The following is a 223841-nucleotide window of genomic DNA, read 5'->3' as shown; positions in this document are numbered from 1 at the left end:
GGTACGAGTGGGTGGCGTGACCAGTTCGTGATGCACGGGTGGATCTCGCGTTCAGCGGCCGGAATCGCCTCCGGAGAGGCGCTCAACGGCCCGGGACGTACTCGCTGCTCTCCGCCGGGCGGCCTTCTGTTCGCGTGCGGCGTCCCGGACCCGTACGGACGCCTCGTCCGCCGCCTCGGCAGCGGTGCGCCGCTCCTCCTCGGCCTCGCCGAGCCGAACCGTCAGGAGTGCGACGCGTTCGTCCGCATCGGACCGCCGGGTGGTGGCCCGCTCGTGCTCCTCCTCCGCGCGGCGCACGTCGTCGTCGCGACGGCCCGCTTCGGCCGCGGCCGCGGTGGCTGCCTTCATCGCCTCCTTCAGGCGGGCGCGGCGCTTCTCCTCAGCGGGGTCGGGGGTCTTGCTCGCCGGGGCGGGGGTGGGCCTCTCGGCTTTCTTCGACACCTGCGCCACAGGCGCCGTGCCGGGGAAGTCGGTGGACACGGTGGGCACCGTCGTGAGCCTGCCGGCGGCCCACTGCTCGGCGACCTCCGCGTCGGCCAGCACCGCGTGGAGGATCTGTTCGACCTCGTGCAGAACGGTCTGGCTCACCGGCTGCCCCGCCCGTCCGGCGAGCCCACCCGCCTGTCGCGCGAGGCCCGCGATCAGCACGTGCTGCTGGTGGCTGAGAGCCCGGAACTGCTCCGGGTCGAGCGTGCGGTGTGCTTCCCGCAGCGCCTGAGCGAGCTCGAGGAGCTGCCTCGCCTCCTCCGTCTGACGCGCCAGGAGGTTCGCCGCCCAGGCGGCGAGAGTCGGCTTGCGGAAGGCTGCGATCCGGCGTGCGGCGGCCGCGTCCCCGGCCCGTTTCGCCTCGGCGACCTGCGCGTTCCGCGCGGCCATGAACTGTACGGGCGGCAGGCGGTAGAGATCCTCGGCGACATCATCTGCGTCCACACGCCCACTCTGCCGTGCGGGCGGCGCGCGCGGCTGAGACGCGCCGGTCGCCGTGCATCAGCGGGACCGGGGCTCTGCGCTCGGCTTCGGGGCGGCTGCGCTGTGGATCGCCTGGGCCGAGAATCTGCGGCACACCCTGGTCGCGTCGTACGGCCACTTCATGGTGGAGGAGGCGCTTCTCCGATGGCTTGGTCGACTGCCTCGTCGACTGGTTGGTCGACTGCTTCGCCGAGCGGCTCGCCGATCTCGTGGTCAGTCGTCCGGGGAGTCGGCACGTCCGGCGAGGCGATCGCCCTCCTGCGTGCGCCGGTAGACCACACGTCGCCCCACTCGCGTACCGACGACCATGTTCGCATCGCGCAGAACGGCCAGGTGACCGCCGACCGTGCCGAGCGACTGCCCCAGTTGCGCCGCGAGTTCGCTGCTGGTCGCGGGGCGTTCCAGCTCGTGGAGGAGGGCGGCGCGGCCGGTGCCGATCAGCCGTTCCAGAGCCTGCGCCGCTCGCGGCCGCCCGGTCTGCCCGGCTGTACCGCGGGCCGGGTACACCAGGGCGTACCGGTCGGGAGGCGCCTCGGCGAGCCAGGTGCCGCTCGTCACGCAGACCGGGACGAACAGCATTCCGCCCTCGCCGACGATGCAGTCAGCGCCCGGCTGGTCGCTGAAGCGGATCGCGTCGGCACCGACCCACGCACTGCGCCGGTTCATGTGCTGGAGCGCCCTGGGCCAGCCGTAGGCGGCGAGCAGCCCCGCCCGGTACGTGACGTCACGTTCCAACAGGGCGCGGCGGCGCGGCCAGTCCGGCGACACATGTGTCTTCCACACGTGCCGAAAGAGGTCGGCGGTCCGGGCTCCCCACCCGTGCCCGGTCAGCCACTCCAGGTCGTGGCGCTTCCAGCTACGGGCCACCGCCGCGTCGAGGTCCGCGCGTATGTCGTCGTCGCGGGCCGCGGCGACGACCTTCAGCTCGTCGGCGAGCGTGGTGCGCATACCGCCGGACGGCGGGCGGCTCACGTAACCGGGGAGGTACTTGGTCGAGCAGATCAGCTCGACGAGCCCGCGGGCGAACGGGTCCGCGTCGAGCGCGGCGTGGAACGCGTCGTGGTGGCGGTCGTACCAGTGGATGAGCCACGGGTCGGAGCAGGGCTTCATCAGGACGCTCATCGACCCCAGCGTCTCGGCGCTCGGCGACAGCGCGAACCGGGACTGTGACAGGGCCATCGAACTCAGCCGCAGCAGCACCATCTTTCGCCTCCCGCCGAAACGTTAGCTTGCGCGCCCGCGGCTGCCCACACTCGGGCCGGTGCTCTCCTCCCTCCTCCGACAGGCCGCGTTCCGCTGGTTCTTCGCCGGACGTCTGGTGTCCCTGCTCGGCAGCTCGATGGCTCCCGTCGCGCTCGCCTTCGCCGTCCTCGACGCCTCGGGCAGCGGCCACGACCTCGGCGTCGTGCTCGCCGCCCACATGCTGCCGCTGCTCGCGTTCCTGCTCTTGGGCGGCGCGGTCGCCGACCGGTTACCGCGCCGGACCGTCCTGGTGGCCGCCCATCTGGGGGCGGCATCCACGCAGGGCGCCGTCGCCGCGCTCCTGCTGACCGGGCACTACTCGCTGCCGCTGGTGGCCGCCCTCGAGTTCGCCAACGGCGTGCTCGGCGCCTTCACGACACCGGCGCTGCGCGGCGTCGTCCCTCAGCTCGTCGCCAAGTCCCTTCTGCGGCAGGCGAATTCCGCGCTCGGCTCGGCCGGCAACGCGACGAAGATCCTCGGGCCGAGTCTGTCGGGTGTGCTGGTGGTGACGGTCGGGAGCGGGCCCGCCATCGCGTTCGACGCGCTCACGTACCTCGTCGCGGCCGGTTTCCTCGCACGGCTCTCCCTCACCGGCACCGCTCGGGCGTCACAGCGAGACACGGTGCTGGGCGACATCCGTGACGGCTGGAGCGCGTTCCGTGCGATCCGGTGGGTGTGGGTCGGCACTCTGTCTTTCTGCCTGCTGAACCTCGTGCAGACCGGTACGTGGCAGATCCTCGGCCCCCAGCTCACCCGGCAGCTCAGCGACGAGACGACCTGGGGTTTCGTGCTCAGTGCGCGCGGGGTCGGCATGCTGGCGTCGAGCCTGGTGATGTACCGGATGACGGTGCGGCATCTGCTGCGGTTCGGGCAGCTGGCGGGGGCGCTGGGCGCGCTGCCGCTGCTCGCACTGGGAGCACAGGGGCACGCTCCCTGGCTGATCGCGGCGGCGTTCGTCGCAGGGCTCGGCTCCTCCGTCACCGCGGTCGCGTGGGACACCTCGCTCCAGGAGCACGTCCCCGCGCACGTGCTGTCGCGCGTCGCGTCCTACGACGACCTGCTGTCCTACGTCTCGGTTCCGGTCGGGCAGCTGTGCGTGGGGCCACTGGCGGAGACGTTCGGCGCGTTCCGGGTGACCGCTGCGGCCGGGGCCGTCTCCGCCGCGGCCAGCCTGATCCCCCTGGCCTCCACAGCCGTACGCCGTCTGCCCCACGCCCGGCCCGACACGTCCGCACCTGGTGCGCATGGTGCAGATGGTCATCCCGGTCGCGGGGGCCGGCGGAGTCTTCGGACAGCTCCTGGTCAGGACGCGCATCGGCAGCGCGGTCGCTGACCTGCCCGACCGCACCGGACTCCCGCTCCTGCCGGACTACGTCATGGCGATGCCGCTGCGCGCGGTGCAGGGTTCGACCACGGCCGCCCTTGCTCACGGCCGCGGGCCTGGTCACACCGCTGCTCCAGCCCGCAACCGTTTCAGATCCCGCGCCCGCGAGCCCTCGACGGCGGCGCTCCGTCGGGGTACGCGTCGGCGGCCTGGTCCGTCATGGGCCGGCCGTTGAGAAGCGGGCGGAGCAGATGCCGCGTGGGTACGCGTTCGATGACCAGGAGCGCGATGTCGTCGTTGAGCCGGCCGCCGGTGTGGGCGAGCAGGTCGCGGTGAATGTGGTTCAGCAGGGAGTCCGGGCCGCCGGCGGGAAAGGACGGGAACGAGGCCACCCGCTCGGCGAGCGGGTAGAAGGCGCCGTTGGGCGAGCGGGCCTCGATGACTCCGTCGGTGTACAGGACAAGGAAGTCACCGGCCGTGAAGGCGAAGTGGTCGCTGAGGAGCGGGGGGACGGGCAGTTCGCCCATGCCCAGGGGCGGTGCGGACTGACGGGGCGCGAGCTCGGTGACCTGGTGTTCGCGCACCAGCAGTGGCGGCGGATGGCCGCAGGTCACCATCTCCGCGTGCGGGCTGTCGTCCGGGATGTCGAGCACGAGGGCGGTGACGAAGTGCTCTCCGGCGTCGTGCTCGGTATCGGCGACCTCCTCCAGGTTCCGGGCGACGCTGTCGTCCATGGCCGCCACCAGGTCGGGCAGCAGAGCGTGGCGGTGCGCGCCCTCGCGGAACGCCCCGAGCACGACGGATGCCTCACCGATGGAGGCGAGGCCCTTGCCGCGTACGTCACCGATGAGTGCGCGGGTGCTGGGGCGGGCGGCGCGGGCGACCGCGAACAGGTCGCCCCCGATCTTGGCCTCGTCCCCCGCGGCCAGGTACAGCCAGGCCACGCGCAGCGGACCGACCCTGCGGGGCGGCGGTCTCAGCAGCACCCGCTGCGCCGCCTCGGACACCGACCGCACCCGGTTCAGCTCCTGGCGGCGTCGTTCCCCCGCACGGCAGAAGATCACGATCAGTGCGGAGAGCAAGGTGATGGCGATGATCTGCGAGATGTGGTTGGCCGTGCTCAGACCGCCGTGCAGCGCACCGATCAGGACCTGGGCGCCCACGGCCAGGAGCCCGACCAGGGCGGTCAGGCGCGGGCCTGCGATGGAGGCGGTGAGGGCCGGTGCGATGACGAGCAGCGGGCCGAGGTGGACGTCGGTCGGGGAGTGGACGTCCACCAGGGTGATCACCACGATGAGAACGAGCGGAACAGCCACCAGACCGCGGCCTGATGGCCGCTCCAGTAGGCGATCCATCGACCATCGCCGGAATCTCACATGGGAAATTTTATACCCGCGTGACTCCCGCGCCCTGTCGCACGGATGGCGCACCATCGCCCCCCACATCCCCTGCGACCTGCTCGAATACCGTGCGCGCCCGGTACGCCACTCCCACGGTGCGGGTGCGCCACTGAGGCGTTCCCGCGCCGGCCCGCAGGACGCCGGCGGCTTCGCGGACCGCCGGACCACCACACAAAAGGGAAGCAAAACTGCTCAGTCAAACTGGACAGGTAAACCTGTCAAATCTACGGTGGAGGCATGAGTAAGAACGCCGTGACCCTGCTGAGCACCCGCCAGGGGCTGACCCGCCCATGAGCAACCCCGAGATACCCGCACCGGCTGCCGAGGGCGGCCCGGCAGAGTCCGAACCCGGGCCGGACGGCGCCCCGGCGGGTCACTTCGACCGCAGGCTGATCCCGCCGATGGTCCTCGGCTCGGTCCTCAACCCGATCAACTCCACGATCATCGCCGTGGCCCTCGTCCCCATCGGGGCGGCGTTCGGGGCGCCTCCCGCGCAGACCGCGTGGCTCGTCTCGGCGCTCTATCTGGCCACCGCACTCGGGCAGCCCGTCGTCGGACGGCTCATCGACCTCTTCGGACCGCGACGCCTCTTCCTGATCAGCACGTCTCTGGTCGGCATCGCGGGCATCGCCGGCACGCTGGCCCCCAACCTGGGCTGTCTGATCGCCGCACGCGTCGTCCTCGGCTTCGGGACCTGCGCCGGCTATCCGGCCTCGATGTCCCTGCTGCGCAGCGAGGCGGAGCGGACCGGCCGGGACAGTCCCGGCGGCATCCTCACCACGCTCGCGGTGTCCGGCCAGACGATCGCCGTCATCGGCCCCTCCCTCGGCGGGCTCCTCATCGACGTGGGCGGCTGGCGCGCCACGTCCGCCCTCAACATCCCCCTCGCGGCGGCCGCCCTGATCCTCGGCGCGCGCCGGCTGCCCGTGCAGGCCCGCCCACGCCGCACCGGCGGCAGGAGCATCGCGTCCGAACTCGACCTCCCCGGAATGGCGCTGTTCGCCGCGCTGCTGTTCTCGCTCCTGCTGTTCCTGATGAACCTGCACGCCGACACGTGGTACCTGCTCGCCATCGCCGCCGCCGCGGCCGCCGCGTTCGCGGCACGTGAACTGCGCGCCGCCGTACCGTTCATCGACCTCAGGGTGCTCGCCGGCAACACCCCGCTGCTCGCCACCTACGGCCGTGCTCTGGTCGCCTACGTGGTCTCGTACGCCTTCCTCTACGGCTTCACGCAGTGGGCCGAGGAGGGCCGTGGGCTCTCGCCGTCGCAGGCCGGCCTCGTCCAGCTGCCGATCTTCCTCACCGGCATCGCCGTCTCCACCCTCACCGGCCGCCACAACGCGATCCGCGGCAAGCTGCTCGTCGGCGCCGTGTTCCAACTCGCGGCCTGCACACTGCTGTTGCGGCTCGACGGCACGAGCCCCGTCTGGATGCTGCTCGCCGTCGCCCTGATCTTCGGCGTGCCCCAGGGACTCAACAGCCTCGCCCTGCAGAACTCGGTGTACTACCAGGCCGATCCGGCGCGCGTGGGCACCTCGTCCGGGCTGCTCCGCACGTTCATCTACCTCGGCTCGATGGTCGCCTCCGCGGCGAGCGCGACCGCGTTCGGGCAGCACGCCGACACCGGCGGCATGCACCAGCTGGCCTGGTTCATGCTGGGTGCCGGGGCGCTCTTCCTGCTCCTGACGGTGTTCGACCGGGGGCTGCGCCACGTCGCCACCCCGGGCTCCCCCGCCTGATCCAGGAGGTCGGCTACCGTGCCTTCGATGACTACTACGGCGATCGGCACCGACTTCAACACCCCTGTCGAAGAACGCTACTTCGAGGACTACGTTCCCGGGTCCAGCTACGTGTACGGGAGCGTCACGGTGACCGAGGAGGAGATCCTCCGGTTCGCCGGCGAGTTCGATCCGCAGGACATCCACACGGATCCCGAGGCCGCGGAGCAGGGTCCCTTCAAGGGCCTGATCGCGAGCGGCTGGCACACCGCCTCCCTGATGATGCGCATGTACGCGGACCACTACGTGAGCAAGGTGGCGAGCCTCGCCTCCCCGGGCGTCGACGAGTTGCGCTGGACCCGCCCGGTGCGCCCCGGTGACAGCCTGTCGATCCGTACGACGGTGATCTCCGCGCGTGCCTCGCGGTCCAAGCCCGACCGCGGGATCGTGCACACCGACATCGAGGTGTTCAACCAGCGCGGCGAAACCGTGCTCACGCTGTCCGCGATGAACTTCCTTCGGCGCCGGACGCAGTGACGGCGGGACCGGGTCCCGCGCGGACACCACGGTCCCGCTCCGGACGCGAGCCGCCGGTCACCGGTCGTCGTCGGGCTCCTCGGGTCGCAGTCGGGGTGCGAAGAGCGTGAGCTGGGCGCCCTCGGGGTCGAGCAGGGTCACACAGTCGCCCGTCGTGTCCGCCTCGCAGCCCGTCACCGTTCCGCCGTGCTCCACGGCGGCCCGTGTACACGTGGCGACATCGCCGACGGTGAAGCGGACCTGCCAGTGCGGCCGCAGCTGCGGGTCGGGGGGCGATCCCGGCGTCCCGCCGACGAGCGCGGCCACCGGCTGTCCCTCACAGACGAGGACGACTTCCTCGTCCTCGTACCGCACGTCGCAGCAGCCCGGGCGCGTCCACCCGAGGACTTCCCCGTAGAAGATCGCGGCGTCGAACGCGTCGCGGGTGACCAGGCGCAGCCACAGGGGCGCGTCCCGGCGCCACGCTCCGAAGTTGCGGACGAGCGCGCCGGCCCAGATCCCGAAGACCGCGCCGGCGCGGTCGGACACCAGCGCCGCCCGACCGGTCGGGAAGCTGATCGGACCGACCCCCACCGTGCCGCCGCGCTCCTGTACGCGGCCGGCCGTCTCGTCCGCGTCGGCCACCGCGAAATAAGGCGTCCACGCGACGGGAACCCGCAGAGCCGGAGCGGTCGCTCCGATCCCCGCCACGGCCCGCCCCTGCGAGAGCGCCACCACGAACCGCTCACCCAGCGAGCCCGTGCGGAACGTCCAGCCCAGGACAGCACCGTAGAACGACTGCGCGGCCGACAGGTCGCGCGCCGCCAGGCTCACCCAGCAGGGAGATCCGAGGATCGCGTGGTGGGACGTGGTGTCGTCCGGTCCGGTCCTTGAGATCAGCTTGCTGTTCATGAAAGGCCGCCCCCTCTCGGTGCCCGGGGGACTCGGTCAGGGCTCTGCCGGCGACCGGGTACCCGTCACACCGGGTCCGACACACCAGAACGCGACGGAAACCGTCCGCCGAGCGTCCATGACCCGCCGTGACGCGGCGCCCGCCGAGTCGCACATGGGCACGTGCGGCCGGAGAATCGAAGTGCAGTCGCATGTCGATGCTTCGGACCGGAGGCACTTCGGGGCCTCGTGGGACCGTTCCCGCGGCCCGCGCCGGCACACCGTTGAGGAGCGAATCCCGATGCTCACTGACATCACTGCGGGCCCCGCCCACCGCCGTCGCACCTCCCGCCGCGCCCATGACGACTCCCCCGACACGACGGCCGCGTTCGCCCGCGTGGCCGGTCTCGCCGAGGGCCCCGAGCGGGACCTGCTGTGCGAGGAGCTCGTCGAGGCGTGGCTGCCCATGGCGCACCGCATCGCCCGCCGCTACCGCAACAAGGGCGAGAGCACGGAGGACCTGGAGCAGGTCGCGGCCATGGGACTGGTCAAGGCGATCAACCACTACCGGCCCGAGCGCGGCCCCTTCCAGTGCTACGCCGTGCCCACCATCACCGGCGAACTGCGCCGGCACTTCCGCGACCGGATGTGGGACGTGCACGTGCCCCGCCGCGTGCAGGACCTGCGCAACAAGGTCCGCGCGGCCCGCCGCGACCTCACCGAGCGCCCCGGCAGCCCAGAACCCGGCATCGGCGCCATCGCCGCGCACGCGGGGCTGACCGAGGCGGAGGTCCGCGACGGGCTCAAGGCGATCGAGAGCTATAGCGCGCTGTCCCTCGACGCGGAGCTCTCCCCGTCCGGCCACGACGGGCAGAGCCTCGCCGACGCGCTCGGCGCACCCGACACCGCCTACGACCTCATCACCGACCGCGAAGCCGCCAAGACGGGGCTGAGCCACCTCCCCGAGCGCGAGCGCGCCATCCTCTACCTGCGCTTCTTCGAGGGCATGACGCAGGCCAGCATCGCCGAGAAGTTCGGCATCTCGCAGATGCACGTCTCCCGCCTCATCCACCTCAGCTGCGCTCGGGTACGTGCGGAGGCGGGCCGGGAGTACGGGGAGCCCGACGGCGCGACGGCCGCCTGACACCAGCCGCTGTGACCGGCCGGCGGGAGGACACTGGGATCAGGGGCTGAGCTCCGCCCCCTGCCCCGGCCCCTTCGGGAGCAAGGGTGGCAGCCGGCGGGGAGCGGCCGCCGCCGGGATGACTTGGGCGACGGCCGCAGGGCGCGAGGACACAGCGTCTCCCCTCCGCGGGTCCTCGCGCCCGCCTCCCGACGCCCCCACTCGACGAGCGCCTCACCGGTATCGCGGTCACCATGTTTGAGGGGGCGCGGGAGTTTGCGAGGCACGGCGCGGGACCCCGATCGCGGGTGACGGGAAGGAGGCCTGACCGTGGCGCCGAGACTGGAACTGCCGGGGCGGGGCGAGTCGTACTGGATGCACACCAGCGGAACGACCGCCTACCCGTCTCTCGACGAGGACGTCGAGGTCGACGTCGCGGTGATCGGCGGCGGAATCGCCGGGCTCAGCACCGCCTGGGAACTGACGCGCGCCGGCCGGACCGTCGCCGTCCTCGAGGCCGACCGCATCGCCGCCGGGGTCACCGGCTACACCACGGCCAAGGTGTCCGCGCTGCACACCCTCGTGTACGACCGCCTGCGCCGTACGCACGGCGAGGAGGCCGCCCGGCTGTACGCCATGTCGCAGCAGGGCGCGGTGGAGCGCGTGGCCGAGATCTGTGCCGGTGTGGCCATCGACTGCGATCTGGAGCGTGCCCCGGCCTTCACCTACTCGGTCCGCCAGGAGGGCACGGGGGTGCTGCGCGCCGAGGCCGAGGCCGCCCGCGAGGCCGGTCTCCCCGCGCGGTACACCGAGGACACCGGTCTGCCCTTCGCCGTCGCGGGCGCGGTCCGGGTGGACGACCAGGCGCAGTTCCACCCCCGCAAGTATCTGCTGGCCCTGGCCGGGGATCTGATAGCCCAAGGCTGCGTGATCTTCGAGCGGTCCCGGGTGACCGAGATGCTCGGCGGCATCCCGTGCACGGTGACCACCGAGGCGCAGCACACGGTGACCGCGCACGCCGTCGTCGTCACCACCCATTTCCCGATCTTCGACCGCGCGTTCCTCTTCGCCCGCCTCCAGCCACGCCGGGAACTCGTCGTCGCCGCGCCGCTCGCCTCCGATCCCGGCCCGCTCGGCATGTTCATCACCGAGGACGAGGGCAGGCGCTCGGTGCGCACCGCTCCGTACGGCGCCGACGGGCGGCGGCTGCTCATCGTGACCGGGGAGAGCTTCACACCGGGTACGGGCGACGCGGCGGCGTCCTTCGGCCGGCTCGACGCGTGGATGCGCGAGCACTTCGCCGTGGAGGACACCGCGTACCACTGGGCGGCCCAGGACAACGACTCGGGCGACGGGATCCCCATGATCGGCCCGCTGCATCCCGGGGCCCGGCACGCGTATGTGGCGACGGGCTTCGGCGGGTGGGGCATGAGCAGCGGCGTCCTCGCCGGGCAGCTGCTGAGCGGGCTGATCACCGGCGGCGAGCCACCCTGGGCCGAGCTGTACGACCCCCGCCGCCTGTGGAGCACGGTGCGGGAAGCGCCCGCTCTGCTGCGGCAACAGGCCGATGTCGCACGGCATTTCGTCCGCGACCGGCTGCACACCGCCCATGTCGACTCCGTCACCGAGATCCCACCGGGATCCGGCGCGGTGGTGCGCGTCGACGGACACCGGTGCGCCGTCTACCGCGCCGAGGACGGCACGGTCCGCGCGGTCTCGGCGCGCTGTACGCATCTGGGCTGCATCGTGGCGTTCAACGCGGCGGAGACGACGTGGGAGTGCCCGTGCCACGGCTCGCGCTTCGCCACCGACGGGTCGGTGCTCCAGGGGCCGGCCATGTGGCCACTGGCACCGGTGGAGCTGCCGGCTGCGTCGCTCGCACCGGATGACGGGGAAGGAGGCCCGAGTGGGCCGTGACAGGACCGCCCGTTTCCACCGAGAGACACGGAGAACGACGTGAACGGCACATCAGCTTCGACAGCCTTCCCCGCGGAGGCCCCCTCGTCCCGGGACCTGGTGGAGGTCGTGCTCGGCGACTGCTCCGCGCCGGACGCCGACGCGGTCTTCCACCTCCTGGGCGACCACTTCGACTCCGACCGGGGCGAGGCCGTCCCCCACGGCAACGAGGGACCGCGCCCCGCCGCGTGGACGGGCAACTTCCTCGTGGAGCACGCCCCCGCCGAGGTCTCCGGCGTGGCCCTTGCCGGAACGGTCACGGCCGACCTCCAGGGCTGCCCCGTGGCGGTGGAACGCCTCTGCCGGACCCTGGACGCGGCCTTCGCCGTCGAGAGGGTCGGCACCGTCGCCGGCGACCAGGAGGTCGAGGTCCAGCTCCACCTGACCAACCCATGACCACGCATATCCCAGGTCACTCAGGAGGAAGCCGCAATGCCCCGAGGGTCGAACGCCAAGCGGGAGCGCCAGTACGAGCACATCAAGGAGAGCGCCGAGGAGCGGGGGGAGAGCAGGAAGCGGGCCGAGGAGATCGCCGCCCGCACCGTCAACAAGGAACGCGCCCGGGCCGGTGAGTCACGTACGGCCGGCAAGAGCTCCACGCAGGACATGTCGTCCGGCAAGCGGGGCGGGCAGCGCTCGCACTCCGGCGCCGAGGGCCCCACGTACGACCAGCTGTACGCGGAGGCCCAACGGCGCGGCATCCACGGGCGGTCGTCCATGGACAAGGCTGAGCTCAAGAAGGCCCTCGGCGACTGAGCCCGGGCCGGGCCGTGCTCACTCCGCGGTCGCGACGGCCGCCTCCGGGGCGGGCGCCCGCACGGCCGGACTCTGCGCGCGGCCGACGCGGCGGGCGACGGCCACGCCGAGGAGCGCCAGTGTGCCGCAGGACGCCCAGACCGTGACGTACGCGGACTCGGAGGCGATGCGGGCGCCGTGCACGTCCACGAGGAGGCGGTTCATGATCGCGGCGAACGCCGCGCCCGCCACCGAACCGGCCAGGGTCTTGAGGGTGTTGTACATGCCGGTGCCGATGCCGGTCTGGTCGGCGGGCAGGTGCCTGATGAGGAGGGTGGGCAAGGTGGCGATGGCGGTTCCGACACCTGCGCCGGCGATCAGGCCGAGGACGGCCATCTGCCAGGGCGCGCTGTGGGCGAGGACCATCCCGGCGTAGCCGACCGCCACGAGCGTGAACCCGCCGACGAGGGTGTGCTGCGGACCGAACCTGCGCACCACGCGGTCGGCGCAGGTGCCGGCGGCGGCCATCGCGACCGCGCCGCTGACCGTGAGCAGTGAGATGCCGAGGGTGTCCAGACCGAAGCCGAGGGGGCGAGGGGCGGCGAAGAAGGACGGGTTGGCGGTCTGGGAGCCGTAGAGCACGCAGCCCGTGAGGAAACTGAGGACGTAGAGCAGCGCCATGCTGGGACGGGCCATGAGGCGTACGTCCACCAGGGGCTGCGGGGCCCGCAGTTCGACGCGCACGAACAGGGTGATGAGGACGAGGCCGAGGGCCAGGGCGCCGGCCGTGGGGGCGAGGCCGGCCTTGTTCGTGGTCGCCATTCCGATCAGGACGGCGGCGAGGCCGGCGCTGAGGAGGGCCGCGCCGGCCCAGTCGACGCGGCAGAGCGCGCGGGTGGTGGACTCGGGTATCAGCCGGAAGGCCACCGGCAGGCAGAGCAGGATGGCGACGGCGGGCAGCATCAGCAGACCGTGGACGCCGTGCACGGAGCGGGAGAGCAGCCCGATGCCGATCGCTCCGAGGGTGGCGCCCAGGGTGAGTGCGCCGACGAGCATGCCGATGGCGGCGCCGACGCGCTCCTTCTGGACGCGGTCGCGGACGATGGCGAAGTCCAGCGGGAGCCAGCAGGCGAAGACTCCCTGCAGCGCCCGGCCGATGAGGAGGACGGCGAAGCTGTCCGCGGTGGCGACGACCACCGAGCCCACGGCGACGGCGACCATCGTGATCCGGATCAGCCGCCGGTGGCCGTAGATGTCGCCGAGGCGGGACAGCACGGGTACGGAGATGCCGGCGACGAGCAGGAAGACGCTGTTCACCCAGTTCAGGTCGCCGGCGCTGACGTGCAGGTCGCTGCCGATGAGCGGCAGGACGACGGGCACGGATCCCTGGAGGATGCCGCTGCACAGTTCGATGAAGACGAGGAAGCCGACGACGGACGCGGTCGACGGTGACGTGCTGCCTGGGGATGCGCTTCGGGGCATGGCGGGGTCTCCAAGGCGTGCTGGGGTACGGGCGGGTCGCGGTGGGGCCCGCCCGTGACGGGGACGGAGGTGCGGTTGAGGGGAGCGCGGGAGGGGACCTCAGCCCTCCGGTGTGGCCTTGTGCGGAGCCGGGCCGGGCAGGCGGGGCACCTGTCCGGCCAGGGCGAGGTCGACGAGCTGGTGGACCGTCTCCTCACGGATCGGCGCGGGGCGGAAGGACCTCCGGTAGACGAAGAACCCGTTCCACAGGTCGAGCAGGGCGTCGGTGTCGATGTCCGGCGGCAGGTCGCCGCGGGCGATTCCGCGCTGTACGGCGGCCCGTGCGTGGTCCCGCCGGTGCAGCACGACGTCGAGGAACGACTGGAGGACGGCCGACTCTTCGGCCGCGGCCTCGGTCAGGCACAGCCGGCTGAAGACATCGCGGGCGCGGGTGAAGCCGTCGATGTAGTCGCAGATGACGAGAAGTTCGGCGCGGGTGTCGCCGATGTCGGGGACCGCGCGTACGTCGGCACGGGCCACGAGCACATCGGCGATCACCGCGGCTTTGTGCGGCCACCACCGATAGAGCGTCTTCTTGGACACTTTGGCGCGCACGGCGATCTCGTCCATGGTCATGCCGAGGTAGCCGCTCTCGTCGAGCAGTTCCTCGGCCGCGCCGATGACGCGGTCACGGACTTCTTCGCTGCGGGGTCGGCCTGCCGGCCGCGCTGTGCTCGCCATGCGGTCCCATTTCGGGGCACGCGGGCCCGCACGTCAATAGGAAACGAGAAGTAGCCAAAAGAAGTCACCCGTCCGTAACACGGCCTCCGCTGCTCCATCTTGATCTGCACCAGGTGACTCATGGCCATGCCCTCATCGAGCTGGTACACATGACCTCCACGAAAGGAAACTCATCGTTTCCTTTTCCGCTCATGCGTTCACCCCGAGTGGAGGACCACCCCATGCCCACAGTCGACTCACCCCTGCGCGACCGCGTGGCCGCCCGGCTCGACGAGTACAAGGACCGGTTGCTGGAGCTCAGCCACGAACTCCACGCCGACCCGGAGACGTCCTTCGACGAGGTCCGCTCCGCGGGCCGGCTCGGGGCGCTCCTGGAGGACGCGGGCTTCACCGTGGAGCGCGGGGTGTGCGACCTGCCGACCGCGCTGACGGCGACGTACGGCAGCGGAGATCTGACGGTCGGGGTGTGCGCGGAGTACGACGCGCTGCCGCAGATGGGCCACGCCTGCGGGCACAACATCATCTGCGCGGCGGGCGCGGGCGCGGCGATAGCCCTGGCGGCCGCCGCCGACGAGCTGGGCTTCCGGGTGAAGCTGCTCGGCACCCCGGCCGAGGAGGAGGGCGGCGGCAAGGTGCTGATGCTGGAGCGCGGCGCCTTCGACGACGTGACGGTGGCGATGATGGTGCACCCCGCCACGGGCGACGCCGCGGACCCGCGCGGCTCCAGCAACGCGGTGGCCCGCTTCGCGGTCACCTTCACGGGGCGGGCGTCGCATGCCGCCGCGGCGCCCGAGGGCGGGCTCAACGCCGCGGACGCAGCGGTCGTCGCGCAGGTGGCCGTGGGCCAGCTCCGCCAGCAGCTGCGGGACGGCTACCGGGTTGCCGGAATCGTGCGCCACGGCGGCGAGCGGACCAACATCATCCCGGAGCGGACCGCGCTCGAGTACGAGGTGCGCACACCCACCGGCGAGGAGCTGGGCGAGCTCCGGGAGCGCGTGCTGAACTGCTTCCGCGGCGCCGCGCTGGCCACCGGCACCACCATGGAGGTACGCCCCATCCAGCCCGACTACCTGGACCTGCGCCACGACCCGTCGCTGATGGACTCGTACGCACGCAACCTCAGGGCGACCGGGCGGGAGTTGCCGGAGCCGGGGGTGACGCCACTGGGCACGGGGGGTTCCACGGACATGGGCAACATCACGCACGCCATGCCCGCGATCCACCCGGCGATCGGGGTGCTCGGCGCCCAAGGCATGCCGCACACCCGCCAGTTCGCCGAGGAGGTCTCCGGCCCGGGCGGGGACGAGGCCGTACTGGACGGCGCGCTGGCGATGGCCTGGACAGGGCTCGACCTGGCCGCCGACCCCCAGTGGCGCACGCGCTGCGTGACGTCGCGCCACGGCTGACCCGCCCGGCGCGCGGGGCGCCCAGGACGCCGGGAGTCGCCCCGCGCGCTGTGGTGGCGCAGAGGCAGGCCGTGTGCGCGTACTCGGCGATCCGAGGACGGGCGCGGCCCCCGTCGGCCGCCGGGGCGCCCATGACACCCGCGCGCTGAAGGGCTCGCGAGCGGGCCGGGACGTGCGGTCAGTCGCGCTCGGCTCGCGGTTCTCGGTGCGGGTGCGGGCCCGCCATGAGTTCGGCGAGCCTCCCGGTGGGCACGTCGAGTTCGCGTTCCGCGGTGGTGATCGCCATGGCTGTCACCGCCGGAGGGCGGTCGGTGCGCTCCGTGTTGGCGTGGGCGCCGAGGCCGTCCAGGATCACGAGGATCTGGATGGCGGTCACCTCGGGGTCCTCGGTACGGAAGACCTCGGCCGCCACGCCCTCGCGGATGAGCTGGGTCAGACGTTCGCGCCACTGGGCCTCCTGGTGGCCCACGCGGTCGCGCAGCCTGTCCCGGTAGCGGCTCAGGTGTCTGGCGTTGAGCCACAGCCGGCTCATGCCGTCGAAGCGGTCCCCCGTGGTCAGGAGGAAGAAGCGGGCCAGGTCCTCCAGCGCCTCACCCTCGGGCCGCTCGGCGGGAATCAGTTCGTCCAGCTCGGTCGTCGCCGCCACGCCGAAGGCCTCGGCGACGAGGTCCTCCGCGACCGGGAAGTAGTGGCTGATCAGGCCGGGGCGCACCGCGAGCTCGTCCGCGACCCGGCGCATCGTGATGCATTCGAGGCCCTCCGCGAGGGCGATCGCCGCCGCGGCGGCCACGATCTCGGCGCGGCGGGCCTCGGGATTCTTCCGTACGCGTTTCGGCCGAGTGCTTGACGGCACCCCGTGCTCACTATTGGATTCCTGACCAATAGACAAGTCGGCTCCCGCGCTCGCCTGTTCGGAGGACTGCATGGCTCCCACGATCCCAGACCCCACGACGCAAGCCGCCACACCCCCCGTCGACCGGGCCGGGCGCGTGGAGGCGCACGGCATCGACTTCATTCCGGACGCCGAGCGGCACGGACGCGCCCGCGAGCTGTTCGCCGTGTGGGCGGCGCCCAACGTCAGCTATCTCAGCCTCGTGGTCGGCGGCGCCCTCATCCTGATGGGCCTCGACCTCTGGCAGGCGCTGGGCGTGATCGCGGCGGGCAACCTGTGCTGGGTGCTGGTCGGCCTTGTCGCCGTGAGCGGTCCCGCGGCCGGCACCCCGAGCCAGGTGATCACGCGCGCGATGTTCGGCGTCCGGGGAAACCGGGCGAACATCGCCCTGACCGGCTGGTTCGTGTCCGTCTGCTATCTGGCCCTCAGCTGGGCCGCCGCCTCGCTCTCCGCCTTCAGTCTCGTCGACAAGGCCGGCTTCGAGCTCACGACGGGTGTCAAGGTCGTCGTCATCGTGGCGCTGGCCGCGGCGACGCTCGCCATCAGCGTCTACGGCCACGCCACCATCGTGAAGCTCTACCTCCCGTTCACCCTGGCCCTGACCGCGGTCTTCGTCGTCCTGGCCGGCTACGTGCTCGGCCACGTCGACTGGGGCTACGCACCCCAACACCCGCTCCACGGCTCGGAGTTGTGGGCCGTGTTGATAGGCGGCACCACGCTCGTCGCCTCCGCGCCGCTCTCGTACAGCAACAGCGCCGACTTCGCCCGCTACCTGCCCCGCACCACTTCGCCGGGAGCGATCGCCGGCTGGACCACCCTCGGCGCCTACGTGCCCAGCGTCCTGTTCACCTCACTCGGCGCCCTGGCAGGCACCGCGCTCGACATGTCCGACCCGCAGACCGCTCTCGAGGGCATCCTGCCGAACTGGTTCAAGCCGGCCTTCCTCCTGGCCGTCATCCTCGGCGCGATCTGCAACAACGCCATGACCGCCTACAGTTCCGGCCTCGCCCTGCAGTCGATAGGCGTCCGGATCCGCAGATCCCGCAGCGTCGCCCTGGACGGTGCCCTCGGCGTGGCCCTGACGCTGTACGCGCTGCTCGTCTCCAACTTCCTCGACACCGTGAGCAACATGCTCGAACTCATGGTGGCGCTGATGGGCCCGAGCATCGCGATCTACGCCACCGACATCCTGTGGCGCCGCAACCGCTACGACGGCAGGGAACTGACCGACGAGTCCCGGGGCAGCGCGTTCTGGTACTCGGGCGGTGTCAACTGGGCCGGTGTGACCGCCCTGGTCGTCGCCACCGCCGCCGCGTCCCAGTGCGTCAACACACCGATGTACACCGGGCCGATCGCCCGGGCCGCGGGCGGCACGGACCTCTCCCTGCCGGTCGGGATCCTGGTCTCCGCGGCCGTTTACGTCGCCATGATGCGCTCGCGCCGTCCCGCCACGGGCGGTCCGGCACCTACCTCCACCTCCTGATGGACACCGGCCCGGCGCCGCCGACTGCCGCGCCGGGACCGCCGGTTCACCTCACCGGAGCACACGCCGGCGCCTCGCGCTCGCCACCAGCTCGTCGACCGTGGCCAGTTTGACCCGTGGCCGGCCCGTCTCGCGGCCCCGCGCGGCCTCGGCCCGCTCGATCGCCGCGAGGCCCTTCGCGTCGAGGACGCGCCGGTTGCGGCGCCTGGCCAGCCGGTGGAAGGCCTTGGGTGCGTGCGGCGGCGTCGGCAGCGCGCCGGAGACGGCGTCGGCCAGCAGCGTGGCGACCGTCTCCGCGGCGCAGGTGCGGTTGGCGCCGATTCCGCCGCTGGGGCCGCGCTTGATCCAGCCCACGACGTACGTTCCGGGCATGCCGGTGACGCGCCCGCCCTCGTGCGGAACGGTGCCGGTGGCCTCGTCGAAGGGGAGGCCGGAGAGCGGGCCTCCGCGGTAGCCGATCGCGCGCAGCACCGTCCCGGCCGCGATCACCCGCTCCCCCGACGCCCCTTCGGTGCGCACCGCTTCGACCCGTTCCGATCCGAGCAGCTCGACGGGCGAGCTGTGGAAGCGCAGGACGATGCGCCGCCCGGGCGGCGGTGCCACGTCCCCGTCGAAGCCGCCCCGGGGAACACCCTTCAGGACGGCGGCCCGGTCGTTCGGACCGGCTTCGTCGATGGCCGCGGCGATACGGGGATCATGGTCGTCGACGAGCAGCTGCAGGCCCGGCACGTGCTTGAGCGCCAGCAGCTCCGACGTGGTGTACGCGGCGTCCTCGGGGCCCCGGCGCCCGAGCAGGACCACTTCACGTACGGAGCTCGCGCGCAGCGCCTTCAGCGCGTGGTCGGCGATGTCGGTGCGGGCGAGGGTGTCCGGGTCGGCGAGGAGGATGCGGGCGACGTCGAGGGCGACGTTGCCGTTGCCGACGACCACGACGCGTTCGGCACAGAGGTCGATGGCGTCGTGCGCCACGTCCGGATGGGCGTTGTACCAGGCGACGAAGGTGCGGGCCGAGATGCTGCCGGTGAGGTCCTCGCCGGGGACGGACAGACGGCGGTCGGCGGCGGCCCCGACGGCGTAGACGACCGCGTCGTGGTGCTCGGCCAGCTCCTGCGCGGTGACGTCGTCACCCACTTCGAGGCCCAGGTGCATCCGCACCCGGTGATGGATGTGGAACCTGGCGAAGGTCTCGCCCACCTTCTTGGTGGCGGGGTGGTCCGGCGCCACGCCGTAGCGCACGAGACCGCCGGCCACCGGCAGCCGGTCGATGAGGGTCACCTCGGCGTTGGTGTGCAGCAGCAGGTCCTGCACCGCGTACATCCCGGCCGGTCCGGTCCCGACGACAGCGATCCTGAGCGGCGCGAGGTCGGACGGCAGGACGCGCGGGAACGAAGGGCTGCCCCAGGCATGGAAGTTGGGGCTGTCCTCGACCGCGTCCGTGCCCGTACCCGCGTTCCTGCCTTCGAAGTACGCGGCGTTGATCGCGGCGTACTCCTTCTGCTCCGGGGCGAGACGGTCCACCGGGAAGATCGCGTCCACCGGGCAGGCGTCGGCGCACGCGCCGCAGTCGATGCAGGACACCGGGTCGATGTGCAGCATCTCCGTGCTGCCGAACGCCCGCTCCTCGGGGGTGGGGTGAATGCAGTTGACCGGGCACACGGCGACACAGGTCGAGTCGCTGCAGCAGGTCTGGGTGATGGCGTACGTCATGTCGTCAACTCACGTCGGTTCAGATGAGGTTGGCACGCTTGTAGAACGCCAGCGCGGGCCTGGTGAGCAGCCGTGCGGAGGCCAGGAACTCCATGAGGCCCGAGCAGCTCGCACGCAGCATGGACTTGTGGTGCTCGTTGGCCCCGGCCTCGGCCACGGCGCGCCGCACGTCGAGCCCCGCGCTCTCGTAGACCTGCCTGCGGACCATGCTCGTCACGATGAAGTAGGACGCGGTCGCCACCACGAAGGCGTTGATGTGCCGGCGGACGCGGCCCGCACCCGCGAGACGCTTGCGCGTCTGGTCGCGGGCGAACTTCATGTGCCGCGACTCCTCGACGACATGGATGTTGTTGATCGTGCGGACGAACGGCACGACGCGTTCGTCGCGCATCCAGTCGCGCTGCATGACGTCGAGGACCTCCTCGGCCACCAGGATCGCGGCGTACGCCGCCTCCCCGAAGGCGAGCGTCTTGAACACACGGCCGAGTTCGATGACGAAGCGGTGCGGCCGGTAGGCGGGCGCCCCCAGCTTCTGCGCGCCGCGGGCGAACATGATCGAATGGCGGCACTCCTCGGCGACCTCGGTCAGCGCCCACTGGAAGTCGGCCTTCGTCGGGTCCTTGGCGTACATGTCCCGCAGCACCATCTGCTGAAGGATCATCTCGAACCAGATGCCGGTGCTGGCCACCGAAGCGGCTTCCTGCCGGGTCAGTTCCTTGCGCTGTTCCTCGGTCAACTCCGCCCAGTAGGCGGTGCCGTAGAGCGTGCTCCACTCCGGGCTCGCGCCGTGGAAGTCCTTGTCCAGCGGCGTCTCCCAGTCCACTTCGGTCGCCGGGTCGTACGCCAGCACGGCGGCCGATTCCAGCAGCCGCCGCGAGACGCCGCGCTCGTCGTGGAGTTCATGCGATTCCGGCCGGACAGTGCTGCTTGCCATGCTGCGGCTCCTCGGATCAGACGTGTGCGTTGCCTGTCGGTGCGTTGCCTGTGGGTGTGCTTTTCCTGTCGGTGCGCTGCCGTGTCCGTCGCGGTCCGTGAGTTCGCCCGGCGGTGCACGGGGCTGATCACGGAGGCCACCGTGAGGGCACACGCACGGGGCCACGGACCGTCGCCCCGTCGCGGCCCGTCGGCGGGGCGCCGCCTGCCACCTCCGCGAGCCGCGCGAAGACACCAGGTCAGCACAGGTGGACGGGGGCTCTGCAGAGGCCGCCCGCCCGCTTGTTAGACGGACCGTATAACAAGGGAGGTGGGTTGGCCTACCCCCCGGTAAGTAGCGGGCGGCAGCCCGCACGCGCCTCCGTCGACGCCTCGGCGCGGTCAGGCCTGCCGGTAGCCGCGGTCCTTGACCAGGTCGCGCGCGAGACGGGCGAACGCGCGCGCGGCCGCGCTCTCGTAGGTGCTCTCCCTGCGCAGTTGTGCGGACCCATTGGCCCGCACCACGCGAAAATCCTCGCCATCCGCGACACCTGCCGCAAGCTCGGCACCGAGCACCTGGTCGGCGCCACCATCCCTTCTCTTGCGTGGGTATCCCGGCTTCAGCCGGGGCAGGAAACGCATCTCGGGGCTGCTCTGACCGGTCATGTGTGCATGGGTGTTCCGTCTGCGGAGGGGTTGTCAGTGGCCTCGGCTAGGTTGCTCACAAGAGGGGGCCGGGTGATGCGTGCGTACAAGTTCCTGATGCGGCCTACCGTGCGGCAGACTCAGGCGCTGGGCGAGATGCTGCGTGATCACTGCTCGCTCTACAACGGAGCGTTGCAGGAGCGCCGTGACGCCTACCGGCACGCCAGCAAGACGACGGTCCGGTACGGGCAGCAGTCCGTACAGCTCAAGGACATCCGGTCCTTCGACCCGGAACGTCAGGGACGTTGGTCGTTCAGCTCACAACAGGCCACGCTCCGGAGGTTGGACAAGGCGTTCGGAGCGTTCTTCCGTCGGGTCAAGTCCGGTGAGAAGCCGGGCTATCCGCGTTTTCGTGGAGTGAACTGGTTCGACACGGTGGAGTTCCCGAAGGATGGGGACGGCTGCCGGTGGGACTCCACGCCGCACGACCCGGTGACGCGCGTCCGGCTGCAAGGTGTCGGGCACGTCAAGGTGCACCAGCACCGGGCGGTGGCCGGCCGTGTCAAGACGGTCAACGTCAAGCGGGAGGGCCGTAAGTGGTTCGTCGTGCTGACCGTCGAACAGGTCCAGCCCGAACCGCTGCCCGCGACGGGTTCCCTCGTCGGGATCGACCTGGGCATAGCCAACTTCCTCGCAGATTCCAGCGGCAGATTCGTCCCCAGCCCGCGCCACGGGGCGAAGAGCGCCGCGAAGCTCGAAGCCGCTCAGCAGGCCCTGTCGAGGTTTCCGCGTGTGCGCCGTGACAAGCGGACTGCCAACCACCAGCGAGCGGTCGAGAAGGTCGCGAACCTGCACCGTAAGGTCCGCCGCCAGCGCCTTGACCACGCCCACAAAACCGCCCTCGATCTCGTACGCCGACACGATTTCATCGCGCACGAAGACCTCAAGATTCGCAACATGATCCGGCGTGCCGCGCCGAAGCCCGATCCCGGGACACCGGGCGGTTTCCTGCCCAACGGGGCCGGTGCGAAGGCCGGACTCAACCGCTCGATCTCTGATGCCGGATGGGGGGTGTTCCTGACGATCCTGGTCGCCAAGGCTGAAAGCGCCGGACGGGAAGTGATCGCCGTGGACCCCCGCAACACCTCCCGCCAGTGCCCCGCATGCGGGCACACCGCCAAGGAGAACCGGCCCACCCAGGAAAAGTTCCACTGCGTCTCGTGCGGCCACACAGCGCACGCGGACACCGTGGGCGCCATCAACGTTCTACGGGCCGGGCTGGTCCGTCGCGAAGCCGCACCGGCGTAGCGAGAAGCTCCCTCATTTATGAGGGGGAGGAGTCACCTACGTACTCGCCCACCCCGCCCGATGTGCCTGGGTTCGCTGTACTACTGCTCCCCCGACGAGGTCGTCTTCCTCACCACCCGCGACGCCTACGAGCCGCACTACGTGGACGACCGCAAGTACTTCGAACTCGGCACCTTCTACGGCGAGTTCGCCAAGGACTGCACCGAGCGGCGCCTGCCCATGCGGCACGAGCCACGGGACAGCGCCGTCGACGTGTACCGGCTGTGGCAGGAGCGCAACGGCGGCAGCCGCCGCGTCCCCGGCGCGCCGACGGCCTGACGCGGTCCCGCCGGCGACTCAGCCCAGGATGCCGCTCCCGGCCTGCGCAGGAAGCGTCACCGCCGTACACCCCCGCGGCACGGGCACCGTCGGCAGGCCGCTGCGGCTCCCCCGGTCGATGTCGGTGATCAGTTCCCGCAGCGCGGCGCAGCCGTTCGGTGCCGGCAGCCGGCCGTCCAGGGCGGCGAGCGCGCGGTGTGCGCGCTGCCGGGCCCTGCCGGTGCGGCCGTCGCTGTGGTCGACGAACGCCTGGGCGTGGCGGGCGACGAGGCACGCCCAGGCGTCGCCGCTGATGCCGGGCTGGCTGAGGGCCCGGCGGGCGCTCCGGCGCGCCGCCCGTGGCGACCGCTCCGCCTGGGTCACGGCGAGGGCGGCAAGGCTCACTGCGGGCGGCAGTCCGCCGGGGGCGTGCGGCGGGATCGTGCCCGCCGCCTCCTGGAACTGCTCGGTGGCCCGCTCCAGGTCACCCTCGTGGAGCGCCAGCACGCCCTGGACGTGCGCGATCCGCCCGACGGTCGCGTCGTCCCCGGCCAGGACCGCGGCCGGCCACGCGTGCTGGAGCAGCTCACTCGCCCGGCACGGGTCGCCGTACGCCGTGAGCCAGGCCGCGAGGCACAGGCCGCGCGCGATCAGAAGGGTGTCCGAGCGGCACATCGGGAGCAGGCGCAGCAGATGGCGGCGCCCTTCGTCGGCGGCGTCGTAGACCGCCCACCAGAACCACAGGTTCAGTACGGACTCCAGGGCCGCCGCCGCGAGTTCGGGCTGCCGGGGCGCGTACTCCAGCATCGCCCGGAGCCCTTCGGTCTCATCAAGGACGAGCTGCACGGCCTGTGGCTGGCTGCCGAGGTTCCACAGGTTCTCCGCGAGGGCGGCCACCCGATGGAAGTGGATCGCGCGGCGTTCGGCGGCGACCTCGAACTCCCTTGCCTCACGCAGCCGTTCACCGCCGAAGTCGCGGGCGGCGGGGGCGGTCCGGTAGCGCGGTTCGCGGATGCCGCCGGGGTCGCGGACCGTAGTCAGGACGCCGATCGCGGCGAGGCGGGTCAGGCATGCGGGCACCCGGGCCGGGGCCAGGCCGCCGCCGGCGCAGACGAACGCGGCTGTCGACTCGTCGAAGTCTCCGGCCAGAATGCTGGCGCGGGCCCACACGATCCGCTCGTCGCGGTCGCACAACACGTACGCCGCGGCGACGGCGTCCCGCAGCGACCGGTGCCGGGGCACCGCCATGTCCGGTGCGCTCAGCCAGCACTGGTGTTCCTCGAGCCGGGCCGCGACCTCCCCCACGCTGCTCCTGGCGGCCTGCTCCGCAGCCAATTCGACCGCGAGCGGAAGCCCGCCCACGTATCGGCAGATGTCCACCACCGAGTTCAGCTCCGCATCGCCGGAGTCGAAGACGGCACCTTCCCGCGCCTGGAACCGCTCCAGGAAGAGCTCCACGGCGGGCGCGGCCCGGTCGTCGTCCGCGGGCTCGGCGCTGAGCGGCGCGAGACGCAGCACGGCCTCGCCGCCCAGCCCGAGGGGGCGGCGCGCGGTCACGAGCACGCGGAGCGACGGTACGGACTCCAGCAGCGTCTGCACCATGCCCACGCACTCGGCATGGACCGGATCGACGTCGTCGAGGAGGAGCAGCACGTCAGCGGAGCGCAGCCGCTCGGCGACGGCTCCGACACCGGTGCCGGCACCGGCCGCGGACGCGCCGCGCCGCCCGTGGGTCCCGCCCGCCGCCTCCAGGACGGCCGCCGTCAGCGAGGCGGGCGCCCCCGGCCCGGCACCACCGGACCCGGCGTCATGGTCGTCCCCCGGCCAGCGGACGACCATGACGCGCGGCCCGGCCCCCTGCGCGCCGACGCCGGCGACAGCGTCCGGGGCGAGCCGGCCCTTGCCCACGCCGAGGACACGCTCCACCGCCCCCCGCACACCGACATCAGCGACCACCTCGACGCCAACCCGGCCCTCGCCCACACCGAGGACACGCTCCACCTGCCCCCGCACACGGACGCCGGTGACCGCCTCCGCCGCGAGTCGGCTCTTGCCGACGCCGACCTCGCCGGCCACCGTCACCAGCCGATGGTTCTCCAGGAGCGTGCGCAGGGCCTGCGACTCCCGCTCCCGGCCCACCAGAGGACCGGGCACCTGGCCGCGGCCCTCCGCCGACGGCGCGCTGTCGCCGCCCTTGCGTGTCCACACGTCCGCCATGCTCCGCACATTCCTGCCCCTCGTCCGTCGGCAGTCACCGCCGTCCGCGGCCCGCGCCCGCCCTGTGCAGAACCGTCACTGCACTCGCGCCACGGCAACCCCAACGCCTGAGCGGCCCCATGGTGTCGTCACCGGACGACGGTCCACTCGTCGCGCGGAACGCTCGAACCCGTGCCCGACTCCACAGAGGGGCGGAGGACCACCGAAAGTGAGCAGTTTTGGAGAAGCGCCGCTCATGAGCCCCGCCTAGCCTGAACTCCGTGGACAGCGCCCCTCACGGCAGCTCTCCCGCCGTCCTGGAACCAGACGACGGCCGCCACACCCACCACCTTCAGGAGTGATCATGACCAGCTCTTCCACCCAGGGAATCAAGACCGTTCTGCACCCTGTCTCCGACGTGGAGAAGGCCAAGGCCGTGTACGTCGCCCTGCTCGGCGCGGAGCCGACGGCCGACGCGCCCTACTACGTCGGCTTCGACGTCGAGGGCCAGCACATCGGGCTCGTGCCCGGCGGCGGGGGCATGACCTCGCCGGTGACGTACTGGCACGTGCCGGACATCGCGGCCAAGCTGGCCGAGGTCACGGCCGCGGGTGCCGTGGTGAAGGAAGCGGCACACGACGTCGGCGGCGGCCGCCTCGTGGCCACGTTCACCGACCCCGACGGCAACGTCCTCGGACTGCTCCAGGACAGTTGACGGGCGGCCCGGCCTGCCGGGCGCCGGGCAGAGGCTCAGCGGCCGGGAGCTCACGAGCCCAGAAGCTCAGAAGAAGACCAGGCGGACGGCGCGAAACTGATTAGATCGAGCGGCGACGCCGACGGGGTCCGCGAGGGCGGTCCCGCGCAACAGATGGAGACACGATGAGCATGGCCAAGGGGACGCAGGCGCAGTCAGCTGCGCTGCACGCTGCCGACAGCCACGATCTGATCCGCGTGCACGGTGCGCGCGTGAACAACCTCAAGGACGTCAGCGTCGAGCTCCCGAAGCGCCGGCTGACGGTGTTCACCGGTGTCTCCGGCTCGGGCAAGAGTTCGCTGGTCTTCGGCACGATCGCCGCGGAGTCCCAGCGGATGATCAACGAGACGTACAGCACGTTCGTACAGGGCTTCATGCCGACGCTGGCCAGGCCCGAGGTCGACGTGCTCGACGGTCTGACGACCGCGATCATCGTCGGCCAGGAGCGGATGGGCGGCGACGCCCGGTCCACGGTCGGCACGGCCACCGACGCCAACGCGATGCTGCGCATCCTCTTCAGCCGGCTCGGCAAGCCGCACATCGGCTCGGCGAAGGCGTTCTCCTTCAATGTCGCGTCGATCAGCGGCGCGGGCGCGGTCACCATCGAGCGCGGCGGCGAGAAGGTGAAGGAGCGGCGCAGCTTCAGCATCGTCGGCGGCATGTGTCCGCGCTGCGAGGGCCGGGGTTCGGTCACCGACTTCGACCTGACCGCGCTGTTCGACGACACCAAGTCGCTCAGCGAGGGCGCGCTCACCGTCCCCGGCTACAGCGTCGAGGGCTGGTACGGCCGTATCTACCGCGGCTGCGGCTTCTTCGACCCGGACAAGCCGATCCGCAAGTTCACCAAGAAGGAACTGCACGATCTGCTCCACCGGGAGCCGACCAAGATCAAGGTCGACGGCATCAACCTGACGTACGAGGGTCTGATCCCGAAGATCCAGAAGTCGATGCTGTCGAAGGACATCGACTCGCTGCAGCCGCACATCCGTGCCTTCGTGGAGCGGGCGATGACGTTCACGTCCTGCCCGGACTGCGGCGGCACGCGGCTGAGCGAGGCGGCCCGGTCGTCGAAGATCAAGAAGATCAGCATCGCCGACGCCTGCTCGATGCAGATCAGCGACCTCGCCGAGTGGGTGCGGGGTCTGAAGGAGCCATCGGTGGCGCCGCTGCTCAAGGCGCTCGGGGACACCCTCGACTCGTTCGTGGAGATCGGTCTCGGCTACCTCGGCCTCGACCGCCCGGCGGGCACGCTCTCCGGCGGTGAGGCGCAGCGCGTCAAGATGATCCGCCACCTCGGGTCGTCCCTGACCGATGTCACGTATGTCTTCGACGAGCCGACGATCGGGCTGCACCCGCACGACATCCAGCGGATGAACGACCTGCTGCTGCGGCTGCGGGACAAGGGCAACACGGTGCTGGTCGTCGAGCACAAGCCGGAGGCGATCGCGATCGCCGACCACGTCGTCGACCTCGGCCCGGGCGCGGGCACCGAGGGCGGCGAGGTGGTGTTCGAGGGCACGGTCGAGGGGCTGCGCGCCGGTGACACGCTCACCGGGCAGCACCTGGACGACCGCGCTTCCCTGAAGCCGGCCGTGCGGACGCCCACGGGGAAGCTGGGGGTGCGCGGCGCGGGCACCAACAATCTCCAGGATGTCGACGTCGACATCCCGCTCGGCGTACTGACCGTCGTCACCGGCGTCGCGGGTTCGGGCAAGAGCTCCCTGATCCACGGCTCGGTGGCCGGACAGGAGGGGGTGGTCACGGTCGACCAGGCCGCGATCCGCGGCTCGCGGCGCAGCAACCCGGCGACGTACACCGGACTGCTCGACCCGATCCGCAAGGCGTTCGCCAAGGCCAACGGTGTGAAGCCGGCGCTGTTCAGCGCGAACTCCGAGGGCGCCTGCCCCACCTGCAACGGCGCGGGCGTCATCTACACCGACCTGGCGATGATGGCCGGTGTCGCCTCCACCTGCGACGACTGTGAGGGCAAGCGGTTCCAGGCCTCGGTCCTCGACTACCACTTCGGCGGGCGCGACATCAGCGAGGTGCTCGCGATGTCGGTGGCCGAGGCCGAGGAGTTCTTCGGCGCCGGCGAGGCGCGCACGCCGGCCGCGCAGAAGATCCTTCAGCGGATGGCCGACGTCGGGCTCGGCTACCTCACCCTCGGGCAGCCGCTCACCACGCTGTCCGGCGGTGAGCGCCAGCGGCTCAAGCTGGCGACGCACATGGCCGAGAAGGGCGGCGTCTACGTCCTCGACGAGCCGACGACCGGCCTTCACCTCGCCGATGTCGAGCAGCTGCTCGGCCTGCTCGACCGGCTCGTCGACTCCGGCAAGTCCGTCATCGTGATCGAGCACCACCAGGCGGTCATGGCCCACGCCGACTGGATCATCGACCTCGGCCCCGGCGCCGGTCACGACGGCGGACGGATCGTCTTCGAGGGCACCCCCGCGGAACTCGTCGCAGACCGCTCCACCCTCACCGGTGAGCACCTCGCGGCCTACGTGGGCGGCTGACCGGGGTTCTCGCCCCGGTCACCATGCCGGCCGCCCCCGTACACGGGCGGCACACCCGGACTCCGAGTGGAGCCAGGGCGGCCGGCATGGACGGCGCCGCCCTTGAACGCGCACTCGGCACGCCGATCGTCGGCATCCCCCGCGCCGCTCTGCACCGCCTGCTCCGCGACGCGCCGCCGTCCGAATCCCTCGTGCCGCGGCGACGGACTTCGAGCTCGCCCGGGGACGGGGCGCCGAGTTCGGGCCCATCGCGTTCGACGACGGCCGGGCGGAGTGGCACGCGGTCCTCAACTCGCCTGCCGGCGTGCGCTGTCCGGGTCCGCCGACCGGGAGGCGACGCCGGTTCGCCGACGGGTACGACCCGATTCCCGCGCTGCTCGACGCGAAGCGGCCCGAGGCCGTACTCCACTACGACATCAAGGAGTTGGCCGCCCACTGGCCGCGGATGCGGTGGGCGGCGCCGTCCTCCTCGGCGACGCCGTCCACGCCATGACGCCGGACCTCGGACCTCGGACAAGGCACCTGCCAGGCTCTTGAGGACGCCGCCGTGCTCGCCGTCGCCGTCGCCGGTGAACCAACCGTCGAAGGGGCGCTCGCTCGCTACGACACGGAACTCGGCCACCGCAGCCAGTCCGTCGCCCGCGCCGCGCGCCAGGCGGGCCGGATGGGCCAGCAGTTGGCGCGCCCGTCGGCCGTCGCCCTGCGCCATGCCTGTCTCCGCCTGGCACCGTCCCCCGTGCCAGTCCGCGCGTTTCCGCGTCATGCGGACCGGGCCCCGCCCCCGCCTGAGCTGCACCGCAGCGTCGGCTCTCACGGAGCGTAGTCGTCCGCCGCGCGGCTTCGGCGCCGCCGTTCTACGTTGGTCGAGCAAGACCCGTACAAGACAAAGGAGTCGTAATGGCTGACAAGGGCGGCATGGACAAGGTCAAGGGCAAGGCCAAGGAGATGACCGGCAAGGCCACCGGTGATCGCCGCAAGGTGGCTTCGGGCCGCGCCGACCAGGCGAAGGGCGAGGCCAAGAAGACGATGGGTGAAGCCCACGACCGCGCCCGCGGAGTCCAGGACTCCCTGCACCGCAACGGCTCCTGACCCGAGCCTCGGAGGAGCCCCCGTGCGTGCTGCACGGGGGCTCCTCCCCTGCTGTCACGCGGTGCGGGCCAGCCGGAACCCGAGGTCGTCGATCGCGAACGTCGGGTGGCTGCGGCGTCGCACCGAGGCCCCGCAGCCGCGCTCCGACTCGGCCCAGCCACCGCCGCGGAAGATGCGGTAAGAGCCGTAGACCTCCTCGTCGTACAGGTCCCAGCACCACTCCCAGACGTTGCCCAGCATGTCGTGCAGCCCCCACGCGTTGGGGGACTTGCCGCCGACATCGCGGACTCCGCCGCCGGAGTTGCCGGCGTACCAGGCGATGTCGTCGATCGCCCCGTACCGGTAGCCCTCCGTGCCCGCCTTGCAGGCGTACTGCCACTCGGCCTCCGTCGGCAGCCGATAGCCGTCGGCGTTCCAGTCGCAGGTCACCTCACCGCTCTCCGCGTCGCGCGTGTAGGCAGGTGTCAGCCCGGAGCGCGTCGAGATGGCGTTGCAGATGCCGATCGTGTCGAGCCAGCTGACGTTCGTCACCGGTGAAACGCCGCTCGCGGCGGGAGCCGGGTCCGCTCCGGTGGCCGAGCGGAGGAGTTCCGCCGTCACGGGATGGCGGCCGAGCAGGAAGGGGGCGATGTCCGCCGTCCAGCGCGTGCCGCGCCGGTCGTCCCGTAGGTCGACGGTGCCACCGGGGATGCGCACCATCCCGCTGGAGACGGTCTCCCGTACGGCGTCGGTCGCGGGGTGCACCTCGTGAAGCCTCTCTGTCTCTGTGGAGATCATCCGTAGAAGTTGCGCTGCCAGCGGTGCCCGGCCAGCACGGCGAGCCGGTCCGCGGTCAGCGGCCGTCCGTCGCTCAGGGCCGTGTTGCGCTCGACGTTGCGGACGGTGCGCATACCGGGGATGACGGTGGAGACCGCGGGCGAACTCAGCACGAAGCGCAGCGCGTTCTCGGCGATCTCGTCGGGCGCGATGCCCAGGTCGGCGACGATGGCGGCGACCTTCCGCTCGACCTGCGCCGGCCGGTCGTCACGGAAGTAGCGCGCCCGGAAGTCGCCCTCGGGGAACGTCGCACCGGCGGTGATCCGCCCCGTGAGCCCTCCCTCGTCCAGCGCCACGCGGACGATGACCCCGACGCCGTGTTCTTCGCAGGCGGGCAGCAGTGCGTCGGCGGGTGCCTGGTCGAAGATGTTGTAGATGACCTGCACGGTGTCGACGGCGCCGCTGCGCACGAGGGCGAGGGCGTTGTCCGGCTGGTGATCGTTGATCGAGACGCCGAACAGGCGGATCTTCCCCTCCTTCTTCAGCTCCTCGACCGTCTGCAGCCAGTCGCCCCGGCCCACCCACTCGTCGCTCCAGACGTGGAACTGCACCACGTCGAAGTGGTCGAGGCCGCTGACCCGCAGGCTGGTCTCGACGCTCTCGCGTATGTGGGTGCCGGGAAACGCCTCACCGGGGTCGATGCCGTCGGGCGCGGGCCAGATCCTGTTCTTCGGCGGGACCTTGGTCGCCACCAGTACCTCGTCGCCGGTCCGCTCGCGCACGACCCGGCCCACGATCCGCTCGCTCTCGCCGTAGCCACGGGCGGTGTCGATGAAGTTCACCCCGAGGTCGACGGCACGGTGCAGGGCGCGTACGGACTCGTCCTCGGTGGCGCCCACCCACCCGGACGCACCGATGCCCCAGGCGCCGTAGCCGATCTCGGACACGGACATTCCGCTGCTGCCCAGCTCGCGGTAGCGCACTCTCAACCTCCACGTCGCGTTTCTTCCCCCGGGCCACATCGAAGTCGGAGCACCCGGAAGCGTTCCGACGATCCATACCCCCTTCAGGGGTCTCTCGTCCCCCGGTATGGACACTTTGCCTACGCAGGAAAGGTCACCGGTAGACTCGTTGGCTGATTCCTCCGGTGCCGGGGGCGTCGCCAGCCAAGGAAAGAGGGAAGTCTCGACGTGTGGGCCGCACAGCACGAAGCTCCGATCTACAGTCGGCTCATCCAGGAACGCGGCGACATCCCCGCCCAGGTCCGCGCCGTAGCCGAACAGACGCTGCGGGACCTGGAACGGGTGATGCCGGCGCCGCTGCCGCGTGCCATGCCGACGCAGCGGACGCAGGCGCCGGCGCTCAACGGCGGCGGCCTGGGCTCGCTGTAGCGCATGACGGGAGCCGGCGGCACGGGGAAGGTTTCCCGAGCCGCCGGCTCCCGTCTTGTTCCGTTCCCGATCAGCCTTGCTGCCTGGTTCCGTTGCCGATCGGCCTTGCTGCGTTCTCGATCAGCTCTTCGCGGCCAGGTCCTTGAGCGCGATGTTGAGTTCGAGGACGTTCACGCGGGGCTCGCCCATGAAGCCGGCGATGCGTCCTTCGGTGTGCTCGTCGACCAGTTTCTGCACCTGGGCGACGGAGAGGCCGTTCTTCTCCGCGACGCGGTGGACCTGGAGGTCGGCGTAGTCAGGGGAGATGTCCGGGTCCAGGCCGGAGCCGGAGGAGGTGACGGCGTCCGCCGGCACATCCGACTTCTTGACCTCGTACGTGGCCGTCGAGTTGTCCTTGATCACGGCCTTCTGCGCCGCCTGCACCTGGCCGATCAGGTCCTTGTTGTCACCGGACAGGTTGGTGGCACCGGACAGGATCAGCTTGTACTGGGTGTTGACGCTGTTCTCACCGAGTCCGTTGGAGGGGCGCGGCTGGAACCACTTCAGGTCGGGCTCCGCGGTCTCCTGGCCCTTCTTCAGCGGCAGGTCGTAGCGCTGCCCGATGAGAGAAGAACCGACCACCTTGCCCTCGGACTTGATCTCCGAGCCGTTGGCCTTGTCATGAAAGACGGCCTGGGCCACGCCGGTGACGGCGAGCGGGTAGATCACCCCGCACACGACGGTCAGGACGAGCAGGGCCCGCAGGCCCGCCCACAGCAACCGGCCGGTGTTCGTAACCGAGTTGTTCATGGTGATCAGCCGATCCCGGGGATGAGAGAGATGAGCATGTCGATGATCTTGATGCCGACGAACGGCGCGATCAGGCCGCCGAGCCCGTAGATCCCGAGGTTGCGGCGCAGCATCCGGTCCGCGCTCATCGGCCGGTAGCGGACTCCCTTCAGGGCGAGCGGTACGAGGGCGATGATGATGAGCGCGTTGAAGACGACCGCGGACAGAATCGCCGAGTCCGGCGAGGACAGCTGCATGATGTTCAGCTTGTCCAGGCCCGGGTAGACCGCCGCGAACAGCGCCGGGATGATCGCGAAGTACTTCGCGACGTCGTTGGCGATGGAGAACGTCGTCAACGCACCCCGGGTGATGAGGAGTTGCTTGCCGATCTCGACGATCTCGATGAGCTTGGTCGGGTTGGAGTCGAGGTCGACCATGTTGCCGGCCTCCTTGGCGGCCGACGTGCCCGTGTTCATCGCCACGCCGACATCGGCCTGGGCGAGGGCGGGGGCGTCGTTGGTGCCGTCGCCGGTCATCGCGACCAGCTTGCCGCCCGCCTGCTCGCGTTTGATGAGCGCCATCTTGTCCTCGGGAGTTGCCTCCGCGAGGAAGTCGTCGACGCCTGCCTCCTCGGCGATCGCCTTGGCCGTCAGCGGGTTGTCACCCGTGATCATGACGGTCTTGATGCCCATGCGGCGCAGCTCGTCGAACCGCTCCCGCATGCCCTCCTTGACGACGTCCTTGAGGTGAATGACGCCCAGGACCCGCGCGCCGTCGGCGTCCTCGACCGCCACGAGCAGCGGCGTGCCGCCCGCCTCCGAGATGGAGTCGGTGAGGATCTCCGCGTCCGGGGCGACCTGGCCGCCGTGCTCCCTGACCCAGGCGATGACCGAACCGGCGGCTCCCTTACGGGTCTTGCGGCCCTCGACGTCCACTCCCGACATCCGGGTCTGGGCGGTGAACGCAATCCATTCCGCGCCGGCCAGCTCGCCCTGGTGGCGTTCGCGCAGCCCGTACTTCTCCTTCGCGAGGACCACGATGGAGCGCCCCTCGGGGGTCTCGTCGGACAGCGAGGACAGCTGCGCGGCGTCGGCGAGTTCGGCCGCGGTGACGCCCTTGACGGGCGCGAACTCGGCGGCCTGCCGGTTGCCGAGCGTGATGGTGCCCGTCTTGTCGAGCAACAGGGTCGACACGTCGCCCGCGGCCTCGACCGCCCTGCCGGACATGGCGAGGACGTTGCGCTGGACGAGGCGGTCCATGCCCGCGATACCGATCGCGGAGAGCAGGGCGCCGATCGTCGTCGGGATGAGGCAGACGAGCAGGGCCACCAGCACGACCATGCTGAGGTGCTTGCCGGCGTAGTCCGCGAACGGCGGCAGGGTCACCACAGCGAGCAGGAACACGATGGTGAGGGACGCCAGGAGGATGTTGAGAGCGATCTCGTTGGGGGTCTTCTGGCGGGCCGCGCCCTCGACCAGATTGATCATCCGGTCGATGAAGGTCTCGCCGGGCTTGGTCGTGATCTTGATGACGATGCGGTCGGAGAGGACCTTCGTGCCGCCGGTGACGGCGCTGCGGTCGCCGCCCGACTCCCGGATGACGGGGGCCGATTCACCGGTGATGGCCGATTCGTCGACGCTCGCGACGCCCTCGACGACGTCACCGTCGCCGGGGATGATGTCGCCCGCCTCGCACACCACGAGGTCGCCGATGGTCAGCGCTGTGCCCGGCACCTGCTCCTCGCCGCTGCCGTCCTTGGCCAGACGGCGCGCGACGGTGTCCGTCTTGGCCTTGCGCAGCGTGTCCGCCTGCGCCTTGCCACGGCCCTCGGCCACCGCCTCCGCCAGGTTCGCGAAGATCACGGTGAGCCAGAGCCAGGCGCTGATCGTCCAGCCGAACCAGTCGGACGGGTCCTTGAAGGAGAACACCGTCGTCAGGACCGAGCCGACCAGCACCACGAACATCACGGGCGACTTGACCATGACGCGCGGGTCGAGCTTGCGGCAGGCGTCCGGCAGCGACTTCAGAAGCTGCTTGGGGTCGAACAGTCCTGCTCCGACCCGGCCTTCCTGTGCGTGCCCTGAGGGCACGTCGCTGTGCGGCGCCCGCGTGGGAGTGGCTGTGGACATGGCGTCCTCGTCGTTTTCTGTACGGGTCTTCGCTGTACGAGTGGTCATGACGCCAGGCCTTCCGCGAGCGGGCCGAGGGCCAGGGCCGGGAAGTACGTCAGACCGGTGATGATCAGGATCGTGCCGACGAGCAGCCCGGTGAACAGCGGCTTCTCGGTGCGCAGGGTGCCGGCCGTGGCGGGGACGGGCTTCTGCTCGGCGAGCGAGCCGGCCAGCGCCAGCACGAACACCATCGGCAGGAACCGGCCCAGCAGCATCGCGAGCCCGATCGTGGTGTTGAACCACTGCGTGTCCGCGCTCAGACCGGCGAACGCCGAACCGTTGTTGTTGGCGCCGGACGTGTACGCGTAAAGGATCTCGGAGAATCCGTGCGCGCCGGAGTTGAGCATCGAGTTCGGCGGCGTGGGCAGCGCCATCGCCGCCGCCGTGAAGATCAGGACCAGGGCCGGCGTGATGAGGATGTAGCAGGCCGCGAACTTGATCTCGCGGGTGCCGATCTTCTTGCCCAGGTACTCGGGCGTGCGGCCGACCATCAGGCCCGCGATGAACACCGCGATGATCGCCATGATCAGCATGCCGTAGAGACCGGAACCGGTGCCGCCGGGTGCGATCTCGCCGAGCTGCATGCCCAGCATCGTGATGCCGCCGCCGAACCCGGTGAACGAGGAATGGAACGAGTCCACCGCACCGGTCGACGTCAGCGTCGTCGACACCGCGAAGATCGACGAGGCACCGACGCCGAAGCGGTTCTCCTTGCCCTCCATCGCGCCGCCCGCGATGTCGAACGCCGGGCCGCCGTGGTGGAACTCCGTCCACATCATCAGCGCGACGAAGCCGACCCAGATCGTGGCCATCGTGGCGAGAATCGCGTAGCCCTGCTTGAGGGAGCCGACCATACGGCCGAAGGTGCGGGTGATCGCAAACGGGATGACGAGGATCAGGAAGATCTCGAAGAGGTTCGTGAAGCCGTTGGGGTTCTCGAAGGGGTGGGCGCTGTTGGCGTTGAAGTAGCCGCCGCCGTTGGTGCCCAGCTCCTTGATGGCCTCCTGCGAAGCGACCGCGCCGCCGTTCCACTGCTGCGAGCCGCCCATGAACTGGCCGACCTCGTGGATTCCGGAGAAGTTCTGGATCGCGCCGCACGCCACCAGGACGATCGCGCCGATCACCGAGATCGGGATCAGGATGCGTATCGTGCCGCGCACCAGGTCGGACCAGAAGTTGCCGAGCTCACCCGTGCGGGAGCGGGCGAAGCCCCGGACGAGGGCGACCGCGACGGCGATGCCGACGGCCGCGGAGACGAAGTTCTGCACGGCCAGACCCGCGGTCTGCACGACGTGGCCCATGGCCTGCTCGCCGTAGTACGACTGCCAGTTGGTGTTCGACACGAACGACGCGGCCGTGTTGAACGCCTGGTCCGGGTCGATGGAGCGGAAGCCGAGCGAACCCGGCAGGCTGCCCTGGAGCCGCTGCAACAGGTACAGGAACAGCACGCTCACCGCGGAGAAGGCCAGCACGCCGCGCAGATAGGCGGGCCAGCGCATCTCGGTGTTCGGGTTGGCGCCGATGCTCTTGTAGATCCACTTCTCGACACGCAGGTGCTTGTCGGAGGAGTAGACCCTGGCCATGTAGTCGCCCAGGGGGCGGTAGGCCAGGCCGAGCGCCACGGTCAGTGCGAGGAGCTGGAGCACACCAGCGAGTACGGGGCTCATATCGGTGCTCAGAACCTCTCCGGGTAGATGAGGGCGAGGACCAGATAGCCAAGGAGTGCGACGGCCACGATCAGGCCGACGATGTTTTCGGCAGTCACAGCTTTGCGACCCCCTTGGCGATGAGAGCCACCAGCGCGAAGACCGCGATCGTGGTGACGACGAAGGCCACGTCGGCCATCGTGAGCTCCTGAATGAGGTTCGGAATTGAACGGACGCTTAGAGGAAACCCCCGTTCAGGACCGAAATCGCCTGCCCTTGACGCCTCCCATACGGCGGGGTGCACGGCCTTGACGCGTCCCATACGCGTCTTCGCGCCAAGGTGACGTGGACCACCCCGGCGCGCCCGCGTTCCCGCAGTTCACAAGCCCCTGGGCCACCTCGTCGAGCGATACCCGGGCTTGCCCGTCCCGCGAACATCCGGCCCCTTCGGTACGGGCTGCTCCTCGGCGGCGGCCCAGGCCGGAACCCCGCCACCGCGGCGGTCACTTTTGGTCTAGACCTTGACAGGTTCAGACCATGTTCGCTTGAGTGACCGACACCCCCCATGGCGGCGCCGGGATCCCCCAACTCGCGCCGCACCGAAGGAGCGTTGGCATGATCAAACGCGTCACGAGCCTTGTCGCCACCCTGGCCGCGGTCAGCGCCGTGGTCGTCATCGGCCCGGCCACCACGGCATCGGCGGCCGAGTGCGCCGCCCCCTGGAACTCCTCGTCCGTCTACACCGGCGGCGGATCGGTCTCGTACAACGGGCACAACTGGAACGCCAAGTGGTGGACCCAGAACGAGACCCCCGGCACCTCCGACGTCTGGGCGGACCAGGGCGCCTGCGGCGGCGGCGAGACGGACCCGGGCGACCCGGATCCGTCCGGCTTCGTCGTCAGCGAGGCCCAGTTCAACCAGATGTTCCCGAACAGGAATCCGTTCTACACGTACAGCGGACTGACCGCCGCGCTCAGCGCCTACCCCGGCTTCGCGAACACCGGCAGCGACACGGTCAAGCGCCAGGAGGCCGCGGCGTTCCTGGCCAACGTCAGCCATGAGACCGGTGGTCTGGTGTACATCGTCGAGCAGAACACCGCCAACTACCCGCACTACTGCGACACCAGCCAGTCCTACGGCTGCCCGGCGGGCACCGCCGCGTACTACGGCCGCGGCCCGATCCAGCTCAGCTGGAACTTCAACTACAAGGCGGCGGGCGACGCGCTCGGCATCGACCTCCTCCACAACCCGTACCTGGTGGAGCAGGACGCGGCCGTGGCCTGGAAGACGGGCCTTTGGTACTGGAACACGCAGAACGGCCCCGGCACCATGACGCCGCACAACGCCATGGTGAACGGCGCCGGCTTCGGCGAGACGATCCGCTCCATCAACGGCAGCCTGGAGTGCAACGGCGGCAACCCCGGCCAGGTCCAGAGCCGCATCGACCGGTACAAGGCGTTCGTCCAGATCCTGGGCACCACACCGGGCGACAACCTGAGCTGCTGACGAACCACCGCGCATGACGTGACCCGCCGCCGGGCGGGCCTGGAACCCACCAGGTCCGCCCGGCGGAGTCGTCACGGGGGCGGCCGGGCGACAGATGACCGCACCAAACGATGGGACCGGCAGAGCAGTCGGGCCGGCCTGGTTGTCCGTTGAGCAGCTTGCCGACGTTCCCTGGGGACCAGTGGCTCCCGGGTCATCTTCCTGCCGGGCGCGGCGCTCCCGAGCCGGCTCTCGACCGCCTCGGCGTCCGGGAAGGCGACGAGCTCCGACCCGTCCGCCCCGCTGATCCCGCCACCCCCCGTCCATGGGGTGCAGCGCACTGCCGACGCGACGGCCATCAGTGCGAAATGTACAATTTTATAGCGGTCGCGCGCGAGTGTTCCATCTGCGAGGTGACGCCATGCACTGGACTGTGTCGAGGCATCGCAAGGCCGTACTGATCCCGGTGAGCGCTGCCGTCGCGTGCGTGACAGCTCTCGCGGGAGTTCCGGCGTTCGCGGACGACGGGGGCGACGCGTCGAAGCTGAGCGCGCAGCAGCTCGCGGAAGACGCGAAGAGGGAACTGCTCGACGCGAAGTCCCTCCATGTGCTCCTGAAGAACCACTCCACGGGACCCGCCGACGCCCAGTCCCCCGCGGTCCTCGATCTCGTCCTGGACCAGGACGGCAACTGCGCCGGATCCCTGAAGATGGGCACGGGCGGCGCCTATGGCGGCACCGTCGAACTCGTCAGACGCGGCGACGAGTTGTGGATGAAGCCCGACACCACGTTCTGGAAGTCCCAGGTCGAGGGCAGCGCGGGGGAGCTCGCGGCCCAGACGTTCAAAGGGCGCTATGTGCACGGCAATGCGAACGACGGCCTGCTCAGGAGCCTGGGCGACGCATGCGACCTGACCGCGTTCCAGGCCCAGCTGAACGGCGGCCCCTCCAGCGCGCCCCCGGTGAAGCTGACGAAGGGCAAGCAGACCAAGGTGGACGGCACGGACGTCGTGCCCGTGAGCGGCAAGAACGACGGCAGCGACGTCGTCCTGTTCATCACCGCGAAGGATCCTCACCGGCTCATACGTGCCACCCAGAAGAGCGGCGACCTGAACACGACGATGACGCTCACGGACTACAACCGGCCGGTGCCGACCGCGACTCCGTCGAAGCACGACTCGGTCGACGTGTCCAGGCTCCAGAACCTCTCCCCGGAGGCGACACCGCCGCAGGCCGTGGCGCCGGGTCGAGGCGTGTGGTGAACTGCCCGACCTGCTGAGCGAGTTGAGCGCACGCCCCTCGTGCAGGACGTCAGGTGCCGACACCGCCGAATCGGGCGTGGTCGGCCAGGACTTCGTCGATCACGCGGTGATTGACCGCGGCGCTTTCCGGGTCGGTGCCGAGTGACTGCGCCATGACCAACAGGGACTTCCACAGGGCCCAACCGCGCGCTCGGGCCCAGGTGCCGGCGTCCTGGGCGACCGTCCGGCGGAAGGCGTCACGGCTGTCTCCGGAGAACGTGCACCAGGCGATCACCAGATCGCAGGCGGGGTCGCCGACGCCCGACGTGCCGAAGTCGATGACGGCCGTGAGTTTGCCGTCGGCGACGAGCAGGTTGCCCGTGGCGATGTCGCCGTGGAACCACACCGGCGTCCCCTGCCACCGCGCCGCGAGCGCGGCCTCCCACACGGCGGCCGCCCGACCTGTGTCGACATGGCCCTCCAGCGCCGCGAGGCAACGCCGCGTCTCGTCGTCGTAATGGGTGAGCGACGCGCCCCGGTACCAGCTGTGTCTTCCGGCCGACGGTCCCCCGACGCTGTCGCAGCGTTGCAGCGCGAGGACGAACTCGGCGACCGAGACCGCGAACTGCGCCATGTCGTCGATGGGCCCGCGGGCCGCCGTCTCTCCGTCCAGCCAGCCGCGTACGGACCACGGGAAGGGGTACCCCTCGCCGGGCGCGCCCTTGGCCAGGACGGGCGGGACGGCTACGGGCAGTGACGGCGCGAGCCGTGGCAGCCACTCGTCCTCCTTGGCGACCGCGGGAACGTAGCCGGCCCCGGTGGGCAGGCGGGCCGTCATCGCGTCACCCAGGCGGTAGGTCCTGTTGTCCCAGCCGTCGACCTCCACCGGTGTCACGGGGAGGCCGCTCCACTGGGGGAACTGCGCGGCGATCAGACGTTCCACGAGTGCGGCGGTGATTCCGGCACGGCCGTCGGAAGGACTCGGTGTCGAAGCCATTCAGGGATCATCACGCCCGGAAGCCGCGCGGGGCAACGGAATAACCGGGCCTGCGGACCCGGCCGCGGCTACACCTCAAGGGCGATGGCTACGGCTACGGCCTGCGGCGCGGCTTCCCGCGCTTGGCGCCGCCCTTGGATCCGCCCTTGGGGCCGCCCTTCGCAGTGCCCTTCGGCCCGGGTTTGGTCCCGCCCTTGGCGCCGCCGCTGCGGGGGTTCTTCCCGCCGGCCGGCTTCTGCCGCGCCGTCCCGCTCTTGTCGGTGCGCGCCGTTTTGGGCTGCGGCGGGGTCGCCGTACGACCGCGTGTGCTGTTGACCGTCCGCCCGCGGACGATGCCGATGAACTCCTCCACCAGATCGGTGGTCTCGTCCTCCGGCCACGACAGCGCGACCCGGGACTCCGGGGCGTCGGTCACCGGACGGTAGGTGAGGTCCTTGCGGTGATACAGGCGGGCGAGCGACTGCGGGACCACCAGCACACCGATCCCGGCGGCCACCAGCTCGACGGCGTCCTCCGTCGTCTCCGGGCGCTCGAACGCGGGCTCGCCGGGAAGCTGCTCCCAGCCGAGGGTGTCGTCGAGGGGGTGCAGCACGGTCTCGTCGGCCAGATCGTCCAGGGACACCTCGTCGACCGCGGCCACGACGTGGTCCTTGGGGATCACGACCACGGTCGTCTCGGTGTAGAGGGGGATCGCGCTGAGCACGGTCCGGTCCACCGGCAGCCGTACGAGACCGGCGTCCGCCCCGCGATCCCGCAATACGTCGGATGCCTCGCTGGCGGACGTCGCGATGAGGGTCAGCGGAACGCCGGGCAGCCGCTCGTTCCAGATCCGCACCCACTTGGTGGGCGTCACTCCCGGGACATATGCGAGCCGGAACGAAGGGGATACTTCCGAGCCTGTCACTCCGCCAGGTTACCGGTCGTGGTCGGAGGTATCGCACACAGTCGATACCCTTGACACCATGACGTCGCACCAGACCACCCAGACCATGAAGCCCGCGACCGCGGCGAAGAAGCTGGGTGTGTACCTCGAGGCCACCCCCGCCGAGTTCCAGGAGGGTGTCGTCTCGCGCAGCGAGCTCAACGCGCTGCAGGCCGATCCGCCGGAGTGGCTCCAGGAGCTGCGCCGCAACGGCCCGCACCCCCGGCCCGTCGTCGCGTCCAAGCTCGGCATCTCCATCTCCGGTCTCGCCCGGGGCGGGATCACCGAGGCGCTCACCACCGAGCAGATCGAGGCCCTGAAGACCGAGAGCCCCGAGTGGCTCCAGCAGGAGCGTGAGACCCAGGCCGGGGTCCGCAAGGAAGCCATCCGCATCAAGGAGCGGAACGCGCAGCGCGCCGAGCAGTCCGGCGACCAGCGCTCCTGACCGCTCCCCCCGGCCGACCTCGCCGACCTCCCCTCGGGCCTGCCACGGCACGAACTCGATCCCGGGGAAGCGCGGGGACGGCCCGGAGGGGAGACGCTTGCCCCGGCCCCTCCAGTGAAAAGTGAAGGTCGAAGAAGGAGCCCGGACAAGCGTGTTCCCCGGCGGCTGCGCGGTCCGCGAGGATCGTCCCGCCGGCGACGGTCATGGCGTCGACCACCTCGGGCGGGAGCGCGAGCGCCCCGTCCAGCTCAGGTCCCGCGCAAGGCCCGCCGACACGACGGCCGACAGCTGACCGAACGGCGGGGCTGCTTCTTGCGCTCCGTCGATCAGCTCCCGAACGGTGGCCACACCTAGGCACGCTTCACGCGCCCTCGGGCCGGTCCACCGTCTCCGCCCCGTCAAGCGGGCTGCGCTCCAGGAATGCGGCCGCCGCGGGCACGGCCGTGCGCAGCCGCAGCAGTCCCGCCGCCGTCAGGGTGCGGCACACCGAGTCCTCCTCCGCCATGACGCGCTCGCCGAGCCGGGCGTGGAAGTCCGCAGGGGTGAGGGCCGCGCCCGGCCCGGCGGACCAGGTGCGGCCCGCGGGAGTGGGCCGCGAGCTGAGGGCGCACACGGCCAGGCGCCCCGACTCCACGTACCAGAGGACCACGGGCTCCGCGCGGGGCGGCTCGACGGTCTGCCCCGCGGACAGGGACATGGTGCCGAAGCAGTCTCGGACGGCCTGCGCGGCCTGCTCGCCGGCCCTTCCGAACAGGTCGCTGTCCGTCAGGGGAACAGGCGCGGACGGGGCGAGTCCGAGGCCGGTCAGGAGTTCGTCCTCGCAGGATTCGATGGCGCGGCCGAGGTCGGCGAACTCGTCCTTGGTGTGCGTCACGGGTCGGGCCGACGGGTCGGCGATCACCATGCGGATCCCGCGCTCGCGCAGGTCGTGGCCGAGGGCGCGCAGGAGGTCGGCCGCGACGGGTTCGATGCGGCCGACCCGGGCGAGGTCCAGGACGAACCAGCGGGCGGCCTTCGGGAGGTCGCGGGCCGCGCGCAGGGTCTGTTCTGCGGTGGCGAAGTCCAGGTCACCCTGGAGGACGTGGACGCGGATGCGGTCGGGGCGTTCGTCGAGCGCGGCGCGCTGGTCGCGGGGACGGTGGCGCAGTGAGCGCAGCGGGCCGGGGTCGAGGGAGCGGGGTGGCAGGGGGCGGCCGCTGCTGCCGGTGGCGCGCATGAGGTGCAGCCCGAACTGCTCCGACAGGAGGTGGCAGGCGGCGATGGCGCGGACGCTGTTGCCCTTCTCGTCCAGGGGCGGGCTGAACACTCCGATGCCGAACTGGCCGGGCAGCGCCACGCCGATCCCGCCCGAGACACCGCTCTTCGCCGGCAGGCCCACGCGCAGCATCCACTGCCCCGAGGCGTCGTACATCCCGCAGGTGGCCATGACGGCGAGGACGTGCTGGGCGTGCTGGGAGGAGACGACCCGTTCGCCGGTGAGCGGGTTCGTGCCGCCACCGGCCAGGGTCGCGTGCATCACGGCGAGGTCGTCGCAGGTCACGAGCACGGAGCACTGTCGGAAGTAGACCGCGAGCTGCTCCTCCACGTCGCCGGTGAGCGATCCCGCGTTGTGCATGAGGTAGGCGAGGGCGCGGTTGCGGTCACCGGTGGCGCGCTCGGAGGCGAACACCGCCTCGTCGACGGTCAGCTCCCGGCCCGCGAAGGCTCCCAGGCCGGCCAGGATGCGGGCGAAGCGCTCGTCGGGGTCGGCTCCCGCGACCAGTGAACTGGTCACGATGGCCCCGGCGTTGACCATCGGGTTGGGCGGGCGTCCGGTGCCGGGTTCGAGGCGGATCGAGCTGAACCCCTCACCGCTCGGCTCGGCGCCCACGCGCGCCAGGACGTCCTCCAGGCCCTGGTCCGCGAGTGCGAGCGCGAAGACGAAGGGCTTGGAGACGGACTGGACGGTGAAGGGCGCCTCGCTGTCGCCGCAGCTGTACACCTGCCCGTCGAGCGCACACAGGCTCAGTCCGAACAGGTCCGGGTCGGCCCTGCTCAGCTCCGGGATGTACGAGGCCGGCTCGCCGTCGGTGAGGTCGCGCAGCCGGATGCGGACGCGGTCCAGGAGCGCGGCGAGCGGATCGTCCGGCGGCTTGTTGTGCCTCACACCGCAATCGAACACCACGGCCGGGCGATGCGCCTTCCCAAGGGGGCAACGGGTGCCCGCGGTGCCCGGGTCAGATCCGGCTCCCGGACGCGGTGTCCGAGGACAGACGCTGGGCGAGGTAGATCGGGATGACGGACAGCAGGACCAGGACGGCGGCGACGACGTTGACGACGGGGGCCTGCTGCGGGCGCGCCATGTTCGAGAAGATCCAGACGGGCAGTGTCTGGATGCCGGGTCCGGCGGTGAAGGTCGTCACGACGATCTCGTCGAAGGAGAGGGCGAAGGCGAGCAGTCCGCCCGCCACCAGAGCGGAACGCACCAGCGGGAACGTGATGTCGAGATACGTGCGGAAGCTGTGCGCCCCGAGATCCATCGCGGCCTCTTCGTACGACCCCGGCATGCGCCGCAGCCGGGCGATGACGTTGTTGAAGACCACCACGATGCAGAACGTGGCGTGGCCGACGATGACGGTGAACAGGCCGAGGCCGACGCCGAGCGGTTCGAGGACCGTGCGGAAGGCGGTGTTGAGCGCGACGCCCGTGACGATGCCGGGCAGCGCGATCGGCAGGACGACGACGAAGGAGATGGCGTCGCGTCCGAAGAACTTGAAGCGCTGGCACGCGAAGGCGATGAGCGTGCCGAGGACGAGGGCGATCACGGTCGCGCCGAGCCCCGCCCTGACCGACGTCCACAGCGCGTCGCGGGCGCCGGAGCTGTGCCAGGCGTCGGCCCACCAGTCGAAGGTGAGCCCGGGCGGCGGCCAGCCCGAACTGCGATCCGGGTTGAGGGAGTTGACGAGGACCAGGAGCAGCGGCACGTAGATCACCGCGAAGCCGAGCGCGGCGGCGATGCGCAGGGTGATGCGCGCGGGGCGGGAGAGATTCATCCTGTCCTCCTTTGTGGATACCCCCTGCTTTAGCTGGGGGAGGAAACGAGGCTCCTGCGGAGCAGGGCAACGGGCTGCGATTCGACGCCAGGGCGGACCGCAGTGTTCTGACCCGCAGGTTTGGTTCTAACCAGTGGGCCCACTAGCTTGTGAGCGTGACCACGGGCCATGTGAAGCGGGCGTTCAAGTACCGCTTCCATCCGACGGATGCGCAGGCAGCGGAGCTGGCGCGCACCTTCGGGTGCGTGCGGAAGGTCTACAACCTGGCGCTCGCGGCCCGCACCGAAGCGTGGGCGCGGCAGGAGCGGGTGAACTACAACCAGACCTCGGCGATGCTGACAGTGTGGAAGAAGACCGAGGAACTGGCATTTCTCTGCGAAGTGTCGTCGGTTCCGCTCCAGCAGACGCTTCGGCACTTGCAGGTCGCTTTCACGAACTTCTTCGGTAAGCGCGCCAAGTACCCGCGTTTCAAATCCCGGAAGAAGTCCCGCAGGAGTGCCGAGTACACCACCAGCGGGTTCCGGTACCGAGACGGCCGGCTCACCTTGGCGAAGATGTCCGACCCGCTGGGCATCGTGTGGTCCCGTCCCCTTCCTGAGGGCGTGAGCCCGTCCACGGTGACCGTGTCGCAGGACGCGGCGGGACGCTGGTTCGTGTCCATGCTGTGCGACGACCCGGCCGTGAAGCCGCTGCCCGTGACCGATACGGCGGTCGGCATCGACGTGGGCCTGAACCACCTGCTGACGCTCTCCACCGGGGAGAAGATCGCCAATCCCCGGCACGAACGCCGCGACCGTATCCGTCTTGCTCTGGCACAGCGCCGACTGGCGAAGAAGGCCAAGGGAGATGGCGCCAACCGGGCCAGGGCCCGACGTAAGGTCGCCAAGGTCCACGCCCGGATTGCGGACCGTCGCCGTGACCATCTGCACAAGCTGACCACTCGACTCGTGCGTGGAAACCAAACGCTCGTGATCGAGGACCTGACCGTCCGCAACATGGTCAGGAATCACAGTCTGGCCCGCGCCATCAGTGATGCGGCGTGGTCGGACTTCCGGAGCATGCTGGAGTACAAAGCCGCCTGGTACGGGCGGGAAGTGGTCGCGGTAGACCGCTTCTTCCCCTCCTCCAAGCTGTGTTCCCACTGCGGCACCCTCGCATCGAAGATGCCTCTGCACGTCCGCGAGTGGGCGTGCTGCTGCGGTACGACCCATGACCGGGACGTGAACGCAGCACGCAACCTTCTGGCCGCCGGGCTGGCGGTGACAGTCTGTGGAGCTGGTGTAAGACCTCAACGGAGTTCTCCGGGCGGGCAGTCGGCGACGAAGCAGAAAACCCCACGGCGCGAGCCGTAGGAAACCCCCCTCGGTCACGAGGGGGAAGATGTCAACGGAGGGACCTTCGCTGTCTGTGCGTGATCCGGAGGGTCGGCGGGCGGGCGGCGGCACGGGACATCAAGGGTTTCGGAGGCGCCAGAGGGGCCTCCGGGCGTCACAGGCTGCTGAGGGCTCCGGTGCGGCGCACCGCGAGCAGATAGAGCACGATGATCACCACGGGCACGGTGCCGAGCGCCGCGGCGAGCGGCAGGTCGAGGGTGATGTTGGAGTAGATGAGGTTGCCGATCAGCTGGGTCTTGCCGCCGACGATCTGTACGGCGATGTAGTCGCCGAGGCTGAGCGAGAAAGTGAAGACCGAGCCGGCCGCGACGGACGGCAGGATCATCGGCAGGACCACGGAGCGGAAGGTGCGGCCCGTGCGGGCGCCGAGGTCGGCGGAGGCGTCGAGGAGGCTGTCCGGGAGCTGTTCGAGGCCGGCGTGGATCGGAAGGATCATGTACGGCAGCCACAGGTAGGTCAGGACGAGGACGGTGGCGGTGAGGCCGTAACCCGGACCCTTGATGCCGAGCGGCCCCAACACCCAGTCCAGCAGGCCGCCTTGGGCGAGGATGAGCCGCCAGGCGTACGCCTTGACGAGGTAGCTCGCCCACAGCGGGGTGAGGATGGCGACGACGAGGAGCGGCCGCCACCGGGGGTTCGCGATGCGGGCCGTGTAGAACGCGATGGGGAACGCGATGAGCACGCACAGCGCGGTGACCGCGAGGGCGACGCCGACGCTGCGCAGGGCGACCTGCCGGTAGACGTCGGTGGTGAACAGCGCGGTGAAGTTGTCCGTGTTCCAGATCTTCACGACGTTCGAGGTGAAGGAGTCCGTGGTCCAGAACGCGGACAGGAACAGGACGGTGAGCGAGCCCAGATAGGCCAGGACGAGCCAGGCCAGTGGTGCGGAGAGCAGCAGGGACAGCTGCAGCCGGGGGCGGCGGTACAGGGCCCCGGCGAGCCGCCGGACGGGTCCGGCGGCAGGCGCGGTGTCGGTCATGGGCGGCAGGTCCTAGCCCTTGATCTCGGTCCAGGCCTGGACCCACTTGGCGTACGGGACGCACTTGGTGTCTGTGCGGCCGTCGATGCACTGGGCGATGGGCGTGGTCCAGAAGTGGACGTTCTTCCAGTAGGCCTCGTCGGCCGCGTGGTAGGTGGCGCAGTGGTTCTTGTCGGCCGTCAGGTCACAGGCCTTCGCGTTGGCCGGCGCCTCGCCGAAGTACTCGGCGACCTGGGCGTTGACCTTGGACGAGATGATCCAGTCCATCCACTTGTAGGCGCAGTTGGGGTGCTTGGCCTTGGCGGAGAGCATCCAGGTGTCGGACCAGCCGGTGGCGCCCTCCTTGGGCAGGACGCCCTTCACGGGGACCTTCTCCGCCTGGGCGGTGTTGAGGATCACCTGCCAGCTGGTGCCGACGACGGAGTCGCCGCTCTTGAAGGCGGAGACCTCCTTGAGGTAGTCGCTCCAGTACTCGCCGACATTGGAGTTCTGCGCCTTGAGCAGGGCGACGGCCGCGTCGAACTGCTTCTGGTCCAGGGCGTACGGGTCCTTGATGCCGAGGGACGGCTTGGACTTCATCAGGTACAGGGCGGCGTCCGCGAGGTAGATCGGCGAGTCGTACGCGGTGACCTTCCCCTTGTGGGCGGAGGCCTTGTCGAAGACCGCGGACCAGGAGTCGGGCGCCGGCGAGACCTTCTTCGTGTTGTACATCAGGAGGTTGGCGCCGCGGCCGTGCGGGATGCCGTAGGCGACCCCCTTGACCGAGTTCCACTGCTGGTTCTTCAGCCCGGCGAAGACGTCCTTGTAGTTGGGCACCAGCTTGGTGTTCACGGGGGCCGCGTCGCCCGAGGCGATCAGCCGGAGCGACGCGTCGCCGGAGGCCGAGACCGCGTCGTACTGGCCGGTCTTCATCAGGTTGACCATCTCGTCGGACGTGCCCGCGGTCTTGGTGTTGACCTGGCAGCCGGTCTGCTTCTCGAAGTCGGTGACCCAGTCGACCTTCGGGTCGTTCGAGCCGTCCTCGGCGTAGCCGGCCCAGGCGATCAGGTTGACCTGCCCCTCCGACTTGCCGAGGGTCTTCTGCGCGGAGAGCTTCGGCGGGGTGAAGTCGCTGCCGCCGGGCGAGGATCCGGCGGTGTCCGAGGAACCGCAGGCGGAGGCGAGGAGCAGGGCGCCGAGCGCGGCCACCGCTCGGGACGTTCGGGTCAGTCGCACGGGGATCTCCACGGGGAGGGGACGGGCGGGCAGGCGGTGACGGTCGTACGGGGTCTGCGGCGACGCGGGCATGGCGTGTGCGTCTGCGTATGTGCGTGCGTGCGTCAGGAGCGTGGCGGGACTGGGGTCAACTCTCTTCGGGCACCTGGAAGTTGTGCCGCCGGTGCCACTGGAGTCTGACCCGGGAGCCGCGCAGGGCGACCACGTCCTCGGACGAGGTCTCCAGGTTCTGCTGGAGGGCGGTGAGCCGGCCGCCGGCGTCGAGGTCGACGAGGAACCGGGTCGCGTCGCCCAGATAGACGACCTCCGCGACGGTGCCGGTCGCGCTCGCGTGCTCCGGCTCGGCGGCGGCGGACTCCTTGAGCACGTGGATCTTCTCCGGGCGGATGCTGTACGTCGCCCGGTCACCCACGACCTGCTCCGCCGCGTCGCCGGACAGGAGGTTCGAGGTGCCGACGAAGCCCGCGACGAAGGGGGTGGCAGGACGCTCGTATATCTGGGCGGGGGTGCCGACCTGTTCGACGCGGCCCTGGTTGAAGACCGCGATGCGGTCGCTCATCGTCAGCGCCTCCTCCTGGTCGTGCGTCACGAAGACGAACGTGATGCCGATCTCCCGTTGGATCGCCTTGAGTTCGACCTGCATCTGCTCACGGAGCTTGAGGTCGAGGGCGCCCAGGGGCTCATCGAGGAGCAACACCTTCGGGCGGCCCACGAGGGCGCGGGCCAGGGCCACGCGCTGACGCTGGCCGCCGGACAGCTGGGAGGGCCGGCGCCCGCCGAAGCCTTCGAGCTGCACGCTCGCCAGCGCCTCCCGGGCCCGCGCGAGGCGCTCGGCCTTGGGCACCTTGCGGACCTTGAGGCTGTAGGCGACGTTCTGCTCCAGGGTCATGTGCGGGAACAGGGCGTAGTCCTGGAACACGGTGTGCACGTCACGCTCGAAGGGGGCCCGGCGGGTGACGTCGGCGCCCGCGAGCTCGATGGTTCCGGCGGTCGGAGCCTCGAAGCCCGCGATCATCCGGAGCACCGTGGTCTTGCCCGAGCCGGACGGCCCCAGCATCGAGAAGAACTCGCCGTCCGCGATCTCCAGGTCGACCCCGGCCACGGCCTCCGTCCTGCCGAAGGACTTGCGCAGGCTCTGCAGCCGGATGGCCATTCCCTCCATGGGCGGGAACCTTTCTGGTGCTGTCGGGAGTTAGCCGTAAACATATGAAGCCATAGTTCTAATTTCAAGGCCCCGCTAAGGTAAAGGCTGTGCCAAGTGGCAAGGTGGTGACCGTGAACCGAGACAAAACCGGCGTCCGAAGAGCCGTCTTCACACCCGTCGACACACTCGCCCGGGTGGACGCCGTGGTGCGGCGGCTCGGTGACGCCATCGACCTCGGGCTGCTCGCCGACGGTGAACAGCTGCCCGGCGAGAGCGACCTCGCCGCCCAGCTCGGCGTCTCCACCGTGACCCTGCGCGAGGCCCTCATGGCGCTGCGGCAGCGCGGCCTGGTCACCACCCGCAGGGGCCGCGGCGGCGGCAGCTTCGTCACCGTCCCCGACGGCCCCGCCGAGGACCGGCTCCTCGCCCGCCTCGCCGACTGGAGCACCGAGGAACTGCGCGATCTCGCCGACCACTGGGCCGCCGTCTCCGGCGCCGCCGCCCGCCTGGCGGCCCGGCGCACGGAGCCCGCCGATCTGCGGCAACTGCAGAGGTCTTTGGGAGAGTTGATGGACGCCAAGGACTCGGGGGCCCGCAGCCGCATCTACGGTCGCTTCCATGTCGAGCTGGCCGCCGCCGCCCAGTCCGCCCGCCTGACCAGGGAAGAAGTCACTCTGCAGACCGAAGTCGGGGCGCTGCTGCGACTGGTGCTGCACGACGACGACCTCCTCGCGGACGCCGCGGACCGTCACCGCGCCGTGATCTCGGCCGTGCATGATGGGGCGGACGACCGCGCCAGGGCCCTGGCCGAAGAATGCGTGCAGACCTCCATGGCGCGCCTGATCGAACTCCGCCTCGGCCCGGCCGGCGGCGCGAGCGGTCCTGGTCCGAAGGAGGCCCCCGATGGGCAGCAACCCCCGTCCCGCACAGGCCGGATCGGCGCTGCTTGACGACCTGTCGGCAGCCGACGCGGCCGCCCGCGTCCGCGACGCACTCGAAGGGGTCTTCGACGCCGTCGGCGCCACCGCCGCGGACATCGAGTCGGTGCTCTCCTCCGTCGCCGCCGAGGGCCGCCGCCCGGCCACGGACGACCTGACCGCGCTGCGCCCCGGACTGCACACCCGGCTCGACCGCTACGACCTGGTCTCGGGGATCGGCTTCGTCGCTGTGCCCGGCCTCCTCGACGACGTACCCGCGTGGCTGGAGTGGTGGCAGCGGACCGCGGACGGATCCGTGCAGCCGCTGCTGCTCGACCTGGACCCGCAGCGCTCGGCGTACTCGGACTACACCCACTGGGACTGGTTCACGCTGCCCCGCGACACCGGACAGCGTGCGGTCGCGGGCCCCTACGTCGACTACCTCTGCTCCGACGAGTACAGCCTCACGCTGTCCGCGCCCGTGACGGTCGGAGGGCACTTCATGGGGGTGGCCGCGGCCGATGTCTACCTGCGCCGCTTCGAGTCCGTCGTCATGCCGCTGCTCCAGCGCCTCCCGGGGCCCGCCCGCCTGGTGAACGCGCGCGGCCGCGTCGCCGCCTCGACGGACCCCCGCCACCTCGTCGGCTCACTCACCAAGGGCCCCGACCTCGCGGCGGTCCTGGCCGGACCGGCACAGGGCACGGACCACGACGAGCTGCGCCTGCTGCCGTGCGACGGCGTCCCGTTGATCCTGGCCACGGCGCCTCCGACGTCCGCCACCAGGCGGTCGTAGACCTGCTCCGGACCCCTCAGGCGCCACCCGGCGCACGCACCGCCGCCGCCGCGACCGCGCTGTACGCGCGACCGTCCACCACGTACTCGCCCAAGGGCCGCATACCGAACCCGTCCACGTGCACGCGCCAGGAGGGCCGGTTCGTGGACTCGATGAACGCGACCACCGCGTCGGCCCGCGCCGCGGCCGCCTCGACGGCCATGGTGAACAGGCCACGCGCCACCCCGCGCCCCCGGTAGGCGGCGTCGACGACCACGGGACCGTAGAGCAGCCAGCGCACCTCGCTCAGCGGACGGCCCTCCCAGCGCAGCGAGTCCTGCGCGGCGAGGAGCCCTGCGACCGGTGGCGGTGGTGCGGGCAGTTCGTCGGGGCCGGAGAGGGCGAGGAGACCCGCCACCCGACCGTCGTCGTCGGCGACCAGCAGCGTTCCGGCGGCGGCCATGACGCGGAGTGCGGCGGCGTCGAAACCCCCTTGTACGAAGCCCTGTTCCTCCCGCTGCTGTTCCGTCAGGGCGTCGCGGCGGTTGGCGGCGAACAGCGCGGCCATGGCGGGAGCGTCGGCCTCGGTAGCCCAGCGATACATCATGAAACCGATCCTGACACGGCAGGAGCGGCACGCAGGTCACGCACGGCACGCACGGCGGCGGCTATCCCAGGAACGAGGCCACCGTCTCCGTGAAGCGATCGGGGTCGTCGACCCACGGGAAGTGGCCCGCGCCTTCCTGGACGATCAGCTGGGCGTGCGGGAACAGCTCCGCGACGGCGGCGGCGACCCGGGGCAGCGGGCCGCCGTCCCGCTCGCCCGCCAGGACCAGGACCCGCGCGTCCCACCCGGTCAGGGCGGCGCGGGCCGCGGCGGGGTCGAAGGATCCGGGGGACGCGTAGACATCCGCCGCCTCCTCGTTGGTCTGGTCGACCTCGCCGGCGGCGTGCGCCTCGGCGGCCGCGTCCCAGCGCCCGTAGAAGAACGGGACGGCCGCGTCGAAGTCCTCGTCGGTCGCGGTGCCGTCCCAGACGCGTCCGAACGCGTCGCGTGCGCGGAGGAACCAGGGTTCGTCCGCGCGCAGGTCGGCCGCTTCGAGTCGCTGCTCCGTGGTGAAGCCGACACCGAGGGCGCGTGCGCGGGCGGTGACCAACGTGAGGGTGCGGACCCGCTCGGGATATCCGGCGGCGTAGAGCAGCGCGAGGTCTCCGGCAGCCGAGTGCGCGAGCAGATCGACGTTCTCCAGGCCGAGTTGGACGCGGAGCGCCTCGACGTCGTCGACCTGCCGGTCGCAGCGGTACGTGGACGGGTCCGCCGGGACGCCTGAGTCGCCGGTGCCGCGCAGGTCCAGCAGGACGAGGCGGCGCCGCTTCGCAAGCCCGCCGAGGTCGCCGAGGTAGGCGGAGGCGCGCATGGGCCCGCCGGGCAGGCAGATCAAGGGCTCACCCTCCCCCACGACGTGGTAGGCGAGCCGGGTGCCGTCGGGTGCGGTGAAGGCGGGCATGGCGTCATCCTCGGGTCCGCGCGCCGATCATGGCAAGCGGATTGGCCCCCGGTGGATGGGGCCAGGAGCCGTCAGCGCGGATCCGGATCGGGTAGACGCGTGAACTCCCTTACGGCCGATGCCAGTTCGGTCGGCCGGTCCAGGGGGACAAGGGTGTAGCTGTCCTCGATCTCGACCAGCCGTCCGTGCGGGAGGAGTTCGGCCAGGCGCCGGCCGTGGTCGAGCGGCATCACGCGGTCGTCGCGCGCCCAGATGATGAGCGCGGGCCGGTCGAATCCCGGCAGGCGCTCCGCCGCCCTGAGCAGGACGCGCGTGTCGGAGAACACCGCGCGCAGCATCCGTACGGCATCTCGGCGAATCTCCGGCTGCGTGATGACCGGCCTCATCCACCGACCGGTCGCAGCGCCGCCCCGTTTCGTCAGCCACCCGAACGCGACCGGCAGCCTCCGCACCACGCCGAACCGCATCTGCTGCATGAACAGCCCGAACATCCGTGGCGGCAGTTTCCCCGCGCGAGCGAGCATTCTGCCGGTCAGCCCCGGTGGAAGGTTGTCGAACGCCTCGCACGAGACGAGCACCACGCGCCCCACACGCTCGGCTGCGCCCTCGGAGATGACCAGTTGAACGAGCGCGCCGCCGGTGTCGTTGCCTACGAGGGTGACGTCGCGCAGGTCGAGTCGGTCGAGGAACTCGACCACGAGTCGGGCGACGCCGGACAGCGACAGATCGGCGTCGGTGCGCATCGCACGGCGGTGTGCGCCGAGGGGCAGCGCCGGCGCCACGCACCGGTGCTCGCCTGACAGTTCCGCGATCGGTCCGTCCCAGAGCGAGGCGTCCATCATCAGGCCGTGCAGGAAGACGACGGTGTGGCCACTGGCATCCGCGTCCGCCTGCCCGCCCGTGTCCTCGTACTCGATGGTCCCCGCGGAGAGCTCGATCTCCCTCATGACGGGCTCCGGACCGAAGGATCAGCAGTCGCCGCGACACCATCGCCATCAGGTCCCTCATCGATCAAGTGGCGCTGGAGAAAGGCGAGTTCGGCCTCAACCGCCGGTTCGTGCGCGTCCATGAAGGGCGCGTAGTGCCCTCCCGGCAGGTGGACCGTCTCTGCCTGCGGTGCTCGTCGCGCCGCGGCGACGGCCGGCCCTGGCAGGGCGGACCGGTCCTGGTCGCACACGACGACCATCAGGGGACATCGCGCCTTGGACGCGTGGCGACCCGGCCGGTAGATGCTGAGGCTCAGTGCTGAGCGGGCGGCGACCTCCTGCCGCCAGTCGGGGTAGCGGTTGTCGGGGTTGAGCGCCCGGTCCCCGTCGTTGCCGTCCGGCGTGGTGAGCATCGCCACGGTCCCGGGCGGCCCGGCGAGCGGCATCAGCAAGGGCTTGCGTCCGACGAGACCACGGGCGGCATCGAGCAGACCCCTGACAGTGAGCCGCAGCATGCCCCACGGCGTCTGATACGCCATCGCCCCGCGCGACGCCTCGGGGCCGTCGGCCAGCGGTGTCTGCGCGATCGCTGCCGCCAACTGCGGTGTCCGCGCCGCGACTTCGAAGATGTGGCCACCCGATGCCGAGAACCCCCAGGCCGCGAGCCGGGCGGGGTCGACCTCCGGCAGGGCGGCGGCGCACGCGATCGCGGCCTGCCAGTCGGCGAGCTGCTCCCTGATGTTCAGGATCTGGCGCGGCGCTCCCCCGCTTTCGCCGAGGTGCCGGTAGTCGAAGGCCAGGACGCTGAACCCGGCGGTGTGGAAGCGTGCCGCGAACGGGTCGGTGCCCGGCTCCTTGGTCACCCCGCCGCCGGCCGCCATGACCACACACGCGCCGTTCGTCCCCTGGTAGTGCCACGCGGCGCACTCGGTGCCGCCGCTGGGGAATCGGACTTTCTCCCGCTCCATGGACATCCGCATGACCGGCCTCCGAGTGGATCCGATTGGATGAGAAGCACCCTCGCAAAAAGTGAACCACGTGGTTCACAACGTGTCTACGTCTCCGCCCACGGGGCCCGGCAGGATCGGGGGCCGTCCAGCGCCGCGGTTACGCCTCCGCGGCCTCCTCCCGCTCCAGCGCGCGGGTCAGCGCCTCGAACCCGGCGGCGACGCCCTCGGCATCACCGCTGGTCCGCGCGTCCACCAGAAAGCCCCGGAGCGTGGCGAGGACCATCTCGGCGACCTCGAGCTTGCGACGGTCTGACCAGTGCCGGGGACACACGGACAGCAGAGTGGGCAGATACTGCTGCGACGCCTCACGGCCCAGCGCCGCATGGCGTTCCGGGTCGTACATCGCCAGCCCGATGGCCTGGTCGAGCACGCGCGCCTGCTCCCCTACGAGGATCGGCCAGACCGCGCGTACCCAGTCCGCCAGCGTCCTGCGGTCGTGACCCTCGGTGGCGGTGGCCAGCGCCTTCGCGATGCGCCTCTCGCGCAGTTGGACGATCGCTTGCGTGAGCAGGTCGTCGGCCCCGTCGAAGTGGTACAGGAGCACCTTGTGCGTGGTGCAGGCCGCTCGCGCCGCGCGCCGGAGCGAGAAGTCCACGAGCCCGTTGACCGCGAGGTCCTCGGTGACGCGGGCGAGGAGTTCCCGACGCCGGGCTTCACCGCGCGGCGACCCGGCCGACCGCCGGTAGCCCGCCCGTCCTGATGAGCCGTCGTCGGCAGGGGTGTTCACGTCGGCGGCTTCCATGGCCGGTCCTCCTCGCGCAGCGAACGCTCGGGCCGACCATAGCCTCCGGGGGCGGACCATGATCCGCACGTCCCACCGGGGTCCCGTCAGCGAGGGAGCGCCGCCGCCGGTCGCGGGCGCCGCAGCAGCCACTGCCAGAAGCCGCGGCGGGGCGGCCTGGGCGGCCGTATGGTGACGCTGCCGCTGTGGACCTCACCCGTCATCCGGATACGCAGCCTGACCGGCGTCACGGGCTCGGGCCGCGCCTGATGGCGCACGCTGCCGCCGCGTACGGCCAGGTCGTCGACGTCGGCGACGACGTCGGGCGGCACCAGCAGCGTCACCGAACCGCTGCGCACCGCGACCTCGATCTCCAGGGTGGGCGCCGCCATGACGGCCTGGGTGAAGTCGAGAACGACGGAACCGCTCCTCGACTCGATCTCCAGACGCTTCGGAACCACCCAGTCGCCGTCCCGCTTCCCGCTCGCGCTGTCGACGACGATCCGCGACACGTCCCTCGGGGTTGCGGCCGCGCCCCCGGCCGCCCACGCGGGACCGGCGTCGGGCAGGTCGGCGAGCAGGGCCGCCAGCTCACCGTGGGTACGGGCCGTCAGCGCGGCCTCGAGCCGTTCGTCCAGCTCGTCCGCGGTCAGGCGGCCGTCACCGGCGGCGACAGCCAGCCGCTCCACGACCTGGTCGCGCTCCTCGTGCGACGCACGCAGCTCGCGGCGGTCTGGCACGTTTTCACCCGGCATGGAGGCACTCTAGTGGCGTGGCCGCCGCCCGTGGAACCGGCCCGAGCGGCCACCCGCGACCGGCCCGCCCCCGTCAGGAGTCCAGTACCGCCGCGACGCCCTCGATCTCCACGAGCTGGTCGTCGTACCCGAGCACCGTGACCCCCATCAGCGTGCTGGGGACGTCGTGGTCGCCGAACGCGTCGCGCACCACCTTCCACGCCGTCACGAGGTCCTCCCGGCGCGTGGACGCGACGAGGACGCGGGTGCTGATGACATCGCCGAGCGTGGCGCCGGATTCGGCGAGTGCCGTCCGCATGTTCTCCACGGCCTTGGCCGCCTGTCCGGCGTAGTCGCCCACGGCGGCCGTCGAGCCGTCCTCGTTCAGCGGACAGGCCCCCGCGAGGAAGATCAGCCGCGCTTCCGCGGGCGCCGTGGCCGCGTAGGCGTACTCGGCGACGTCGGACAGCGAGGACGAGCGGATCAGCGAGACGGCGCGGGGCACGTGGCTTCCCTTCGAAGCGGGTACGACGGGTGGTCATCCTCGCAAGGAACCCCGGCGGGCGCCCCGGAATTTCCCGGCGCGCAGGCGTGCGGGTGGCGAACAGCTGCCGCCATCGTCACCCGAGGTGAAGAATGGACGGGAGAGGAAAGCCACCTTCAGGACGGAGCGGGGCACCGTGGGGACGAGCGAGCACAGCGATGCCACCGAGCAGCGCTTCGACGTGGCGGACGCCGCGCCGGTGCTGCTCGACACGCACGGGGTGGTGTCCGGCTGGTCGGGCGGAGCCGGGCGGCTGCTGGGGTACGCGGCCGCCGAGGTCGTGGGCCGGAAGGTGGCCGAGCTGCTGCTGCCCGCGGACGCGGCCCGGGTTCCCGCGCTCAGCGAGCGATGCAGGAGGAGCGGCGGCTGGTCCGGGATCCTGACGGCGAGGCACCGCGACGGCCACTCGGTCACCCTGATGGTGCGCGTCGTCGAGGCGCAGCTCAGCCAGGGGTCCGAGCGCTGGATCGCGCTCGTGACGGACCTGACGGGGGCGCCGGGATGGAACATGAGCCGCTCCGTGCTCGAGCAGATGGCCACGCGCTCCCCCCTGGGGATCGCCATCGTGGACACGGATCTGCGGTACGTGTGGTCGAACGAGGCGCTGGCACAGTTCGGCGGCGGTCCGGCACAGGACCGCATCGGTCGCAGGCTGGCGGACATCCAGCCCGGGCTCGACTCCGAGCGGCTCGAAGCGAAGATGCGGAAGGTCCTGGAGACGGGCGAAGCGATCGTGGGCTACGAGCAAGTGGGCCGCGTACAGTCCGAGCCGCACCGCCAGGTCGCCCACGCCATGTCGTTCTCGCGGCTCGACGACGACAGCGGACACCCCCTGGGCGTGTACTACACGGCGATGGACATCACCGACCGCTATCTGGCCCGGCAGCGGCTCGCCCTCCTTGACCGGGCCGGTGAGCACATCGGCCGGAGTCTGAACGTCCTGCAGACCGGGCAGGAACTGGCCGATGTGGCGGTGCCCGGCCTCGCGGACTTCGTCGCCGTGGATCTGCTGGAGTCGGTGCTCGAAGGGTCCGAGCCGACGCCGGGGCCGCCGGATGACTCCGAGACGGTGATGCTGCGGCGCGCGGGTCACCGGTCTGTGCGGGACGGCGCCCCCGAGACCGTCGTCCGCATCGGGGAGACGGTCCGCTATCACGCGGATTCACCCCCCGTCCGGGTCCTGACCAGCGGTGAGTCCTGGCTGGAGGAGCGGGTCGACGCCCGGGCCGAGGACTGGGCGGCGGCCGCCCCGGGCCGCCCGGCGGCTTTCCTCATGGAGCTCGGACTGCACTCGATGATGATCGTGCCGATCCGCTCGCGCGGCATCACGATGGGCGTCACCAGCTTCTTCCGGCGGGACCGTCCTGACCCGTTCGACGCGGAGGATCTGGCGCTCGCGGAGGAGTTCGTCGCGCGGGCCGCGATCTGCGTGGACAACGCCCGCCGCTACACACGCGAACGCGACGCCGCGCTGGTGCTGCAGCGGAGTCTGCTGCCGAGCCATCTGCCCGAGCAGGACGCGGTGGACGTCACCGCCTGCTATCGGCCCGCGGACGAGCTGACGGGCCTCGGCGGCGACTGGTTCGACGTCATCCCGCTGTCCGGCGCCCGGGTCGCCCTCGTCGTGGGTGACGTCCCCGGCCACGGCATCGACGGCGCCGCCGCCATGGGGCGGCTGCGCACCGCGGTCCAGACGCTCGCGGATCTGGACCTGCCGCCGGAGGAGGTCCTGGCCCACCTCGACGACCTCGTCAGCAGGGGCGCACGCGAGGAGGACGCCCGCAGCGCGGTCCAGGCCGTGGGCTCCAGCTGTCTGTACGTGGTGTACGACCCGGTCAGCGGGCAGTGCGCCATGGCCAGCTCCGCGCATCCCCCACCCGCGCTCGTGACCCCGGACGGCGAGGTCTCCTTCCCCCAGCTCCCGATCGGGCCGGCGCTGGGCACGAGCGGTCTGCCCTTCGAGGCGGCCGAGTTCTCCCTCGCGGAGGGCACTGTGCTCGCCCTGCACACCGACGGACTGCTCGCCATCGACCCCCGGGAACCCGGCCGCGAGCCCGGCCTCGACGCGGGCAGGGAGCGCCTGCGCAATGTCCTGGAGCTGCGCGGCCAGTCCCTGGAGGGCCGCTGCATCGCCGTCGTCGACGCGCTGGTGCCCGCGCGCCCGAACGACGACGTGGCCCTGCTGATGGCCCGTACCCACCGTCTCGGCGCCGGGCAGGTCGCGTCGTGGGACCTGGAGAGCGACCCGGCGGTCGTCGCCGAGGCACGCAAGAAGGTCACCCAGCAGCTGTCCGCATGGGGGCTCGATGAACTCGCGTACACCACGGAACTCGTCGTCAGCGAACTCGTCACCAACGCGATCCGGTACGCCTCCGGGCCGATCCGGCTGCGTCTGATCGTCGAACGGGCGCTGATCTGCGAGGTGTCCGACGCGGGCGCCAGCGCTCCGCATCTGCGCCACCCCCGCACCACCGACGAGGGCGGGCGCGGGCTGTTCCTCGTCTCCCAGTTCTCCCAGCGCTGGGGAGCGCGCTACACCCTCGAAGGGAAGATCATCTGGGCCGAACAGGCCCTCGGCGACGAATCGGACACCGAGACCGGGGCCTACGAACCGCCCACGGAGACCACGCGCTGAGGCAGCGCCGCGCCCGCCGCGCCACCGCATCCCCTCCAGGCCGCAGCGAGGTCGCCCGATCACCGACTGCCGGGTACCGATATGCAGTTGACGTGCGGCGATGCGCACGATTTCCTGCTGCGATGACTGATCTGCGCATAGCGAAGGTGCAGGGCGACGCCCTGATCGAGGACTGGCGTCACGTCCACAACCTGATCATCCCGGCCGACCCACTGTCCCTCGACGACGTGCGCGAGCGGGTGGGCCGCAACCATCTGGAAGTCGCCTACCTCGGCGACACCCTCGTGGGCTGCACGACGGTGCGCCCGCCGACGAACGACACCGCCACGGCCACGGTGATCGCCCGCGTACTCCCCGGCCACCGCCGGCAGGGCTTCGGCGAAGTGCTCTACCGCCACGGTCTTGCGTACGCGCGGACGCTGGACGCCGCCGTCATCGAGACGGTCATCCTGGCGTCCAACGTGGCCGGGGTGCGGTTCGCGCAGAAGCACGGGTTCGTGGAAGTGGAGCGCTACGTGCTGCCGGAGGACCCCGCGCTGTGGTTCACGATGCGACTCGCCGAGGACGGGCTCACCTGACTATTCGTCTATCTTGACGCGTATGCAGTCCTACACGATCGGCCAGGCCGCGCGGCTTCTCGGCGTGAGCCCGGACACCGCGCGCCGATGGGCCGATGCGGGCAGAGTGGCCACCCACCGCGACGCGAGCGGGCGGCGGCTCATCGACGGCAGGGACCTCGCCGCCCTCTCGGTCGAGGTCGCCAGGACCGGCGGCGAGGACGACATCTCGTACACCTCCGCGCGCAACGCCTTCCCCGGCATCGTCACCGCCGTGAAGCTGGGCGATGTGGCGGCCCAGGTGGAGATCCAGGCGGGCCCTCACCGGCTGGTGTCGCTGCTCACGCGCGAGGCCGTGGAGGAGCTGGGACTTGAGGTCGGCGCGGAGGCCACCGCCCGCGTGAAGTCGACGAACGTGCACATCGACCGCACCTGACGTCTGCGGGCGGCGGCCGTCTCACCGGCCCCGGAAGTCGCCGGTCGACCAGGCCTCAGGAGCGGTCGGTCGACGGGGAGCAGGTGTACGCGCCCGCCGACCGACCGCTGCGCACGCTCTCCTCGACCGCTACCCGGCCGGCGGTACCGGCCCGGGTCCCGTGTACTGGTGGCGCTCTGGCCCGGTCACGCCCACGACGTGTAGCGGCCGTCCACGCGGATCGCGTTGATGCCGCTGATGTGCCGTGCCCCGCAGCGGTCCTGGGGCAGGACGAGCTGGGGGCCGGCCCGGTCGAGGGGCGTGTCGTCGATGGTGACGGCGAGCAGGACGGGTGCCCGTCCGAAATCCGGGTCGATCTCCGCCCAGGACAGCAGGGCGTGATGGCCGTCGGCTCCGGTCACCGCGATCAGGAACCGCAGGCGGTCCTTGCGCCGGGCCGGGTCGAAGCCGGGTCCCGCGTCGTGCAGGACGTCGTGCAGCAGCGGGCCCGCGAAGCTGTGTTCCTGGATGCCGCTGGTGGCGCACTCGAAGCTGACCCGGGCCGCGTGCTGCGGCCAGTCGAGCAGATCGGGCACCGTCAGCCGGGCCGGGCGCGCGACATCGCCGGTCAGGGCGAGCTCTGCCACCGGACCGGCGGCCGTAAGGGATCGACGCACGGACTACCACCTCCCGAATGACCGTACCCGGGCCGCGGCCGGAGCACTCTCATACAAACGCACATGCCTACCCCCGCCTGCACATGATCCAGCTCATGCGATGCAACAAGAGACTTCCGCCTCGCATCTGCGGCAGTATGATCCGTGCATGCGCACCTACCGGATCGGGGAGGCGGCCGCCTTGATGGGCGTCAGCGCCGACACCCTTCGGCGCTGGGTCGACGGCGGGAAGCTGCATGCCGAGCGTGACGAACTGGGCCGCCGGATCATCCCCGGGCCGGACCTGGCGTCCTTCGCCCGGGAACTGCACCGCACCGAGCGGACGAACAACGGATCCTCGGCGCGCAACCGCCTCTCCGGCATCGTCACCGAGGTGGTCCTCGGGGATGTGTCGGCGCAGGTGGAGATCCAGGCCGGACCCTTCCGGATCGTGGCCATGGTCAGCCGGGAGTCGGCCGAGGAGATGGAGCTGGAACCCGGTGTGCCTGCCGTCGCCGTGATCAAATCGACCAACGTGGTCGTCGAAAGTCATTGAAGTGTCCGCCGGACGCTTCGCGGAGAATCAGCCCGATTCTTCGCCAGAGAGCCCTAGGGAGTAACCCCGTGATGACCCGTTACGCGCGCCGGACCCTGCAGGTGACCGGCATAGGCGTCGCCGCGCTGCTGGCGCTGAGCGCCTGCTCCTCCGGCTCGGACTCGTCCTCCAAGAAGGACTCTTCCCCCTCGGCGTCCGCGGACTCCTCCAAGAAGCTCACGGGCACGGTGACCGTCTTCGCCGCCGCCTCGCTCAAGGAGAGCTTCACAACCCTGGGCAAGGACTTCGAGAAGGCGCACCCAGGCACGAAGGTGACGTTCAGCTTCGGCGGCAGCGACACCCTCGCCGCCAGCATCACCGGTGGCGCGCCGGCCGACGTGTTCGCCGCCGCCAGCCCCAAGACGATGGCGATCGTGACGGACAAGAAGGACGCGGCTACTGCTCCGTCGACGTTCGTGCGCAATCAGCTGGAGATCGCGACCCTGCCGGGCAACCCCGACAAGGTCGCCTCCCTCAAGGACCTCACCAAGTCCGGCCTCAAGGTCGTGCTCTGCGACAAGACGGTGCCCTGTGGCGCCGCCGCGCAGAAGGCGCTGGACGCCAGCAAGCTCAAGCTCACCCCGGCCTCGTACGAGCAGGACGTCAAGAGCGCCCTGACGAAGGTGGAGTTGAAGGAGGCCGACGCCGCCGTCGTCTACAAGACCGACGTGAAGGCCGCGGGCGACAAGGTCGAGGGTGTCGAGTTCCCCGAGTCCACCAACGCCATCAACGACTACCCGATCGCTCTCCTGAAGAACGCGCCGAACGCCGAAGCGGCCAAGGAGTTCATCGCGCTCGTGCAGTCCCCCGAGGGCCAGAAGGTCCTGACGGCGGCAGGGTTCCTCAAGCCGTGACCGAGCTCGACAAGTCCGGGGCCGCGGCCGAGGTCCTCACGGGTGGCGACACCCGTGGGGCCGGGCCGCGGCGTCGGCGTGCCCGGCCGGGCGCCCGAGGACGTGGGGCGCCCCTCCCGCTCCTGCTGCCCGCCCTCGTCGGCCTCGCGTTTCTGCTGCTGCCCCTGATCGCCCTGCTCGTACGGGCCCCTTGGCGCAGCCTGCCGGACCAGCTGACAAGTCCGGAGGTCTGGCAGGCGCTCCAGCTCTCGCTGATCTGCGCGACGGCGGCCACGGCGGTGAGCCTGGTCCTCGGGGTGCCGCTGGCCTGGCTGCTCGCGCGCACGGAATTCCCCGGGCGCGGCTTCGTCCGGGCTCTGGTGACGCTGCCGCTCGTGCTGCCACCGGTGGTGGGCGGTGTGGCGCTGCTGCTGGCGCTCGGGCGCAACGGTGTCGTCGGGCAGTGGCTGGACTCGTGGTTCGGGATCACGCTGCCGTTCACCACGGCGGGGGTCGTGGTCGCGGAGTCGTTCGTGGCGATGCCGTTCCTCGTCATCTCCGTGGAGGGCACGCTGCGGGCCGCAGATCCGCGGTTCGAGGAGGCCGCCACGACGCTGGGCGCCTCCCGCTTCACGGCGTTCCGCAGGGTGACGCTGCCTCTGATCATGCCGGGTATCGCAGCGGGCGCTGTCCTCGCCTGGGCGCGCGCGCTCGGCGAGTTCGGCGCGACCATCACCTTCGCGGGCAACTTCCCCGGCCGTACGCAGACCATGCCACTGGCCGTGTACCTGGCGCTCCAGAACGACCCGGCCGCCGCGATCGCCCTCAGCCTGGTGCTGCTCGCCGTGTCGATCGCGGTCCTCGCGGGGCTGCGTGACCGCTGGATGACGGCGTCATGACCGGCCCTGCCCTCCCCCACACGGTCCCCGCCGGACCGTCCGACCACCGGATGACCGCCCCATGACGCACATCGACCAGGTCACCGGCGGCATCCCCGCCGCCGACATCCGCGCCGAAGGGCTGGACGCCCACCTCGTCGTCGACCGCGGCACGTTCCGCCTCGACGTCGCCCTGAGGGTGGCCCCGGGCGACGTGGTCGCGCTCCTCGGACCGAACGGCGCCGGCAAGACCACCGCCCTGCGCGCGCTGGCGGGACTCACGCCTTTGACGGGTGGTCATCTGCACCTGGACGGCGCCGCGCTGGACCGTACGGCGCCCGAGTCCCGGCCGGTCGGCGTGGTCTTCCAGGACTACCTCCTCTTCCCCCACCTGAGCGCCCTGGACAACGTCGCCTTCGGCCCGCGCTGCCATGGCGTACCCAAGGCCGAGGCACGCGATCAGGCCGCGCAGTGGCTGGACCGCATGGGCCTCGCCGACCACCACGGCGCCAAGCCGCGCCGGCTGTCCGGCGGCCAGGCCCAGCGCGTGGCCGTGGCCCGCGCCCTCGCCACCCGTCCGCGACTGCTGCTCCTCGACGAGCCGCTCGCCGCGCTCGACGCCCGCACCCGCCTCGACGTGCGCGCCCACCTCCGGCGCCACCTGGCCGAGTTCGAGGCCGTCGCCGTACTGGTCACTCACGACCCGCTGGACGCGATGGTGCTCGCCGACCGGCTCGTCGTCATCGAGCACGGGCGCGTCGTCCAGGAGGGCGCCCCCGCCGACATCGCCCGTCGCCCCCGTACGGACTACATCGCCCAGCTGGTCGGCCTGAACCTCTACAAAGGGCAGGCCGACGGGCACGTGGTGCGGGTCGACTCCGGGCCGGAGATCGCGACCAGCGAGGAGCTGTCGGGACCCGCCTTCGTGGCGTTCCCGCCGATCGCCGTGACCCTGTACCGGGACCGGCCCACCGGCACCAGCGCCCGCAATCTGTGGCGCTGTCAGGTCGCCGGGCTCGAGACCCACGGGGACCAGATCCGCGCGGATCTCACGGGGGAACTCGAGCTCGCCGCCGACCTCACGACGGTCGCCGCAGCCGAGCTGGACCTGCACCCGGGCGCGCCGGTCTGGGCCACGGTCAAGGCGGCGCAGACGCACGCGTATCCCGCCTGACTCGGCGCCCACGGGCCCGTAACAGATTCGGCGCCTCCGACCTGCCAGGCGCCCACGCCCCCTCGCCTCGCAGATGCGACGGGCCTCACCCACAGCCGCACCCAACCCGACTACGGTGATGCTTACGCAGGCCCAAAACCTGACATTCCAGACCATTCCTGTGAGGCGTTCCGCATGAGTCTGAGCATCCGCAATCAGCTTCCCGGCAGCGTCACGGGCATCACCGCGGGTGAAGCCATGGCGACGGTCAAGGTCCGCCTCGACGGCGGCCAGGACATCACCGCCGCGATCACCCTGGACGCCGTGAAGGACCTCGGCCTCACCGAGGGATCCGCCGTACGCGCCCTGGTCAAGTCCACGGAGGTCTCCCTCGCCACCAGCAGGGTCGAAGGGCTGTCCATCCGCAACCAGCTCGCCGGAACGGTCGACGACATCGCCATGGGCGGCGCCATGGCCTCTGTCAAGGTCAGCGTCCCGGGCGGCGAACTGACGTCCGCGATCACCAAGGACGCCGTCACCGACCTGGCCCTGGCCCCCGGTACCTCCGTCATGGCCCTGATCAAGTCGACCGAGGTCTCGCTCGCGACCGCGTGACGGCCGGGCGTCGAACTGCGCCCGACCGAGGAGACGCGGCCACCGGAGGAGGCGGCGCCGCCCGGACGACCGTCACATGTTGATCATGTGTCCGGCCAGCCCGTGCACCGCCTCCTTCACGGCCTCGCCGAGCGTCGGGTGGGCGTGCACGTTGCGGGCCACCTCGTGAACGGTCAGGTCCCACTGCTGAGCCAGCGTCAACTCCGGTAGCAGTTCGGTTACTTCGGGGCCGATGAGGTGGGCGCCGAGCAGTTCGCCGTACCGGTTGTCGCTGATGACCTTGACGAAGCCCGTCGGCTCACCGAGGCCGTGAGCCTTCCCGTTCGCGGAGAACGGGAACTTCGCCACCTTCACGTCGAAACCGAGTTCGCGGGCCTGCGCCTCGGTCCAGCCGAAGCTGGCGATCTGCGGCTGGCAGTAGGTGGCGCGCGGGATCATGGTGAAGTCGACCTCCATGGTCTCCGCGCCGCCGATCGTCTCGGCGGCGATCACCGCCATGGCCTCCGCCGCGTGCGCCAGCATCAGCTTCGCGGTCACGTCGCCGATCGCGTACAGGTGGGGCACGTTGGTGCGGCCGCGTCCGTCCACGTCGATCGCGCCGCGGTCGGTGAGCCGTACGCCGGTGTTCTCGAGCCCGTATCCGGTGGTCCGCGGCGCGAAGCCGATCGCCTGGAGGACCTTGTCGGCCTCGATCACGCGCTGCTGCCCGTCCTTGGAGACGGTGACGCGCACCTTGGCCGCCGGGTCGCTGTCGTCGATGGACTCCACCCGGGTCCCGGTGTGCACCTCGATACCCAACTTCCGGTACTGACGGGAGAGTTCCTTGGACACGTCGGCGTCCTCGGTCGGCACCATGCGGTCCAGGAACTCGACGACGGTCACCTTGACACCGTAGTTGTGCAGGACGTACGCGAACTCGACACCGATCGCTCCGGCGCCCGCGATGACGATGGACTCGGGAAGCGTCTCGGAGAGGATCTGCTCCTCGTAGGTGACCACGCGGTCGCTGAGGGCGGTGCCCGGCAGGAGGCGGGTGGTGGCGCCGGTCGCGATGATGCAGTTCCCGAAGGTGACGGTCTCGCTCCCGCCGGCGGTCAGGTCGACCCGGAGCGTGTGGTCGTCGATGAACGTGCCGCGCCCGTCGTACTCGGTGATGCCGTTCTTCTTCATCAGGTAGTGCACGCCCGCGACCCGGCCGTCGGCGACCTTGCGGCTGCGCCGGTAGGCCTCGCCGTAGTCGAAGCTGACCTGCCCCTCGACGTGGATGCCGAAGGCCGAGGCCTGCTGCGTGAAGATGTGCGCGAGTTCGGCGTTGCGCAGGAGCGCCTTGGACGGGATGCAGCCCACGTTCAGGCAGACACCGCCCCAGTACTTCCCCTCGACGACCGCGGCACGAAGCCCCAGCTGGGTGGCGCGCACGGCCGCGGTGTAGCCACCGGGCCCGGCGCCCAGGACGACGACGTCGTAGTGCGTGGTACTCATGGAGCGTTCCTGCCGTTTCGGTGAGAAGCGAGTCTGGCCCTGACGTGCACGACGGTACGTCCGCGACCGGGACCCACGCAGATACGCAACGCCAGCGCCGCCCAGGTCCGAGCGCCGTCGCGCCCCCGGGCGCAGCTCAGTCCCCGGCCCGACGAGCCGCGCTCGACCTGCTCCACCTCGATGCCGAAGTCCTGAACGAGCTGCTCCAGGCCGCCCGCGTAGCCCTGCCGCCCAGGAGGAAGTCCCAGTCCCCGTTCGGTCCGCGGCGGAACGAACCGCGCACCAGGGCGGTCTCGCCCGAGCGGCCGTCGGAGACCTCGAGCCGTCCCAGGTCGGCCGGCCTCGGGTCGAGCAGGCGGATGCAGGCGTCCGTGAAGCCGGAGAGGTCGGCGTCCGGGTTCGCCTCCGGGGCGTTCGCGGCCACGAGCACGAACCGGTCGGCTGCATCCGACAATTCGAACTCGTCGAAGGAGACGTGGGTGACTCCTCCCCCTCACAGAAGACCCTGCAGCGACGTGACTTGAGCGTCCAGTTCCTCGGTGCGGCGCAGGGTCTCGGCGGCCCGCCGGTACTCGCGGTGGTTCTGGAGCGCTCGCCGTTGACAGGCCGGGCTTGCTGCGCTCCTTGCCTCTGCGCTCCATCGGTCAGGTGGCCTCGGGCCGGTACCACCGTCGGACTTCACCTGATCACCGGCATATGCTGTGGCCGCCCGGAGGAGGGGCCATTCACGTGAGTGCACAGCGATGCCCCTTGTGCGGGTCCGAACCGATTGCCGGCCGGCAGCCGGTGTGCGGCTGCGCGACGCCCGCACCGGCGGTGCCGGTGAACCCGGTGTTCGGGCAGGTGGCCCCGCCCGGTCAGTCCGCCGGGACGGTGGCCCAGGAGGATCTGCAGCTCTTCGAGGGGCCGGTCCGGGTCGGGCCGGCCGTCGAGGGTATGCCGGTCCGGACTTCGGAGCATGCTGTCGCCGCCGGCCGTGGTCTTCGGCCGCCCGCGCCCCTCAGGCGCCGGCGGGTGATCGTCGGGGCCGCGGCGTTGGGTGTCGGGGCGGCCGCCGTCATCGCCGTGGTGAGTGGCGTGTTCAGCTCCGGGACCGGCCCGAGCCGGACCGTGTCGGCGGCGGAGGATTCCGCCGTGCCCGCGCCGTCCGGACCTGTCTCGTCGCGGTCGGCGGACCCTTCTCCCGAGAACGGCGGCGCGCACGCGACCCGCTCCCCCGGCCCTTCGACGTCGGCCGCCTCCGGAACGGCGTCCACCTCGGCGGCGGCACCCGCCTCCACCTCGGCGAAATCCTCCTCCACGACGCCTTCCGCGCCCGCATCCGCGGTGTCTTCCGCCGCCCGCCCGGTGTCCGGCGCCCGAGTCCTGTCCACCGGCAGCCATGGCGGTCAGGTCAAAGACCTCCAACAACGGCTGACCCAGCTCAACTTGTACACGGGGCCGGCCGACGGCAGGTACTCGACCGATGTCGCGGACGCGGTCCACCGGTATCAGGTGGCCCGCGGCATCGACGAGGACGCCGGTGTGTACGGTCCGAAGACGCGGGCCGCGCTGGAGGCGGAGACCCGGCGGGGCTGAGAGCATGGCCGCCCGTCGCCGTCCCGTACCACGTGAGGAAGTTGACCCGTCATGTCGCTCGTGCCCGCCGATCCGACCGTGCTTCACCCGATGCCGGGGCAGTCGCGGGTCGTGCTGCTCAAACCGCTCGTCACCTCGCCGCTGATCGAGGTCGGCGAGTTCTCGTACTACGACGATCCTGACGACCCGACCGCCTTCGAGACGCGCAATGTGCTGTACCACTACGGGCCGGAGAAGCTGGTCATCGGGAAGTTCTGCGCGCTGGGCGAGGGCGTGCGGTTCATCATGAACGGCGCCAACCACCGTATGGACGGCCCGTCGACGTTCCCCTTCCCCATCATGGGCGGTTCGTGGGCGGACCACTTCGATCTCATCAGCGGGCTGCCCGGCCGGGGTGACACGGTGGTCGGGAACGACGTGTGGTTCGGCTACCGCACCACGGTGATGCCCGGCGTGCGCATCGGGCACGGGGCGATCATCGCCTCGGGTTCGGTGGTCGTCGACGACGTGCCCGACTACGGGATCGTCGGCGGCAACCCGGCGAGACTCATCCGCCGCCGTTACTCCGACGAGGACGTCGAGCGCCTGCTCGCCCTCGCGTGGTGGGACTGGCCCACCGAGCACCTCGCCGAGCACGTGCGCACCGTCATGTCCGGCTCCGTCGACGCTCTGGAGGCCGTGGCCCCGAAGCCGCGGTGACCGGGGCGGCGGGCATCGCTCGGCGCAACCAAGTCGAGTGTCTCTTCGGCAAGATCCGGATGTTCCGCGTCCTGACCGGCACGTCCGAGATCCAGAAGAACGGCATCGCCAAGGGCCTGGCGCTTCCCGGCTGAACCGGGCCGTCGGCCCACCGGGCGACCCTGCAGGCCAAGGCGCCTGCGGGGTCGCTGCTCGCACTTGGTACACGCCAATGCCTTGACGCCACGATGGGCACTCCTTTAAATCAAGAAGTGAAGGAAGTGCCTCAAGTGGCCGTCGTCGGCGTTCACTTCCGGATGCTTCGCTTGCTTCTTTGTCATGCACGCGACCCCCCACACGACCCCCACACGTGAAGCGATGTGATGACCGTGCGCTCATCCTGGCGCCGTCGCGCCTCCCTGTACGCCGCCTCCCTGGCCTGCTGCGCCGCGAGCCTGGCGGCGATGCCCAGCGGCGCGTCCGCCGCCCCTGCGCCCATCGACAGTCCCGCGAAAGCCGCCGCGGCCACGTTCACCGATGATTTCAACGGCGCCGCGGGCTCTGCCGTCGACGGCGGCAAGTGGCAGATCGAGACCGGCGACAACGTCAACAACCATGAGCGGCAGTACTACACGGCGGGCAACAGCAACGCCGCGCTGGACGGCCAGGGCAACCTGGTCATCACGGCCCGCAAGGAGAACCCGAACAACTACCAATGCTGGTACGGGCGTTGCGAGTACACCTCGGCCCGGCTCAACACCTCGGGCAGGTTCACCCAGGCCTACGGTCATGTCGAGGCCCGGATGAAGGTGCCGCGCGGGCAGGGCATGTGGCCCGCGTTCTGGATGCTCGGGGACGACATCGGCAGCGTCGGCTGGCCCGCCAGCGGCGAGATCGACGTCATGGAGAACGTCGGCTTCGAACCCAGCACGGTCCACGGCACGCTGCACGGCCCCGGATACTCGGGCTCGGGCGGCATCGGCGCGGCCTACACGCTGCCCGGCGGACAGGCCTTCGCGGACGGATTCCACACGTTCGCCGTCGACTGGGCCCCGAACTCCGTCAAGTGGTCCGTCGACGGCAACGTCTACCAGACCCGAACGCCCGCCGACGTCGGCGGCAACCAGTGGGCGTTCAACAAGCCGTTCTTCCTGATCCTCAACCTCGCGGTCGGCGGCTACTGGCCCGGCGACCCCGACGGCAGCACGAGCTTCCCCCAGCAGCTCGTCGTCGACTACGTCCACGTGACCACACAGTAGGAGGGGACGATGTCCCGGGGTGGAGGGTGTCCGACGGACTCCACTGCCCCGGGACATCGGCGTCCGGTTCACGGTGCCGCCGGGCCGTACCCCGTCAGCTCGTCCGTCAGGGTCATCAGGCGCCGGCGGGCCTCCTTGTCGTAGGCCTGTTCGTGGGCGCGGGCGTCCGTGAAGCGGTCGAAGTACCGGCCCGTGGTGGAACCGAGCTCCGGGTCCGTGATCAGCCGCACCGTCGGCCGGACGCCCTCGTCGATCCCCGTCACCGGAGTGAAGCCGTACGCGCGCACGCCTTCCGTGTCCATAAGATGCGCCGGATGCAGGGCGTTGACCGTGACTCCGGTGTCGTCTAGTTCCGCACCCAGTTCGAACGTGGCCATGATCAGGGCGAGCTTGCTGCGGCAGTACGCCCGCAGCCCCTCGTAGTCCCGCTCCAGCATGACGTCGTCGAAGTCGATTCGCTCCTGCCCCATGGAGGCGACGTTGACGACGCGGGCGGGCGCGGAGGCCTTGAGCAGGGGCAGCAGGCCGCGGATCAGGGCGTAGGGGGCCAAGTGGTTGACGGCGAAGCGCAGTTCGTGGCCCTGCGCGCTCAGCTCCCGCCGCAGCGGCTCCGCGCCGCCACCGGCGACCGCGTTGTTGACCAGCGCGTCGAGACGGGGTTCGGCGTCGCGGACGCGGTCCGCCATGGCCCGCACCTGGTCGAGGTCCGAGAGGTCGGCGAGATACGTACGGACCGTGGCGTCCGGTGCGGCCGCCCGCACATCGGCGACGACCGCTTCGAGCCGTCCCGCGTCACGGCCGTGCAGGAGGAGGGTGTCGCCACGCGCGGCGAGGTCGAGCGCGATGCCGCGGCCGAGGCCCTGGGTCGCTCCGGTGATCAAGGTGATGCGCGCGGGGCGGGAGAGATTCATCGTTTCTCCTTCGTGGATACGCCCGGCTTTGGCCGGGGGTGGAAATGACGCTCGCGCGTGGGCGGGGCAGGGAGGGCGGATTCGCCGTCGGGGCGGATCGGCGTACACCGAAACTGCTGGCGAGGGGCACTGCGAAGAGCAAGAGGGCTCAACTGTCAGTCCTCCCAGGTAGGTTCCGATGCATGACGACAGAAGCGACCACGCAGGCGGCCGGCCATTGCCGGTACACCTACCGCGTGCGTCTGTCGGCGTCGGCCCGCACTGCGCTCGAAGCCGAGTGGGACCGGGCGCGTTGGGTGTGGAACGAGTGCGTCGCCAAGTCCAAGGCTGTCCACGCGCACAACCGGGCGAGTGGCGAGAAGACGACGTGTGGGCCGGTCCAGCTCGCGGCGATGCTGACCGAGGCCCGATCGCGCACGCCGTGGCTGGCCGATGGTGCCTGCGTTCCTCAGCAGCAGCTGATACGCGACTTCGGCAGGTCGCGTGCGAAGGCCCTCAAGGACATCAAGGCGCGGTTGCCGATGCGGCAGCGGGCCGGGATGCCGAAGTACAAGAAGAAGCGCGAAGCGCTGCCCACCCTCGAATACACCAAGCGAGGGTTCCGCCTCAAGGACGGCCGTCTGCATCTCGCCGGCCACATCGTGGTGCCGCCGGTGTGGTCGCGCGAGCTGCCCGAGCCACCCTCGTCGGTGCGCGTGTACCGCGATGCGGTGGGGCACTGGTGGGCGTCCTTCGTCGTCCCCGCACAGACCGAGAAGCTGCCCGCAACCGGTCGCGTGATCGGCATCGACTGGGGTGTCAAGGAGACCGCGACCACCACATCCGACGACCACGACCTTCCCCATTGCCAGCACGGGCGGACAGCCGCGCAGAAACTTGCCCGCTATCAGCGGATGATGGCCCGGCGCCGCCCTGCGAAGGGACAGGCCGGATCGAAGGGATACCGCGAGGCAAAGCGGCAGAGTGCGAAACTGCACCGCAAGGTCGCGGCCCAGCGGCAGGACACCGGCCGCAAGTGGGCCAAGAAGGTCGTCCGCGACCACGACGCCCTGGCCGTCGAGGACTTCAAGCCGAAGTTCCTTGCGAAGTCGACCATGGCCAGGAAAGCCGCAGATGCCGCGATCGGCGCCACCAAGGCGGCGCTTGTCGAGATGGCCAGGAAGCACGGCCGGACCATCCATCTGGTACACCCCGCGCACACCACGATGGACTGCGCGCAGTGCGGAGCGAGAACCAAGCACGCGCTACCTCTTTCGATGCGAACGTATGCCTGCACCGCATGCGGAGCCGTCTCGCCGAGAGACAAGAACTCCGCCCGTGTGATGCTGGTCCGGGCTGGTCTTCCACCCGGCTAGTGCTGATCGTGTAAGATCTGCACCCCCGCCGGGGGGCAGGCGACGTGAGCTAGGAATCCCCCTCAATTGGGGGAGGAGTCAAGACGCCCATCCTGGACGGCGCGGCGCCACAGATGGAGGGAGCGCACCACGCCTGGTGTTCCCCTCACCACTCATCGCTGCGCACGTCGCTCCTCCCGCCGTTCGACGACGGCTGCCGCCAGTTCCCGTACGTCGGGGTCCGGGTCGGACACCAGGCGGGCCAGGAGCGCGTCGACCCCGGGCGTCGACCAGCCGGCGACCGCGTCGGCGAGAGCCTCGCGGACCGCCGGCTCCGGGTGGTCAGCGAGCCGGGAGAGCCGTTCCACCGGGCCCCGCCGGCGCAGGCCGAACCAGTGCAGCGCCTCGCACAGCGCCGTGGCGTCGCCCGGCTCTCCGGCCGCCGCCACACGTCGCAGCAGGACCGGCGCCGGGGGCGGTGGGCCGTCGTACGGGTGCGGCCTGCGCTCACGCAGCCGCCGGGACCCGTATTCGCCTCGCACCCGGCAGCCCGCACACGTGCACGGCACGACCCCGTGCGCGTCGGGGAAGTAGCGCCAGCCGGTCACCTGCCGGACGGCGCGGACGCGGAGGACCTCGCGTTTGGCGACCGCCCGGGGGACGAACACCTCCCACCCGCGCGGGTCGTCCATCGCGGCCGCACGGCGCACCGCGTCAGCAGCCGTCGTCGCCAGCGGGTCGCGGTGGTACCGGCCCACCGTGACCGGCTCGTCGTCCGGCAGCCGCACCTGGACGGCGACGAGCCCGCGCGGCCCGCCGTGCCGTGCCAGCTCCCGCAGCCACTGGTGCGTAAGCGTGTACGACGCGAGCACGGGAAAGCAGAACACTCCGCGCCCGCCGTCGTGGTGCCGGCTGACGGCCCGGATACCCGCCCGCCTGATGCGCGCCGCGTTGGCCTGGGGGGTCAGGTGTACGAACATCGCCATGGCCGCGATCCTAGGCGCCGCCGCCCGCCGGCCGGCCGGCGTGTCACTTGCCGAGTTCGGCGGCGCGGGCCGCCCGGCGGGCGAACACGCTGTCCTTCGTGTCCTCCATCTCGCGCAGCGCCGCCTGGCGTTCACGCCGGGCGAGCCGGTCCAGATACGTGCGGCCGTGGAGGTGGTCCGTCTCGTGCTGCAGACAGCGCGCGAAGTAGCCCCGGCCTTCGATCACCAGCGGATTGCCGTCCTTGTCGTGACCCCGGACGACTGCGTGGTCCGGCCGGGCCACGAGTTTGTAGGGGCCGGGGACAGACAGGCACCCCTCCGACTCCTCGGCCAGGACGCGTTGCGCGGCGGGCAGTTCGTCGAGGACCGGGTTGGCGATGTGCCCGACATGACGCACGCCCCAGTCGTCCGTGATGTCCCACACGAAGAGCTGGAGGTCCACATCGACCTGGTTGGCGGCGATGGCCGCGCCGTCTGCGACAGCGTTCGTGGCGAACATGTCGTCGATCAGGCGGCACAGATCGGGGGTTCCGAACTGGGTCACCTCACGGCATCGGCGGTGCAAGATTCCCTCCCCCACGACGGTGATACGACGCACCGTTCCGCGCGCGGCCTCCGGCGGAAGGGTCGGGTAGGAGTCCACCGGTACACCCTGCACCCGCACCCTGAGATCTTGTGATGTTCCGTCACTCAGTCGATTGCACATGGGTGTTGAAGCCTCCTGAGCAGGCCGATGGAGGGCCGGGAGCGCGCACCCGGCCCCGCTCGGCGGACTTGACCGACTTGACCAACTGCTTTGCAAAGTAGCACTCTTTGCAAAATGAGCGACCAGGAACGACCCACAGCCCCAGCCGGCCCTGACCTTGGCTCGGTCTCGACCTCGACCTCGGACTCCGGCTCCGGCTCCGGCTCCGGCTCCGGCTCATGGAATCCACGGCACGGAGCGCGCCGCCCCCTGCCCGACCATCCGGTCCGCGTCGCGCTCCTCGACCTGCTCGCCGAGGTCGGCACGGTCACGTCCACCGAGGCCGCTGCCCGCCTCGGCCACAGCTCCGGCCTCTGCTCGTTCCATCTGCGCCAGCTCGCGCGCTACGGCCTCATCGAGGAGGCGCCACCCACGGACGGACGGGCCCGTCCGTGGCAGTTGCGCTGGGAGTCCGACCACCTGACGGACCAGGCCGGCGCAGTGGAGTTCACCACGCCGGCCCACGGCCTCCTGGACGAGCGCTACCGGCACCGCCTGGCCCACCTGGAACAGGCACCGCCAGCATGGCGCCACGACGACTCGTTCAGCGCCGTGCTGCGCCTCAGCCCTGACGAGGTGAGCCAACTGGCCTCGTTCATACGCCAGTTGATGACCGATTTCCAGGCGCGTCACGACGCGGCCGCGACGCGCCCGGCGGACACCGTGGCGGTCACGGCCGTCGCGCGACTGTTCCCTCTGCTCGACGAGGACGCGGCTCCCGCTCCACGGCAGAGCGAGCCCCCGACGGCAGCTAGCGGATCTTGAAGCTGTCCACGATCAGCTAGCTGCCCGTCTTCATCACTCCCTTGATCGTGTGCTCGCCCTGCGCCAGGCCCGACTTGCTGAACACGGTCTGCTGATGCTGCCGCGTGGGGCTCGCGTTGTCGATCGTGCCCGCCGGCTGCCCGTCCACGTAGAGGTCGACCTGCCCCTCGTCGCTGTTGATCTGGGTGATGACGTCGATCGCCGTGCCGTTGAAGGTGAGCTCGAAGGAGTCGCCCTTGTTCTGTGTGGCGTGCACGTCGTCGGCCCAGCCGCCCGCCCCGCCGCGCGAGGCGTTCTTCCAGTCCCAGCCCGAGCCGGTGTACACGACCCCGGGCGTGTTGTTGATCCGTTCGCCTGACTCGGGCTTCTGGACGGTGAGTTGAGAGGATGCCTGGTTGCGCCAGATCGCCAGCGGGACGTCGGCGCCCGGGGCCGAGCTGTTGTAGACACTCCAGAAGCTGTCGCGGCCGGTGACCTTCTTGCCGTCGATCTCCCGGATGACGTCGTTCGTGCGCAGGCCCTGCCGATACGCCTCCGACGTGGTGGGGACGGTGGGCAGATGCAGACCGTCGTAGTCGGTCAGACCCGTGGCCGACTTGACCGCGTCGGAGTAGATACGTGTCGCCGACGCCCCGAGCAGCGGTTCCTGGAACGCGTCGAGCGTGTCGGTGGGGGTGTCGTCGACCCATTCGAGCGGGGGTGGCGTGGGGCTGCCGGCCTTTCCGAAGCCGTCCATCGCGAAGGGACGGAAGCCGAGGGCGCGCGCCGGGGAGTCCGCCTGGAGCGTGTAGTCGAGCTTCTTCGGATCGGTGAAGGGCGAGGCTCCGGTGAACTTGGGGTCGGCCGTCACCGAGTGCGTGTCGAGGCCGAGGGCGCGCCACGCGTCGGTGACGCCGGTGACCGGCCTGCCGTTGTTCCAGAACAGGTTGTTGTCGACGGTCGGCTCGCTCTTCGCCATGTCGGCCTGGATCAGGCTGTACGGGGTGCCGGTGACGAAGACGTTCTTCTCCACCGTGTCGCCGCTGTCCGCGTACCAGACGTGGAAGTGGGCGCCGCCGTTGACGAAGATGTTGTTGCGCACGGTCCGGTGGAAGCCTTCGCGGAGCTTGACCCCTCCGTTGAGGAGGAGGTTGTCCTCGATGAGGTAGTTCGAGCTTCCGTCGTCGAGGTCGATGTCCCAGTGCGAGGAGTGGCGGATCCGGTTGTGCCGGATGACGGTGGTGTCCATCGCGTCGAGCTTCGCGTACGACTTCTTCGTCGCGTCGTCGGCGGCCAGCGGCCAGAACCGGTCGCGGCCCCAGGAGTTGATCGGCCCGTGGTCGGAGGTCTCCTTGACGCAGTTGAAGATGTCGTTGTTCTCGATGACGTGTCCGCCCCAGGTGCCGTCGTTGATGTCGACGCAGGCGCGGGGTCCGTCGTGGATCGTGTTGCCGTCGACGGTGACGCGCCGGCTCATCGAGATCTGCACGCCGGAGGTCTGCTTCTCGAACTGCCCGTTGTCGTGTATGTAGTTGTCGCTGATGTGGATGTCGCGCGGGTAGTTCTCGGTCTTCGGCCCGGGTGTGGTGTCCGTGATGGTCTTGCGCATGCTGTCCCAGGTGGACGGCTCGCGGACCGCGTCGCGGTTGCCCACCACGGCTACGTCGGAGGCGCCCGAGTGACTGAACTCGTTGCCGGAGACGGTGTCTTCTCGGTTGTAGCCGTCGACGAAGAGGGCGTTGCCGCCTACCTGGTCGAAGAGCGAGTCCCGTACGGCGACGTTCTCGGTGTTCTTGAGGTGGACCGCCGCGGCGCGCGCGATCGCCCAGTCGCCGAGCTGGAGCTTCTCGTACGGATGGTCGAAGAGGGTGCGGTGGGTACGGGCGAACGTGAATCCGGAGAAGCTCAGATCGTGCACGGCGTCGTCCGGTCCGCCGCCCTGCACCCTGATGAGTTCGTCGAGTTCAGCGGTCTCGATGTGCGCGGAGGCGAGATCGGCCCCCTTCGGAGGGAAGAAGTAGAGCTTGCCGGCCGCCTTGTCGTAGAACCACTCGCCGGGGGCATCGAGTTCCTCGAAGACGTTCTCCACCATGCGGTACGTGGTGTGCAGGCCGCTGCCGCGGTTGTTGTCGCCCACCCAGTCGAGCTGCGGGGTGCCGTCGGCCTTCAGCCCGGCGACCCGGTAGGAGTTGCCGCCCCACTCCCCTTGGTGCAGGCCGCGCACGAGCGCGGTGGTGGGGTTCTTCCAGCGGGCGGCTCGCTGCGCCGAGATGGCGTCAGCCGCGTAGCCGCCCAGGATGGCGGTCCTGGGGTCGAAGTTGGGGTAGCGGGCGAGGACCTGGCGCTCCCCGTCCAGGAAGAGACCGTCGAAGTCGAGGCCCGTGCCTATGTCGGCGACCTTGACACTGTCGTTGTACGAGTGCCACTCGGGCCGCAGCGATCGGCCGCCGCTGACGACGACGCGTTCACCGGGTGCCGCCAGGTAGTGGACCGGGGCGCGGTCCGTGCCGGAATCTTTCGGGCCGAACGTCAGCGTGTGGTCGAGGCGGTAGGTGCCCGCGTGCACCACGACGTCGACGGGTCGCTCCCGCTGCTTGCGCACCTCATTGCGGGCGGCTTCCTGGGCGCGCTCCACTGTGCGGAACGGCCTGGCCGCCGAGCCGTTGGCGCGATCGTCGCCAGTGGACGCCACATGGAGGGTGACGGTCTTGCCGCCACCCGCGGCCGCCGACGCGGTGGGCGCGGTGGCGGCGCCGAGGCCCAGCGTGACACCCACCGCCGCGGCGAGCAGGCAGGGGAGCGGGGATCTTCGGCTCTTGCGGAAACCTGGGACGGTACGCACGGGGACTCCTGAGGCCGGGCAGGTCGGGGTTGACCATCGATCTACGGACCGAACATCCAACGTTTGATGGACAGTTGGCTCAAGTGAGGAGCGTCTGGCCACGGAAGCTATAAATTCATCGGATGACTGTCAAGGGATGCTGCACGCATCGGCTGCCCGATGCCCCGTCGAAGGCGTCCCGGCGGGAGAGACGATCAACTACCCTGCCTGCGACCACTGCAGCAGACCGGTCACTGCGGTACCCCCGGCTCCCCACGCTCCCCCGCCCACCAGCGGATATCTCAAGAGATGCGGTCCGTCATGCGCGAAGACACCCTCGTCCACGCCGCCAAAGGCGTTCATCTGGTCCACGGCAGTGACACGAACTGGGTGATCCTGAGCGAGGGCGACGCCGTCACTCTCATCGACTGCGGCTATCCCGGCGACCGGCAGCAGGTCCTGGACTCACTGGGCGCGGCGGGCCACTCGCCCGAGGCGGTTACGGCGATCCTGCTCACCCACGCGCACAACGATCACCTCGGGTCCGCCGACTACCTCAGCCGCACCTTCGACGCACCGGTGTACGCGCACGAGGCCGAAGTCCCGCACGCCCGGCGCGAGTTCTTGCACCAGGTCCCGCTCGGCCGGGTCCTGCGCAACGGCTGGCGCCCGGGTGTCCTGCCCTGGGCCGTCCACGCCCTGCGCTCCGGCGGGACGACGGACGCCCGCGTCGACCGGGCCCAGCCGTTCCCCACTGAGGGCGCCCTCGACCTACCGGGCCGCCCCGTCCCCGTCCACACCCCTGGGCACACCGCGGGCCACTGCGCCTACCACCTTCCCGGCGCGGGCATCGTCATCTCCGGCGACGGCCTGGTCACCGGCCACCCGACCTCGCGCATGCGGGGGCCTCAGCTCCTGCCCACCATGTTCGACAGGGACCGCGACCGCACCCGCGACTCCCTGGACGTGTTCGCGAGTCTCGCGGGCGACATGCTGCTGCCCGGACACGGCCCGGTACACCACGGTTCGGTGAGCGAGGCCGCCAGGACGGCACACGAACGTGCGACCCCGGCGCGGCACAGGTCGTGACCGGACTGTCTCAGTCCTGCGAACCGGAGCGGCGCCTGGCTGCGACTGCGTACACGCCGGCGCCCACGGCACCGGCCACCAGTGCGGTGCCCGCCAGGAGCTGTGCGGCGTCGGCGTTGGAAAGGCTTCCGCCGTCACCGGCCTCCACTCCCCCCGGCACGGTGGGCGTGGTGGGACGCGTCCCTCCGCCGGAGATGACGAGCTTGGCGGTGCCACGCTGCCCCTTGCAGTCGAACGTCACGTCGTACTGGGCACCCGGCTTCGCGTCGCGGGAGACCGTAGCCTTCGCCGAACGGCCACCATTGAGCGTGACGTCACCGAAGACCGGCGCCGTGACGCGCACGGCCGGCGTCTTGCACCGGGTGGCATTGAGGGTGACGGTCCCGCCGGGGGACACGGACGTCGGAGAGACCGTGAATCCGAAAGGGTTGCCCTTGTTGCCGCTGCCATCAGTGCGACCTGCACTACCGACGTCGTCGCCACTTTGATCGGTACCGCTGTCGGAACGGCCACCACTGTCGGATTCGCGCGAGGGGGTGGTGTCGCCCCTGTCGGCTTCGGGGGTGAGGCTGGTGCCACCACTGTCGGCTTCGGGAGTGAGGGCGGTGTCACCGCTGTCGGAATCGGGAGTGAGGCTGGTGCCACCACTGTCGGAATCGCGAGTGAGACCGGTGCCACCACTGTCGGCTTCGGGAGTGAGGCCGGTGCCACCACTGTCCGACTTAGGCGTGGGGGTGGCGCCACCACCATCGGCCTCGGGGGTGAGAGCGGTGTCACCACTGTCCGACTTAGGCGTGGGGGTAGCGCCACCATCGGCCTCGGGAGTAGGGGTGGCGTCACCACCGTCGGCTTCGGGATTGGCGGTGGCGCCACCACTGTCGGCGTCGTAAGTGGGGGCGGTGGAAGCACCGCCGTCCGCCAGGGACACCGGCGCGGTCACGGACAGAAGCGCGGCGGCGCCGAACAGCGCTGCGGAAGCGAGACCTATGGAACGCACAGTGGACCCTCCAGACAGAAATACCTCCTGACTGTGGGAACGCTAGGTTCGGCTCCGGCGGGCAGCGACCCGGGCGCCGCCGAACGGACCAGCCCTGCGGTGCTCCGCAGGGGATCACGTTCAGTGACCGGCGAAGAGTTCCGTCACGAAGGCGTTGCTGAACTTCCCTGCCGGGTCCAGCTCTTGTCGTAGCCGCTGGAAGTCGGGGGCTCGTTCGTAGAGCGCGGCGACGGTACTGGGAGCCGCCGCCGTCAGCTTCCCCCAGTGAGGGCGCGCCCCGAGCGGCAGCAGTCGGTCCTCGATGGCGCCGATGACCGGGAGTACGTCGTCGGGGCGGCGCACCCAGGTGAAGTGGAGGGCGAGGGATGCGCGGCCATGGCTCGGGCTGAGCCACAGGGCGTCCGCGGCGACGGTGCGGATCTCCGAGACGAGGAGTACCGGGGCGATCCGGTCTCCGAGCGCGCGCAGGGCCGCCATCGCTTCGGCCGCGGCCTCGCGCGGCAGGAGCAGTTCGGACTGGAGCTCCTCGCCGTTGCTCGGGGTGAAGTCGGGGCGGAAGTGGGGCAGGCGCTCGTGCCACGGTCCGGGGACGCCCAGCTGCTCGGTGCAGAAGGCCGGTGGCATGCCGGGGACCGGGTGGCGCGGGCCGTCCGCGAGCCGGCCGCCCATCCAGCGGTCTCCCGGGGTGCCGGTCGGCAGGCGGTCGGTGCGGCGCTTCAGCCACACCGTGGCGGTGTCCGCACGCCAGTCGGTGAACGCGCTGACGCTGTACGCGGCGCCGAACACGGCGTCGAAGTCCTCGGCGATGCGGTCCAGCGGCACGTCGTCGTACACCCACTGGGCGACGTCGAAGGCGGGTTCCACGGCGAGTGTCATTCCCACCACGACACCGAGTGCGCCCAGATTGACCACGACACCGGGGAACTGGTCCGGGTCGGAGGCGCGGTCCACTGTCGTCCGCGTGCCGTCGGGGCCGATCAGCTCGATTCCGGTCACCGCGGTGGCCAGACCGCGCAGTGAGTCCCCGGAACCGTGCGTGCCGGTGGCGCACGATCCCGCGACCGAGATGTGCGGCAGCGACGCCAGGTTGGCGAGAGCGAGACCCCGCTCCTGGAGCGCCGAGGCTACCTCCGCGTAGCGCATGCCGGCCGAGACGCGCACGGTGGCGCGGTCCTCGGACACCCGCACCCGGCGCTCGAGCCCGTCGATGAGCACGAGGTCGCCGTCGGTGTCCGCGATGCGGTTGAAGGAGTGTCCGCTGCCGAGGACCCGTACCTTCTCGGCGGAGGCGACGGTCCGGCTCAGCTCGGCCTCCGACGTCGGACGGTGGACCCGCGCCGCGCCGAAGGTGACGTTTCCCGCCCAGTTCCGCAGTGGTGTATCGGTCGCGGGCATCCGCATGTCCGTCCTCAAGGGGGTGTTCGCGTTCAACTATTTCGACACTGAAGACGCATGTTGCGAAACCTAGAAGGATCTTGCCTGTGCGTCAAGGCTGCTGGGGTGCGTTGATCCCCTTGCCCCGTCTCACCCCCAAGAAGTTACGATCCGTACCGTGAACTCCTCAGCGGTGCAGAAGAAGCAGACCCCGGCGTCCCAGGAGGCTTCCGGGGCCGGCACGGCGACGCTGGCTGAGATCGCCCGCGAGGCGGGAGTCTCCGCACCGACTGTTTCGAAGGTCCTCAACGGCCGGGCCGACGTCGCCCCGGCCACCCGCGAGCGGGTCGAGGAGCTGCTCCGCCACCACGGATACCAGCGCCGCAGGGCCAACACCACGGCCATACCCCTCCTTGAACTGGTCTTCCACGAGCTGGACAGCTCCTGGTCGATGGAGGTGATCCGCGGGGTCGAGAACGTGGCGCGCGAGGAGGGACTCAGCCTGGTCCTGTCCGAGCACGCCGGGCAGCTCAGCATCGGCCAGTCCTGGGTCGACGGCGTTCTCGCCCGCCGTCCCACCGGCGTGATCGTCGTCCTGTCCGGGCTGGACGCCGCTCAGCGGGCGCAGCTCACCAGCCGTGACATCCCGTTCGTGGTGATGGACCCGGCGGGCGACCCCGGTGACGACGTGCCCGCGATCGGCGCCACGAACTGGCAGGGCGGGCTCGCCGCCACGCGGCACCTGCTGGAGCTGGGGCATCGCCGGATCGGTGTGATCGCCGGCCCCGCGGGGATGATGTGCAGCCGTGCCCGGATCGACGGCTATCGGGCGGCCCTGGAGACGGCCGGGGTCGCCTTCGACCCGGCGCTGATCCGTGAGGGGACCTTCCACCACGAGTCCGGGCACGCGGCCGGTCTCGAACTGCTCGGCCTGCCGGACCGGCCGACCGCCGTGTTCGCCGGCAACGACCTCCAGGCGCTCGGCGTCTACGAGGCGGCCCGTGAAATGGGCCTGCGGATCCCGGACGACGTCAGCGTGGTGGGCTTCGACGATCTGCCTCTGGCCCGCTGGGTCGGGCCGCCGCTGACCACCGTCCGCCAGCCCCTGGTCGAGATGGCCGAGGCGGCGGCACGGCTCACCCTCGACCTGGCACGGGGCAAGAAGCCCGCCACGCTCCGCATGGATCTGGCGACCCGCCTCGTCGTGCGGAGCAGCACGGCGGCGCCCGCCGAGCGGTAGCCCCCGCTCCCACCTGGTCACCTCGCCTCCCCGCCTCCTCGCCACCTCGCCACCTCGCCACCTCGCCACCTCGCCCATGGACCATCACGCCTGGCGGCGAGCTTCGAAACTGTCGGCGCGCATCGTCCGCGCCCTCTTCGGCGGCCCGAAGCGGACCGCCGCCTCGTCGTGCCCTTTCGTCACAAGGCCCGACCGGCGCCAGGCGCCCCGTCGATAACGCTTCGGAAACCCGTACGCCGAGGGTTGACCACCCCTTCGGCGCACCTTAGCGTCACACCGCCGAATACATTTCGCTCTCTTGACCGACACTTTCGAGAGGCTCCAAAAGATGAAGACACCCGCACGGATCTCCCGCGCCGTCGCCGGAGGTGTGGCGCTCGCCCTCGGTCTGACTCTGTCGGCCTGTGGCGGCGGCTCCTCCGACTCGGCCGGCGGTGGGAACTCCGACAAGATCCACGTGCTGGTGTACGGGGACGCGGCCAACAAGGTCGAGAAGCAGCTCGTCGCCACCTTCAACAAGACGTCGAAGGTCAAGGCGGTCCTGGACACCATCCCCGGCGCCGACTACCAGCAGAAGCTGCAGACCATCATCAGCACCCCGCAGGCCCCCGACATCTTCTTCAACTGGGGCGGCGGCAGCATCAAGCCCTTCGTCGACGCCGACCTGCTGATGCCGCTCGACGACTTCATCAAGAAGGACCCGGCCCTCAAGTCCAGCTTCCTGCCGTCGGTCTTCGACAGCGCGAAGGTCGACGGGAAGCCGTACGGGGTCCCGATGCGCGGCACGCAGCCGGTGCTGCTCTTCAACAACAAGAAGGTGCTGGCCGACGCCGGTGTCACGCCGCCGAAGACCTGGGACGACCTGCTCGGCGCGGTGAAGGCGCTGAAGGCCAAGGGCGTCACCCCGATCGCGCTCGGCGGTGGCGACCAGTGGCCGACGCTGATGTGGTTCGAGTACCTCTACGACCGTGTCGCCGGCCCCGAGGTCTTCCAGAAGGCGCTCGGCGGTGACAAGAGCGCCTGGGAGAGCGCGGGCAGCAAGAAGGCTCTCGGCATGCTCAGGCAACTCGTCGACGCGGGTGCCTTCGGCACCAACTACGACTCGGTCAAGTTCACCGACCAGGGCTCGCCCACGCTGCTCGCCACCGGCAAGGCCGGCTTCGAGCTCATGGGGTCCTGGGAGTACTCGACCCAGCAGGACTCCCACCCCGCGTTCGCCAAGAAGGACCTCGGCTACTCCTCGTTCCCGACGGTCGCGGGCGGCACCGGCGACGCCGCCAACCTCGTCGGCAACACCAACAACTTCTACTCCGTGATGAAGAAGACGAAGCACCCCGAGGCCGTCGCCGAGTTCCTGAAGCTCCAGTACTCCGACGAGTTCGTGAAGGCGCAGCTGGGCATCGGCAACCTGCCGACCACGACCAACACGGAGAAGTTCCTCGGCACCTCCGCGAGCCCGGACTACTCGAAGTACCAGCTCGACCTCGTGAAGAAGGCCCCCTCGTTCCAGCTCTCGTGGGACCAGGCCTACCCCCAGTCCGCCTCGACACCCATGCACCAGGCGGTCCAGCAGTTCGTCAACGGCGGCCTCGACACCGACGGCTTCATCAAGGCCATGCAGGCCTTGCCCACCGCGTGAGAACCGATACCGAGATGACCACCACCGTCACCAAGGCCGCGGTCGTCGCCGAACGGCGGCCCGCGCGGCGGAGTACGGCCGGCGTGGGGCGCCCGGGTTTCGCCTGGGCGCTGCCCGCCACCGTGTTCTTCGTCCTGTTCGCCGTCGTCCCGCTCGTCCTGGTCGCTGTGCTGTCCTTCACGAGCTGGAACGGTCTGGGCGCGCCCCGGTTCGCCGGCCTCGACAACTGGACCAAGCTCCTCGACGACCCGGTGATGCTCAACAGCCTCTGGCTGAGCGTGCTGATCACCGTGCTGGGCGTGCTCGTCCAGACGCCGCTGAGCATCCTCCTCGGCGTCTGGGCGGCGGGCCGCCAGCGCAACCGCGCGATCCTGTCCGCGATCTACTTCGTCCCGCTGCTGCTGTCCGCCACGGCGGTCTCCGTCCTGTGGCGCACGCTGCTCGACCCCAACTTCGGTGTGCCGTCACAGGCCAAGTGGCTGTTCGGTGACGGCAATCTGCTCGGTATGCAGAGCGGGGCCATCGGGGTGCTGGTCTTCGTGGGGGCCTGGCAGTTCACCCCGTTCCACACCCTGATCTACCAGGGCGCGGCGCGGGCCATCCCCCAAGTCCTCTACCAGGCGGCCCAGATCGACGGTGCGGGCACGGTGCGCCAGTTCTTCCACATCACGCTGCCACAACTGCGCAACACCATGATCACGTCGATGATCCTGATGGTCGTCGGCGGCCTGACCACGTTCGACACGGTCCTGATCCTCACCCAGGGCGGACCCGGCACGGACACCACCATCAGCGCCTACTACATGTACCAAAAGGCCTTCAAGAGCTTCGACTTCGGCGCGGGATCGGCCATCGCGCTGCTCCTGGTGGTGGTGGCGACGGTCATCTCCCTCGTCGTCGTACGGGTCTCGGGCTACGACAAGATGCGCAGCTCGGTGGAGGGCCTGTGAGCAAGCAACGCCCCAACTACCTGGCCGGCCTCGGCTCCGTGGTCTGGCTGCTCGTCGTCGGCGCACCGCTCTACGTCCTGGTCGCGGCGTCCGTGCAGTCACGCGCGGACTTCGGCGCCAGCGGCCCGCTGAGCCTGCCGCGGCACTTCACGCTGCACAACTACATCGACGACTTCTCCACCGGCTTCGGCCGGTACTTCCTCAACACGGTGATCGTGACCGTGTGCGTGGTCGCCATCGTCCTCGTGGTGGTGCCGCCGCTGTCGTACACCATCGTCCGCAGCCGCGGCCGCGTCACGACCGCCGTCTTCCGCCTCTTCCTGCTCGGCCTCGCCATCCCCGCGCAGGCGGTGATCGTGCCGATGTTCTACGTCATCAGCAAGGCGGGGCTCTACGACAACCTCATCGGTGTCATCCTGCCGACCGCGGCCTTCTCGCTCCCCATGTGCGCCCTGGTCCTGACCGGCGTGATGCGCGACATCACCCCGGATCTGTACGAGGCGATGGCCATCGACGGCGCCTCCTCGTGGCGGGTGTTCGGTCAGCTCGTACTCCCCCTGTCGCGGGGCGGGCTCTCGACGATCGCGGTCTTCTCCGCCCTCCAGGCGTGGAACGGCTTCCTGTTCCCCCTGGTGCTCACCCAGTCCGACTCCACCAAGGTGATCACCTTGGGGCTCTACAACTTCCGCACCCAGTACGGCATCAACATCCCGGGGCTGCTGGCCGCCGTGGTCCTGTCCATGGTGCCCGTCCTGCTCGTCTACCTGTTCGCCCGGCGCACCCTGGTCCAGGGGCTCATGGGCGTGGGAGGAAAGTGACCCACAACGTGGCCGCAACGACAGACACCACCACGCCCCTGTGGCGCGACACGACCCTCGACCACGAGACGCGCGCCGACGCCCTCATCGCCGAGATGACCCTCCAGGAGAAGGTGGCCCAGCTGTTCGGCGTCTGGGTCGGGGCGTCCGACGAGGGCGGCGAAGTCGCCCCGCACCAGCACGAGATGGAGGAAGTGGTCGACCTCGAGGCACTGCTGCCGCACGGTCTCGGGCAGCTCACCCGGCCCTTCGGCACCGCCCCCGTCGACCCCGCCCTCGGCGCGCTGTCCCTGCTGCGCACCCAGCGACGCATCGCCGCGGGCAACCGCTTCGGCATCCCGGCCGTGGCCCACGAGGAGTGCCTCGCGGGCTTCGCCGCCTGGGGCGCGACCGCCTATCCCGTCCCACTGTCGTGGGGCGCGACGTTCGATCCGGCGCTGGTACGCCGCATGTCCCGGGCCATCGGGCAGGACATGCGCGCGGTGGGTGTGCACCAGGGGCTCGCCCCCGTCCTCGACGTCGTGCGCGACGCCCGGTGGGGCCGCGTCGAGGAGACCATGGGCGAGGATCCGTACCTCGTCGGAACGCTCGGCACCGCCTACGTCCAGGGCCTGGAGTCCGCCGGGATCGTCGCCACCGTGAAGCACTTCGTGGGCTACTCCGCCTCCCGTGCGGGACGCAACCTCGCGCCCGTCGGCATGGGACCCAGGGAACGCGCCGATGTGATGCTGCCGCCGTTCGAGATGGCGCTGCGCGAGGGCGGCGCCCGCTCGGTGATGCACTCCTACACCGACACGGACGGCGTCCCGTCGGCGGCCGACGAGCAGCTGCTCACCGGCCTGTTGCGGGACACCTGGGGCTTCACGGGGACGGTGGTGGCGGACTACTTCGGCGTCGGATTCCTCAAGACCCTGCACGGTGTCGCCGCCACCTGGGGCGAGGCCGCCGGCACCGCGCTGAGCGCCGGGGTGGACGTGGAGCTGCCCACCGTCAAGGCGTTCGGGCAGCCGCTCCTCGACGCGGTCGCGGAGGGGCGGGTGTCCGAGGCCGTCGTGGACCGGGCGCTCCGTCGTGTGCTCGTGCAGAAGGCGCAGCTGGGCCTCCTCGACGCCGGATGGGACGCGGTGCCGCAGGCACTGGCCGGAGCCGGCCTCGGGGACCCGCAGGCGCTGCGCGGAACCGTGGTCCTGGACACTCCGGACCGCCGTGCCCTCGCCCGGGAGGTCGCCGAGCAGGCCGTCGTCCTGCTCCGCAACGACGGCACACTCCCCCTGGCCCGGCCCGCCAGGATCGCGGTCGTCGGCCCGACCGCCGACACCTCGACGGCCGTCCTCGGCTGCTACGCGTTCCCGGTGCACGTGGGTGAACGGCACCCCGAGGTGCCGGTCGGCATCGAACTGCCCACTCTGGTCGCGTCGTTGAGGGCCGAGTTCCCGGACAGTGAGGTCGTCACGGCGCCCGGGTGCGGCATCGACGACACCGGCACCGGCGGCTTCGCCGAGGCCGTGGAGCTGGCCAGGGGCGCCGACGTCGTCGTCCTCGCGCTGGGCGACCGCGCCGGGCTCTTCGGCCGCGGCACCAGCGGCGAGGGCTGCGACGCGGACTCGCTCGCGCTGCCGGGCGTGCAGGAGCAGCTCCTGAACACGCTCCTGGACACCGGCACACCCGTCGTGCTGACGCTCCTGGCGGGACGCCCGTACGCGCTCGGGCGTGCGGTGCGGGAGTCGGCCGCCGTCGTCCAGTCGTTCTTCCCCGGCGAGGAGGGCACGCCCGCCATCGCCGGTGTGCTCAGCGGGCGGGTCGCCCCATCGGGACGGCTGCCCGTCAGCATCCCGAACAGCCCGGGAGCCCAGCCGTCCACGTATCTGGCGGCGCGGCTCGGGCAGGCCAACGGGGTGTCGAACATCGACCCGACACCGGCGTTCGGCTTCGGGCACGGCCTGACGTACACGTCGTTCGACTGGTCCGATCTGACCGTGGAGCACACGACGGTAGGAACGGACGGCGAGGCCCAACTCGCCTTCACCGTACGGAACTCGGGCGACCGGGACGGTACCGAGGTGGCGCAGCTCTATCTGCACGACCCGGTCGCCTCGGTCGTGCAGCCCGTCCAGCGGCTGATCGGGTTCGTGCGCCTGGCACTCGCGCCCGGGCAGGCCGCTCGGGTCCGGGTGACGGTGCCCGCGGACCTCGCGTCGTTCACCGGGCGGGACGGGCGGCGGATCGTCGAACCGGGCGCGCTGGAGCTGCGGCTCGGCGCGTCCAGCACCGACCTCCGGCTGACCGCGGAGGTTACGCTCACCGGACCCGTACGGCCGGTGGACCACACCCGCAGGCTGCACGCCGATTTCGGCGTCACCACGCGATGAGACAGCCGTGGCCCGTACCTTCCGGAGAGGTACGGGCCACGCGTCACCGGCGCGCTACCAGATGCGCACGCGGTCGGCCGGGTCGAGCCACAGGCCGTCGCTGTCCGACGTGCTGAACGCGTCGTGGAACTCGTCGAGGTTGCGCACGATGTTCGCGCGGAACTCCGGCGGGGAGTGCGGGTCGATCGTCAGGTACTGCTGCTCCTGCTCCTTGCGCCGCTTGGTGCGCCAGCAGAACGCCCAGTTGAGGAACAGCCGCTGGGAGCCGTCGGTGGCCTCGTGCTCCGGCGACGGAGTGTCGCCGAGCGAGATGACGTACGCCTTGTGGCCGATGGTCAGGCCGCCCAGGTCGCCGATGTTCTCGCCGACCGTGAGCGCGCCGTTGACGGTCTCGCCGGGCAGGTTGCGCGGCGAGAAGCCGTCGTACTGCTCGATGAGGGCCTTCGACTTGGCCTCGAAGGCCGTCTTGTCGGCGGCGGTCCACCAGTCGTTGAGGTTGCCCGCGCCGTCGTACTGGGCGCCCTGGTCGTCGAAGCCGTGGCCGATCTCGTGGCCGATCACGGAGCCGATGCCGCCGTAGTTCTCGGCCGCGTCGGCGTCGGGCGCGAAGAACGGCTTCTGCAGGATGCCCGCGGGGAAGCAGATCTCGTTGGTGCCCGGGTTGTAGTACGCGTTCACCGTCTGCGGCAGCATGAACCACTCGTCGCGGTCGACCGGCGAGCCGATCTTGGCGAGCTCTCGGTCCGTCTCGAACGCCGCGGCCGCCTGCGCGTTGGCGAGCAGGTCGTCCGCGGTGACCTGGAGCTTGGAGTAGTCGCGGAACTTGTCCGGGTAGCCGATCTTGGGACGGAACGTGGCGAGCTTCTCGTACGCCCGCTCCTTCGTCTCGTCGGTCATCCAGTCGAGCTGGGCGATCGACTGGCGGTAGGCCTCGAGGAGGTTGGCGACGAGCTCGTCCATCATCGCCTTGGACGCGGGCGGGAAGTGCCGGGCCACGTACTCCTTGCCGACGGCCTCACCCATCGCGCCCTCGACGAGCGCGACGGCACGCTTCCAGCGGGCGCGCAGCTCGGGGGTGCCGTTGAGCGTGCGGCCGTAGAAGTCGAAGTTGTTCTGCACGAACGCGTCCGAGAGGTACGGCGCCGAGGCGCGCAGCACGCGCACCAGCACCCAGTCGCGCCACTGCTCGATCGGGAACTCGGTCAGGACCTGGGAGAGGTGGGCGAAGTACGACGGCTGCCGGACACAGGTCTCGGCGATGGTCGCGTCGGTTCCGCCGATCGCGGCGGTGTAGCCGTGCCAGTCGAACTCCGGCGCCAGTGCCTTGAGTTCGTCGAGCGCGGTGAGGTTGTACGTCTTCTGCACGTCACGGGTCTCGGCCCGCTCCCAGTGGCCCGCGGCCAGCTTGGTCTCGATGGCGAGGACCGTGCGCGCGGCGGCCGCGGGGTCGGCGTGCTCGGCGAGCGTCAGGAGATCGGTGAGGTAGGTGACGTACTTGTCGCGGATCTCGGCGAACTTGTCGTCGCGGTAGTACGACTCGTCGGGCAGGCCGAGGCCGCCCTGCACGACGTTGACGAGGTAGCGGTCGGAGTTGCGGTCGTCGGTGTCGACGTACGACCCGAAGAGGCCGGAGCCGCCGACGCGCTCGAAGCGGCCGAGGAACGTCGCGAGGCCCCGGAGGTCGGTGATGGCCGCGACCTCGTCGATCAGCGGGCGCGCCGGCGCGAGCCCGAGCGCCTCGACGGCCCGCTCGTCCATGAAGGAGGCGTAGAGCGCGGCGATCTTGCGCGCCTCGCCGGCGTCGGCCGAGGCCGCCTCGGCTCCCGTCGCGAGTTCCTCGATGATCGCCTTGACCTGCTCCTCGGCGGTGTCGACGAGCTGCACGAAGGGGCCCCAGCTCGAGCGGTCCTCGGGGATCGGCTCGGTGTCCAGCCAGTGGCCGTTGACATGGCCGAACAGGTCGTCCTGCGGCCGGATCTCGGGGTTCATACCCGGGCGGGCGTCATCAAGAATGCTCATCGACGCAGCTTATGCGAGGTGCGGCCGGGACGTTTCGTAATCCCCCGGGCCGGGACTGTCACGGGGTTCTACGAACATGTTCGTTAGGAACTTGTTCGTAGCGAACATGTTCGTTACCTTGGCGGAACGGCTCCCGGAACGGCGGGCGCCACTCCACCCGAAGGAGCACGCCATGCCCACCACCACCCACCACCCCATCGCGATCGTCGGCGGAGGTCTCGGCGGCCTCGTCCTCGCGCGCGTTCTGCACCTCGGCGGCGTCGAAGCGGCCGTCTACGACCTGGAGGCCTCGGCCGCCGCCCGCCCCCAGGGCGGAATGCTCGACATGCACGTGGAGTCCGGCCAGGCCGCGCTGCGCGCCGCGGGTCTCCACGAGAAGTTCGTCGCCGCCATCCACGCGGGCGGCGAGTCCATGCGGATCCTGGACCGGTACGGCGTCGTACGCATGGAGGAGTCCGACGACGGCGGCACCGACGGCCGGCCGGAGGTCAACCGCCACGATCTGCGCGACCTGCTGCTCGCCTCACTGCCCGAGGGCACCATCCGCTGGGGCGCCAAGGTCACCGGCGCCCGCCCGCTGACCGGGGGCCGCCACGAGGTGACACTCGCGTCCGGCGAGACGTTCACCACCGACCTGCTCGTCGGCGCCGACGGCGCCTGGTCCAAGGTCCGCCCGCTGCTCTCCGACGCCCGCCCCGCCTACTGCGGCATCTCGTTCGTCGAGGCACACCTGGACGACGCGGACACCCTTCACCCGGAGAGTGCCGAAGTCGTCGGCGGCGGTTCGCTGTTCGCGCTCGGGGACGACAAGGGCTTCCTCGCCCACCGCGAGAGCGACGGCCGGCTGCACATCCACTGCGCGCTGCGGGTGCCCTCCGACTGGTTCACCACCAGCGGCATCGACTTCGCCGACACCGAGGCGGCCAAGGCCCGCATCCTCACGTCCTTCGACGGCTGGGACGAGGCGCTGCGCGCACTCATCGGCGACGCCGACGGCGCGCTCGTCCCACGGCCCGTCCACGCCCTGCCCGTCGGACATCGGTGGGACCGGGTCCCGGGGGTGACCCTGCTGGGCGACGCCGCCCACCTGATGTCGCCGTTCGCCGGCGAGGGCGCCAACCTGGCGATGCTCGACGGCGCCGAACTGGCCGCCGCGATCCTGGCGCACCCCGGCGAGACCGAGAAGGCCCTCACCGTCTACGAGGAGGCGCTCTTCCCCCGCAGCGAACACGCCGCGGCCGGTTCCGCCGACAACCTGGACGTCATCTTCAGCCCCGACGCGCCGCAGGGCCTGCTCGACATGTTCGCGTCGTTCCGCGAGGAGGCGGCAGCCGCAGGGGGCGAGGCGGAGACCGCGGGAGAGAAGGAAGAGACTGCGGGAGACACGGCGCAGACCCTGGGAACAGGTTCGTGACGAACTTGTTCGTCACGAACCCGGCTCGTTACGGTGAGCATGTGTCCCCCCAGCCCGCAGCACCCCGCAGCCGCCGAGAGCGCCCGGCCAAGCCCGCCCTGACCCGGGACGGCATCGTCGCGACCGCGGTCACGATCATGTGCGACGAAGGCCTCAAGCGCGTCACCATGCGCCGCCTCGCGCAAGAGCTCGACACGGGCCCGGCCTCGCTCTACGTGTACGTGCGCAACACCGCCGAGCTGCACGCGGCCATCCTGGACGAGCTGCTCGGCGAGGTCGATCTCTCCCCCGCAACCGGTGCGGGCGACTGGCAGGACCGTATGGTGCGGATCCTGTCCTCGTACACCGCCGTGCTGTTCGAGCATCCGAGCCTCGCCCGGTCCGCACTCGTGGCGACGCCCTCGGGCGAGCACTACCTCGACCTGCTCGAAGCCCTGCTCGCGCTGCTCGCCGAGGGCGGTGTCCCGGACGCGCAGGCCGCATGGGGCGTGGACGCCCTTCTGCAGTACGCCACTTCGACCGCGGCCGAGCAGTCTACCCGCGACCAGGACGAGGCCGCCCAGGGCGACCGGGACGCCCTGACCACCGCGCTGCACGACGTGTCCGCCACGAGCCACCCGCGCCTCGCCGCGCTGGGCGACGAACTGCTGTCCGGTCCGGGACAGGCCCGCCTGGGCTGGGGCCTGCGGGTGCTGCTCAACGGGATGCCGCACACACCCAGGCCGTCCAGCGCCGACACCCCGTGACCCCCCAGCCGGTGTCGCGGCAGGTCAACGTGTCGCCCTGACGTCCAGGCGCACGGTCAGCCGGCGGCCGGTCATGCCCTTCGCGGCGGTCACACCGAACGCGTACCGGTCGACGACGGCCGACCCCACGACCGTCAGCCTGCGGCCCTCGACGGCCACACGCTCCACGGTGACATCGACCGGCCGACTGACACCGCGGACGGTCAACTGCCCTGTCAGAACTGTCACATCGGAGCCCACCTCGACGCCCTCGCCGCGGAACGCGAACTCCGGATGGGTGGCCACATCCAGGTAGTCGGCCGACCGTACGTGTGCGTCGCGGCGCGCCACACCCGACTCGAACGTGTCCGCTCCGATCCTCACGTCCACCGTGGACTTCTCGACAGGCCCGGTCACGTCGATCCGTCCGCGCGTGATCCGGAAGCTGCCCCTCACGGGGAACAGCCCGAAGACCGTGCGCATACGGAAGTTCACGCTCGACGCAGCCGGATCGATCTCGTACGTGCCGCTGTCCGGCACAGGGTGCTCTCCCGCTCGCGATGCCACCATGACCTCCATCGGTCTCGTCACCGCCACTTCGGCGGCCGACCTCAGCATGTCCGGTGGCGGGTGGCGCGCGGCAGAGCGAGATGTCGTCGCCCGGCCGGTACAAATGTCACCGCCGGCGGCCCGCACGGGCGCCCCGTCCACTCGTTGCGCCCAACCGGCATCCCACGCAGAGGTGTTCTACACATCCGGGTCCGACACCGCCCGAAGCGGCCCGCACGGCCGAACACAGTGCCGTCCCATCAACACCGCGCGGGGGCAATGCACCGAAGAACCGTGCAAAAGTGTGTGTGGTGTGAGTACCCTTCGGCACCAACACACAGCCCCACATCAACAGAAAGCGGGCAGTCATGTCGGACAGCAACACGCTCAAGTCCCAGTACTCCGCCCAGGTGGAGGCCGACATCGAGCGCAACGCCAAGGAACAGGAGCGCGTCGCCGCCGAGTTGGCCGCACTTCAGGAGCAGCTCCAGACGCTGGACCACGACCGCACCCTGCTGGTGGGGATGCGCGAGACACTCTCGGGTCAGGGCACGGCGGCGGTGGCCGAGAAGGCACCGGTCGCACCGAAGTCGGCGCCTTCCGCCGGACTCCCCAAGGCACGCAAGCCGAAGGGGGAGAGCGCGGCACCCAAGCAGCGCGCGAAGAAGGCGGCCGGCAAGAAGGACACGGAGAAGAAGGCACCCACCGTCGCGCAGCCCCGCACACCCGGCACCCCCACCCTGCGGGAAATCGTCCTGAACCTCATCACCACGAGCACCGAGCCGCGTTCGGCCGCCGAGGTCACCACGACGCTCGCCGAGACCCACCCGGAGCGCAACGCCGGCGGCACGGTCGTGCGCAACACTCTCGAATCCCTCGTCGCCCGCGGTCAGGCCGAGCGCACCAAGCAGAACAAGTCCGTGTTCTACACCGCCCTTCCGGCCCCCGCCACCGCTGAGGACGCCGCCGACAAGAAGGACGCACCGGCGAACGCCTGAGATATTCGGTCCCGGCACCGCACAACCGCCGCTATGGTGCGCCCTCATGGAACCCACCCCTGAGACGTACACGGCACTGGCGACCCGCATCCGGGCGGCGCCACCGCGCTGCGGACCGGTCAGACTCGTCGCCGTGGACGGCCCGTCGGGGGCGGGCAAGAGCACGTTCGCCGAGCGCCTGGCCGGGGCACTCGGCAGCGCGCGGGTCGTGCACACGGACGACTTCGCCTCGTGGGACGACCCGTTGGGCTGGTGGCCCCGCCTCGAGGAGCAGGTGCTCCAGCCACTGGGGAACGGGGTGGCCGGCCGGTTCCAGCGCTACGACTGGGAGCGGCGCGAACTCGCCGAGTGGCACGACGTTCCCGTCGGCCACACCCTCGTCCTCGAAGGTGTGTCGTCGGCACGCCGCGCCGTCGCCGACCGTCTCACCTGCGCCGTGTGGGTCGAGACGGGACGCGCGGTGCGTCTGCGCAGAGGGCTCAACCGCGACGGTGAGGACGCGCTGCCGCTGTGGCGTGCGTGGATGGCCGCGGAGGACGAGCACTTCGCCGAGGACGGGACACGTGAGCGGGCCGACGTGGTGGTCGACGGCGGCCCGCACACCGCACCCGCCGACCCGGCGCACACCTACATGTGTCTGCAGTAGACACTTACATCCGTAAGGGGGTTCAGGACCGGTCTGCACGTGAGGTGCGCCGCGCAAGGATGTCCAGGACGCGCTCGCCCCACCGGAGGTTCTCCTCCTCGAAGGAGCGGCCGCGCATCAACGTCAGGTACGGGCCGATGCGTTCGGCGTCGCGCAGATACGTGTCCTCGTCGCGCCCGTCGAGCAGCCGCTCCCTGAGGCGTTCGTAGCGGGCCAGCTTGCCGCGCGCCCATCCCATGCGCTCCTCGACGAGTACGCGTACGGCGTCCGGGTCCGCGCCGTCCGAGGCCTGGATCTTGACCATGAGTTCGTCGCGGATGGCGGTGGGCCTCGTCGGGGCGAGGGCGAAGTCGTCCAGGGCGGCACGTCCCGCGTCGGTGAGCGTGAACATCCGCTTGTTCGGCCTGCGTTCCTGCGGCACGACCCGCGCCTCGACCAGGCCGTCCCCGGCGAGGCGCTCCAGTTCGCGGTAGAGCTGCTGCGGGGTCGCGGACCAGAAGTTGGCCACCGCCACATCGAACACCTTGGCCAGGTCGTACCCGGACGCCTCGCCCTCCAGGAGAGCCGCGAGGACCGCGTGCTTCAGAGACATCTGGACACGCTAACACCGGCACGATTAATCTCAGTCGCACCTATTCAACTAATTGACTATGGAGCGGCGCATGAAGGCATTCCGCAAGGCCGTGGAAGCGAACGACCCCGACGCCGTCGAGGCGCTCCTCGCCGAGAACGTCGTGTTCACCAGCCCGGTCGCCTTCCACCCGTACCCCGGCAAGGCGATGACCGCCGCGATCCTCCGGGGCGTCATGCGGGTCTTCGAGGACTTCCGCTACGTACGGGAGATCAGCAGCGCCGACGGACGCGACCACGCCCTGGTGTTCGTCACCCGCGTCGGCGACCGCGAGGTCAACGGCTGCGACTTCATCCACCTCGACGAGGACGGGCTCATCGACGACTTCACCGTCATGGTGCGCCCCCTGTCCGGCGCCGAGGCCCTCTCCGAGGCCATGGGAGCGCAGTTCGAGCGGATCCGGCAGGAGGCCGCGGGCGCGTAGCCGCGCCGCCACTGCGGCCGGTGGGGGCTACCAGCCCCGACCGGCCTCCAGGAGCTGGGGCCGCGGGGGCGGGCGGTGGCGATGACGAGGTCGTACCGTCCGGTGCGCAGCTCCTCGAGGAGCAGGTCGGTCAGCCCGGTGGTGACGCGCAGCCGCACCCCCTTTTCGACCAGTGGTGCCAGCGCCGGCAGGACGCAGTGGCACAGCATCTCGGCCGGTCCCGCGAGGTGGACGGGCTCGGCCGCGGCGTCGGTGCCGGGTCCGCCTCCGGCGACGGCCGACAGGGCGTCGAGCGGGTCGACCACCCGGGACGCGAGCTCGTCGGCGAAGGGGGCGGGGGCGACGCCGCGCGGCAGCCGCTCGAACAGCTCGCGGTCCAGCTGCCGCTCCAGCGCGCGGATCTGTGTGGTGACGGTCGGCTGGGACAGACCGAGCAGTCGCGCGGCCGCGGTGAAGGAACCCGACCGGTACACCGCGAGAAAGGTGCGCAGCAGATTCAGGTCCAGCGGGCCCGTGTGCGCCGTCCGGCCTATTCCCGGGGACCCATTCGAATCCCTATTTCTCATATTGACCACCCTATTGGATTCCTATGGGAGACCCGTCCTACGGTCGGTGCCGTCGCCACACACTGACGATCTGGGCACAGAGCGTCAGAGGTTCCGCGATCCGAACCCGTCCTCCGGGCCCGCGGGGCCCGCACCCTCGGAGCACTCACCATGTCGAAGATCCTTTTCGTCGTCACCGGCGCCACCCACTGGACGCTGGCGGACGGCACGCTGCACCCGACCGGCTTCTGGGCGGAGGAGGCCGTCGCCCCGTACGAAGCCTTCAAGGCGGCGGGCCACGACGTCGTCGTGGCCACCCCCGGCGGCGTCGTCCCGACCGTGGACAAGGGCTCCCTCGCGCCCGAGTTCAACGGCGGCCAGGAAGGCGCGGACCAGATGGCCGCGGCCCTCGCCTCCTTCGGCGAACTCCGGCACCCGGTCAAGCTGGACGACGTGAACCTCGACGACTACGCGGCGGTGTTCTACCCCGGCGGCCACGGCCCCATGGAGGACCTCTCCGCCGACGCCGACTCGGGCAGGCTCCTCACCCGCGCCCTGGAGACGGGCAAGCCGCTCGGCATCGTCTGTCACGGCCCGGCCGCCGTGCTCGCCGCGATCAAGGTCGACGGCTCCAACGCCTTCGCCGGGTACAAGGTGACCGCCTTCACCAACGCCGAGGAGACCTGGGCCGGCTTCGCCGACAAGGCGAAGTGGCTGCTCCAGGACCGCCTCGTCAACGCGGGCGTGGACTTCCAGGAGGGCGAGCCGTGGGCCCCGAAGACGGTCGTCGACCGCAACCTGGTCACGGGCCAGAACCCGGCCTCCGCCGCCCCGCTCGCGGCCGAACTGCTCAGGAAGCTGGCCTGACGATGGGCGCCGACCGGCTCGACGAGGTCCTCGACGCCGCCTACGACTGCCTGACCAGGTACGGCGTCCGGCGCACCACGATGGACGACATCGCCTCCACCATGGGCGTGTCCCGGTCCGCGGTCTACCAGTACGTACGCAACAAGGACGACGCCTTCCGCCGGCTCGCCGAGCGTCAGCACACGCAGGCGCTGGAGCGGGCCCGGCGGGCGGCAGCCGCCGAGGACACCCCCGTGGCCGAGCGCGTCCGGGGTGTACTGGCCGCCAAGCTCGACCTGGTCCTGCGCCTCACCGGGGACTCGCCGCACTCCGCCGAGCTTCTCGACGCGAAGGCCCGGCTGTTCGGCGACATCTGCCACACGTTCACCGCGGATCTGCGCCGACTGCTGGCCGGCCTGTTCACGGAGGCGGGCACCCCCGCCGCCGTGGAACCCGCCGAGGCCGCCGACATCTGCATCGCCCTGGTGGTCGGCCTGGAGTCGGTGTCCGACGCACGGCGGTTGTTCACGCCGACCACGGACGCGCTGCTCACAGGGCTCCTCGGCAGCCCCATATCCGTATGCACCTCGCGGGTGACAACGCCCGGCGGGGCGCCGCCCGGATCCGCGACGCATCCCGCCTGACCGGCCACACTGTGCCCACCCCGGGCCACCGCCGCGGACTTCCCCCACCCCTGACGTCCCGCTCGGCACCCGCCGAGCACCCCCTCGCAGGAGACCCCTCGTGACCGACATCGAAGACCTCGTCGCCCGCCTCCGCGCCACCTTCGCCGGTGGCCGCACCAGGCCGCTGGCCTGGCGCAGGGAGCAGCTCACCCGGCTGCGCGCCATGTTCACCGAGCACCGCGGTGACATCGCGGACGTCCTGTACGCCGATCTGCGCAAGCCGCGCGCCGACGTCTTCGCCACCGAAATCGACTTCCCCGTACGGGAGATCGACCACACCCTTCACCATCTCGACGAGTGGTTGCGCCCCCGGCCCGTGGCGTCCGGCGCCCTCGCGGGCCTGCCCGACGGCTCGGCCGCCGCGACGCAGTACGACCCGCTCGGCACCGTCCTCGTCATCGCGCCCTGGAACTACCCGGTGCAGCTGCTGCTCGTGCCGCTCGTGGGCGCGCTCGCGGCCGGCAACACCGTCGTTCTCAAGCCGAGCGAGGTCACCCCGGCGACCTCCGCGCTCATCGCCCGCCTGGTTCCCGAGTACCTCGACAAGGAGGCCGTCGCCGTCGTCGAGGGTGGCATCCCCGAGACCACCGAGCTGCTCGCCCGGCGCTGGGACCACATCTTCTACACCGGCAACGGAACGGTGGGCCGCGTCGTCATGCGCGCCGCCGCCGAGCACCTCACCCCGGTCACCCTCGAACTGGGCGGGAAGTCACCGGTGTTCGTGGACCGCGACGTCAATCTCAACCGAGTCGCCGAGCGCCTCGCGGGCGCCAAGTTCCGCAACGCCGGGCAGACATGTGTGGCCCCCGACTATGTGCTGACCGACCCGGAGACCGCCCCCGAGCTCGCCGCCGCGCTCGCCAAGGCGGTCGAGGCGATGTTCGGCACCGACCCGCAGTCCTCGGACGCGTACGGGCGCATCGTCAACGAGCGGCACTTCGACCGGGTGTCCGCGCTGCTCGGCTCCGGGACGACGGCTTTCGGCGGGCAGACCGACCGCGACGACACCTACATCGCGCCGACGGTCCTCACCGGTGTGAAGCCCGACGAGCCGGTCATGCGGGAGGAGATCTTCGGACCCGTCCTGCCCATCGTGGAGGTCGCCGGGCTCGACGAGGCGATCGAGTTCATCAACGGCCGCGACAAGCCGCTCGCCCTCTACGGCTTCACGGAGAGCGAGGACACCCGGCGCCGCCTCGCCGACGAGACGTCCTCCGGCGGCATCGGGTTCGGGCTGCCGATGGCCCATCTCCGCGTCCCCGAGCTGCCGTTCGGCGGAGTCGGCGAGAGCGGTCTCGGCAACTATCACGGCCCTCACTCCATCGCCACGTTCAGCCACCGCAAGGCCCGGCTCGACGTGCCGCTGCGCTGAACCGGCCAGGGCGGGGCGGGTCCCGGCGGCCCGCCCCTCTCGCAGCCGCGAGCCGTGAGCCTCGACTGCCCCCGCATACGCGAGTGTGTGGCAGTCATGTGGAGCTTCCTCGCACCGTATACACCGTCCGCCTCCCGCGCCCTAGGCTCCCCGGTTGATCAACTCAATCCGTGCGCCGGGAGGCACCCCATGGCAGAACAGAGCCGTTCGCCACGTGAACCCGTAGAACCCGATGGCCCCGGCGGTCCCGGACGCCGGCGGGTGCTCGCCTATCTGCTCGCCGCGCCGACGCTGGCGGTCGCTGCGCGCATCGGCCTGGACGCCGTGGGCGGTGAGTCCGCAGAAGCCGCGGTGCCTTCCGTGCCGCAGCCCGAGGAGCTCTTCGACCTCGGTGACATGCAGACCCTGGCGGCGGCGCCCACGTCGGGCCTGATCTCCGTGCAGGTGCACTCCGACGGGACGGCGTCGTTCGCGGTTCCGCGCGCCGAGGTGGGCCAGGGCATGACGACGGCGGTCGCCATGATGATCGCCGAGGAGATGGACCTCCCGCTGGCGAAGGTACGGGTGTCCCTGGCCGACGCACGCCCGGAACTCCTGATGAACCAGCTGACCGGCGGCTCCAACTCGATGCGCAGCATCTACCTCCCCGTCCGCTCCGCCGCGGCCGTCGCCAGGCAGCGGCTCGTCGCCACGGCCGCACAGCAATGGGGCGTACCGGAGTCCGAACTGACCACGCGCGAAGGCGTGATCACGCACGGCACCGCGAAGAGCGCCACGTACGGCTCGCTCGCCGAGGCCGCCGCCACCACGCGCACCGTCACCGCCTCCGCCCACCTCAAGTCCACGTCCGACTTCACGATCCTGGGCACACCGCAGAACCGTGTCGACGCACGCGACATCGTGACCGGCGCCAAGAAGTTCGGCATGGATCTGCACGTGCCCGACGCCAAGCCGACGATGGTGCGCAGGCCGCCCACGGTCAACGGCACGGTGGTCGCCGTCGCGAACGCCGACGCCGTCAGGAACATGCCGGGCATCACCGATGTCGCCACCGTCGAGCACGGTGTCGCGGTTCGCGGCGAGACCTTCGGTCAGTGCATCGACGCGCTGCGGGCGCTCGACGTGACCTGGGGCCCCGGCACCGTGGACAAGGAGTCGGACGACACCGTCCTCGCCAAGCTCAGGGCCGCGGCGCTGCCCATGGTCGTACCGCCGCTCCTCACCAAGAAGATCGACGCCGAGTTCACCTTCGCGTTCGCCAGCAACAGCCCGCTGGAGCCGGACAACGCGATCGCCGACGTGCGCTCCGACCGCGCCGAGATCTGGGCGAGCCTCAAGGTGCCGATCGTGGCGCAGCGCGACATCGCCGACCGGCTAGGGCTGCCGCAGACGGCTGTCACGGTGCATGTGGTGGAGGGCGGCGGTTCGTTCGGGCGGCATCTCTTCCATGACGTGGCCGCCGAGGCCGCGGAGATCTCTCAGAAGATGGGCAAGCCGGTCAAGCTGTCGTGGTCACGGACCGACAACTTCCGGCAGGGCCGAACCCATCCGATGTGCATCTCGCGCGTGCGCGCCACCTACGCGCTCGGCAACGTCGTCAGCTACGAGCAGCGTCACACCAGTTCGCAGACCGACTTCGGGCACGGGCTCGGAGAGATGATCACATCGACGGCGGCGAAGCTGCCAGTGGCCGGCAACCTCACGTTCGCCGAGACCATCTTCCAGCTGACCCAGTCCACGCCGTACAACTTCGGTGTCACCACACAGCTCCTCAACGAGGTGCCGCTGAAGTTCAACACCGGCAGCATGCGCAACATCTACTCGCCCAACGTGGCCTGCGCGCGCGAGCTCATCGTCGACCAACTCGCCGCGAAAATGGGCAAGGACCCCGTCGCGTTCCGCCGCGAGTTCCTCAAGGACAAGCGGCTGCGCGCCGTCCTCGACAAGGCGGCCGAGGCCGGGGAGTGGGGCAGGTCGCTGCCCGCGGGTGTCGCACAGGGGATCGCCCTGCACACGGAGTACCGCGGCGCCGTCGCCTCGCTCGTCGAGATCGACTGCCGGCCCGAGACGGTGAACCGCAAGGTCAGGGACGGTGTCACCGGCCCGCGCGTGACCCGCGCCCTGATGGTCGTCGACGCCGGGTTCGCCATCAACCCCCGTGGTCTGGAGGCCCAGATGATGGGCGGGATGAACGACGCGCTCGCGATGGCCCTCACCTCCAGCCTGCACATCAAGGACGGCATCCCCCTGGAGGGCAGCTGGGACCACTACTTCTACACGCGGCAGTGGAACACCCCGCCCGAACTGCGCGTCATCGTCATGCCGTCCACCGGTGACAAGCCCTCAGGGGCGGGCGAGCTGGGCGTCGCGCCCGCGTTCGCCGCCATCGCCTGCGCCTACGCGCGCGCCACCGGCACCCTGCCGACGAGCTTCCCGATCAACCACGCCACCCTCTCCTTCGACCCGCTGCCCCTCGAACCGTCCACACCCCAGTCCCCCACCGACGGTCTCGACCGCGCCTTCTGAGGAGCCCCGCCATGCCCAGTCACACCTTCAAGCTCAACGGCGAGCAGATCACGGTCGAGGCCGAGGACGACGTACGGCTGCTGTGGGTCCTGCGGGACCTGCTCGGCGTCACGGGACCCAAGTACGGCTGCGGCCTCGGCGTGTGCCAGGCCTGTACGTCGCACATCAACGGCAAGGCGTTCAACCCGTGTTCGGTGCCGGTGTCGAAGATCGGCCCCGAGGACGAGGTCACCACCATCGAGGGTCTGCCCGCCACGGTGGGCAAGGACCTCCACCCGATGCAGGAGGCCTGGCTCGACCTCGATGTCGCGCAGTGCGGGTACTGCCAGCCGGGCCAGATCATGACGGCGGTCGCCAAGGTCCGGCGCGCGGCGGAGGCCGGCCGCGACATCACCGACGCGGACCTCGACGAGATCCGCAACATCTGCCGCTGCGGCACGTACACGCGTATCCGCGAGGCCATCAGGGCGGGCGCGAAGAACATGTGAACGCCCGTCGTGCGCCGTCCCGGCCAAGGGCCCTAGGTCAGCGGCCGGGGAGGTGCGGGCCCTCTGCCGACGTCGCGTACGAGGTCCAGGCCGAGTACCCGGTCCACATACGCGAAGGTCTCGAAGAGCGCTCCGGCCGGGGCGTCCCCGGAGTGCTCCAGGCGGTGCAGCGTGCGCAGCACCCCGGGCAGGTCGAGGTCGTTCTCCAGGCAGTCGCGAATGCTGTCACGGGCGGGTCCGGGCATGGGCCGGGACGGGCTGTCCGCCCAGGTGGCCACCGCGTGCCGCCACCGCAGCAGCGTGTGATGGGCGGCGGACACCGACGCGGGTGCGAGGCGCAGGGACACCGTGCGCGGCTCGGTCAGGAGCGCGAGGCGCAGGGCCAACGGGTCGTCGGCGCGGTCCGCGACACCGTCGGCGGCGTGGACGTCGCCGACGGCGAGCCGGATGACGTCCCCGTTCGCCTCGTCGGGCGCGTCCTCGTCCGGTCCCACACGGACAGCGAACGGGCCGCCCAGCTCGCCCTCCACACCCCGCTCGTCCCCGTGCGCGGCGGCCGGGTGCATGCCGAGCTCGGCGGCCCGCGCCTGGAGCGCCGCGCGCCGCTCGTCGGCCCCGTCCGGGCAGATCAGCCCTGTGTACGCGATGGTTCCGGAAAGCTCCAGTACGCGGGTCAGGACGTCGGCGACGAGCATCGCCCGTACGTCGGAAAGCGCCTCGCCGCCCTCGGGAAGCGCCAGGGGCACGCCGATGCGCACCACGCTCCGGTGCATCACCGGAGCGACAGGGAGGCCCGAGCAGGCATCGACGAGGCGCAGCATGGCGCGAAGCCTATGCGCAACTCCCGCCGCCCGCCGAGACGTGCGGCCGAATCCGGACCTCGCGCGTCGCGAATCGGGGGTCCACGACCGGCGTTCATCCCCAACTGACCGCCGCCGCCTGAGCGTTGGCGGGGCGGTCACGCGCGGCGGAGCCTGACGCCGGTGACGGCCACCAGGAGTACGGCGACGACCTGGATCACGCCCACCACGGCGATCAGCGCAAGGATGGAGATGTCGTGCCCCCCGACGCGGCCCCGCCCACGACTGCGCGCAAGGTGCCCTCACCCCCTGCACACCGGTCGCCGGCCCCTCACCAGAGCGCCGAACGCGATCGAGGCAAGGAGGGGCCGGTGACCGAGCGGGCGCCCGCGTGGGCGAAGTCGACGAGGAGTACTGACCGTGCCGAACCCGACCACGAACCGCCAAGGCCTCATCGCTGTCGCCTCTTGGGTCATCCGGCCGCCTCCCCGCCGCCTTTCGGGTAGGTCGGCGCCGCCCCGGCCGATGAATCCGCGCCGCGTGGGGAGTCTCCCCTTCGACCCCACACTCGAGAAGGTGGATCGATGACCAGCTTGCAGGACATTCTCGCGCCGCACGTCCACGACGGCTCGCTGCCCGGGGCGGTGGCGCTGGTGGCCCGTGGTGACCGGGTCGACGTGGAGACCGCGGGTTCGGCCGCCCTCGGAGGCAGTACTCCGATGGCCCGGGACTCGATCTTCCGCATCGCCTCGATCACCAAGCCCATCGTCGCCGCGGCCGTGATGATGCTGGTCGACGAGGGGCGGATCGCGCTGAACGACCCGGTCGACCGGTGGCTTCCCGAGATCGCGAAACCGGTCGTGGTCCGCACGCCGGACGCTCCGGTCGACGACGTGGTCCCCGCGGCCCGGCCGATCACGGTGGCCGATCTCCTGACGTTCCGCGCGGGGTGGGGCTTCCCGTCCGACTTCTCGCTTCCGGCGGTCCAGTCGCTGTTCGGGCTCCAGAAGAACGGCCTCTCCCCCCAGCTCGCCCCGCCGCCCGACGAGTGGATGGCGCACCTCGCCCGAATCCCGCTGCTCAACCAGCCGGGTGAGGCATGGCTGTACAACACGTGCTCCGACATCCAGGGAGTGCTGATCTCCCGGGTGACGGGGAGCGCGCTGCCGGACTTCCTGGCCGATCGCGTCTTCGAGCCGCTCGGCATGACCGACACCGGATTCGAGGTGCCGGCCGGCAAGCTCGACCGGTTCACCACGTCCTACCGCCCGCGCCCGGAGGGCGGCCTCGAACTCGCGGACGCTCCCGACGGGCAGTGGAGCAGCCTGCCCGCGTTCCCGTCCGGAGCGGGCGGGCTCGTCTCGACCGTCGACGACTGGCACGCCTTCGCCAGGATGCTGCTCGCGGAAGGGGTCACGGGCGACCGGCGTCTCCTGTCGGCCGACGCGGTACGGCAGATGACGACGGATCATCTGACGACCGCTCAGCGCGAGGCCAGCGGCCTGTTCACGGAGGGGCAGGGCTGGGGCTTCGGCGGCTCGGTCGACGTGGCGCCCATCGACGTGTGGAACGTCATGGGCCGCTACGGCTGGGTCGGCGGCACCGGAACGACGGCACACCTCGTCCCGTCCACGGGCGTGGTCGGCATCCTGTTCACGCAGGTGCACATGACCGATCCGACCCCGCCCGCGCTGATGCGCGACTTCTGGCGGTACGCGGCCGCCGCGAACGCCTGACCGTCAGGGGAGGCCGAACGCGTCGGCCGCATGCCGGTCCTGGCCACGAGCAGCGTTCTCCGCGCGTCTGCTCGCGGTGGGAGCCCTGGGGGGGGCGGGCGGCTCAGTGCGAGATCGAGTCGATCAGATCACGCGCTCCCTGCCGCAGCAGGGCCACGGCGACCGAGGTGCCGAGGGTCGCGGGGTCGAGTGGGCCGGCCCACTCGTGAGCGTTGAGCACGGTCTTCCCGTCCGGGGTGAACACGCAGGCCCGCAGCGACAGATCACCGCTGCGCTCCGCCCTGGCGAACCCGGCGATCGGGCTGTTGCAGTGCCCCTGGAGGACATGGAGGAACATGCGCTCCGCGCTCGCCTCGCGGTGGGCGTCGGGGTCACCGAGCCCGGAGACCGTGTCGATCAGGTCGGTGTCGCCCTCACGGCACTGCAGAGCCAGGATCCCTGCGCCGATCGGCGGGCACATGACCTCGGGCGACAGGACCTCTGTGATCACGTCCGTACGCCCGATGCGTTCGAGGCCGGCGGCGGCCAGGAGGAGCGCGTCGGCGTCGCCCGCCGCGAGCTTCTCCAGGCGCCGGTTCGCGTTGCCTCGCATCGGCACGCACTCGAGGTGCGGGTACGCGGCGGAGAGCTGGGCGATGCGGCGCACGGAGGAGGTGCCGATCCGCGTGCCGGACGGGAGTCGGTCGAGCGTCAGGCCGTCCGGATGGATGAGGGCGTCCCGGATGTCGTCCCGCTTGAGGAACGCGGCGAACACCGTTCCCGCGGGCAGGGGCCGGTCGGCAGGCACGTCCTTGACGCAGTGCACCGCGAGGTCGGCCTCACCGGCGAGCAGCGCGGCATCGACCTCCTTGGTGAACGCCCCCTTCCCCTCGACCAGGGACAGGTCGCCCATCCACTTGTCGCCGGTCGTCTTGACGGGGACGACCGAGGTGCGGATTCCCGGGTGCAGGGCGGCCAGCTCGGCGCGGACGCGCTCCACCTGGGCCAGTGCCATGGGCGAGTCGCGGGAGACGATGCGGATCAGTTCAGGGGCGGACATGTCCTCCACGATAGAGGGTCATGTCCGCCCGTCCGACGCGTATTCAGCCGCCGGTGGTGAACTGGTCGCCCGTCACGGTGACCTTCCGGCCGTCCGCTGTGTCGGTCGAGGTGCTGCTCAGGCAGCTGCCGGACGCGGGGTCGGTGACGGTGGGGAGGCTTCCGGTGTATGTGTTCCCGCCCTCCGTCCCGACGGGTGTGCCGTAGGTGACGGTGACCTGCTGCGAGCAGCCCGCCGTCAGGTACGGCTCGATGAACCCCTGGTCGGCGGGCTTGAACCGGCCGGACGCGACGGGAAGCCTGAAGCTGCCGATGTGCGCGACGCCGGCCCCGGTCTCGGTGTCGACGACTTCGCCGTTCATCAGCTGCGTCGTACCGTCGTCGCTCACCCGCGAGAGCTTGACGGCATACATCGTGCCCTTCGTGTACGGGAATTGGACGGCGCAGCTGACGCCCGCGCCGCCGTCGGCGCCGTACTTGCAGTGACTGTCCGTGGTGGTGGCGTTGGCGTTGAAGGAGCTGAAGACGGCCTGGAGGGTGGGCTTTCCGTCGACGGCGGGCTTCGGCTGGAAGCCCGCGTACGGCCGGGTCCCGCTCTCCAGGGTCGTGTAGTACGCGAAGTAGATGCCGGACGCGTCGGGGGCCGACTCGAACGACATCGGCAGGGTCAGCTCGGTGACGGGCGTCGGTGCGCCCGTCGTCCAGCGGACGGTGGGCGTCGAGGCCCAACTCTCGCCCGCCGCACCCATGGTGAGCAGTACGGCGGCTGCGGCGGCTGTGGCCAGACGGAGCGGATTCATCGTCTCTCCTCGTACTCGGTGGCGTGCGGGCTGCGCGACAGCATGTAAGCGTTTGCTATGCACTCGCAAGAGGGCTCGGAATGTTTCTGTCTTTTACTATGGCTGCGGCGATTTGGCGGGTAGTAACCGCTCACATGGGGAGGGCGGGTCGCACGCCCCGTACCGGCACACGAAAGGCGAGAAGTCCGTGGACACGAGCCAGGCCCGGCACACCGACGGCGACCTCACGGTCCGTAAGGGAGGGGCCGAGTTCATCGACCGCCTCGCTCCCCTGTGGCTCGCGCTGCACGCCCATCACCAGTCCGTGCAGCCCGGGTTCACCTACTTTCCCGACGAGGACTCCTGGGAGCTGCGCCGCGACCGCTACCGGCGCTGGATCCTCGACGAGGGCTCGTTCGTACTGCTCGCCGAACGGGACGGGCAGCCCGTCGGGTACGCCTTCGTACAGATCGAGGAAGGCCCGGACGACACCTGGGTGACCGGCGCCCGCATCGCCGAGCTCCAGTCGCTGTCCGTCCTGCCGGCCGAGCGCGGCCACGGCACAGGCACCCTCCTGCTCGACCTGGTCGACGCCGAACTGGACCGCATGGGCGTCACCGACCTGCTCATCGGCACCCTGGCCGCAAACACGGGGGCGCAGCGCCTGTACGAACGCCGGGGCCTGCGGCCGGTGTTGGTGTACTACGCCCGGTTCGCCGCCGCCGACGCGAAGCCGGCGTAGGAGCTCATCCCTCGCTTGGCCGCGCCCGCACGTGGAGCCGCTCGCCCTGAGGGCCGAACAGGGAGAGGAACTCGACCGGGTACGTACCGGCGTTGGCGAAGCCGTGCGGGGTGCGTGTGTCGAATTCGGCGGCCTCACCGGCCGTGAGGACGAGATCGTGGTCACCAAGGGCCAGGTGCAGGCGGCCGGTGAGCACGTAGAGCCACTCGTAGCCCTCGTGCGTGTTCTGCTCGGGCCGCACACCTTCGCCGAGTTCGCGCACCGGCATGATCTGTTTGTAGGCGTGCAGACCGCCCAGGTGCCGGGTCAGCGGGATGTAGGTGTGGCCGTTGCGGGTGATGGGGCGCGGGTGGATCCGCGGGTCGCCGGTGCCGGGTGCGCCGACCAGCTCGTCGAGCGCCACGTGGTGGGCCTTGGCCAGCGGCAGCAGCAGTTCGAGCGTGGGCTTGCGCTGCCCGGACTCCAGGCGCGAGAGGGTGCTCAGCGAGATGCCGGTCTGCTCGCTCAGCCGGGCCAGGGTCGTCCCGCGCTCGTGCCGCAGGGCCCGCAACCGAGGCCCCACGCCGGCCAGCACCGGGGTGAACTCGTCGTCACTCATGCCTCGATTTTGCTCTTACGGCAAATAACTTTGTCAACCGGGACGGAACCGGCGCAGGCTCGGTACCGAACGGAGGCACTCCCATGAGCAATGAGCTGAGCGAGCAGACGGAGCCGATGATGAGCGTTGACCCTTCGCGTGACGAGCGGCGCTACGACGTCGTGGTGATCGGCGGTGGCGCCGCCGGGCTGAGCGGGGCCCTGACCCTGGGGCGGGCGCGCCGCTCGGTCCTCGTGATCGACGCGGGCGAGCCGCGCAACGCCCCGGCCGACGGCGTGCACAACTACCTCGGCCGCGAGGGCACACCTCCCGGCGAGCTCGTGGCCACCGGCCGCGACGAGGTGCGCCAGTACGGCGGGGAGATCGTGACGGGCCGCGTCGTCACGGCCGAGCGGGACGGCGACGACTTCCGGGTCGTGCTCGACGACGGCGACGCCGTGCGCGCCGCCCGGATCCTGGTCACGACGGGTCTGGTGGACGAGCTGCCGCAGGTGCCGGGCCTCGCCGGACTGTGGGGTTCGGACGTCCTGCACTGCCCGTACTGCCACGGCTGGGAGGCCCGGGACCAGGTGGTCGGCGTCCTCGGTACGGGACCGGCCGCGGTGCACCAGGCCCTGATGTGGCGGCAGTGGAGCGAGAGCGTCACCCTCTTCCTGCACACCGCGCCCGAGCCCACCGACGAGGAGTACGAACAGCTCGCCGCCCGCGGGATCAGCGTGGTCGACGGCACGGTGACCGCGCTGGAGTGCGAGAACGGCCGGCTGGCCGGAGCCCGCCTGGAGCGCGGCACGTTCGTGCCGCTCCGGACCCTGGTGGTCGCGCCCCGGTTCACCGCGCGCGCCGGGTTCCTCGCCTCCTTGGGGCTCGAACTGTCCGAGCAGGAGCTGAACGGCATGGTCATCGGCATGCGCGTCCCCGCCGGTCCCACCGGCCAGACGGCGGTTCCCGGGGTGTGGGCGGCGGGCAACGTCACCGAGCTGACCGAGCAGGTGATCGGCTCGGCCGCCGCGGGACTGCGCGCGGCGGCGGCCATCAATGCCGATCTGGTGGCGGAGGAGACCCGTGCCGCCGTCGAGGCGCGGCGCGCCGACTTCTCCGGGTTCTCGCCGGAGGCCGAACGCCAGGTGTGCGAGCGGGTTCTGGGCACCCGGCGTCACGGCCTGTGACGCGGAGGGTCTTCCCTGAGCCGTGAGGCCCTGAGCCGCGCGCCGGCGCGGTGGGGCCCATGTCCCTTCGTCCTGGTCATAGGGCGAGCATGCGCTCGGTCAGATGGGCGGCCACGTCGGTGTCCGCGGCGAGGACGACGCGGCAGCGGGCGCCGGGCTGGTCCGGGAAGCCCTGGTGGGCGCCGCGCAGGTCGCAGATGGTCTGGCCGCGGCCGGGTCCGTCGGTGTCGTCCACGGTCACGTGCACGCGGGGGGCGATGCTCGCCACGACGCCGCCGGTGGCGACGGCGGCGGCCAGCGGGTCGTGCGCGGCGCAGCAGGGGCGGCCGAACGTCTGGACGTAGAAGGCGAAGTAGACGTCGAGCATCTCGCCGAGTGCGCGCGCCATGGGGCGTTCCGACTCCAGGAGCTGCGTGCGGTGCGACTCCTCCAGGGTGTGCGAGAGGGTCACGTCGAGGGGGACGAGGGTGATGTCCCACGGCGCGCCGAGGACCGCGTTGGCCGCTTCGGGGTCGTTGTAGATGTTCGCCTCGGCGACGGGCGTGACGTTCCCGGAGACGAGTCCGGCGCCGCCCATGATGGTGATGTCCTGTACCAGGGCCGGGAGTTCGGGGTCGAGCTTGAGGGCGGCCGCGATGTTCGTGAGGGGGCCGGTGGTCAGGAGCCGCAGGCGGCCCTCGTGGGCGCGGGCCAGGCGGACGATCATCTCGGGTCCGCTCTCGGCCTCGGGGGCGGCCTGGGCGTCGGCCACTTCGATGTCACCGATGCCGTTCACGCCGTGGATGTGGGGCACGCCGCCGGGGAAGGTGCCGGCGAGCGGGTCGTGCTCGCCGACGGCGACGGGTATCTCGGGCCGTCCGGCCAGTTCGAGGAGCGCGAGGGTGTTGCGGGCGGCCTGCGTCGAGTCGACGTTGCCGCTGACCGTGCCGATGCCGACGAGGGAGATCTCGGGCGAGGCCAGGAGGTAGGCCAGGGCCATCGAGTCGTCGATGCCGGTGTCGCAGTCGAAGTAGAGCGGCTGCGGTGCGTTGTTCATGGGGTTCTCGACTTCCTCGTGCACGTGCGGGTTCGTGTTCCGGGAGGCCAGGGTGTCAGGAGTGGCCGGTGGGGACGTCGGGGTTTCACTACGTGGTCGGTGCGGGGCGCCGCGATGCGGAGGCTGTCCCGAGGGCGAGGACGGCGATGGCGAGGACTCGCCGGGGAGCGCGTCCGCGTCAGGGACGTCAGCCACCGCCCATCCCGCCCTGTGCCGCCACCATCGTCATGCGGAGACCGCCGACCGCCTTGCCCAGGCCGGGGGCCACGGCGTCGAGCCGTGCCGTCAATTCCCCGATGCGGTCCTTGCGGGCGTGGGCATCCGATCGGGAGACGACCGACCGGATGCCGCCGGCGGCGGCCAGGGCCACCAGCGCGGCGTCGGCGGGCGCGATCCGCGCGGCCGGCTCGATGCCGTGCAGAAGCCCGGCCGCCGTGGCCTGGAGCGAGGTGACCGCGGAGGCGTCCCGCACCGTCACCTCACGGCGGGACCGGCCGAAAGACGTCTTCTCCTCGACCGCGAGGACTCCCTCGGCGACGAGCCTGTCCTCGACCGCGTGCAGCGTCTCCTTGCGGTCGTGCCTGATCCAGGACTTCCAGCCGCGCCGGGCGCTTGCGACATGGCTGAGCGTCAGGTCGAGGACCGGGTCCCCGGTCGGTCCCGGCGTCGCGACCGACACATCGCCTCCGGAGGCGACGAGGTTCCCCCGGATCGCCAGCTCGGCCAGGACGGCGGCCCGGATCAGGAACCCGGTCCTCGTGCGGTCGTAGAGGCCGTGGGCGGAGGTGTCGTAGGCCATGAGATAGGTCCGGCCGTACAGAGTCTGCGTCATGGCGTCGACGCTACGGCGATCACGACCGTGAGTGATCCGCCCAGTGGGTGGAGCGGTGCCGGGCCCAGCCGGCGAGCCGGCCGGGCGCGCGTCCTGAAGGGCGCGTCACGCCACCGGGGTCGCCGGCGGACGTCAGGCGTTCTCCTTGACGTAGGCCTCGAGGCAGTCGGCGAGCTCTATCGGGTGACTCAGTGCCGCCAGATGGCCGCCCGGCACCTCGTCGGGGGTGATGCCCAGCCGGTCCTCCGCCACCCGGCGCTGGAAGTCGGCGGGGAAGAAGCGGTCGTCGCGGCCGGTCACCACCCGCGTCTCCACCGCCGGCCACACGTCGAGGGTGAACGGCGTGGCGAAGGCCGCCGCGGACTCGTCCTGGTCGTGCTCCGCCGACGCGTCGATCAGCGTCTGCGACAGGTCGTGCAGGAAGTACGTCTCCAGGTCGGTCTCCGCGTCGGGGTCGCGGCCCGCACGCACGTCGTTCGCGCGGCGGGCCTCTTCATGACCGGTGTGGGCCCACCACTCCCCCGGGGTCTCGCCGGGCCGCGGGATCATCCCGTTGACGAGTACGAGGAGCGACACGGGCAGGCGCGGGCACACCAGCGGCGCGGTGAACCCGCCGAGGGACTGCCCCACGACCACCAGGTCGGTCCGGTCACCGACCGCGTCGACAACCGTGTCCACGTACTCCGGAAGACCTGCCCGGGCGTCGTCTCCGGGCAGGTCCACGGAGACGACGTCCCGTCCCCGGCGCATCAGCTCGTCACCGACCCCGTGCCAGTACCAGGCCGAGCCGCCGGCTCCAGGGATCAACACGTACGTGGTCATGGTGCACCCTCCACGATGGGACCGTCCGTCTTCTGTGTGACCGTCGTGCGCACGACGGTCCTCATCTCTGACTCTCGGTCCCCGCGGAACTCACCGCATGTCGGCGGGCCGGTCCTTGGATGTGAACGGGAAGCGGCGGCGGAAGTCGTCGGCCGCGTCCTCCAGGGTGCAGAAGGACACTCCCTCGTGGCCGGAGACATAGGCGATGAAGCGCTCCAGCATCAGCAGCACCTGGGGGCGACCCGAGACGTCCGGGTGCAGCGTCACGGGGATGACCGCGTAGTCGAGCTCGCGGTGGACCCAGTCGAACTGGTCCTTCCAGTCCTGTTCGAGCGCGCGCGGCGACACGTAGCCGTGGCTGTTGTGGGAGTGCTTGTTGAACATCATGGGCGGCAGGTCGTCCACGTACCAGTTGCCGCAGAACTCGACGAGGTCGACCTCGTGGCCGTGGATGAGGGGCTTCATCCAGTCCTTCGCCTCACCGGAGTAGTCGATCTTCGTCCAGGAGTCGCCGACGCGGGCGTAGAAGGGGGTGAAGTCACGGTAGTTCTGCGAGTGGTCGTAGGAGAAGCCGTACTTGTGGAGCAGCGCGGCGGTCGACTCGGACATCTCCCACCAGGGCGCGACGTAGCCCTTGGGCCTGCGGCCGGTGAACTGCTCGATCAGTTCGACGGACTTCGCGAGGACGTCCTCCTCCTGCTGGGGGGACATCACGATGGGGTTCTCGTGGCTGTAGCCGTGCGCGCCGATCTCGTGGCCCGCCTCGACGATCATTCGGGTCTGCTCGGGGAACGTCTCGATCGAGTGACCGGGTATGAACCACGACGTGCGGATGCCGTGGCGTTCGAACAGCTTGAGCAGGCGCGGGGTGCCGATCTCTCCGGCGAAGACGCCGCGCTGGATGTCGTTCGGGGAGTCCTCGCCGCCGTAACTGCCGAGCCAGCCGGCGACGGCGTCGACGTCGACTCCGAGGGCGATCTTGATGTCCTTCATGGGGGTGGCTCCTAGGTCACAGGGCGGTGCGGATGCGGGTGACGGCGTCGTCGAGGGCGGCGGTGTCGGTGGGCGTCCAGTCGCGTTCGGCCAGGCTGTGGACGGAGATCCAGCCGGTCATGGCTGAGCCGGTCTCCACGGGGGCGAGCATCTGGGCCCGTACTCCGTAGACGTCGATGAGGGCCTGCGGCGGGTGCGGGTCCGCGTGGAAGCGGGGCTGGACCAGCGGCCTCCGATGGCGTTCGAGCCACGCGACGGTGTTCAGGTTGCGCTGATCGAGTGAGGCGTCGCGGCGGATCGGGCGCACGCCGGGGCGCAGCGCCTCTCCGGCGGTGAGGTCGACGTGGAGGCCGAGTTCGGGCAGGTCGACGCGGAACGTGGTGCGGTCGGCGCCGGTGGCGGCGAGGAGGCCGGTGAGGGTGTCCTGGATCAGGGCCCGCAGGCTGCCCGAGCGGAGCAGGTCGCCGTGGCCGGTGAGGCGGGGCGCGGCGCCCGCGAGGTCGAGGGCCTTCCAGAGGGTGACGGCGACCGAGTCCAACACCGGTGTGCGCAGGGTCTGTTCGAGCCGTTCGGCCTCTCCGGCGCCGCGGACGTTCGTGCAGAGGACGGCGACGGCGTGCGTGTCTTCCTCGGCGGCCCGCTCGATCTGCCGGGCGATGTCGGTGGCGGGGATACGGGCGAAGGCCTCGTTGTCGTCCTCGCCGAACGGCTCCGCGAAGGAACAGGTGATCCCCTCCTTCGCGTACGTGTCGACGATCCGCTCGCACACGTCCCGGGTGTAGGGCAGCGCGAGTCCGAGCCGCGTGACGCCGTACGCGGCGCAGGCGTCGAGGAGGGCGAGCGTGGAGGTGGTGGCGGGGATGCCGGTCTCGGCGGTGATCGCGGCGGCGAGTGCGCGGTCGCGCTCGATGCCGAGCCAGGAGCCCGACGTGCCGTTCCACGCGATGACATCGACCTTGGCGTCGGCGAGCTGTCGGGCCGCGGCCAGCATCGGGCCGGGGTCGAACTGGGCGTCGCTGTCCCCGTCCAGGGCTATCCGGGTGACCGGGACGCGCGCGAAGTGGGCGGTCGCGGCGGCCGTGCCGTGCAGGAGGGCATAGGTCTCCGGCTCCAGGGCGGTGTTGGACGACGGGGTCAGCATCCCGAGGCGGGGTGGCGTGTGACTGGTCATCGGGTGGCGAGCCTCCTGGAGTAGTCGATGACGAGGGACGAGACGGTGAACAGGACGCCGGCGCCGACGAAGTAGAGCAGGGCCCAGGTGTAGGAGCCGGTGCCGCCGACGATGAATCCCACGGCGATGGGCGTGACGATTCCGGCGATGTTGCCGGAGAGGTTCATGGCGGCGCCGACGACGCCCGCGTTGGCCCGGCCGCCGAGGATCGAGGGCAGGGACCAGTAGAGGCCGGCCCAGCGCAGGAAGAAGAGCACGCCGGAGAGCAGCGCGACCGCGGTGAGGGCGTCGGGCACGAGGACGACACCGAGGAGCCCGGCGACGACGGCGGCGCCGGCGATGCCCATCAGGGTGCGCATCACGCGGTTGGCCCCGGCGCCGGTGGCCTGCCAGCGGTCGGAGATCCAGCCGCCGGTCAGCTCGCCCACGAAGCCCGCGCCGAAGATGGCGAGGGTGGACCAGCCGATGGTCTTGATGTCGAAGCCCTTGGTCTCCGAGAGGTAGAGCGGGCCCCAGGTGAGGATGCCGTAGAAGACGCCGTTGAAGCCCATCCAGCCCAGGCACATGCCCCAGAACGAGCGGTACTTGAGATAGGCGCCGAGGCGGGCGCGCCGGTCGGTGCCGGCCGCGGCGTCCTCGGCGGCGTGGGCGCGGTCGATGTAGTCGACCTCCGCCGCGTTGACGCGTCGGTGGGCGCGCGGGGTGTCGCGCAGGAACCACAGGGCGAAGAAGCCGATGGCCGCGGTGAGGACACCGGCGACGACGAAGCTGATGCGCCAGCTGCCGGTCCAGGCGATGAGTCCGGAGATGGCGATGCCGCCGAGCGCGGAGCCGAGGGGTGCGCCGCCGTCCATGAGGACGGCGCCCCGGCCGCGTTCCTTCGCGGGCAGCCAGTTGGCGTTGAGTTTGCCGCCGGCGGGCATGACCGGTGCCTCTACGGCGCCGAGGAGCAGACGGAACCCGAGGAGGGAGCCGACGCCGGTGGCCGCGCCGGTGAGTCCGGTCGCGACGCCCCATCCGACGCAGGCGCCACCGGCCATGTAGCGGGGCCCGAAGCGGTCGATGAGCCAGCCGCTGGGGATCTGCATGAGCGCGTACGTCCAGAAGAACGCGCTGAGGACGAAGCCGGTGACCTCTTTGGAGAGGTGGAGGTCCTCGGTGATGAGGGGCAGGGCCACGGAGACGGAACCGCGGTCGATGTAGTTCAGGGCCACGACGGCCAGCAGAAGGACGAACACTTTCCAGCGGGTGCGGGTGGGCCGGGCGGCGGGGACGGGCCCCGCATCGGCCCCGGTTCTTTCATCTGTGCTGTGTACGGGGTTGACCTGCGACATGGCGGACCCTCGATTCGGCAGACTTCGGGTACGTGCTGACGTGCAACTTCCGCGCTATGGCATACCAAACAATGAAGGGAACCCCACGGCCTCGTCAAGCGTTTGGTATACCGTAAGGGCAACTTTTCGGGGAGGACACATGACACAGGGCCAGGCCCGGGACACCACGTCCCAGGGCGGGACGGGGTGGCTGCGCGACCAGGTCTGCGAGGGGATCCGCGACCAGATCATCGGCGGCACACTCAAGCCGGGCGACCGCCTCGTCGAGCGGGATGTGGCCGAGGAGTTCGGCGTCTCCCGCATCCCGGTGCGCGAGGCCATCCGCATCCTGATGAGCGAGGGTTTCCTCCAGGCCCTGTCCCCGCGGCGCATCGTCGTCAAGGAGCTGTCGCGCCAGGACGTGGCCAACCTTTTCGACCTGCGCGAGGCGCTTGAGGTCCTGGCGGCGCGCCGGGCCGCCGAGAACGCGGACGAGGCTCAACTCCGCCAGATGCAGCGACTGCTGGAGACCGCCCGCAAGGCCACGCTCGCCGGGCGCCCCGAGCGCGTGTCGCGCGCCAACACCGCGTTCCACCACCACATCGTCGAGACGGCGGGCAACGAACTCCTCGCCGCGACCCTCGAACCCCTGGAGGGCCGGCTGCGCTGGCTGTTCCACCAGATCGACGACCCCACGTCGGTATGGGAGGAGCACCGGCGCCTGTACGAGACGATCGCCGCGGCAGATCCCGAGGCGGCGGCCGCGTGCGCGCTGCGGCACGTGCGCCATTACAGGGAGGTGGCGCTGCGCCTCCTGTTCGACGCGCCCGACACCTACTGAGCCCCGAGCCCCAGCGGCCACCGAAGGGATCACGGCGCCACCCGCCCGAACGCGGCGGAAACGCAAAGGACTTGAGCCTCGGCGAGGTGGCGGCCGACGATGTGCGGCCCGAGGGTCAGGCCGTCCCGCGGGCTCGCGGTCAGTGTCCCGCGAGCAGCTTCACCCCCACCACGCCGGCCCCGATCACCGCGTCGACCGCGGCCGCCAGGCTCGAGGCGAGGAGCCCGCCGCCCATCCGGCGGCCACCCTCGAAGCCCCAGGCGGCGATGCCCGCGATGCCCGCGCCGGCCGCGATCCACAGGGCGGTGTCGAGGTCGAGGGCGCCTGCCGCGGACAGCGCGTCCATCGCGAGCGGGCCGGCCGCGGACGAAAGGAGAGGGCTGCTGACGTACAGCATGTGCCGCACCTCGGCGCGCCCCGGGAACCGCTTGTGCACGACGCGGTGCGCCTGCACGTCCGCGACCAGCGTGGCCAGCCACAGGCCGACCGCGGTGCCCGTCACATAGGCGGCAGCGGTCCAGTGCTCCGCGTGCGGGCTCTGCGCGAGGCCCACGACCACCGCGAGCATCGTGATGGCGGCGTAGATGCGCTCCTTGAGGCGCTCACGCAGGGTGTTGAGCAACTCCCCTTTTTTCTCCACATTCACAGCCATGCGCGAACAATAAATGCAGCGCCCGCCGGGAGATCACTCCCGACGGGCGCTGCACCGGTGTCCGTCCCGATCCGTCCTACGGCTTGCGCGCCACCGCGCCGTAGATTCCGCCGTTCTCCGTGGGCGGGACGTCCGTGTCCCGGAACCACTCCGTCGCCGTCACGAGGCCGGGCTCCACGAGTTCGAGCCCCTCGAAGAAGCGGCCGACCTCGTCCCGCGAACGGAACCCGAGCTCGATCCCGCCCTTCGCGTACTCGGCCGTCACCTGCGCGGACAGCTCCGGGAAGATGTCGGACGACGCATGCGACAGCACGAGGTAACTGCCGGAGGGCAGCGCTTCCACCAGGGTGGAGACGATGTCGTACGGCTCCTGGTCCCCGGGCAGGAAGTGCATGAGCGCGATGAGCGAGAGCGCGACCGGCCGGTCGAAGTCGAGCAGCTTGCGGGCGTGGTCGAGGATCTCGCGGGGCGCCCGTACATCACCCTGGACGTAGTCGGTCATGCCCTCGGGGCTGCTGACCAGCAGGGCCTCGGCGTGCCGCAGCACGATGGGGTCGTTGTCCGTGTAGACGACGCGCGACTCCGGGCGGATCCGCTGGACGATCTGGTGCAGGTTCGGCGCGGTCGGGATCCCGGTGCCGATGTCGAGGAACTGGCCGACACCGGTGCCCGCCAGCCACGCGACGGCACGGTGCATGAACTCACGGTTCTGGCGCGCCCCGTCCCGTGCCTCGGGCGGCAGTTGCTCCCCCACCGCCTCGTCGACGGGGTAGTTGTCCTTGCCGCCGAGAAGATAGTCGTAGACACGGGCGGGGTGGGGCTTGCTGGTGTCTATCCGGGGGCTGGGTGATGTCTCTGCCGTCATGGCCACGCAGTCTGCCACAGCAACTCGCTTGTCAGTACGGATGGTTGGCGGTTGACCTGCGGTCGGTCAGCTCACATTGAGCGATGTGTCGTCGATGACGAACGACGTCTGGAGCATGGACCCTTCCGTGCCGGTCAGCTTCACGGTCACCGACTGCCCCGCGTACGCGCCCAGGTCGAAGGTCTTGAGCGCGTAGCCCGAGGCCGCGTTCAGGTTGGAGTAGGTGCCGAGCGTCGAAAGGACGGTGCCGCCGCTGTTGAGGACCTGCACCTTGAGCGTGTCGTACGCCGTGGTGGTGGTGGTCTCGGCCGTGTCGATGTGGAGGTGGAGACTGAGGGTGGCGGCGCAGCCGGTCGGGATGTTCACCGCCTGCGACAAGGTGTCCGTGTGGGCGGAGCCGTAGCCGCCGAGCCACGCCTTGTAGGTGCCGGTGCGCGCGGGTTCACCGGTGTCGTCGGTGATGACACCGCTGGTGGCGGTCCAGCTGGTGCCGCCCGATTCGAAGCCCGGGTTGCCGAGGAGCTGGGCGGCCGTGCAGGTGCCTCCGCCGCCACTGCTGCCGGTGGCTCCGGAGAGCCACTCGGTGGCGTTCAGGGCGAGCGGCGCGTTCGTGCCGGCGGGGTCGTTCCAGCCGTCGTAGAGCGTGTTGCCGGACTGGCCCGTGCCGTCGTCGATCGGGGAGCTGTCGCCCCAGAAGGCGACACGGCCGCTGCCGAACGTACTGGTGGCGAAGAAGGCGCCCGTGTTGCCTGAATATCCGGTGCGGTAGACGAGGCCCTTGACCGCGGGGTTGTCGCCCGGCTTGAGCGTGGCCGTGGTGCCGCTGCGGATGATGCTGCCGCCGACCTTGCCGAACGACCCGTTGATGACGGGGTCGGTGGTGGAGGTGATGGCCTTGGGGTTGTCGGTGCTGATGCTCAGCGTGTCGACGGAGAAGCCGAACGGGTCCGTGGAGTCGACGGAGTTGTCGGTCATGAGGTCGTTGATGACCTCGACCGCGTCGTTGCCGTCGTTGTTGCGGTCCGCGCCGGTGTGGTCGGAGATCAGGAAGAGGCCGCCGCCGTTCTGGACGAACTTCATGACGGCGGTCTTCTCCGCCGCGCTGAGCAGCACGTTCGGCTCGGGCAGCACGAACGTGTCGAAGTTCTTGAGGTCCAGTGCCGACGAGGTCCCGTACGTGATGGTGTTGCCGGACGGCAGCGTCTTGAGCGCGTAGTCGCCGGTCTTCTGGAGGCCCACGCCCCATGCGGAGAGCGCGCCCGTCCAGTCGTTCTCGGCGGACGGGGTCGCGTCCTGGCCGAGCGGGTCGGGCTGGCTGGTGCCGACGATCCAGTCGGCGTTGCCGGCCGTCTCGGCCTTGGTGTTGTCGAAGAGCACGCGGTGGGGCGTCGCGGCGGCGGCGGGGGTGGCGGCCGAACCGGCCGTGACACCGGCGAGAAGCATCCCGAACACGCCCGCCGCGCACGCGACGCGGCGGCGGGTCCGTGTAGATCTGAGCATCCGTCATACCTCCGTGAGGGGTGAGGAGAAGGCGGTGCGGGCGCCGAGTCTGCGCGCGTAGAACGTCGGCCGTGAGTGGGGAAGGCCACGCATCATTGAACAGTACATGGCAACTTGGGGCTCGGACAGATGACGCGTCACGCCTCGCCGGTGCTATCCGCTCCGCACGCGACGACACCGCCCCGGCCCGGAGGCCCGCTTTCGCCGTCTCCCCCGTTCGCGCGACGAGTTCCGCCCCCGCGCACGGTCATACATGGAGCACGCACCCCCGCAGAGAAGAGGTCCCGATGAACAGCCCACGTATCGGCTTCAGCCTGCCGAGCTACGGACCGTACGCAGGCCCAGAGTCCATCGCCGAAGTGGCGCGGGCCGCCGAGCGGTTCGGGTTCGACAGCGTGTCCCTGTCCGAGCGGCTGCTGCTCCCCGCCCGCCCCGACTGGCGCAACGAGGCGCGGCTGCCCGAGGCGTACGTGTGGGATCCCCTGGAGACGCTGACCTGGGCCGCGGCGCACACGAGCCGGATCAGGCTGGCGACGGGCATCGTCAACGCGCTGTTCCAGCCGCCGCTGATCCTGGCCCGGCGGCTCGCCACCCTCGACCGGCTCTCCGGCGGGCGGCTCGACGTGGGGATCGGGCAGGGCTGGCTGCCGGAGGAGTTCACGGCCACCGGGGTGCCGACCGGTCGCCGGGGCGCGGGCTTCGAGGAGCACATCGCCGCGATGCGGGCCTGCTGGGGTCCGGACCCGGTGCAGTACGAGGGGAAGTTCTACCGGATCCCGCTGTCGACCGTCGGGCCGAAGCCGGTGAACGGCCCGCTCCCCCTGGTGATCGGGGCGGGCGCGCGTTCCGCGGTGGAACGGGCGGCCCGGCTCGGCGCGGGATTCGTCACCGTGGCGTTCCCCCAGGACTGGGACGCCGCCCGTACCCAGATCGGCTGGTACCGGGAAGCCCGCGGCGCCGGTCCCGTGGTGATCCGGATCCTCGCGGTGTCGCAGGACACAGCCGACCCGGTGGCCACGCTGGTCGACGGTGCGCATGAGGAACGTGAGCGGTGCGTGGAGCTGGGAGCGGACGAGATCCAGTGGGGCGACCTCAATCTGGCGGAGGTTCCCATCAGGGACCAGGTGGCCGCGATGGAGGCGATGGCGAAGGCCCTGGACCTCGACGCCTCCTGAGGGCCACTGCGGCCGACGGGCCTCGGCGTGCTCCCTCTACGATGGCGGCACACCGCCGCTCATGTGCCGGCGGGCCGCCGGTCGGGAGGGGCCACCAATGATCATTTTCGGTACACGGGGATATCTGTACCAGCTCGCCATGCTCACGTTCGTCTGTGGCAACTGCGGCAATCCCGCGGCGCACGCGCTGCGCAAGTACGTCACGAAGTTCACGCTGTTCTTCGTGCCGCTGTTCCCCATCTCGACCAAGTACCGCTCGCAGTGCACGTTCTGCGGCATCGAGCACCACGTCGCCAAGGAGCAGGCGGAGGCCCTGCTCGCGCAGGCCGCCGCGCCCGCCGGTCACCCGGCCCAGGGCCAGCAGCAGCAGGGCCAGCCGCTCGGCCAGAACCCGTACCAGCAGTAGTCGTTCAGGGGCTGGCGGCGAACGGCGCCGTGAGGCGCAGCCGCCAGTCCCGGTCGGTACGGACCACCAGATCGACCCGCCAGGCCGCCACGCGCAGCGGAAGCAGCGGCCGCACCCGGTCCCGCACGAGCTCCGCCTCCTCGTCCGTGGCCCCCGTCGCCAGCGTGACATGCGGTTCGGGACGCTCCCCGAACCGGCCCCCGTACGGCACGATGTGCGGCCAGCGTGAGCAGAACGCGTCGGCCACGGCCTGCAGCGCGGGCACGGGCACGGCGACGAAGCGCGGGGCCACCACGAAGTCCTTCAGATCCGTCTCGACCGCGGGCAGCGATGCCGCGAGGTCGCGCACCTCGGCGTCGACGTCCGCCGTCAGCTCCGCCGGGGGCAGGAACGGGTAGAGCAGCGAGGCATGGGCGGGCAGGCCCTTTCTCACCAGCGCGGGGTTGACCTCCGCCGCCGCTTCGAGCAGCGGGTTCGCCATGGGCAGGGTGATGACCAGAGCGCTCCGGTCCTGCGGGGCGCGCCCCTCGCCGACGGCCGCCATGGCCACCTCACCTCCGTGCTGGGACATGCGTGCGGGGGCGGACCAGGAACGGCCCGCCCCCGCACATGTTCTCAGCCCTGAGCGGCGCCGCGACGCTTGCGCGTCGCCCACACGAGGCCGCCACCCGCGACGATCACCACGGCGGCTGCCCCGGCGATGAGCGGCGTGGCGCTGGACGAGCCCGTCTCGGCGAGGTCGCCCGAGTCGGCGCTCGGCTTGGACGAGGGCACCGCGGCAGCGGAGCTCGTCGCCGTGCTGGGCTTGTCGCTCGGCGTGGGAGACGCCGTGTCGGCCGGCTTGGACGGCGTCGGAGTCGGCTTCGGCGTGTCCGACGGCTTGGGCGTGCTGCCCTCGCACACCGGGGCCGTCTTCTCCTCGTCACGCGAGTACTGGTCCCCGTCGCTGGCCTTCACGACCAGGCGGACGGTGAGTTCCTTGCTGTGCTCGGGCAGGTCCAGCTTCTTGTGGAAGTCGTTCTGGAACTTCTCGGTGGGCAGCAGGTCCTTTCCGTCCACCGTGACCGTGACCGTGTTGTCGGACCGCGACCCGTAGTTGGTCAGGTCGAGGCTGACCTGGGAGCAGGTCACCTCCCACACGGGGGTGTGCGCCTGCGCAGGGCTCGCGAAGAGACCCACACCGAACGCACCCGCAGTGGCGGCCGCTATGAGGGCGCCCGACGTCCGCCACGTCTTCTTGTTCTCAACCACCGAATTTTCCTCCACGATGTGTTCGCCCCGTTTGACAGTGCGCGCACCATACTCCTGGCGCACAAGGAACTCACAACCGCCTCCCCCTTAACCTGCGCCCCATGGTTCAGAGGGAGTTGGGAGCGTCCCCGAAGTCCGGGATGTCCAGACGTGCACCCCCTCGAAGGGCCGACTCGTGGGCGACGATGCCGGGCAGGGTGTAGCGGGCGGCCACCCACGCGTTCACCGACGGCAGGGTCCTCGTGGCGACGGCCGTGACGAAGTCGTCGACGAGGAAGTGGTGGCTTCCCTCGTGGCCGTTGGGCATGTGGTCGAACTCGCGGGGCAGCCGGGCGCGGTCGTGCACGGGCGCCGAACCGGAGGTGAACGCGTCCCTGAGCGCGGGCGCGATGTGCTGGAGCGAGGGATCGTCGGCCGGCAGGGTCGGCTTGGGCTGCAGGAGTTCCGAGATGTCCTGCACCCCCTTCTTGTCCTGCCAGAAGCTGACCGTGGCCAGCTGCTCCATGCTGGCGTCCGTGCCGAAGAACCGGAACCGCGATTCCCGGATGTGTGACGGATAGCCGACCCGGCGGAACTCGTTCGTACGGAACGAGCCGCCGCCCGCGACCTCGAAGAGCGCCGTCGCGTTCGACAGGTCGTTGCCGAACTGGCTGACCTCCTTGTCGAAGACCCCGTCACCGCGCTCGTCGGGCACACCGATCGCGGAGACGCTCACGGCGTGGGTCTGCCAGGCGCCGAGCACGCCGCCGACGGAGTGCGTCGGATAGAGCAGGGGCGGATAGCTGGCGGTGGCCTTCCAGTTGTCGCCGCCGCTGTAGCGGTAGGCGTCGTAGAAACCGAGGTCCATGTCGTGGACGTAGTCGCCCTCGGCGTAGAAGAGCCGCCCGAAGGCGCCGTCGGCGATCTGGTTGCGGGCGTGCACCGTCGCCGGGTTGTACTGGCTGGTCTCGCCCATCATGTACGTGAGCCCCGTGTCGCGCACGGCGTCGATGATGGCGGCGATCTCGTCCTCGGTGATCGCCATCGGCACCGCCGAGTACACGTGCTTCCCGGCGCGCAGCGCCTGCAGGACGAGGGGACCGTGGGTCCAGCGCTGGGTGAAGACCGCCACGGCGTCGACCGCGTCGGACTCCAGCATGGCGTCGAACGAGGGGAAGGTGCCGGTGAGCCGCTCGGCGGCGACGAGCTGTTCGGCGCGCTCCGGCAGCAGGTCCGTGACGTGGATGTCGCCGACGCCGGGGTGGGCGCGGAACAGTTTGGCGAACTGCCCGGAGAACTGCCCGGCGCCGACGATGCCGATGGAGAACGTCATGAGGATCCCTTCACAGACTGAACTTCGCTGAACGTCGTAGAACTTCACGCAACTTCATCACTGCACGCTCCGCCGCTTCCCTGAACTTCACTGGGAGAGCAGGAGGTTGATCTGGCTGTTGGTGCGGTCGAGGTCGCCGACGGGCGCGTCGTTGGCGTAGATGTCCTGCATGGTGGGCCGCATCAACGCGTACACGTCCGCCGCGTAGTTGGTGATCGGGAAGGAGAAGGTCGTCTTGTCGGCGACCGGCTTGGTGAACGCCGTGACGTCGATGCCGTCCTTCTTGTACGCGGCCACGGCCGCCGCCGTGCCGTCCTTGGTGGCCGGGAACACGATCCCGTGCTCGCCGACCGTCCGCTGGCAGGCGTGGGAGGCGAGGTAGGCCACCCACTTCTCGGCGCCCGGCTTGTTGCGGGCGTTCTTGGTGACGGAGTCGGCGAGGCCGTTCATCATGGTGGCGCGCCGGCCGCTCGGGCCGACCGGGGTGAGGGCGGTGCCGGTCTCGATGCCCTTGGACCCGTAGTACGTCTTGATCATCCACGAGCCGTTGAGCGAGGTGGCCGCCGTGCCCGCACCGAACTGCACATCGGGGCCGTTGGTCTGGGAGAAGTCCTTCTGGGGCGGGAGATAGCCCTTCCTGGCGAGACCGAAGTACCAGTCGATCGCGGCCTTGAACCTCTTGTCGTCGTAGTTGTAGTGGGTGCCCCAGGCCGGCTGGTCGGTGTAGCGCCAGCCCATGGACGCGGCGAACGCGCTCCACTGGGTCTGGCCGTCGCCGTCGCCCGCGTCGTTCGTGGCGAGGCCGTAGACCTTGACGTGGTTCTTGTCGAAGCCCTTCTCGTCACCACGCACGCCGTTCTTGTCGACGGTCAGATGCGCGATGGCCTTCTCGAAGGTTCCGCCGTCCTCGGGATTCCAGGTGAGGTTGTTCAGCCGGTCGGCGGTCAGTCCGGCCTCGCGCGCCATCTTCTTGTTGTAGAAGAGGGCGACGGTGTCCCAGTCCTTCGGCGCGCCGTAGCGATGCCCGTCCTGGCCGACCCAGGAGGCGGCGAGCCCGGGCTGGTAGTCCGTGTCCTTGATGCTCCTCGTGTGCGGGAGCTTGTCGAGGGGCGCGAGCACCTCCAGGTCGGCGAACTGGGCGAACTTCTGGATGTGGTCGGTGAACACATCGGGCTGGGTGCCCGCGATGAAGCTCGCGGTGAGCTTGGTCCAGTAGTCGTTCCACCCCATCTGCGTGATCCGTACGTCGAGGCCCGGGTTCTCCTTCTCGAAGTCCTTGGCGCAGGCCTCGTACGCGGGCAGCTGGTTGGAGTCCCAGAGCCAGTACGTGACGGTGTGCGAGGCGGAGCCGGAGGAGGATCCCGCCGAACAGCCGGACACCAGCGAGAGGGCGAGCGCCCCCGCGAGGGCGGTGAAGGCACGCAGTCGCATCAGGTTCCTGCCTCTCTACTTGATCCCGCTGAAGCCGATGGAGTTGACGATGCGCCGCGCGAAGCAGCCGAAGAGCACGAGCATCGGGAGTGCGGCCACGAGCGTCGCCGCCATCAGGCCCGACCAGTCGGTGCCGCTCTGCGGGGTCTGCGAGCGGAAGATGCTCAGCGCGACGGTGAGCACGCGCGAGCTGTCGCTGTACGACACCATCAGCGGCCAGAAGTAGTCGTTCCAGGCCGTGATGTACGTGAGGACGCCGAGCGTGATGACGGGGGTCGACGCCATCGGGAGCAGTACGCGGAAGAAGATCCGGACCTTGCCGGCGCCGTCGAGCAGCGCGGCCTCCTCGACCTCGCGGGGCAGGTTCATGAAGAACTGCCGCAGGAAGAACACCGCGAAGGGCGTCATGAACAGGCTGGGCAGGGCGATCCCGAGCAGCGTGTCGACCAGGCCGAGCTGTTTGATCAGGATGAAGTTCGGCAGGAACGTGAAGATGGTCGGCACCATGAGCCCGGCGAGGAAGAGGCCGAACATCCGGTCCCTGCCGCGCCAGCGGAGCCGGGCGAAGGCGTATGCGGCCATGGCGGAGAACAGGATCTGGCAGACGGTGATCAGGGTCGAGACGACCACGGAGTTCAGCAGATAGCGCCAGAAGTCGATCGACCCGCCCGAGCCGCCCTGCGCGAGCGCCTCCTTGGTGCTCTGCTGCCCGAAGACCCGGGCGAAGCCGCCGCCTGTCAGGCCGGTGGGCAGCGGGGACGAAGGGTCGGCGGTGAGCGCGGCGTTGGAGGACAGGGCGGTGCGCAGGATCCAGTAGAACGGCACCAGGGTGATGACGACGATCGCGGTCATCACGGCCCAGGCGAGGGCGCGTCCGGGCGAGATCCTGCGCCGGGCGCGGGTGCGGGGCGCTGTGGTGGTCACGGCGGCCATGGCGATGGGTCCTTTCTCTCGCTCGTCGCTAGCCGAGGTCGGTGTGTCCGGCGCGGGTGAGCCGGTACTGGATGACGGTGATCACGCTGAGGACGACCAGAAGGGCCACGGACATGGCGGAGGCGTAGCCGAACTGGAAGCGGCCGAACGCGGAGCCGTAGATGTACAGCTGGAGGACGTTCGTGGCGTTGGCGGGCCCGCCGGCCGTCGTCACGGCGACGGAGTCGAAGACCTGGAACGACCCGATGACGGTCATGATCAGGACGACCGCGAGCACCGGCCGCAGCAGCGGCAGCGTGACGCGCCAGAACATCCGCCACTCGCTCGCTCCGTCGACCTTCGCCGCCTCGTACACGTCGGAGGGGATGGCCTGGAGCCCGGCGAACAGGAGCAGCGCGGTGTAGCCGACGTGGCGCCATACGTTGATCAGCGCGATGGTCGGGATCGCCCAGGTCTCGTCGGTCAGGAAGGGGATGTGGTCGAAGCCGAACGCGCCGATGACGCGGTTGCCGATGCCCAGCTGGGTGTCGAGCATCCACAGCCAGACGATGCCGGCGACGACGTTCGACACGAGGTAGGGCGTCAGGACGATTCCGCGCAGCAGCGCCGACTGCGTCAGCCGCTGCATCAGGACGGCGATGGCCAGCGCCGCGACCGTCTGGACGCCGATATTGATGATCACGTACTCGACGGTGACCTTCAGCGACCCCCAGAATATGGGGTCGTTGACCATGCGCACATAGTTGTCGAGGCCGACCCACTCGGCGGGCGTGAGCAGGTTGAAGCGGGTGAAGCTCAGATAGATCCCGCGCAGCGTGGGCCAGAGCAGGAAGACCAGGAAGCCGAGCAGCGCCGGGGCGATGAAGACCGCCGCGAGGGCCCCGTCCCCTCCGCTTCCGCCACCGTCTCGTTCCCTGATCCGGTCCTTCGTCTTGTTCCTGGCTGCTTCGGCACCGGGCAGCCGCACTCGGGTGGGTGGGCTGCTTGAGGCGACAGTCATCTGAGACTCCCTCGTCCGCGACTCGTCCTCGCGCCGATTACTTTTGACGCGAAACAATCACCGCGTCAAGGGGCCTGCACCGACCTTCTCGAGGCCGCTTCTTCCCGCATTGGACCTTGACATTGGTTCCGTGCCGGAATAATTCTGTGTCACGGGATGTGACAGGCTCAGGTCTGCACCGCACCCCCTTCAACCACCAGCGCGAGGAGCCCATGAGCGCACGTACCGCGAGCTGGCTGCCCCTGAGCCCCGGCGAACGCGCGGTGGCGATCGAGGTGTTGACGCACGGCCCGCTGTCCCGCAGCGAGATCGCCAAGCGGCTCAGCCTGTCCCCCGGCAGCCTCACCCGCCTGACGAAGCCGCTCATCGAGTCGGGCCTGCTGGTCGAGGAGGCCACGACGGCGGCGTCCCTGCGCCAGGGACGCCCCTCGCAGCCGCTCGACATCGTGGCCGGGTCACAGAGCTTCGCCGGGTTCAAGATCACGGGTGACGCGGTCTACGGGGTGGTCACCACCCTCAGGAGCGAGATCGTCGCCCGGCGCTCCGAGCCCCTGAACACGCACGATCCGCAGGAGATCGCGGACCTCCTCCACCGGATGACCACCGGTTTCCAGGAGAGCTTCCCCCGCCTCGCCGGAATCGGCATCGGCGTGGGCGGCAACGTCAGACACCGGGCGACCGTCGTCGCCAACGCGTTCCTCGGCTGGGAGGAGGTGCCCCTCGCCGAGATGGTCGAGGCGCGCACGGGGCTGCCCGTCGTCGTCGACAGCGACGTGGCGGCGCTGATCGAGGCCGAGGCCTGGTTCGGCGCGGGCCGCGGCCTCGACCGGTTCGCGGTCCTCACCATCGGGGCGGGCATCGGCTACGGCCTCATGCTCGGCGGACACCTGGTCCGCACCGGCGAGGACGGCCACGGCGTCGGCAAGCGCTGGATCATCGACCCGAACGGCCCGCTCACCCCGGAGGGCGAACGGGGCAGCGCCACGGCCCTGTTGACCATCCCCAGCATCTGCTATCAGGTCCGCGCGGCCACCGGCCGGGACGTGACGTACGAGGAGATCCTGGCCGGCGCCGCCTCCGGCGACCCGCTCTGCTCCCGCGTGATCGGCGAGGCTGCCCGCGCCCTGGGCACCCTGGTCGCACAGATCGCCAACTTCGCGATGCCGGAGAAGATCCTGCTGGCGGGCGAGGGGGTGGGCCTCGCCGACGTGGCGGGCGGCACGGTCCACGAAACGATCCTCGCCAACCGCCACCCCGAGGCGGACCCCGTTCACCTGGAAACAAAGGTCTCCGACTTCCACGAGTGGGCCCGCGGCGCCGCGGTCCTGGCCATCCAGGTACTGGTCCTGGGGACGAACGAGGGGTGAGGGGCGCCCTGACGGGCGCCGCGCACGACGCCGGTGGTGCGCTCTCGGCGGTATGGCGCCACCGGGGAAGGGCGCGAGCCGGACGGACGGAGCACGGGCTCACGAGGATCTGACGGGCACCGTGCCCTACTGGTCGGAAGAGCCCCGGTTAGTGGCATCGTGGAAAGTGAGCGCACCGCCGGTCCCGCTCCGTGTGAGCGGTCCGTACGGCGGGCCGCGGAGCGAAGGCGGTGACGGCTGTGGCAACCACTCTGAAGGCCGGAGGGAGCCGGTTCAAGGCCGACCGGCAGCTGACCGTGCGCATGCTGGTCACCGTGTTCCTGCTGGGCCTGCTGTACGTGGCCTTCGTCGGCGCACTCCTGGTCCTGCTCAAGTCGACGCTCCTGGTCGTCGTGCTCGCCGCGGGGCTCCTCGGGTCGCAGTACTGGTTCTCCGACCGGATCGCCCTGTACGCCATGCACGGCCGGATCGTGACCCGTGAGGAGCAGCCCCAGCTGCACGGCGTCGTCGACCGGCTGTGCGCGACCGCTGACATGCCGAAACCGCAGGTGGCCATCTCCGGCACCGACCTGCCGAACGCCTTCGCCACCGGTCGCAACGCCGATCACGCGGTGGTGTGCGTGACCAGTGGACTGCTGCGCCGCCTCGAACCCGACGAACTGGAGGGCGTCCTCGCGCACGAGCTGTCCCACGTCGCGCACCGCGACGTCGCCGTGATCACCGTGGCGTCGTTCCTCGGAGTGGTCGCCGGCATCGTCGTGCGCTTCGCGTTCTACTCCGAACTGCTCGGCGGCCGGCGCAGGACCGACCAGAACACCTTGGTGGTTCTCGCGGTGGTGGTGGGCGTCTCGATGGCCGTCTACGCGATCAGCTTCGTCCTCATCCGGGCGCTGTCCCGCTACCGGGAGCTGGCCGCCGACCGGGCCGCTGCACTGCTCACCGGCCGGCCGTCGGCGCTGGCGTCCGCTCTGACCAAGCTCGACGGGGACATCGCCCGCATCCCGAACAAGGACCTCCGGACCGCCCGCGCGTTCAACGCGTTCTACTTCATCCCGGCGCTGTCGAAGAACGCCCCGCTCCCCCGGCTGTTCTCCACGCACCCCTCGCTCGAACAGCGCCTCGACCAGCTGGCGGCGATCTCCGCCGACCTCGGCCGCCCGGCCTGAGCCCCGAAGGGATCCACATGGGTTTCCTGGACATCCTGCTCGGGCGCACCAGGCCCGCCCCACCGGACCTCGACCGGCTCTTCGGCCTGCCGTCGGCCGCGGTCACCCTTGAGGCGGCGGCCGGGTTCACCCCGACCGGCCTGGGCTCGGTGTGCTTCACGACGGTGGAGGGGACGGCCTTCGACACGATCCGCCAGGACGTGGGGGCGCTCCTGAACGCCGATGCGGACCGGGCCGGCGCGACGGAGTTCAGCCGGGACGAATACGGCTACACATGGCTGCTCTCCCGACGCGCCCCCACGGACCTCCCGGCTCTGGTCGGCGATCTCCACGCGGTGAACGCCACACTCGAAGGCAACGGCTTCGGCCCCCAACTCCTCTGCTCCCTGGCCGGCTTCCGCAACGCGGAGGGCCGCTCACTGGCGCTCGTCTACCTCTACAAGCGGGGCACGTTCTACCCCTTCGCCCCGCTCCCCGGCGAGAAGCGTGACAACGGCCTGGAACTGCGCGTACGTGCGGTGGTCGGTGACGACCTCCGTATCGAGCCGGACCTGGAACGCTGGTTCCCGGTGTGGGGCGCACCCGGCCTGGAAGAGTCCAGGCCCTGACGCCGCACCCAGGACAAGGGCCCGCTCCCTAGACTCGTTCCGCCTCCACGAGCCGGAGCACGGCGTCGAGTCCGCGTCGGGCCCCGGGGGCCGCCCCGGAGGGCAGGACATAGGCGCGCAGCCCCGCGGCGACGGCCCCGCCGTCCTTGGCCGGGTGGTCACCCACCATCAGTGCCTCGGCCGGCGAGACGCCCAGTTCGTCGCAGGCCAGCCGGAAGAGCACCGGATCCGGCTTCTCGGTGGCGTGCTCATAGGAGTGGACCCAGCTGGAGAAGAAGCCGTCGAGCCCTCGCCGGGCGAAGGTCGGTCGCAGATCCCAGCCGACGTCACTGACGACGCCCAGCAAAATCCCCCTGTCGGCAAGCCGGACAAGGGTCGTCTCCACATCGGCGTACGGCACCCAGTGTCCCGGGTCGCGCAGCTGCTCGTACAGCACGTCGGCGACCGGAGCCAGCCGCGGGGACGACGCGTACCAGGTGGTGAAGGCGTGCCGGTGGGCCTTCGCGGACACGTCCCTGCCGAGCTGCGCGGCGACCACGTCCGGGTCGTTGAGGCCGGCCTCGAGTCCGTCGAGGACGGCGTCCATCGCCGGGCCGTCGACGGGCCCCAGCACGGCCCTGATCCTGTCGGCGTACGTGCCGATCTAGAACAGGGTGCCGGAGAAGTCGAAGAGAACGGCACGCACAGGCAGTTCGGACACAGCGGGTCCGGCGCGCAGAGGCCCTTCGGGCCCGCAAACGGTAGGTCGACTCATCCGGTCTTCCTAACCGCCCCGGCACGCCCCGTCAACGATTGCGGCCCTCACGCCCGCAGAGCGACAACGGCCTCGTCCGTGTACATCAGGAACGTCAACGTCTCCTGGAAGTACAGCTCGACGCCGGTGGCGTCGTGCGAGGTGTAGCCGATGGACAGGTCCTGGCCGATGCGGAGTTCGTAGTCGCCGCCGCGGGTGGTCAGGACGAACGCGCCGTTGATCGCGGGTGCCCAGATCAGGTCGCCGTCGAGGAGGCGGGCGATGTGGCCGGACACGGGGAAGCCGTGGTCGGTGGTCTCGCTGACCGCTGTGTACGCCTCCGCGCCGAGCAGGAGCGAGTACGGGCCGTCGACGCCGGCGAGGCGCAGGGCGCTGAGGGCCCTCGCGATGGTGTCGGGGTAGTCGCGAGGCTCGGCCGGCAGGCTCAGGACGGGGTTGGACGTGCGCTCGCGGACGCCTTCGATCCGGGCCGCGGCGTAGCCGTCGAAGATGGCCTGGTCCTCGGCGAAGGCCATGGTGCGGGCCGCGTCCTTGACCGGCTGCCAGTCGGAGTCGTTGGAGCCGCGCGCGACATCGTCCACGGCCTCACGGCTGACGGTGAAAGGAACGCGCAGTTCGACAAGCGGCTGGGCCTCGCGCAGGCGTGCCATGACTCCCGGGGCGGGCGGCGTGACGGACCGCAGATGCCCGGTGCCGACGGCGGCGAGTTCGAGCCCGTCGGGGCCGGTGACGTCGAGGACGCGGCGTCCCGCGACATGACGCTGGAAGGTCCGGCCGGCCTCTTGCTCGATCTCCGCCCAGGCGGCTTCGCTGATGGGGGCGAGTTCGCGGTGCAGGTTGTTCATGACGCGGGGGCTCCTTTGAGGCCGCCGATGCCCAACGAGCCGTCGGGCGGGGCGACGACGGGCTGCGGTGACGCGGCAGGGACGGGAAGTTCGCGTGCGGCGTCCTGCAGGGCGGGCGGGTCCGGCAGGTTGTCGAGGAAGTCTGCGGTGGGGACGAAGAACAGGTTTCCCGTGACGGCGGTGGAGAAGTCGAGGATCCGGTCGGTGTTGCCGGGCGGGCTGCCGATGAACATGTTCTCCAGCATCTGCTCGGTGACCGCGGGAGTCCGCGCGTAACCGATGAAGTACGTCCCGAACTCGCCGCGTCCCAGCGTCCCGAACGGCATGTTCTGGCGGACGATCTTCCGCTCCTCGCCGTCCTCGGTAATGGTGTTGAGGGCGACATGGGAGTCGGCGGGCTTGGTCTCGTCCGGCATCTCGATGTTGTCGGCCTTCGACCGGCCGATGACCTTCTCCTGCTCCTCCGTCGACAGAGCGTTCCAGGCGGTCATGTCATGCAGGTACTTCTGCACCACGACGTAACTGCCGCCCGCGAACGGGGCGTCCTCATCGCCGATGAACACGGCCGAGCGCGCCGCGTCACCGGTCGGGTTCTCGCTGCCGTCGACGAACCCGAGCAGGTCCCGGTCGTCGAAGTAGTTGAAGCCGTGCACCTCGTCGACGACCGTCACGGCGTCGCCGAGCTGTCCGACGATGTGGCCGGCCAGCTCGAAGCAGAGGTCCATGCGCCGCGCCCGCACATGAAAGAGCAGATCCCCCGGAGTGGCGACGGCCCGATGCCGATCGCCGTTCAGCTCACGAAAGGGATGCAGCCCGACGGGCCGCGGCCCGCCGAACAACCGGTCCCAGACAACGGACCCGATCCCGACGGTGCACGACAGGAACGAGTCCGGAGAGCGGAACGAGACCGAGCGCAGCAGCCCGTTCAAGCCACCCAGCTGGTCGCGGACGCGGGGTTCGGCGCCGGGTGCCGTGGTCACCACGAGAAAGAGGGCCGCTGTCGAGTACGGCGCCATGACAGGCTGCGATTGCGTCACTGACTCTCCCGCAGGGGTGCACGATGCGGTCGGCTGACTTCCGTCACCCTAAGCCGGGCTCACCGCTCCCGCACGGTCAGTCGGTGACGCGCCGTGGATCACGCCCTCTGCGGACGTCCTCCACGAGGTGCATGGCGGCCTCCTCCGCGGACGCGGCCGCACCGTCGATCCCGACGTCCTCGGCGAACAGCTCGCGCTCCTCGTCCTTGCGCACACCTTCGTCGGGCGCCACGAGCCGCCCGGCGCGCGCGCCTCCCACCTCGTCGTCGAGCGGTTCGCCATCGGTGTCCCACGTGTCGCCGATATCGTCGTACTCGACGTCATCGGGCACCACCAGATCGGGGACCTCCTCGGACAGGCGCTCGTCGAGCGTCTCGCCGAGCCGCTGCTCCGTGCCCGTGACACCCGTGTGCTCGACCCCCCAGGGCCGCTCGGGCGGCGAATAGCCCTGGTCGAGCGGATCGGTGACGCCGCCGCCGAGCAGGGTGTCCTCCTGGTCGAGGAGACCCTCGTCGTCCTGGACCTCGGACCCGTCGGGCTGGTAGACGTCGTCTCCCCGCCCTTGATCGTCGATGTCCACGTCGCCTCCTTCAGCGGTGGCCTCTCACTCCATTGTGGGCGGCGAGGGGGCGGCACGTCCTGCTGAAGGAGCCCGGACATGAAGGTGCCCCGACCGTGACGGGGGATCACGGCCGGGGCGGTCTGCGTGGCCACGGATGGCGGTCGCCTCTCGGCGGGGGCTCCACAAGGCATCAGCCGAACGATCGTCCTTGCAGGCAAATGAGATGAGGCCCGGGGACACAGCTCCATCCGCGTCCACGCCTGATTCAACGAAGAACCACCCCGGGGAATTCCCCACCCCGCAACCGGCCCTATGAACTGTGTCACCGACCGGCCCCGCGCCCGAAACACACCGGCCGAAGGCGCCCCGCACCAGCCGCCGCACCGGACCCCACCCCCCACCGTCCCGTCACGGCGTCACGGTCACACCCTCCAGCGCCGAGATCCGCCGGCCGATGGCCTCGAGCGCACCGGGCCGCCGCCCGGGAACCGCCCGCCGCAACCGCGTGAGAGAGGCCGCAAGCGCACGGGCCTGCGCCGGATCACCAAGCTGCTCCCACTGATGGTGAGCGCGGTCGACGGCGGCCTCGACATCCTCCGAACCCGCCGCCTGCCCGCGCGCAAGCCGGGCCTCGGCCGCAGCCGTCCACAGTTCGCAACTGCGCCCAGGATCCTGAGCGAGCCGCGCGAGATCGGCACGCACCTCGAGCCAGTGGAGCGCCTCCGGCGACCCCGCACCATGGGTACGCAGAGCAGTGCTCTCCCACATCGCAGCGAGGGCAGCGGCCTCACCGTGCCGCCCGGACCGCGCGGCGGCGAGGATCGCCGGGTGCGGATCGGCATCAGGGCAAGGCTCTACGACAGGGACCTCCTCCTGCCGAGCGGCGGGCACAGGCGGGCGGGGAGCCGCCGGAACAGGCCGAGGACCACCGTCGACCGCGAGGAACAGGGCGCCGTCCGGACCGGCCTCGCCGGCCGCCTGAGCATGAAGATGCGCAAACGGCGGACGGTGCCCGTTACGCCATATCGAGGCGTAGGTCTTGAGATAACCAGGCACGGCGGTGGAACGACGCGAAGGGGGCGGCGAGACCCGCCCGAACAATCGAACGCCCACCCCCACGCCGAACCCTCCGCCCCGCATCTGTTCCCAGGCATCCCCGTCGGCCACCAGGTCAAGGACGACCGTGGTGGTGTCGGGCCGCCGCAACGCGAGTTCACCGGTGAGCCAGTGCCAGGGCAAGGAGGTGTACCGCAGGGTCGACGGAGTGGTACGGGCCAGGGCGAGATGAAGCAGACGCTGGCGCTGATCCAGATGAAGCTGCCCGGTCACGAACAGGGCGAGAGGCCCCGGCGTGGCGACCGCCGTGCGGATGCGGGTGAGGACGGTCTGCGGGTCGACGGGATCGGCGAGTTCCACGACGGTCGCGGCGGCGGTCCCGGTCAGGGCACTGGGTGGTACGGCCGCGAGCGCGGGCAGTACGGAAGTCGCGTCGATGAGGCAGCTCTTGTTCGCCGGGGCGGCCGCGAGAAGCAGCGCGGTCCCGGTCACTGTCTGTTCCCCGTTGTCCTGCTGAGTGATCACCACTACAGCACCGTAACGGGTCCTTCTGTGCCGCGCGTGACCGCCCGGAGCGGCTCGACTGGTGCTCATACAGGGCGATTTGGAAGTAATCGGGAAGTGGCTGCCGTACGCGCACGCGTTCCGTCATTGTGGACGGAACGAGAACGCCACGCGTCCGGCGCCGGGACGCTGTCCGGGTGCGGAGCCGATTCACCTCACGGAAGCTGAGGACTATGGACGAACCTGAAGGATTTCCCCCTGTAGTCGTGCACGCCTCTCAGCCCGGCGGGCGCCGGGTGACGATCCGGGGGGAGGACGCCGGGCTGGCCACCGGGCAGGAGGACGTGCTCGAGTTCCTGCGCCGCGCGGGCCTGGAGGACGCGCGGCTGGACGACCCCGAGCTGGTCGAGTGGCGGGGTGGCGGTACGAAGGTGTGGCCGGCACAGATCTAGACCCGACCGCCGAGCCCCCAGCACCCAGTACCCAGCACCCAGCACCCAGCACCCAGCACCCAGCACCCAGCACCCAGCACGCACAACGTCAGCGTCAGCGGTAAGAGCTCGCGTCAGCCGGCTTTCCAGGATCCTGCACCTCGACGAGATAGCGCCACGCGTCGGGCCGGCTCCCGTCGACGTCGGTGAACCCGTACACCTGGGCAAGTGCCCCACTGGACGTCGACTGCCCGTTCCAGCGGGCCACTTCGGGGTCGGCGGCGAGCGCGGCGACGGCCCGGCCGACGTAGAACGGGGTCTCGGAGATGCCGAAGTGCGGCGTCTGTTCCAGGGCGTCGCGCCAGTTGTCCTCGGTGACGCCGTAGTGCCCGAGCATGATCTCCGAGCGGAGCCAGCCCGGGGTGAGGGCGAGGGCTGTGGCGCCGCGCGGACCCAGCTCCTGCCCGAGGGCGAAGGCCATGCGCAGGACGGAGCTCTTGGCGAGGTCGTAGAAGAAGGAGACGCGATAGTTGTCGCGGTTGTATTCAGCCGTGCCGTCGGTCACCTCGACCACGAGACCGCCGGGGTTGCGGAGCAGGAGCGGCAGCGCGTGGTGACTGGTGATGGCGTGCGTCTCGACGGCGAGGCGCAGCAGCCGGAGCCCGTCGTCGAGGTCGTGCTCCCAGACCGGGGTGTCCCAGGCGAAGAGGTTCTCGCCGCCCCAGATGTCGTTGACCAGCACATCGAGGCGCCCCTGGTCCTCGGCGATGCGGTCGACGAGGGCCTTGACCTGGGCGGACTCCAGGTGGTCGGTGGGCACGGCGATACCGCGCCCGCCGGCCGCGGTCACCAGGTCGGCCGTCTCCTCGATGGTCTCCGGCCGGTCGTACTCGGAGCGCCGGGCCCGCGTGGTGCGCCCGGTCACGTACACCGTGGCGCCGGCCGCGCCGAGTTCCACGGCGATGCCCCGTCCCGCGCCGCGGGTCGCGCCCGCCACGAGGGCGACCTTGCCGTCCAGCCGGGCGCTTCCGGTCCCGGATTCCTGCGTCATGAAGCCGCCTCCTCGCTGCTGCCGGACAGGCCGTCGTGGCCCGCCTTCCGTTCGAGCATGACCCGAAATCAGGACACCGGGTGTCGCCATTCCTGAGCGGATGACGGCGATGACGACGGCGCCCGGAACGAGATGCGCGTTCTCGCCCAACGGTCACATTCCAGGGCCGACCCGTGTCATAACAGTGACCAGGGAATCCGCCCGATGCGACAGGGAGACGCCGATGCCACCCGCCCGGACCGCGAAGCAGCGCAAGCAGGACACCCTCGACCGGCTCGAACGCGACGAGGACGTATGGGTGGCCACGGCGGACACGTCGGACGCGGAAGGCGCGACGCCATATCTCGTACCGCTGTCGTTCCTGTGGGACGGTTCGACGCTGCTGCTCGCCACCCCGGCGGCCAGTCCCACGGGACGCAATCTGCGGTCCACGGGGCGGGCCCGGCTCGGCATCGGCCCGACGCGTGACGTAGTCATGATCGAGGGCACGGTACAGACGCTGACGGCCACGGAGCTCCCGGACGACGTCGGTGACGCGTTCGCGGAGAGGACAGGGTTCGACCCGCGCGGGCTGACCTCGGAGTACCTCTATTTCCGGGTCACTCCGCAGCGGGTCCAGGCCTGGCGGGAGGCCAACGAGCTGGCGGGCAGGGAGCTGATGCGGGAGGGCGAGTGGATCGAGGGCTGAACCACCGGCGCCGCCCCACGAGTTGACACCCACCGTCACCCCCCGAGCCCCGAGCCCGAAAAACACAGAACGCGCCCGCCGGAATCCCTCCGACGGGCGCGCCCAGCGCCACACACGCAGCCGGCGAAGCCGGCCGACCGACCGGCTCAGCCGGCGGCAGGCTCCAGCTCCTTCTCCTCGCCGCCCGGCCTCGCCGTCTCGTTCTCGGCGTGCCAGTCCTCGTTGTCGGCGAGCGGCTTCTCCTTCAGCACGAAGGCGAGGACGAGACCGACCGCGAAGACGGGCACCAGGTACAGGAAGATCGGCACGAGTGCCTCCTGGTACGAGGAGACGACCGTGGCGCGCAGGTCGGCCGGCAGGGCCCGTACGAGCGCCGGCGTCAGTGAGTCGCTGTCGCCGACCTTCGAGGCGGCGTCCGCGGGCAGGCGCGTGGCGAGCTGGTCGGTGAGGCGGCTGGCGAAGACCGCACCGACGACGGCGGTGCCCAGGGTCGCGCCGATCTCGCGGAAGAAGTTGTTCGCGGAGGTGGCGGTGCCGACCTCCGCGCCCGGGAAGTCGTTCTGCACGGCGAGTACGAGGGTCTGCATCATCAGGCCGACACCGGCGCCCGCGAGTCCGACGTAGAGGCAGACCAGCCAGACCGGGTCGCTCACGTCGAGGCGGGACATCAGGAACGCGACGAGCATGATGATGACCGTGCCGACGATCGGATAGACCTTGTAGCGGCCGGTCTTGCTCATGATCGCGCCGGACGGCAGCGCCGTGGCCATGATGCCGACGACCATCGGGATGAGCAGCAGCCCCGACTCGGTGGCCGTCTTGCCGTAGACCATCTGCAGATACGTGGGCATGTAGCCGACGATCGCGAACATGCCGAGGCCGATGACGATCATGCCGAGCAGCGTGGCGACGTTGAAGATCGGGCTGCGGAAGAGGTGCAGCGGGATGACGGGCTCGGCGGCCCGCTTCTCCGCGACGAAGAACAGCACCCAGGCGACGACCGCGCCGACGCCGAGCCCGATGACCAGCGGGTCGGACCACTCGTACTGCGTGCCGCCCCAGCTGGCGAACAGCACGGTGCAGGTGACGGCGGCGGCCATCAGGGCGGTGCCGAGGTAGTCGAGGGTGACCTTGACGGCCTTGCGGGGCAGCTTGATCGCGACGGCCGCGACGAAGAGGGCGAGGATGCCGAGCGGCAGGTTGACCCAGAACGCCCAGCGCCACGAGTGCTCGTCGGTGAACCAGCCGCCGAGCAGGGGGCCGACGACCGAGGAGAGACCGAAGACGGCGCCCATGGGAGCCATGTACTTGGCGCGCTCCCGGGGCGGTACGAGGTCGGCGATGATCGCCTGCGAGGTGATCATGAGGCCGCCGCCGCCCAGGCCCTGGAGGGCGCGGCCCGCGACGAGTGTCCCCATGTTCTGGGCGAGCCCGCAGACCACGGAGCCGATCAGGAAGAGCGCGATGCCCGCGAGGAAGATGTTCTTGCGGCCCATGAGGTCGCCGAGCTTGCCGTAGACCGGCATGCCGATGGTGGCGGCGAGGATGTACGCGGTGGTGATCCACGCCATGTGCTCGATGCCGTTGAGCTCGCCGACGATGGTCGGCAGGGCGGTGCTGACGATGGTCTGGTCGAGCGCGCCGAGCAGCATCGTCAGCATCAGCGCGCCGAAGATCAGCCCGAAGTTGTGCGGCTTGGCTATGCCGTCCTCAGGGGCGGGATCGGTGCCCGCCGGTGCGGGGGCGTGGGTCATGCTCAGGTCTCCGTACGTGAAGGGGTGGGGTGCGCGGCGCGCGAGCGGTCGCCGCCCGGGGAGGCTGGGGAGTCTTCGGGGCTCGGGTGGGGAGTCGTGTGAGGCCTTGCGCGGGGAGCGCGCACCGGTGCCGTGGGGGCGGCAGCCGGGTCGCGCTTCGGGAGCCGCGCCTCAGGCCTCCCGTTCGGTGGTGGCGTGGGGGGAGTCCGCCGGGGAGAGGAGTCCGCGCAGGGCGGTGAACGAGTCGCGCACCGAGGCCGCGGGACCGTCGGGGTGCTGCTTGTCGCGGGCCCATCGCATGAGGCCGTTGCGTACGGCGGTCATGGCGATCCCCGCGAGAAGTGCGACCGTCTGCCCGTCGGGGGCGTCCGTGGTGCGGCGGGCGATGACGTCGGCAAGATCCCGTTCGAGCGCGTCGCACTCGGCGAGGAACGCACCGAGTGCCGAGGGCACCTTCTCGACGATGGCGAAGATGTCCTCGAACGCTCCGGCGTCGGGCGCCATCTCGTCCGCGTGCGTGGCGAACACCTCGCCCAGGTCCCGCAGCACGGCGTCCGGGCCGCGGCCGGGCGCGGAGACGAACTGCTCCGCCTCGGTCTCCGTCAGGCCACCGGGCCAGGCGAAGAGCGCGGTCTCTTTGGTGCGGAAGTAGTTGAAGAAGGTCCGCGGGGAGACGCCTGCCTCCTTGCTGATCATCTCGACCGTGACGTGTTCGAGGCCGTGTTCACGGGCCAGGCGGACCGTGGCGGCGTGCAGTTCGGCCCGGGTCTGGCGCCGTCGCCGGGCGCGCAGCCCCTCGGCCGGCGCCTGCTCGCGGACCGCCGACGTCGCGGTGCCTGATGTCATCACGCCAAAGATTCTTGCACACACTGCAATCTTTGCGCGCACTGCACCCAGGGCCCCTGAACCCCACGGCACTCGTGGACACGCCGGCGACGCAGGCACCGACGCGGACCGACGCCGGACCGACGCCGGACACTGCCATGGGCAGAGCTATTCATCCGAGATAGGATCCATAAGCGTTATTTCGGGTGAAATGTGAAAAGCCACTGTTCGCCGGGAGACCAGACTGATGCCCACTCGCACCGTTCTTGCCGCTGCCTCCGCGCTGCTCGTGTCCGCGACCGGCGTGTCAGCCACCGGAGCCTCCGCCGCGTCGGCCGACCCCCGCCCCGCTCACCCCGCCGCCGCACCGGCCGCCGCCCTCAAGCAGTGCGGGGAGAACGCGCTGACGCTGCGGGCGGCCGCATCGGGCGAGGACCACGTCCTGCGCCTGAGCGTCAAGAACCACTCATCACACGCCTGCATCGTGGGCCACGTACCGCTGGTCAATTACGGCAATCTGGACGGGGCAGCCGTCCCGTTCCCGCTCTCCGGGAGCGCCACGTACAAGCTCGACCCGGGGAAGACCGCCCACGCCTCCGTGCGCTCCGTGTCCGCGAGCGGCGACAGCGATGTACGGTCGGTCGGCTACATCGTGGTGGCGGCGAATCCGGCACACCAGGGACAGAGGTTCACCGCCGCCGCGCTCGACGAGCCGAGCGGGCTGCGCGTCTGGTCGCCGGTGACGACGCTGTGGCAGCCGACTCGGGACCTGGCGGACGAAGTCCTGGCCGAGTCCGTCGGCGCAGGGGTCCTGAAGGTCTGATCCCGCCCCCTCGAACACTCGCCCGCGGCCAACAGACGGACCCCATGCCCCCGCTCCCTGATCCAGCCTGATCCGAACGAAAGACCCTAGGCCGCGACCCGGACCGCGAGGAGTGAGGCGTCGTCCCGGAGCCGGTCCTCCGCATGGCAAAGCAGGTCGGCGGCGAGGGCGTCGGTGAAGTCCTCGAGGACCGGGCTCACCAGGGCCGCGGCTCGCTCCGCCAGCGGGTAGAACGCCCCGCGCGCGTCCCTGGCCTCGCTCACCCCGTCCGTGTAGAGCAGCATGCACTCCCAGGCGGTGGCGGGCACCGGTTGGGCGGCGCACCAGCCGGAGTGCAGGTCGAGCAGGCCGAGCGGTGGCGCGGGCGCGGGGACCGCCGCGTGGACGGCGGCGCCGTCGCGCAGCAGGACGGGCGGCGGGTGTCCGCAGCAGACCAGTTGGGCGGATCCGTCGGGTTCGACGCTGAGCAGGGTCGCCGTGACGAAGCGGTCGGGTTCGTCCGAGCGCGCGACCAGCGAGTGCAGCCGTACGGCGATTCCTTCCAACCGCGCCTCGCAGAGGGCAAGATCGCGCCAGGCACGTAAGACGCTGTCGGCGGTACGGGCGAGCGCGCGGCCCTTGCCCATGACATCCCCCATCAACAGGCGTGTGCCATAAGGGGATTCGACGGCTCCGTACACGTCGCCGCCCGCCCCCGCGGGGCTTCTCTCCACCGGCGCGACGGTGGCGTTCGCCAGGTGCCGGGCGCTGACGCGCAACGTGCCGACCCGCTCGGGCAGAGGAGAGACCGGCTGGGAACGGGCAGTCATGCAGGGGCCTTCCGGGGTGCGGCCGGACGTACTGCCCGACGTGACGCGCCGCGCAAGTGTAGCCAGCCGAGCGCGCCCGGTAACCGATTGTCACCGAATCCGACCAACCGGATTTCGCCGTGCCGAAGTCGTCAACTTCGTGCTCGCACACACTCGTTCACGTGTCCGGGTCGTAGGCCTCCGACCCCGCCACGCCCACGCCGCGCCGGCACACCCGCCCGCGGACGGCGTTCCTCAGTCGGCGAGGTCCGTGAGGTCGGCCCGCAGCGTCAGCAGGTTCGTGCCGAGGGCGCGCACGGCGGCACTGTTGTACCGGGGCAGGCGCTTCAGTCGCGCGCGGGCGTCGTCGTCCGGCAGAAGGTGTGCCGTACCCGTGTGCCAGCGTCCCTTGATCCGTACGCGGATCTTCGGGTCGGCCTGGATGTTGCGCACGTACTGCGACTTGTCGCCGTACTCGGACACCCACCAGAACTCGCGGCCGACCAGGCGGCCCCCGACCGGTGTGCGTCGCGGCAGCCCGGACGTGCGGCCGGTGGTCTCCAGCAGGATCTGGCCGGGGAGCCGGGAGAGGAGCGGGTTGCCGATGCGCCGCTGGAACCACGTCACTGCCCTGAACTTGAACTCGCGATACCGCGACATGCGCGTCCCTCCGCCGGCACTGTGACTGCCCGCAGCACTCTAGGCGACCCGGCGGGACCGGTCGGGCAGGCGCCTCCCCCGGGACCGCGGCGGCGGGGCAGCGCGAGGGCCGCCGTCACCGCGAGCGCCCCGACGACCGCGGCCCACACCTGCCGGAACTACAGGACGGCGGTGAGCAGCATCGCGGCGAACGCCACGGTGAGCAGGAGTGCGGCGAGCGTCGCGAACGCGAAGGCCGGGATGCGCAGGAGCGGCAGTTCGACGATGGGGACCGGGTGCCGGGCCGAGCGCAGCCAGATCGCCGCCGTGAGGATCACCGCGGCGGCCAGCGAGCCGAGCACGCGGCCCGAACTCCAGCCCCATGCCTCGGCCTTGACGAGACCGAGCGCCAGGGAGCCGATGGCGAGCGTGCGGCGCCGCCAACTGGTTCGTCACCGAGATGAAGGGCGAGACGTACCGGGACGGCGCCGCGGAGAAAAACTGATGGGCCGGCACCCAGGCGGGCAACGGCCGTTGGGCCTGGACGCCGGAGGTGTACTTCGCGGGTGGCGGCAACTACGAGGGCGGCGCGGGCCTGTTGATGCCGGGTTGCTGCGCCTGCGCCGACACCTGTGCCCCCGTACCCGTCTGGGCCCGCCGACCCTGCGGCGTACCGGGGGTCGGGTCCGGTCACGACCTCCGATGCGACCGCCCCGGTCACCCACCCCGGTTCGACAACCCCGTCCGTGATCATCAAGACTGCTGATCATGCGATTCGGCGTGAACCTTCTCAATTTCGGCTCCGGCACCACCCCGCGAACCCTCGAGCGCCAGGCGACGGACGCCCGCGCGCTGGGCTTCACGTTCGCGATGATCTCCGACCACATAGCCGTCACCCCCGACGTGCACGAGGTGTATCCCGCCCCGTTCTACGACCAGTTCGTCCTGGCCGCGCATCTCGCGGGCCGGGTCCCGGGGCTGCAGCTCGGCACGACCATCACCGTCATCCCGTACCGGCACCCGCTCCAGACGGCGCGGCTCGCGGCCAACATCGACCAGCTCAACGACGCCGGGTTCATCCTCGGCGCGGGCGTCGGCTGGTCGGCCGCCGAGTACCGCGCGCTGGGCGTCCCGTTCGAGGAGCGCGGCGCCATCACCGACGAGTACCTGGCCGCGATCCGCGCCGCCTGGGCACAGGACCCGTGCACCTTCGAGGGGCAGTACGTCTCGTACGAAGGCATCCGTACGACCCCCGCCCCCGCTTCCGCGCAGCTGCCGGTCTGGGTCGGCGGCGACTCGCCCGCCGCGCTGCGCAGGGCCGCCCGGCTCGGCGAGGGGTGGCACCCCTTCATGCCGACGCTCGAGGGCCTGCGCGCGAAGCTGCCGGTCGTGGCCGCCGAGGCCGAGAAGGCCGGGCGGCCCGTGCCGGCGCTCGTGCCGCGGCTGCAGATCATGCTCGGGGCGCGGCCCGACACCGCGGACCGTCCGCTCGGCCACGGCAGTCTCGACCAGGTCCGCGGCGACCTGCACGCGCTGGCCGGACTCGGCGCCACGCACGTGCTGTTCGACACCTACCCGGGCGGCCCCGCCGCGCGCGCCACGGCCGACGAGGACCGCCGGGTCCTTGAGGCCCTCGTGGAGAAGGTCGTCGACCCGGCCACGGGCGACGTGCGCTGACGCCACCACCCCCGAACGGAGACGTTCCATGCCCAGGGCACCCGTCAGCACCTCTCAGAACCTGCTCACCGCGCCCTGGGCAACCGTTCACCGAACTTACGCAAGCAGATTGCAATTCTTGCGCTAATCTTGCGTGCCATGACACGGAGACTTGCTCAGGTGGCACAGAAGGTCGGCGTCAGCGAGGCGACGGTCAGCCGGGTGCTCAACAACAAGCCCGGCGTCTCGGAGGCCACCCGGCAGGCCGTGCTCACCGCCCTGGACGTCCTGGGCTACGAGCGGCCGACCCAACTGCGCGGCGAGCGAGCCCGCCTGGTCGGGCTCGTCCTGCCGGAGCTGCAGAACCCGATCTTCCCCGCCTTCGCGGACGTGATCGGCGGCGCGCTCGCCCAGCAGGGCCTCACCCCCGTCCTGTGCACCCAGACCAACGGCGGCGTCTCCGAGGCGGACTACGTGGAACTGCTGCTCCAGCAGCAGGTGTCCGGCGTGGTGTTCGCGGGCGGCCAGTTCGCCCAGGCGGACGCACGGCACGAGCACTACCGGCTGCTCTCGGAGCGCAAAGTCCCCGTCGTCCTCGTGAACGCGGCGATCGAGGACCTCGGTTTCCCCTGTGTCGCGTGTGACGACGCCGTCGCGGTCGAGCAGGCCTGGCGGCATCTGTCCCTACTGGGGCACGAACGCATCGGGCTCGTGCTCGGCCCGGACGACCATGTGCCGTCGATGCGCAAGCTCGCGGCCGCGCGGCGCGTGGCGCGGGCAGCCGGCGGGACACTGCCCGAGGACGCGGTCGAGCGGGCCATGTTCTCGCTGGAGGGCGGCCAGGCGGCGGCGGCGCGGCTCATGCGACGCGGCATCACGGGCATCATCTGCGCGAGCGACCCGCTGGCGCTCGGCGCGGTGCGAGCCGCGCGGCGCGAGGGTCTGCGTGTGCCGGACGACATCTCGGTGGTCGGGTACGACGACTCGGCGTTCATGAATTGCACGGAGCCGCCCCTCACCACCATGCGCCAGCCGATCGAAGCGATGGGCCGGGCCGCCGTCGAGCTGCTCGTCACCCAGATCCAGGGCGGCTCGGTGACGCCCGGTGAGCTGCTGTTCGAGCCCGAACTGGTGGTGCGCGGCTCCACGGCACAGGCTCCGTCCCGCGTAACCGCGGCATAGTCAATTTTTTGCGGAGTCTGCACAACATATTGCGGGTACCTGTTCGCGGTGGTTGAGTGTGCCGCGCCCCGGCTGCTCGACAGCCGTAGGCCTCCCCGCGGTTGTCGTCAGCCGTGGGCCCTCCATGCTCATGCCCGAAGGGGACCACCGATGAGAAGCTCCTGGTTCCGCCCCACCCGCCGCACCTCCGCGACCGCGGTCGCCGCCGTGCTCACCCTGACCTCCCTCGCCGCCTGCGGCACCAGCAGCAGCGACGACAACAGCGGTTCGGGCGGCGGCTCGAAGGCCGGCATATCGGCTCCCCTGGATCCGAAGACCAAAGTCACGCTCACCATCGACTGCATGCCGCCGGCGGCGAAGGCGGCCGAGCTCAGGGAGTGGAAAGAGGACGTCAAGGAGTTCAACAAGAAGTACCCGAACGTCACGATCAGCGGGAAGTCGACGCCGGGCCAGTGCGAGGAGCCCGCCCGCTTCACCGCCCAGCTCAAAGCGAAGTCCCAGCCGGACGTCTTCTACACGTACTTCACCGATCTCCAGCAGGTGCTCGACAACAACGGGGCCGAGGACATCTCCGCCTACGTGACACCCAGGACCGTGCCGGCCCTGAACTCCATCGACCCGAACGTCCTCGGCGTCCTGAAGAAGGACGGCAAGCTCTACGGGCTGCCCACCAGCAACTACACGATGGGCCTGCTGATCAACCGCAAGCTCTTCGAGCGGGCCGGGCTCGACCCGGACAAGCCGCCGACGACCTGGCAAGAGGTCCGCGCCGCCGCCAAGAAGATCGCCGGCCTCGGCAACGGCATCTCGGGCTACGGCGAGTACAGCGCGGAGAACACCGGCGGCTGGCACTTCACCGCCGCGATGTTCGGCCTCGGCGCCGACGTCGTCTCCGCCGACGGCAAGAAGGCCGCGTTCAACGACGCCACCGGCAAGCAGGTCGCCCAGCAGCTGCACGACATGCGCTGGAAGGACGACAGCATGGGCAAGACGCAGCTGCTGAAGTGGGGTGACCTCCAGAAGCAGATCGCCTCCGACAAGCTGGGCATGTTCCTCGCCGCGCCCGACGACATCACGTACATGGTCCAGCAACTGGGCGCCGACTACGAGAACTTCGGCATGGGGCCGATCCCCGGCGGCAAGGCCACGCTCTTCGGCGGCAACGACTACATGATCAAGAAGGGCTCGTCACCCGACAAGATCAAGGCGGCCGTCGCCTGGCTGAACTTCAAGAACCTCACCCCGGGCAAGGGCCAGTTCCAGTGGGACCGCACCAAGGCCGACAAGCTGCCCGTGGGCCTGCCGCAGCCGAACTTCTTCACCGGTGACACCAAGGCGAAGGACCTCGCGTCCCGCACGGAGAACGCGACGATGCCCGTCGAGAACTTCAAGCCGTTCCTGGACAACCCGGTGCCCGGCAAGGCGGAGCCGCCGAAGGCACAGGAGGTCTACAAGGTCCTCGACAACGTGATGTCGGGCGTCCTCACCAACCGCAACGCCGACATCGACAAGCTGCTCTCCACCGCGGAGCAGCAGGTCAACCAGGTGCTGGCCAACCAGTAGCCCACGGCACCTGCACCCCGAGGAGCGACCATGTCGGCCCCCACGCTGTCCAAGAGCTCGCCGGCGCCCGCCCGCGCGCCGCATCAACTCACCCAGCGGCACGGCTCGTTGGCGCGGTCGGTGAGACGCAATCTCTCCGCCCACGGCTTCCTGATCGGCGCGGTGCTCTGCTTCTCCTTCTTCTCCTGGTATCCGATGGTCAGGGAGGTCTTCCTGGCCTTCCAGAAGAACAAGGACGGCAGGACCACCTGGGCCGGCTGGTCCCTCTCCTACGTCTTCGACGACCCGGCTTTCTGGCAGGCCTGGCGCAACACCCTCCTGTTCACGGGGCTCGCGCTCGTGCTGGGGTTCGCGGTGCCGTTCCTCGTGGCGGTCCTGCTCAATGAGTTCCGGCACGGCCAGGGCTACTTGAGGATGCTCGTCTACCTTCCGGTCATGCTTCCGCCGGTCGCCTCGGTACTGCTCTTCAAGTACTTCTACGACCCCGGCTACGGCCTGTTCAACCGGGTCCTCGGCATCTTCGGGATACCCGACCAGCAGTGGCTGCAGTCCACCGGTACGGCGATGATCTCCGTCGTCATAGCGGCGACCTGGATGAACATGGGCGGCGCGACCCTGATCTATCTCGCCGCCCTCCAGGGCATCCCCGGCGAGCTGTACGAGGCGGCGGAACTGGACGGCGCCGGACTGTGGCGCAAGATCTGGCATGTGACGATCCCTCAGACGAGGCTGATCCTCTCGCTGATGTTCCTCATGCAGATCATCGCCACGATGCAGGTCTTCACCGAGCCGTTCCTGCTCACCAACGGCGCGGGGCCCGAGGGCTCCACCATGACCGTCGTCTACCTCATCTACCAGTACGCCTTCAACTTCAACAACTACGGGGGCGCGGCGGCTCTCGGCCTGGTCCTGCTCGTCCTGCTCGCGGGGTTCTCCGCGGTGTACGTCCGCCTCAGCCGCACCCAAGAAGACTGACCGGCACGGGAGTTCACATGGCTACCGACACGATGCGCCCCCGGACCCTGATCTCGCCGGCCCAGCTCGCCAGGCGACGCGGCAAGGCCGTCTACTGGGTCGTCTTCGCCCTGGTGATGGTTCTCTTCACGCTGGTCTTCCTGGGGCCGATGTACTGGATGGTCAGCGGCGGCCTCAAGACCACGCAGGAGTTCGTCAAGTCCCCGCCGACGCTCGTACCCACCAGCGTGCACCCCGGCAACTACGGGGACGCGTGGCGGGTGATGGATCTGGCGAAGCTGCTCGGCAACACGCTGTACTACGCGTTCGGCGCGCTCGCCTTCCAGCTCGTCCTCGACGTCGCAGCGGCCTACTCGCTGTCCAGACTGCGACCCCTGTTCGGCAACGTCATCCTCGGCATGATGCTGGCGACGCTGATGATCCCGGCGACGGTCCTGGTCGTGCCGCAGTACCTGACCGTCCTCGACGTGCCGGTCTTCGAGCGCAATCTGCTCAACAGCCCCTGGGTGATCTGGCTGCCGTCCGTCACCAACGCCTTCAACATCTTCCTGCTCAAGCGGTTCTTCGACTCGATCCCGCAGGAGCTGCTGGACGCGGCGTCCATCGACGGGGCGTCCGCGCTGCGGACGCTGCGGTCCGTGGTGCTGCCCATCTCGCGGCCCATCCTGGGCGTCGTCTCCATCTTCGCGGTCGTCGGCGTGTGGAAGGACTTCCTCTGGCCGATGCTGACGCTGCCCGACCCCGGCAAGCAGACCCTGAACGTCGGCATCTACTCGCTGGCCAGCGGCGTTCCCGAGAACTGGCTGATCGCCGCCCTCACCATCGCCTCGCTGCCGACCCTGATCCTCTTCCTGCTGTTCCAGCGCAACATCATGAGCGGTCTCACCGCGGGCGGCCTCAAGGGCTGACGCCCGCCGCCCCTCCCCGTACGCCGCCTCCGTGACGGCGCGCCCCGGCACGCCCTCCTGCCCGAAAGGACCACTACGTGGCAGCCCCCCATACCCCAGACACCGGCGACTGGTGGCGTTCCGCCGCCATCTACCAGGTGTACGTACGCAGCTTCGCCGACGGCGACGGAGACGGGACGGGCGACCTCGCGGGGGTCAGAGCCCGGCTGGGCCACCTCGCCCGCCTGGGGATCGACGCGATCTGGTTCACCCCCTGGTACCGCTCCCCGATGGCGGACGGCGGCTACGACGTGGCCGACTACCGGGCGATCGACCCGTCGTTCGGCACGCTCGCCGAGGCAGAGAAGCTCATCGAGGAGGGGCGCGCCCTCGGCATCCGCGTCATCGTCGACGTCGTGCCCAACCATGTCTCCGACCGGCACGCCTGGTTCGAGGCCGCGCTGGCGGCGGGCCCGGGCAGCCCCGAGCGCGAGCTGTTCCACTTCCGCCCCGGCCGGGGCGCGCACGGCGAACTGCCGCCCAACAACTGGCCTTCCCAGTTCGCCGGCGAGACCTGGACCCGCGTACCCGACGGCGAGTGGTACCTGCATCTGTTCACGCCCGAGCAGCCGGACCTCAACTGGGCGCACCCCACGGTGCGTCACGAGCACGAAGAGGTGCTGCGGTTCTGGTTCCAGCGAGGCGCATCGGGCGTACGCGTCGACTCGGCGGCGCTCCTCGCCAAGGACCCGGCACTGGCCGACGCCGCCGAGGACGACACGAGCGGCTATGTGGACCGCGACGAGCTGCACACCGTCTACCGCTCCTGGCGGGCCGTCGCCGACGAGTACGACGGCGTGCTCATCGGCGAGCTGTGGGTCCCCGACCCCGAGCGCTTCTCCCGCTATCTGCGCCCCGACGAGCTGCACACGGCCTTCAACTTCGACTTCCTGTCACGCCCATGGGATGCGTCGGAACTGCGCGAGTCCATCGACATGACGCTCGCCCACCACGCGCCGGTGGGAGCTCCCGCGACCTGGGTCCTGTGCAACCACGACGTCACACGGACGGTGACCCGCTACGGCCGGTCGAACACCGCGTTCGCCTTCGCGTCGAAGCGCTTCGGCACACCCACGGACCTGGCGCTCGGCACCCGCAGGGCGCGCGCGGCGGCGCTGCTGTCGCTCGCCCTGCCGGGGGCCGTCTACCTCTACCAGGGAGAGGAGCTGGGCCTGCCCGAGGCGGAGGTTCCGCCCGGCCGCATCGAGGACCCGATGCACTTCCGTTCCGGCGGCACCGACCCGGGCCGCGACGGCTGCCGCGTGCCCCTGCCCTGGACGCAGGACGGACCCTCGTACGGCTTCGGGTCGGCCGGGGAGCCCTGGCTGCCGCAGCCGGCGGGCTGGGGGACGTACGCGGCCCTTCGGCAGGACGCCGATCCGGGCTCCATGCTGTCGCTCTACCGGGAGGCGCTGCGCCTGCGCCGCACGGAGCCGGGCTTCGGCGACGGGCCGATGCGCTGGCTCCCGAGTTCCCCTGGCGTACTGGCTCTTGCCCGGGGCGAGGGCCTGGTCTGCGTCGTCAACTTCTCCGATCCGGCCGCTCCGCTCCCGGCGCATTCACGTTTCCTGCTGGCCAGTGGCCCCTTGGACGACGAGGGGCGGCTCCCACGGGACACGGCGGTGTGGCTGCGCGTGTGAACCGGACGCCCGGGAGGACTCAGGTATATGCCAGAAGCATCACCGCACCGGGTGTTGCCAAACCCCTTACGGGGCCTGTCCGGCTGTGCAACAGTCATTACCGGTCCTTCCGTCAGTCTTGGTCGTGCCGCGCCTGTATCGGAGTACGTCATGCCTCCCCATGTCTTCGCGGACCGCCCCGCCGCCCAGCCGCCGGAGCACGGTTCGGTCGACGCGCTGATCACGCAGACGCGTCGGCTGCTCGGTGATGTCGACGCCGTGCGCCGCGAGGCCATTTCGGACGACGGTGACCCCGAGCGACGCTGGCAGCGCGCCCTCTACGAGCTCGCCGTGCACCAACTCAGCGACCTCGACAAGCACTTGGCACAGCTGCGCGACGGGCCGCCGCGCCCGACGGCGGATTCGCTGGTCCCCGAGGCCGGCGGCTGTGGGCCGGCCGAGCCGCCGAGCGGCTCCCTGCTCAGCCGCGTGGGCAGCGCCGAGTGGAATCTCCTCACCGACGAGGCGAGCTGGTCCGGGGAGCTGTTCCAGATCCTCGGCCGCAGCCCCGACGCGCCCCCGCTGACCCTCGACGAACTCCCGTCCGTCGTGCACACCGATGACCAGGCCATGCTCACCAGGATGGTGACGGACTGCCTCATCGAGGGGAAGCCGATCGACGGCGAGTTCCGCATCCTGCGCACCAACGGCACCGCCCGCACGGTGCACATGATGGGCGAGCCCGTGCTCGACGCCGACGGCTCCACCGCCTCGATGTGGGCGGTCCTGCGCGACGTCAGCGAGCTGCGCCGCACCCAGCGGACCGTACGCGAGACCCATGACTCGCTCCAGCGCCGGCGGCACATCGAGCAGACGGAACACCGGCTCGCGGTCGAGCTCCAGGAGGCCGTGCTGCCGCCGTGGCGTGGCTCCCTGCGGTTCTCCCAGGGGGCACCGCACGACCTCGACCTCGCGGCCCGCCATCTGCCGTCGTCGACGGGCGAGTTCGTCGGCGGCGACTGGTACGACGCACTCGAACTGCCGGACGGTCAGACCCTGTTGAGCGTCGGCGGCCTGACCGGACACGGTGTGGCCGTGACCTCCGGCATGGCGATGCTCCTCGGCGCCCTGCGCGGCATGGCCGTCACGGGTACCCGCCCCGACGAGCTGATGGGCTGGCTCAACCAGCTGACCGACACGTCGGTTCAGCCGTCACTGGGCAGCGCCGTCTGCTGCCGCTACGATCCCCGGTCACGCACGCTGACCTGGGCGCAGGCGGGACACCCCGCCCCGCTGCTCTTCCGCGACGGGGTGGGGCGTGCGCTGACGCCGCCGGAGGGCGTGCTGCTCGGAGCGACACCGGGTGCCACGTACGGGCTGGCCGAGGAGTCGCTCCGCGCAGGCGATCTGCTGCTGCTGCACACCGACGGCCTGGTCCCCCACCGCAGCGGCGCCGCGGCGGTGAACAGGCTCCTCGATCTCGCGCCACGACTCGCCGAGGCCGCCACCGCGCAGGACTGTGTGCGGACGGTCTTCGAGGAGTTCGCCGCGCATGAGCGCACGGACGAGGCCTGTGTGCTGGTCGCCAGGATCGGCTCCTGACGCGGACAGCTGCTGGCAGAGAGCTACTTGTTGAATTCGGACCACGTGCCCCCGAGGGTCACGCCTGAGCGCGCTTGCCTCCCGTGGGCTTTCCTGGGGTCTTCGGCAGCGCGAGCTTGATCTCCTCACGCAGGTCCACGATCTTCGGGTACCCCGCGTACTGCCCGGTGAGCCGGTACATCTCGCGGAGCCGGTCCCAGGTGCGATGGGAGGAGTTGGCCCCCATCGACACCAGCGCCAGGCGCGCGTACCGGTCGGCCTGCTCCGGGTCGTCGGCGATGAACAGGGCCGACGCGAGCGAGATGTAGTCGAAGATCTGCGACCGCTGCCGCCCGTTCGCCCGCAGTTCGAGGGCTTCCTTGGCGTGGCGCTGCGCGGTGCTCGCCGCGGCCGGCTCGTGGTCGGCGAGGGTGCGGTACGCCAGGGCCTGCATACCGTGCAGGTCCGCCTCGTCGAACATCTGCATCCAGCTGGGCGGCGGGACGTCGCCCTTGTCGGAGACGAAGAGGTCCTCCGCCTGGCCGAGGGTGCGCCGCATGGCCTGGCCCTTGCCCATCGAGGCCTGTGCCCAGGCCTCGATGGTGTAGAGCATCGCCCGGGTACGCGGCAGGGTCTGGTCGCCGGATCCGGACTTGGCGAGCTTCATGAGGTCGAGTGCGTCGTCGGGCCGGCCGAGGTGCACCATCTGACGGGCCGCCCTGGACAGGGCCTCCCCGGCGCGCGGCCGGTCGCCGCCCTCCCGCGCCGCGTGCGCGGCGATGACGAAGTACTTCTGGGCCGTGGGTTCGAGGCCGACGTCGTGCGACATCCAGCCCGCGAGGACGGCCAGGTTGGCGGCGACGCCCCACAGGCGCCGCTGGAGATGGTCGGGGTGCCGGTAGCTGAGCATGCCGCCCACTTCGTTGAGCTGGCCCACCACCGCCTTGCGTTGCAGGCCGCCACCGCGGGCCGCGTCCCAGGCCCGGAACACCTCGACGGAGCGCTCCAGTTCCTCGATCTCCTGCGACCCGATGGGGGCGGCCTCATAGCGGTCGAACCCAGCGGGGTCGGCGTGCAGGGGGTCTTCGAAACGTGGGGAGTCGGCCGCGAGGGCCGGGTCGGTGTGCAGCCAGTCGTGCATGGCGCCGCTGAGTACGGATCCAGTGGCGAGCGCGGCACCCGCGCCCACCAAGCCGCGTCGGTTGAGCATGAGGTCCATTCCCGTGAATTCGGTGAGGACCGCAGCAGTCCGCTCGGGCGCCCACGGCATTCCGTCGGGGTGTTGCACAGCCCCGTCGTCACGCCGTTTCCCCGTGCGCCCGTGCCGGACCAGACCGAGGTCCTCGATGGTCACGACACGGCCGAGTCGCTCGGTGAACAGAGCCGCCAGCACCCGTGGCACCGGATCGCGCGGGATCTCTCCCATGTCGATCCAACGCCGCACCCGTGAGGTGTCGGTCGCCAGCTGTGGGTGGCCCATGGCCGCCGCCTGCCGGTTGACCAGCCTCGCGAGCTCCCCCTTGGACCAGCCGGCGAGGCCGAACAGGTCGTTCAGGCGGGTGTTGGGTTGTCCGTTCACGTCAAGCCCCCAGGTTCTCGGCTGAGTTGACAGTAACCCTCTGTCAGTTGCAGAGCGACTATTCGCCAGGGTTCGCCAGGGTGCGCCAGATGGTGTGCCAGTGGGCACCGGGTGTCAGGTAGGAATGCGCCACCCCGACCCGGTTGCCGCGGCTCACTCCCCAGGGTGCACCACGGTTCCCCGGGGCGGGTGGCGCAGGCAACTCGCAGGCACACGAAGGGATCTGTTCGCCCATGTACGCAGCATCGTCCTCCGTGTCCGCCCCGCCCCGGCCGCTCTACGCCCGGCCCCCGGCTCGCGGCAACGGCCGCGCAGGGGAGGCCCCGACGGCGGGCAGCGGCCCGTATCTCGACCCCGCGCGACCTGCGGCCGCAGCGCTCGGCTCCGGTCGGACAAGGCGCGTCCCCGGGGTCGGCACCCAACCGCTCAGCGGGAGACTCGACTTGTCCGGTCCCCAGGGCGCGCAGCTGCGCACGGCGATCGCGTCGGTGCACCGGATCTGCCCGGAGTTCAATCCGGTGCAGGTGCTGCGCCGCAGTGGACGGTCCGTGCTCCTCGTCGGCACCACAGGGCGCAGCACCGCCGTCGCCAAGTGTTTAGTGGACCACTCTCCCGTCTGGGCCGAGCAGATCCGCCATGAGATAGCGGCATACCGCTCGTTCGTCCGGCACCGGCCACCGGTCCGGGTGCCGCGGCTGATCGCCGCGGACCCCGACAACTGCACGCTGGTGATCGAGCGGATGCCCGGCCGGGTCGCCGCCCTGCAGCGGCACCCGGCCGAGGCACCGCCCCGGGCGGACGTGCGGGCCGCGCTCAGCGCGATCTGCCGGCTCAACCTCTGGCGTCCGCCGGCCGGCACGTTCAACGCGCCCCTCGACTACGCGGACCGGATCTCCCGCTACCACGACCTCGGACTGCTCACCGACCGGGACATGGGCGATCTGCAGAAGCTGCTGCACGGCATCGCGCACTCGTCGGGCCGCCAGGGCATGGGCCAGTTCTGTCACGGTGACGCACTGCTGTCGAACATCCTGCTGTCCCCGGCGGGCCCGGTGCTCGTGGACTGGGAGCACGCGGGCTGGTACCTGCCGGGGTACGACCTGGCGACGCTGTGGTCGGTGCTCGGTGACGCGCCGGTGGCGCGCCGCCAGATCAGCCAGCTCGCGCAGTCCGGCGGGCCCGCGGCGCGGGACGCGTTCCTGGTGAACCTGATGCTCGTGCTGACGCGGGAGATCCGGACGTACGAGACGGCCGTGCAGCGTTCGATGCACGACACGACCCCGGCGGCATCGGGCACGGCCCCGCACGGTGCTGCGCCGTCCGGCGAGGAACAGCGGCTGCTGCTGAGGCGGCTGCACGACGACTGCCAGCTGGCCCGCAGGGCCGTGCGTGCTGCGGTCGGCACTCGCTGAGGGGACAGGAACCGCGGTGCGCCAGGACAGCGGCGCACCGCGGTTTCTCGTGTGCCCTTGTCCCAGGGGCCTACGGGTTACTGAACTGCACGGCGTCCACGTCGAACGAGTTGTCCTGCGGGGACTTGAACACGAGGTACAGCTTGTGCGTTCCGGTCGGTGCGTCGACCGGGACGGCGGGCGTGGCCTGGTAGGTGTCCCAGCCGCCGGTGTTCGGGACGGGTGTGGTGGACAGGAGCTTTCCGTCGGGGGCGTCCGCGCGCAGCTCGATGGAGCCGACGCCGTACGGTGACGACAGTTTGTAGCTCACCTGTCCGATGCCCTCGACGCTCATCGGGTGATCGACGCCGTGCAGGCGCGCGTTGCCTCCATCGCGCACACTCAGCCGGACGTCACCGGCCTCTCCGGGGCGGGCGCGCGGCGGGTAGTAGGCGCTGAGCTCCCGGCCGACCATGGCGCGGACGACCTGGCCGGTGCCGGTGTCCTCGGTGCGTACGTTCGTGACGTGCCGGCCGTCCTTCAGGACGGTGATGCGCTGCGAGAGGTCGAAGACCTCGCGCAGGCGGTGCGAGATGTAAAGGTCCAGGGAGACCCCGTGCAGCACCCGTACACCGAGAAAGCTCTTGGACACGCCGTGCATCGTCAACATCGTCTGTGTCGCCTGCATCGTTCAGCCTCTCCGGCCTCTTCGGCAGTCTTCATCAGCGGTCTGCATTGCAATGCGCTGACCCTTCTTTGACCTGTCAAGGGTCCAACCATGGTTTGTACAAAGGAAACTGACGGGTACTTAGGTCGATCGGCGAACAGCATCGGGCTTGTGAGCAGCGGAACCCGTCCCTATCGTGACTGCCATGCCTGGAGCGCCGGATCACCCAAGTTCCGCGCCGCCGTCGTCGCCCGGCGAGGTCCTCGCCCTGCTGCGTACGGGGGCCGCCGCGACCCGCGCGGACATCGCCCGGATCACCGGTCTCGCGCGTTCGACCGTGTCGCAGCGCGTCGACGCGCTCATCGCGCACGGCTTCCTCATCGAGGCAGGGGCGGAGGCCGGGGACTCGACGGGAGGCAGGCCCCCGCGCCGCCTCCATCTGCGCACCCGCGAGCACGTGGTGGCGGGCGTCGACCTGGGCGCCTCGCACTGCCGGGTCGCACTGCTCGACATCGGCGGGGAGCAACTCGCCCTGCGTGAGGACCAGTTGTCGATCGCCGACGGTCCTGCGTCGATTCTCGGCCACGTCGAGCGGACGCTCCACGCGCTCGTCGACGAGGCGGGCCTCGACCCGGCCTCGCTCCAGTCGATCGGTGTGGGCGTGCCGGGCCCCGTCGAGTTCACCACCGGCCGGCCCGTGGATCCGCCCATCATGCCCGGCTGGCACCAGTACCCGATCCCGGAGTTCTTCGCCGACCGCTTCGGCGTGCGGGCCCTCGTCGACAACGACGTGAACGTGATGGCGCTGGCCGAGCAGCGCCGGGCGTTTCCGGACACCCGCTATCTCCTCTACATCAAGGTCGGTACGGGCATCGGCTGCGGCATCGTCGCGGACGGTCGGCTGCACCGGGGTGCGCAGGGCAGCGCGGGCGACATCGGGCACATCCGGGTCGGCGACAGCCGTCAGGAGGCGGCGCCGTGCCGGTGCGGGAACTCGGGCTGCCTGGAGGCGGTGGCGGGCGGCGCGGCGCTGGCCCGCGAGCTGTCGGACCTGGGCCTGGACGCCGCGTCGAGCCGCGATGTCGTGCGCCTGGTGAAGTCCGGCAACCGTGACGCCGTAAGGATGGTGCGCGAGGCGGGGCGTGCGGTCGGCGAGGTTCTCGCGGGGCTGGTGAACTTCTTCAACCCGGACACGGTGGTGGTCGGCGGCGCACTGGCCGCCGTCCACGACCAACTCCTCGCGGGCGTACGGGAGGCCGTGTACCGCCGCTCCCATCCGCTGGCCACCCATGTGCTGCGGATCGAGCCCAGCCGCACCGGGGCGAACGCGGCCGTGGTCGGCGCCGCCATCCTGGCGATCGAGCACGCCCTCTCCCCGGAACAGGTGGACCGGGTCCTCGGGGGCACGTCAGCGCGCTGACTGCCCAGGGCCGGCTGTGGAAGGACACCCGCGTGGCCGATCCCCCGTTCAGGTGGAGTACGCGAGTCAGGCGCGCGGAGCCCGCCCGTATGCCGAGACGGCGGCCCGACTCTTTCCGAACGGTCATTGGTCCACTCCACTGACGCGCCGCAGGCGGTGAGGCCTCCCCGGCGAAAGCCCGCCGAACGGGCGCTGACATGGGAAATCCCCTGCCCTGAGCATGATTGACGGATCGTCGTCAAGCCGATACCACTGACCCACGATCGCCCCCGCACACCCGTCGAGATCTGTCCCAGGACCGTTCCCAGGAGGCCGCTTTGCCCTCGACCACCAGCGACCGCTCCCCGGCCGCCCGCAGACGCACCAACCAGGCGGCCCGGGCGGCGGGGACGCTCGCGACGGCGGCCCTGCTGCTCCCCCTCCTCGGCGCCGCGCCCCCGAGCGAAGCCCGGGAGGCGTCGGACGCGAGCCTCCAGCACGCGTTCGCGAGCGCGGCAGCCGAGTACCGCGTGCCCCAGAGCGTCCTGCTCGGCGTCTCCTACCTGCAGTCCCGATGGGACACCCACGGTGGTGCGCCCAGCGTCACCGGCGGCTACGGCCCGATGCACCTCACGGACGCCCGCGCCGCGCTCGCCGGTGTGGCCGCGCACAGCGAGGCCGAGGGCGATCCGCGCGGCGACTCGTCACGGCCGGCGCTCACCCCGAAGACGAAGGTGCCGCAGAACTCCCAACTCCCGGCCCGCCTCAAGTCGTTGACGCGCGCCGCCGAGCTCAGCGGCATCCCCGCCGCACAGCTGCGCTCCGACCCGGCGGCCAATGTGCGCGGCGGCGCCGCGCTGCTCGCCGCGGCGCAGAAGGCCCTCGGCAAGCCCCTCAGTTCCGACCCGGCCGACTGGTACGGCGCGATCGCGAAGTTCTCCGGCGCCGACGACACCGCCACGGCGGCGACGTACGCGAACGACGTGTTCGCCGTGATCCACGACGGCGAACGGCGCACCACGGACGCCGGGCAGCGCGTGGAGCTCGCGGCCGACCAGAGCCTGAAGCCCGACGCGGCGCAGGTACAGAGCATGGGTCTGCGCAAGTCCGACGAGAGCGGCACGGAGTGCCCACCGACCGTGTCGTGCGAGTGGATCCCGGCGCCCTACGAGGAGTTCGGCGACGGCGACTACGGCAACCACGACCTCGCCGACCGGCCGAACGACCAGAGCATCGACTACATCGTCATCCACGACACCGAGGCGACGTGGGACACGACGCTTCAGCTGGTGCAGGACAAGACGTATCTGGCCTGGCACTACTCGCTGCGCTCCACGGACGGGCACATCGCCCAGCACGTGAAGGCCAAGGACGTCGGCTGGCACGCCGGCAACTGGTACGTCAACGCCAAGTCCCTGGGCCTGGAGCACGAGGGCTTCCTCGCCGAGCCCGACTCCTGGTACACGGAGGAGATGTACCGGGCGTCGTCGCGCCTGGTGAAGTACCTGGCGAAGAAGTACGACATCCCGCTGAACCGGCAGCACATCCTGGGCCATGACAACGTGCCGGGGACCACACCGGGCGGGATCCCGGCGATGCACACGGACCCCGGTCCGTACTGGGACTGGGCGCACTACTTCGCGCTGCTGGGCAAGCCGTTCAAGGCGACCGCGGGCAGCAAGGGCGGCCTCGTCACCGTGGCGCCCGACTTCGCCGGGAACAAGCCGGTGTACACGGGCTGCGTCAAGGCGGGCGAGACATGTGCGGAGCACGGCTCCGGTGCCGTACGGGTGTACACCGCACCCAGCGAGGACGCCCCGCTGATCAAGGACATCGGGCTGCGCCCCGGCGGCCAGGACTCCACGACCGACGTGAACGACGTGGGCGCGCGCCTGTCGACCGGCCAGCAGTACGCGGTCGCGGAGCGCAAGGGTGACTGGACCGCGGTCTGGTACCTCGGCCAGAAGGCCTGGTTCAAGAACCCGAAGAAGCAGCCCACGGCCGTGAACGCGGCGGGCCTGGTCATCGCCCCGAAGGCCGGCCGCACCGACGTCCCGGTGTACGGGCGCGCCTACCCCGAGAAGGAGGCGTACCCCGCGGACATCACCCCGCAGGCGGTCACCCCGTTGCCGTACAAGCTGCTCGCGGGGCAGCGCTACGTCATGGGCGGCCGCACGACCGCCGAGTACTTCTTCTCGCCGACGTTCGACACGACGTCGCACCGGGTGGTGCGTGGCAAGGACGTCTACTACGAGATCCAGTTCGGTCACCGGGTGGCGTACGTCCGGGCCGCCGACGTGCAGGTACTGCCGTCGGGAGCCTAGAGCGCACATGACTCGGCCGGGTCCGGATCTGCTGTGGGGGCGGATCCGGGCCCGGCCGGTTTTCCTGGCTCAGGCCTGCTGGAACAGCTCGGGGGGCAGCGGCTTCAAAAGCGCGTAGAGGTCGTCCGTGATGGGCCGGTCCCAGGCCGCGATGGTCACGAGGACGTTGTCGCTGCGGTCGAACTGCACGCAGGAGATCCGGCCCTCGGAGAGCTTGAGGCGGCGCACGATGAGGAGGTTGTCGCCCTGCATCACCGGGACGTCCTCGGTGTCGACGACGGTGACCTCCTCGTCGTTCTCCAGCGCGAGAAGGAGCTGGGCGACCTCGAAGGGGATCTCGCCCTCCGCGGTCTCGCGGGCCGATGAGCCCTCGGGGAGATTGCCGATGATCATCGCGGGGCCGCGGCCGCCGAACAGGTCGTAGCGCAGGAAAACGCCCTGGCAGCTGCCGTCGGGGGCGGGCAGCAGGCCCGCGCCGAGATTGCCCGGCCAGTCGCCCGGATCCATGGCGAGGACATCGAAGTCAGGACCCGCGGGTGTGGCGGAGCTGCGTCGGCGGAGGAAGGACATGCCGCAATGGTACGTGCACCGGGGCGCTCCGCGGCGCGCGGGCGGCGGCGCCGACGGAATCGCGACCGGGCCGACGCGGGCCGATCCGGGGGCATCGGGGGTTCGCGCTGCGGCGCCAGGGCCTGCTCGTCAGTGTGCAACCGGCAGGGGGCGCCGGCCCGGGCCCACGTCGGCACCCTCGCTCAACAGGCTCTCGCCCGCGGTGAGTTCAGTCCCGTACCGCCTCCGCGCGGTGCCGCTCGTGGTGCCGGGCGACCCGTGCGCGGTTGCCGCAGGACGGCTTGCACCACTCCTGGCGGGGATGGTCCTTCAGGAAGTAGCGCACACAGCGCGGGGCGTGGCAGGCCCGCAGCCGCTCGCGGTCGCCGCTCGCGAGAAAACCGACGGCCGCGCGGGCCAGGGCCGCGGTGAGCAGGTCGGCGGCGGGCACGGGGGTGCGCGCCTCGTGGCGTACGAGGGGGACGGCACCGTCGTCCCAGGTGAGGACGGGAACGGTGGGGGCGAGCGCCGCCGCCTCGTTGAGCCGCCGCACGGCCTCGCTCACGGGGAGCAGCCGGTGCGCGTCCGCCGGGCTGGGCTCACCGGGGCGCACGGCGTGGGCGAACAGCGCGCGGACGGCGGCCCGCACCTCGCGCACCTCGGCGAGCGCGGTCGTGTCCGCTTCGAACCCGGCGGCGCCCGGCAGCACGTCGGCACGCTCCCGCACCCAGGCCGTCAGCGCCTCGGGCCGGTCGAGGTCATCGGTGACACCACCGTGCCCGTCGTGCCGGATGGTGAGGACGAGGTCCAGGGCGAGCGGTGCGCTCTGTGGATCGGCGCTGATGTCACACATGGGACTAATGATAAGGTCCCGCGCATCCATTAGATCGCGGGGGAGGCCGACTGTGCTCTCGTACTGGCGGGCGGGCCTGAGCGACGTACCGGACGGCGTGTGGGATCACCCCCGCCTGGAGGTACTCCTCCTGCCCGACAACGCACTCACCCGGCTCCCCGACCGCATCGGATCGCTCCCCCACCTGCACACTCTCGATCTCGGGCACAATCGCCTCACCTCGGTCCCGGACACGCTCGGTGACCTGACGGGCCTGACCCGTTTCCTCTATCTGCACGACAACGAGCTCACCGCGCTCCCGGACTCGCTCGGCAGGCTCTCGCGGCTGGCCTATCTGAACGTCGGGGAGAACAGGCTGACCGGACTCCACGAATCGATCGGCTCGATGAAGGGCCTCGTGGAACTGCGCGCCCAACACGCCACCCTCACCCGGCTCCCCGAATCGATCGGTGGCCTGACCGCGCTGCGCGAGCTGTGGCTGCGCGGCAACCGCCTCACCGACCTCCCCGATTCCGTACGGCACCTGCGTGAGCTGCGCGAACTCGAACTGCGCGAGAACGCCCTCACCGACGTGCCCGGATCCCTGCGCGGACTTCCGCTGCTGCGGCGGCTCGACCTACGGTCCAACCGGCTGCGCGACCTGCCCGACTGGACCGCCGAGCTGCCCGCGCTGGAGAAGCTGGACCTCCGGTGGAACGACATGCACGTGCCGTCCAGGCTGCGCGAGGCCCTCACAGCGCGGGGGTGCACGGTGTTGCACTGACCCGCCGAGGATCTTCTACGGCACGACCTCCGGAACCGGCGGCACGACCGCGACCGGACTCGCCGCGTGCAGCAGCACCGCCAGCGTCACCGTGCCGAGCATCGGCGCGGGGCGCGTGAGGCGGCGGCGGTGGCGGCCCACGACCACGAGGTCGGCCTCGCGGGAGTTCTCGACGAGGTGCCCGGCCGCGTCGCCCGGCGCCACGTACAGGTCGACCTCGACATCCGGGTGCATCTTGCGGAAGGGCGCCACCGCCGCGTTCACCAGCGTCAGCGTCTCGTGCTCGGCCGCTTCCTGGTCGACCGTCGTGGGCGTGAAGTCGCCGAACGTCGTCCAGGCGAGCACCGGCCACGGAAACACCGCGATCACCTGAAGGCGCGCCCCGCCCCGCTCGGCCTGCTCGAAGGCGAAGGCGAGGACGGTGTCATCGGGCTCGTCCACGTCCACGCCGACGACCACGCGCGGTCCGGGCGGTACGTCGCTGTCACCGTGCACGGTGCGCCCGGGCCTGGGCACCACGACGACGGCGCAGGCGGCGTCCCGTGCCGCGGCCACACCGTTCGAACCGAGCAGCAAACTGGCGAAGCCGCCACGTCCCCGAGAGCCGAGGACCAACAGCTGTGCATCGGCGCCGAGTTCGGGCAGGACACCTGCCGGAGCGCCGTCCAACGTCACGTATTCCACCGGCGGCAGACCGGCTCGGCCGGTCAGGGAGGCGCGCACCTCGTCGACGACCGAGTCACCCGCGGGCTCCGGCGGGCCGGACATCAGTGCCCCTGGCTGGGTCCAGGGACCGTGCTGGCGCACATGGACGATCCGCACGGGCGCCCCGCGCCTGCCCGCTTCCGTCAGCGCCCATTCCAGGGCGCGCAGACTGTCTTCGGATCCGTCGACGGCGGCCACGACGGGCAGGGGGCGCGGGGTACTCATGTCCAACCTCCGACACCGGGGCACGGTGTCGACGGGCCCCGGCAAGAGCGACTGTTCCTGCCCCCAGCCTCGCGCACACCGGGACCAGGGGGCAGGGCTGTAAGTCACATGTCGCCGGAAAAGCCGGAAACGTCACCTGACCGCGGCTCGGGCCGGGCCGACTCGAGTCGGACCGGCTCGGGTCGGACCCGCCGAGGTCGGACCCGCTCAGGTCAGATCGAACTCCCCCTCGCGTGCCCCCAGCACGAACGCCCCCCATTCCGCGGGCGTGAAGATCAGGGACGGGTTCTGGGGACTGCCGCCGTTGCGCATCGCGATGAAACCCTCGACGAAGGCGATCTGGACGTCCCCCAGCCCCTTGCTGCTCGAATGCCAGTCCGCGGCACTCAGATCGAGGTCCGGCTTGTCCCAACCCGCGAGCGTGTGCTGCTCCATGGTGCTTTCGGCCACGTCCGTGCTCCTCCCGGTTCGTCGTCCGCCCGCCAGCCTAGCGATCGGCCCGCGCGGCGCACAGGCCGCGGCGCTGAGCCGTTCAGGACGTGGGCGGGTGCGCCCCGACGAGCCACATCGAGAAGAACTGCGAGCCGCCCCCGTAGGCGTGCCCGAGCACCTTCCGGGCGCCGTCGACCTGGTGTTCCCCCGCCTGCCCCCGGACCTGGAGCGCGGCCTCCGCGAAGCGGATCATGCCGGAGGCGCCGATGGGGTTGGTCGACAGGACGCCGCCCGACATGTTGACGGGCAGGTCGCCGTCGAGTTCCGTGACGCCCGATTCCGTCAGCTTCCAGCCCTCGCCCTCGTCGGCGAAACCGAGGTTCTCCAGCCACATCGGCTCGTACCAGGAGAACGGCACGTACATCTCGACGGCGTCGATCTCCCGTCGGGGGTCGCCGATGCCCGCCTGCCGGTAGACGTCGGCGGCGCAGTCCTTGCCGGCCTTCGGCGAGACGAAGTCCTTGCCCGCGAACATGGTCGGCTCGCTGCGCATCGCGCCACCGTGCATCCAGGCCGGCGGCTGCGGCGAACGGGCCGCGCCCGCACGGTCGGTGAGGATCATGGCGCACGCTCCGTCGGAGGACGGGCAGGTCTCGGAGTAGCGGACCGGGTCCCACAGCATGGGCGAGGACTGGACCTTCTCCAGAGTGATGCCGTGCTCGTGCAGATGCGCGTAGGGGTTCTTCAGCGCGTTGCGCCGGTCCTTGTACGCGACCAGGGAGCCGACGTGGTCGGGTGCGCCGGTGCGCCGCATGTACGCGCGCACGTGCGGGGCGAAGAAGCCGCCGGCGCCGGCGAGCAGGGGCTGCGTGAAGGGGATCGGCAGGGACAGGCCCCACATCGCATTCGACTCGGACTGCTTCTCGAAGGCGAGGGTGAGGACGGTCCTGTGGACGCGGGACGCCACGAGGTTGGTGGCGACGAGGGCGGTGGAACCGCCGACCGAGCCCGCCGTGTGCACACGGAGCATGGGCTTGCCGACCGCGCCCAGCGCGTCCGCGAGATACAGCTCGGGCATCATGACGCCCTCGAAGAAGTCCGGCGCCTTGCCGATCACCACGGCGTCGATGTCCGCCCACTTCAACTGGGCGTCATCCAGAGCCCGTCGGGCCGCCTCACGGACCAGTCCGGCGATCGAGACGTCCTTGCGCGCCGCGACGTGCTTGGTCTGGCCGATACCGACGACGGCCACGGGTTCTTTGTTGACCCCGCCGTTCACCCCGCCGCTCACCGTGCTGCTCATCGGGCCTCTCCTTCCAGGACGGCGACCAGGTTCTGCTGCAGACAGGGGCCGGACGTGGCGTGCGCGAGCGCCCGGTCGGACTCGCCGCGGTGGATACGGGCGGCGGCCTCTCCGATACGCAGCAGACCCGCGGCCATGACCGGGTTGGCGGCGAGCGCGCCGCCGGAGGGGTTCACGGCCACGTCGTCACCCAGCTTCAGCGCCTTGCGCAGGACGACCTCCTGGGAGGTGAACGGTGCGTGCAACTCGGCGGTGTCCACCGGCCGTTCGAACGCACCCGCTCGCTCGGCGGCGAGCCGCGAGGAGGGGGAGTCGGTGAGGTCGCGGACGCCGAGACTGTGCGCCTCGATGCGGTGGTCCATGCCGCGGATCCAGGCCGGCCGCTCGCACAATGCGCGGGCCTTGTCCCCGGCGGCCAGGATCACGGCGACGGCGCCGTCGCTGACGGGCGGGCAGTCGCCCTTGCGCAGCGGCCGCACCTCGTAGTCGCCCTGCGGCACCGAACCCTTCACCTGTGCGTGGGAGTTCGCCGCGGCGGACCCCCGGCTCCTTGCGGCGATCCCGGCCAGCGCGGGCTCATCGGTCTCGCCCGCGTCGATCAGGGCCTGCGCCTGAAGGGCCGCCAGGGCAACGGAATCCGGCCACAGCGGGGCCACGTAGTACGGGTCGAGCTGGCGCGTGAGCACGTCGCGCACCGAGCCCGGCGACGACTTGCCGTACGAGTAGACGAGGGCGGTGTCGACCTCGCCGGTCAGCAGCTTCACCCAGGCCTCGTACATCGCCCAGGCACCGTCCATCTCCACATGGGACTCGGAGATCGGCGGCCACGCGCCCACGCCGTCGAGGGTCATGGTGAAGGAGAAGGCGCGGCCCGCGAGATAGTCGGAGGAGCCGGAGCAGGTGAAGCCGATGTCGCTCGTCCTGAGGCCGGTCTGCGCCAGGACCTGGTGCAGCACCGGCATCACCATGTCGACCTCGGAGAGTTCGTCGGTCGTGCGCAGATGGTCGCTCTGCGCGAAGGCGACGATCGCTACCTCTCGCATCTACACCAGCTCCTTGTACGTGTCGTAGTCGGCGTCCGGTTCGCCGGTGGGCCGGTAGTGGTCGGGGTAGCGCCCGCCCTCGGTCCACACCGGCTCGACCCTGAGACCCATGCGCACCTGGTCGTAGGGGATGCCGGCGATGCGGCCGTGGAGCGCGAGGTCGGCGCCGTCTAGCGCGATGTGGGCGTAGACGTAGGGCAGTTCGATGTCGAGGTTCTTGGCCTTGACGTTGACGATGCAGAAGGTCGTGACAGTGCCGGCCGGGCCGACCTCGACCCGGTCGGTCGTGGCGACGCCGCAGGTGGGGCAGGCGCCGCGCGGTGGGACGTAGACCTTGCGGCAGGACGGGCAGCGTTCACCGACGGTGCGCCGGTCGGCGAGGGCGTTGATGTACGCGGTCTGGGCGCGGCCCGGGGAGTACACGTAGTCGAGACGGGCCTGGGCGACGATCCCGGTGACCGCATCGTCGAACCGCCCGTCGTGCGCGGCGGGTTCGGCATGCGCGAGCTCGCCCTCGTACGGCTCGAAGCAGGCGATGTCGGTGATGGCGCCGGTGCGTTCGGCGGCCCAGCGGACGCGGACGCGCATGCCGGTGGCCACGGCGTCGGGGCCCGGCGCGTCGAGTGCGTGAAGGAGGGCGGTGTCGGCGCCGTCGAGCTTGACCAGGACCCAGGCGAAGGGGGTGCCGAGGGGCTGGCCGCGGCGGGGTTCGGGGTTCCAGGCCCAGGTGGTGACGGTGCCGGTGGACTCGACCTCCACGAGGTCGCGGAGTTCGTCGGCGGTGACGGGGTCGTACTCGACGGGCGGGACCATGACCTTGCCGTCGGCGGTCTTCACACCGAGGACGGTGCGCTCGCGCAGGCCGGTCAGGAACGCGCTCTGGACAGGGCCGAGCGAGCGGGTGAAGGGGAACTCGACGACGAGAGGGGCTTTGAGGACTTCGGGCACTTCATGACTCCTTGACGGTCGGAGGGCTTCACGCGCGCCGGTAGACGGCGGGACGCTTCTCGGCGAAGGCCCTGGGGCCCTCCTTCGCGTCCTCGGTGGCGAAGATCGGCCAGCCGCGCTCCAGTTCGGACTTGAGGCCGTCGGTCTCGGTCATCTCGGCGGTCTCGTACACCGAGGCCTTCACCGCCTCCACCGCGAGCGGGCCGCAAGCGTTGACCTGCTCGGCGATCTCCAGGGCCTTGTCGAGCGCGGTGCCGGCCGGGACGACGCTGCCGATCAGCCCGATGGAGAGGGCCTCGGCCGCGCTGTAGTGCCTGCCGGTCAGCAGCATCTCCAGGGCGTGGGTGCGGGGGATCTGACGCTGCAGCCGCACGGTGGAGCCGCCGATCGGGAAGAGGGCCCGCTTGACCTCGGAGAGTCCGAAGGTCGCGCTCTCGGCGGCGACGCGGATGTCGGTGCCCTGGAGAATCTCCGTGCCGCCGGCCACGCAGTAGCCCTCGACGGCGGCGATCACGGGTTTACGGGGCCGGTGGTGGCGCAGCATCGCCTTCCAGTGCAGATCGGGGTCGGCCTTGAGGCGGTCCCGGTAGTGCTCGCCCTCCATCCCCTTCCCGGCGAGGGCCTTGAGGTCCATGCCGGCGCAGAAGGTGCCGCCCGCGCCGGTCAGGACGACCGACCGGATCGAGTCGTCCTCGTCCGCGGCGACCCATCCGTCGTAGAGACCGACGAGCATCGGCAGGGAGAGCGCGTTCTTGGCCTCGGGCCTGTTGAGCGTGAGGACCAGGGTGGCGCCTTCGCGCCGCACCGCGAGGTGTTCCGTCCCGTGCCCCGTCCCGTGTCCCGCGTCGTGTTCCGTGCCACCCATGGCCGTGCTCCCGTCTCGGATGCGTCTCGGATGCCGCGTACGTCTCGGATGCGAGAACAGGTTGCAGTAGGCGGGTGGCCAGTTCAAGAGTTTTCTGACAGTCAGTCAGATTTCTTGTGCGGGGACCCTTCCCTGTTCCCTGCGGCTCTGCTGAGATGACGGCCACATCGAGAAGGCGCCTGGGTCAGGAGGAGCGGTGGAGTACAACCTTGCCGACCTGTTCGAGTCGGTCGTGGACGTGGTCCCCGACCGCGAGGCGCTCGTGCACATCGACCATCCCGGCACGGGCGCGGAGCGCCGGCTCACGTACGCCGGACTCGACGCGGCGGCCAACCGCCTCGCGCACCACCTGATCGACAGCGGTATCCGCCCCGGCGAACACCTGGGCCTGCACCTCTACAACGGCATCGAGTACCTCCAGACGGTGCTCGCCTGCCTCAAGGCGCGGATCGTGCCCGTCAACGTCAACTACCGTTACGTGGCAGAGGAGCTGGTCTACCTCTACCGTGACGCGGACCTCGCGGCGCTCGTCTTCGACGCCGAGTTCACCGAACGCGTCGCGGCCGCTGTCCCACAGACGGAGAAGCTGCGCCACCTCGTGCGCGTGGGGACCGCGCCGACCGGCGCGCCGCCCGTCAAGGCCGTGGACTTCACGGAGGCGGAGGCCGCGGGCTCGCCGGAGCGCGGCTTCGGGCCCCGCTCGGCCGACGACCTCTTCATCATCTACACGGGCGGCACGACCGGCATGCCCAAGGGCGTGATGTGGCGCCAGGAGGACCTGTTCTTCGCGGGGCTCGGCGGCGGCGCGCCGACGGGTGAGCCGGTCAGCACGCCGCAGGAGCTGTCCGAGCGCGTCGCCGCCGGCGGCGACGGGATCACCTTCTTCCCCACCCCTCCCCTGATGCACGGCACCTCGACCCTCACCGCCTTCATCGGCTTCAACTTCGGTCAACGCATCGTCATCCACACGAAGTTCGTGCCCGAGGAGGTGCTGCGCACCATCGAGAAGGAGAAGGTGACGAGCATGTCGCTCGTCGGGGACGCGATGCTGCGGCCCCTGATCGACGCGCTGAACGGACCCATGAAGGGGACGGACTGCTCGTCGATGTTCAGCGTCTCGTCGTCGGGCGCGATCATGTCGGAGACGGTGCGCGCGCAGTTCCAGGCGCTCGTCCCGAACGTGATGCTCCTGAACAACTTCGGCTCCTCCGAGTCCGGCTTCAACGGCACGGCGACGGACGACTCCGGCCCGGAGAAGGGCTTCCGCCTGCGGGTCAACTCCCGTACACAGGTGGTCGATCCGGCGACGTACGAGCCGATCGCTCCCGGAGAGCCGGGCCGCATCGCCCAGCGCGGGCACGTCCCGCTCGGCTACTACAACGACCCCGCGAAAACGGCCGAGACGTTCTTCCAGAAGGGCGCCGAGCGGTGGGTGCTGCTCGGGGACATGGCGACGGTCGACGAGGAGGGCGTCGTCACCGTCCTCGGGCGCGGCTCGCAGTGCATCAACACGGGCGGCGAGAAGGTGTATCCGGAGGAGGTCGAGCAGGCCCTCAAGTCCCATCCGGACGTGTACGACGCACTGGTGGCCGGAGTGCCCGACGCCAAGTGGGGCAATCACGTCGCCGCGGTGGTCCAACTGCGCGACGGCGCGGCGCCGCCCTCGCTCGACGACATCCAGACCCACTGCCGCACCCGCCTCGCGGGCTACAAGATCCCCCGCCAGCTCGTCCTGACCGACCGCATCCAGCGCTCACCCAGCGGCAAGGCGGACTACCGGTGGGCGCGGGCGGTGGCGGCGGACGCCTCGTGACGGGACACGACGACGGTCGCAACGGACAGGGCAAGCGTTCCTGACACGGCGCATCCGCGTACCGGGGCACAAACCGTTTGCCGCCCCGGCGCGCCGGTGCTGGAGTGGCCGCATGGATCACCAAGCGGTGTTGTCCCGGTTCGACCGGCAGATGAGGCGGGACGCCAAGCCCGACGGCCCCGGCGCGCGGGTCGAGCGGGTGGACGGCGTGGTGCGGCAGACCGGCGCCGAGGGCAGCTCCTGGAACGGTGTCGTGTGGTCGGACCTCGACGAGAGCTCGGCGGACGCGGCGATCGCCGCCCAGGTACGACATTTCACCGAGCTCGGACGCGAATTCGAGTGGAAGGTGTACGGGCACGACCTGCCGCACGACCTTCCCCAGCGACTCACGGCCGCCGGCTTCGTCCCCGAGCCCGTGGAGACCCTGCTGGTCGCCGAGGTCGCGGCGCTGCCGACGGACGTCCCACCCCCCGAAGGAATCCGACTGCTCCCCGTCACCGACGAGACGGGCGTCGACCTCATGTCGCAGGTGCACGACAAGGCCTTCGGCAGGAGTCTCGGCCCCACCCGGCACCTGCTCCTCGCCCGGCTCGCCGAGGACCCGGACGCCGCGCCCGCGGTGCTCGCGCTGGCCGGGGACGTGCCGGTGAGCGCGGCCCGCATGGAGACGCACCCGGGGACGGACTTCGCGAGCCTGTGGGGCGGCGGCACGGTCGCCGAGTGGCGCGGGCGCGGGATCTACCGCAGCCTCGTCGCGTTCCGTACCCGCATCGCCGCCGAGCGTGGCTACCGCTACCTCCAGGTCGACGCCTCCAGCATGAGCCGCCCGATCCTGGAGCGTCTCGGCTTCACGGCTCTGAGCACCACGACTCCCTACGTCCACGGGGCCGCCGGGGGCTCCTGAGACCATCCGGCGGCGATTGAGTCCGTCCCGCCCCTTGACGCCTGCCCCCGCCCCTTGAATTACTGACCCTGAACGGATCAACCGAATGATCGGTCGGCCGATTCGCCCATTATATGGATCCGGGTGGACGGTCGGCCCTCCGGGCTCGGGAGTGCGGTCGACGATGACAGAACTGCTGGACGCAGGGGAACAGCTCGGCCCCGAGCAGCTGCACGCACAGCAGCTGGAGCGGCTGAGGGAGACACTGCGCCGCGTGTACGAGCGGGTGCCGTTCTACCGCGCGTCCTTCGACAAGGCGGGCGTGCATCCCGACGACTGCCGCTCGCTCGCCGACCTGTCCCGCTTCCCGTTCACCACGAAGACCGACCTGCGGGACAACTACCCCTTCGGGATGTTCGCCGTGCCGGAGACGGATGTGCGCCGGCTGCACGCGTCCAGCGGGACCACGGGCCTGCCCACCGTCGTCGGCTACACGGAGAACGACCTCTCCATGTGGGCCGACATGGTGGCGCGCTCCCTGCGCGCGGCGGGCGCCCGGCCCGGCCACAAGATCCACGTCGCGTACGGATACGGCCTGTTCACGGGCGGCCTCGGCGCGCACTACGGCGCCGAGCGGCTCGGCTGCACGGTCATTCCCGCGTCCGGCGGCATGACCGCCCGCCAGGTGCGGCTGATCCAGGACTTCCGCCCCGAGGTCATCATGGTCACCCCCTCGTACATGCTGACGATCCTCGACGAGTTCGAGCGCCAGGGCGTCGACCCGCGCAGCACATCCCTCAAGGTCGGGGTCTTCGGCGCCGAACCGTGGACCGAGGAGATGCGCCGCGAGATCGAGGAGCGCTTCGCCATCGACGCCGTAGACATCTACGGCCTGTCGGAGGTGATGGGACCGGGCGTCGCCCAGGAGTGCGTCGAGACGAAGGACGGGCTCCACATCTGGGAGGACCAGTTCTATCCGGAGGTCGTCGACCCGATCACCGGCGAGGTCCTGCCGGACGGTGAGCAGGGCGAGCTGGTGTTCACCTCGCTCACCAAGGAGGCCATGCCCGTGATCCGCTACCGGACACGCGACCTGACCCGGCTCCTGCCCGGCACGGCCCGCCCCTCCTTCCGCCGCATGGAGAAGGTGACGGGCCGCAGCGACGACATGGTGATCCTGCGCGGCGTGAACCTCTTCCCCACCCAGGTCGAGGAGATCGTCCTGCGCACGCCGGGCGTCGCCCCGCACTTCCAGCTCCGGCTGACCCGCGAGGGGCGCATGGACGCCCTGACGGTACGCGCGGAGGCCCGCGCGTACGCGACCGCTTCCGAGCGCGACGCGGCGGCCCGCGCCATCGCGACCGGCGTGAAGGACGACATCGGCGTCTCGGTGACCGTGGAGGTCGTGGACCCCGAGACGCTGGAGCGGTCGGTGGGCAAGATCAAGCGAATTGTGGACCTGCGGGGGCGGGAAGCGTAAGCGGTACGGCGGGGGCCGACACGCCACCCCCGCCGTACCGCCTTCGTCAGCTCGCGTCGTCCCACAGGTCGTGCGCGTACCCGTCGACGACTGCCCCGATCCTGGCGAGCACCTCCTCGGCGGGCAGCGGTGCGGGGCGGCGGCCGTCGCGCAGGCGCAGCGCGACCCGGCTGTCCGCCGCCTCTCTCGCACCGATGACCGCCTGGTACGGCACGAGCCGGGCCTCCCGGACGCGGGCGCCCAGGGTGCCGTGCTCGGGGCCCGCGACCTCGGCCCGCAGCCCGAGCTCGGCGCACCGGCGCGCGAGAGCGTCGGCGTGCGGCAGCTCGGCGTCCGAGATCGGCAGGATCGCCACCTGGGTGGGGGCGAGCCACGCCGGGAAGGCGCCGCCGTGCTCCTCGATGAGGTGCGCGACGGCCCGTTCCACGCTGCCGATGATGCTGCGGTGGACCATCACCGGACGGTGTTTCGCCCCGTCCGGGCCGATGTAGTGCAGATCGAAACGCTCGGGCTGATGGAAGTCGACCTGGACGGTGGAGAGGGTCGACTCGCGCCCCGCACCGTCGGCGACCTGGACGTCGATCTTGGGCCCGTAGAACGCGGCCTCGCCCTCGGCCGCCTCGTACGGAAGACCCGACCGGTCGAGGACCTCGGTGAGCACCGCGGCGGAGCGCTGCCACATCTCCGGGGCGGCGACGTACTTGCCGCCCGGCCCCGGCAGCGAGAGCCGGTAGCGCGCCGGGGTGACGCCCAGCGCCTCGTAGGCCCTGCGGATCATCTCCAGGGCCGACAGCGCCTCGCCGGCCACCTGGTCGAGGGTGCAGAAGATGTGCGCGTCGTTGAGCTGGATGGCCCGTACGCGGGTCAGGCCGCCGAGCACGCCCGACAGCTCGGAGCGGTACATGCCGCCCAACTCCGCCATGCGCAGAGGCAGTTCGCGGTAGCTGTGGGAGCGGGAACGGTAGATCACTGCGTGGTGGGGACAGAGGCTGGGCCGCAGGACGACCTGCTCGCCGCCCAGGTCCATCGGGGGAAACATGTCGTCGCTGTAGTGCGACCAGTGCCCCGAGATCTCGTACAGCTCGCGCTTGCCGAGGACCGGCGAATACACGTGCCGGTAGCCGGCCCGCCGCTCAGCGGCGCGGATGTACTCCTCCAGGGTGTGCCGCACAGCCGCGCCGTCGGGCAGCCAGTAGGGCAGGCCCGCGCCGATCAGCGGGTCGGTGTCGAAGAGGCCGAGCTCACGACCGAGCTTGCGGTGGTCGTGCTTGGGCCGCTCGTGCTGCGGGCGCTCGTACCGCGGGTGTTCCTGATTGCGCTGCTCGTGCCTCTGCGGGTCCTGGTCCTGGTCCTGTTGCTCGTGCTTCTGCTGGCCCTGCATCTGCTGCTCGTGCTTCTGCGGGCCTTGCATCTGCTGCTCGTGCATCTGCCGGCCCGGCTTCTGCTGGTTCATTTCGGGATCCCTCGCGGTCGTCGGGCGAGTGGTCCCATGGCGAAGCCCCGGGGCACTCGCCCCGGGGCTTCGGACAAACACAGCTGTCAGCGCGCCGGGACACTCTCCGGCGTCGTCGTCCTGACAGCAGCGCGTCGCTTCATGCCCGGACCGTAACAGCCCCCCGGCCGGGCCCGCGCGTCAATTTCCGGCGGGCTCAGTCCGTCGTACTGAACCGGTCCCGCAGCTCCCGCTTGAGGATCTTGCCGCTGGCGTTGCGCGGGAGTTCGTCCACGAAGACGACCCGCTTGGGCGCCTTGAAGTGGGCGAGCTTCTCGCGTGCGTGGTCGATGAGTTCCGTCTCGGTGACCTCGCCGCCGCGGACGACGACGGCCGTGACGGCCTCGATCCAGCGTTCGTCGGGCAGTCCGATGACGGCGGTCTCGGCCACCTGCGGGTGGGTGTAGAGCGCGTCCTCGACCTGACGTGAGGCGACGAGCACACCACCGGAGTTGATGACGTCCTTCACACGGTCGACAACGGTGAAGTAGCCCTCGCCGTCGCGCACCGCGAGGTCCCCCGAGCGGAACCAGCCGTCGCGGAAGGCCGCCTCTGTCTCCTGCGGCTTGTCCCAGTAGCCGTCGCACAACTGCGGTGAGCGGTAGACCACTTCACCGGCGGTGCCGTCGGGCACCTCCTTGCCGTCCTCGTCGACGACCCGTGCTTCGACGAACAGGACGGGCCGCCCGCAGGAGTCCATGCGGCCCTCGTGCTCGTCGGGTCCGAGGACGGTGGCGAGGGGCCCGATCTCGCTCTGACCGAAGCAGTTGTAGAAGGCGAGTCCGGGCAGATGCGCGCGGAGCCGTTCCAGGACCGGCACCGGCATGATCGACGCGCCGTAGAAGGCCTTGCGCAGGCCGCTCAGGTCCCGGGTCGCGAAGTCCGGGTGCTGCGCGAGGCCGATCCAGACGGTGGGCGGCGCGAAGAGACTGTCGGCGTCACCCGCCTCGACGAGGTCGAAGATCTTCGCCGCGTCCGGCGCGTCGAGGATCGTGTTCTGCGCGCCGACGGCGAGGTACGGCAGCAGGAAGACGTGCATCTGCGCCGAGTGGTAGAGCGGCAGGGAGTGGACGGGCCGGTCCGTCTCCGCGAGGCCGAGGGCGTGGACCGCGCTGACGTACTCGTGGACGAGCGCCCGGTGCGACATCATCGCGCCCTTGGGCAGCGCGGTCGTGCCGGAGGTGTACAGGAGTTGCACCAGGTCGTCCGCGTCCGGCTGCGGTCCGTCGTACGGCTCGGCGGACGGGATCCGGGCGAGCAGGGAGTCGTCCGCGTCGCGCAGCGCCAGGGTGCGCACACCCGCGGGGAGCCGGTCCGCCAGGTCGGGGTCGGTCAGTACGAGCGCGCAGCCCGACTGGCCGACGATGTAGGAGAGGTCGTCTCCTGTGAGGTTCTGGTTGACCGGCACGTGCACGAGCCCGGCGCGCGAACAGGCCAGGAAGCCGATCAGGTAGGCGTCCGAGTTGTGTCCGTAGGCGCCGACGCGGTCCCCCCGTCCGAGGCCGAGGCCGCTCAGCACGCCGGCCGCGCGCGAGACGGCCGCGTCGAGTTCGGCGTACGTCCACGCGCGTGGGCCGTAGCGGACGGCGACGCGTTCGGGGGTGCGTCGTGCGCTGCGGCGCAGCGTCCCGTCGACCGTGCTGGCGCGTACGTCTTGTTCATTCCGGACACCCGTCATGGCGCGATCCTGTGCCCCGGCCGACATGAAATCAAGGCAACCGACACGCGACGCGGGAAGGCCGCTCCGGATCCTGCTCGCGCGGGCATACCCGTTGGTACGCTCAACCGCCCCTTCCCTCACTGCAGTTGGGAGGCACGATGCGCACCCGCCCGAGACGTCTCGCGGTCATCGGTTTCGCCCTGTTGACCGCGCTGAGCACCACGGCCTCACTCCCGTCGGCGGCCGCCGGCGGCCACGGCCGGCCCGAGCACCACCCGCACGACGACGGCCTGTCCGCCACGATCCGCTACACCGAGTACGGCATTCCGCATATCGTCGCCAAGGACTACGCGGGGCTCGGCTTCGGTACTGGGTGGGCTCAGGCGGCCGACCAGGTGTGCGCGCTCGCCGACGGATTCGTCACCGTGCGCGGCGAGCGCTCCCGTTACTTCGGGCCCGACGCGGCCCCCGACGGTTCCCTGTCGTCCGCCACGAAGAACGTCTCCAGCGACCTCTACTTCCGGGGTGTCCGTGAGGCGGGCACCGTGGACAAGCTCCTCGCCGAGCCGGCGCCCGCGGGCCCGAGCCGAGAGGTGAAGGAGACGATGCGGGGCTTCGCCGCCGGGTACAACGCGTGGCTGAAGCAGAACAGGATCACCGACCCCGCCTGCAAGGGAGCCGACTGGGTGCGCCCGGTGACGACCCTCGACGTCGCGGCGCACGGCTTCGCACTCGCCGTGCTCGGCGGTCAGGGCCGCGGCGTGGACGGCATCACGGCCGCGCAGCCACCGACCGCGCAACCACCGGGCGGCGCCGACGCGCAGCCGCCGTCCGCGGGAGCCCCTGCGCCGGACAAGGCCGCGACAGCCGCGGCGGCCAAGAAGCTGTTCTCGAACGAGGACGCCGACATGGGGTCCAACGCTGTCGCGTTCAGCGGTGCCACCACGGCGAACGGCCGCGGTCTGCTCCTCGGCAACCCGCACTACCCGTGGCAGGGCGGCCGTCGCTTCTGGCAGTCGCAGCAGACGATTCCCGGCGTTCTGAACGTCTCCGGCGGCTCGCTCCTCGGCTCGACGACAATCTCGATCGGCCACAACTCCCGTATCGCATGGAGCCACACCGTCGCGACGGGGGTCACGCTCAACCTCCACCAGCTGACGCTGGACCCGGCCGACCCGACCGCGTACCTCGTCGACGGCACGCCGGAGCGGATGACGAAGCGGACCGTGAGCGTCGCGGTGAAGGACGGTGCGCCGGTCACCCGCACCCAGTGGTGGACACGGTACGGGCCGATCGTGAACTCGCTCGGCGCGTCGCTGCCGCTGCCCTGGACGGCCACGACGGCGTACGCACTCAACGACCCGAACGCCCTGAACCTGCGCGCCTCGGACACGGGACTCGGGTTCAGCAAGGCGCGCTCCACGGACGACGTGCTGCGCTCGCTGCAGCGTACGCAGGGGCTTCCCTGGGTGAACACGATCGCCGCCGACGCCTCCGGGCACTCGCTGTTCGCGCAGGCGCAGGTGCTGCCCCGGATCACCGACGACCTGGCCGCGCGCTGCTCGACGCCGCTCGGCAAGGTGACGTATCCGGCGTCCGGTGTCGCGGTCCTGGACGGCTCGCGCGGCGACTGCAAGCTCGGTTCCGACAAGGACGCCGTGCAACCGGGCATCTTCGGACCGTCCAGGATGCCGGTCCTCAAGGACGCGCCCTATGTGGAGAACTCGAACGACAGCGCCTGGCTGGCCAACGCCGACCGGCCGCTGACGGGGTACGAGCGGGTCTTCGGGACGGTGGGCACGCAGCGGTCGATGCGGACGCGCGGGGGCGTCGCGGACGTGTCGGCGATGGCGGGGCGCGGCGGCCTGACCGTCGGCGACCTCCAGCGGCAGCAGTTCGCCGACCGGGTGCCCGCGGCGGATCTGGCGGCTGCGGACACGGCGCGCGCGTGCTCGGCGCTGCCGGGCGGCACGGCAACAGGCAGAGACGGCACGGTGGTTGACGTGAGCCAGGCCTGCGATGTGCTCGAGAAATGGGATCACACGATGCGCACGTCGAGCCGGGGAGCGCTGCTCTTCGACCGGTTCTGGCGCAAGCTCACGGCGGCCGTGCCGAACGACAAGCTGTGGAAGGTGCCGTTCTCGGCCGCCGACCCGGTGCGCACGCCGAACACGCTGAACACGCAGGCGCCGGGCTTCGCGACGGCACTCGCCGACGCGGTGGGCGAGCTGCGGTCGGCCGGGATCACTCTGGACGACCCGCTCGGCGCCCACCAGTTCGTCGTACGCGGCGGCAAGCGCGTCCCCGTCCACGGCGGCACGGAGTCACTCGGCGTGTGGAACAAGGTCGAGACGGTGTGGGACGCGAAGGCGGGCGGCTACACGGAGGTCGTCCACGGGTCGAGCTACATCCAGGCCGTCGGCTGGACCGGCGGCGGCTGCCCGGTGGCCCGCACCCTGCTGACGTACTCCCAGTCCTCGAACCCGAACTCGCCGCACTACAGCGACCAGACGCACCTGTTCTCGGACGGCGAGTGGGTGACGTCGCGCTTCTGTGAGAAGGACATCCTGACGTCACCGGCGCTGAAGGTGGTGCGGGTGCACGGCTGAACGACGGGAGCGGCTCGGGGAAATGCCCCGGGCCGCTCCTCCGTCGCTTGTCCGCGTGGGTCACATCGCGCGGGTGCGGCCCTCCCAATAGGGGTCGCGCAGACGGCGCTTGTAGAGCTTGCCGTTCGGGTCGCGCGGCATCGTCTCGATGAAGTCGACGCTCTTCGGCCGCTTGTAGCCCGCGAGTTGGCGCTCGCAGTGGGCGAGGATCTCGGCGGCGAGCGCGTCTGTGGCGGTGTGCCCCTCCGCGGGTTCGACGACCGCCTTGACCTCCTCGCCCCAGTCGTCGTTGGGGATCCCGAACGCCGCGGCGTCGGCGATGGCCGGGTGGGTGAGGAGCGCGGACTCGATCTCGGCGGGGTAGATGTTGACGCCGCCCGAGATGATCATGTCGATCTTGCGGTCGCGCAGGAAGAGATACCCGTCCTCGTCGAGAATGCCGAGGTCGCCGACGGTGAAGAAGTCGCCGATGCGGTTCTTCTTCGTCTTGGTCTCGTCCTTGTGGTACGAGAATCCGCCGGTGCTCATCTTCATGTAGACGGTGCCGAGTTCACCGGGCGGCAGCCGGTTGCCGTCGTCGTCGAACACGGCGAGTTCGCTGATGGGCCAGGCCTTGCCGACCGTGCCCGGCTTCTTCAGCCAGTCCTCGGCGGTCGCGAAGGCGCCGCCGCCCTCACTGGCCGCGTAGTACTCCTCGACGCTGTGGCCCCACCAGTCGATCATCGCGCGTTTGACGTGGTCGGGGCAGGGCGCGGCGCCGTGGATGGCGTGCCGCATCGCCGACACGTCGTAGGCGCTCCTGACACTGTCGGGCAGGGCGAGCAGCCGGTGGAACTGGGTCGGCACCATGTGCGTGTGTGTGCACTTGAAGGTGTCGATGAGGCGCAGCATGTCCTCGGGGGTCCACTTGTCCATCAGGACGAGGGTGTGTCCGATGTGCAGGGACGCGCCCGCGAACTGGAGCACGGCGGTGTGGTAGAGCGGCGAGCAGACCAGGTGGACGTTGTCGTCGAACGGCTTGATGCCGAAGATGCCGAGGAAGCCGCCGAGGTAGGTCTCCTCGGGGAGCTTGCCGGGCAGGGGGCGGCGGATGCCGCGGGGGCGGCCCGTGGTGCCCGAGGTGTAGTTCATGACCCAGCCGAGAGTGCGGTCGTCCGGCACCGACTCGGGCTGCCCGTCGAGGAGTCGGGCGTAGGGGCGGAAGCCGTCGACGGTTCCGACCGCGTACCGCTGCCCTGCGGGGAGCGCGGCCTCGTCGGCGGCGGCCACGGCCTGTTCGGCGAACCGCTCGTGGGCGATGAGGACCTTCGCTCCGGAGTCGGCGACGATCCAGGCGATCTCGGGGCCGACCAGATGGTGGTTGACCGGGACGAGGTAGAAGCCGGCCTGGGAGGCGGCGAGGTACGCGGTGAAGAACTCGACTCCGTTGGGCAGGACGACGGCGAACGCGTCGCCTCGTTCGAGCCCGGCGGCCCGCAGACCGTGCACGAGCTTGTTGACGTCGGCGTGCAGCCGGCCGGCGGTCCACTCCTCCCCGTCGGGTGCGACGAGGACGGTACGGCCGGGATCCGCGGTGGCCTGGGCCCAGAATCCATTGGGGGGCGCGCTGTTGGGGGTGGGGCCGGTGCTCACGACTGGCCGCTCCTTCCTGCGATGCGGTTGATGCGGTCCACGGCGCGCTCGAAACCGCGCGTGAGGTCGTCGAACACGGCCTGGACGGCGCGTTCGCTCGTCATCCGGCCGACGATCTGCCCGACGGGCGTGCCGAGCAGCGGATCGACCTCGTACTTCTGGATACGGGAGACGGCCTCGGCGACGAGCAGCCCCTGCAGCGGCATGGGCAGGGTGCCGGGACCCGACGGGTCGTCCCAGGCGTCGGTCCACTCCGTGCGGAGCTGGCGCGCGGGCTTGCCGGTCAGGGCGCGGGAGCGGACGGTGTCGCCGGAGCCGGCCGCGAGGAGTTTGGCGGTGAGTGCGCGGGAGTGGAGGTCGGCCTCGGTGGTGGTGAGCCAGAGGGAGCCGAGCCAGACTCCCTGGGCGCCGAGGGCGAGGGCCGCCGCGATCTGTTCCCCGCTGCCGATGCCGCCGGCCGCGAGGACGGGCAGCGGGGCCACGGCGTCGACCGCTTCGGGCGTGAGCACCATGGAGGCGATCTCGCCGGTGTGCCCGCCTGCCTCGTAGCCCTGCGCGACGACGATGTCGATGCCGGCGTCCGCGTGTTTGCGGGCGTGCCGGGCGCTGCCCGCGAGAGCGGCCACGAGGACGTTCTGGTCGTGGGCGCGCCGGATGACGTCGGCGGGCGGTGAACCGAGCGCGTTGGCAAGGAGTTTGATCGGGTAGTCGAAGGCGACGTCGAGCTGGCTGCGGGCGACCTGCTCCATCCAGCCGGTGATGCGCCAGCCCGACGCCTCGCCCTCGGCGAGCTCGGGCACGCCGTGCTTGGCGAGGGTGTCTCTCACGAACTGGCGGTGTCCTTCGGGGATCATCGCCTCGACGTCGGCCTCGGTCAGTTTCTGGTGGTTCGGGCCCTCGACCTTCTTCGCCGGCATCACGACGTCGAGCCCGTAGGGCGCGCCGTCGACGTGTTCCTCCATCCAGTCGAGGTCGCGGGCCAGGTCGTCGGGTGCGGTGTAGCGGACCGCGCCGAGCACACCGAACCCCCCGGCCCTGCTGATGGCGGCGGCCACCGCCGGGAAGGGGGTGAAGCCGAAGATGGCGTGCTCGATCCCCAGTTTCTTGCTCAGCTCCGTCTGCATGGGCGCAGAATGCCGCACTCCTCCGCACGAGGGAAGACACTTTCTGATGCTGCGTCAGATTTCTGTGAGGCAATTCCGAGTCTTGACACCACCGGAGCCTGACATGAAAGTTTCACCCGTCGAGCTAGATCCCGAAAGATTCTTTCAGAAGAGGTTCGTTCATGACTGACGGCGCGGCGGACAGACTGCACGACACGGACGGCGGGCTCTCCCGTCGCCAACTGGGCGCGGGTGTAATGGCATTGGGCGGTGCACTGGCCATCGCTCCGTTCCCGGCGGGGCCCGCCGCCGCGGCGGACACGCGCTCGGGCGGGGACGCCGACGGGCACGCAACCACGCTGCGCCGCGGATCCCCCGAGCGGGCCGGCCTGATCGCCGAACATCTGCGCCAACTCGTCACCGACGCCGAGAAGTTCCTCGGCCCCTCCCCCAAGCACCCCTGGTACGCGGGCGCCGTACTGCTCGCCGGACGCGGCGGCACGGTCGCGCTCCACCAGCCGATCGGCAAGGCCGTGCGCTACTCGGCCTACGACGACAAGACCGACACGGGTGTGGAGTTCCCCGCCGACCAGCAGATCGCGGCGGCCGAGGACACGGTCTACGACCTGGCCTCCGTGTCGAAGCTGTTCACCTCGCTCATCGCCGTACAGGAGATCGAGCGCGGCAAGCTGGAGCTGGAGGCCACGGTCGCCTCCTACATCCCCGACTTCGCGGGCGCCGGCAAGCAGGACATCACGATCCGTCAGCTCCTCACGCACACCTCGGGGTTCCGCGCCTGGATACCCCTCTACAAGGAGACGACGCGCGAGGGACAGCTCCGCCTCATCTGGAACGAGGCACCCCTCAACCCGCCCGGCACCGTGTACCTCTACTCCGACCTCAACCTGATCTCGCTCCAGCTGGTCCTGGAGAAGCTCACGGGACAGACCCTGGACGTGCTCCTGCGCGAGCGGATCACCGGCCCCCTCGGTATGCGCCGCACCCGCTACAACCCGCCCGCGTCCTGGAAGCCGAAGATCGCCGCGACGGAGGACGCACGCCTGCCCTGGTCCGGCCTCGACCGCGGACTCGTCTGGGGCGAGGTGCACGACGAGAACGCGTTCGGGATGGGCGGAGTGGCGGGCCACGCCGGTGTCTTCTCCTGCGCGTGGGACCTCGCGATCCTCGGGCGCACCCTCCTCAACGGGGGTTCCTACGGCAAGGCGCGCATCCTGTCCGAGGAGTCCGTGCGGCTGCTGTTCACCGACTTCAACCAGGCGTTCCCCGGCGACGAGCACGGCCTCGGCTTCGAGCTCTACCAGCACTGGTACATGGGCGCGATGGCGACGCCGCGCACCGCCGGACACACCGGTTTCACCGGAACGTGCATCGTGCTCGACCCGACGACCGACTCGTTCCTGATTGTGCTCGGCAACTCCGTGCACCCCGTGCGCAACTGGCGATCCGGCTCCGCTCCCCGGGTCGCGGCGGCGAACAACCTCGCCCGCGCCGTCGCCGTACGCCCCGCTCACGGGCGCACCGCCTGGTTCTCCGGCATGACGAGCGCCACGTCGGCGACGCTCACGCTGCCCGGCCTCGACGTCACCTCCGACACGACGGGCCTCGCCTGCGACCTGTGGTGGGACACGGAACCGAACTCCGACCTCCTGTACCTGGAGGTGTCGGCCGACGCCGGGGCGACCTGGCAGCCCCTGCCGTTCACGACCACCCGTAAGGGAGAGGACGCCGAGGACCACGCCAAGGGCACGGCCGACGGCTGGTCGGGTCGCGTCTGGCACCGCCTGACCGCTGCCCTCGGCGCCTTCAAGGGCAGCCAGGTCCGCCTGCGCTGGCGCTACACGACCGACCAGTTGTACGTGGGGCGCGGGGTGTACGTGGACGGGGTGCGCGTCACCGACGGCCGCCGGACCGTGTTCGACGAGACACGCCCGTCCGACGCGGCGCTGATCGAGGCGGTGGGATGGTCACCGTCGCAGGACTGAGCGGAGCGCGGCCCCCTCACGGGGGCCCGCGTCGGTCCTGAGCCGGCGGCTCGCGTCGGGGGCCAGGGCCGGCGGCTCACTTCCCGAGTACGGCCATCGCCGCGTTGTGCCCGGGAATGCCGCTGACCCCGCCGCCGCGCACGGCGCCCGCGCCGCACAGCAGGACGTTGGCATGGGCGGTCTCGACGCCCCAACGGCCCGTCCCCTCCTGGGAGTACGGGAAGGACAGGTCGCGGTGGAAGATGTTGCCGCCCGGCAGGCGCAGGTCCCGCTCCAGGTCGAGCGGGGTCTTCGCCTCGATGCACGGCCGGCCGTCGGCGTCCTGGGCGAGGCAGTCCTCGATCGGCTCGGCGAGCTGCGCGTCGAGCTGGGCGAGGGTGGCCTTCAGGAGCTCGGCTCGGGCGGCGTCGTTGTCTCCCGCGAAGAGCCGGGCGGGCGTGTGCAGGCCGAACAGGGTGAGGGTCTGGTAGCCGCGCGCGACGAGGTCCGGGGCGAGGATGCTCGGGTCGGTCAGCGAGTGGCAGTAGATCTCCGACGGGGGCGCCGCGGGCAGTGACCCGGCCGCCGCCTGGCCGTACGCGGTCGCCAACTGCTCGTAACCCTCGGCGACATGGAACGTTCCGGCGAACGCCTCGCGCGGGTCGACGGACGTGTCGCGCAGCTTCGGCAGCCGGGTCAGAAGCATGTTGACCTTGAGCTGCGCACCCTCGGCCAGGGCGGGCGGCTCGTCGCCGACGAGGGCGGCGAGGGCCTGCGGCGACGCGTTGACGAGCACGTGCCCGGCGCCGACGCGGCCCACGTCGCCCTCCGACTCGTACGTCACCTCGGCGTGCCGCCCGTCGGTCTCGACGCGGGTCACCTCGTGCCCGGTGACGAGCTCGGCGCCGGCCCCGCGGGCGGCGTCGGCGAGGGCGTCGGTGAGGGCGCCCATGCCGCCGACGGGCACGTCCCAGTCGCCGGTGCCGTTGCCGATCACGTGGTAGAGGAAACAGCGGTTCTGCTGGAGGGACGCGTCGTGGGCGTCGGCGAACGTACCGATGAGGGCATCGGTGAGCACCACTCCGCGCACCAGGTCGTCCCTGAAGCGCTCCTCGACGGCGGCGCCGATCGGCTCCTCGAAGAGCATCCGCCAGGCGGCCTCGTCGCCGACCCGCTCCCGGAGCGCGTCCCTGGTCGGCAGCGGCTCGGTGAGCGTGGGGAAGACCCGCTCGGCGACGCGGCGGGTCGTCCCGTAGAAGTCGGTCCACGCCGCGTACTCGCGCCCGCCGCCGGTGAGGCGCTCGAAGGAGGCGCGGGTGCGCTCCTCACCACCGCCGACGAGCAGCCCGGTCGCCCGCCCGTCGCGCTCGGTCGGCGTGTACGAGGACACGGTGCGGCCGCGCACGGCGAAGTCGAGCCCGAGATCGTCGACGATCTTGTGCGGCAGCAGGCTGACCAGGTACGAGTACCGCGACAGGCGCGCGTCGACCCCGGCGAAGGGCCGCGTCGACACGGCGGCACCGCCGGTGGCGCCGAGCCGCTCGAGAACCAGGACGGAACGTCCGGCCCGGGCGAGGTAGGCGGCGGCGACGAGGCCGTTGTGACCTCCGCCGACGATGACGACGTCGTAGCGCTCGTGTGCTGGCATCCCTCTTGGTAACACGCGTCGATCATGCCGGGCCAGACCCTGGCCCTGTGGATCGCGGAGCGGCGGGGTACGGGCGGGCGCGCGTGGGCAGGGGACCGCACGCAATCCATCCCCTGCAGACGATCGCGGGCACGCGCCGCGGGCCCGCGACCGCGAAAGGTCGACCGCGGGCGGAGGAGCCTGGACGTCGCTCGCGGGGAGCCGGCCGCAGGCAGACTCTCGGGTGTCCCTCAAGGGCAGACGACCACGGGGAGCCGAGCCCGGGAAGACCACCGCAGGCAGGCGACCACAGGCGTCACTCACACGCAGACGCCCCCACGCGGTCCCTCAGCGTCCCCCCGACGCCCGCTCCTGGCGCAGCGCCGCCACGCGACGGTACAGCTCGACAGCCTCCGTGCCGCGGCCGAGTTGTTCCAGGCAGTGTGCCTCGTCGTTGCGGCTGGCGAGGGTGTCGGGGTGGTCGGCGCCGAGGACCTGTTCGCGGGCCGCGGCGACCCGGCGGTACTCGGCGAGCGCGTCGGACCACCTGCCGAGCCAGCCGAGTCCCACGGCCACCTCGCGCATGCTGACCAGCGTGTCCGGGTGATCGTCCCCGAGGACCCGGGCGCGGATCGCGCAGACGTCGCGGGCCTCGGCGAGCGCTTCCTCCCAGCGGCCCATCCGCCCCAGGTTGACGCCGAGGCCGTGGCGGGCGCGCAGGGTCTCGGGGTGGGCCGGGCCGCTGACGCGCGTACGGTCGTCGATGAGGTCGCGGTAGAGGCCGAGGGCCTCGGCGCTGCGACCGAGCCGGCCGAGGCTGATGCCTACCTCGTAGCGCGAGGCGAGCGTGTCCGGATGGTCGGGGCCGAGCGCCCGTCCGCGGGCCTCCGCCACCTCGAGGTAGGTACGCAGCGCCTCGGTCCAGCGCCCCAGCTGACCCAGCGCGTAGGCAACTTCGCAGCGCGTGACGAGTGTGTCAGGATGGCCGCCGCCGAGGACGCGGGCGCGGGCCGCGGCGACCTCGCGCGCCATGCGGTACGAGTCCTCGAGTCGCCCGAGCCTGCTGAGGTTGTAGGCGAGGTTGTGGCGGCAGCGCAGGGTGTCCGGATGGTCGGGGCCCATGGCCCGCTCACGCGCCGCGAGCACCGATGTGTACACCTGGTGCGCGTCGAAGTGGCGACCCAACTGACCAAGGACGTACGCCATTTCCTGCCGGGAGCCGAGCGTTTCGGGGTGCTCGGGGCCGAGGACCCGCTCGCACCCCTCGGTGACGCGGCGGTACTCGCGCAGGGCGTCGGCGGGACGTCCGGTGCGGCTGAGCGTGAAAGCGACCTCGTAGCGGCTGGCGAGCGTCTCGGGGTGGTCGGGGCCGAGGGCGTGCTCGCGCTCCGCCGCGACGGCGCGGTGAACCTCGCCGGCCTCCTCCCAGCGCCCGAGCCGGCCGAGACTCAGGCCCGCGTTGTGCCGGGCGGCGAGATGGGCGACCAGCTCCGGTGCCGGCGTGGGGCGTTCCGTACGCACGGGCTGCTCCCCGCGCCGCGACTCGGGGCGCGCGATCCACTCCCCGGCCAGGCCCGCGGCCGCGTCGGGCGGCGTGCCGCGCAGCAGGGGTGGACCGGCCGCCTTGTGGCCCGTCGTCATGCCGCGCGTCCAGGACGGCAGCCGCGGTTCACGGGACACCGGCTGCTGCGGCTCGACCGCCGTCCGCCGTACCGGGGCGGTGACCACCGTCGGCACATACCCGGACGGGGAAGGGCCGTCACCGATCCGCCGGGCCAGCTCGCGGGCGTCCCGCGGCCGTTCGTCCGGGTCCTTCGCGAGGAGGTCGACGATGATCCGGTCCAGGAAGCCGGGGAGCTCCGCCCGGTGCGTGCGCGGCGGTTCGGGCACGGTGTCGCGGTGCCCGACGAGGACGGCCCAGGCGTCCTCCAGGTCGAACGGCGGCGCTCCGGTCGCGATCTCGTAGAGCACACAGCCGAACGAGTACAGGTCGCTGCGCCCGTCGACATGGTCGCCGCCGATCTGCTCGGGCGACATGTAGTGCGGGGTGCCCATCGCGATGCCGGTGCCGGTGAGGCGTGAGGTGAAGCCGATGTCGTGGCCGAGGCGCGCGATGCCGAAGTCGCAGATCTTCACCGTGCCGTCGGCGAGCCGCATGATGTTCGCGGGCTTCAAGTCACGGTGGACGATGCCCTGTTCATGTGTGTAGGCGAGCGCGGCCGAGACCTGGCCGGCGATCTCGACGATGTCGGCGACGGGTAACGGGTGCTGTCTGTTGTCCTCCAGGAGCTGGCTGAGGTTCTTGCCCTCCAGAAGCTCCATCACCAGGTACAGCACGCCTTCGTGCTCGCCGAAGTCGTGGACGACGGTCACCCCGCGATGCTGAAGGGCGGCCGCCACCCGGGCCTCCCTGCGGAAGCGTTCCCGCAGGACCCGGGTGAAGGACTGGTCATGCTGCGGCCCCATCGGCTTGAGGCACTTGACCGCGACTCTGCGCCCGAGCGACTCGTCCCTGGCGCGCCACACTTCGCCCATACCGCCCCGCCCGATGAGATCGAGCAGCCGGTACCGGCCCTGGATCAGCCTGGTCTCCCCCGACTCCGGCATCTCGCGCTGTCGCCCCCGTCGCCTCGCTGCGCCCTCCCCGGCCTGTCCAGTATGGCCGTCCGACTCCCGCTTTTGTACGGTGCCGGGCGGCTGCCGGGGCCGAGTCGTGACATGGCGCGCAGGATGTGTTTCGGCGGGAGTTGCCAGCGCACACGTGCGGGAACGCAGCGCAGGACGGTGCCGGTGAACCGCAGCCCCCGGGTCACGGCGGCCGGAGCCGGGGCCGGCCTGCCGTACAACTCGTGGGCGTACTGCGGCAGAGAGGCGTACGCCAGATACGACACGCGCCTCCAGAGCGTTGCGCGCGCCGGGATCAGCAGCGGGTGGACGGGCGGCCTGCGCAGGAAGTCGTCCACGTCCCGGGCCTCCGGACCGGCGGCCAGCAGGAGTCTCATCCTCTCGAAGTACGCGGCGAGTTGTGCCCGGTCGCCGGGCACGTCGGCGGGGTCGAGGCCCACCAGCCGGGCGCTGGTGCGGTGTTCGGCGATGTACTGGTCGGCCTGCGCGTCCGTGAGCCGGAACCCGGAGCGTCGCGCAACATGGAGGTAGGAGTCGATCTCGGCGCAGTGCACCCACAGGAGCAGCTCCGGCTCGTCGACTCCGTACCGTTCACCGGTATCGGGGTCGGTGACCTTGAGATGACTGTGGATCTTCCGCACACGGGCACCGGCACGCTCGGCGGCCTCGGTGGTCCCGTACGTGGTCGTACCGACGAACCCGGCCGTCCGCATCAGCCGCCCCCAGGCGTCCTTCCGGAAGTCCGAGTTCTGCATGACGCCCCGCACGGCACGCGGAAGGAGCGCCTGAAGGTAGAGCGCACGCACACCGGCGACCCACATCATCGGGTCCGCGTGCACCTGCCAGGTGACCGACCCGGGCCCGAAGAGCCCGGGATCGCCCCGCCCCTCTGCCGCTCCTGTGCCCTCCACACCATCGCCTCTCTCTCGCATCAGCGGTGCCATGCCGGGTGCCCGGGCAAGGGCCGGGCGAGAAAACCCGGTGAAGAGGTGCCGGCAGACCGGCAGAGTCGACCTGGCCACCCGGAGCGCGACGCATCGACGCCACGGCTACTTCGAGTATCCCGTTTACTTCGGTATCCCGTTGGATTCAAGGTGGCCCGGCCACCGGCCGCCCCCCTCGTACGGGGCCTCTCCCTGTGGCACCGGAATGCCTCGTTGCCGACTACGCGGGCCAGCAGGCCACCGGTGAGAAGCTGACCGAGCTCGCCCGAACGCCCGTGCCCCGACCGACAACACGTCGGCCCGGGCACGGGCGTTCAGTTCCTCAGGCCTTGGCCGCCGTCGCCGCCGACCGACTCCGCTCCTCGGCGTCCGCGTCGAAGCCGATCGGCTCCCAGCGCTTCGCCAGCAGGGCCGTCAGGCCGAGAACGGGCGCGGCGAGGATGACCCAGTAGACGTGGGTGCCGAGGCCGGTGCTGAGGATGGGGAAGAAGAAGAGGGTCAAGGTCGAACCCAGGCGCAGCACGGCCTGGTTGAAGCCGATGCTGACGCCGCGCATCGACGTCGGGAAGCCCAGCGAGGCGTAGCTCATGATGTGTGCGCCGGGGCCGAAGCCCTGCGCGAACATGAACGCGCCGAGCATCAGGATGCCCGCCGTCACGACGGCCGTCCCGGACGGATCCCCGATGAGACCGAGCACCGTGATGGCGGCGAACTGGATCGCGAAGCCCAGCGTCATCATCGGCCAGGCGCCACGGGTCGACGCCCAGCGGATGCCGAGCAGCCCGCCGGTCAGGGCGAACACGAGGTTCAGGGCGAAGGAGGACGCGATCGTGGTGAGCGGACCCTGCGTCATCAGCGTGGCGATGATGACCGGCAGTCCGAACGCGACCGCGTTGTAGCCGAAGGTCTCCGCGAGGCCGACCGCCACCGACTGAATCGTGCGCGTGCGGTACGGCGGGGTGAAGAGCCGTGCGTACGCGCCGAGGCCGGTGCGGGGCGGGCGGGGCGCCGTCCTGGGCACGTCGTCGGCGACGCGCGCGTCCACGCCGTACGACTGCCGCAGGATCTTCGCCGCGCCTTCCAGGTCGCCCTGGTCGGCGGCCCAGGTCGGGGACTCGTTCATGTAGCGCCGGCGCAGCAGCAGTACCAGCAGCGCGGGGACCGCGCCGAAGCCGACGGTGAACCGCCACAGCCAGCCCAACTGGGCGTCCGGCAGGAGGAAGTACAGCATCATGATCACGAGGTAGCAGCCGCTGGTCGCGGTGTACCAGGCGGGTGACCAGGCGGCCGTGCGGGAGCCCTTGCTGCCCTTGCCGTGCAGCCGGGAGAACTCGGCGAGGAACGCGATCGCGACCGGGATGTCCATGCCGACGCCGATGCCCATCACGAAGCGCGCGGCGATCAGCGTCCACACGTCCTGCGCGACCGCGCACACCAGCGCGGTGGCGACGAAGAAGAGCATGTTCGCCATGAAGACGCGGTAGCGGCCGATCCGGTCGACGAGCCAGCCGCCGAGGAGGGCGCCGAACAGCGAACCGACGCTGATCGAGGCGGTGACCGTGCCGGCCATGGTGGAGCTGAGGCCGAACTGCCGGGTGATGTCGGGCAGCCCGTAGGCCAGGGAACTCAGGTCGTACGCGTCGAGGAAGATGCCGCCGAGCGCGATGATCACGATCATCTTGGCGTGCCGGCCCCGCGCCGTGCCCGAGTTGACGAGATCGGAGACGTCGGCGGCCGAGCGGATCAGTACCGTGCCCGACGGCGTCACCGGAGATGTGCTGGTCGACAGGGGAGAGGTGGAACTCACGAGCGCCTTCCGGTGTGGTGCGAGGACGTACCGTCGGATCGTATGCACCGGCCGGAATTCACCCCTCCACATGTCCACATCGTGGGCACGCCTGTGGACTCGGCAACGACGCATGATCCAAGCTGTGCCCATGGATCCATCCCGGCCGCGGACACAGGCGACATCCGGCGTTTGCCGTTCATTGGGGCAGAGCTGGTGCGGCGATCCGGAAAGCGCTCTACCTTCGTGCGAATGAGAGCGGCGGATGGCGGTATTCGGGTCTGGGCACAGCGCGGCATCTGGGGGTCCGTGCTGCTCTCCTGCGGCGCCTGGGGCGCCGGCGCTCTGCCACGTGGCCTTCCGAACGGGATTTGGGGAGCCCCCGGACCCGCCCTCGCGCTGATCGGTGCGACGGCGGCGTATGCGGGACTCGGCCTGCTGCTCTGGTCCTGGTGGCAGTTGGGCACGCTGCTGCGGGCCGGCGCGATGATGAGCAGGCGTCGGCAGTGGCTCACGCTGGGAGGCTGGGCGCTGCCTCTGCTACCGGCGCCGGCGCTGTTCAGCACGGACATCTACAGCTACGTGGCCCAAGGCGCACTGGCCGGGCGCTCCTGGAACGTCTACGAGATCGGCCCCTCCGCACTGGGCGGGTCGCTCGCCGCGAACGTCCCCGAGGTGTGGCGGGACGCTCCGGCTCCGTACGGGCCACTGTCCGTCGTGGTGAGCCGGGTCGTCGTCTTCGTGACCGGCGAACACCATGTGGTCGCCGCTGTCGTACTCCATCGGGTGGCCGCGCTCGCCGGACTCGCCCTGCTGGCCTGGTCGGTCCAGCGGCTCGCGACGTGGTCGGGCGGCGACGGCTCAGGAGCCTGGTGGGCGGCGTCGCTGAATCCGCTGGTGCTGGTCCACCTGGTGGGCGGGGCGCACAACGAGGCACTGATGCTCGGCTTGATGATGGCCGGTCTCGTGGCCTGCCGCTCCGGACGATGGGTTCTGGGCGTCGTCGTCCTGACGTGCGCCGCGTTGGTGAAGGCCCCGGCCGCGGTGGCCCTGGGGTGCGCCGCCCTGGTGGCGGTCGCCGGACCGACGGGCTGGTGGCGACGTCTGGGCCGCGCGGCGGGGATCCTCCTCGCGGCCGTCGGGACGCTGGTGCTGACCGTGGCGCTCTGCGGGCTCGGCTGGGGCTGGCTCGACACGCTCCGCACACCGACGCACTCGTACACGCCCATGTCGGTGAGCACGGACGTCGGCCGGCTGCTGAGGTGGATCGGCACCCAGGCCGGCTGGGTCACCACACCGGACCCGGTGACGGTGATGCGTACGCTCGGCACCTTGGCAGGGTTGTGCGGGGCTCTGTACTTCCTGGCGCGCGCTCCCCGCCTCGGCGCCGAACGCGCCACGGCCCTCGGCCTGTTGACCCTGGTGGTGTGCGCTCCCGCCGTGCAGGGCTGGTACCTGCTGTGGGGGGCGGTGCCCCTGGCCACGGTCGCCTGGCACGCGCTGGCGGACACCCGGGTCAAGACGGCGGTCGTCGTTCTGGTCCTCATGGTGTTTCCGTCGGGCCGCGGGCCCACCGTCACGGATGTGCTCGGCGTTGTCCTGGGCGGCCTGGCGATCCTGCTGTGGGTCGCCTGGACCTCTCAACGAGCCCGTGACGCAGGGCTTCAGCCTGCTCCCCGGCCCAGTTACGGTGAGGCACCGTTGCGCTTTCCCTGACGCCAGGGTGCGGGCGTTCCGCGGGACCGGGGCCCGGAGTCGGAACGACCCCACGCGCCGCTCGCGTTCATCGAGGTCCGGGATCCTGGCTGATCCCCCGTGACCGCACCACTCAGGAGGCCGTCGCATGGAACCCGTCACGCTGATCACCGGTGGCTCGACCGGAATCGGCGCCGCCACCGCCCGCGCCCTGCTCAAGCAGGGCCACCGCGTAGCCGTCACCGGACGTGACGCGGGCAAGCTCGCCGCCTTCGCCGTTTCGGCCGCAGCGGGCGAGCGGCTGCTGACGATCACAGGCGACACCAGCGACGAGCACGACGTCGCCTCCGCCGTGCGCCACGTGCTGGACACCTGGGGCCGGCTGGACAACGTCATCGCCAACGCCGGTTTCTCGCTGCCCGGCAACCTGGAGAGCCACGCACCCGAGGACATGCGCGCCATGGTCCTCACCAACGTCCTGGGCCCGGCCCTGCTGGTGCGGGAGACGCTGCCGCACCTCAGGGAGTCCAAGGGGCGGATCGTGATCATCGGTTCGGTCGCCGGGGTGCGCAACACACCCGGCAACCTGTACTCGGTCACCAAGTGGGCCGCGCACGCGCTGGCCGAGAACACCCGGCTGCTGGTCGGCAAGGACGGGGTCGGCGTGACCGTCATCGCCCCCGGGGTGGTGGACACCCCGTTCTGGGACCAGCGCGGCGGCACCCCCGAGGCGGCGCCGGCGATGACCGCCGAGCACATCGCGGACACGATCGTCTTCGCCGTCAACCAGCCCGCGGGCGTGGACATCAACCACATCACCATGCGGCCGTCCGGGCAGCTCGGCTGACCCCGCGCCCCCGACGACCGCACGGAAAGGCGTCTCAGCGGCGGACGCGGGGCATGCCCAGGCCGATCCAGGAGATGATCTCGCGCTGGATCTCGTTGTTGCCGCCGCCGAACGTGAAGATCACGGCTGATCGGTAGCCGCGTTCGAGTTCGCCGTGCAGGACGGCGCCCGCCGAGCCCTCCTTGAGGGCTCCCGCCGCGGCGACGACCTCCATCAGCCAGGCGTACGCCTCGCGGCGCGCCTCGGAGCCGTACACCTTCACGGCGGAGGCGTCCTGCGGGGTGAGGCTGCCTTCCTGGACGGCGTTCACCATCTGCCAGTTGAGGAGTTTCATCGCGTCGAGCCGGGTGTGCGTCTGGGCGAGGCGCTTGCGCACCCAGCCGAGGTCGATGACGCGGCGCCCGTCGGCGAGCTTGGTGTCCATGGCCCAGCGCTGCACGTCGCGCAGCGCGCGGATCGCCATGGTGCCGTGGGCGGCGAGCGTCACGCGCTCGTGGTTGAGCTGGTTCGTGATGAGCCGCCAGCCCTTGTTCTCCTCACCGACGCGGCGGCTGACGGGAACGCGGATGTTCTCGTAGTAGCTGGCCGTGGTGTCGTGCGAGGCAAGGGTGTTGATGATGGTGCAGGAGTAGCCCGGGTCCGAGGTCGGCACCAGGAGCATGGTGATGCCCTTGTGCGGCGGGGCGTCCGGGTCGGTGCGCACGGCGAGCCACACCCAGTCGGCCGTGTCGCCGTTGGTGGTCCAGATCTTCTGCCCGTTCACCGTGTAGTGGCCGGTGGCCTCGTCCCCCTCGCGTACCGCCCGTGTCTTGAGTGCGGCGAGGTCGGTGCCGGCGTCGGGCTCGCTGTAGCCGATGGCGAAGTCGAGCTCTCCGGAGAGGATCCTCGGCAGGAAGTACGTCTTCTGCTCGTCGCTGCCGTACTGCATGATCGTGGGGCCGACGGTGTTGAGCGCCATGAGCGGCAGGGGCACGCCCGCCTGCGCGGCCTCGTCGAAGAAGATGAACTGTTCCATGGGCGTCAGGCCGCGCCCGCCGTACTCCTTCGGCCACCCGACGCCGAGCCACCCGTCGGTGCCGAGCCGGCGCACCGTCTCGCGGTAGAACCGCTTCTGCGCGGCGGGATCCTCGTAGCGGGCGTACGCGTTGTCGGGCACCAGCTCCGCGAAGTAGGCGCGCAGCTCCGCGCGCAACTGCTGTTGCTCGGGCGTGTATTCGAGGTGCACGGCCCCTCCTGACGGTCGCTGGCACACCGGGTCCCGGTCCTGACGGCGCACACAGTAGAACTCGTTCCAGAAATAAGGAATGGGCGCGGGCGGGCGGTTCCGGCGCCGAGCCCGTGCGGGGTCAATTCCTTTGCGGGGCTCGCGCCCGCGCGGTTAGGTTCGGCCGCGTCCCCGACTCTCCGCACAAGGAGCCCTCTTGTCGCTGCATCTCACACCGCTGACCGATCCGGCCGGCGGTGCGGACGCCCGCCGCCTCGCCTGGCTGGCGTCCGACACCGACGGGAACCCCGTCGGGTCCGCGTTCCTGCGGCTCATCGACCGGGACGGGCAGCGGCATCTCGCCGAGCTGACCCTCCAGGTCCATCCCGCGGAGCGGCGTCGCGGCGTCGGCACCCGGCTCCTCGACGCGGCGGTGACGGCCGCGAAGGACGACGGGCGGCGCTCGCTCACCGCCCCGGCCGACGACGGCTCACCCGCGGACCTGTTCCTGGCCGCGCGAGGGTTCCGCCGGGTGCTGAACCTGACGTACGCGCGACTCCCGCTCGCCGACGCGGACGTCCCGGCACTCACCCGGACGGCGCGGGCGGAGCACCCCGGATACCGGCTCGTCTCCTGGGAAGGGACGGTTCCGGACCACCTGGCCGCGACGTTCGCCGCGTCGCGTCGCGCCATGGACGACATGCCCATGGACGACACCGACTACGGGACGGTCGCGTGGGACGTGGACCGCGTCCGCGCGGTGGCCGAGGCGGTCGAGCAGCGCGGCGAACACCTCGACACGGTCGCGGCGGTCGACGCCCGTGACGGCACCGTTGTGGGGTTCACCGAGCTCGTCGTCCCCGGCGACGGCACGGGCGACGGACAGCACTACGGCACGGGCGTGCTGCCCGAGCACCGCGGCCACGGCCTCGCGCGCTGGATGAAGGCCGAGGCCGTTCTCCGCGCCCGCGGCCGCCACCCGAAGCTCGGGGGCCTGCTCACGGACACCGCCGACAGCAACACCCACATGCGCGCCGTGAACGACGGACTCGGCTACGTGCCGACGCATCGGACGTACGAGTACCAGCTCGGGCTCCAGCAGGGCTGAAGCCACGTGCGGTGGCCGCCGCGGGACCGCGGTGGCCACCGTCACACCCTCCCCCGTACCCCATCGGGCGAGATAGTTGTAGAGTACAACGTGAAAGGTTGTAAACACCAACCCGTCCAGCTGGAGGTCCTGCCCATGCCCGCCGATCACAAGGCACACCGCTCCGAGTCCGCGGGCGCCGTGCACGGCGTGCGGAATCCGGCGCTGCGCCATGTCCTGACCCACCTCATCACCCCCCTGCTGATGTGCTTGGGCATGGGGCTCGCGTACATGGGGGCCTTCGTGGCGCCCGAGCCGCACCACCTGCCGGTGGCGGTCGTCGGGGCGGGGCCCGAGGCGAAGGTCTTCGCCCAGACGGTGAAGGACAAGGCCGGCGACGCGCTCGACGTCCGAACGCTCGACAGCCGCACGGCGGCCGTGGAGCAGCTTCGGTCCCGTGACATCGACGGCGCGTACGTCCTGAGCGCGCAGTCCCCCGAGCTGATCGTCGCCACCGCCGGGTCCGACATGAGCGCGATCACCGCCGAGAAGATCTTCACCCCCGTCGCCACGCAGCAGGGCGTGCCGCTCAAGGTGACGGACGTGACCCCGACCGTCTCGGACGACCCGACGGGCCAGGGCCTGTTCTTCCTGCTGGTGGCGCTGAGCATCGGCTCGTACGCGTCGGTGGCCGTGGTCGGCGCGGCGGGTTCCGCCCTGTCGATGCGGACGCGGGCCGCGCTCGTGGTCGGCGTGTCCGGCGTGGTCAGTCTCGTCGGCGCGGCACTCGCGGGACCCGTGTTCCACCTGGCCCACCACGGCCTGTGGGGCATGTGGGCCATGGCCTGGCTCTACTCGGCGGGCATTCTGTTCATCGGCGTGGGTCTGCACACGTTCCTGAAGCGGTGGACGACCCTCGCGCTCATGGTGCTGTTCGTGATGCTGAACTTCACCAGCTCCGGCGGCCTCTACCGGCCCGAGCTGCAGAACGGCTTCTTCGGCACCCTGCACGCCTTCTGGAACGGCGCCGGCTTTGTCGAGGGCTCGCGCAGCCTGCTCTACTTCGGCAGCCACGACCTGGCCAGGAACGTATGGACACTGGCCGCCTGGCTCGTCGTCGGCCTGGCAGTGATGGGGCTCGCCGCGCTCACGGAGCGGCGGCGCGGTGCCGTCGAGGCCGAGGCCGAGCCGCGGCAGCCTGCCGCGCACAGCGTGACTCGGGCGCCTGCCAGCTCCACGGAGGCGGCGGAGGAAGAGGCGGCAGAGGAAGAGATGGAGGAGACGGTCGCGGTCTGACCGTCACCGACAGACCGGAGCCGTCGCGCCGGGCGTCCCGAAGTGGGCGCCCGGCGCGCGCGTGTCGGCCTTCGGCATCCCCGTCACACCCCGTGCGGAATTCGCTTCGCCTTGCCCCGCAGCTGGAACGCCGTGACGATCTCCACGACACCGACCGCCAGCAGCCAGCAGCCGGCGACCAGGGTGAGTACGGCGACGGACTGGAACGGCGAGACGATCAGGACCACACCGGCCAGCGCGCTCACGACGCCGAGGAAGATCTGCCAGCCGCGCGCCGGCATCGCCTCGTCGGAGATGGCCGCGACGGTCTGGGTGATGCCCCGGAACAGCCAGCCGATACCGATCCACAGCGCGAGCAGCAGGATCGACTGCGTCGCCCCGCGGAAGCAGAACAGGCCGAGCAGGATCGACAGCGCGCCGCTGATGAAGGCCATCACGCGCAGGCCGGTGGTGACATGCGTGCCGAAGGCGGCCACCAGCTGGAAGACGCCGGCGACGAGGAGATACACGCCGAAGAGCACTCCGGCGACGAACAGGGACGCCCCGGGCCAGACCAGGACCAGGACGCCCAGGATCAGGGCGGCTATGCCTGCCAGGAGCACTACTTGCCATGCGGATTGAGCCAGGCGTCCGAGGGGACCCTCGGGCGGGGATGTGCGCTCTTCGCGGGTCTCTTCGGCCGCCGGGATTCGGGGTTCGTGCGGTGCGTGCGTCATGTCCGACTGTTCACACGACGTCGGCGCGCCCGCCACTCGGGTGAGGCGAACGACGTACGCCTCCGGCGTCCGGGGGCCGTCACCGGACCGGCGGACGACCGCGGACACGAAGCCCGCAGACTCCGCACAATTGGGCCATGACAGAAAGCTCCAAGAGCTCCGAACCACACTTCCGCATCCGCCGGGTCTACGATCCGCCGTCGGCGGACGACGGAACCCGGGTCCTGGTGGACCGCCTGTGGCCGCGCGGCGTCTCCAATGAGCGGGCCGACGTCCAGGAGTGGATGAAGGACCTGACGCCGTCCTCCGCGCTGCGCTCCTGGTACCACGAGGACCGCGCATCCCGCTTCCCGGAGTTCGAGCGCCGCTACCGCGACGAGCTCGCGGAGCCGGACCGCGTGGAGCTGACGGACAAGCTGCGCGCGCTGGCCCGTACGGGCACGGTCACGCTGGTCACCTCGGTCAAGGACATCGAGCACAGCCATGTGCCGGTGCTGCTGCGGCATCTGACCGGGAGCTGACCGTCCGGGGACGGCGCGGATCGGTCCCGCCGCACCCCTCGTGCGTGCGGGCCCGGCCCGACAGCAGGTGCGAAGCGGCACAAGCTATGCCAATTTTGTGCAACGACGCGACCCGGGAGAGCCCGCATGACCACCATGGATGCCCCGTCCGCCGAACCGAGACCGCGGACGCGGACGGCGGCGCCGGCCGCGGCGCCGCCGTGACGCGGGGGACGCCGGGGCTGATGACGACCGCGTCGGTGGCGAGTCCACGGGCCGCTCCGGAATGGCGGTGTACGGCTCCCGACGGGCGTGGAGCAACCGTAGTGCCTGATCCACGCCCCGGACGAGAGCGCGGCCCCTCCGAGATCGAGCACATGGCGCAGGTGTTGGCACTGTTCCTGCGCGCGTACGCCACTGAAGCGCGCCGCTGACACCGTCCCTGGGAGACCGAAGTGACCACCTCCGACACCCCCGACTCCGTCCCCGACTTCGCCGACCGGTCCGACTTCGAGGAGGCGGACCGGGGCCTTGTCTCCCCGCCGCTCTCCTCGACCATCACGGCCGAGGACGGGCGCGTCGTGTGGAACTTCGACGACACGGCGTTCCTCGACGAGGACTGTCCCGACACCGTGCACCCGAACCTGTGGCGGCAGTCCCAACTGTGCGCGCGGGCAGGCCTGTTCGAGGTGACCGAGGGCGTCTTCCAGGTACGCGGGTTCGACCTCTCCAACATGACGCTGATCGAGGGCGACCACGGCGTCGTGGTCGTCGACCCGCTCGCCTCCGCGGAGACGGCGGCCGCGGCACTGGAGCTCTACCGGTCGCAGCGCGGCCAACGGCCCGTCGCCGCCGTCGTGTTCACCCACTCCCACCTCGACCACTTCGGCGGTGTGCTCGGCGTCGTCGGAGCCGACGACGAGGTACCCGTGATCGCTCCGCAGGGCTTCATGGAGAACTCCGTCGCCGAGAACGTGTACGCGGGTGCGGCGATGCTGCGCCGCGGCACCTACTACTCGGGCGCCAACCTGGAGCCCGGGCCCGAGGGTCTCGTGGGCACGGGGCTCGGCTTCACGGCGTCCACCGGCACCGCGGGACTGGTGGCGCCCACGGTCGAGGTCCGGCACACGGGACAGGAACTGACCCTCGACGGCGTCGTGTTCCGCTTCCAGATGACGCCGGGCAGCGAGGCACCGTCGGAGATGAACTTCCTGCTGCCGCAGCGGCGCGCCCTGTGCCTGGCCGAGAACGCCACGCACACCCTGCACAACATCCTGACCCTGCGCGGCGCGGTGGTCCGCGACGCCCGGATCTGGGCCCGCTACCTCAACGAGGCCATCGAGCTGTTCGGCCACGACGCGGACGTCCTGTTCGCCTCGCACCACTGGCCGACCTGGGGCTCGGACCGCATCAGGGCGTTCCTCGCCGAGCAGCGCGACCTGTACGCGTATCTGCACGACCAGACGCTGCGGCTGCTCAACCAGGGGTACACGGGGGCGGAGATCGCCGAGCTGATCGAGCTGCCGCCCGCGCTCTCCGCGGCCTGGCACGCACGCGGCTACTACGGCTCCGTCAGCCACAACGTGAAGGCCATCTACCAGCGGTACATGGGCTGGTACGACGGCAATCCCGCGTCCCTGTGGGAGCACCCGCCCACCGAGACCGCCGAGCGCTACGTCGACTGCATGGGCGGGCTCGAAGCGGTGCTCGGCAAGGCGCGTACGTACCTGGAAGAGGGCGATCTGCGGTTCGCCGCCCAGCTCCTGAGGCACGCCGTGTTCGCCGCGCCGGACAGCGCCGACGCCAAGGAACTGCTCGCGGGGACCTTCGAGCGGCTCGCGCACGGCGCGGAGTGCGCGACCTGGCGCAACTGCTACCTCACCGGGGCCCAGGAGCTGCGCGGCGAGATCGGGGCGACCCGGATCGGCGGCGGCGACATGAGCGACGCGCTGAACGTCGAGCAGCTCTTCGACTCGCTCGCGGTCCGGGTCGACGGGCCCAGGGCGTGGGACCACTCGCTCACCCTGCACTGGCATCTGTCGGACCTGGGCGAGATGTACCGCATGACGCTGCACAACGGTGTCCTGGTCCACACCCGTACGACCCGGCCCGCCGACAGCGCGGACCTCTCCCTCACGCTGACCAAGCCCCAACTCCTCACCCTGCTGGCCGGGAAGGGGCTCCACGGCGTCTATCACTCGGGCGACCTGGGCGCCCTCGACACTCTGCTCTCGGTCCTCGACGAGAACGATCCGGACTTCGCGATCGTCACTCCGTGACGGTGGTGACGGGGTGCGGTGGCCGCCCATACGCACTAGTCCAGCGGGCCCTCGGCCACCGCATGGCATCCCATGAGTACATGACACCGGACCGTGACGACCGTCCCCCGGCGGACACCAGCGACGACATGGAGGCGCTGCGCGCCCGGGTCGCTCGGCTGGAGGCCTCGGCGCCGGCCCGGCCCCGGCACCGTCTGCGCTCGTTCTTCGCCGGCCTCCTGATCGTCCTCGTGGCGATCCTGACGCCGCTCAGCGCGGTCGCGACCTGGGCCGGCGACATCGTCGGCGACACCGATCGCTATGTGGCGACGATGGAGCCGCTCGCCTCCGATCCCGATGTCCAGGCGGCCGTCACCAACCGCGTCACGAACGTCGTCATGGAGAACATCGATCTCAAGGCGCTCCTCAGCGACGTGGCACCCGCCGACCGGCCGAGGCTCGAAAAGGCACTGGGCACGCTGAGCGGCCCGCTCACCAGCGGGCTCAGCGGCTTCGTGCACAACACCGTCCAGAAGTTCGTGTCGAGCGACGCGTTCGCGAAGCTGTGGACCGGCCTCAACCGGCGCGTGCACACGGCGGTCGACAAGGCGCTGACCGGGAGCGGCGGCGGCGCCGTCAAGCTCACGAACGACGCGGTGACGATCGACCTGGCGCCCGTCATCGATGAGGCGAAGCAGCGGCTCGTCGACCGCGGCCTCGGGGTCGCCGCAAAGATCCCCGAGGTGCACACCGACTTCACGGTCGTGACGTCCGACTCCATCGGCAAGGTCAAGAAGGGCTTCCGGCTGCTCCAGCTCATGGGGGTCTGGCTGCCCGTCATCACCCTGGTCCTCGCCGCCTGCGCCGTCCTCCTGGCCGTCCGCAGGCGGCGCGCGCTGGTGGCGGCCGGGATCGCGATCGCGGTGGGCGCCGCGATCCTCGGCATCGGTCTGTGGGCCTTCCGCCCGTTCTATCTCGACGGGCTGCCCTCCGACGTGTCGCAGCCGGCCGCCGGCGCCGTCTACGACGCGCTCGTGCGGTTCCTGCGGACGACGGTGCGCATGCTGATCACCGTCGGCGTCGTGGTGGCGCTCGCGGCCTGGCTGAGCGGCGACGGCCGTGCGGCGACCCGGGTCAGGGCCATGTGGCGCGGCGGCATCGGCGCGGTGCGCGACGCGGCGGGCCTCGCCGGCGGGCCGGTGGGCGCGTGGGTGCACCGGGCGAAGACGTGGCTCAACTGGACGGTCGTCGCCGTGTCGGCCGTGATCATGCTGGTGTGGGACCGTCCGACGGGCGTCGTCATCGTGTGGATCGCTCTGTGCGCGCTCATCGCTCTCGCGGTGATCGAGTTCCTGGACGACGACGGATCACCGCATGTGACGGCCACCCCTGCGGTGTGACGCGGCTTCGGTGTCAGGCGCGCGCGGGTCGGCGTACCGCGCGCGGGCGGTACTCGACCACGGTCAGCGCCAGGGCCACGTACCGCTCGACCAACTCGTCCACGGATACGGGTCCCTCGGGCTGGTACCACTCCCCGATGGCGTTGCACATGGCGATCACCGCGCGCCGGGCGTCGTCCGGGTAGGGGGTGAGGAAGATGCCCTGTGCCACGCCCAGCTCGACGACGTCACGGAACTGCCGGCTGCCGCGCGCCTCGTTCTTCCGGTAGCGCGCCAGGTGCTCGGGCTCCAGGCTGCGCCCCTCGGTCAGCACGATGCTGCTCTTCACGGGGTGTTCCGTCCGGAACCGTACGGTCGCCGCGACGAGCGCCTCCAGTTGTTCGGCCGGGTCGTCGCCCGCCGCCTCCAACGCCTCGTCGCACGTGCTGAAGTAGGCGTCGAGACCGTCGTCGAGGATGGCGACCAGCAGGTCCTGCTTGCCCTTGTAGTAGTAGTACAGGGCAGACAGGCTCACCCCGGCGCGCTGGGCGATGTCGCGGATCGAGGTGGCTCCGTAGCCGCGCTCGGAGAACTCCTGCCGGGCCGCCTCGACGATGGCCTTGTGGCCTGCGGGTCGCGTGGACACAGCTCTCCGATCTCCTGCTCCTGTCCCGGCGTCTGGACACGTGCCGACGGGGACCGTAGCTTAACGAATGTTCTGACTGCACGCCCGTCGCACTCGTCGACAAGGGAGTTGCCGCGTGATCCGTCGCCATCCGAAGGGCATGCCGGCCCGCCTCTCCTACCCGGAGGCGTCCGTCGGGGACATCCTCGCCGGCTCGGCCAGGAGATATCCCGACCGCGTCGCCCTGCGCGACGGCGACGACACGCTGACCTTCGCGGAACTCCACGACCAGTCGCTCCGCTTCGCGCGGGGGCTGCGCGAACGCGGCATCGCCGAGGGCGACGTGGTGGCACTGCACCAGCCCAACTCCCTCTGGTTTCCGCTCACTTACTACGGGATCCTGCTGGCCGGCGCGATCGTGGCGCCCATCAACCCGACCCTGCCCCCGGCGGCCCTGCGCGCACAGCTGGACGAGGCGGGGGCCCGGGCGGCCGTGACGCATCCGGCGACGGCACCGGCGCTCCTCGCGGCCGGTACCGAAGGGCTCGAACTGCTGGTCCGCGTACCACCGTCGGCCGTCGCGCCCGGCGATCCGGCGCACCCGGTCGGCACGGTGCCTCTCGCCGACCTGCTCGCGGCGGCCCCCGGGCCCGGCCCGCGCGTCACGCCCGACGCGGTCGCCCACCTGTCCTTCACGGGCGGCACGACGGGGCGTTCGAAGGCGGTCCAGGTGCTGCACCGCCAGGTCGTGGCGAACTGCCTCCAGTTCACCTGCTGGCGCGCGGCCGCCGTGCCCGCGCTGGACCCCGACGGAGGCGTCTTCCTCGACCCGGTGCCCGAAGCCGCCACCGAGTACACGAACGAGCCCGGACAGGGCGTCTCGGTCGCCGTCGCGCCGTTCTTCCACGCCATGGGCCTGGTCGGCCAGTCGATCGGCGTGCTCGCCGGGCTGACGAGCGTCCTCGCCGGACGTTTCGACCCCGAGCGCTTCCTCGAACTGGCCGAGAAGTTCGGAGCCACCCAGATCGCCGGGTCCCCCGCACTCTTCCACGCCCTGCTCGCCGCCCCCGCCGCCCAGGGCCGTGCGCTCCCCGCGGTCCGCGTGGTCAACTCGGGTGCGGCGCCCATCGACACGACGACACTTCGCGCCCTGGGGACACTGTTCCCGCGGGCGTGCGTCGTGGAGGGGTACGGGCTGACCGAGGCCACGATGGGTGTCACGTCGGGAATCGTCGACCCCGACGACCCGGTGCCGATCGGGTCGGTCGGTCTGCCTGTGTTCGACACCGAGGTCGAGATCCGCGACCTGGTGCAGACGGAGCACTGCGTGCCCGACGGCGAGACGGGCGAGCTGTGGGCCCGCGGCCCGCAGATCACGGCGGGCTACCTCGGCCACCCCGAGCTGACGGCAGAGCAGTTCGTCGACGGCTGGCTGCGCACGGGCGACCTGGCGCGGTGCGACGAGCGCGGTCATGTCTACATCGTGGGCCGCGCGAAGGACATGCTCATCTACAAGGGCTACAACGTCTATCCCGGCCAGCTGGAGGAGATCCTCAGCGGGCATCCGGCGGTCGCGCAGGTCTCGGTGATCGGGGTGCCCGCGGCGGAGGCGGGTGAGATACCGGCGGCGTACGTCGTGGCGCGCCCGGACGCCTCGCCGGCCCCCGGCCCGGCGCTCGCGGAGGAGCTGATGGCGCACGTGGCCGCCCGCGTCGCTCCGTACCAGCGGGTGCGCGAGGTGCGGTTCCTGGAGGCGCTGCCCACCTCGGCCGCGGGGAAGGTCCTGAAGGCGGAGCTGCGGCGGGCACACCAGCCGAAGATTTAACGAACGTCCCACACGCTCGACGCCGGGTCCCCCGATCCGTGGTGGCCCGGCCCGGCCCGCTCACACCTCCCCCGCACCTCCCTCACACCCCCGGCTGACCTGGGCCGCATGGCGGGCCCCGTCCCGGGCAGGCGACCACTGTACGTGCGTGCCACATCACCCGTTCGGGCTAACCCGAGATGTCGTGGAGCCGATCCGCACGCACGTTTGGAATGTAGAGCCCGTGGGGTGCGTACCCGTCGGCAACCGCGCCGACGACCGGACGGGCGCCGGGGAGGTGCGTGATGCCGGAGATTTCCGTGGATGTCCACATAGGCCGATCCGTCACTGAGGTGTACGACTTCCTCTCCGACGCACGGAATCTCGCACTCTGGTTCTCGGGTGTCGACACCGTTGCCGAGAGCCCAGAACCTGCAGGTCCAGGCGTGGTCCATGTCTACCGCTTCCCCGGGCGCCACCGGGACCAGCTCCTCCAGTGCGTGGCGTACGTCCCGGGCGAACACCTCGTCTTCCGCGGCGACCGGATGTGGAACCCCCTCGGCGCCCAGACGCCCCTGTACTCGTTCACCCTCTCCCCGCGCCGCCGCGGCACCCTCCTGCGCCTCACGGTGCAGTGCCGTCTCGCCGGCGCCCTCACGCTCCTCGCGCCCGTGGTCGCCATGGCCTGGCGACGCGACCTGCCGACGGACGTGCGCCGGCTCGGCGAGCGCCTCGGCGCCCCGCACTGCCACGTCATAGCCGCCCCGCGACGGGTGCGCCTGCCCGGTCCTGCGTTCACCCCCGCCGCCGCGCCCACGACCCCTCCACCGGCCTTCACGCCGCCGCGCCCGCAGGTACGTCCCGACCCGCGGTCCCAGGTCCGTCCCGAGCAGCACGCCGAGCCCCGCCCCGCCTCCGTCCCCGCCGCCAAGGAACGTGAGTCGCGCCCCGCGGCATGAGCCGGCCCCGATCCGCCCACGGGAAATTCCCGTGCACCGGGTACGCAGGGACCAGTACCGTCCCCGCCCATGACGCTTCCTCGTACACGCCCTCCCTACGACGCCGACGAGCGAACGCAGCTGGTCGCCTGGCTGGACATGCAGCGCGCCATCGTCGAGTGGAAGTGCGAGGGAGTGTCCGAGAAGGACGCCCATCGGTCCGTACTGCCCGCCTCCCCGGCCATGACGATGGCGGGGGTCGTGTCGCATCTGCGGTGGGTCGAACACTGCTGGTTCGAAGTCATGCTGATGGGCGGCGCGGCCGAGGGCCCCCAGTTCGACGACGGGCCCGAGGACGCCGACATGCTGGTCGACGACGTTCCCCTCGACCAGCTGCTCGGCGAGTACGCGCGCCAGTACGCCCGGTCGAACGAGATCACCGCAGCGCACTCCCTCGACCAGGCGGGCCGGCACCCCGACTTCCGCGCGGGGGCCGCGAATCTGCGGTGGATCCTCCTGCACATGATCGAGGAGACGGCCCGGCACGCCGGTCACCTCGACGCGATCCGCGAGCTTCTCGACGGCGGGAAGGGCTACTTCTGACCCGGTTCTCATCCGCCTGTGACCCGCTTCCGGCCCGGGGCCTTCACGGCCTGCCGGGCCCTGTACGGGCGCGTAGTGCGACCTGCGAGACTGTCGCCATGCCCAGTCCGACCCGTACGTCGTCCGCTGCAGGCGAGGGTCTTCGCGCGAGACGCCGCCGCGAGACCGAGCACGCGATCCACGCGGCCGCGGTACGGCTCGTCGAGGGGCACGGCCTGGCCGGGGTGACGGTCGACATGATCAGTGCCGCCGCCGGGATCTCCCCGCGCACGTTCTTCAACTACTTCCCGAGCAAGGAATCCGCGCTCACCATCAGCCCGCCGCCGCTGCCGGACGCGCTCCGCCTGCGCCTCGCGCACGGCGACCCGGCTCCGCGGGCCACGCTCACCGAACTGCTCGACGTACTGTCCGCGCACATCACGGACGACGTCCTGCCCGACCGTGAACTCGTCCAGGCCACCTTCCGGATCGCCGACCGGCACGCGGAGCTGCGGGCGGCGCTGCACGCGCGGTTCGACGCCTTCGAGGAACAGGTGAGGGAGGCGGTGGCCGAGCGGATGGCCGCCCCTCCGGCCGACCCCCGGCCCCGCCTGCTCACCGGCATCGCGCTCGCCGTGACCCGCACCGCCCTGGAGCAGTGGTCACTGGCCGCGGCCGGCGACCACGCATCGCCCGAGCCGGATCTCCGGCAGTGCGTCGACCTGCTGCACACGCTGATGCCGCAGGCCTGAGACGCGCGTCGACACGGCCTTCAGCGGCTGTCGGCGAGCTGCTGCGCACGGGCCGTCAGATCCACTTTCCGGATCTTCATGGTCGTCGTCATCGGCATCTCGTCGACTATCTCCACGAGGGGAACCTTGTACGGCGCCATGCTCTCGCGGGCCCAGTCCCTCAGCACCGACGCTTCCACCGCATTCTTTTGACGGAGTGTCACGAAGGCCACCGGGATCTGGCCCCTCGTCGGGTCGGCGGCGGGGACCACGGCGGCCGTGTGCACGTCGGGGTGGCGGCACAGCAGCATCTCGACCTCCGCGGGGAAGACGCTCATGCCCTTGACCTTGATGAGGTCCTTGTCGCGGCCGAGGTAGTGCAGGCAACCGTCCTCATTGATCCGCCCGTTGTCGCCCGTGTGCAGCCAGCCGTCGCGCAGTTGGCGTGCCGTGGCGTCCGGCTTGTTCCAGTAGCCGGTCGTCACCGAGGGGCTGCGGACGACGATCTCGCCGGCCTCGCCGAGCGGCAGCGGTTCACCGGTCAGGGGCGACAACACGGCGATGTCCGTGCCGGGCATGGGCAGTCCGCAGAAGACGGGTTCGGCGTGCAGATCCTCGTCCCCGCCCTGGAACCCGTAGGGCGTCACATCGATGGTGTGCGTCTCGGTCATGCCGTACGCGGCCTCGCGCAGGACCGAGTGCGCTCCCGCGGCCGCCTCCCAGCGCCGCCGGACGCCGACGTCGAGTTTGCGGATGAACGAGGTGCAGAGCGGGTCGACGAGGGAACTCAGGTCGTACGAGGCGAAGTCGGGCCGGTCGAGGAGTTCGAGGTAGTTCTCCACGGTGCCGACCATGGTGGTGACCTTGTGCGCGTCGATCGCCCGCAGGACGCGCGCCGGATCCCAGCGGGGCATGAGGACCGAAGTGCCGCCCAGCATCAGAGGGCTGAGGATTCCCAGGTCCTCGCCCGCGATCCAGAACACCGGGATGTAACACAGGACCACCACCTCGCCGTCGGCCGTCTGGCGGGTGGCCCCTGCGCTGGTGGCGATGGTGTAGATCATGTGCCGCTGGGTGTGCATGCAGCCCTTGGGAAGCCCGGACGTGCCGCCGGTGTAGTTCAGGGCGGCCAGGGCATCGAGGTCTGCGGGGGCGCCGTCTACCGGCTCGTGGGCGACGGCCTGCGCCCACGTGTGGACCGCGAGCCCTTCGATCGCCACGGCGTCCGGGGCGGTCGCGGCGTCGGCCATCTCGGTGAGCGAGGTGACGAACACCCGTCGCACGGCTGTCTGTTGGCATACGGAGGCGAGCAGCGGGAGCGAGGTGTCCAGGGTGACGACGGTCTCGGCGCCGCAGTCCTCCAGTTCGTAGGCGAGTTCGGCGCCCTGGAACATCGGGTTGACCGGCACGTGCACCGCGCCGAGGCGCAGCACGGCGAGGAAGGCGATCAGGAACTGGGGGCAGTTGGGCAGGTGGACGGCGACCCGGTCGCCCACGCCGACGCCCTCGGAGGCGAGGCGTCCCGCCACCCGGCGGCTCAGCTCGTCAAGTTCGCGGTAGGTGACGGTGCGGCCCTCGAAGACGACCGCGGCCCGGTCGGGGCGCAGCCGCGCCCAGTGCGCCACATGATCCGGCACGGAGATCTCGCCGAGCGGGTACACGACGTCGGACGGTGTGCCGTGCGGGCGGACGCGGGCCTGACGGGCACGCAGATCCTCCAGGTACTCCTCGATCTTCATGCGGCTCCTCGGTTTGTTGTCCCGACCTGACCTGCCTGGACCTGCACCGCACCGGCGTCACCACGTGTCGATGAATCGACCGCGGGTGTGCCTCTCGGGCGTACGCGGGTGCGGATCCGGATGCGTGGGGTGCTGGGCGAACGTCGTGGTGATCCAGCGGCGGGTGTCGGCCGGGTCGATCACGTCGTCGACCTCGAAGGTCGTCCCCGCGTTGAGCGCCTTGCCCTGCTCGTACTGCTCCGCGAGCAGGGCCTCGTACGTGGCCTGGCGCTCCTGCGGGTCGGCGATGGCTTCGAGTTCGCGGCGGTAGCCGAGCCTGACGGCGCCTTCCAGGCCCATCGGGCCGATCTCGCCGGTGGGCCAGGAGACCATGGCCGTGGGGGCGCGGAAGCCGCCGCCGGTCATCGCCATCGCGCCGAGACCGTAGCCCTTGCGCAGCACGGCGGAGAAGACCGGCACGCCGAGGTGCGCGCCCGCGACGAAGAGCCGGCTGAAGTGCCGTACGGTAGCGGTCTTCTCGGCGTCCGGGCCGACCATGAACCCCGGGGTGTCGCACAGGGTGACCACGGGCAGGCCGTGGGCGTCGCAGAGTTGCAGGAAGCGGGCCATCTTGTCGGCGGCGTCGCTGTCGATGGCGCCGCCGAGGTGCTGAGGGTTGTTGGCGACCAGGCCCATCGGCCGCCCCTCGACCCGCACGAGCGCGGTGATGACACCGACGCCGAACTCGCGGCGCAGTTCCAGGACGGAGCCGGTGTCGGCGAGGAGGGTGACCGCCTCACGCACGTCGTACGCGCGCAGCCGGTTCTCGGGGACGACGTGCCGCAGCAGGCGCTGGTCCGCACAGTCCCAGTCGCTCAAGTCGCCCTGGAAATAGGAGAGATACCGCTTGGCGACCGCCACGGCCCCGGCCTCGTCGTCGACCAGGATGTCGACGACGCCGTTCGGCACCTGGACCGGCATCGGTCCGACCTCCTCGGGGAGGAACTGCCCGAGGCCGCCCGCCTCGATCATCGCGGGACCGCTCATGCCGACCGTGGCGTCGGGGGTCGCGATGACGACGTCGCAGCAGCCGAGGAGTGCGGCGTTGCCCGCGAAGCAGCGCCCTGTGACGATGCCGACCGTGGGCACCTGCCCGCTGAGCCTGGCCAGGGTGGCGAAGGTGGGGACGTCGAGTCCGGCGACGGCCATCATGTCGGTGTCGCCGGGACGTCCGCCGCCGCCCTCGGCGAAGAGCACGACCGGGATCTGCTGCCGCTCGGCGAGTTCGAGCATGCGGTCGGTCTTCTTGTGGTTGAGCAGGCCCTGTGTGCCGGCGAGGACGGTGTAGTCGTACGCGAGGACGGCGCACTGGCTCCGCCGGTCGCCGAACTGCGCGCCGTTGACGTGGGCGACCCCGGTGACGATCCCGTCGGCCGGTGTGTTGGCGATCAGGTCGTCGAGGGTCCTGCGGCGGCGCTGCGCGGCGATGGCCAGGGCGCCGTACTCGGTGAAGCTGCCGGGGTCGCAGAGGTCGGCGACGTTCTCGCGTGCGGTGCGGTGGCCGGTGCGCCTGCGCCGCTCGACGGCCTGTGGCCTCGCCTCGTCGAGAGTGACGCGATGGCGCTCGACGACCTCGGCGAGGTCCGGCCTGATCACGTCGAGATCGACGTCGGCCGCCGCCTCGTCGACGCTGTCGTCGCCCTGCGAAGGTGCGAAGACGACGAGTTCGGCACCGGCCGGGACGACGTCCCCGACGCTCGCGCGGACCTCGCGCACGACTCCGCCGCGGGGCGCGGTCAGGACGTGTTCCATCTTCATCGCCTCGAGGACGACGAGCGGCGCGCCGGCCGCCACCTCGGCGCCCGGCTCCACACAGATGTCGACGACGCTGCCCGCGGAGAGGGCGGTGAGGACCGAGCCGTGCCTCTCCTGAGAGGGGGCGGCGCCCGGTACGAGCTTGTCGAGGTGTTCGTTGACGAAGGCGGTCGTCACCGTGCCGCCCCGGAACGCCTCGTGGCGCAGGACGGCGCGAAGGAGCGGCAGGTTCGAGGGGACTCCCGAGAGCGTGAACTCGCCCAGTACTCCGGCCGCCTTCGAGGCCGCGTCGGCGAAGTCGCCGCGGACCGTACGAGTGATCACCTTGGCGACGAGGGAGTCGTACGAGCCCTTGATCTCCAGGCCCGCGCGGCCGTGGGTGTCCACGCGCACGCCGGGGCCGCCGGGTGCCTCGAAGGCGGTCAGCGTGCCCTGCGAGGCGCGGGCCGTGCCGTCCGCGGACAGCTCTTCGAGGTTGACGCGCGTCTGGATCGCGAAGCCGCGCGGCTGCGGGACGTCCGCCTGGAGGAGGCCGAGTTCGGCCAGTGACCTGCCCTGGGCGAGGCGCAGTTGGGTGGCCACCAGGTCGACGCCGGTGAGTTCCTCGGTGATGGTGTGCTCGACCTGGAGGCGCGGATTGGTCTCGATGAAGTAGGCGGCGTCCGGGTCGTCCGCGTCGACGAGGAACTCGAAGGTCCCGAGGCCGAGATACCGGGTCGCCGAAGCCATCGTGACCGCGGCCTCGATCAGCAGGTCACGCGTGCGCGCGGGGAGCCACGGGCTGGGCGCGACCTCGATCAGCTTCTGGTTGCGGCGCTGGACCGAGCACTCCCGGTCCCAGAGGTGGGTGACCTGTCCGGAGCCGTCGCCGACGATCTGGATCTCGATGTGCTTGGCGCGGGGCAGCAGCTGCTCGACGTAGACGTCGCCGGTGCCGAAGGCGCGCTCGGCCTCCGAGCGGCAGCGCTCGTACGCCCAGGCGAGGTCCGACGCGTCGTGCACCGCGCGCATGCCGCGGCCGCCTCCCCCGGCGACCGCCTTCACCATGACCCCGTCGCGCACGCCGGCGAGGAACTCCGTGGCCTGCGCGAGTGAGGTCGGGGCGCCGGTGGCCGCGAGGACGGGGACGCCGTGCTCCACGGCGAGCACCCGTGAGCTCGCCTTGTCGCCGAAGAGAGCGAGGAGTTCGGGGGTGGGCCCCACGAAGGTCAGCCCCGCCTCGGCACACGCCTTCGCGAAGTCGGCGTTCTCGCTGAGGAACCCGTAGCCGGGGTGGACCAGGTCGCATCCCGCGCGCCCGGCGATCTCCACGATCTGACGCGCGTCGAGATAGGCGGCCACGCCTTCGCCCTTGAGCAGGTGGGCCTCGTCGGCGAGCCGCACATGGGCCGCCGAGCGGTCGTCCGCGGAGTGCACCGCCACGGTCCGCAGGCCGAGCGCCGACGCCGCGCGGTGGATCCGGACGGCGATCTCGCCCCGGTTGGCGATCAGCACACCTGTCATCGGACGTCTCCTCCACGGGCCCGTCACGCGGGCCTTCTGTACGTGACGGCTTCGGGCTGTACAAGGCCGCTCCCGGCGTGCCGGACCTGCCGACGCGCCAGAGCATTGACGCTGGTGTCAACGTCAATGACGCGCCCAGTCTGCGTTGACGCCGTCGTCAACGTCAATAAGCTGGGGCCATGCCGATCGCGAGAAAATCCTGGACCGTGCGCGACAAGCTGGACCGCCAGGACAGTGCCACGCGGGCCCGACTGCTCACGGCGGCCCGCACGGTCTTCGAGCAGCGCGGCTATGCGCGCACGACGATCGCCGACATCACGGCTCAGGCCGATGTCGGCCGCGCCACCTTCTACGTCTACTTCGCCTCCAAGCAGGACGTCTTCGCCGTGCTTGCCACCGATCTGCGCGACCGGTTCCTCGCGGCACAGGAAGCGGCGGACCCCGAGGCCGAGGACCCCTACCTGCTCGCCGAGCGGACCAACGCGGCGTTCCTGGACGCCTACGTGGACAACCTCGCGTTCCTGACGGTGCTCGAACACCAGTCACTCACCGATCCGGCGATACGCGTGCTCCGCGACGAGATCAACGACCGCCCCCGTGGACGCACCGCGCGCTACATCGCCCGTCTGGTGCGCCAGGGCCTCGCCGAGCCGGCCGGTTCGCCGGAGTCAGTGGCCACCGCCGCGGCCGGCATGGTCGGGGGCTTCGCCCGGGCCGTGGCCGCCGCCCCGGGCTACCGGGACCGGGCGGTCGCCGATCTGACGGCGATGTACCTGCGGCTGCTCGGCCTCACACCCCGCGCAGGAGCAAAGCCCTGACCCCACGATTCCTCCGGCCCGCCCGTTCGGCCCACGCCCGGTCGCGCCAGGCCGTCGCTCCTGTGTTGGCTTGAGCCACGCATCCAGACGGAGGGGGAGGTTCCCATCGAGACACCACGCACGCCCTACGGGCAGGACCCCGGCTACGGGGAGGATCCGCACCAGCTCTACGCGCCCGACCCGGCACACCCCACCTACTCGGCGTACGGAACTTTCGTCGACAGCCCGCCGCCTCCGCCCCCGTATACGCGCGTCGACGCCCGCAAGATCTGGTCCGGCGGCCTGATGACCGCGCTCGTCGCCGCGCTGACCGCCGTGGCCGGGGTGCTCCTCGTCCGCGGTGTCCTCGGCGTCGCCGTGTTCGCGCCGGAGCGCGACGGCGCGATGGGGGACGCGTCCACCGGCCTGCTCGCGGCCGGCGCCGCCGTCGCGGCCCTCGTCGCGACGCTGCTCCTGCATCTCCTGTGCCTCGGCACACCACAGCCCGGGCGGTTCTTCTCCTGGATCGTCACACTGGCCACGCTCGTCATGGTGCTGCTGCCCTTCACCACGTCGGTGCCCCTCGTGACGAAGGTGGGCACGGCTGCCGTCTATCTCGCCGTCGGACTCACCATCGGGATGCTCCTGACCCCCGTGGCGCGCGGCGCGGTGCGCAGCCGCTGACCGGGCGTTCCATGCCCCGGCTGCGGGTGGGCGACCACCCCGCGGCTACCGTTACCGCATGGAACTCACAGGTGAGATCACCGTCGGCCGCCCCCTGCTCGTGCTGGCCGTGAAGGAAGAGGCGCAGTTCCTCGACACAGATCTCCCCGTCCTGCTCACCGGCATGGGCAAGGTCAACGCGGCGACCGCGCTCGCCACCGTCCTGGCCCGCGGCCCGCACCCCTCGGGCATCGTGAACCTCGGCACGGCGGGCGCGCTGCGCCCCGGCTGGACCGGCACCCACCTCATCGGCTCCGTGCTCCAGCACGACCTCGACAACGCCGTGCTCGCCTCCCTGACGGGCGAGATCTACGGTGCGCCGATCGACCTGCCCGACCACGACGGGCCCGTCCTCGCGACCGGCGACTCCTTCATCTCCGACGAGGCGGCCCGCGCCCGCCTCGCCGCGCACGCACCGCTCGTCGACATGGAGGGCTACGCTCTCGCGTCCGCCGCCCAGCAGGCCGGTGTTCCGCTGCGCATCGTCAAGCACGTCAGCGACGAGGCGGGCGACGGCGCGGCGAGGACCTGGCGCGAGACGGTCGCCGACTGCGCACGCGTCCTCGCCGACTGGACCGTACGGAACATTTCCGTACGCGCCTGATCCACGACTCCCCGGGCAGGCTGCGGGGTAAGCGATGAGATGATCGCGGGCCATGCCCCGCGCGCCGGCACTCCCACCGAGGCGCCGGGCGCCCACCGACCGAGACGAGCACGCCTTGGGAACCCGGCCGACGGCCCAGGTCACCCGAACCGTCCCCTCCCCCGCCACGACCGCCTCCGCCGACGAAGGCGACAACGACCCCGGCCACAGCCCCGTGCCGGGCGACACGTCGATGTCCTGGCCCCGGCTCTGGGTGGCGCTGCGTCGCACGCCGGTGTCGATGTGGAACGACGACGTGTCGGACTGGGCCGCGGCGTTGACGTACTACGCGATCCTCGCCCTGCTGCCCGCCATGCTCGTGACCGTCTCGCTCATCGGTCTCGTCAGCCCGGCGACGACGGACGCCCTGATCGCGCATGTGACGGCCTGGGCGCCCGCCGAGTCGGGCACCGCCCTGCACGGCGCCCTGCGCCACATGGCACACGAGCGGTCCGCGGCGCTCACCGTGACGATCGCGGGCGCCGTCAGCGCCCTGTGGTCGGCGTCGAGCTACTCGGCGGTGTTCCGCCGGGCCCTCAACAAGCTGCACGGCGTCCGCGACACCAGGCCCGCGTGGCGCAAGGCCCACCGCATCCTGCTGACCGCCTGCACCCTGCTGGCGCTGCTCGTGGCCAGCGCGCTCGTCCTCGTGCTCAGCGGATCCCTCGCCCAGTCCCTCGGGCACTGGCTCGGGCTCGGCGACCTGGGCGCCGCGGCCTGGAACCTCCTCAAGTGGCCCGCCCTGCTCTGCCTGGTGGCGCTGCTCGTCCTGGTGCTGTTCCGCTCGGGGCCGCCCGCAGCCCGAGGGTGGCGGCACGGCCTGCCGGGCGGTCTGCTGGCCGCGCTGATCTGGCTCGTCGCGTCGGCCGGCTTCACGCTCTACGCCTCGGAACTCGGCACCTACAGCAAGCTCTACGGCTCCCTGGCGGGCGTCGTCGTCTTCCTCGTCTGGCTGTGGGTGTCGAACCTGGCGCTGCTCGCGGGGGCCCAGTTCGGGGTCGAACTGGACCGGTCCGCGCCCCACGCGCCGCTGGTCAGCGCCGGCGACGCAGCGCCTGCGGAGTGAGATCGGCCAGCGTCGGGTAGCCGTCGACGGCCATGATCAGGTCGGTCTCCGCGAGCAGGGACCGCAGCACGTGGACGATGCCGTCGACGCCGCCGAGGGCGAGGCCGTAGGCGTAGGGGCGGCCGATGCCGACCGCCGTCGCGCCGAGAGCGAGCGCCTTGACCACATCGGCTCCGGAGCGCACACCCGAGTCGAACAGGACGGGCAGACCGTCGGCGGCCTCCACCACGTCGGGCAGGGCGTCGATGGCGGCGAGGCCTCCGTTGGCCTGCCGTCCGCCGTGGTTGGAGCAGTAGATGCCGTCGACGCCGCCGTCCTTGGCACGTCGTACGTCCTCGGGGTGACACAGGCCCTTGACGATGAGCGGCAGATTGGTGAGCGAGCGCAGCCAGGGGAGGTCGTCCCACGTCAGGGGGTTGCCGAAGACGCTCGCGAACTGCATGACGACGGCCTGCGTGTCATCGGCGCGGCCCTGCGGGAGCCGGGAGCGGAAGACCGGGTCGGAGGTGTAGTTGCTGAGGCAGTGGCCGCGCAGCTGGGGGAAGTTGCCGGTGGACAGGTCGCGGGGCCGCCAGCCGGTGACCCAGGTGTCCATGGTGACGACGATCCCCTTGAAGCCTGCCGCCTCGGCGCGGCTGACGAGGCTCTCGGCGAGGTCGCGGTCGGTCGGCGTGTAGAGCTGGAAGAAGCCGGGGGTGTCGCCGAACTCCTTGGCCACGTCCTCCATGGGGTCCGCGGAGAGGGTGGAGGCGACCATCGGAACTCCCGTGCGCGCGGCGGCCCGTGCCGTCGCGAGATCCCCGTGCCCGTCCTGCCCGCAGAGCCCGATCACGCCGATCGGGCACATGAACAGCGGGCTGTCGAGCTCAAGTCCGAAGAGGTCGACGGTCAGGTCCCGCTTGCTCGCCCCGACGAACATGCGCGGAACGAGCCCCCACTGTTCGAAGGCGGTGACGTTCTCGCGCTGGGTGAACTCGTCGCCCGCGCCACCCGCGACGTACGACCACACGGACGGCGCGAGCGCCTCGCCGGCCCGCTTCTCCAACTCCGCGAAGGCCATGGGCAGCTCGGGGACGACGCCCCCGAGCGCGTTGAAGTAGATCTCGTGCTGGTAGTCACCGAACTGCTGCGTCATCGCGGCCACCCTCCTCGTCGAACGCCACCGTGTCCTGGCGGTGGCGATCAGACACTAGTGCGCAGGCCGATGGAGGGGGACCCGCGGGGTTGCGGGGTCAGGTCCGCACCCCAGGGGCAGGTCGGCGCGATCGGTCCTCTCGTCGGCGGTCGTCGGAGCCGTTGGGACTGCAGCACAGGCCTGGATCGACCTCACGGCTTCCATCTACTCCGGGAGTTCACCGATGCCGGCGGTCTCCGTCGAGGCGCTGCCGACCGCGGCCGGTCTGAGCAACGACACGACATCACAAGTGGGCGGCAACCGGACCTGAGGGGGCCCGTGCCGCCGAGCCCCGCTCCGGACCCGCCGGACGGGCGAGCGCCTCACTGGGGCCATCGCCGTGGCACGCGGGTGAGGAACGGGACCCGAGTGACAGCAGGGGCGGAGACCTTTGATTGGCTGGGCGTTCCCGCGTCCCAAGAGAAAGTTGCCCGAGATGCCATTGCCGAGTGAACTGGCCGCTGTCCTGGACGGTCCGGCCATCTGTTTCCTGACGACGCTCATGCCCGACGGATCGCCGCAGATCACCCAGACCTGGGTGGACACGGACGGCGACCACATCCTCATCAACACGGTGACCACCCATCAGAAGATGAGGAACATCCGCCGTGATCCGCGTGTCGCCGTCGGCATCGCGGACCCCGTGGAGCCCTCACGGTACTGGGCGGTCCGCGGCCGCGTCGTGGCGTCCACGACCGAGGGCGCGGAGGCGCACATCGACAAAGTGGCGCACAAGTACCTGGGCGGTCCTTACCCCTGGTACGGAGGGCGCGATCAGGAGCGCATCCTGCTGACCATCACCGCCGACACGGTGCACTCCCCGCGCGGCTGACCCCTGTGTCGGTGTGCCTGGGGCGCTGCGCCTGCCCGACCTGCGCCTCGGACGACGCGCGGTCATTGCGGCGACCACCCGCGTCGGATCGCGGCTCTGCGGGACGGTGTCGAGGGAGCGGTACAGCGTCAACCCCTCGATCACTGCGGCCAGTTGGCGAGCGGCGTCCGCCTAGAAGTGCCGCTCCTGGAGGTCGCGGCCGCGGGCCGTCCAGGCATGGGTGAGTTCGCGGTACTCGTCGCGGCGGGTGGCGAGGGCGTACAGCTCGTGGGTGAGGACGAGATCGCGGCGCGGCCCTTCGGAGAGCGCGTGGACGAGGTCGGCGAAGGCTTCCCGGGCCTGCTCGGGGGTGCGGGCATCGGCCGGGTGCCGCTCGAACACGGCCGCCGTCCGGTCTTCGCGAAGCGGGTGAAGGACTCGCGCAGCAGGTCGCGGATACCGCAAAGCCGAGTGCTCAGCTGGGCGGACCCGGCTGTCGCATCAGCATGTCCCGGACCGCGATGCCGTAGTGGGCGCGCAGCCGGTGGAGTTCCCACAGGCCGACGGCTGTCACCGAGACGGGTGCCCCGAGCAGGAGCAACACGCGCAGAGGGCCCGGTACGCCTTCGTAGGCACCCGTGAACAGGTCCACGACGGTCATCTCCCAGACCAGCGTCATGGCCAGCAGGGGCGGCACGGTCTCGTGGATGTCCGCGGTGCGGAACACGTACACGAGCCCCAGGCCGATGCCCCAGAAGACAAACGGCACCACCCACACGAAGGTCAGGAGCAAGGCGGTGTACGTGACGACGGCCATGACCGGGTTGGTGGCGAACCTGCCCTCCATGAAGCCGGTGAGCACGAGCGCCGGGAACACGGCCACCGCCGCCACGATGGCCGCTATCGCGCCGAACGACTTGGCGGACCGGCGCAGCAGCTCGCGGCGCGCCGCGGGCGCGGCGAGGGCGAGCAGTACCCCCACGGCGACGGGGAACGTCACGGAGAGCATCAGGACGCTGATCCAGGCCTGGTCCGCCCGCTCACCGGCTACGTCGCTCATCGAGTTCACGAGCTTGTACGACATCGACACCCACACCACCGCACCCAGGCCGACCAGGGTGCGGATCTTCTGGATGCGGGCGACGAGGGCGTCGTCGACGATGCCCGAGCGGGACGGCTTGAACACCCGGCGCGCGGTGTGGATGGGGCCGACCTTCCGCCGCAGCCGCTGGAAGGGGGCGGGGGGCGGGCCGGGGTGCGGCGGGTAAGGGTACGGGCCGCTCGGAGGGGGCCCGTAGGGGTGCGGGATCTGCGGCGGGTGACCGCCGTTGGGAGGCGGCGGATAGCCCCCGTTCGGCGGTGGCGGCGGGTACGGGCCCGGCTGGGGCCGGTGCCCTGCCTGGGGGTCATAGGGCGGCTGCCCGCCCGGATTCCAGGTGCTCATGCGTGATTCCCCCGAGGTGTGACTGACAGTGCGAGAGCGGCAACAGGATAGAGGCGCCACAGGGCGGAGCAGCCCCACCGAACCGCGGCGGGGCGGCTGTCGGTCTCAGCAGTCAGTGACATCGCGCGACCCGGGGCACACGCCCCTCCCCCATCGTCGGCGTCACAGCCCGTTCTCCCCGCCGAACACCGTGATGCCGCATAGTCGGATCACTCCTGGGTACCGGAGAGCGGAGACGGCAGACCCCCACCCGGCGAACCCACGCCGGGCGGCCCACTCGGAGCCATGAGGGGACAAACGATGTGTGACGACAGCATCCCCGAGGAACTGTTCGCGGCCGCCGCCCAGGACGCCCTGCGCGACCTCCACCGAGCACCCGACGACCCGGCCGCCCTGGACACACTGGCCGCGTGCGACATTCTCGTTCCTGAACCGATCGAACTCGACACTCACGACCACGCGGAAGACGGCGGACTGACGCTTCCCGTGATCGACGACCCACCACACCTCCGCGCCGTTCCCGTCTTCACATCAGCGGAACGAATGGGCCAGGCACTCCCCGACATTCTCGTAAGTCACCAGATACAACTTGGACTGCTGGCAGCCAACTGGCCGACCGACGAAGACCTGGCACTGCTCATCGACCCTGGTCACCACGACGGCGTGATCCTCACCAGCAAAGGCGTACGAGCCCTGCTCGCCCCGCCCCGTCCATGAGCGCCACCTGACCGAGCCCTCATGAGCGAGGCCGCCGCCCCTCTGCGGCGGCCCACGAGTCGGCAAGTCGGGCGCCGGGCCCTGTGCTCCTCACCTCCGGGCGGGCCGTGTGGCCCTCCGAGGCATGGGTACTCAAGACATAAAACAGGTGGTATGCACACGCCCGAGCTCCTGCTGCGGACGGGCCGGCCCGGTGAGAACGGAGTGTGACGGGACGCTGGCAACCATGACGGAGGAGGGAGAGGCAGATGGCTCGCTCGGTCGGTATCGATCTCGGCACGACGAACTCGGTGGTCTCGGTCCTCGAGGGGGGTGAGCCCACTGTCATCACCAACACGGAAGGCGCCAGGACCACCCCGTCGGTCGTGGCCTTCGCCAAGAGCGGTGAAGTACTCGTGGGCGAGGTGGCCAAACGACAGGCCGTGACGAACGTGGAACGCACCGCGCGCTCCGTAAAACGGCACATGGGAGATCACGGCTGGCGGTTCCCGGAAGGCGCAGACATCGATGGCAAGCGGTACAACGCGCAGGAGATCTCCGCGCGCGTGCTGCAGAAGCTGAAGCGCGACGCCGAGTCCTACCTGGGTGAGGACGTCACCGACGCGGTGGTCACCGTCCCGGCGTACTTCGACGACACCCAGAGGCAGGCGACCAAGGAGGCGGGCGAGATCGCCGGCCTGAACGTCCTGCGCATCGTCAACGAGCCGACAGCCGCGGCACTGGCGTACGGACTGGACAAGGAGAACGACCAGACGGTACTGGTCTTCGACCTGGGTGGCGGCACCTTCGACGTCTCGATCCTCGAAATGGGCGAGGGCGTCATCGAGGTGAAGTCCACCAACGGCGACACCGACCTCGGTGGTGACGACTGGGACCAGCGCATCGTGGATCACCTGGTCAAGCAGTTCAAGAACGGCCACGGCGTCGATCTGTCCAAGGACAAGATGGCGGTGCAGCGCCTGCGGGAGACCGCCGAGAAGGCGAAGATCGAGCTCTCGTCCTCGACCGAGACCACGATCAACCTGCCCTACATCACGGCGTCCGCCGAGGGCCCGCTGCACCTGGACGAGAAGCTCACGCGCGCCCAGTTCCAGCAGCTCACGTCCGACCTTCTGGAGCGCTGCAAGACGCCGTTCCACAACGCGATCAAGGACGCCGGCGTCAAGATGTCGGACATCAACCACGTGATCCTTGTGGGCGGCTCGACGCGTATGCCGGCCGTGAGCGAGCTGGTCCGCGAGCTCTCCGGAAAAGACCCGAACAAGGGCGTGAACCCGGACGAGGTCGTCGCCATCGGCGCCGCCCTGCAGGCCGGTGTCCTCAAGGGTGAGGTCAAGGACATCCTGCTCCTCGACGTGACCCCGCTGTCCCTCGGCATCGAGACCAAGGGAGGGATCATGACGAAGCTCATCGAGCGCAACACCACGATCCCGACCAGGCGTTCCGAGACCTTCACGACGGCCGAGGACAACCAGCCGTCCGTGCAGATCCAGGTCTACCAGGGCGAGCGCGAGATCGCGGCGTACAACAAGAAGCTCGGGATGTTCGAGCTCACCGGTCTGCCGCCGGCCCCGCGTGGTGTCCCGCAGATCGAGGTCGCCTTCGACATCGACGCCAACGGCATCATGCACGTGACCGCGAAGGACCTGGGCACGGGCAAGGAGCAGAAGATGACCGTCACCGGCGGCTCCGCGCTGCCGAAGGACGACATCAACCGCATGGTCCACGAAGCCGAGAAGCACGCCGAGGAAGACCACCGTCGCCGCGAGGCCGCCGAGACCCGTAACCAGGGCGAGCAGCTCGTCTACCAGACGGAGAAGTTCCTCAAGGACAACGAGGACAAGGTCCCCGGCGAGGTCAAGACCGAGGTCGAGGAGTCCGTCGCCGAGCTGAAGGAGAAGCTCAAGGGCGAGGACACCGCCGAGATCCGCACCGCCACCGAGAAGGTCGCCGCCGTCTCGCAGAAGCTGGGCCAGGCCATGTACGCCGACGCCCAGGGTGCGCGGGCCGCGGGCGGTCCCGAGGCCGGAGCCCCGGGCGACGAGCACAAGGCCGCCGATGACGACGTCGTCGACGCCGAGATCGTCGACGAGGACAAACCCGAGGCGGGCTGACCATGGAGAAGGACCGCCTGGAGAGCACGGAGCCGGCACTGCGGCGCCTGCTCGAGGAGCGCACGGCCGACCTGCAGCGGGTGAAGGCGGAGTACGACAACTACCGCAAGCAGGTACAGCGGGATCGCCTGGCCGTGCGGGAGATCGCCGTCGCCAACGTTCTTCGCGCGCTGCTTCCCGTGCTCGATGCCGTGGACCGCATGTGCGAGCACGAACCGATGACGCCAGGTCTGAACGACATCACCGACACCCTGCGCACCCAGCTCGGCGCGCTGGGTCTTCAGTCGGTCGGCGACGAGGGCGACGCGTTCGACCCCGCCTTCCACGACGCCGTGGCCCATCATGTCTCCTCGGACGCCGACCGGCTGACCTGCACGCAGATCCTCCGCCTCGGCTACCGAGTCGGTGACCACCTGCTGCGTCCGGCCCACGTGGAGGTCGCCGGACCGCCTCGACCCGAAGGGGCGCCCCGGCTCGGGCGTGGCTCACAGGGGTGACAGCGGCGACAGCAGGTCCCGCACGCGGTGAACCACGGCTGCCCGGCCTGCGCCGCGATTGCCGCTGCGACAGGGTGCGACAGGGTGGGTTCAACGGGCTCAACGGCCTCCGAGATATGACGCTCGCCACGTCAACATACAGGCACGTCAGGAGACTTCAGCTGGGAGTCGGCCGCCTGCACCAACAGCGGATCCGAGGGCGAGCCACGTCCAGACTGTGCCGGACTCGGAGTTGCGCCGCCGGGTACCGCAAGGTGCGGCTGTACAGATCAGATCGATCGAAGAAGGACGAACAAGCACCGCGAAGCACCTGGCAGGACGGGCGATCGGGATCATTCCTCGTCGTCTTCGTATGCCTCTTCGTCATCCTCCTCATCGGGGCCCTCTTCATCTTCGTACTCCTCGTCGGGCCCCTCTTCGTCTTCGTACTCCTCGTCTTCGTACTCCTCTTCCCCGTTCTCTCCCGTGTCCTCGTCGGCTTCGTCTTCGTCTGCCGCTTCCTCGTCTTCCAGGACTTCCTCATGGGACCGGACCACCTCGCCGTCGCGGATCTCTCCGCGCCAGCCCTCGACGTCCTCGTCGGCGAACGTGACGTATCGCTGGAAGTGCTTGAAGTCCAGGCGCAGACGCCGTCCTTGGGCGCGCCAGAGGTTTCCGGTCTTCTCGAAGGGCCCCGAGGGGTAGTACTCGACGACGAGCACGAGACGCGTCAATGTGGGCGTCAGCTCATGGAAACTCACACAGCCGCGGGTGGTGCCCTTCGCGCCTTCCGAGGTCCAGACGATCCGCTCGTCCGGTACCTGTTCCTGGACGGTCGCCTTCCAACTGCGGCTCGACGGGCCGACCTTCAGCTTCCAGTCGCTGGTCGTCTCGTCGCTCTTGGAGACGCTGCGTACACCTTTGGTGAAGCTGCTGAACTCCTCGTACTGGGTCCAGTGGTTGTAAGCGGTGCGAATCGGAACGCCCACGTCCAGCACTTCGACCATGTTCATGGACTTGGCGTCGCCGGACTTCTTTCCGCCTCCACCTCCGAAGACCTGCTGAACCTTGCCGACCACGCTGTCCTTCACGCCCTTGGCCTTCTCACCGACGATCGCCTTCAGCGGGGAATCACCCTGGAGAATGCGTCCGCCGATACCGGGGAGGGACCCAGCGAGTCCGGCGAGTGACCCACCGTTGTCGGCTACGTCGAGGAGTTGGCCGGTCACATCCTCCAGCTTGTCCCCGGCACGCTCGACGAGGTGCTCCGCCTGCGCGCCAAGGTAGGCGCCAAGCTCGTCGCGCAGGATTTCCAGGCCCGTTCCTTCTTCGCGGTCGTCGCCGCGATCTCTGGTGGCCATGACCTACCTCCGCCGCGCAGCAGTCTTCTTGGCAGTCGCCTTCTTCGCCGGCGCCGCCTTCCTGGACGAAGTCCTCTTCGCTGCCGTCTTCTTGGCCGGTGCCTTCTTCGCCGCCGTCTTCTTGGCCGGTGCCTTCTTCGCCGCCGCCTTCTTCGCCGGTGCCTTCTTCGCCGCCGTCTTCTTCGCCGGTGCCTTCTTCGCCGCCGTCTTCTTCGCCGCCGCCTTCTTCGCTGGTGCCTTCTTGGCGGGAGCAGTCCTCTTCGCCGCGGTCTTACGAGGGCGTGATGTGGCCGCCTGCTTCCTCCCGGTGGTTCCCGCTGAACGGCGGCGCCGCGGTGGTTCCTCCTCGGCCTCTTCTTCCTCTTCCTCCGGCTCCTCCTCTTCCTCTTCCTCTTCCTCCGGCTCTTCTTCTTCCTCTTCCTCCAGCTCCTCCTCTTCCTCCTCCGGCTCCTCTTCTTCCTCCGCTTCGTCCTCGTCCTTCTCGCCGATGCGCAGCGTGCGTTCATGGAGCGAGTCAGCAAGGCCGACGAGGCTACGATCGGCCGCAGCAGCCAGTGCCTCACGTCCCGCGTCCAGCAGTTGGCCACGCATCTGCTCGTTCAGCTCGCCGACCCCTGGAACATCTCCGAGTTTCTGCAGACCTTCGGTCACGAGCTGCTGAGGACTGAGCCCGAAGCGGCGTCCGGCGAGATACGTCGCTACCGCGAATGCGAGACGCGCTTTCTTGGTACGCCCCAGCACGTAGCCGCCCGCTACCGCGGTGGCGAGAGCGATCTTGGTCGTGTCCTTCATGAAGCGGTTCCCTTCGGAAAGGGCAGGGGCAAGGAGCCGGTTCAGGGCCAACACCCCCGTCCCAGCCCGGATCGAGGAGAGAGATCGCATGCGCCGTCTCGCACGGCACCCTGCCCCCGTAAAGCGTCACACCCTCGTCCGGCAGGCTTCATCGAAGCCACCCACCACCACTGCGAGATGTGGCCGTATATGATGAAATTCTACGTTCGCGCGTGGGATCTGGCGCCCGCACTGACGATCGGGAGTGACCATGGCTCCGGCAGAACCCGCCAAGCGGCGCTCCACCGGCGGCCACAGAGCCACCCGGGACGCCAGCGGTGAAACCAACCGCCGTTCGGGCAAGGGCGGTGCCGCATGGGCCATGCGTGCCGCAGCGGAGCAATTGCAGGAGCTGCTCGGGCGTGCCCCGGAATCGGTTTCGGCGCTGAAACCCACCGATGACGGTTGGGAAGCCGATGTCGAGGTACTCGAATTGGAACGTGTCCCCGAAACCACCAGCGTGATGGCCAGTTACCGAGTGTCTCTCAGCAAAGAGGGCGATCTCGTGGCCTACGAAAGGACGCGCCGCTACACGCGAGGACAGATCGATCGGCGAGGCTGAGATACAGCCGAATTGCCGGTGAAGGGAGGCACCATGACTGTGGTGCCACAAGGTGGAGGCACCGTCGCGCAGGGCGGTGGCACCAGCAGCAGCCTCTACGACGTCCTGGAACTCATTCTTGATCGCGGGCTTGTGATCGACGTCTTCGTCCGCGTGTCACTGGTCGGCATCGAAATCCTGAAAATCGACGCTCGCATCGTTGTGGCCAGCGTAGACACGTATTTGCGATTCGCAGAGGCATGTAACCGTCTGGATCTCGAGTCCGGACGAAAAGCACCGAGCCAGCTCACCGACATCGTCGGTGATTCGATGGAGAGCGGAGCCAAGGGTAAGTCCAAGGGCGCCCTCTCCGGCGCCGTGGAAGCCATCACTGATTCCGTCAAAGGTGTCACCGACGGTGACTCAGACGAAGAGGAGGACGAGGGCGAGGCTGAAGAGGAGGAGAAGGAAAGGGAACCCGTGGAGAGGCGTCGGCGCCCCGCCCGGCGTGCCTCCCGACGGGAGAAGGGCTCGCCCCGCGAGAAGGATTAAGCCATGGCCGTTTACGTCTACTCCATCACCGGCAAGCAGCACCCTCTGCGCCTCGGCGACCTCCACGGCGTCGGCGAGACTCCGGCCGACCTGCGCGTAGTGACGGCCGGATTGCTGAGTGCTGTCGTCAGCGACGCCCCGGAGGACCTTCGCCCCAAACGTCGCGACATCAGCGCGCACCAAGCGGTGCAGGAGCGGCTCATGGCGGACGGCACGGTGCTTCCTCTGAGATTCGGGCTCATGGCCGCGGACGACGAAGCCGTACGGGCCGTCCTGGAGGAGAGTGCCGAGGTGTATGCGGACAGACTCCGCGTACTCGAGGGTTGCACCGAGTACCACCTCAAGGCGTCACAGGACGAGGACGCGCTGTTGCGTGAGGTCCTTCAGGAATCGACTACGGCGCGGCAGCTCAACGACGGGATTCGCGCGGGAACGGCAGGTCCGGATGCACCCGTCCAACTCGGCGAGCTGGTGGCCCACGAGGTGCAGACACGTCAGGAGGCCCTGGCCGCAGGTGTGATCGAGGCCCTGCGCCCCTTCGCCCGGGAGTTTGACTCCTCATCCCCGACCGGATCGGACTTCCTCAGCGTCTCGTTTCTTGTGACCGATGACCAAGAAGAGGGCTTCCTGACCACAGAGTTGAGTGTGGCGAATCAGTTGGGCGATGACTTCGAGCTCCGGCTGAGCGCCCCTCTCCCTCCCTACAGTTTCGTCTGAGGAGTACTCATGGGTCTCTTCACTCAGCTCGTCACCCTCCCCCTCGCACCGGTGCGCGGCGTCATATGGACGGTCGACCGTGTCCTGGAAGCAGCGGAGAAGGAGTACTACGACCCAGCCCCCGTGCAAGCCGATCTCGCAGAACTCGAGAGGCAGTTGCTTGCGGGGGAGATCGACGAGGAGACGTTCGACCGACGCGAGGACGAACTGCTGGACCGGCTGGAAGAGATCCGGGCCCATTGGCGGGGCGGGCAGCCCTGACCCGGTGCGACGAGGGAACACGAGGTCACCATCGTGACTGAACCTCTGGCCAACAGGCCCGGCTCCTACCCTTCCAGAGCAGCTCCGCCGTACGGGCAGGGCTCTTCCGCCAATCTCGCCGACATCCTTGAGCGCGTGCTCGACAAGGGCATCGTCATCGCGGGCGACATCCAGATAAATCTCCTCGACATCGAGCTGCTGACCATCAAGCTCCGGCTCATCGTCGCGTCGGTGGACAAGGCGAAGGAAATGGGCATCGACTGGTGGGAGCACGACCCCTCGCTGTCGTCACGGAGCAGGGACGACCGGTCACTCGCCGAGGAGAACCGGCGGCTCCGTGCCGAGATCGATGCTCTCCGGGACCGCGAGGCGCTCCCCGAGCACGGGCACGAACGCGCGGACGAAGACAGGGACGCTAAGGCAGAGGCAGAGGCAGACGAACCACGCGACAGCCGTCGACGAGGACGTGCCCGCGATGAATGACCTCGTCACATACGTGTATGCCGTGGCACGCGACGGCGGCCGGCTCGAGGAGCTCGTCACCGCGCTCAACGGGGTCGCCGACGCCCCGGTCCGCCTCGTGCCCGGCAGTCACGACAACACCCTGGTACTCGTGGCAAGTCACGTGCCCGCGCAGGACTTCCAGGAGGACGCCCTCAAGCAACGCCTGGAAGACCTGGACTGGCTCGAGGCGGTCGCCCGCGCGCACCACGCCGTCATCGAGGCCGTGGCCACCCGGACGACAGTGCTTCCGCTGCGTCTGGCAACGGTGTATCTCGACGACACCAGGGCGCGGGACGTCCTGGACGGCGGGCAGGCCGTGTTCAAGGATCGTCTGGCGCGCCTGGCCGAGCACGTCGAATGGGGGGTCAAGATCTATGTCGAGCCGTCCGCTGCTCCCGCCGCCGCCGAGCCCCGGCGAGGGGCAGACCTGTCCCCGGGACGCGCATACCTGCGCAACCGCAGGCAACAGCAGAGCGTCCGGGACAGCGTCTACCAGGCTGCCCAGCTGGCCGCCGATGCGGTCGAGGGCGTAGGGCGCAGGCACGCCGTCGACAGAGCGCGCCACCGTGTGCAGCAGGGCGTTCTCGCCGACTCGGCGGGCGAGAACGTCGTCAATGACGCATACCTTGTGCCTCTGGCTCGGTGTGAGGAGTTCCGAGACGGGGTTGAACGCGCCGCTGACGGACTGCAGGGCGTTCGTATAGAGGTCACCGGGCCCTGGGCCCCCTACTCCTTCGCCATGCCGCCCGCCGAAACCGATGACGCCTCGAAAGGTCCGCGGCCATGACCGCTCCCGACGAACCGTCGTCCGCGGTCGAGCCACTGGCGCAGCGGCAGGTCGCGCTCATCGATCTGCTGGACCGCCTGCTCAGCGGTGGCGTCGTCCTCACCGGTGACGTCGTCCTGTCCATCGCCGACATCGATCTCGTGCGGGTCTCGCTCAGAGCGTTGATCGTGTCCATCAGCGCGCAGAACCCCTCCCCCTGGGCTGAGACGGCGCCGTCTGGGGGCGACGATGGCGGCTGAGGACGGGCGCGAGCCGCCCGCTGAGCGCAAGAGTGGGTCGGCCCGCCGCCGTGAAGAGGTCGCGGAGGCCGCTGAGCGCGCCTTCCGACTTCTGCCCGCAGCGCCTCGCGATCTGTCCCCGTCGGGCAAGCGTTCACACTCACCCGCACGTCGCATCACCTCCGACCCCGACACCGTGGAGCGGGACCTCATCAGGCTGGTCCTCACCTTGGTGGAGCTACTGCGCCAGCTCATGGAGCGGCAGGCGTTGCACCGGGTCGATCAGGGAGATCTCACCGACGAGCAGGAGGAGCGCCTGGGGGCGACGCTCATGGTCCTCCATGAGCGGATGAGTGAACTGTGCGCCCAGTACGGGCTGACCATGGAGGACCTCAACCTCGACCTCGGTCCGCTGGGCACATTGCTGCCGCCTTCCGACTGAGTACTCATACTGCGGTTCCCGCTTGGGACTTGAGCCTTTGGGCCGCTGTGAGCCGTTCCGGCGGCCATCACCAGTAGTGCCGCCTGCCACCCACAGAGTGACCAACAGCTCCGAGCACCCACAGGATGGCGCCTATCACCAACAGGACAACCCCGATGGTCCACAGTATGGAAATTCCCGTCACAAGTCCGATGACAAGCAGGATGACACCGAGGATGACCATGACGCTCTCCAATCCCAGCCGGACACTC

212 protein-coding genes and 2 pseudogenes are annotated in these 223841 nt (G+C 70.6%); 109 read left to right on the top strand and 105 right to left on the bottom strand.

The window, feature by feature from the left end; genetic code table 11:
• Positions 1-51: 51 nt before the first annotated feature.
• Both ACZ67T_RS19575 and ACZ67T_RS19570 read right to left on the bottom strand, forming a co-directional pair.
• Complete coding sequence (locus tag ACZ67T_RS19575) at positions 52-930, bottom strand: hypothetical protein (protein WP_469985489.1); 879 nt, start codon at positions 928-930, stop codon at positions 52-54.
• A gap of 252 nt (positions 931-1182) precedes the next feature.
• Positions 1183-2172, bottom strand: a complete 990-nt coding sequence (locus ACZ67T_RS19570; protein WP_469985487.1) for an ArsR/SmtB family transcription factor — start codon at positions 2170-2172, stop codon at positions 1183-1185.
• A 58-nt stretch (positions 2173-2230) separates the two neighbouring features.
• On the opposite strand from ACZ67T_RS19570, the gene ACZ67T_RS19565 reads away from it, so the two are divergent.
• Positions 2231-3544 (top strand): MFS transporter, encoded by a 1314-nt coding sequence (locus ACZ67T_RS19565; RefSeq protein WP_469985486.1) that lies wholly within the window; start codon positions 2231-2233, stop codon positions 3542-3544.
• The gene (locus tag ACZ67T_RS19560) at positions 3456-3770 is read left to right on the top strand and encodes a GntT/GntP/DsdX family permease (protein ID WP_469985484.1); all 315 of its coding nucleotides are present in this window, start codon (positions 3456-3458) and stop codon (positions 3768-3770) included. Before ACZ67T_RS19565 ends, ACZ67T_RS19560 begins: the two co-directional genes overlap by 89 nt.
• On the opposite strand, the gene ACZ67T_RS19555 is transcribed toward ACZ67T_RS19560, so the two are convergent.
• Entirely contained in the window at positions 3685-4890 is a 1206-nt protein-coding gene (locus tag ACZ67T_RS19555; protein WP_469985482.1) for a PP2C family protein-serine/threonine phosphatase, read from the bottom strand. The genes ACZ67T_RS19560 and ACZ67T_RS19555 overlap by 86 nt on opposite strands.
• 446 nt (positions 4891-5336) lie before the next feature.
• Here ACZ67T_RS19555 and ACZ67T_RS19550 point away from each other — a divergent pair, with 446 nt between their 5' ends.
• Both ACZ67T_RS19550 and ACZ67T_RS19545 read left to right on the top strand, forming a co-directional pair.
• Positions 5337-6674: an MFS transporter gene (locus ACZ67T_RS19550; protein WP_469985536.1), complete on the top strand. Its 1338-nt coding sequence runs from the start codon at positions 5337-5339 to the stop codon at positions 6672-6674.
• Between the two features lie 27 nt (positions 6675-6701).
• Positions 6702-7190: a MaoC family dehydratase gene (locus tag ACZ67T_RS19545; protein WP_469985480.1), complete on the top strand. Its 489-nt coding sequence runs from the start codon at positions 6702-6704 to the stop codon at positions 7188-7190.
• Between the two features lie 57 nt (positions 7191-7247).
• On the opposite strand, the gene ACZ67T_RS19540 is transcribed toward ACZ67T_RS19545, so the two are convergent.
• A complete protein-coding gene (locus ACZ67T_RS19540) occupies positions 7248-8081 on the bottom strand; it encodes a VOC family protein (protein ID WP_469985478.1) in 834 nt (277 codons plus the stop codon).
• Between the two features lie 280 nt (positions 8082-8361).
• Between ACZ67T_RS19540 and ACZ67T_RS19535 the strand changes: the two genes are divergently transcribed.
• From ACZ67T_RS19535 to ACZ67T_RS19520, 4 genes are all read left to right on the top strand, one after another.
• Entirely contained in the window at positions 8362-9204 is an 843-nt protein-coding gene (locus ACZ67T_RS19535) for a SigB/SigF/SigG family RNA polymerase sigma factor (RefSeq protein ID WP_469985477.1), read from the top strand.
• Between the two features lie 354 nt (positions 9205-9558).
• Positions 9559-11100, top strand: coding sequence for an FAD-dependent oxidoreductase (locus ACZ67T_RS19530; protein ID WP_469985535.1), 1542 nt, complete (start codon positions 9559-9561; stop codon positions 11098-11100).
• Positions 11101-11139: 39 nt separating this feature from the next.
• Positions 11140-11535 carry a hypothetical protein gene (locus ACZ67T_RS19525; RefSeq protein ID WP_469985475.1) on the top strand — a complete coding sequence of 132 codons (396 nt, stop codon included), beginning with the start codon at positions 11140-11142 and terminating at the stop codon, positions 11533-11535.
• A 36-nt stretch (positions 11536-11571) separates the two neighbouring features.
• Positions 11572-11895 (top strand): plasmid stabilization protein, encoded by a 324-nt coding sequence (locus ACZ67T_RS19520; protein WP_469985474.1) that lies wholly within the window; start codon positions 11572-11574, stop codon positions 11893-11895.
• A gap of 18 nt (positions 11896-11913) precedes the next feature.
• Here ACZ67T_RS19520 and ACZ67T_RS19515 read toward each other — a convergent pair whose 3' ends face one another.
• Together ACZ67T_RS19515 and ACZ67T_RS19510 are read right to left on the bottom strand one after the other, a co-directional pair.
• Positions 11914-13356, bottom strand: coding sequence for an MFS transporter (locus ACZ67T_RS19515; protein WP_469985472.1), 1443 nt, complete (start codon positions 13354-13356; stop codon positions 11914-11916).
• Positions 13357-13455: 99 nt separating this feature from the next.
• Complete coding sequence (locus ACZ67T_RS19510; protein WP_469985470.1) at positions 13456-14076, bottom strand: TetR/AcrR family transcriptional regulator; 621 nt, start codon at positions 14074-14076, stop codon at positions 13456-13458.
• Positions 14077-14297: 221 nt separating this feature from the next.
• Here ACZ67T_RS19510 and ACZ67T_RS19505 point away from each other — a divergent pair, with 221 nt between their 5' ends.
• The gene (locus tag ACZ67T_RS19505; RefSeq protein ID WP_469985469.1) at positions 14298-15482 is read left to right on the top strand and encodes an amidohydrolase; all 1185 of its coding nucleotides are present in this window, start codon (positions 14298-14300) and stop codon (positions 15480-15482) included.
• Between the two features lie 178 nt (positions 15483-15660).
• Here the strand turns inward: ACZ67T_RS19505 and ACZ67T_RS19500 are convergent, their stop codons facing one another.
• Positions 15661-16335 (bottom strand): TetR family transcriptional regulator C-terminal domain-containing protein, encoded by a 675-nt coding sequence (locus tag ACZ67T_RS19500; RefSeq protein WP_469985467.1) that lies wholly within the window; start codon positions 16333-16335, stop codon positions 15661-15663.
• Between the two features lie 70 nt (positions 16336-16405).
• Between ACZ67T_RS19500 and ACZ67T_RS19495 the strand changes: the two genes are divergently transcribed.
• Positions 16406-17857 (top strand): purine-cytosine permease family protein, encoded by a 1452-nt coding sequence (locus ACZ67T_RS19495; RefSeq protein ID WP_469985466.1) that lies wholly within the window; start codon positions 16406-16408, stop codon positions 17855-17857.
• A 51-nt stretch (positions 17858-17908) separates the two neighbouring features.
• Here ACZ67T_RS19495 and ACZ67T_RS19490 read toward each other — a convergent pair whose 3' ends face one another.
• The 3 genes from ACZ67T_RS19490 to ACZ67T_RS19480 form a co-directional block, all read right to left on the bottom strand.
• Positions 17909-19564 carry an FAD-dependent oxidoreductase gene (locus ACZ67T_RS19490; RefSeq protein WP_469985464.1) on the bottom strand — a complete coding sequence of 552 codons (1656 nt, stop codon included), beginning with the start codon at positions 19562-19564 and terminating at the stop codon, positions 17909-17911.
• Between the two features lie 19 nt (positions 19565-19583).
• On the bottom strand, positions 19584-20498 hold the full coding sequence (locus ACZ67T_RS19485) for an AurF N-oxygenase family protein (RefSeq protein ID WP_469985463.1): 915 nt from the start codon (positions 20496-20498) through the stop codon (positions 19584-19586).
• 380 nt (positions 20499-20878) lie between these two features.
• Positions 20879-21142, bottom strand: coding sequence for a hypothetical protein (locus tag ACZ67T_RS19480; RefSeq protein WP_469985462.1), 264 nt, complete (start codon positions 21140-21142; stop codon positions 20879-20881).
• Between the two features lie 72 nt (positions 21143-21214).
• On the opposite strand from ACZ67T_RS19480, the gene ACZ67T_RS19475 reads away from it, so the two are divergent.
• Positions 21215-22429, top strand: a complete 1215-nt coding sequence (locus tag ACZ67T_RS19475; RefSeq protein ID WP_469985534.1) for an RNA-guided endonuclease InsQ/TnpB family protein — start codon at positions 21215-21217, stop codon at positions 22427-22429.
• 60 nt (positions 22430-22489) lie between these two features.
• Positions 22490-22747: a hypothetical protein gene (locus tag ACZ67T_RS19470; protein WP_469985460.1), complete on the top strand. Its 258-nt coding sequence runs from the start codon at positions 22490-22492 to the stop codon at positions 22745-22747.
• A gap of 18 nt (positions 22748-22765) precedes the next feature.
• Here ACZ67T_RS19470 and ACZ67T_RS19465 read toward each other — a convergent pair whose 3' ends face one another.
• Positions 22766-24943, bottom strand: coding sequence for an ATP-binding protein (locus tag ACZ67T_RS19465; protein WP_469985458.1), 2178 nt, complete (start codon positions 24941-24943; stop codon positions 22766-22768).
• Positions 24944-25286: 343 nt separating this feature from the next.
• Here ACZ67T_RS19465 and ACZ67T_RS19460 point away from each other — a divergent pair, with 343 nt between their 5' ends.
• The 5 genes from ACZ67T_RS19460 (at position 25287) to ACZ67T_RS19440 (ending at position 29281) form a co-directional block, all read left to right on the top strand.
• A complete protein-coding gene (locus tag ACZ67T_RS19460; RefSeq protein ID WP_469985457.1) occupies positions 25287-25637 on the top strand; it encodes a VOC family protein in 351 nt (116 codons plus the stop codon).
• A gap of 164 nt (positions 25638-25801) precedes the next feature.
• The gene (locus ACZ67T_RS19455) at positions 25802-28192 is read left to right on the top strand and encodes an ATP-binding cassette domain-containing protein (RefSeq protein ID WP_469985455.1); all 2391 of its coding nucleotides are present in this window, start codon (positions 25802-25804) and stop codon (positions 28190-28192) included.
• 304 nt (positions 28193-28496) lie between these two features.
• Positions 28497-28685, top strand: coding sequence for a hypothetical protein (locus ACZ67T_RS19450; RefSeq protein WP_469985454.1), 189 nt, complete (start codon positions 28497-28499; stop codon positions 28683-28685).
• Positions 28686-28739: 54 nt separating this feature from the next.
• Positions 28740-29015: a hypothetical protein gene (locus ACZ67T_RS19445; RefSeq protein WP_469985452.1), complete on the top strand. Its 276-nt coding sequence runs from the start codon at positions 28740-28742 to the stop codon at positions 29013-29015.
• A gap of 74 nt (positions 29016-29089) precedes the next feature.
• On the top strand, positions 29090-29281 hold the full coding sequence (locus ACZ67T_RS19440; RefSeq protein ID WP_469985451.1) for a CsbD family protein: 192 nt from the start codon (positions 29090-29092) through the stop codon (positions 29279-29281).
• A gap of 54 nt (positions 29282-29335) precedes the next feature.
• On the opposite strand, the gene ACZ67T_RS19435 is transcribed toward ACZ67T_RS19440, so the two are convergent.
• The gene (locus ACZ67T_RS19435) at positions 29336-29980 is read right to left on the bottom strand and encodes a formylglycine-generating enzyme family protein (RefSeq protein WP_469985533.1); all 645 of its coding nucleotides are present in this window, start codon (positions 29978-29980) and stop codon (positions 29336-29338) included.
• 74 nt (positions 29981-30054) lie between these two features.
• Positions 30055-31020, bottom strand: a complete 966-nt coding sequence (locus ACZ67T_RS19430; protein WP_469985449.1) for an aldo/keto reductase — start codon at positions 31018-31020, stop codon at positions 30055-30057.
• Between the two features lie 207 nt (positions 31021-31227).
• Between ACZ67T_RS19430 and ACZ67T_RS19425 the strand changes: the two genes are divergently transcribed.
• Positions 31228-31428 carry a hypothetical protein gene (locus tag ACZ67T_RS19425; RefSeq protein ID WP_469985447.1) on the top strand — a complete coding sequence of 67 codons (201 nt, stop codon included), beginning with the start codon at positions 31228-31230 and terminating at the stop codon, positions 31426-31428.
• A 120-nt stretch (positions 31429-31548) separates the two neighbouring features.
• On the opposite strand, the gene ACZ67T_RS19420 is transcribed toward ACZ67T_RS19425, so the two are convergent.
• Genes ACZ67T_RS19420 through ACZ67T_RS19400 form a run of 5 tightly spaced genes read right to left on the bottom strand, consistent with a single transcriptional unit; the run spans position 31549 to position 36335 of the window.
• Positions 31549-32217 carry a potassium-transporting ATPase subunit C gene (locus tag ACZ67T_RS19420; RefSeq protein WP_469985445.1) on the bottom strand — a complete coding sequence of 223 codons (669 nt, stop codon included), beginning with the start codon at positions 32215-32217 and terminating at the stop codon, positions 31549-31551.
• Positions 32218-32222: 5 nt separating this feature from the next.
• Positions 32223-34373, bottom strand: a complete 2151-nt coding sequence (kdpB, locus tag ACZ67T_RS19415) for a potassium-transporting ATPase subunit KdpB (RefSeq protein ID WP_469985444.1) — start codon at positions 34371-34373, stop codon at positions 32223-32225.
• On the bottom strand, positions 34370-36034 hold the full coding sequence (gene kdpA, locus ACZ67T_RS19410; RefSeq protein WP_469985442.1) for a potassium-transporting ATPase subunit KdpA: 1665 nt from the start codon (positions 36032-36034) through the stop codon (positions 34370-34372). The genes kdpB and kdpA overlap by 4 nt, the downstream gene beginning before the upstream one ends.
• An 8-nt stretch (positions 36035-36042) precedes the next feature.
• A complete protein-coding gene (kdpF, locus tag ACZ67T_RS19405; protein WP_018536030.1) occupies positions 36043-36132 on the bottom strand; it encodes a K(+)-transporting ATPase subunit F in 90 nt (29 codons plus the stop codon).
• Positions 36129-36335 (bottom strand): hypothetical protein, encoded by a 207-nt coding sequence (locus tag ACZ67T_RS19400; RefSeq protein ID WP_469985441.1) that lies wholly within the window; start codon positions 36333-36335, stop codon positions 36129-36131. The genes kdpF and ACZ67T_RS19400 overlap by 4 nt, the downstream gene beginning before the upstream one ends.
• A gap of 293 nt (positions 36336-36628) precedes the next feature.
• Here ACZ67T_RS19400 and ACZ67T_RS19395 point away from each other — a divergent pair, with 293 nt between their 5' ends.
• A complete protein-coding gene (locus ACZ67T_RS19395) occupies positions 36629-37519 on the top strand; it encodes a glycoside hydrolase family 19 protein (protein ID WP_469985439.1) in 891 nt (296 codons plus the stop codon).
• A gap of 400 nt (positions 37520-37919) precedes the next feature.
• Positions 37920-38759 carry a LolA-like protein gene (locus ACZ67T_RS19390; protein ID WP_469985437.1) on the top strand — a complete coding sequence of 280 codons (840 nt, stop codon included), beginning with the start codon at positions 37920-37922 and terminating at the stop codon, positions 38757-38759.
• A gap of 49 nt (positions 38760-38808) precedes the next feature.
• Here the strand turns inward: ACZ67T_RS19390 and ACZ67T_RS19385 are convergent, their stop codons facing one another.
• Together ACZ67T_RS19385 and ACZ67T_RS19380 are read right to left on the bottom strand one after the other, a co-directional pair.
• Positions 38809-39735 carry an aminoglycoside phosphotransferase family protein gene (locus ACZ67T_RS19385; RefSeq protein ID WP_469985436.1) on the bottom strand — a complete coding sequence of 309 codons (927 nt, stop codon included), beginning with the start codon at positions 39733-39735 and terminating at the stop codon, positions 38809-38811.
• A 94-nt stretch (positions 39736-39829) separates the two neighbouring features.
• A complete protein-coding gene (locus tag ACZ67T_RS19380) occupies positions 39830-40639 on the bottom strand; it encodes a LysR family substrate-binding domain-containing protein (protein WP_469985435.1) in 810 nt (269 codons plus the stop codon).
• Positions 40640-40697: 58 nt separating this feature from the next.
• On the opposite strand from ACZ67T_RS19380, the gene ACZ67T_RS19375 reads away from it, so the two are divergent.
• Positions 40698-41102 (top strand): DUF5997 family protein, encoded by a 405-nt coding sequence (locus ACZ67T_RS19375; protein ID WP_469985434.1) that lies wholly within the window; start codon positions 40698-40700, stop codon positions 41100-41102.
• Between the two features lie 361 nt (positions 41103-41463).
• On the opposite strand, the gene glsA is transcribed toward ACZ67T_RS19375, so the two are convergent.
• Positions 41464-43248, bottom strand: coding sequence for a glutaminase A (glsA, locus tag ACZ67T_RS19370; RefSeq protein WP_469985432.1), 1785 nt, complete (start codon positions 43246-43248; stop codon positions 41464-41466).
• A 70-nt stretch (positions 43249-43318) separates the two neighbouring features.
• Positions 43319-44134 (bottom strand): ABC transporter permease, encoded by an 816-nt coding sequence (locus ACZ67T_RS19365; RefSeq protein WP_469985431.1) that lies wholly within the window; start codon positions 44132-44134, stop codon positions 43319-43321.
• A 149-nt stretch (positions 44135-44283) separates the two neighbouring features.
• Here ACZ67T_RS19365 and ACZ67T_RS19360 point away from each other — a divergent pair, with 149 nt between their 5' ends.
• A complete protein-coding gene (locus tag ACZ67T_RS19360) occupies positions 44284-45486 on the top strand; it encodes an RNA-guided endonuclease InsQ/TnpB family protein (RefSeq protein ID WP_469985430.1) in 1203 nt (400 codons plus the stop codon).
• Positions 45487-45622: 136 nt separating this feature from the next.
• On the opposite strand, the gene ACZ67T_RS19355 is transcribed toward ACZ67T_RS19360, so the two are convergent.
• From ACZ67T_RS19355 to ACZ67T_RS19345, 3 genes are all read right to left on the bottom strand, one after another.
• Positions 45623-46507, bottom strand: coding sequence for an ABC transporter permease (locus tag ACZ67T_RS19355; protein ID WP_329578382.1), 885 nt, complete (start codon positions 46505-46507; stop codon positions 45623-45625).
• 12 nt (positions 46508-46519) lie between these two features.
• Positions 46520-47722 (bottom strand): ABC transporter substrate-binding protein, encoded by a 1203-nt coding sequence (locus tag ACZ67T_RS19350; RefSeq protein ID WP_469985429.1) that lies wholly within the window; start codon positions 47720-47722, stop codon positions 46520-46522.
• A gap of 127 nt (positions 47723-47849) precedes the next feature.
• A complete protein-coding gene (locus tag ACZ67T_RS19345) occupies positions 47850-48884 on the bottom strand; it encodes an ABC transporter ATP-binding protein (protein ID WP_469985428.1) in 1035 nt (344 codons plus the stop codon).
• Between the two features lie 107 nt (positions 48885-48991).
• Here ACZ67T_RS19345 and ACZ67T_RS19340 point away from each other — a divergent pair, with 107 nt between their 5' ends.
• Positions 48992-49816: a FadR/GntR family transcriptional regulator gene (locus tag ACZ67T_RS19340; RefSeq protein WP_469985531.1), complete on the top strand. Its 825-nt coding sequence runs from the start codon at positions 48992-48994 to the stop codon at positions 49814-49816.
• Positions 49770-50576 (top strand): cache domain-containing protein, encoded by an 807-nt coding sequence (locus ACZ67T_RS19335; protein ID WP_469985426.1) that lies wholly within the window; start codon positions 49770-49772, stop codon positions 50574-50576. The genes ACZ67T_RS19340 and ACZ67T_RS19335 overlap by 47 nt, the downstream gene beginning before the upstream one ends.
• Before the next feature lie 16 nt (positions 50577-50592).
• Here ACZ67T_RS19335 and ACZ67T_RS19330 read toward each other — a convergent pair whose 3' ends face one another.
• The 7 genes from ACZ67T_RS19330 to ACZ67T_RS19300 form a co-directional block, all read right to left on the bottom strand.
• A complete protein-coding gene (locus tag ACZ67T_RS19330) occupies positions 50593-51162 on the bottom strand; it encodes a GNAT family N-acetyltransferase (RefSeq protein ID WP_469985425.1) in 570 nt (189 codons plus the stop codon).
• A 61-nt stretch (positions 51163-51223) separates the two neighbouring features.
• Positions 51224-52063: an alpha/beta fold hydrolase gene (locus tag ACZ67T_RS19325; RefSeq protein WP_469985424.1), complete on the bottom strand. Its 840-nt coding sequence runs from the start codon at positions 52061-52063 to the stop codon at positions 51224-51226.
• 71 nt (positions 52064-52134) lie between these two features.
• Complete coding sequence (locus ACZ67T_RS19320; protein WP_469985422.1) at positions 52135-53010, bottom strand: alpha/beta fold hydrolase; 876 nt, start codon at positions 53008-53010, stop codon at positions 52135-52137.
• Positions 53007-53969, bottom strand: coding sequence for an alpha/beta hydrolase (locus tag ACZ67T_RS19315; RefSeq protein WP_469985421.1), 963 nt, complete (start codon positions 53967-53969; stop codon positions 53007-53009). The genes ACZ67T_RS19320 and ACZ67T_RS19315 overlap by 4 nt, the downstream gene beginning before the upstream one ends.
• 127 nt (positions 53970-54096) lie before the next feature.
• Positions 54097-54741 carry a TetR/AcrR family transcriptional regulator gene (locus ACZ67T_RS19310; RefSeq protein ID WP_469985419.1) on the bottom strand — a complete coding sequence of 215 codons (645 nt, stop codon included), beginning with the start codon at positions 54739-54741 and terminating at the stop codon, positions 54097-54099.
• Between the two features lie 86 nt (positions 54742-54827).
• A complete protein-coding gene (locus ACZ67T_RS19305; protein ID WP_469985417.1) occupies positions 54828-55475 on the bottom strand; it encodes a DUF1707 SHOCT-like domain-containing protein in 648 nt (215 codons plus the stop codon).
• Between the two features lie 73 nt (positions 55476-55548).
• Positions 55549-55959 carry a RidA family protein gene (locus ACZ67T_RS19300; protein WP_469985415.1) on the bottom strand — a complete coding sequence of 137 codons (411 nt, stop codon included), beginning with the start codon at positions 55957-55959 and terminating at the stop codon, positions 55549-55551.
• 175 nt (positions 55960-56134) lie between these two features.
• Between ACZ67T_RS19300 and ACZ67T_RS19295 the strand changes: the two genes are divergently transcribed.
• The 3 genes from ACZ67T_RS19295 to ACZ67T_RS19285 all read left to right on the top strand — a co-directional run bounded on the left by ACZ67T_RS19295 (position 56135) and on the right by ACZ67T_RS19285 (position 59626).
• A complete protein-coding gene (locus tag ACZ67T_RS19295) occupies positions 56135-58633 on the top strand; it encodes a SpoIIE family protein phosphatase (RefSeq protein WP_469985414.1) in 2499 nt (832 codons plus the stop codon).
• 122 nt (positions 58634-58755) lie between these two features.
• Positions 58756-59211: a GNAT family N-acetyltransferase gene (locus ACZ67T_RS19290; protein WP_469985412.1), complete on the top strand. Its 456-nt coding sequence runs from the start codon at positions 58756-58758 to the stop codon at positions 59209-59211.
• A gap of 22 nt (positions 59212-59233) precedes the next feature.
• Positions 59234-59626, top strand: a complete 393-nt coding sequence (locus ACZ67T_RS19285) for a TOBE domain-containing protein (RefSeq protein ID WP_389528142.1) — start codon at positions 59234-59236, stop codon at positions 59624-59626.
• A gap of 185 nt (positions 59627-59811) precedes the next feature.
• On the opposite strand, the gene ACZ67T_RS19280 is transcribed toward ACZ67T_RS19285, so the two are convergent.
• Positions 59812-60282, bottom strand: coding sequence for a molybdopterin-dependent oxidoreductase (locus ACZ67T_RS19280; protein ID WP_469985411.1), 471 nt, complete (start codon positions 60280-60282; stop codon positions 59812-59814).
• A gap of 148 nt (positions 60283-60430) precedes the next feature.
• Here ACZ67T_RS19280 and ACZ67T_RS19275 point away from each other — a divergent pair, with 148 nt between their 5' ends.
• From ACZ67T_RS19275 to ACZ67T_RS19255, 5 genes are all read left to right on the top strand, one after another.
• Positions 60431-60817 (top strand): TOBE domain-containing protein, encoded by a 387-nt coding sequence (locus ACZ67T_RS19275; RefSeq protein ID WP_469985410.1) that lies wholly within the window; start codon positions 60431-60433, stop codon positions 60815-60817.
• A gap of 71 nt (positions 60818-60888) precedes the next feature.
• Positions 60889-61710: a molybdate ABC transporter substrate-binding protein gene (modA, locus tag ACZ67T_RS19270; RefSeq protein ID WP_469985408.1), complete on the top strand. Its 822-nt coding sequence runs from the start codon at positions 60889-60891 to the stop codon at positions 61708-61710.
• Positions 61707-62588, top strand: a complete 882-nt coding sequence (gene modB, locus ACZ67T_RS19265; RefSeq protein WP_469985407.1) for a molybdate ABC transporter permease subunit — start codon at positions 61707-61709, stop codon at positions 62586-62588. The genes modA and modB overlap by 4 nt, the downstream gene beginning before the upstream one ends.
• Before the next feature lie 61 nt (positions 62589-62649).
• The gene (locus ACZ67T_RS19260; protein ID WP_469985405.1) at positions 62650-63741 is read left to right on the top strand and encodes an ABC transporter ATP-binding protein; all 1092 of its coding nucleotides are present in this window, start codon (positions 62650-62652) and stop codon (positions 63739-63741) included.
• A 174-nt stretch (positions 63742-63915) separates the two neighbouring features.
• The gene (locus ACZ67T_RS19255) at positions 63916-64335 is read left to right on the top strand and encodes a TOBE domain-containing protein (RefSeq protein WP_469985403.1); all 420 of its coding nucleotides are present in this window, start codon (positions 63916-63918) and stop codon (positions 64333-64335) included.
• Positions 64336-64407: 72 nt separating this feature from the next.
• On the opposite strand, the gene lpdA is transcribed toward ACZ67T_RS19255, so the two are convergent.
• The 3 genes and pseudogenes from lpdA to ACZ67T_RS19240 all read right to left on the bottom strand — a co-directional run bounded on the left by lpdA (position 64408) and on the right by ACZ67T_RS19240 (position 67118).
• On the bottom strand, positions 64408-65817 hold the full coding sequence (gene lpdA, locus ACZ67T_RS19250) for a dihydrolipoyl dehydrogenase (protein ID WP_469985402.1): 1410 nt from the start codon (positions 65815-65817) through the stop codon (positions 64408-64410).
• Between the two features lie 170 nt (positions 65818-65987).
• A pseudogene (locus tag ACZ67T_RS19245) lies at positions 65988-66292 on the bottom strand (TerD family protein); the annotation flags it as partial.
• A gap of 382 nt (positions 66293-66674) precedes the next feature.
• A complete protein-coding gene (locus ACZ67T_RS19240; protein ID WP_469985400.1) occupies positions 66675-67118 on the bottom strand; it encodes a hypothetical protein in 444 nt (147 codons plus the stop codon).
• A 25-nt stretch (positions 67119-67143) separates the two neighbouring features.
• Between ACZ67T_RS19240 and ACZ67T_RS19235 the strand changes: the two genes are divergently transcribed.
• From ACZ67T_RS19235 to ACZ67T_RS19220, 4 genes are all read left to right on the top strand, one after another.
• A complete protein-coding gene (locus ACZ67T_RS19235; RefSeq protein ID WP_469985398.1) occupies positions 67144-67395 on the top strand; it encodes a peptidoglycan-binding domain-containing protein in 252 nt (83 codons plus the stop codon).
• 51 nt (positions 67396-67446) lie between these two features.
• Positions 67447-68094, top strand: coding sequence for a CatB-related O-acetyltransferase (locus ACZ67T_RS19230; RefSeq protein ID WP_469985397.1), 648 nt, complete (start codon positions 67447-67449; stop codon positions 68092-68094).
• Positions 68091-68228, top strand: a complete 138-nt coding sequence (locus tag ACZ67T_RS19225; RefSeq protein WP_469985395.1) for an acyl-CoA dehydrogenase family protein — start codon at positions 68091-68093, stop codon at positions 68226-68228. The genes ACZ67T_RS19230 and ACZ67T_RS19225 overlap by 4 nt, the downstream gene beginning before the upstream one ends.
• 228 nt (positions 68229-68456) lie before the next feature.
• Positions 68457-69332 (top strand): glycoside hydrolase family 16 protein, encoded by an 876-nt coding sequence (locus ACZ67T_RS19220; protein ID WP_469985394.1) that lies wholly within the window; start codon positions 68457-68459, stop codon positions 69330-69332.
• A 68-nt stretch (positions 69333-69400) separates the two neighbouring features.
• Here ACZ67T_RS19220 and ACZ67T_RS19215 read toward each other — a convergent pair whose 3' ends face one another.
• Entirely contained in the window at positions 69401-70243 is an 843-nt protein-coding gene (locus ACZ67T_RS19215) for an SDR family NAD(P)-dependent oxidoreductase (RefSeq protein ID WP_469985393.1), read from the bottom strand.
• Between the two features lie 182 nt (positions 70244-70425).
• Between ACZ67T_RS19215 and ACZ67T_RS19210 the strand changes: the two genes are divergently transcribed.
• Positions 70426-71598 (top strand): RNA-guided endonuclease InsQ/TnpB family protein, encoded by a 1173-nt coding sequence (locus ACZ67T_RS19210; protein ID WP_469985391.1) that lies wholly within the window; start codon positions 70426-70428, stop codon positions 71596-71598.
• A 152-nt stretch (positions 71599-71750) separates the two neighbouring features.
• On the opposite strand, the gene ACZ67T_RS19205 is transcribed toward ACZ67T_RS19210, so the two are convergent.
• Positions 71751-72563 (bottom strand): HEAT repeat domain-containing protein, encoded by an 813-nt coding sequence (locus tag ACZ67T_RS19205; protein ID WP_469985390.1) that lies wholly within the window; start codon positions 72561-72563, stop codon positions 71751-71753.
• 43 nt (positions 72564-72606) lie between these two features.
• Positions 72607-73269, bottom strand: a complete 663-nt coding sequence (gene def / locus ACZ67T_RS19200) for a peptide deformylase (RefSeq protein ID WP_469985389.1) — start codon at positions 73267-73269, stop codon at positions 72607-72609.
• Positions 73270-73383: 114 nt separating this feature from the next.
• Here def and ACZ67T_RS19195 point away from each other — a divergent pair, with 114 nt between their 5' ends.
• The gene (locus ACZ67T_RS19195; RefSeq protein ID WP_469985387.1) at positions 73384-74073 is read left to right on the top strand and encodes a helix-turn-helix domain-containing protein; all 690 of its coding nucleotides are present in this window, start codon (positions 73384-73386) and stop codon (positions 74071-74073) included.
• Positions 74074-74089: 16 nt separating this feature from the next.
• Here the strand turns inward: ACZ67T_RS19195 and ACZ67T_RS19190 are convergent, their stop codons facing one another.
• Positions 74090-76894: a right-handed parallel beta-helix repeat-containing protein gene (locus tag ACZ67T_RS19190; RefSeq protein WP_469985385.1), complete on the bottom strand. Its 2805-nt coding sequence runs from the start codon at positions 76892-76894 to the stop codon at positions 74090-74092.
• Positions 76895-77194: 300 nt separating this feature from the next.
• Here ACZ67T_RS19190 and ACZ67T_RS19185 point away from each other — a divergent pair, with 300 nt between their 5' ends.
• Entirely contained in the window at positions 77195-77962 is a 768-nt protein-coding gene (locus tag ACZ67T_RS19185; protein WP_469985383.1) for an MBL fold metallo-hydrolase, read from the top strand.
• Between the two features lie 10 nt (positions 77963-77972).
• Here ACZ67T_RS19185 and ACZ67T_RS19180 read toward each other — a convergent pair whose 3' ends face one another.
• Together ACZ67T_RS19180 and ACZ67T_RS19175 are read right to left on the bottom strand one after the other, a co-directional pair.
• Complete coding sequence (locus ACZ67T_RS19180; protein ID WP_469985381.1) at positions 77973-78959, bottom strand: DUF5585 domain-containing protein; 987 nt, start codon at positions 78957-78959, stop codon at positions 77973-77975.
• A 120-nt stretch (positions 78960-79079) separates the two neighbouring features.
• Positions 79080-80354 carry an FAD-binding protein gene (locus ACZ67T_RS19175; RefSeq protein ID WP_469985380.1) on the bottom strand — a complete coding sequence of 425 codons (1275 nt, stop codon included), beginning with the start codon at positions 80352-80354 and terminating at the stop codon, positions 79080-79082.
• 172 nt (positions 80355-80526) lie between these two features.
• Between ACZ67T_RS19175 and ACZ67T_RS19170 the strand changes: the two genes are divergently transcribed.
• The 5 genes from ACZ67T_RS19170 to ACZ67T_RS19150 all read left to right on the top strand — a co-directional run bounded on the left by ACZ67T_RS19170 (position 80527) and on the right by ACZ67T_RS19150 (position 87349).
• Complete coding sequence (locus ACZ67T_RS19170; RefSeq protein ID WP_469985529.1) at positions 80527-81573, top strand: LacI family DNA-binding transcriptional regulator; 1047 nt, start codon at positions 80527-80529, stop codon at positions 81571-81573.
• A gap of 328 nt (positions 81574-81901) precedes the next feature.
• Complete coding sequence (locus tag ACZ67T_RS19165; RefSeq protein WP_469985379.1) at positions 81902-83212, top strand: ABC transporter substrate-binding protein; 1311 nt, start codon at positions 81902-81904, stop codon at positions 83210-83212.
• Between the two features lie 14 nt (positions 83213-83226).
• Positions 83227-84162: a carbohydrate ABC transporter permease gene (locus ACZ67T_RS19160; protein WP_469985378.1), complete on the top strand. Its 936-nt coding sequence runs from the start codon at positions 83227-83229 to the stop codon at positions 84160-84162.
• Positions 84159-84980: a carbohydrate ABC transporter permease gene (locus ACZ67T_RS19155; protein WP_469985376.1), complete on the top strand. Its 822-nt coding sequence runs from the start codon at positions 84159-84161 to the stop codon at positions 84978-84980. Before ACZ67T_RS19160 ends, ACZ67T_RS19155 begins: the two co-directional genes overlap by 4 nt.
• The gene (locus tag ACZ67T_RS19150) at positions 84977-87349 is read left to right on the top strand and encodes a beta-xylosidase/alpha-l-arabinosidase (RefSeq protein WP_469985375.1); all 2373 of its coding nucleotides are present in this window, start codon (positions 84977-84979) and stop codon (positions 87347-87349) included. Before ACZ67T_RS19155 ends, ACZ67T_RS19150 begins: the two co-directional genes overlap by 4 nt.
• A gap of 54 nt (positions 87350-87403) precedes the next feature.
• Here ACZ67T_RS19150 and ACZ67T_RS19145 read toward each other — a convergent pair whose 3' ends face one another.
• Complete coding sequence (locus tag ACZ67T_RS19145; RefSeq protein ID WP_469985373.1) at positions 87404-89368, bottom strand: M13 family metallopeptidase; 1965 nt, start codon at positions 89366-89368, stop codon at positions 87404-87406.
• A gap of 172 nt (positions 89369-89540) precedes the next feature.
• On the opposite strand from ACZ67T_RS19145, the gene ACZ67T_RS19140 reads away from it, so the two are divergent.
• Together ACZ67T_RS19140 and ACZ67T_RS19135 are read left to right on the top strand one after the other, a co-directional pair.
• On the top strand, positions 89541-90782 hold the full coding sequence (locus ACZ67T_RS19140) for an FAD-dependent oxidoreductase (protein ID WP_469985371.1): 1242 nt from the start codon (positions 89541-89543) through the stop codon (positions 90780-90782).
• 41 nt (positions 90783-90823) lie between these two features.
• Positions 90824-91528 (top strand): TetR/AcrR family transcriptional regulator, encoded by a 705-nt coding sequence (locus ACZ67T_RS19135; RefSeq protein ID WP_469985369.1) that lies wholly within the window; start codon positions 90824-90826, stop codon positions 91526-91528.
• A 24-nt stretch (positions 91529-91552) separates the two neighbouring features.
• Here the strand turns inward: ACZ67T_RS19135 and ACZ67T_RS19130 are convergent, their stop codons facing one another.
• Positions 91553-92077 carry a YceI family protein gene (locus tag ACZ67T_RS19130; RefSeq protein WP_469985368.1) on the bottom strand — a complete coding sequence of 175 codons (525 nt, stop codon included), beginning with the start codon at positions 92075-92077 and terminating at the stop codon, positions 91553-91555.
• 347 nt (positions 92078-92424) lie between these two features.
• Here ACZ67T_RS19130 and ACZ67T_RS19125 point away from each other — a divergent pair, with 347 nt between their 5' ends.
• Positions 92425-93054, top strand: coding sequence for a hypothetical protein (locus ACZ67T_RS19125; RefSeq protein ID WP_469985367.1), 630 nt, complete (start codon positions 92425-92427; stop codon positions 93052-93054).
• A gap of 46 nt (positions 93055-93100) precedes the next feature.
• Positions 93101-93700: a uridine kinase family protein gene (locus tag ACZ67T_RS19120; protein WP_469985365.1), complete on the top strand. Its 600-nt coding sequence runs from the start codon at positions 93101-93103 to the stop codon at positions 93698-93700.
• 22 nt (positions 93701-93722) lie between these two features.
• Here the strand turns inward: ACZ67T_RS19120 and ACZ67T_RS19115 are convergent, their stop codons facing one another.
• Positions 93723-94292, bottom strand: coding sequence for a PadR family transcriptional regulator (locus tag ACZ67T_RS19115; protein ID WP_469985363.1), 570 nt, complete (start codon positions 94290-94292; stop codon positions 93723-93725).
• A 70-nt stretch (positions 94293-94362) separates the two neighbouring features.
• On the opposite strand from ACZ67T_RS19115, the gene ACZ67T_RS19110 reads away from it, so the two are divergent.
• On the top strand, positions 94363-94755 hold the full coding sequence (locus tag ACZ67T_RS19110) for a nuclear transport factor 2 family protein (RefSeq protein WP_100594580.1): 393 nt from the start codon (positions 94363-94365) through the stop codon (positions 94753-94755).
• Between the two features lie 59 nt (positions 94756-94814).
• On the opposite strand, the pseudogene ACZ67T_RS19105 reads toward ACZ67T_RS19110, so the two are convergent.
• Positions 94815-95321: pseudogene (locus tag ACZ67T_RS19105) on the bottom strand (LysR family transcriptional regulator); the annotation flags it as partial.
• A gap of 150 nt (positions 95322-95471) precedes the next feature.
• On the opposite strand from ACZ67T_RS19105, the gene ACZ67T_RS19100 reads away from it, so the two are divergent.
• The 5 genes from ACZ67T_RS19100 (at position 95472) to ACZ67T_RS19080 (ending at position 101218) form a co-directional block, all read left to right on the top strand.
• Positions 95472-96167, top strand: a complete 696-nt coding sequence (locus tag ACZ67T_RS19100) for a type 1 glutamine amidotransferase domain-containing protein (RefSeq protein WP_469985362.1) — start codon at positions 95472-95474, stop codon at positions 96165-96167.
• A gap of 2 nt (positions 96168-96169) precedes the next feature.
• Entirely contained in the window at positions 96170-96790 is a 621-nt protein-coding gene (locus ACZ67T_RS19095) for a TetR/AcrR family transcriptional regulator (protein WP_469985360.1), read from the top strand.
• A 100-nt stretch (positions 96791-96890) separates the two neighbouring features.
• On the top strand, positions 96891-98204 hold the full coding sequence (locus ACZ67T_RS19090; protein ID WP_469985358.1) for an aldehyde dehydrogenase family protein: 1314 nt from the start codon (positions 96891-96893) through the stop codon (positions 98202-98204).
• A 189-nt stretch (positions 98205-98393) separates the two neighbouring features.
• Positions 98394-100730: a molybdopterin cofactor-binding domain-containing protein gene (locus ACZ67T_RS19085; RefSeq protein WP_469985356.1), complete on the top strand. Its 2337-nt coding sequence runs from the start codon at positions 98394-98396 to the stop codon at positions 100728-100730.
• An 11-nt stretch (positions 100731-100741) separates the two neighbouring features.
• Positions 100742-101218: a (2Fe-2S)-binding protein gene (locus ACZ67T_RS19080; protein WP_356274990.1), complete on the top strand. Its 477-nt coding sequence runs from the start codon at positions 100742-100744 to the stop codon at positions 101216-101218.
• Positions 101219-101250: 32 nt separating this feature from the next.
• On the opposite strand, the gene ACZ67T_RS19075 is transcribed toward ACZ67T_RS19080, so the two are convergent.
• On the bottom strand, positions 101251-102039 hold the full coding sequence (locus ACZ67T_RS19075; RefSeq protein ID WP_469985354.1) for a hypothetical protein: 789 nt from the start codon (positions 102037-102039) through the stop codon (positions 101251-101253).
• A 563-nt stretch (positions 102040-102602) separates the two neighbouring features.
• Between ACZ67T_RS19075 and ACZ67T_RS19070 the strand changes: the two genes are divergently transcribed.
• Entirely contained in the window at positions 102603-103754 is a 1152-nt protein-coding gene (locus ACZ67T_RS19070; RefSeq protein WP_469985353.1) for a serine hydrolase domain-containing protein, read from the top strand.
• 103 nt (positions 103755-103857) lie between these two features.
• Here ACZ67T_RS19070 and hemC read toward each other — a convergent pair whose 3' ends face one another.
• A complete protein-coding gene (hemC, locus tag ACZ67T_RS19065) occupies positions 103858-104793 on the bottom strand; it encodes a hydroxymethylbilane synthase (protein WP_469985352.1) in 936 nt (311 codons plus the stop codon).
• A gap of 43 nt (positions 104794-104836) precedes the next feature.
• Positions 104837-105592, bottom strand: a complete 756-nt coding sequence (locus ACZ67T_RS19060; RefSeq protein ID WP_469985350.1) for a hypothetical protein — start codon at positions 105590-105592, stop codon at positions 104837-104839.
• Positions 105593-105779: 187 nt separating this feature from the next.
• Here ACZ67T_RS19060 and ACZ67T_RS19055 point away from each other — a divergent pair, with 187 nt between their 5' ends.
• A complete protein-coding gene (locus ACZ67T_RS19055; protein ID WP_469985349.1) occupies positions 105780-106313 on the top strand; it encodes a GNAT family N-acetyltransferase in 534 nt (177 codons plus the stop codon).
• 4 nt (positions 106314-106317) lie between these two features.
• On the opposite strand, the gene ACZ67T_RS19050 is transcribed toward ACZ67T_RS19055, so the two are convergent.
• Positions 106318-106911, bottom strand: coding sequence for a helix-turn-helix domain-containing protein (locus ACZ67T_RS19050; protein WP_469985347.1), 594 nt, complete (start codon positions 106909-106911; stop codon positions 106318-106320).
• Between the two features lie 116 nt (positions 106912-107027).
• Here ACZ67T_RS19050 and ACZ67T_RS19045 point away from each other — a divergent pair, with 116 nt between their 5' ends.
• Positions 107028-108077, top strand: coding sequence for an NAD(P)/FAD-dependent oxidoreductase (locus tag ACZ67T_RS19045; protein WP_469985527.1), 1050 nt, complete (start codon positions 107028-107030; stop codon positions 108075-108077).
• A gap of 76 nt (positions 108078-108153) precedes the next feature.
• Here the strand turns inward: ACZ67T_RS19045 and ACZ67T_RS19040 are convergent, their stop codons facing one another.
• From ACZ67T_RS19040 to ACZ67T_RS19015, 6 genes are all read right to left on the bottom strand, one after another.
• Positions 108154-109113, bottom strand: a complete 960-nt coding sequence (locus tag ACZ67T_RS19040; protein ID WP_469985345.1) for a nucleoside hydrolase — start codon at positions 109111-109113, stop codon at positions 108154-108156.
• Between the two features lie 187 nt (positions 109114-109300).
• Positions 109301-109945, bottom strand: a complete 645-nt coding sequence (locus tag ACZ67T_RS19035) for a GOLPH3/VPS74 family protein (protein ID WP_469985343.1) — start codon at positions 109943-109945, stop codon at positions 109301-109303.
• Between the two features lie 132 nt (positions 109946-110077).
• Positions 110078-110767 (bottom strand): alpha/beta fold hydrolase, encoded by a 690-nt coding sequence (locus ACZ67T_RS19030; RefSeq protein ID WP_469985341.1) that lies wholly within the window; start codon positions 110765-110767, stop codon positions 110078-110080.
• 90 nt (positions 110768-110857) lie between these two features.
• Positions 110858-111760 (bottom strand): polysaccharide deacetylase family protein, encoded by a 903-nt coding sequence (locus ACZ67T_RS19025; protein ID WP_469985339.1) that lies wholly within the window; start codon positions 111758-111760, stop codon positions 110858-110860.
• 16 nt (positions 111761-111776) lie between these two features.
• Entirely contained in the window at positions 111777-112931 is a 1155-nt protein-coding gene (locus ACZ67T_RS19020; protein ID WP_469985337.1) for a maleate cis-trans isomerase family protein, read from the bottom strand.
• Positions 112928-114169, bottom strand: a complete 1242-nt coding sequence (locus ACZ67T_RS19015; protein ID WP_469985335.1) for an MFS transporter — start codon at positions 114167-114169, stop codon at positions 112928-112930. The genes ACZ67T_RS19020 and ACZ67T_RS19015 overlap by 4 nt, the downstream gene beginning before the upstream one ends.
• 235 nt (positions 114170-114404) lie before the next feature.
• On the opposite strand from ACZ67T_RS19015, the gene ACZ67T_RS19010 reads away from it, so the two are divergent.
• Complete coding sequence (locus ACZ67T_RS19010; protein WP_469985333.1) at positions 114405-115085, top strand: GntR family transcriptional regulator; 681 nt, start codon at positions 114405-114407, stop codon at positions 115083-115085.
• Between the two features lie 139 nt (positions 115086-115224).
• Here the strand turns inward: ACZ67T_RS19010 and ACZ67T_RS19005 are convergent, their stop codons facing one another.
• The 3 genes from ACZ67T_RS19005 to ACZ67T_RS18995 form a co-directional block, all read right to left on the bottom strand.
• Positions 115225-115737 (bottom strand): hypothetical protein, encoded by a 513-nt coding sequence (locus ACZ67T_RS19005; protein WP_469985332.1) that lies wholly within the window; start codon positions 115735-115737, stop codon positions 115225-115227.
• Positions 115738-115813: 76 nt separating this feature from the next.
• The gene (locus ACZ67T_RS19000) at positions 115814-116602 is read right to left on the bottom strand and encodes an SAM-dependent methyltransferase (protein WP_469985330.1); all 789 of its coding nucleotides are present in this window, start codon (positions 116600-116602) and stop codon (positions 115814-115816) included.
• Positions 116603-116668: 66 nt separating this feature from the next.
• On the bottom strand, positions 116669-118102 hold the full coding sequence (locus tag ACZ67T_RS18995; RefSeq protein ID WP_469985329.1) for a hydrolase: 1434 nt from the start codon (positions 118100-118102) through the stop codon (positions 116669-116671).
• A gap of 287 nt (positions 118103-118389) precedes the next feature.
• Here ACZ67T_RS18995 and ACZ67T_RS18990 point away from each other — a divergent pair, with 287 nt between their 5' ends.
• The gene (locus ACZ67T_RS18990) at positions 118390-119277 is read left to right on the top strand and encodes a TIGR03619 family F420-dependent LLM class oxidoreductase (protein ID WP_469985328.1); all 888 of its coding nucleotides are present in this window, start codon (positions 118390-118392) and stop codon (positions 119275-119277) included.
• A 97-nt stretch (positions 119278-119374) separates the two neighbouring features.
• Positions 119375-119683: a zinc ribbon domain-containing protein gene (locus tag ACZ67T_RS18985; protein WP_469985326.1), complete on the top strand. Its 309-nt coding sequence runs from the start codon at positions 119375-119377 to the stop codon at positions 119681-119683.
• A gap of 4 nt (positions 119684-119687) precedes the next feature.
• Here ACZ67T_RS18985 and ACZ67T_RS18980 read toward each other — a convergent pair whose 3' ends face one another.
• The 6 genes from ACZ67T_RS18980 to ACZ67T_RS18955 form a co-directional block, all read right to left on the bottom strand.
• Positions 119688-120254 (bottom strand): 2'-5' RNA ligase family protein, encoded by a 567-nt coding sequence (locus ACZ67T_RS18980; RefSeq protein ID WP_469985325.1) that lies wholly within the window; start codon positions 120252-120254, stop codon positions 119688-119690.
• A gap of 44 nt (positions 120255-120298) precedes the next feature.
• Positions 120299-120934, bottom strand: coding sequence for an LAETG motif-containing sortase-dependent surface protein (locus tag ACZ67T_RS18975; protein ID WP_469985323.1), 636 nt, complete (start codon positions 120932-120934; stop codon positions 120299-120301).
• Positions 120935-121040: 106 nt separating this feature from the next.
• Positions 121041-122246, bottom strand: coding sequence for a Gfo/Idh/MocA family protein (locus tag ACZ67T_RS18970; protein WP_266568380.1), 1206 nt, complete (start codon positions 122244-122246; stop codon positions 121041-121043).
• 87 nt (positions 122247-122333) lie between these two features.
• On the bottom strand, positions 122334-123677 hold the full coding sequence (locus tag ACZ67T_RS18965; protein WP_469985321.1) for an ABC transporter substrate-binding protein: 1344 nt from the start codon (positions 123675-123677) through the stop codon (positions 122334-122336).
• Positions 123678-123692: 15 nt separating this feature from the next.
• Positions 123693-124610, bottom strand: a complete 918-nt coding sequence (locus ACZ67T_RS18960; RefSeq protein ID WP_469985319.1) for a carbohydrate ABC transporter permease — start codon at positions 124608-124610, stop codon at positions 123693-123695.
• Positions 124611-124638: 28 nt separating this feature from the next.
• Positions 124639-125610, bottom strand: a complete 972-nt coding sequence (locus ACZ67T_RS18955) for a carbohydrate ABC transporter permease (protein WP_469985318.1) — start codon at positions 125608-125610, stop codon at positions 124639-124641.
• Positions 125611-125822: 212 nt separating this feature from the next.
• Between ACZ67T_RS18955 and ACZ67T_RS18950 the strand changes: the two genes are divergently transcribed.
• The 3 genes from ACZ67T_RS18950 to pspAB all read left to right on the top strand — a co-directional run bounded on the left by ACZ67T_RS18950 (position 125823) and on the right by pspAB (position 128751).
• Positions 125823-126977: an ROK family protein gene (locus ACZ67T_RS18950; protein WP_469985317.1), complete on the top strand. Its 1155-nt coding sequence runs from the start codon at positions 125823-125825 to the stop codon at positions 126975-126977.
• A 239-nt stretch (positions 126978-127216) separates the two neighbouring features.
• Positions 127217-128143, top strand: a complete 927-nt coding sequence (gene htpX, locus ACZ67T_RS18945; protein WP_469985316.1) for a zinc metalloprotease HtpX — start codon at positions 127217-127219, stop codon at positions 128141-128143.
• Positions 128144-128160: 17 nt separating this feature from the next.
• A complete protein-coding gene (gene pspAB / locus ACZ67T_RS18940; RefSeq protein WP_469985315.1) occupies positions 128161-128751 on the top strand; it encodes a PspA-associated protein PspAB in 591 nt (196 codons plus the stop codon).
• A 28-nt stretch (positions 128752-128779) separates the two neighbouring features.
• On the opposite strand, the gene ACZ67T_RS18935 is transcribed toward pspAB, so the two are convergent.
• From ACZ67T_RS18935 to ACZ67T_RS18915, 5 genes are all read right to left on the bottom strand, one after another.
• Positions 128780-129364, bottom strand: coding sequence for an HAD-IA family hydrolase (locus ACZ67T_RS18935; protein ID WP_469985313.1), 585 nt, complete (start codon positions 129362-129364; stop codon positions 128780-128782).
• 188 nt (positions 129365-129552) lie between these two features.
• The gene (locus ACZ67T_RS18930) at positions 129553-130350 is read right to left on the bottom strand and encodes a family 1 encapsulin nanocompartment shell protein (protein WP_384246091.1); all 798 of its coding nucleotides are present in this window, start codon (positions 130348-130350) and stop codon (positions 129553-129555) included.
• Positions 130347-131387, bottom strand: coding sequence for a Dyp-type peroxidase (locus ACZ67T_RS18925; RefSeq protein ID WP_469985311.1), 1041 nt, complete (start codon positions 131385-131387; stop codon positions 130347-130349). Before ACZ67T_RS18925 ends, ACZ67T_RS18930 begins: the two co-directional genes overlap by 4 nt.
• Before the next feature lie 76 nt (positions 131388-131463).
• On the bottom strand, positions 131464-131967 hold the full coding sequence (locus tag ACZ67T_RS18920; RefSeq protein ID WP_469985310.1) for a DUF5709 domain-containing protein: 504 nt from the start codon (positions 131965-131967) through the stop codon (positions 131464-131466).
• 390 nt (positions 131968-132357) lie between these two features.
• The gene (locus ACZ67T_RS18915) at positions 132358-133533 is read right to left on the bottom strand and encodes a hypothetical protein (protein ID WP_469985309.1); all 1176 of its coding nucleotides are present in this window, start codon (positions 133531-133533) and stop codon (positions 132358-132360) included.
• Between the two features lie 209 nt (positions 133534-133742).
• On the opposite strand from ACZ67T_RS18915, the gene ACZ67T_RS18910 reads away from it, so the two are divergent.
• Positions 133743-133961, top strand: a complete 219-nt coding sequence (locus ACZ67T_RS18910; RefSeq protein WP_116500627.1) for a hypothetical protein — start codon at positions 133743-133745, stop codon at positions 133959-133961.
• 94 nt (positions 133962-134055) lie between these two features.
• On the opposite strand, the gene ACZ67T_RS18905 is transcribed toward ACZ67T_RS18910, so the two are convergent.
• A complete protein-coding gene (locus ACZ67T_RS18905; RefSeq protein ID WP_469985308.1) occupies positions 134056-134991 on the bottom strand; it encodes an SDR family oxidoreductase in 936 nt (311 codons plus the stop codon).
• Positions 134992-135214: 223 nt separating this feature from the next.
• Here ACZ67T_RS18905 and ACZ67T_RS18900 point away from each other — a divergent pair, with 223 nt between their 5' ends.
• Complete coding sequence (locus tag ACZ67T_RS18900) at positions 135215-135679, top strand: pyridoxamine 5'-phosphate oxidase family protein (RefSeq protein ID WP_469985307.1); 465 nt, start codon at positions 135215-135217, stop codon at positions 135677-135679.
• 146 nt (positions 135680-135825) lie between these two features.
• Here ACZ67T_RS18900 and ACZ67T_RS18895 read toward each other — a convergent pair whose 3' ends face one another.
• Positions 135826-137433: an MDR family MFS transporter gene (locus ACZ67T_RS18895; protein ID WP_469985306.1), complete on the bottom strand. Its 1608-nt coding sequence runs from the start codon at positions 137431-137433 to the stop codon at positions 135826-135828.
• A 171-nt stretch (positions 137434-137604) separates the two neighbouring features.
• Positions 137605-138279, bottom strand: a complete 675-nt coding sequence (locus ACZ67T_RS18890) for a TetR/AcrR family transcriptional regulator (protein ID WP_469985305.1) — start codon at positions 138277-138279, stop codon at positions 137605-137607.
• A gap of 226 nt (positions 138280-138505) precedes the next feature.
• Here ACZ67T_RS18890 and ACZ67T_RS18885 point away from each other — a divergent pair, with 226 nt between their 5' ends.
• Positions 138506-139081 (top strand): DUF4232 domain-containing protein, encoded by a 576-nt coding sequence (locus ACZ67T_RS18885; RefSeq protein WP_469985303.1) that lies wholly within the window; start codon positions 138506-138508, stop codon positions 139079-139081.
• An 86-nt stretch (positions 139082-139167) separates the two neighbouring features.
• Here ACZ67T_RS18885 and ACZ67T_RS18880 read toward each other — a convergent pair whose 3' ends face one another.
• The 3 genes from ACZ67T_RS18880 to ACZ67T_RS18870 all read right to left on the bottom strand — a co-directional run bounded on the left by ACZ67T_RS18880 (position 139168) and on the right by ACZ67T_RS18870 (position 140870).
• On the bottom strand, positions 139168-139890 hold the full coding sequence (locus ACZ67T_RS18880; RefSeq protein ID WP_469985301.1) for a PP2C family protein-serine/threonine phosphatase: 723 nt from the start codon (positions 139888-139890) through the stop codon (positions 139168-139170).
• A gap of 234 nt (positions 139891-140124) precedes the next feature.
• Entirely contained in the window at positions 140125-140529 is a 405-nt protein-coding gene (locus ACZ67T_RS18875) for a nitroreductase/quinone reductase family protein (protein ID WP_469985299.1), read from the bottom strand.
• 158 nt (positions 140530-140687) lie between these two features.
• A complete protein-coding gene (locus ACZ67T_RS18870; protein WP_469985298.1) occupies positions 140688-140870 on the bottom strand; it encodes a hypothetical protein in 183 nt (60 codons plus the stop codon).
• A 406-nt stretch (positions 140871-141276) separates the two neighbouring features.
• Between ACZ67T_RS18870 and ACZ67T_RS18865 the strand changes: the two genes are divergently transcribed.
• The 7 genes from ACZ67T_RS18865 to ACZ67T_RS18835 all read left to right on the top strand — a co-directional run bounded on the left by ACZ67T_RS18865 (position 141277) and on the right by ACZ67T_RS18835 (position 150052).
• Positions 141277-142185, top strand: coding sequence for a TIGR03619 family F420-dependent LLM class oxidoreductase (locus ACZ67T_RS18865; protein ID WP_469985296.1), 909 nt, complete (start codon positions 141277-141279; stop codon positions 142183-142185).
• A 138-nt stretch (positions 142186-142323) separates the two neighbouring features.
• On the top strand, positions 142324-143346 hold the full coding sequence (locus ACZ67T_RS18860; protein WP_469985294.1) for a LacI family DNA-binding transcriptional regulator: 1023 nt from the start codon (positions 142324-142326) through the stop codon (positions 143344-143346).
• A gap of 150 nt (positions 143347-143496) precedes the next feature.
• Entirely contained in the window at positions 143497-144909 is a 1413-nt protein-coding gene (locus ACZ67T_RS18855; RefSeq protein WP_469985292.1) for an extracellular solute-binding protein, read from the top strand.
• A 30-nt stretch (positions 144910-144939) separates the two neighbouring features.
• Positions 144940-145884, top strand: a complete 945-nt coding sequence (locus ACZ67T_RS18850; protein ID WP_469985290.1) for a carbohydrate ABC transporter permease — start codon at positions 144940-144942, stop codon at positions 145882-145884.
• A gap of 32 nt (positions 145885-145916) precedes the next feature.
• Positions 145917-146792: a carbohydrate ABC transporter permease gene (locus tag ACZ67T_RS18845; RefSeq protein WP_469985526.1), complete on the top strand. Its 876-nt coding sequence runs from the start codon at positions 145917-145919 to the stop codon at positions 146790-146792.
• A 77-nt stretch (positions 146793-146869) separates the two neighbouring features.
• Complete coding sequence (locus tag ACZ67T_RS18840) at positions 146870-148471, top strand: glycoside hydrolase family 13 protein (protein WP_469985289.1); 1602 nt, start codon at positions 146870-146872, stop codon at positions 148469-148471.
• Positions 148472-148621: 150 nt separating this feature from the next.
• Positions 148622-150052 carry a PP2C family protein-serine/threonine phosphatase gene (locus tag ACZ67T_RS18835; RefSeq protein ID WP_469985288.1) on the top strand — a complete coding sequence of 477 codons (1431 nt, stop codon included), beginning with the start codon at positions 148622-148624 and terminating at the stop codon, positions 150050-150052.
• Positions 150053-150110: 58 nt separating this feature from the next.
• Here ACZ67T_RS18835 and ACZ67T_RS18830 read toward each other — a convergent pair whose 3' ends face one another.
• The gene (locus ACZ67T_RS18830; RefSeq protein ID WP_469985286.1) at positions 150111-151610 is read right to left on the bottom strand and encodes a DNA-binding protein NsdB; all 1500 of its coding nucleotides are present in this window, start codon (positions 151608-151610) and stop codon (positions 150111-150113) included.
• Positions 151611-151843: 233 nt separating this feature from the next.
• On the opposite strand from ACZ67T_RS18830, the gene ACZ67T_RS18825 reads away from it, so the two are divergent.
• Positions 151844-153022 (top strand): aminoglycoside phosphotransferase family protein, encoded by a 1179-nt coding sequence (locus ACZ67T_RS18825; RefSeq protein WP_469985284.1) that lies wholly within the window; start codon positions 151844-151846, stop codon positions 153020-153022.
• 70 nt (positions 153023-153092) lie between these two features.
• Here the strand turns inward: ACZ67T_RS18825 and ACZ67T_RS18820 are convergent, their stop codons facing one another.
• Positions 153093-153653: a carbohydrate-binding protein gene (locus ACZ67T_RS18820; RefSeq protein WP_469985283.1), complete on the bottom strand. Its 561-nt coding sequence runs from the start codon at positions 153651-153653 to the stop codon at positions 153093-153095.
• Between the two features lie 220 nt (positions 153654-153873).
• Here ACZ67T_RS18820 and ACZ67T_RS18815 point away from each other — a divergent pair, with 220 nt between their 5' ends.
• Both ACZ67T_RS18815 and ACZ67T_RS18810 read left to right on the top strand, forming a co-directional pair.
• The gene (locus tag ACZ67T_RS18815; protein WP_469985281.1) at positions 153874-155088 is read left to right on the top strand and encodes an ROK family protein; all 1215 of its coding nucleotides are present in this window, start codon (positions 153874-153876) and stop codon (positions 155086-155088) included.
• A gap of 317 nt (positions 155089-155405) precedes the next feature.
• Positions 155406-157391 carry an N-acetylmuramoyl-L-alanine amidase gene (locus ACZ67T_RS18810; protein WP_469985280.1) on the top strand — a complete coding sequence of 662 codons (1986 nt, stop codon included), beginning with the start codon at positions 155406-155408 and terminating at the stop codon, positions 157389-157391.
• A 69-nt stretch (positions 157392-157460) separates the two neighbouring features.
• Here ACZ67T_RS18810 and ACZ67T_RS18805 read toward each other — a convergent pair whose 3' ends face one another.
• Entirely contained in the window at positions 157461-157961 is a 501-nt protein-coding gene (locus ACZ67T_RS18805) for a hypothetical protein (protein WP_469985278.1), read from the bottom strand.
• A gap of 208 nt (positions 157962-158169) precedes the next feature.
• Entirely contained in the window at positions 158170-158793 is a 624-nt protein-coding gene (locus tag ACZ67T_RS18800) for a CGNR zinc finger domain-containing protein (RefSeq protein WP_469985277.1), read from the bottom strand.
• Between ACZ67T_RS18800 and ACZ67T_RS18795 the strand changes: the two genes are divergently transcribed.
• Positions 158792-159556 (top strand): leucine-rich repeat domain-containing protein, encoded by a 765-nt coding sequence (locus ACZ67T_RS18795; RefSeq protein WP_469985275.1) that lies wholly within the window; start codon positions 158792-158794, stop codon positions 159554-159556. The genes ACZ67T_RS18800 and ACZ67T_RS18795 overlap by 2 nt on opposite strands.
• Before the next feature lie 15 nt (positions 159557-159571).
• On the opposite strand, the gene ACZ67T_RS18790 is transcribed toward ACZ67T_RS18795, so the two are convergent.
• The 6 genes from ACZ67T_RS18790 to ACZ67T_RS18765 all read right to left on the bottom strand — a co-directional run bounded on the left by ACZ67T_RS18790 (position 159572) and on the right by ACZ67T_RS18765 (position 165077).
• A complete protein-coding gene (locus ACZ67T_RS18790; protein WP_469985274.1) occupies positions 159572-160486 on the bottom strand; it encodes a universal stress protein in 915 nt (304 codons plus the stop codon).
• 207 nt (positions 160487-160693) lie between these two features.
• The gene (locus tag ACZ67T_RS18785; RefSeq protein WP_469985524.1) at positions 160694-160921 is read right to left on the bottom strand and encodes a DUF397 domain-containing protein; all 228 of its coding nucleotides are present in this window, start codon (positions 160919-160921) and stop codon (positions 160694-160696) included.
• Positions 160922-161018: 97 nt separating this feature from the next.
• On the bottom strand, positions 161019-162221 hold the full coding sequence (locus tag ACZ67T_RS18780; protein WP_469985273.1) for a thiolase domain-containing protein: 1203 nt from the start codon (positions 162219-162221) through the stop codon (positions 161019-161021).
• Complete coding sequence (locus ACZ67T_RS18775) at positions 162218-163264, bottom strand: thiolase domain-containing protein (protein WP_469985272.1); 1047 nt, start codon at positions 163262-163264, stop codon at positions 162218-162220. Before ACZ67T_RS18775 ends, ACZ67T_RS18780 begins: the two co-directional genes overlap by 4 nt.
• A complete protein-coding gene (locus ACZ67T_RS18770) occupies positions 163265-164212 on the bottom strand; it encodes a Zn-ribbon domain-containing OB-fold protein (protein ID WP_469985270.1) in 948 nt (315 codons plus the stop codon).
• A gap of 28 nt (positions 164213-164240) precedes the next feature.
• Positions 164241-165077, bottom strand: a complete 837-nt coding sequence (locus ACZ67T_RS18765) for a crotonase/enoyl-CoA hydratase family protein (RefSeq protein WP_469985268.1) — start codon at positions 165075-165077, stop codon at positions 164241-164243.
• A 196-nt stretch (positions 165078-165273) separates the two neighbouring features.
• Between ACZ67T_RS18765 and ACZ67T_RS18760 the strand changes: the two genes are divergently transcribed.
• From ACZ67T_RS18760 to paaK, 3 genes are all read left to right on the top strand, one after another.
• Positions 165274-166890, top strand: a complete 1617-nt coding sequence (locus ACZ67T_RS18760) for an acyl-CoA synthetase (RefSeq protein ID WP_469985266.1) — start codon at positions 165274-165276, stop codon at positions 166888-166890.
• 112 nt (positions 166891-167002) lie between these two features.
• Entirely contained in the window at positions 167003-167794 is a 792-nt protein-coding gene (locus tag ACZ67T_RS18755) for a GNAT family N-acetyltransferase (RefSeq protein WP_469985264.1), read from the top strand.
• Positions 167795-167957: 163 nt separating this feature from the next.
• On the top strand, positions 167958-169253 hold the full coding sequence (gene paaK / locus ACZ67T_RS18750) for a phenylacetate--CoA ligase PaaK (RefSeq protein WP_469985263.1): 1296 nt from the start codon (positions 167958-167960) through the stop codon (positions 169251-169253).
• A gap of 46 nt (positions 169254-169299) precedes the next feature.
• Here the strand turns inward: paaK and thrS are convergent, their stop codons facing one another.
• Together thrS and ACZ67T_RS18740 are read right to left on the bottom strand one after the other, a co-directional pair.
• A complete protein-coding gene (thrS, locus tag ACZ67T_RS18745; RefSeq protein WP_469985261.1) occupies positions 169300-170706 on the bottom strand; it encodes a threonine--tRNA ligase in 1407 nt (468 codons plus the stop codon).
• Between the two features lie 196 nt (positions 170707-170902).
• Positions 170903-172423, bottom strand: coding sequence for an acyl-CoA synthetase (locus tag ACZ67T_RS18740; RefSeq protein WP_469985259.1), 1521 nt, complete (start codon positions 172421-172423; stop codon positions 170903-170905).
• Positions 172424-172563: 140 nt separating this feature from the next.
• Here ACZ67T_RS18740 and ACZ67T_RS18735 point away from each other — a divergent pair, with 140 nt between their 5' ends.
• On the top strand, positions 172564-175014 hold the full coding sequence (locus tag ACZ67T_RS18735; protein ID WP_469985257.1) for a penicillin acylase family protein: 2451 nt from the start codon (positions 172564-172566) through the stop codon (positions 175012-175014).
• A 60-nt stretch (positions 175015-175074) separates the two neighbouring features.
• On the opposite strand, the gene ACZ67T_RS18730 is transcribed toward ACZ67T_RS18735, so the two are convergent.
• Entirely contained in the window at positions 175075-176646 is a 1572-nt protein-coding gene (locus ACZ67T_RS18730) for an acyl-CoA synthetase (RefSeq protein ID WP_469985256.1), read from the bottom strand.
• Complete coding sequence (locus ACZ67T_RS18725) at positions 176643-177770, bottom strand: nitronate monooxygenase (protein WP_469985254.1); 1128 nt, start codon at positions 177768-177770, stop codon at positions 176643-176645. The genes ACZ67T_RS18730 and ACZ67T_RS18725 overlap by 4 nt, the downstream gene beginning before the upstream one ends.
• A 161-nt stretch (positions 177771-177931) precedes the next feature.
• Between ACZ67T_RS18725 and ACZ67T_RS18720 the strand changes: the two genes are divergently transcribed.
• Complete coding sequence (locus ACZ67T_RS18720; RefSeq protein WP_469985253.1) at positions 177932-179752, top strand: serine hydrolase domain-containing protein; 1821 nt, start codon at positions 177932-177934, stop codon at positions 179750-179752.
• 76 nt (positions 179753-179828) lie between these two features.
• Here the strand turns inward: ACZ67T_RS18720 and ACZ67T_RS18715 are convergent, their stop codons facing one another.
• The 4 genes from ACZ67T_RS18715 to ACZ67T_RS18700 form a co-directional block, all read right to left on the bottom strand.
• Positions 179829-181379 carry a phytoene desaturase family protein gene (locus tag ACZ67T_RS18715; protein ID WP_469985252.1) on the bottom strand — a complete coding sequence of 517 codons (1551 nt, stop codon included), beginning with the start codon at positions 181377-181379 and terminating at the stop codon, positions 179829-179831.
• 327 nt (positions 181380-181706) lie between these two features.
• A complete protein-coding gene (locus ACZ67T_RS18710) occupies positions 181707-183965 on the bottom strand; it encodes a serine/threonine-protein kinase (RefSeq protein ID WP_469985250.1) in 2259 nt (752 codons plus the stop codon).
• Positions 183938-184894, bottom strand: a complete 957-nt coding sequence (locus ACZ67T_RS18705; RefSeq protein ID WP_469985249.1) for an oxygenase MpaB family protein — start codon at positions 184892-184894, stop codon at positions 183938-183940. Before ACZ67T_RS18705 ends, ACZ67T_RS18710 begins: the two co-directional genes overlap by 28 nt.
• A gap of 355 nt (positions 184895-185249) precedes the next feature.
• A complete protein-coding gene (locus ACZ67T_RS18700) occupies positions 185250-186734 on the bottom strand; it encodes an MFS transporter (RefSeq protein WP_469985248.1) in 1485 nt (494 codons plus the stop codon).
• A 231-nt stretch (positions 186735-186965) separates the two neighbouring features.
• Here ACZ67T_RS18700 and mptB point away from each other — a divergent pair, with 231 nt between their 5' ends.
• Complete coding sequence (gene mptB / locus ACZ67T_RS18695; RefSeq protein WP_469985247.1) at positions 186966-188429, top strand: polyprenol phosphomannose-dependent alpha 1,6 mannosyltransferase MptB; 1464 nt, start codon at positions 186966-186968, stop codon at positions 188427-188429.
• Between the two features lie 127 nt (positions 188430-188556).
• Complete coding sequence (locus tag ACZ67T_RS18690; protein WP_469985245.1) at positions 188557-189255, top strand: SDR family oxidoreductase; 699 nt, start codon at positions 188557-188559, stop codon at positions 189253-189255.
• 34 nt (positions 189256-189289) lie between these two features.
• Here ACZ67T_RS18690 and ACZ67T_RS18685 read toward each other — a convergent pair whose 3' ends face one another.
• Complete coding sequence (locus ACZ67T_RS18685) at positions 189290-190480, bottom strand: acyl-CoA dehydrogenase family protein (RefSeq protein ID WP_469985243.1); 1191 nt, start codon at positions 190478-190480, stop codon at positions 189290-189292.
• A gap of 196 nt (positions 190481-190676) precedes the next feature.
• On the opposite strand from ACZ67T_RS18685, the gene ACZ67T_RS18680 reads away from it, so the two are divergent.
• Together ACZ67T_RS18680 and ACZ67T_RS18675 are read left to right on the top strand one after the other, a co-directional pair.
• Positions 190677-191567, top strand: coding sequence for a GNAT family N-acetyltransferase (locus ACZ67T_RS18680; protein ID WP_469985242.1), 891 nt, complete (start codon positions 190677-190679; stop codon positions 191565-191567).
• A gap of 135 nt (positions 191568-191702) precedes the next feature.
• On the top strand, positions 191703-192842 hold the full coding sequence (locus tag ACZ67T_RS18675; protein ID WP_469985241.1) for an ABC-2 transporter permease: 1140 nt from the start codon (positions 191703-191705) through the stop codon (positions 192840-192842).
• Positions 192843-192925: 83 nt separating this feature from the next.
• Here ACZ67T_RS18675 and ACZ67T_RS18670 read toward each other — a convergent pair whose 3' ends face one another.
• Positions 192926-193558, bottom strand: a complete 633-nt coding sequence (locus tag ACZ67T_RS18670; protein WP_469985239.1) for an HdeD family acid-resistance protein — start codon at positions 193556-193558, stop codon at positions 192926-192928.
• Between the two features lie 137 nt (positions 193559-193695).
• Here ACZ67T_RS18670 and ACZ67T_RS18665 point away from each other — a divergent pair, with 137 nt between their 5' ends.
• The 3 genes from ACZ67T_RS18665 to ACZ67T_RS18655 all read left to right on the top strand — a co-directional run bounded on the left by ACZ67T_RS18665 (position 193696) and on the right by ACZ67T_RS18655 (position 197716).
• Complete coding sequence (locus tag ACZ67T_RS18665; protein ID WP_469985238.1) at positions 193696-194079, top strand: DUF488 domain-containing protein; 384 nt, start codon at positions 193696-193698, stop codon at positions 194077-194079.
• A 434-nt stretch (positions 194080-194513) separates the two neighbouring features.
• Positions 194514-196337, top strand: a complete 1824-nt coding sequence (locus ACZ67T_RS18660) for an alkyl/aryl-sulfatase (RefSeq protein WP_469985236.1) — start codon at positions 194514-194516, stop codon at positions 196335-196337.
• 80 nt (positions 196338-196417) lie between these two features.
• A complete protein-coding gene (locus tag ACZ67T_RS18655) occupies positions 196418-197716 on the top strand; it encodes a hypothetical protein (RefSeq protein WP_469985235.1) in 1299 nt (432 codons plus the stop codon).
• 13 nt (positions 197717-197729) lie between these two features.
• Here ACZ67T_RS18655 and ACZ67T_RS18650 read toward each other — a convergent pair whose 3' ends face one another.
• The gene (locus ACZ67T_RS18650; protein ID WP_469985233.1) at positions 197730-198341 is read right to left on the bottom strand and encodes a TetR/AcrR family transcriptional regulator; all 612 of its coding nucleotides are present in this window, start codon (positions 198339-198341) and stop codon (positions 197730-197732) included.
• 115 nt (positions 198342-198456) lie between these two features.
• Here ACZ67T_RS18650 and ACZ67T_RS18645 point away from each other — a divergent pair, with 115 nt between their 5' ends.
• From ACZ67T_RS18645 to ACZ67T_RS18630, 4 genes are all read left to right on the top strand, one after another.
• On the top strand, positions 198457-200145 hold the full coding sequence (locus tag ACZ67T_RS18645; RefSeq protein WP_469985232.1) for a class I adenylate-forming enzyme family protein: 1689 nt from the start codon (positions 198457-198459) through the stop codon (positions 200143-200145).
• Positions 200146-200429: 284 nt separating this feature from the next.
• On the top strand, positions 200430-201083 hold the full coding sequence (locus ACZ67T_RS18640; RefSeq protein ID WP_469985231.1) for an SRPBCC family protein: 654 nt from the start codon (positions 200430-200432) through the stop codon (positions 201081-201083).
• A 69-nt stretch (positions 201084-201152) separates the two neighbouring features.
• Entirely contained in the window at positions 201153-201665 is a 513-nt protein-coding gene (locus ACZ67T_RS18635) for a DinB family protein (protein WP_469985229.1), read from the top strand.
• Between the two features lie 98 nt (positions 201666-201763).
• The gene (locus ACZ67T_RS18630) at positions 201764-202396 is read left to right on the top strand and encodes a TetR family transcriptional regulator (protein WP_469985228.1); all 633 of its coding nucleotides are present in this window, start codon (positions 201764-201766) and stop codon (positions 202394-202396) included.
• Between the two features lie 20 nt (positions 202397-202416).
• On the opposite strand, the gene ACZ67T_RS18625 is transcribed toward ACZ67T_RS18630, so the two are convergent.
• A complete protein-coding gene (locus tag ACZ67T_RS18625) occupies positions 202417-204114 on the bottom strand; it encodes an AMP-binding protein (RefSeq protein ID WP_469985226.1) in 1698 nt (565 codons plus the stop codon).
• A 57-nt stretch (positions 204115-204171) separates the two neighbouring features.
• Positions 204172-207411 (bottom strand): carboxyl transferase domain-containing protein, encoded by a 3240-nt coding sequence (locus tag ACZ67T_RS18620; RefSeq protein ID WP_469985225.1) that lies wholly within the window; start codon positions 207409-207411, stop codon positions 204172-204174.
• 179 nt (positions 207412-207590) lie between these two features.
• Here ACZ67T_RS18620 and ACZ67T_RS18615 point away from each other — a divergent pair, with 179 nt between their 5' ends.
• The 4 genes from ACZ67T_RS18615 (at position 207591) to ACZ67T_RS18600 (ending at position 210640) form a co-directional block, all read left to right on the top strand.
• The gene (locus tag ACZ67T_RS18615) at positions 207591-208229 is read left to right on the top strand and encodes a TetR/AcrR family transcriptional regulator (RefSeq protein WP_469985224.1); all 639 of its coding nucleotides are present in this window, start codon (positions 207591-207593) and stop codon (positions 208227-208229) included.
• Between the two features lie 60 nt (positions 208230-208289).
• Positions 208290-208892 carry a DUF6069 family protein gene (locus tag ACZ67T_RS18610; RefSeq protein ID WP_469985523.1) on the top strand — a complete coding sequence of 201 codons (603 nt, stop codon included), beginning with the start codon at positions 208290-208292 and terminating at the stop codon, positions 208890-208892.
• Between the two features lie 58 nt (positions 208893-208950).
• Positions 208951-209535: a nucleosidase gene (locus tag ACZ67T_RS18605; protein WP_469985222.1), complete on the top strand. Its 585-nt coding sequence runs from the start codon at positions 208951-208953 to the stop codon at positions 209533-209535.
• A gap of 232 nt (positions 209536-209767) precedes the next feature.
• Entirely contained in the window at positions 209768-210640 is an 873-nt protein-coding gene (locus tag ACZ67T_RS18600; RefSeq protein ID WP_469985521.1) for a YihY/virulence factor BrkB family protein, read from the top strand.
• Here the strand turns inward: ACZ67T_RS18600 and ACZ67T_RS18595 are convergent.
• Positions 210609-211775, bottom strand: coding sequence for an alpha-hydroxy-acid oxidizing protein (locus ACZ67T_RS18595; protein WP_469985220.1), 1167 nt, complete (start codon positions 211773-211775; stop codon positions 210609-210611). The genes ACZ67T_RS18600 and ACZ67T_RS18595 overlap by 32 nt on opposite strands.
• Before the next feature lie 475 nt (positions 211776-212250).
• On the opposite strand from ACZ67T_RS18595, the gene ACZ67T_RS18590 reads away from it, so the two are divergent.
• Positions 212251-212646: a PPOX class F420-dependent oxidoreductase gene (locus ACZ67T_RS18590; RefSeq protein ID WP_469985219.1), complete on the top strand. Its 396-nt coding sequence runs from the start codon at positions 212251-212253 to the stop codon at positions 212644-212646.
• Between the two features lie 171 nt (positions 212647-212817).
• Here the strand turns inward: ACZ67T_RS18590 and ACZ67T_RS18585 are convergent, their stop codons facing one another.
• Complete coding sequence (locus ACZ67T_RS18585; RefSeq protein WP_469985217.1) at positions 212818-213027, bottom strand: TetR/AcrR family transcriptional regulator; 210 nt, start codon at positions 213025-213027, stop codon at positions 212818-212820.
• A gap of 73 nt (positions 213028-213100) precedes the next feature.
• The gene (locus ACZ67T_RS18580; RefSeq protein ID WP_469985216.1) at positions 213101-214069 is read right to left on the bottom strand and encodes a hypothetical protein; all 969 of its coding nucleotides are present in this window, start codon (positions 214067-214069) and stop codon (positions 213101-213103) included.
• Between the two features lie 300 nt (positions 214070-214369).
• Here ACZ67T_RS18580 and ACZ67T_RS18575 point away from each other — a divergent pair, with 300 nt between their 5' ends.
• From ACZ67T_RS18575 to grpE, 3 genes are all read left to right on the top strand, one after another.
• Positions 214370-214786, top strand: a complete 417-nt coding sequence (locus ACZ67T_RS18575; RefSeq protein WP_469985214.1) for an SseB family protein — start codon at positions 214370-214372, stop codon at positions 214784-214786.
• Between the two features lie 248 nt (positions 214787-215034).
• Positions 215035-216900 (top strand): molecular chaperone DnaK, encoded by a 1866-nt coding sequence (gene dnaK, locus ACZ67T_RS18570; RefSeq protein ID WP_469985212.1) that lies wholly within the window; start codon positions 215035-215037, stop codon positions 216898-216900.
• A gap of 2 nt (positions 216901-216902) precedes the next feature.
• Entirely contained in the window at positions 216903-217397 is a 495-nt protein-coding gene (gene grpE / locus ACZ67T_RS18565) for a nucleotide exchange factor GrpE (RefSeq protein ID WP_469985210.1), read from the top strand.
• 332 nt (positions 217398-217729) lie between these two features.
• Here the strand turns inward: grpE and ACZ67T_RS18560 are convergent, their stop codons facing one another.
• On the bottom strand, positions 217730-218737 hold the full coding sequence (locus tag ACZ67T_RS18560; RefSeq protein WP_469985208.1) for an SRPBCC family protein: 1008 nt from the start codon (positions 218735-218737) through the stop codon (positions 217730-217732).
• A 3-nt stretch (positions 218738-218740) separates the two neighbouring features.
• Entirely contained in the window at positions 218741-219529 is a 789-nt protein-coding gene (locus tag ACZ67T_RS18555; RefSeq protein WP_469985206.1) for a histone H1-like repetitive region-containing protein, read from the bottom strand.
• Between the two features lie 250 nt (positions 219530-219779).
• Here ACZ67T_RS18555 and ACZ67T_RS18550 point away from each other — a divergent pair, with 250 nt between their 5' ends.
• The 8 genes from ACZ67T_RS18550 to ACZ67T_RS18515 all read left to right on the top strand — a co-directional run bounded on the left by ACZ67T_RS18550 (position 219780) and on the right by ACZ67T_RS18515 (position 223590).
• Entirely contained in the window at positions 219780-220130 is a 351-nt protein-coding gene (locus tag ACZ67T_RS18550; RefSeq protein WP_469985205.1) for a gas vesicle protein GvpO, read from the top strand.
• A 33-nt stretch (positions 220131-220163) separates the two neighbouring features.
• Positions 220164-220661 (top strand): gas vesicle structural protein GvpA, encoded by a 498-nt coding sequence (locus ACZ67T_RS18545; protein WP_469985204.1) that lies wholly within the window; start codon positions 220164-220166, stop codon positions 220659-220661.
• Positions 220662-220664: 3 nt separating this feature from the next.
• Positions 220665-221378 (top strand): GvpL/GvpF family gas vesicle protein, encoded by a 714-nt coding sequence (locus ACZ67T_RS18540; protein ID WP_469985203.1) that lies wholly within the window; start codon positions 220665-220667, stop codon positions 221376-221378.
• A 9-nt stretch (positions 221379-221387) separates the two neighbouring features.
• Positions 221388-221639 (top strand): gas vesicle protein GvpG, encoded by a 252-nt coding sequence (locus tag ACZ67T_RS18535; RefSeq protein ID WP_469985201.1) that lies wholly within the window; start codon positions 221388-221390, stop codon positions 221637-221639.
• 135 nt (positions 221640-221774) lie between these two features.
• Complete coding sequence (locus ACZ67T_RS18530) at positions 221775-222122, top strand: gas vesicle protein (protein ID WP_469985199.1); 348 nt, start codon at positions 221775-221777, stop codon at positions 222120-222122.
• Complete coding sequence (locus tag ACZ67T_RS18525) at positions 222115-222930, top strand: GvpL/GvpF family gas vesicle protein (RefSeq protein WP_469985197.1); 816 nt, start codon at positions 222115-222117, stop codon at positions 222928-222930. The genes ACZ67T_RS18530 and ACZ67T_RS18525 overlap by 8 nt, the downstream gene beginning before the upstream one ends.
• Entirely contained in the window at positions 222927-223169 is a 243-nt protein-coding gene (locus tag ACZ67T_RS18520; protein ID WP_469985195.1) for a gas vesicle protein, read from the top strand. The genes ACZ67T_RS18525 and ACZ67T_RS18520 overlap by 4 nt, the downstream gene beginning before the upstream one ends.
• Positions 223159-223590: a gas vesicle protein K gene (locus tag ACZ67T_RS18515; protein WP_469985193.1), complete on the top strand. Its 432-nt coding sequence runs from the start codon at positions 223159-223161 to the stop codon at positions 223588-223590. The genes ACZ67T_RS18520 and ACZ67T_RS18515 overlap by 11 nt, the downstream gene beginning before the upstream one ends.
• A 67-nt stretch (positions 223591-223657) precedes the next feature.
• On the opposite strand, the gene ACZ67T_RS18510 is transcribed toward ACZ67T_RS18515, so the two are convergent.
• On the bottom strand, positions 223658-223813 hold the full coding sequence (locus ACZ67T_RS18510; RefSeq protein WP_326708308.1) for a DUF6131 family protein: 156 nt from the start codon (positions 223811-223813) through the stop codon (positions 223658-223660).
• Between the last annotated feature and the right edge of the window lie 28 nt (positions 223814-223841).

The organism is Streptomyces sp. NPDC107517 (assembly GCF_055582645.1).
The sequence above is the reverse complement of the archived record's forward strand: the minus strand, read 5'-3'. Positions and strand labels throughout refer to the sequence as shown.

Bases quoted from the DNA above. Each gene is read 5' to 3' on its own strand.
- ACZ67T_RS19570 (WP_469985487.1), bottom strand. From the start codon at position 2,172: ATGGTGCTGCTGCGGCTGAGTTCGATGGCCCTGTCACAGTCCCGGTTC.
- ACZ67T_RS19560 (WP_469985484.1), top strand. From the start codon at position 3,456: ATGGTGCAGATGGTCATCCCGGTCGCGGGGGCCGGCGGAGTCTTCGGA.
- ACZ67T_RS19555 (WP_469985482.1), bottom strand. From the start codon at position 4,890: ATGGATCGCCTACTGGAGCGGCCATCAGGCCGCGGTCTGGTGGCTGTT.
- ACZ67T_RS19550 (WP_469985536.1), top strand. From the start codon at position 5,337: ATGGTCCTCGGCTCGGTCCTCAACCCGATCAACTCCACGATCATCGCC.
- ACZ67T_RS19545 (WP_469985480.1), top strand. From the start codon at position 6,702: ATGACTACTACGGCGATCGGCACCGACTTCAACACCCCTGTCGAAGAA.
- ACZ67T_RS19540 (WP_469985478.1), bottom strand. From the start codon at position 8,081: ATGAACAGCAAGCTGATCTCAAGGACCGGACCGGACGACACCACGTCC.
- ACZ67T_RS19535 (WP_469985477.1), top strand. From the start codon at position 8,362: ATGCTCACTGACATCACTGCGGGCCCCGCCCACCGCCGTCGCACCTCC.
- ACZ67T_RS19530 (WP_469985535.1), top strand. From the start codon at position 9,559: ATGCACACCAGCGGAACGACCGCCTACCCGTCTCTCGACGAGGACGTC.
- ACZ67T_RS19520 (WP_469985474.1), top strand. From the start codon at position 11,572: ATGCCCCGAGGGTCGAACGCCAAGCGGGAGCGCCAGTACGAGCACATC.
- ACZ67T_RS19515 (WP_469985472.1), bottom strand. From the start codon at position 13,356: ATGCCCCGAAGCGCATCCCCAGGCAGCACGTCACCGTCGACCGCGTCC.
- ACZ67T_RS19510 (WP_469985470.1), bottom strand. From the start codon at position 14,076: ATGGCGAGCACAGCGCGGCCGGCAGGCCGACCCCGCAGCGAAGAAGTC.
- ACZ67T_RS19505 (WP_469985469.1), top strand. From the start codon at position 14,298: ATGCCCACAGTCGACTCACCCCTGCGCGACCGCGTGGCCGCCCGGCTC.
- ACZ67T_RS19495 (WP_469985466.1), top strand. From the start codon at position 16,406: ATGGCTCCCACGATCCCAGACCCCACGACGCAAGCCGCCACACCCCCC.
- ACZ67T_RS19490 (WP_469985464.1), bottom strand. From the start codon at position 19,564: ATGACGTACGCCATCACCCAGACCTGCTGCAGCGACTCGACCTGTGTC.
- ACZ67T_RS19485 (WP_469985463.1), bottom strand. From the start codon at position 20,498: ATGGCAAGCAGCACTGTCCGGCCGGAATCGCATGAACTCCACGACGAG.
- ACZ67T_RS19480 (WP_469985462.1), bottom strand. From the start codon at position 21,142: ATGACCGGTCAGAGCAGCCCCGAGATGCGTTTCCTGCCCCGGCTGAAG.
- ACZ67T_RS19470 (WP_469985460.1), top strand. From the start codon at position 22,490: ATGTGCCTGGGTTCGCTGTACTACTGCTCCCCCGACGAGGTCGTCTTC.
- ACZ67T_RS19465 (WP_469985458.1), bottom strand. From the start codon at position 24,943: ATGGCGGACGTGTGGACACGCAAGGGCGGCGACAGCGCGCCGTCGGCG.
- ACZ67T_RS19460 (WP_469985457.1), top strand. From the start codon at position 25,287: ATGACCAGCTCTTCCACCCAGGGAATCAAGACCGTTCTGCACCCTGTC.
- ACZ67T_RS19455 (WP_469985455.1), top strand. From the start codon at position 25,802: ATGAGCATGGCCAAGGGGACGCAGGCGCAGTCAGCTGCGCTGCACGCT.
- ACZ67T_RS19440 (WP_469985451.1), top strand. From the start codon at position 29,090: ATGGCTGACAAGGGCGGCATGGACAAGGTCAAGGGCAAGGCCAAGGAG.
- ACZ67T_RS19435 (WP_469985533.1), bottom strand. From the start codon at position 29,980: ATGGTGCGCATCCCCGGTGGCACCGTCGACCTACGGGACGACCGGCGC.
- ACZ67T_RS19420 (WP_469985445.1), bottom strand. From the start codon at position 32,217: ATGAACAACTCGGTTACGAACACCGGCCGGTTGCTGTGGGCGGGCCTG.
- kdpB (WP_469985444.1), bottom strand. From the start codon at position 34,373: ATGACCACTCGTACAGCGAAGACCCGTACAGAAAACGACGAGGACGCC.
- kdpA (WP_469985442.1), bottom strand. From the start codon at position 36,034: ATGAGCCCCGTACTCGCTGGTGTGCTCCAGCTCCTCGCACTGACCGTG.
- ACZ67T_RS19400 (WP_469985441.1), bottom strand. From the start codon at position 36,335: ATGGGACGCGTCAAGGCCGTGCACCCCGCCGTATGGGAGGCGTCAAGG.
- ACZ67T_RS19395 (WP_469985439.1), top strand. From the start codon at position 36,629: ATGATCAAACGCGTCACGAGCCTTGTCGCCACCCTGGCCGCGGTCAGC.
- ACZ67T_RS19390 (WP_469985437.1), top strand. From the start codon at position 37,920: ATGCACTGGACTGTGTCGAGGCATCGCAAGGCCGTACTGATCCCGGTG.
- ACZ67T_RS19385 (WP_469985436.1), bottom strand. From the start codon at position 39,735: ATGGCTTCGACACCGAGTCCTTCCGACGGCCGTGCCGGAATCACCGCC.
- ACZ67T_RS19375 (WP_469985434.1), top strand. From the start codon at position 40,698: ATGACGTCGCACCAGACCACCCAGACCATGAAGCCCGCGACCGCGGCG.
- ACZ67T_RS19365 (WP_469985431.1), bottom strand. From the start codon at position 44,134: ATGAATCTCTCCCGCCCCGCGCGCATCACCCTGCGCATCGCCGCCGCG.
- ACZ67T_RS19355 (WP_329578382.1), bottom strand. From the start codon at position 46,507: ATGACCGACACCGCGCCTGCCGCCGGACCCGTCCGGCGGCTCGCCGGG.
- ACZ67T_RS19345 (WP_469985428.1), bottom strand. From the start codon at position 48,884: ATGGAGGGAATGGCCATCCGGCTGCAGAGCCTGCGCAAGTCCTTCGGC.
- ACZ67T_RS19335 (WP_469985426.1), top strand. From the start codon at position 49,770: ATGGGCAGCAACCCCCGTCCCGCACAGGCCGGATCGGCGCTGCTTGAC.
- ACZ67T_RS19330 (WP_469985425.1), bottom strand. From the start codon at position 51,162: ATGATGTATCGCTGGGCTACCGAGGCCGACGCTCCCGCCATGGCCGCG.
- ACZ67T_RS19325 (WP_469985424.1), bottom strand. From the start codon at position 52,063: ATGCCCGCCTTCACCGCACCCGACGGCACCCGGCTCGCCTACCACGTC.
- ACZ67T_RS19320 (WP_469985422.1), bottom strand. From the start codon at position 53,010: ATGAGGGAGATCGAGCTCTCCGCGGGGACCATCGAGTACGAGGACACG.
- ACZ67T_RS19315 (WP_469985421.1), bottom strand. From the start codon at position 53,969: ATGCGGATGTCCATGGAGCGGGAGAAAGTCCGATTCCCCAGCGGCGGC.
- ACZ67T_RS19310 (WP_469985419.1), bottom strand. From the start codon at position 54,741: ATGGAAGCCGCCGACGTGAACACCCCTGCCGACGACGGCTCATCAGGA.
- ACZ67T_RS19305 (WP_469985417.1), bottom strand. From the start codon at position 55,475: ATGCCGGGTGAAAACGTGCCAGACCGCCGCGAGCTGCGTGCGTCGCAC.
- ACZ67T_RS19290 (WP_469985412.1), top strand. From the start codon at position 58,756: ATGACTGATCTGCGCATAGCGAAGGTGCAGGGCGACGCCCTGATCGAG.
- ACZ67T_RS19285 (WP_389528142.1), top strand. From the start codon at position 59,234: ATGCAGTCCTACACGATCGGCCAGGCCGCGCGGCTTCTCGGCGTGAGC.
- ACZ67T_RS19275 (WP_469985410.1), top strand. From the start codon at position 60,431: ATGCGCACCTACCGGATCGGGGAGGCGGCCGCCTTGATGGGCGTCAGC.
- modA (WP_469985408.1), top strand. From the start codon at position 60,889: ATGACCCGTTACGCGCGCCGGACCCTGCAGGTGACCGGCATAGGCGTC.
- ACZ67T_RS19260 (WP_469985405.1), top strand. From the start codon at position 62,650: ATGACGCACATCGACCAGGTCACCGGCGGCATCCCCGCCGCCGACATC.
- ACZ67T_RS19255 (WP_469985403.1), top strand. From the start codon at position 63,916: ATGAGTCTGAGCATCCGCAATCAGCTTCCCGGCAGCGTCACGGGCATC.
- lpdA (WP_469985402.1), bottom strand. From the start codon at position 65,817: ATGAGTACCACGCACTACGACGTCGTCGTCCTGGGCGCCGGGCCCGGT.
- ACZ67T_RS19230 (WP_469985397.1), top strand. From the start codon at position 67,447: ATGTCGCTCGTGCCCGCCGATCCGACCGTGCTTCACCCGATGCCGGGG.
- ACZ67T_RS19220 (WP_469985394.1), top strand. From the start codon at position 68,457: ATGACCGTGCGCTCATCCTGGCGCCGTCGCGCCTCCCTGTACGCCGCC.
- ACZ67T_RS19215 (WP_469985393.1), bottom strand. From the start codon at position 70,243: ATGAATCTCTCCCGCCCCGCGCGCATCACCTTGATCACCGGAGCGACC.
- ACZ67T_RS19210 (WP_469985391.1), top strand. From the start codon at position 70,426: ATGACGACAGAAGCGACCACGCAGGCGGCCGGCCATTGCCGGTACACC.
- ACZ67T_RS19205 (WP_469985390.1), bottom strand. From the start codon at position 72,563: ATGGCGATGTTCGTACACCTGACCCCCCAGGCCAACGCGGCGCGCATC.
- def (WP_469985389.1), bottom strand. From the start codon at position 73,269: ATGTGCAATCGACTGAGTGACGGAACATCACAAGATCTCAGGGTGCGG.
- ACZ67T_RS19195 (WP_469985387.1), top strand. From the start codon at position 73,384: ATGAGCGACCAGGAACGACCCACAGCCCCAGCCGGCCCTGACCTTGGC.
- ACZ67T_RS19185 (WP_469985383.1), top strand. From the start codon at position 77,195: ATGCGCGAAGACACCCTCGTCCACGCCGCCAAAGGCGTTCATCTGGTC.
- ACZ67T_RS19175 (WP_469985380.1), bottom strand. From the start codon at position 80,354: ATGCCCGCGACCGATACACCACTGCGGAACTGGGCGGGAAACGTCACC.
- ACZ67T_RS19165 (WP_469985379.1), top strand. From the start codon at position 81,902: ATGAAGACACCCGCACGGATCTCCCGCGCCGTCGCCGGAGGTGTGGCG.
- ACZ67T_RS19160 (WP_469985378.1), top strand. From the start codon at position 83,227: ATGACCACCACCGTCACCAAGGCCGCGGTCGTCGCCGAACGGCGGCCC.
- ACZ67T_RS19145 (WP_469985373.1), bottom strand. From the start codon at position 89,368: ATGAGCATTCTTGATGACGCCCGCCCGGGTATGAACCCCGAGATCCGG.
- ACZ67T_RS19140 (WP_469985371.1), top strand. From the start codon at position 89,541: ATGCCCACCACCACCCACCACCCCATCGCGATCGTCGGCGGAGGTCTC.
- ACZ67T_RS19130 (WP_469985368.1), bottom strand. From the start codon at position 92,077: ATGGTGGCATCGCGAGCGGGAGAGCACCCTGTGCCGGACAGCGGCACG.
- ACZ67T_RS19125 (WP_469985367.1), top strand. From the start codon at position 92,425: ATGTCGGACAGCAACACGCTCAAGTCCCAGTACTCCGCCCAGGTGGAG.
- ACZ67T_RS19120 (WP_469985365.1), top strand. From the start codon at position 93,101: ATGGAACCCACCCCTGAGACGTACACGGCACTGGCGACCCGCATCCGG.
- ACZ67T_RS19115 (WP_469985363.1), bottom strand. From the start codon at position 94,292: ATGTCTCTGAAGCACGCGGTCCTCGCGGCTCTCCTGGAGGGCGAGGCG.
- ACZ67T_RS19110 (WP_100594580.1), top strand. From the start codon at position 94,363: ATGAAGGCATTCCGCAAGGCCGTGGAAGCGAACGACCCCGACGCCGTC.
- ACZ67T_RS19100 (WP_469985362.1), top strand. From the start codon at position 95,472: ATGTCGAAGATCCTTTTCGTCGTCACCGGCGCCACCCACTGGACGCTG.
- ACZ67T_RS19095 (WP_469985360.1), top strand. From the start codon at position 96,170: ATGGGCGCCGACCGGCTCGACGAGGTCCTCGACGCCGCCTACGACTGC.
- ACZ67T_RS19085 (WP_469985356.1), top strand. From the start codon at position 98,394: ATGGCAGAACAGAGCCGTTCGCCACGTGAACCCGTAGAACCCGATGGC.
- ACZ67T_RS19080 (WP_356274990.1), top strand. From the start codon at position 100,742: ATGCCCAGTCACACCTTCAAGCTCAACGGCGAGCAGATCACGGTCGAG.
- ACZ67T_RS19075 (WP_469985354.1), bottom strand. From the start codon at position 102,039: ATGCTGCGCCTCGTCGATGCCTGCTCGGGCCTCCCTGTCGCTCCGGTG.
- ACZ67T_RS19070 (WP_469985353.1), top strand. From the start codon at position 102,603: ATGACCAGCTTGCAGGACATTCTCGCGCCGCACGTCCACGACGGCTCG.
- hemC (WP_469985352.1), bottom strand. From the start codon at position 104,793: ATGTCCGCCCCTGAACTGATCCGCATCGTCTCCCGCGACTCGCCCATG.
- ACZ67T_RS19060 (WP_469985350.1), bottom strand. From the start codon at position 105,592: ATGAATCCGCTCCGTCTGGCCACAGCCGCCGCAGCCGCCGTACTGCTC.
- ACZ67T_RS19050 (WP_469985347.1), bottom strand. From the start codon at position 106,911: ATGAGTGACGACGAGTTCACCCCGGTGCTGGCCGGCGTGGGGCCTCGG.
- ACZ67T_RS19045 (WP_469985527.1), top strand. From the start codon at position 107,028: ATGATGAGCGTTGACCCTTCGCGTGACGAGCGGCGCTACGACGTCGTG.
- ACZ67T_RS19040 (WP_469985345.1), bottom strand. From the start codon at position 109,113: ATGAACAACGCACCGCAGCCGCTCTACTTCGACTGCGACACCGGCATC.
- ACZ67T_RS19035 (WP_469985343.1), bottom strand. From the start codon at position 109,945: ATGACGCAGACTCTGTACGGCCGGACCTATCTCATGGCCTACGACACC.
- ACZ67T_RS19030 (WP_469985341.1), bottom strand. From the start codon at position 110,767: ATGACCACGTACGTGTTGATCCCTGGAGCCGGCGGCTCGGCCTGGTAC.
- ACZ67T_RS19025 (WP_469985339.1), bottom strand. From the start codon at position 111,760: ATGAAGGACATCAAGATCGCCCTCGGAGTCGACGTCGACGCCGTCGCC.
- ACZ67T_RS19020 (WP_469985337.1), bottom strand. From the start codon at position 112,931: ATGACCAGTCACACGCCACCCCGCCTCGGGATGCTGACCCCGTCGTCC.
- ACZ67T_RS19010 (WP_469985333.1), top strand. From the start codon at position 114,405: ATGACACAGGGCCAGGCCCGGGACACCACGTCCCAGGGCGGGACGGGG.
- ACZ67T_RS19005 (WP_469985332.1), bottom strand. From the start codon at position 115,737: ATGGCTGTGAATGTGGAGAAAAAAGGGGAGTTGCTCAACACCCTGCGT.
- ACZ67T_RS19000 (WP_469985330.1), bottom strand. From the start codon at position 116,602: ATGACGGCAGAGACATCACCCAGCCCCCGGATAGACACCAGCAAGCCC.
- ACZ67T_RS18995 (WP_469985329.1), bottom strand. From the start codon at position 118,102: ATGCTCAGATCTACACGGACCCGCCGCCGCGTCGCGTGCGCGGCGGGC.
- ACZ67T_RS18990 (WP_469985328.1), top strand. From the start codon at position 118,390: ATGAACAGCCCACGTATCGGCTTCAGCCTGCCGAGCTACGGACCGTAC.
- ACZ67T_RS18985 (WP_469985326.1), top strand. From the start codon at position 119,375: ATGATCATTTTCGGTACACGGGGATATCTGTACCAGCTCGCCATGCTC.
- ACZ67T_RS18980 (WP_469985325.1), bottom strand. From the start codon at position 120,254: ATGTCCCAGCACGGAGGTGAGGTGGCCATGGCGGCCGTCGGCGAGGGG.
- ACZ67T_RS18970 (WP_266568380.1), bottom strand. From the start codon at position 122,246: ATGACGTTCTCCATCGGCATCGTCGGCGCCGGGCAGTTCTCCGGGCAG.
- ACZ67T_RS18965 (WP_469985321.1), bottom strand. From the start codon at position 123,677: ATGCGACTGCGTGCCTTCACCGCCCTCGCGGGGGCGCTCGCCCTCTCG.
- ACZ67T_RS18960 (WP_469985319.1), bottom strand. From the start codon at position 124,610: ATGGCCGCCGTGACCACCACAGCGCCCCGCACCCGCGCCCGGCGCAGG.
- ACZ67T_RS18955 (WP_469985318.1), bottom strand. From the start codon at position 125,610: ATGACTGTCGCCTCAAGCAGCCCACCCACCCGAGTGCGGCTGCCCGGT.
- ACZ67T_RS18950 (WP_469985317.1), top strand. From the start codon at position 125,823: ATGAGCGCACGTACCGCGAGCTGGCTGCCCCTGAGCCCCGGCGAACGC.
- pspAB (WP_469985315.1), top strand. From the start codon at position 128,161: ATGGGTTTCCTGGACATCCTGCTCGGGCGCACCAGGCCCGCCCCACCG.
- ACZ67T_RS18930 (WP_384246091.1), bottom strand. From the start codon at position 130,350: ATGAACAACCTGCACCGCGAACTCGCCCCCATCAGCGAAGCCGCCTGG.
- ACZ67T_RS18910 (WP_116500627.1), top strand. From the start codon at position 133,743: ATGGACGAACCTGAAGGATTTCCCCCTGTAGTCGTGCACGCCTCTCAG.
- ACZ67T_RS18905 (WP_469985308.1), bottom strand. From the start codon at position 134,991: ATGACGCAGGAATCCGGGACCGGAAGCGCCCGGCTGGACGGCAAGGTC.
- ACZ67T_RS18900 (WP_469985307.1), top strand. From the start codon at position 135,215: ATGCCACCCGCCCGGACCGCGAAGCAGCGCAAGCAGGACACCCTCGAC.
- ACZ67T_RS18895 (WP_469985306.1), bottom strand. From the start codon at position 137,433: ATGACCCACGCCCCCGCACCGGCGGGCACCGATCCCGCCCCTGAGGAC.
- ACZ67T_RS18890 (WP_469985305.1), bottom strand. From the start codon at position 138,279: ATGACATCAGGCACCGCGACGTCGGCGGTCCGCGAGCAGGCGCCGGCC.
- ACZ67T_RS18885 (WP_469985303.1), top strand. From the start codon at position 138,506: ATGCCCACTCGCACCGTTCTTGCCGCTGCCTCCGCGCTGCTCGTGTCC.
- ACZ67T_RS18880 (WP_469985301.1), bottom strand. From the start codon at position 139,890: ATGACTGCCCGTTCCCAGCCGGTCTCTCCTCTGCCCGAGCGGGTCGGC.
- ACZ67T_RS18875 (WP_469985299.1), bottom strand. From the start codon at position 140,529: ATGTCGCGGTATCGCGAGTTCAAGTTCAGGGCAGTGACGTGGTTCCAG.
- ACZ67T_RS18865 (WP_469985296.1), top strand. From the start codon at position 141,277: ATGCGATTCGGCGTGAACCTTCTCAATTTCGGCTCCGGCACCACCCCG.
- ACZ67T_RS18860 (WP_469985294.1), top strand. From the start codon at position 142,324: ATGACACGGAGACTTGCTCAGGTGGCACAGAAGGTCGGCGTCAGCGAG.
- ACZ67T_RS18855 (WP_469985292.1), top strand. From the start codon at position 143,497: ATGAGAAGCTCCTGGTTCCGCCCCACCCGCCGCACCTCCGCGACCGCG.
- ACZ67T_RS18850 (WP_469985290.1), top strand. From the start codon at position 144,940: ATGTCGGCCCCCACGCTGTCCAAGAGCTCGCCGGCGCCCGCCCGCGCG.
- ACZ67T_RS18845 (WP_469985526.1), top strand. From the start codon at position 145,917: ATGCGCCCCCGGACCCTGATCTCGCCGGCCCAGCTCGCCAGGCGACGC.
- ACZ67T_RS18835 (WP_469985288.1), top strand. From the start codon at position 148,622: ATGCCTCCCCATGTCTTCGCGGACCGCCCCGCCGCCCAGCCGCCGGAG.
- ACZ67T_RS18825 (WP_469985284.1), top strand. From the start codon at position 151,844: ATGTACGCAGCATCGTCCTCCGTGTCCGCCCCGCCCCGGCCGCTCTAC.
- ACZ67T_RS18815 (WP_469985281.1), top strand. From the start codon at position 153,874: ATGCCTGGAGCGCCGGATCACCCAAGTTCCGCGCCGCCGTCGTCGCCC.
- ACZ67T_RS18805 (WP_469985278.1), bottom strand. From the start codon at position 157,961: ATGTCCTTCCTCCGCCGACGCAGCTCCGCCACACCCGCGGGTCCTGAC.
- ACZ67T_RS18795 (WP_469985275.1), top strand. From the start codon at position 158,792: ATGGGACTAATGATAAGGTCCCGCGCATCCATTAGATCGCGGGGGAGG.
- ACZ67T_RS18800 (WP_469985277.1), bottom strand. From the start codon at position 158,793: ATGTGTGACATCAGCGCCGATCCACAGAGCGCACCGCTCGCCCTGGAC.
- ACZ67T_RS18790 (WP_469985274.1), bottom strand. From the start codon at position 160,486: ATGAGTACCCCGCGCCCCCTGCCCGTCGTGGCCGCCGTCGACGGATCC.
- ACZ67T_RS18785 (WP_469985524.1), bottom strand. From the start codon at position 160,921: ATGGAGCAGCACACGCTCGCGGGTTGGGACAAGCCGGACCTCGATCTG.
- ACZ67T_RS18780 (WP_469985273.1), bottom strand. From the start codon at position 162,221: ATGAGCAGCACGGTGAGCGGCGGGGTGAACGGCGGGGTCAACAAAGAA.
- ACZ67T_RS18775 (WP_469985272.1), bottom strand. From the start codon at position 163,264: ATGCGAGAGGTAGCGATCGTCGCCTTCGCGCAGAGCGACCATCTGCGC.
- ACZ67T_RS18765 (WP_469985268.1), bottom strand. From the start codon at position 165,077: ATGGGTGGCACGGAACACGACGCGGGACACGGGACGGGGCACGGGACG.
- ACZ67T_RS18755 (WP_469985264.1), top strand. From the start codon at position 167,003: ATGGATCACCAAGCGGTGTTGTCCCGGTTCGACCGGCAGATGAGGCGG.
- paaK (WP_469985263.1), top strand. From the start codon at position 167,958: ATGACAGAACTGCTGGACGCAGGGGAACAGCTCGGCCCCGAGCAGCTG.
- thrS (WP_469985261.1), bottom strand. From the start codon at position 170,706: ATGAACCAGCAGAAGCCGGGCCGGCAGATGCACGAGCAGCAGATGCAA.
- ACZ67T_RS18740 (WP_469985259.1), bottom strand. From the start codon at position 172,423: ATGACGGGTGTCCGGAATGAACAAGACGTACGCGCCAGCACGGTCGAC.
- ACZ67T_RS18735 (WP_469985257.1), top strand. From the start codon at position 172,564: ATGCGCACCCGCCCGAGACGTCTCGCGGTCATCGGTTTCGCCCTGTTG.
- ACZ67T_RS18725 (WP_469985254.1), bottom strand. From the start codon at position 177,770: ATGCAGACGGAGCTGAGCAAGAAACTGGGGATCGAGCACGCCATCTTC.
- ACZ67T_RS18720 (WP_469985253.1), top strand. From the start codon at position 177,932: ATGACTGACGGCGCGGCGGACAGACTGCACGACACGGACGGCGGGCTC.
- ACZ67T_RS18715 (WP_469985252.1), bottom strand. From the start codon at position 181,379: ATGCCAGCACACGAGCGCTACGACGTCGTCATCGTCGGCGGAGGTCAC.
- ACZ67T_RS18710 (WP_469985250.1), bottom strand. From the start codon at position 183,965: ATGCCGGAGTCGGGGGAGACCAGGCTGATCCAGGGCCGGTACCGGCTG.
- mptB (WP_469985247.1), top strand. From the start codon at position 186,966: ATGAGAGCGGCGGATGGCGGTATTCGGGTCTGGGCACAGCGCGGCATC.
- ACZ67T_RS18690 (WP_469985245.1), top strand. From the start codon at position 188,557: ATGGAACCCGTCACGCTGATCACCGGTGGCTCGACCGGAATCGGCGCC.
- ACZ67T_RS18675 (WP_469985241.1), top strand. From the start codon at position 191,703: ATGCCCGCCGATCACAAGGCACACCGCTCCGAGTCCGCGGGCGCCGTG.
- ACZ67T_RS18670 (WP_469985239.1), bottom strand. From the start codon at position 193,558: ATGACGCACGCACCGCACGAACCCCGAATCCCGGCGGCCGAAGAGACC.
- ACZ67T_RS18665 (WP_469985238.1), top strand. From the start codon at position 193,696: ATGACAGAAAGCTCCAAGAGCTCCGAACCACACTTCCGCATCCGCCGG.
- ACZ67T_RS18655 (WP_469985235.1), top strand. From the start codon at position 196,418: ATGACACCGGACCGTGACGACCGTCCCCCGGCGGACACCAGCGACGAC.
- ACZ67T_RS18640 (WP_469985231.1), top strand. From the start codon at position 200,430: ATGCCGGAGATTTCCGTGGATGTCCACATAGGCCGATCCGTCACTGAG.
- ACZ67T_RS18635 (WP_469985229.1), top strand. From the start codon at position 201,153: ATGACGCTTCCTCGTACACGCCCTCCCTACGACGCCGACGAGCGAACG.
- ACZ67T_RS18630 (WP_469985228.1), top strand. From the start codon at position 201,764: ATGCCCAGTCCGACCCGTACGTCGTCCGCTGCAGGCGAGGGTCTTCGC.
- ACZ67T_RS18625 (WP_469985226.1), bottom strand. From the start codon at position 204,114: ATGAAGATCGAGGAGTACCTGGAGGATCTGCGTGCCCGTCAGGCCCGC.
- ACZ67T_RS18620 (WP_469985225.1), bottom strand. From the start codon at position 207,411: ATGACAGGTGTGCTGATCGCCAACCGGGGCGAGATCGCCGTCCGGATC.
- ACZ67T_RS18615 (WP_469985224.1), top strand. From the start codon at position 207,591: ATGCCGATCGCGAGAAAATCCTGGACCGTGCGCGACAAGCTGGACCGC.
- ACZ67T_RS18605 (WP_469985222.1), top strand. From the start codon at position 208,951: ATGGAACTCACAGGTGAGATCACCGTCGGCCGCCCCCTGCTCGTGCTG.
- ACZ67T_RS18600 (WP_469985521.1), top strand. From the start codon at position 209,768: ATGTCCTGGCCCCGGCTCTGGGTGGCGCTGCGTCGCACGCCGGTGTCG.
- ACZ67T_RS18595 (WP_469985220.1), bottom strand. From the start codon at position 211,775: ATGACGCAGCAGTTCGGTGACTACCAGCACGAGATCTACTTCAACGCG.
- ACZ67T_RS18590 (WP_469985219.1), top strand. From the start codon at position 212,251: ATGCCATTGCCGAGTGAACTGGCCGCTGTCCTGGACGGTCCGGCCATC.
- ACZ67T_RS18580 (WP_469985216.1), bottom strand. From the start codon at position 214,069: ATGAGCACCTGGAATCCGGGCGGGCAGCCGCCCTATGACCCCCAGGCA.
- ACZ67T_RS18575 (WP_469985214.1), top strand. From the start codon at position 214,370: ATGTGTGACGACAGCATCCCCGAGGAACTGTTCGCGGCCGCCGCCCAG.
- dnaK (WP_469985212.1), top strand. From the start codon at position 215,035: ATGGCTCGCTCGGTCGGTATCGATCTCGGCACGACGAACTCGGTGGTC.
- grpE (WP_469985210.1), top strand. From the start codon at position 216,903: ATGGAGAAGGACCGCCTGGAGAGCACGGAGCCGGCACTGCGGCGCCTG.
- ACZ67T_RS18560 (WP_469985208.1), bottom strand. From the start codon at position 218,737: ATGGCCACCAGAGATCGCGGCGACGACCGCGAAGAAGGAACGGGCCTG.
- ACZ67T_RS18555 (WP_469985206.1), bottom strand. From the start codon at position 219,529: ATGAAGGACACGACCAAGATCGCTCTCGCCACCGCGGTAGCGGGCGGC.
- ACZ67T_RS18550 (WP_469985205.1), top strand. From the start codon at position 219,780: ATGGCTCCGGCAGAACCCGCCAAGCGGCGCTCCACCGGCGGCCACAGA.
- ACZ67T_RS18545 (WP_469985204.1), top strand. From the start codon at position 220,164: ATGACTGTGGTGCCACAAGGTGGAGGCACCGTCGCGCAGGGCGGTGGC.
- ACZ67T_RS18540 (WP_469985203.1), top strand. From the start codon at position 220,665: ATGGCCGTTTACGTCTACTCCATCACCGGCAAGCAGCACCCTCTGCGC.
- ACZ67T_RS18535 (WP_469985201.1), top strand. From the start codon at position 221,388: ATGGGTCTCTTCACTCAGCTCGTCACCCTCCCCCTCGCACCGGTGCGC.
- ACZ67T_RS18525 (WP_469985197.1), top strand. From the start codon at position 222,115: ATGAATGACCTCGTCACATACGTGTATGCCGTGGCACGCGACGGCGGC.
- ACZ67T_RS18520 (WP_469985195.1), top strand. From the start codon at position 222,927: ATGACCGCTCCCGACGAACCGTCGTCCGCGGTCGAGCCACTGGCGCAG.
- ACZ67T_RS18515 (WP_469985193.1), top strand. From the start codon at position 223,159: ATGGCGGCTGAGGACGGGCGCGAGCCGCCCGCTGAGCGCAAGAGTGGG.
- ACZ67T_RS18510 (WP_326708308.1), bottom strand. From the start codon at position 223,813: ATGGTCATCCTCGGTGTCATCCTGCTTGTCATCGGACTTGTGACGGGA.